Source organism: Oxalobacteraceae bacterium OTU3CAMAD1, from assembly GCA_024123915.1.
Taxonomy (GTDB): domain Bacteria; phylum Pseudomonadota; class Gammaproteobacteria; order Burkholderiales; family Burkholderiaceae_D; genus Rugamonas.
In genome coordinates, this window is sequence record CP099650.1 from 6273851 (window position 1) to 6504536 (window position 230686).

At 63.1% G+C, this 230686-nt stretch carries 183 protein-coding genes, 3 tRNA genes and 3 pseudogenes (1 of these 189 only partly in view); 73 read left to right on the plus strand and 116 right to left on the minus strand.

Features of this window, described 5'->3' with window-relative positions:
- Positions 1 to 1078 precede the first annotated feature (1078 nt).
- Together NHH88_26785 and NHH88_26790 are read right to left on the minus strand one after the other, a co-directional pair.
- Positions 1079 to 2056: pseudogene (locus NHH88_26785) on the minus strand (GDSL-type esterase/lipase family protein).
- A gap of 339 nt (positions 2057 to 2395) precedes the next feature.
- Positions 2396 to 3034, minus strand: coding sequence for a response regulator transcription factor (locus tag NHH88_26790; protein ID USX13230.1), 639 nt, complete (start codon positions 3032 to 3034; stop codon positions 2396 to 2398).
- Between the two features lie 222 nt (positions 3035 to 3256).
- Here NHH88_26790 and NHH88_26795 point away from each other — a divergent pair, with 222 nt between their 5' ends.
- A complete protein-coding gene (locus tag NHH88_26795) occupies positions 3257 to 4198 on the plus strand; it encodes an alpha/beta hydrolase (GenBank protein ID USX13231.1) in 942 nt (313 codons plus the stop codon).
- Positions 4199 to 4236: 38 nt separating this feature from the next.
- A complete protein-coding gene (locus NHH88_26800; GenBank protein USX13232.1) occupies positions 4237 to 7278 on the plus strand; it encodes a histidine kinase in 3042 nt (1013 codons plus the stop codon).
- A 51-nt stretch (positions 7279 to 7329) separates the two neighbouring features.
- On the opposite strand, the gene NHH88_26805 is transcribed toward NHH88_26800, so the two are convergent.
- The 12 genes from NHH88_26805 to NHH88_26860 form a co-directional block, all read right to left on the minus strand.
- Complete coding sequence (locus NHH88_26805; GenBank protein USX13233.1) at positions 7330 to 8976, minus strand: glycoside hydrolase family 43 protein; 1647 nt, start codon at positions 8974 to 8976, stop codon at positions 7330 to 7332.
- On the minus strand, positions 8973 to 10256 hold the full coding sequence (locus NHH88_26810; protein USX13234.1) for an MFS transporter: 1284 nt from the start codon (positions 10254 to 10256) through the stop codon (positions 8973 to 8975). The genes NHH88_26805 and NHH88_26810 overlap by 4 nt, the downstream gene beginning before the upstream one ends.
- A gap of 101 nt (positions 10257 to 10357) precedes the next feature.
- Positions 10358 to 11590 (minus strand): gallate dioxygenase, encoded by a 1233-nt coding sequence (locus NHH88_26815; protein USX13235.1) that lies wholly within the window; start codon positions 11588 to 11590, stop codon positions 10358 to 10360.
- A 37-nt stretch (positions 11591 to 11627) separates the two neighbouring features.
- Positions 11628 to 12074: a nuclear transport factor 2 family protein gene (locus tag NHH88_26820; GenBank protein ID USX13236.1), complete on the minus strand. Its 447-nt coding sequence runs from the start codon at positions 12072 to 12074 to the stop codon at positions 11628 to 11630.
- On the minus strand, positions 12071 to 12769 hold the full coding sequence (locus NHH88_26825; protein ID USX13237.1) for an alpha/beta hydrolase: 699 nt from the start codon (positions 12767 to 12769) through the stop codon (positions 12071 to 12073). The genes NHH88_26820 and NHH88_26825 overlap by 4 nt, the downstream gene beginning before the upstream one ends.
- 2 nt (positions 12770 to 12771) lie before the next feature.
- A complete protein-coding gene (gene fdhA, locus NHH88_26830; GenBank protein ID USX13238.1) occupies positions 12772 to 13968 on the minus strand; it encodes a formaldehyde dehydrogenase, glutathione-independent in 1197 nt (398 codons plus the stop codon).
- Positions 13969 to 14024: 56 nt separating this feature from the next.
- On the minus strand, positions 14025 to 14783 hold the full coding sequence (locus NHH88_26835) for an SDR family NAD(P)-dependent oxidoreductase (GenBank protein USX13239.1): 759 nt from the start codon (positions 14781 to 14783) through the stop codon (positions 14025 to 14027).
- A gap of 27 nt (positions 14784 to 14810) precedes the next feature.
- The gene (locus NHH88_26840; protein USX17445.1) at positions 14811 to 15737 is read right to left on the minus strand and encodes an amidohydrolase family protein; all 927 of its coding nucleotides are present in this window, start codon (positions 15735 to 15737) and stop codon (positions 14811 to 14813) included.
- Complete coding sequence (locus tag NHH88_26845; protein USX13240.1) at positions 15737 to 17581, minus strand: feruloyl-CoA synthase; 1845 nt, start codon at positions 17579 to 17581, stop codon at positions 15737 to 15739. Before NHH88_26845 ends, NHH88_26840 begins: the two co-directional genes overlap by 1 nt.
- Positions 17578 to 18378 (minus strand): crotonase/enoyl-CoA hydratase family protein, encoded by an 801-nt coding sequence (locus NHH88_26850; protein USX13241.1) that lies wholly within the window; start codon positions 18376 to 18378, stop codon positions 17578 to 17580. Before NHH88_26850 ends, NHH88_26845 begins: the two co-directional genes overlap by 4 nt.
- An 89-nt stretch (positions 18379 to 18467) precedes the next feature.
- Positions 18468 to 19211 carry a GntR family transcriptional regulator gene (locus tag NHH88_26855; GenBank protein USX13242.1) on the minus strand — a complete coding sequence of 248 codons (744 nt, stop codon included), beginning with the start codon at positions 19209 to 19211 and terminating at the stop codon, positions 18468 to 18470.
- Positions 19208 to 19930 carry a GntR family transcriptional regulator gene (locus tag NHH88_26860; GenBank protein USX13243.1) on the minus strand — a complete coding sequence of 241 codons (723 nt, stop codon included), beginning with the start codon at positions 19928 to 19930 and terminating at the stop codon, positions 19208 to 19210. Before NHH88_26860 ends, NHH88_26855 begins: the two co-directional genes overlap by 4 nt.
- Before the next feature lie 250 nt (positions 19931 to 20180).
- Between NHH88_26860 and NHH88_26865 the strand changes: the two are divergent.
- From NHH88_26865 to NHH88_26905, 9 genes and pseudogenes are all read left to right on the plus strand, one after another.
- Positions 20181 to 20342 (plus strand): annotated as a pseudogene (locus NHH88_26865) (LysR family transcriptional regulator).
- Positions 20343 to 20516: 174 nt separating this feature from the next.
- On the plus strand, positions 20517 to 21392 hold the full coding sequence (locus tag NHH88_26870) for a LysR family transcriptional regulator (GenBank protein USX17446.1): 876 nt from the start codon (positions 20517 to 20519) through the stop codon (positions 21390 to 21392).
- A 144-nt stretch (positions 21393 to 21536) separates the two neighbouring features.
- Positions 21537 to 23012: a benzaldehyde dehydrogenase gene (locus NHH88_26875; protein USX13244.1), complete on the plus strand. Its 1476-nt coding sequence runs from the start codon at positions 21537 to 21539 to the stop codon at positions 23010 to 23012.
- Positions 23013 to 23025: 13 nt separating this feature from the next.
- Positions 23026 to 23793, plus strand: a complete 768-nt coding sequence (locus NHH88_26880; GenBank protein USX13245.1) for a coniferyl-alcohol dehydrogenase — start codon at positions 23026 to 23028, stop codon at positions 23791 to 23793.
- Between the two features lie 51 nt (positions 23794 to 23844).
- The gene (locus NHH88_26885) at positions 23845 to 25563 is read left to right on the plus strand and encodes a DUF1302 domain-containing protein (GenBank protein ID USX13246.1); all 1719 of its coding nucleotides are present in this window, start codon (positions 23845 to 23847) and stop codon (positions 25561 to 25563) included.
- Between the two features lie 15 nt (positions 25564 to 25578).
- Complete coding sequence (locus tag NHH88_26890) at positions 25579 to 26934, plus strand: DUF1329 domain-containing protein (GenBank protein USX13247.1); 1356 nt, start codon at positions 25579 to 25581, stop codon at positions 26932 to 26934.
- Positions 26934 to 27992 (plus strand): YCF48-related protein, encoded by a 1059-nt coding sequence (locus NHH88_26895; protein ID USX13248.1) that lies wholly within the window; start codon positions 26934 to 26936, stop codon positions 27990 to 27992. The genes NHH88_26890 and NHH88_26895 overlap by 1 nt, the downstream gene beginning before the upstream one ends.
- A 4-nt stretch (positions 27993 to 27996) precedes the next feature.
- Positions 27997 to 30426, plus strand: a complete 2430-nt coding sequence (locus NHH88_26900; protein USX13249.1) for an MMPL family transporter — start codon at positions 27997 to 27999, stop codon at positions 30424 to 30426.
- 48 nt (positions 30427 to 30474) lie between these two features.
- Positions 30475 to 30621, plus strand: a complete 147-nt coding sequence (locus NHH88_26905; protein ID USX13250.1) for a hypothetical protein — start codon at positions 30475 to 30477, stop codon at positions 30619 to 30621.
- A 24-nt stretch (positions 30622 to 30645) separates the two neighbouring features.
- Here NHH88_26905 and NHH88_26910 read toward each other — a convergent pair whose 3' ends face one another.
- On the minus strand, positions 30646 to 31335 hold the full coding sequence (locus NHH88_26910; protein USX13251.1) for a hypothetical protein: 690 nt from the start codon (positions 31333 to 31335) through the stop codon (positions 30646 to 30648).
- Positions 31336 to 31440: 105 nt separating this feature from the next.
- On the opposite strand from NHH88_26910, the gene NHH88_26915 reads away from it, so the two are divergent.
- Positions 31441 to 31677, plus strand: coding sequence for a hypothetical protein (locus tag NHH88_26915; GenBank protein USX13252.1), 237 nt, complete (start codon positions 31441 to 31443; stop codon positions 31675 to 31677).
- A 329-nt stretch (positions 31678 to 32006) separates the two neighbouring features.
- On the opposite strand, the gene NHH88_26920 is transcribed toward NHH88_26915, so the two are convergent.
- Complete coding sequence (locus NHH88_26920) at positions 32007 to 32186, minus strand: DUF3606 domain-containing protein (GenBank protein ID USX13253.1); 180 nt, start codon at positions 32184 to 32186, stop codon at positions 32007 to 32009.
- A gap of 179 nt (positions 32187 to 32365) precedes the next feature.
- Here NHH88_26920 and NHH88_26925 point away from each other — a divergent pair, with 179 nt between their 5' ends.
- Entirely contained in the window at positions 32366 to 33145 is a 780-nt protein-coding gene (locus tag NHH88_26925) for an alpha/beta hydrolase (protein ID USX13254.1), read from the plus strand.
- A gap of 78 nt (positions 33146 to 33223) precedes the next feature.
- The gene (locus NHH88_26930) at positions 33224 to 33853 is read left to right on the plus strand and encodes a hypothetical protein (GenBank protein USX13255.1); all 630 of its coding nucleotides are present in this window, start codon (positions 33224 to 33226) and stop codon (positions 33851 to 33853) included.
- A gap of 361 nt (positions 33854 to 34214) precedes the next feature.
- Here the strand turns inward: NHH88_26930 and NHH88_26935 are convergent, their stop codons facing one another.
- From NHH88_26935 to NHH88_26945, 3 genes are all read right to left on the minus strand, one after another.
- Positions 34215 to 35036 (minus strand): hypothetical protein, encoded by an 822-nt coding sequence (locus NHH88_26935; GenBank protein ID USX13256.1) that lies wholly within the window; start codon positions 35034 to 35036, stop codon positions 34215 to 34217.
- Positions 35033 to 36493: an ATP-binding protein gene (locus NHH88_26940; GenBank protein ID USX13257.1), complete on the minus strand. Its 1461-nt coding sequence runs from the start codon at positions 36491 to 36493 to the stop codon at positions 35033 to 35035. The genes NHH88_26935 and NHH88_26940 overlap by 4 nt, the downstream gene beginning before the upstream one ends.
- 1399 nt (positions 36494 to 37892) lie before the next feature.
- Positions 37893 to 39389, minus strand: coding sequence for a nucleotide-binding protein (locus tag NHH88_26945; protein ID USX13258.1), 1497 nt, complete (start codon positions 39387 to 39389; stop codon positions 37893 to 37895).
- 716 nt (positions 39390 to 40105) lie between these two features.
- Between NHH88_26945 and NHH88_26950 the strand changes: the two genes are divergently transcribed.
- The 5 genes from NHH88_26950 to NHH88_26970 all read left to right on the plus strand — a co-directional run bounded on the left by NHH88_26950 (position 40106) and on the right by NHH88_26970 (position 43927).
- Complete coding sequence (locus tag NHH88_26950) at positions 40106 to 40609, plus strand: hypothetical protein (protein USX13259.1); 504 nt, start codon at positions 40106 to 40108, stop codon at positions 40607 to 40609.
- Between the two features lie 212 nt (positions 40610 to 40821).
- Positions 40822 to 41421 (plus strand): recombinase family protein, encoded by a 600-nt coding sequence (locus NHH88_26955; GenBank protein USX13260.1) that lies wholly within the window; start codon positions 40822 to 40824, stop codon positions 41419 to 41421.
- A gap of 111 nt (positions 41422 to 41532) precedes the next feature.
- Complete coding sequence (locus NHH88_26960; GenBank protein USX13261.1) at positions 41533 to 42441, plus strand: ParB N-terminal domain-containing protein; 909 nt, start codon at positions 41533 to 41535, stop codon at positions 42439 to 42441.
- A gap of 198 nt (positions 42442 to 42639) precedes the next feature.
- The gene (locus NHH88_26965) at positions 42640 to 42960 is read left to right on the plus strand and encodes a putative addiction module antidote protein (protein USX13262.1); all 321 of its coding nucleotides are present in this window, start codon (positions 42640 to 42642) and stop codon (positions 42958 to 42960) included.
- Positions 42961 to 43117: 157 nt separating this feature from the next.
- Positions 43118 to 43927 carry a TIGR02391 family protein gene (locus tag NHH88_26970; protein USX13263.1) on the plus strand — a complete coding sequence of 270 codons (810 nt, stop codon included), beginning with the start codon at positions 43118 to 43120 and terminating at the stop codon, positions 43925 to 43927.
- Positions 43928 to 44801: 874 nt separating this feature from the next.
- Here the strand turns inward: NHH88_26970 and NHH88_26975 are convergent.
- Positions 44802 to 44891: transfer RNA gene (locus NHH88_26975), tRNA-Ser, on the minus strand.
- Between the two features lie 310 nt (positions 44892 to 45201).
- On the opposite strand from NHH88_26975, the gene NHH88_26980 reads away from it, so the two are divergent.
- Positions 45202 to 47250, plus strand: coding sequence for an ATP-binding protein (locus tag NHH88_26980; protein ID USX13264.1), 2049 nt, complete (start codon positions 45202 to 45204; stop codon positions 47248 to 47250).
- Between the two features lie 45 nt (positions 47251 to 47295).
- Here NHH88_26980 and acs read toward each other — a convergent pair whose 3' ends face one another.
- Positions 47296 to 49284: an acetate--CoA ligase gene (gene acs / locus NHH88_26985; protein ID USX13265.1), complete on the minus strand. Its 1989-nt coding sequence runs from the start codon at positions 49282 to 49284 to the stop codon at positions 47296 to 47298.
- Between the two features lie 243 nt (positions 49285 to 49527).
- Here acs and NHH88_26990 point away from each other — a divergent pair, with 243 nt between their 5' ends.
- The 8 genes from NHH88_26990 (at position 49528) to NHH88_27025 (ending at position 56476) form a co-directional block, all read left to right on the plus strand.
- Positions 49528 to 50127 (plus strand): TIGR00645 family protein, encoded by a 600-nt coding sequence (locus tag NHH88_26990; protein USX13266.1) that lies wholly within the window; start codon positions 49528 to 49530, stop codon positions 50125 to 50127.
- A gap of 36 nt (positions 50128 to 50163) precedes the next feature.
- A complete protein-coding gene (locus NHH88_26995) occupies positions 50164 to 51693 on the plus strand; it encodes a fumarate hydratase (protein USX13267.1) in 1530 nt (509 codons plus the stop codon).
- Positions 51693 to 52562 carry a glutamate racemase gene (gene murI, locus NHH88_27000; GenBank protein ID USX13268.1) on the plus strand — a complete coding sequence of 290 codons (870 nt, stop codon included), beginning with the start codon at positions 51693 to 51695 and terminating at the stop codon, positions 52560 to 52562. Before NHH88_26995 ends, murI begins: the two co-directional genes overlap by 1 nt.
- A 114-nt stretch (positions 52563 to 52676) precedes the next feature.
- A tRNA-His gene (locus tag NHH88_27005) sits at positions 52677 to 52752 on the plus strand.
- A gap of 232 nt (positions 52753 to 52984) precedes the next feature.
- Positions 52985 to 54418 carry an Atrophin-1 multi-domain protein gene (locus tag NHH88_27010; protein USX13269.1) on the plus strand — a complete coding sequence of 478 codons (1434 nt, stop codon included), beginning with the start codon at positions 52985 to 52987 and terminating at the stop codon, positions 54416 to 54418.
- Positions 54419 to 54824: 406 nt separating this feature from the next.
- The gene (locus NHH88_27015; GenBank protein USX13270.1) at positions 54825 to 55289 is read left to right on the plus strand and encodes a lysozyme; all 465 of its coding nucleotides are present in this window, start codon (positions 54825 to 54827) and stop codon (positions 55287 to 55289) included.
- 33 nt (positions 55290 to 55322) lie between these two features.
- Complete coding sequence (locus tag NHH88_27020; protein USX13271.1) at positions 55323 to 55781, plus strand: hypothetical protein; 459 nt, start codon at positions 55323 to 55325, stop codon at positions 55779 to 55781.
- A 245-nt stretch (positions 55782 to 56026) separates the two neighbouring features.
- Positions 56027 to 56476: a hypothetical protein gene (locus tag NHH88_27025; GenBank protein USX13272.1), complete on the plus strand. Its 450-nt coding sequence runs from the start codon at positions 56027 to 56029 to the stop codon at positions 56474 to 56476.
- Between the two features lie 383 nt (positions 56477 to 56859).
- Here the strand turns inward: NHH88_27025 and NHH88_27030 are convergent, their stop codons facing one another.
- The 5 genes from NHH88_27030 to dusA all read right to left on the minus strand — a co-directional run bounded on the left by NHH88_27030 (position 56860) and on the right by dusA (position 61388).
- Positions 56860 to 57258 (minus strand): hypothetical protein, encoded by a 399-nt coding sequence (locus tag NHH88_27030; GenBank protein USX13273.1) that lies wholly within the window; start codon positions 57256 to 57258, stop codon positions 56860 to 56862.
- A 145-nt stretch (positions 57259 to 57403) separates the two neighbouring features.
- The gene (locus tag NHH88_27035) at positions 57404 to 57751 is read right to left on the minus strand and encodes an energy transducer TonB (protein USX13274.1); all 348 of its coding nucleotides are present in this window, start codon (positions 57749 to 57751) and stop codon (positions 57404 to 57406) included.
- A gap of 68 nt (positions 57752 to 57819) precedes the next feature.
- Entirely contained in the window at positions 57820 to 58155 is a 336-nt protein-coding gene (locus NHH88_27040; protein USX13275.1) for an energy transducer TonB, read from the minus strand.
- 93 nt (positions 58156 to 58248) lie between these two features.
- Positions 58249 to 59994 carry a methyl-accepting chemotaxis protein gene (locus NHH88_27045; protein USX13276.1) on the minus strand — a complete coding sequence of 582 codons (1746 nt, stop codon included), beginning with the start codon at positions 59992 to 59994 and terminating at the stop codon, positions 58249 to 58251.
- A gap of 359 nt (positions 59995 to 60353) precedes the next feature.
- Positions 60354 to 61388 (minus strand): tRNA dihydrouridine(20/20a) synthase DusA, encoded by a 1035-nt coding sequence (dusA, locus tag NHH88_27050; GenBank protein ID USX13277.1) that lies wholly within the window; start codon positions 61386 to 61388, stop codon positions 60354 to 60356.
- Between the two features lie 225 nt (positions 61389 to 61613).
- Here dusA and NHH88_27055 point away from each other — a divergent pair, with 225 nt between their 5' ends.
- The gene (locus tag NHH88_27055) at positions 61614 to 62372 is read left to right on the plus strand and encodes a helix-turn-helix domain-containing protein (GenBank protein USX13278.1); all 759 of its coding nucleotides are present in this window, start codon (positions 61614 to 61616) and stop codon (positions 62370 to 62372) included.
- An 18-nt stretch (positions 62373 to 62390) separates the two neighbouring features.
- Positions 62391 to 63125, plus strand: a complete 735-nt coding sequence (locus NHH88_27060) for a hypothetical protein (GenBank protein USX13279.1) — start codon at positions 62391 to 62393, stop codon at positions 63123 to 63125.
- On the opposite strand, the gene NHH88_27065 is transcribed toward NHH88_27060, so the two are convergent.
- The gene (locus NHH88_27065) at positions 63122 to 63700 is read right to left on the minus strand and encodes an XRE family transcriptional regulator (GenBank protein ID USX13280.1); all 579 of its coding nucleotides are present in this window, start codon (positions 63698 to 63700) and stop codon (positions 63122 to 63124) included. The genes NHH88_27060 and NHH88_27065 overlap by 4 nt on opposite strands.
- Positions 63701 to 63734: 34 nt before the next feature.
- On the opposite strand from NHH88_27065, the gene NHH88_27070 reads away from it, so the two are divergent.
- Positions 63735 to 64205, plus strand: a complete 471-nt coding sequence (locus NHH88_27070) for a GNAT family N-acetyltransferase (protein USX13281.1) — start codon at positions 63735 to 63737, stop codon at positions 64203 to 64205.
- A gap of 105 nt (positions 64206 to 64310) precedes the next feature.
- Here the strand turns inward: NHH88_27070 and NHH88_27075 are convergent, their stop codons facing one another.
- The 14 genes from NHH88_27075 to NHH88_27140 form a co-directional block, all read right to left on the minus strand.
- The gene (locus NHH88_27075; protein ID USX13282.1) at positions 64311 to 66551 is read right to left on the minus strand and encodes a DUF3141 domain-containing protein; all 2241 of its coding nucleotides are present in this window, start codon (positions 66549 to 66551) and stop codon (positions 64311 to 64313) included.
- Between the two features lie 209 nt (positions 66552 to 66760).
- On the minus strand, positions 66761 to 68593 hold the full coding sequence (gene typA, locus NHH88_27080) for a translational GTPase TypA (GenBank protein ID USX13283.1): 1833 nt from the start codon (positions 68591 to 68593) through the stop codon (positions 66761 to 66763).
- A gap of 242 nt (positions 68594 to 68835) precedes the next feature.
- A complete protein-coding gene (gene truB / locus NHH88_27085; protein ID USX13284.1) occupies positions 68836 to 69759 on the minus strand; it encodes a tRNA pseudouridine(55) synthase TruB in 924 nt (307 codons plus the stop codon).
- 113 nt (positions 69760 to 69872) lie between these two features.
- Positions 69873 to 70286, minus strand: coding sequence for a 30S ribosome-binding factor RbfA (gene rbfA / locus NHH88_27090; protein USX13285.1), 414 nt, complete (start codon positions 70284 to 70286; stop codon positions 69873 to 69875).
- A 97-nt stretch (positions 70287 to 70383) separates the two neighbouring features.
- The gene (gene infB / locus NHH88_27095; GenBank protein USX13286.1) at positions 70384 to 73257 is read right to left on the minus strand and encodes a translation initiation factor IF-2; all 2874 of its coding nucleotides are present in this window, start codon (positions 73255 to 73257) and stop codon (positions 70384 to 70386) included.
- Positions 73258 to 73303: 46 nt separating this feature from the next.
- The gene (gene nusA, locus NHH88_27100; protein ID USX13287.1) at positions 73304 to 74869 is read right to left on the minus strand and encodes a transcription termination factor NusA; all 1566 of its coding nucleotides are present in this window, start codon (positions 74867 to 74869) and stop codon (positions 73304 to 73306) included.
- Positions 74866 to 75354 (minus strand): ribosome maturation factor RimP, encoded by a 489-nt coding sequence (gene rimP, locus NHH88_27105; GenBank protein USX13288.1) that lies wholly within the window; start codon positions 75352 to 75354, stop codon positions 74866 to 74868. Before rimP ends, nusA begins: the two co-directional genes overlap by 4 nt.
- A gap of 317 nt (positions 75355 to 75671) precedes the next feature.
- Positions 75672 to 77984, minus strand: coding sequence for an rRNA pseudouridine synthase (locus NHH88_27110; protein USX13289.1), 2313 nt, complete (start codon positions 77982 to 77984; stop codon positions 75672 to 75674).
- Positions 77971 to 78765 carry an SMC-Scp complex subunit ScpB gene (gene scpB / locus NHH88_27115; protein ID USX13290.1) on the minus strand — a complete coding sequence of 265 codons (795 nt, stop codon included), beginning with the start codon at positions 78763 to 78765 and terminating at the stop codon, positions 77971 to 77973. Before scpB ends, NHH88_27110 begins: the two co-directional genes overlap by 14 nt.
- Positions 78766 to 79083: 318 nt before the next feature.
- Entirely contained in the window at positions 79084 to 80109 is a 1026-nt protein-coding gene (locus NHH88_27120; protein USX13291.1) for a glucokinase, read from the minus strand.
- A gap of 322 nt (positions 80110 to 80431) precedes the next feature.
- Positions 80432 to 81394: a VTT domain-containing protein gene (locus NHH88_27125; GenBank protein USX13292.1), complete on the minus strand. Its 963-nt coding sequence runs from the start codon at positions 81392 to 81394 to the stop codon at positions 80432 to 80434.
- Between the two features lie 46 nt (positions 81395 to 81440).
- Entirely contained in the window at positions 81441 to 83132 is a 1692-nt protein-coding gene (locus NHH88_27130) for an ABC transporter ATP-binding protein (protein USX17447.1), read from the minus strand.
- Positions 83132 to 84163, minus strand: coding sequence for an ABC transporter permease (locus tag NHH88_27135; protein USX13293.1), 1032 nt, complete (start codon positions 84161 to 84163; stop codon positions 83132 to 83134). The genes NHH88_27130 and NHH88_27135 overlap by 1 nt, the downstream gene beginning before the upstream one ends.
- The gene (locus NHH88_27140) at positions 84160 to 85098 is read right to left on the minus strand and encodes an ABC transporter permease (protein USX13294.1); all 939 of its coding nucleotides are present in this window, start codon (positions 85096 to 85098) and stop codon (positions 84160 to 84162) included. The genes NHH88_27135 and NHH88_27140 overlap by 4 nt, the downstream gene beginning before the upstream one ends.
- 576 nt (positions 85099 to 85674) lie before the next feature.
- On the opposite strand from NHH88_27140, the gene NHH88_27145 reads away from it, so the two are divergent.
- The 3 genes from NHH88_27145 (at position 85675) to NHH88_27155 (ending at position 94816) form a co-directional block, all read left to right on the plus strand.
- Positions 85675 to 88452 carry a TonB-dependent receptor gene (locus NHH88_27145; GenBank protein USX13295.1) on the plus strand — a complete coding sequence of 926 codons (2778 nt, stop codon included), beginning with the start codon at positions 85675 to 85677 and terminating at the stop codon, positions 88450 to 88452.
- Between the two features lie 435 nt (positions 88453 to 88887).
- The gene (locus NHH88_27150) at positions 88888 to 91560 is read left to right on the plus strand and encodes a TonB-dependent receptor (protein ID USX17448.1); all 2673 of its coding nucleotides are present in this window, start codon (positions 88888 to 88890) and stop codon (positions 91558 to 91560) included.
- Between the two features lie 415 nt (positions 91561 to 91975).
- The gene (locus NHH88_27155) at positions 91976 to 94816 is read left to right on the plus strand and encodes a TonB-dependent receptor (GenBank protein ID USX13296.1); all 2841 of its coding nucleotides are present in this window, start codon (positions 91976 to 91978) and stop codon (positions 94814 to 94816) included.
- Positions 94817 to 94995: 179 nt separating this feature from the next.
- On the opposite strand, the gene NHH88_27160 is transcribed toward NHH88_27155, so the two are convergent.
- The 5 genes from NHH88_27160 to NHH88_27180 form a co-directional block, all read right to left on the minus strand.
- Positions 94996 to 97914, minus strand: a complete 2919-nt coding sequence (locus NHH88_27160; GenBank protein ID USX13297.1) for a TonB-dependent receptor — start codon at positions 97912 to 97914, stop codon at positions 94996 to 94998.
- A 280-nt stretch (positions 97915 to 98194) separates the two neighbouring features.
- Complete coding sequence (gene aroG, locus NHH88_27165; protein ID USX13298.1) at positions 98195 to 99274, minus strand: 3-deoxy-7-phosphoheptulonate synthase AroG; 1080 nt, start codon at positions 99272 to 99274, stop codon at positions 98195 to 98197.
- A gap of 350 nt (positions 99275 to 99624) precedes the next feature.
- Positions 99625 to 101085 carry a metalloprotease TldD gene (tldD, locus tag NHH88_27170; protein ID USX13299.1) on the minus strand — a complete coding sequence of 487 codons (1461 nt, stop codon included), beginning with the start codon at positions 101083 to 101085 and terminating at the stop codon, positions 99625 to 99627.
- Positions 101086 to 101128: 43 nt separating this feature from the next.
- Entirely contained in the window at positions 101129 to 101926 is a 798-nt protein-coding gene (locus NHH88_27175) for a carbon-nitrogen hydrolase family protein (protein USX13300.1), read from the minus strand.
- Positions 101927 to 101975: 49 nt separating this feature from the next.
- The gene (locus NHH88_27180; protein ID USX13301.1) at positions 101976 to 106184 is read right to left on the minus strand and encodes a TIGR02099 family protein; all 4209 of its coding nucleotides are present in this window, start codon (positions 106182 to 106184) and stop codon (positions 101976 to 101978) included.
- 180 nt (positions 106185 to 106364) lie between these two features.
- On the opposite strand from NHH88_27180, the gene glnE reads away from it, so the two are divergent.
- The 5 genes from glnE to NHH88_27205 all read left to right on the plus strand — a co-directional run bounded on the left by glnE (position 106365) and on the right by NHH88_27205 (position 119087).
- Positions 106365 to 109151, plus strand: coding sequence for a bifunctional [glutamate--ammonia ligase]-adenylyl-L-tyrosine phosphorylase/[glutamate--ammonia-ligase] adenylyltransferase (gene glnE, locus NHH88_27185; protein ID USX13302.1), 2787 nt, complete (start codon positions 106365 to 106367; stop codon positions 109149 to 109151).
- Positions 109152 to 109256: 105 nt separating this feature from the next.
- The gene (locus tag NHH88_27190; protein ID USX13303.1) at positions 109257 to 109712 is read left to right on the plus strand and encodes a cache domain-containing protein; all 456 of its coding nucleotides are present in this window, start codon (positions 109257 to 109259) and stop codon (positions 109710 to 109712) included.
- A gap of 340 nt (positions 109713 to 110052) precedes the next feature.
- On the plus strand, positions 110053 to 112872 hold the full coding sequence (locus tag NHH88_27195) for a TonB-dependent receptor (GenBank protein ID USX17449.1): 2820 nt from the start codon (positions 110053 to 110055) through the stop codon (positions 112870 to 112872).
- Between the two features lie 206 nt (positions 112873 to 113078).
- On the plus strand, positions 113079 to 116000 hold the full coding sequence (locus NHH88_27200) for a TonB-dependent receptor (GenBank protein ID USX13304.1): 2922 nt from the start codon (positions 113079 to 113081) through the stop codon (positions 115998 to 116000).
- Positions 116001 to 116228: 228 nt separating this feature from the next.
- Positions 116229 to 119087, plus strand: coding sequence for a TonB-dependent receptor (locus NHH88_27205; GenBank protein USX13305.1), 2859 nt, complete (start codon positions 116229 to 116231; stop codon positions 119085 to 119087).
- 77 nt (positions 119088 to 119164) lie between these two features.
- On the opposite strand, the gene gap is transcribed toward NHH88_27205, so the two are convergent.
- The 3 genes from gap to NHH88_27220 form a co-directional block, all read right to left on the minus strand.
- On the minus strand, positions 119165 to 120175 hold the full coding sequence (gene gap / locus NHH88_27210) for a type I glyceraldehyde-3-phosphate dehydrogenase (GenBank protein USX13306.1): 1011 nt from the start codon (positions 120173 to 120175) through the stop codon (positions 119165 to 119167).
- Positions 120176 to 120224: 49 nt separating this feature from the next.
- Entirely contained in the window at positions 120225 to 122192 is a 1968-nt protein-coding gene (gene tkt / locus NHH88_27215; GenBank protein ID USX13307.1) for a transketolase, read from the minus strand.
- 204 nt (positions 122193 to 122396) lie between these two features.
- A complete protein-coding gene (locus NHH88_27220) occupies positions 122397 to 125426 on the minus strand; it encodes a carboxypeptidase regulatory-like domain-containing protein (protein USX13308.1) in 3030 nt (1009 codons plus the stop codon).
- Between the two features lie 549 nt (positions 125427 to 125975).
- On the opposite strand from NHH88_27220, the gene NHH88_27225 reads away from it, so the two are divergent.
- The 3 genes from NHH88_27225 to NHH88_27235 all read left to right on the plus strand — a co-directional run bounded on the left by NHH88_27225 (position 125976) and on the right by NHH88_27235 (position 128842).
- Complete coding sequence (locus NHH88_27225) at positions 125976 to 126701, plus strand: 16S rRNA (uracil(1498)-N(3))-methyltransferase (GenBank protein USX13309.1); 726 nt, start codon at positions 125976 to 125978, stop codon at positions 126699 to 126701.
- 160 nt (positions 126702 to 126861) lie between these two features.
- Positions 126862 to 127413 carry a flavodoxin family protein gene (locus tag NHH88_27230; GenBank protein USX13310.1) on the plus strand — a complete coding sequence of 184 codons (552 nt, stop codon included), beginning with the start codon at positions 126862 to 126864 and terminating at the stop codon, positions 127411 to 127413.
- A 148-nt stretch (positions 127414 to 127561) separates the two neighbouring features.
- On the plus strand, positions 127562 to 128842 hold the full coding sequence (locus NHH88_27235) for an aspartyl/asparaginyl beta-hydroxylase domain-containing protein (GenBank protein ID USX13311.1): 1281 nt from the start codon (positions 127562 to 127564) through the stop codon (positions 128840 to 128842).
- 66 nt (positions 128843 to 128908) lie between these two features.
- Here NHH88_27235 and NHH88_27240 read toward each other — a convergent pair whose 3' ends face one another.
- Positions 128909 to 131821: a TonB-dependent receptor gene (locus NHH88_27240; GenBank protein USX13312.1), complete on the minus strand. Its 2913-nt coding sequence runs from the start codon at positions 131819 to 131821 to the stop codon at positions 128909 to 128911.
- 233 nt (positions 131822 to 132054) lie between these two features.
- Positions 132055 to 132414 carry a hypothetical protein gene (locus NHH88_27245; protein ID USX13313.1) on the minus strand — a complete coding sequence of 120 codons (360 nt, stop codon included), beginning with the start codon at positions 132412 to 132414 and terminating at the stop codon, positions 132055 to 132057.
- Between the two features lie 620 nt (positions 132415 to 133034).
- Here NHH88_27245 and NHH88_27250 point away from each other — a divergent pair.
- A complete protein-coding gene (locus NHH88_27250; protein ID USX13314.1) occupies positions 133035 to 134690 on the plus strand; it encodes an NAD(P)/FAD-dependent oxidoreductase in 1656 nt (551 codons plus the stop codon).
- 76 nt (positions 134691 to 134766) lie between these two features.
- Here the strand turns inward: NHH88_27250 and NHH88_27255 are convergent, their stop codons facing one another.
- On the minus strand, positions 134767 to 136101 hold the full coding sequence (locus tag NHH88_27255) for a HAMP domain-containing histidine kinase (GenBank protein USX13315.1): 1335 nt from the start codon (positions 136099 to 136101) through the stop codon (positions 134767 to 134769).
- A 310-nt stretch (positions 136102 to 136411) separates the two neighbouring features.
- Between NHH88_27255 and NHH88_27260 the strand changes: the two genes are divergently transcribed.
- Positions 136412 to 139117, plus strand: coding sequence for a TonB-dependent receptor (locus NHH88_27260; protein ID USX13316.1), 2706 nt, complete (start codon positions 136412 to 136414; stop codon positions 139115 to 139117).
- 78 nt (positions 139118 to 139195) lie between these two features.
- On the opposite strand, the gene corA is transcribed toward NHH88_27260, so the two are convergent.
- From corA to glnA, 5 genes are all read right to left on the minus strand, one after another.
- On the minus strand, positions 139196 to 140164 hold the full coding sequence (corA, locus tag NHH88_27265) for a magnesium/cobalt transporter CorA (protein ID USX13317.1): 969 nt from the start codon (positions 140162 to 140164) through the stop codon (positions 139196 to 139198).
- Positions 140165 to 140242: 78 nt separating this feature from the next.
- On the minus strand, positions 140243 to 141769 hold the full coding sequence (ntrC, locus tag NHH88_27270) for a nitrogen regulation protein NR(I) (protein USX13318.1): 1527 nt from the start codon (positions 141767 to 141769) through the stop codon (positions 140243 to 140245).
- Between the two features lie 69 nt (positions 141770 to 141838).
- A complete protein-coding gene (gene glnL, locus NHH88_27275; protein USX13319.1) occupies positions 141839 to 142951 on the minus strand; it encodes a nitrogen regulation protein NR(II) in 1113 nt (370 codons plus the stop codon).
- Positions 142948 to 143469: a DUF4124 domain-containing protein gene (locus NHH88_27280; protein USX13320.1), complete on the minus strand. Its 522-nt coding sequence runs from the start codon at positions 143467 to 143469 to the stop codon at positions 142948 to 142950. The genes glnL and NHH88_27280 overlap by 4 nt, the downstream gene beginning before the upstream one ends.
- A gap of 131 nt (positions 143470 to 143600) precedes the next feature.
- The gene (gene glnA, locus NHH88_27285; GenBank protein ID USX13321.1) at positions 143601 to 145016 is read right to left on the minus strand and encodes a type I glutamate--ammonia ligase; all 1416 of its coding nucleotides are present in this window, start codon (positions 145014 to 145016) and stop codon (positions 143601 to 143603) included.
- A gap of 314 nt (positions 145017 to 145330) precedes the next feature.
- Between glnA and NHH88_27290 the strand changes: the two genes are divergently transcribed.
- Entirely contained in the window at positions 145331 to 145789 is a 459-nt protein-coding gene (locus tag NHH88_27290) for a rhodanese-like domain-containing protein (GenBank protein USX13322.1), read from the plus strand.
- Positions 145790 to 145876: 87 nt separating this feature from the next.
- On the opposite strand, the gene NHH88_27295 is transcribed toward NHH88_27290, so the two are convergent.
- The 7 genes from NHH88_27295 to NHH88_27325 form a co-directional block, all read right to left on the minus strand.
- A complete protein-coding gene (locus NHH88_27295; GenBank protein USX13323.1) occupies positions 145877 to 147241 on the minus strand; it encodes a TAXI family TRAP transporter solute-binding subunit in 1365 nt (454 codons plus the stop codon).
- A 271-nt stretch (positions 147242 to 147512) separates the two neighbouring features.
- On the minus strand, positions 147513 to 150638 hold the full coding sequence (locus NHH88_27300) for a transglycosylase domain-containing protein (GenBank protein ID USX17450.1): 3126 nt from the start codon (positions 150636 to 150638) through the stop codon (positions 147513 to 147515).
- A 433-nt stretch (positions 150639 to 151071) separates the two neighbouring features.
- Entirely contained in the window at positions 151072 to 151857 is a 786-nt protein-coding gene (locus NHH88_27305; GenBank protein USX13324.1) for a molybdopterin-binding protein, read from the minus strand.
- 24 nt (positions 151858 to 151881) lie between these two features.
- Positions 151882 to 152724 carry an EI24 domain-containing protein gene (locus NHH88_27310; GenBank protein USX13325.1) on the minus strand — a complete coding sequence of 281 codons (843 nt, stop codon included), beginning with the start codon at positions 152722 to 152724 and terminating at the stop codon, positions 151882 to 151884.
- Positions 152724 to 153719, minus strand: coding sequence for a sterol desaturase family protein (locus NHH88_27315; protein ID USX13326.1), 996 nt, complete (start codon positions 153717 to 153719; stop codon positions 152724 to 152726). Before NHH88_27315 ends, NHH88_27310 begins: the two co-directional genes overlap by 1 nt.
- Positions 153716 to 154519, minus strand: a complete 804-nt coding sequence (locus NHH88_27320) for a polysaccharide deacetylase family protein (GenBank protein ID USX13327.1) — start codon at positions 154517 to 154519, stop codon at positions 153716 to 153718. The genes NHH88_27315 and NHH88_27320 overlap by 4 nt, the downstream gene beginning before the upstream one ends.
- A 119-nt stretch (positions 154520 to 154638) precedes the next feature.
- On the minus strand, positions 154639 to 155607 hold the full coding sequence (locus NHH88_27325; protein USX13328.1) for a beta-propeller fold lactonase family protein: 969 nt from the start codon (positions 155605 to 155607) through the stop codon (positions 154639 to 154641).
- A 162-nt stretch (positions 155608 to 155769) separates the two neighbouring features.
- Between NHH88_27325 and NHH88_27330 the strand changes: the two genes are divergently transcribed.
- Entirely contained in the window at positions 155770 to 156126 is a 357-nt protein-coding gene (locus NHH88_27330; GenBank protein ID USX13329.1) for an FKBP-type peptidyl-prolyl cis-trans isomerase, read from the plus strand.
- Between the two features lie 99 nt (positions 156127 to 156225).
- On the opposite strand, the gene NHH88_27335 is transcribed toward NHH88_27330, so the two are convergent.
- Entirely contained in the window at positions 156226 to 156999 is a 774-nt protein-coding gene (locus NHH88_27335; GenBank protein ID USX13330.1) for a hypothetical protein, read from the minus strand.
- Positions 157000 to 157202: 203 nt separating this feature from the next.
- Here NHH88_27335 and NHH88_27340 point away from each other — a divergent pair, with 203 nt between their 5' ends.
- Together NHH88_27340 and NHH88_27345 are read left to right on the plus strand one after the other, a co-directional pair.
- Positions 157203 to 157490: an HU family DNA-binding protein gene (locus NHH88_27340; protein USX13331.1), complete on the plus strand. Its 288-nt coding sequence runs from the start codon at positions 157203 to 157205 to the stop codon at positions 157488 to 157490.
- A gap of 194 nt (positions 157491 to 157684) precedes the next feature.
- Positions 157685 to 157936 (plus strand): acyl-CoA-binding protein, encoded by a 252-nt coding sequence (locus NHH88_27345; GenBank protein ID USX13332.1) that lies wholly within the window; start codon positions 157685 to 157687, stop codon positions 157934 to 157936.
- A gap of 44 nt (positions 157937 to 157980) precedes the next feature.
- Here NHH88_27345 and NHH88_27350 read toward each other — a convergent pair whose 3' ends face one another.
- The gene (locus tag NHH88_27350; protein USX13333.1) at positions 157981 to 158262 is read right to left on the minus strand and encodes a polyhydroxyalkanoic acid system family protein; all 282 of its coding nucleotides are present in this window, start codon (positions 158260 to 158262) and stop codon (positions 157981 to 157983) included.
- 217 nt (positions 158263 to 158479) lie between these two features.
- Between NHH88_27350 and NHH88_27355 the strand changes: the two genes are divergently transcribed.
- The 6 genes from NHH88_27355 (at position 158480) to NHH88_27380 (ending at position 164230) form a co-directional block, all read left to right on the plus strand.
- Positions 158480 to 158803, plus strand: a complete 324-nt coding sequence (locus NHH88_27355; GenBank protein USX13334.1) for a ferredoxin family protein — start codon at positions 158480 to 158482, stop codon at positions 158801 to 158803.
- Positions 158804 to 158916: 113 nt separating this feature from the next.
- The gene (locus NHH88_27360; protein USX13335.1) at positions 158917 to 159981 is read left to right on the plus strand and encodes an NAD(P)/FAD-dependent oxidoreductase; all 1065 of its coding nucleotides are present in this window, start codon (positions 158917 to 158919) and stop codon (positions 159979 to 159981) included.
- Positions 159982 to 160240: 259 nt separating this feature from the next.
- Positions 160241 to 161476 carry a polyhydroxyalkanoate depolymerase gene (gene phaZ, locus NHH88_27365; GenBank protein ID USX13336.1) on the plus strand — a complete coding sequence of 412 codons (1236 nt, stop codon included), beginning with the start codon at positions 160241 to 160243 and terminating at the stop codon, positions 161474 to 161476.
- A gap of 145 nt (positions 161477 to 161621) precedes the next feature.
- Positions 161622 to 162338, plus strand: a complete 717-nt coding sequence (gene rsxB / locus NHH88_27370) for an electron transport complex subunit RsxB (GenBank protein USX13337.1) — start codon at positions 161622 to 161624, stop codon at positions 162336 to 162338.
- Positions 162335 to 162982 carry an endonuclease III gene (gene nth, locus NHH88_27375; protein ID USX13338.1) on the plus strand — a complete coding sequence of 216 codons (648 nt, stop codon included), beginning with the start codon at positions 162335 to 162337 and terminating at the stop codon, positions 162980 to 162982. The genes rsxB and nth overlap by 4 nt, the downstream gene beginning before the upstream one ends.
- A gap of 69 nt (positions 162983 to 163051) precedes the next feature.
- Positions 163052 to 164230 carry a beta-lactamase gene (locus NHH88_27380; GenBank protein ID USX13339.1) on the plus strand — a complete coding sequence of 393 codons (1179 nt, stop codon included), beginning with the start codon at positions 163052 to 163054 and terminating at the stop codon, positions 164228 to 164230.
- A 102-nt stretch (positions 164231 to 164332) separates the two neighbouring features.
- On the opposite strand, the gene proB is transcribed toward NHH88_27380, so the two are convergent.
- The 4 genes from proB to rplU form a co-directional block, all read right to left on the minus strand.
- Positions 164333 to 165451 (minus strand): glutamate 5-kinase, encoded by a 1119-nt coding sequence (gene proB / locus NHH88_27385; GenBank protein USX13340.1) that lies wholly within the window; start codon positions 165449 to 165451, stop codon positions 164333 to 164335.
- 218 nt (positions 165452 to 165669) lie between these two features.
- Positions 165670 to 166779 carry a GTPase ObgE gene (gene obgE, locus NHH88_27390; GenBank protein USX13341.1) on the minus strand — a complete coding sequence of 370 codons (1110 nt, stop codon included), beginning with the start codon at positions 166777 to 166779 and terminating at the stop codon, positions 165670 to 165672.
- Between the two features lie 112 nt (positions 166780 to 166891).
- Positions 166892 to 167173, minus strand: coding sequence for a 50S ribosomal protein L27 (rpmA, locus tag NHH88_27395; protein USX13342.1), 282 nt, complete (start codon positions 167171 to 167173; stop codon positions 166892 to 166894).
- 38 nt (positions 167174 to 167211) lie between these two features.
- The gene (rplU, locus tag NHH88_27400; protein ID USX13343.1) at positions 167212 to 167523 is read right to left on the minus strand and encodes a 50S ribosomal protein L21; all 312 of its coding nucleotides are present in this window, start codon (positions 167521 to 167523) and stop codon (positions 167212 to 167214) included.
- Positions 167524 to 167795: 272 nt separating this feature from the next.
- On the opposite strand from rplU, the gene ispB reads away from it, so the two are divergent.
- The gene (gene ispB / locus NHH88_27405) at positions 167796 to 168785 is read left to right on the plus strand and encodes an octaprenyl diphosphate synthase (protein USX17451.1); all 990 of its coding nucleotides are present in this window, start codon (positions 167796 to 167798) and stop codon (positions 168783 to 168785) included.
- 194 nt (positions 168786 to 168979) lie between these two features.
- Here ispB and arsC read toward each other — a convergent pair.
- Positions 168980 to 169324: pseudogene (gene arsC, locus NHH88_27410) on the minus strand (arsenate reductase (glutaredoxin)).
- A gap of 134 nt (positions 169325 to 169458) precedes the next feature.
- Between arsC and NHH88_27415 the strand changes: the two are divergent.
- Positions 169459 to 169932, plus strand: a complete 474-nt coding sequence (locus tag NHH88_27415) for a nuclear transport factor 2 family protein (GenBank protein ID USX13344.1) — start codon at positions 169459 to 169461, stop codon at positions 169930 to 169932.
- On the opposite strand, the gene NHH88_27420 is transcribed toward NHH88_27415, so the two are convergent.
- Positions 169910 to 172252: a TonB-dependent receptor gene (locus tag NHH88_27420; protein USX13345.1), complete on the minus strand. Its 2343-nt coding sequence runs from the start codon at positions 172250 to 172252 to the stop codon at positions 169910 to 169912. The two genes, NHH88_27415 and NHH88_27420, sit on opposite strands and share 23 nt — an antisense overlap.
- 295 nt (positions 172253 to 172547) lie before the next feature.
- Here NHH88_27420 and NHH88_27425 point away from each other — a divergent pair, with 295 nt between their 5' ends.
- The 4 genes from NHH88_27425 to NHH88_27440 all read left to right on the plus strand — a co-directional run bounded on the left by NHH88_27425 (position 172548) and on the right by NHH88_27440 (position 175742).
- Positions 172548 to 173717, plus strand: coding sequence for a benzoate/H(+) symporter BenE family transporter (locus NHH88_27425; GenBank protein ID USX17452.1), 1170 nt, complete (start codon positions 172548 to 172550; stop codon positions 173715 to 173717).
- A 21-nt stretch (positions 173718 to 173738) separates the two neighbouring features.
- Complete coding sequence (locus NHH88_27430; protein ID USX13346.1) at positions 173739 to 175094, plus strand: MFS transporter; 1356 nt, start codon at positions 173739 to 173741, stop codon at positions 175092 to 175094.
- 189 nt (positions 175095 to 175283) lie between these two features.
- A complete protein-coding gene (locus tag NHH88_27435) occupies positions 175284 to 175598 on the plus strand; it encodes a helix-turn-helix transcriptional regulator (protein USX13347.1) in 315 nt (104 codons plus the stop codon).
- A 67-nt stretch (positions 175599 to 175665) separates the two neighbouring features.
- Positions 175666 to 175742, plus strand: a tRNA-Pro gene (locus tag NHH88_27440).
- A gap of 14 nt (positions 175743 to 175756) precedes the next feature.
- On the opposite strand, the gene NHH88_27445 is transcribed toward NHH88_27440, so the two are convergent.
- The 6 genes from NHH88_27445 to NHH88_27470 all read right to left on the minus strand — a co-directional run bounded on the left by NHH88_27445 (position 175757) and on the right by NHH88_27470 (position 180280).
- Positions 175757 to 176458 carry a hypothetical protein gene (locus NHH88_27445; GenBank protein USX13348.1) on the minus strand — a complete coding sequence of 234 codons (702 nt, stop codon included), beginning with the start codon at positions 176456 to 176458 and terminating at the stop codon, positions 175757 to 175759.
- A gap of 226 nt (positions 176459 to 176684) precedes the next feature.
- Complete coding sequence (locus tag NHH88_27450; protein ID USX13349.1) at positions 176685 to 177452, minus strand: hypothetical protein; 768 nt, start codon at positions 177450 to 177452, stop codon at positions 176685 to 176687.
- Between the two features lie 62 nt (positions 177453 to 177514).
- On the minus strand, positions 177515 to 177937 hold the full coding sequence (locus NHH88_27455) for an organic hydroperoxide resistance protein (protein USX13350.1): 423 nt from the start codon (positions 177935 to 177937) through the stop codon (positions 177515 to 177517).
- A 38-nt stretch (positions 177938 to 177975) separates the two neighbouring features.
- Positions 177976 to 178995 carry an alpha/beta hydrolase gene (locus NHH88_27460; protein ID USX13351.1) on the minus strand — a complete coding sequence of 340 codons (1020 nt, stop codon included), beginning with the start codon at positions 178993 to 178995 and terminating at the stop codon, positions 177976 to 177978.
- A gap of 29 nt (positions 178996 to 179024) precedes the next feature.
- Positions 179025 to 179561, minus strand: a complete 537-nt coding sequence (locus tag NHH88_27465; protein USX13352.1) for a thioredoxin family protein — start codon at positions 179559 to 179561, stop codon at positions 179025 to 179027.
- Between the two features lie 2 nt (positions 179562 to 179563).
- Complete coding sequence (locus tag NHH88_27470) at positions 179564 to 180280, minus strand: cytochrome c biogenesis CcdA family protein (GenBank protein USX13353.1); 717 nt, start codon at positions 180278 to 180280, stop codon at positions 179564 to 179566.
- A gap of 162 nt (positions 180281 to 180442) precedes the next feature.
- On the opposite strand from NHH88_27470, the gene NHH88_27475 reads away from it, so the two are divergent.
- Together NHH88_27475 and NHH88_27480 are read left to right on the plus strand one after the other, a co-directional pair.
- Positions 180443 to 181180 carry a response regulator gene (locus NHH88_27475; GenBank protein USX13354.1) on the plus strand — a complete coding sequence of 246 codons (738 nt, stop codon included), beginning with the start codon at positions 180443 to 180445 and terminating at the stop codon, positions 181178 to 181180.
- Complete coding sequence (locus NHH88_27480) at positions 181177 to 182505, plus strand: ATP-binding protein (protein ID USX13355.1); 1329 nt, start codon at positions 181177 to 181179, stop codon at positions 182503 to 182505. Before NHH88_27475 ends, NHH88_27480 begins: the two co-directional genes overlap by 4 nt.
- 36 nt (positions 182506 to 182541) lie before the next feature.
- Here NHH88_27480 and NHH88_27485 read toward each other — a convergent pair whose 3' ends face one another.
- From NHH88_27485 to NHH88_27500, 4 genes are all read right to left on the minus strand, one after another.
- Positions 182542 to 183006: a cache domain-containing protein gene (locus NHH88_27485; GenBank protein USX13356.1), complete on the minus strand. Its 465-nt coding sequence runs from the start codon at positions 183004 to 183006 to the stop codon at positions 182542 to 182544.
- 19 nt (positions 183007 to 183025) lie between these two features.
- On the minus strand, positions 183026 to 183487 hold the full coding sequence (locus NHH88_27490) for a cache domain-containing protein (protein USX13357.1): 462 nt from the start codon (positions 183485 to 183487) through the stop codon (positions 183026 to 183028).
- A gap of 28 nt (positions 183488 to 183515) precedes the next feature.
- Positions 183516 to 184616, minus strand: a complete 1101-nt coding sequence (locus NHH88_27495) for a porin (GenBank protein USX13358.1) — start codon at positions 184614 to 184616, stop codon at positions 183516 to 183518.
- A 293-nt stretch (positions 184617 to 184909) separates the two neighbouring features.
- A complete protein-coding gene (locus NHH88_27500) occupies positions 184910 to 186076 on the minus strand; it encodes a mandelate racemase/muconate lactonizing enzyme family protein (protein ID USX13359.1) in 1167 nt (388 codons plus the stop codon).
- Positions 186077 to 186181: 105 nt separating this feature from the next.
- On the opposite strand from NHH88_27500, the gene NHH88_27505 reads away from it, so the two are divergent.
- On the plus strand, positions 186182 to 187072 hold the full coding sequence (locus NHH88_27505) for a LysR family transcriptional regulator (protein ID USX13360.1): 891 nt from the start codon (positions 186182 to 186184) through the stop codon (positions 187070 to 187072).
- A 12-nt stretch (positions 187073 to 187084) separates the two neighbouring features.
- Here NHH88_27505 and NHH88_27510 read toward each other — a convergent pair whose 3' ends face one another.
- The 14 genes from NHH88_27510 to NHH88_27575 all read right to left on the minus strand — a co-directional run bounded on the left by NHH88_27510 (position 187085) and on the right by NHH88_27575 (position 199008).
- Positions 187085 to 187549, minus strand: coding sequence for a cache domain-containing protein (locus tag NHH88_27510; GenBank protein USX13361.1), 465 nt, complete (start codon positions 187547 to 187549; stop codon positions 187085 to 187087).
- A 36-nt stretch (positions 187550 to 187585) separates the two neighbouring features.
- Positions 187586 to 188686 (minus strand): porin, encoded by a 1101-nt coding sequence (locus NHH88_27515; GenBank protein ID USX13362.1) that lies wholly within the window; start codon positions 188684 to 188686, stop codon positions 187586 to 187588.
- 90 nt (positions 188687 to 188776) lie between these two features.
- Positions 188777 to 189442, minus strand: a complete 666-nt coding sequence (gene maiA, locus NHH88_27520) for a maleylacetoacetate isomerase (GenBank protein USX13363.1) — start codon at positions 189440 to 189442, stop codon at positions 188777 to 188779.
- A complete protein-coding gene (locus tag NHH88_27525) occupies positions 189442 to 190164 on the minus strand; it encodes an ABC transporter ATP-binding protein (GenBank protein USX13364.1) in 723 nt (240 codons plus the stop codon). The genes maiA and NHH88_27525 overlap by 1 nt, the downstream gene beginning before the upstream one ends.
- Positions 190161 to 190913 carry an ABC transporter ATP-binding protein gene (locus NHH88_27530; GenBank protein USX13365.1) on the minus strand — a complete coding sequence of 251 codons (753 nt, stop codon included), beginning with the start codon at positions 190911 to 190913 and terminating at the stop codon, positions 190161 to 190163. Before NHH88_27530 ends, NHH88_27525 begins: the two co-directional genes overlap by 4 nt.
- The gene (locus NHH88_27535) at positions 190910 to 191938 is read right to left on the minus strand and encodes a branched-chain amino acid ABC transporter permease (protein USX13366.1); all 1029 of its coding nucleotides are present in this window, start codon (positions 191936 to 191938) and stop codon (positions 190910 to 190912) included. The genes NHH88_27530 and NHH88_27535 overlap by 4 nt, the downstream gene beginning before the upstream one ends.
- Positions 191938 to 192858, minus strand: a complete 921-nt coding sequence (locus tag NHH88_27540; protein ID USX13367.1) for a branched-chain amino acid ABC transporter permease — start codon at positions 192856 to 192858, stop codon at positions 191938 to 191940. The genes NHH88_27535 and NHH88_27540 overlap by 1 nt, the downstream gene beginning before the upstream one ends.
- Before the next feature lie 11 nt (positions 192859 to 192869).
- Positions 192870 to 194036: an ABC transporter substrate-binding protein gene (locus NHH88_27545; GenBank protein ID USX13368.1), complete on the minus strand. Its 1167-nt coding sequence runs from the start codon at positions 194034 to 194036 to the stop codon at positions 192870 to 192872.
- 26 nt (positions 194037 to 194062) lie between these two features.
- Positions 194063 to 194377 (minus strand): non-heme iron oxygenase ferredoxin subunit, encoded by a 315-nt coding sequence (locus NHH88_27550; GenBank protein USX13369.1) that lies wholly within the window; start codon positions 194375 to 194377, stop codon positions 194063 to 194065.
- A gap of 10 nt (positions 194378 to 194387) precedes the next feature.
- Positions 194388 to 194867, minus strand: coding sequence for an aromatic-ring-hydroxylating dioxygenase subunit beta (locus NHH88_27555; GenBank protein ID USX13370.1), 480 nt, complete (start codon positions 194865 to 194867; stop codon positions 194388 to 194390).
- Positions 194864 to 196117: an aromatic ring-hydroxylating dioxygenase subunit alpha gene (locus tag NHH88_27560; GenBank protein ID USX13371.1), complete on the minus strand. Its 1254-nt coding sequence runs from the start codon at positions 196115 to 196117 to the stop codon at positions 194864 to 194866. The genes NHH88_27555 and NHH88_27560 overlap by 4 nt, the downstream gene beginning before the upstream one ends.
- Before the next feature lie 2 nt (positions 196118 to 196119).
- Positions 196120 to 196821, minus strand: a complete 702-nt coding sequence (locus NHH88_27565; GenBank protein USX13372.1) for a fumarylacetoacetate hydrolase family protein — start codon at positions 196819 to 196821, stop codon at positions 196120 to 196122.
- 146 nt (positions 196822 to 196967) lie between these two features.
- A complete protein-coding gene (gene gtdA, locus NHH88_27570) occupies positions 196968 to 197996 on the minus strand; it encodes a gentisate 1,2-dioxygenase (GenBank protein USX13373.1) in 1029 nt (342 codons plus the stop codon).
- Positions 197997 to 198021: 25 nt separating this feature from the next.
- Positions 198022 to 199008, minus strand: coding sequence for a 2Fe-2S iron-sulfur cluster-binding protein (locus NHH88_27575; protein ID USX13374.1), 987 nt, complete (start codon positions 199006 to 199008; stop codon positions 198022 to 198024).
- Positions 199009 to 199119: 111 nt separating this feature from the next.
- On the opposite strand from NHH88_27575, the gene NHH88_27580 reads away from it, so the two are divergent.
- Positions 199120 to 200055 carry a LysR family transcriptional regulator gene (locus NHH88_27580; protein ID USX17453.1) on the plus strand — a complete coding sequence of 312 codons (936 nt, stop codon included), beginning with the start codon at positions 199120 to 199122 and terminating at the stop codon, positions 200053 to 200055.
- Here the strand turns inward: NHH88_27580 and NHH88_27585 are convergent.
- The 4 genes from NHH88_27585 to NHH88_27600 form a co-directional block, all read right to left on the minus strand.
- A complete protein-coding gene (locus tag NHH88_27585) occupies positions 200034 to 201110 on the minus strand; it encodes an alkene reductase (protein ID USX13375.1) in 1077 nt (358 codons plus the stop codon). The two genes, NHH88_27580 and NHH88_27585, sit on opposite strands and share 22 nt — an antisense overlap.
- 45 nt (positions 201111 to 201155) lie before the next feature.
- Positions 201156 to 201953: an SDR family oxidoreductase gene (locus tag NHH88_27590; GenBank protein ID USX13376.1), complete on the minus strand. Its 798-nt coding sequence runs from the start codon at positions 201951 to 201953 to the stop codon at positions 201156 to 201158.
- A gap of 111 nt (positions 201954 to 202064) precedes the next feature.
- Entirely contained in the window at positions 202065 to 203282 is a 1218-nt protein-coding gene (locus NHH88_27595; GenBank protein USX13377.1) for a CoA transferase, read from the minus strand.
- A complete protein-coding gene (locus NHH88_27600; GenBank protein ID USX13378.1) occupies positions 203282 to 204469 on the minus strand; it encodes an acyl-CoA dehydrogenase in 1188 nt (395 codons plus the stop codon). Before NHH88_27600 ends, NHH88_27595 begins: the two co-directional genes overlap by 1 nt.
- Positions 204470 to 204591: 122 nt before the next feature.
- On the opposite strand from NHH88_27600, the gene NHH88_27605 reads away from it, so the two are divergent.
- Positions 204592 to 205506: a LysR substrate-binding domain-containing protein gene (locus NHH88_27605; GenBank protein USX13379.1), complete on the plus strand. Its 915-nt coding sequence runs from the start codon at positions 204592 to 204594 to the stop codon at positions 205504 to 205506.
- Between the two features lie 97 nt (positions 205507 to 205603).
- Here the strand turns inward: NHH88_27605 and NHH88_27610 are convergent, their stop codons facing one another.
- From NHH88_27610 to NHH88_27625, 4 genes are read right to left on the minus strand one after another with little or no spacing between them, the layout of a single operon-like run.
- Entirely contained in the window at positions 205604 to 206194 is a 591-nt protein-coding gene (locus NHH88_27610) for a malonic semialdehyde reductase (GenBank protein USX13380.1), read from the minus strand.
- Position 206195: 1 nt separating this feature from the next.
- Positions 206196 to 206738 carry a cupin domain-containing protein gene (locus NHH88_27615; protein USX13381.1) on the minus strand — a complete coding sequence of 181 codons (543 nt, stop codon included), beginning with the start codon at positions 206736 to 206738 and terminating at the stop codon, positions 206196 to 206198.
- A gap of 11 nt (positions 206739 to 206749) precedes the next feature.
- Entirely contained in the window at positions 206750 to 207859 is a 1110-nt protein-coding gene (locus NHH88_27620; protein USX13382.1) for an alcohol dehydrogenase catalytic domain-containing protein, read from the minus strand.
- 52 nt (positions 207860 to 207911) lie between these two features.
- Positions 207912 to 208493, minus strand: a complete 582-nt coding sequence (locus NHH88_27625; GenBank protein USX13383.1) for an amino acid synthesis family protein — start codon at positions 208491 to 208493, stop codon at positions 207912 to 207914.
- A gap of 168 nt (positions 208494 to 208661) precedes the next feature.
- Here NHH88_27625 and NHH88_27630 point away from each other — a divergent pair, with 168 nt between their 5' ends.
- From NHH88_27630 to NHH88_27655, 6 genes are all read left to right on the plus strand, one after another.
- Positions 208662 to 209510, plus strand: a complete 849-nt coding sequence (locus NHH88_27630) for a fumarylacetoacetate hydrolase family protein (protein ID USX13384.1) — start codon at positions 208662 to 208664, stop codon at positions 209508 to 209510.
- A gap of 36 nt (positions 209511 to 209546) precedes the next feature.
- A complete protein-coding gene (locus NHH88_27635; protein USX13385.1) occupies positions 209547 to 210098 on the plus strand; it encodes a VOC family protein in 552 nt (183 codons plus the stop codon).
- Positions 210095 to 211537 carry an aldehyde dehydrogenase family protein gene (locus NHH88_27640; protein USX13386.1) on the plus strand — a complete coding sequence of 481 codons (1443 nt, stop codon included), beginning with the start codon at positions 210095 to 210097 and terminating at the stop codon, positions 211535 to 211537. Before NHH88_27635 ends, NHH88_27640 begins: the two co-directional genes overlap by 4 nt.
- A 13-nt stretch (positions 211538 to 211550) precedes the next feature.
- Positions 211551 to 213161, plus strand: a complete 1611-nt coding sequence (locus tag NHH88_27645; protein USX13387.1) for a bifunctional 3-(3-hydroxy-phenyl)propionate/3-hydroxycinnamic acid hydroxylase — start codon at positions 211551 to 211553, stop codon at positions 213159 to 213161.
- Between the two features lie 130 nt (positions 213162 to 213291).
- Positions 213292 to 213993, plus strand: a complete 702-nt coding sequence (locus tag NHH88_27650) for a GntR family transcriptional regulator (protein ID USX13388.1) — start codon at positions 213292 to 213294, stop codon at positions 213991 to 213993.
- Positions 213990 to 214361: a nuclear transport factor 2 family protein gene (locus tag NHH88_27655; GenBank protein ID USX13389.1), complete on the plus strand. Its 372-nt coding sequence runs from the start codon at positions 213990 to 213992 to the stop codon at positions 214359 to 214361. Before NHH88_27650 ends, NHH88_27655 begins: the two co-directional genes overlap by 4 nt.
- 16 nt (positions 214362 to 214377) lie before the next feature.
- Here the strand turns inward: NHH88_27655 and NHH88_27660 are convergent, their stop codons facing one another.
- On the minus strand, positions 214378 to 215220 hold the full coding sequence (locus NHH88_27660) for an SDR family NAD(P)-dependent oxidoreductase (protein USX13390.1): 843 nt from the start codon (positions 215218 to 215220) through the stop codon (positions 214378 to 214380).
- A 269-nt stretch (positions 215221 to 215489) separates the two neighbouring features.
- Here NHH88_27660 and NHH88_27665 point away from each other — a divergent pair, with 269 nt between their 5' ends.
- A complete protein-coding gene (locus NHH88_27665) occupies positions 215490 to 216578 on the plus strand; it encodes a beta family protein (GenBank protein ID USX13391.1) in 1089 nt (362 codons plus the stop codon).
- Here NHH88_27665 and NHH88_27670 read toward each other — a convergent pair.
- The 8 genes from NHH88_27670 to NHH88_27705 form a co-directional block, all read right to left on the minus strand.
- Positions 216539 to 217225, minus strand: coding sequence for a sce7726 family protein (locus NHH88_27670; GenBank protein ID USX13392.1), 687 nt, complete (start codon positions 217223 to 217225; stop codon positions 216539 to 216541). The genes NHH88_27665 and NHH88_27670 overlap by 40 nt on opposite strands.
- Before the next feature lie 123 nt (positions 217226 to 217348).
- Positions 217349 to 217813, minus strand: a complete 465-nt coding sequence (locus tag NHH88_27675; GenBank protein ID USX13393.1) for a cache domain-containing protein — start codon at positions 217811 to 217813, stop codon at positions 217349 to 217351.
- Positions 217810 to 220242 (minus strand): MMPL family transporter, encoded by a 2433-nt coding sequence (locus NHH88_27680; protein USX13394.1) that lies wholly within the window; start codon positions 220240 to 220242, stop codon positions 217810 to 217812. The genes NHH88_27675 and NHH88_27680 overlap by 4 nt, the downstream gene beginning before the upstream one ends.
- Positions 220243 to 220246: 4 nt before the next feature.
- Positions 220247 to 221323 (minus strand): YCF48-related protein, encoded by a 1077-nt coding sequence (locus NHH88_27685; GenBank protein USX13395.1) that lies wholly within the window; start codon positions 221321 to 221323, stop codon positions 220247 to 220249.
- A gap of 24 nt (positions 221324 to 221347) precedes the next feature.
- A complete protein-coding gene (locus NHH88_27690) occupies positions 221348 to 222706 on the minus strand; it encodes a DUF1329 domain-containing protein (GenBank protein ID USX13396.1) in 1359 nt (452 codons plus the stop codon).
- A gap of 17 nt (positions 222707 to 222723) precedes the next feature.
- Positions 222724 to 224418 (minus strand): DUF1302 domain-containing protein, encoded by a 1695-nt coding sequence (locus NHH88_27695; protein ID USX13397.1) that lies wholly within the window; start codon positions 224416 to 224418, stop codon positions 222724 to 222726.
- Between the two features lie 354 nt (positions 224419 to 224772).
- Entirely contained in the window at positions 224773 to 225402 is a 630-nt protein-coding gene (locus NHH88_27700; GenBank protein USX13398.1) for a peptidase M17, read from the minus strand.
- Positions 225403 to 225507: 105 nt separating this feature from the next.
- The gene (locus NHH88_27705) at positions 225508 to 226521 is read right to left on the minus strand and encodes an NAD(P)-dependent alcohol dehydrogenase (protein USX13399.1); all 1014 of its coding nucleotides are present in this window, start codon (positions 226519 to 226521) and stop codon (positions 225508 to 225510) included.
- A gap of 131 nt (positions 226522 to 226652) precedes the next feature.
- Between NHH88_27705 and NHH88_27710 the strand changes: the two genes are divergently transcribed.
- Positions 226653 to 227582, plus strand: coding sequence for a LysR family transcriptional regulator (locus NHH88_27710; protein USX13400.1), 930 nt, complete (start codon positions 226653 to 226655; stop codon positions 227580 to 227582).
- Positions 227583 to 227621: 39 nt separating this feature from the next.
- Here the strand turns inward: NHH88_27710 and NHH88_27715 are convergent, their stop codons facing one another.
- The 3 genes in view from NHH88_27715 to NHH88_27725 are tightly spaced (at most 37 nt apart) and all read right to left on the minus strand, a layout consistent with a single transcriptional unit that may run on beyond the window.
- Positions 227622 to 228362, minus strand: coding sequence for an SDR family oxidoreductase (locus tag NHH88_27715; protein ID USX13401.1), 741 nt, complete (start codon positions 228360 to 228362; stop codon positions 227622 to 227624).
- 2 nt (positions 228363 to 228364) lie between these two features.
- Positions 228365 to 229513, minus strand: a complete 1149-nt coding sequence (locus NHH88_27720; GenBank protein USX13402.1) for an alkene reductase — start codon at positions 229511 to 229513, stop codon at positions 228365 to 228367.
- 37 nt (positions 229514 to 229550) lie between these two features.
- A protein-coding gene (locus NHH88_27725; protein ID USX13403.1) for an NAD-dependent succinate-semialdehyde dehydrogenase crosses the window boundary here: on the minus strand, positions 229551 to 230686 show its 3' portion. The gene runs 322 nt beyond the window's last position; 1136 of the gene's 1458 nt are visible here — the last part of the coding sequence; its start codon lies off the right edge, out of view — the gene reads right to left on this strand; the stop codon is at positions 229551 to 229553.

A 230686-nucleotide genomic window follows, 5' to 3' on the forward strand; every position in this document is an offset into this window, starting at 1 on the left:
TCTCGAAGAACTGGTCGCGTATCGCGTTGGTGTTGTTGCGGTAGTAGCTGATGGTGGTGACCACCATGCGTTTGGGGTTGCCCGGATCGACGGTGATGCCGGCGTAGGCGCGGTTCAGCGGCGGCGAAATATCGGTCCACTTCTTGGCGGCGATATCGTACTGCCACACGCCGCCCTCCTCCAGACCCTCGCCGTGGGCGACATCGCCCCACGGACCGGCGCCCTTGGCGAACGTCACCACCAGCTTGCCGTCCGCCAGAACGGCGCGGTGCGGCATCAGCTTCGACGGCCCGCCCGCCATGGCGGTAAAGGTCTTGCCGGCGTCGTCGGACACGTACATATTGGCGCCGTCCTTGCCGAAGCGCGAAACGCCGGCGAACAGGCGCTGCGTGGCGCCATCCTTCACGCTGGACGGATCGAGGACGACCAGGCTCACGCCGTTCTTGTTGACCGGCGTGGTGGTCACGTCCAGGCCATCGAGACGTCGCCAGGTCATGCCCTCGTCCACGCTCTTGAACATGCCGTTGGCGCGTGTGCCGATGTACAGGATTTTGCCGTTGGCCGGATCGACCTGCAGTTTCTCGCCGTTGCCGCGTCCCATGCCGTTGCCATGCACCTTGAACTGATTGGTGACGTCGATCTTGGTGAAGGTTTTGCCGTAGTCGCTGGACTTCAGGATCGCGCTGGCGCCGCCGTTAAAATACTCGATACCGGTCGACATATACACCCGGCCCGGCGTGGTCGGATCGATGGCGATCGACTCCACACCCAGAATGCCGGTCTCGCGGTCGGACACCCAGTCCATCAGGGCGATCCAGCGCTTGCTCGGCGCGTCCCAGCGATAGGCGCCGCCGACGTCGGTGCGCAGGTAGATCAGGTCTTTCTCGGTCTTGCTGGTGATGATGCCGGAGACGAAACCGCTGCCGCCGATGGCCACCGGCTGCCAGGCGTAGGGGACGCCCGAACTTCCGCCAGAATTCTCACCCGCCGGCATCAGCTTTTTCAGCTCCGGCGCCAGCGCCTTGGCCCAGATCTCGTAGCCTTTTTCGTTCGGATGCAGCAGGTCCGGCATGATGTCGGTCGACAGCGTGCCGTCAGGCGCCAGGAACTGCTGATTGAGATCGGCGAAGAAGACCTTCTTGTTGTCGGCGTAGCCGGCGATGATGGCGTTGACCTTGTTGTTAATCTCGCGCAGCAGGTCGTTCGGCTTTTCACCGCGCGGGAAGATCGCCAGCAGCAGAATCTTGGTGTCCGGCAGGCGGCGCTGCAATTCCTCGATGTTGCGCTTGATGCCGGCGGCCGTGGTCTTCGGGTCCTCCTGGCGGTGGCCGGTGTTATTGGTGCCGAACATCAGCACCGCGACCTTGGGCGCGATGCCATCGACCTCGCCATGCTGCAGGCGCCACAGCACGTTCTCGGTGCGGTCGCCGCCGAAGCCCAGCGCCAGGCCGTTCATCGGCTTGTAATGGCGGGCCCAGACCGGCGCGCCCTCCTTTTCCCAGCCCTGGGTGATGGAGTCGCCGATAAAGACGATCTGGCTCTTCTTGCCCATCGCCTGGACCTCTTTCAGCTTCGCCTCGTGGCGCCCGGTCCACCAACTGATGGCCCACGATTCGTTTAGCTTATCCGGCGTGACCGACACGGTGCGGTAGTCGGGGCAGCTGGCGTTCGGCTTGCCGCTCTTGAGGATCTTGACGTTGGCGACGGCCACCTCGCCGGTGCCGGTGCCCTCCAGCGCGAACGGCCGCGCCACCTTGCTGAAATCGTCGCCCTCGCGCGCGAAGCAGCTCATCGCAAACACCAGATGGCGCCAGCCCTTGCCGGCCGCCTCGCGCCCTTGCACCACGTAGGGCACGGCGCGCTCGCAATTCTCGCCGCAGCCGACCTTGAAGTTGATGCCGCCATTGCTCAATTCCTTGACGTTGACGTCCAGCGCCAGCACGCCCTTGGCCATGTAGGGACGCAGGTCGAGCGGCTGCTTGCCGCCGTCAATGCGCAGGCTGGCGTACCAGGTATCCGTCCATTGCAGGGTCAGCGCGTCGTCCGCCTTCTTCATGCCGGACTTGCCGACGCTCACGCTGCCGTTCGGCGACTTGTTCGCCTGCGAAATGACGACTTTGGCGCCCTCCAGCGTTTTTTGCGATTCGAAATCGGCGGCGGCGGCCTGCAAGGAACCCAGCGGACGCCCGCTGTAAATGTTGAGTTCGCTGGACGGCACGGCTGCGCCTGCCTGGGCGGCGCAGGCGAGCGCGATGACGGCGAAGGCCCGCCGATGGGGGATGATCATTGAGGTGTCTCGTAGGGATAGTATTTTCGCCTATTCTGCAAGCAGCCCGGAGCTGCCGCAATTGCGAAAATCACCAAGCGGTCGAATGATATTGGCCTCGCCGCCCGCTCACACGCCCAGAATGCCCCGGTTGAGCGCGATCGTCACCGCGTGGGTGCGGTCGTTGGCCGCCAGCTTGGACAGAATGTTTTTCATGTGCGCCTTGACCGTGTCCTCCGTCACGCCCAGCAGCAGCGCCGCGCGCCGGTTCGAGTTGCCGTTCGCCACCAGGCGCAGCACTTCGACCTCGCGCCCGGTCAGGGCGTCGCCCGGATGGCGGAATACGCCGAGCTGGCGCGCCACGTCGGCCGACATCGGCCGTCCGCCTGCATGGACGTTGAGCACGCATTCGAGCAACTCGGTGCGCGCGGTGTTTTTCAACAGATACGACACCGCGCCCTGGCGCAACGCGCGCATCACCTGCGCGTCGCCGCTGTAGGTGGTCAACGCGATGATGCGCGCCGCCGGATCGGCTTGCAGGATGGCGCCGATCGCCTCGGTGCCGCTCATCACCGGCATCTGCAAATCCATCAGCACCACGTCCGGCGCGTAGCGCCCGTAGAACTCGACCGCCTGGCGGCCGTCCTCGGCCTCCGCCACCAGCGACAGGCTGCCGTGGCAGGCGATCATCGCCGCGATGCCGTCGCGCATCAGCGGATGGTCGTCGACCACCATGACCCGTACCGGCGCCTCCAGAACCTGCTCCATCGTTGCCCTCCGTCGCGCAATTGCATCCATCCCGTGCCCAAATCGTACAGGGAAAGCGGCGATCGGGCCAGTGGCGGCGCGCTACCCTTTCGGGTATAGGCCGGCGCGGTGCGCCAGCCTACGCTGTGCTGTTTCAGCGCCGTGGCGACGCATGCCACCACGGCATCCATCGCAGCCCGCCGCCGGCACCATCCGCCCGTCGGCATCCTCCAGGAGCACACCATGAAACCCGTCCCTCCCCTACACCGCACCGGTTTGCGCGGCGCCGCCGCAGCCTTGCTGGTCCTTGCCGCCCACGCGGCCCTGGCAGCCGCGCCGATCGACGCGCCGGTGCCCGGCTTCAGCGACAAGTACGCCACCGTCAACGGCGTGCGCCTGCACTACAAGATCGGCGGCCAGGGCACGCCGGTGGTGCTGCTGCACGGCTACGCGCAAACCGGTCACATGTGGGGGCCGGCGATGCGCGAGCTGGTCAAGAAGCACACGGTCATCGTGCCCGACCTGCGCGGCGCCGGCGGCTCCGAGAAGCCGGCCGGCGGCTACGACAAGAAAACCATGGCGGTCGACATCCATGAACTGGTCAAATCCGTCAGCAGCGGGCCGGCGGCGGTGGTCGGCCACGACATCGGCATGATGGTGGCCTATGGCTACGCGGCGCAATTTCCGGCCGACACCAGCCGGCTGGTCGTCATGGACGCCTTCGTGCCCGGCGTCGGCGACTGGCGCACCGCCTTCCCGGCGCAGGCGGTGTGGCATTTCCATTTCTACGGCGACACACCGCTGGCCCTCGTCAAGGGCCGCGAACGAATTTACTTTGAGCACTTCTGGAACGACTTCTCGGCCGACAAGGGCAAGTCGATCAAGGAAGCCGACCGCAAGCTGTACGCGGCCGCGTACGCGCAGCCGGACGGCATGCGCGCCGGCTTCTCCTACTTCAGCGGGTTCGAACAGGACGCCGCCGATTTCGGTCCGATGAGCCAGACCAAGCTGACCATGCCGGTGTTGGCCATCGGCGGCGAGAAGTCGGCCGGCGCCTTCGTCGGCAACCAGGCCAAACTCTATGCGACCAATGTGCAAAGCGTGATCATCAAAGGCTCCGGCCACTGGCTGATCGACGAGGCGCCGGAGCAGGTGGTGCCGGCCCTGGTGTCGTTCATCGACTAAGCGAGTCGGCGCGGCGGGTTTGTTATAGTATGGTGAAAATGGCAAAACCCTCTTCCATGGCCGCCGCGCGGATGGGCCGGTTCGCGGCCGGCGCTTTGGCCCACCTCGCGGCCGGCGCCTTGGCCCACCTCCTGGCCGGCCTGCTCGGCCTGGCCACGGCGGCGTCCGCGTCCGCCGCCGCCATCGACCTGCACCACGCCAGCTGGACCGCGCGCGACGGCGCCCCGCAAATGGTCATCACCATCGCGCAGACCGCCGACGGCTGGCTATGGCTGGGCGGCGCCACCGGCCTGTTCCGGTTCGACGGCGTGCGCTTCGAGCGTTACGTCCCACCCGGTGCGCCGCTGCCCGCCAACGGCATCAGCATCCTCAACGCCCTGCCCTCGGGCGCGCTGTGGATAGGCTACCGCTTCGGCGGCGCCAGCGTGCGCGATCAGGGCCGCCTGCGCCATTACGACGAACGCGACGGCCTGCCCGCGCACAGCGCCGTGTGGGGCCTGGAACAGGACGGCGCCGGCCGCATGTGGGCCGCCACCAGCGCCGGCATGTACCGCCTGGAGCGCGGCCGCTGGCTGGCGGCCGATCCGGCCTGGCTGCTGCCGCGCACCGGCTACAAGACCTTGATGCGCGACCGCCAGGGCATCCTCTGGGCCCAGGGCAACGAGGGGGTCTACTCGCTCGCCGCCGGCGCGACCCGCTTCGTCAAGTCGGTACCCGGCACCGGCACCGGCGTGCTGTTCGACGTCCCCGACGGCAGCATCTGGAGCTGGGACGGACTGCACAACCGCCTGAACCGCTTGACCCCGCCCCTCAACGGCGCCCGGGCGCGCCGCTGGGACGTGCACGGCGACGTCAGCAGCATGCTGTTCGACCGCGCCGGCGACCTGTGGGTGGGCCGCCAGGAGCGCCTGGAGTACCACACGGTGGGCGCGGTCGCCGCCACTGGAACGCAGCGCGGCCTGAGCGGCAGCGGCGTGGCCGCCCTGTTCGAGGACCGCGAGGGAAATATCTGGGCATCGACCTCCAACGGCATCGACCGCTTTCGCGCCAAACGCGTGGCACAGGTGCCGCTGGCGCACAACCCCGGCACCCACGCGCTGGCGGCGGACGACGACGGCGGCGCCTGGGTCGGACGCCACCATGTCGCCCGGCCCGGCGCCAACGCGCCGCCCGCCACGGCGCTCTGGCCGGCTTCGCCGCTGGCCTGGCGCAACGTCGTCACCTGCTCCTACCGCGACCCGGACGGCACCTTGTGGACCGGCGGCTACGGCGGCCTGTGGCGCAAACGCGGCGGCGACATCCGTGCGGTCGCGCTGCCGCCCGGCGTGGACGGCGTGGTGATCAACAGCATGGCGCGCGACCGCGCCGGCGGGCTGTGGGTGGCGCTGGCGCAACGCGGCCTGTACCGGCGGGCGCCCGACGGGGCCTGGGAGCGCAAGGACGGCGTGGCCGGCTTGCCCGACGAAACGCCGCGCACCATGGCGCACGACGAGGCGGCCGGCCTGTGGCTGGGCTATCCGCGCGGCCGGCTGCTGCACCTGGAGGACGGCCTGTGGCGCCGTTACGGTCCCGAGAACGGCGTCGGCGTCGGCATGGTCATGGCGCTGCATTTGCGCGGCGGGCACGTGTGGGCCGGCGGCGAGAACGGCCTGGCGCTGCGCCAGGACGACCGCTTCATCGCCGTCGGCGGCGTCGGCGGCCAGGCGTTCGAAGGCATCTCCGGCATCGTCGAACTGGACGACGGCGACCTCTGGCTCAACGCCGCCGCCGGCCTGTTCCGCGTGCCGGCGGCCGAGATCGCGCGGCTGCGCGCGACGCCGGCTTACCGCGTGCGCTACGAACGGCTCGACAGCCTCGACGGCCTTGAGGGCAGCGCTCCCGTGCTGCTGCCGACGCCGTCGCTGATCCTGGCAACCGACCGCCATTTGTGGCTGACGACCACCACCGGCGTGTTCCGGCTCGATCCGGCGCGCGGCCCGGCGCCGGGGCCGCCGCCGCCGGTGCTGATCCGCGCCATCGGCGCCACTGGCATGGCCCGGCCGGCGCTGGCGGGGATGGAACTGGCGCCCGGCACCCGCATACTGCAAGTGGAGTACACGGCGTTGGCGCTGGCCATGCCGGAGCGGGTGCGTTTCCGCTACCGGCTCGACGGCGTCGACCAGGCCTGGCAGGACGCGGGCACCCGGCGCACCGCCTACTACAGCAACGTCGGACCGGGCAGGTACCGGTTCGCGGTCATGGCCTCCGCCGCCGACGCCCAGTGGTCGGGGGAACCGGCCACGCTCGACTTCAGCATCGCGCCCACCGCGACCGAGAGCTGGTGGTTCAAGGGCCTGTGTGCGCTGGTGCTGCTGGCGGCGGCATGGATGCTTTACCGCTGGCGCACGCGCCTGCTCGCCCGCCGGCTGGCCGGACGGCTGGAGGAGCGCATCCACGAACGCGAGCGCATCGCCCGCGAGCTGCACGACACGCTGCTGCAATCGGTGCAGGGCCTGATCCTGCAAGTACACGCGGCGGCGATGCGCCTGCCGTCGCCGGAACCGGCGCGCGGACTGATCGAAAAAGCGCTGCTGCAAGCCGACGACGTGCTGCACGAGGGCCGCGAGCGGGTGCGCGACCTGCGCGGCCAGGACATCGGCGCGCAGGGGCTGGCGGAAGCGCTGATGTCGGCGGGCGAGCAACTGCGGCCGCCGGACGCCCCGCCACCGCGCCTGCTCCTGAGCGGTACGCCGCGCGCGCTGCATCCCATCGTGCACGAGGAAGTGGCGGCCATCGCCGGCGAGGCCATCGCCAACGCCTACCGCCACGCGGCCGCCGGCCGCATCGAGCTGCGGCTGCACTACGGCACGGCCGAACTACGTCTCGACATTGCCGACGACGGCGTCGGCATCGCGCCGGAGGTGCTGGCCGCCGGCGGCCGCCCGAATCACTGGGGATTTGCCGGCATGCGCGAACGGGCCGCGCGGATCGGCGCCCGGCTGGCGTTGCGCAGCCTGCCCGGTGCCGGAACCGAATGGCGGCTGATCCTGGCCGGCCGGCTCGCCTATCAAACGGTACCCCGGCGTTTCTGGTTCCAATAAAAAAACGCCAGCGTCGAAGCTGGCGTCGGTGGAGTCGTTCATTGTTGCGCGTCAAGCTTCCGGGGCTCGCTTCGGATCGATGCAATACGCCCGCTCGCGATACTCGAAATAATCGAAGTCCGCATGCAAGCCCGTGCCGGCCATATCCTGGCACGCCATGCCGACAAACGCCCCGGTGAAGTTGGGCTGACCGGGCGCGTTGGCCTCATCCGACAAAATGCTGGCGTCGAACTGCTGGGTCAGCCACTGCCAGTCACCGTCCGCGATCCGGTAGCCGAAGTACAGGCGCTCCTCGTCCACCTCCACCCGCAACCCCACGGGCCCGCCCGAAGGCAGCGCGACCGGCGCCGTGAAGGTGTCCGTCTGCACATGGTTGGGCAGGCTGCTCATCACCCGTAAATGCCTGCCGACCACCTCGTCATGCGTGATGTACAGATAGTGGAACTTGGCGCCACCGTAATAGCAGACCAGCCCCGCCTGCTGCTGGTAATGCTCCGGCTCGAAATCAACCACCGTGGAGGCGCTGTAGCAGTGGGACTGCTGGCGTCGCGCCACCAGCGCCTGGCGGAACTGGCTGCCCAGGCTCTCGCGGCCGTACAAACGCAAATGGCCGGGCCGCTCGGTCAGGCTGAACAGCTCCTCCGGCCACGGCGTGCGCAGCCACTGGAAGGCCAACGGCAATTGCGGCGCGTCGAATTCCTCACGGACCGGCTCGGCGGGCCAGGGATGCGGCGGCAAGCCCGGCGCGGCGGCCTCAAGCTGCGCCGTACCCTGTCCGTCCAAAGTGCGCAGCCAGCCGTCCGCGCCCCACACCACAGGCTGGATCGCAGTCTCGCGCCCCAGCGTGCAGGTGCCGCGATTGCGCAGCGGCCTGCCGCACAGATACACCATATAGGTCTGCCCGTCCGGCGTCTCCACCAGATCGGCGTGGCCGGCCCGCTGCAACTGGGCATCGGGCCGGTGACGAGAACTGAGGATGGTCTGATCGGGATGCAACTCATACGGCCCGTGCAGATCGCGCGCCCGAGCCATTGTCACGCCATGGCTCCAGCCGGTGCCGCCCTCGGCGGTCAGCAGGTAGTAATAGCCGTCGCGCTTGTACAAGTGCGGCGCCTCCGTCAGCCCGTGCGCCGTCCCTTTGAAGATGTTCTCGCGGCGGCCGGTCAAGCGCCCCTCCGCCACCGAATACTCCTGCGCCACGATGCCGGCGAAGCGGTTCCCGCCCGGCCGGTGGTCCCACAGCTGGTTCAGCAGATACTTGCGGCCGTCGTCGTCATGGAACAGCGACGGATCGAAACCGCTGCTGTTCAGATGCACCGGATCGGACCACGGACCGTCGATGGCCGGACTGGTGACCAGATAATTGTGGAAGTCGCGCAGCGAAGCGCTGCCCGCCGCGCCCCCGGTGGAGGTGCGGCCGTAACGCTTGACGTCGGTATAGATCAGCCAGAACAAGCCATCCGCATAGGTCAGGCAAGGCGCCCACACGCCGCAGGAATCGGGCGCGCCCAGCATATTAAGCTGGCTGGCGCGCGTCAGCGGGCGGCACAGCAAACGCCAGTTGGCCAGGTCGCGCGAATGATGGATCTGCACGCCCGGATACCATTCGAAGGTGGACGTGGCGATGTAATAATCGTCCCCCACCCGCACGATGGACGGATCGGGATTGAAGCCGGGCAAAATGGGATTCTGGATCATGCTGGTTTGATGATGAGGGGTTCTGGAATCGTCGCCGCGGGTTCACGCACCAGCGTCCACAGCAGCACAGCGGCCACCAGGTCGAGCACGGCCAAGCTGACAAAAAACGGCGTGTAGCCGACGGTGGCCATCAAGCCGCCGATCAGCAACGAGAAAATCAGCAGGCCGAGGTTGCCGAAAGTGCCGCACATGCCGGCCACGGTGGCCACCTCGTTGCGGCGGAACAGGTCGGACGACATCGTAATGACGGTGACGGACAAGGTCTGGTGCGCGAAGCCGGCCAGGCTGAGCAAGGCGATCGCGGCATAGGGACTGTCGACGTAGCCGACGAACGCCACGCCCATCATCATGCAGGCACCAAGGGTGAAGGCGCCGCGTCGCGCGTTAATCAGGCGCACGCCGCGCTTTTGCAGCGCCAGCACCACCACCGGCCCGAACATGCAGCCCAGGTCGGCGGCCAGGAACGGCAGCCAGGCGAACATCGCGATCTGCGCCAGGTCGAAGTTGCGCACCGTGGTCAGATACAGCGGCACCCAGAACGACAGCGTTCCCCAGGCTGGATCGGCCAGGAAGCGCGGCAGCGCGATGCCCCAGAAATTGCGCATCTTCAGGATGCTGACGATGGACGGGCGCTTGCCGTCGCCTTCCAGGTGCTTTTCCTGGCCGGCGGCGATGTGCTCTTTCTCGGCGACGGACAGGCGGCGATGGCGCGCCGGGGCGTCGTACAGCAGCAGCCAGGCCGCCACCCACACCAGCCCCAGCGCGCCGGTGATCACGAACGCGGACTGCCAGTTGTAATAGAGGATGGCCCATACCACCAGCGGCGGCGCGAGCATGGAGCCGAACGAGGCGCCGATATTGAAGATGCCGCCCGCCAGGCCCCGTTCCTTGGCCGGGAACCATTCGGACACGGCCTTCATGCCGGCGGGATTGGCCGAGCCCTCCGCCAGCCCCAGCAGGGCGCGCAGCGCCGCCAGGGTCTGCCAATTGGTGGCCATGCCGTGCATCATGCAGATCACCGACCAGGCGGCGGCGAACATGGCGAAGCCCCATTTGAGGCCGATCACATCGAGGATGTAGCCACACAAGGGCTGCAACATGATGGTGCCCTGGAACGCGGCCGTGATGTACGAGTATTCCTTGGTGGTTATGCCCAGCTCGGTGAGCAAGGTCGGCGCGGCCACGGCCAAGGTGCTGCGCGTCAGATAGTTGATGACCGCCCCCAGCATGATCAGACTGATCATCCACCAGCGTAATCCCTTGATCTTTCTCAAAGACATGTTTGCGCAATCATTCACCATGGAGCGGCAACATTAACACACTTTCCAGGGCAAATGATAGCGCAATCTTGGAGCCGGCCCGGTCCTCGCCCGCTACCGCCTCACGCCGAGGCGGGCACCCTCCGGGTTTGCAGGAACGCCTCCAGCGTCTCCCCGCGCATGCTGGCGTACACCTGCAAGTTCGACATCTTCTGCACCCGCGCGAACTTCTCCAGCACGAAAAAGCTCACCCCATACCGCACCAGTCCAAGCCAGTCGCGCCGCCGCACCAGCTCCCGCTCCTCCTCGCTCAATCCCGATTCGTCGAAGGCCGCTTCGAGATCGCGCGCCACCAGTTCGCGGAACAACGGCTCGCGGTGGCGCCAGAAGAAGCGGTTCAAGTCCAGCGCCTTGACGCTGTGCGCGACATCGAACGGATAGGTGCCCTCGATCTCCTCGATGCCGGCAAGCTGCTCGTTGGAGCGCTCGCGCCTGGCCGTAGTCGGCGGGCCGCCGGCCTCCTCCTGCTCGTAGATGGCCACCGCCATATTGGTGGTGGTGGCGAGGTAGTGGTTCTGGTGCACGCAGCGTATCGTGTCGGTCAGCGCGCCGCGCATGGCCAGCCACATGATGACTTCCGCGCTTTCGGCGCCGCCACGGCGCACCAGTTCCGCATGCGTCATCGCCGTCAGCGTCTCCGGCGCGTCGACGAACAGGCGCAGGAATTCCTCGTCCCATTCGGTGTCGTTAAAACCTGTGCGCTCGCCATGGATCTGGTGCGACAAGCCGCCGGTGCCCACCACCACCACCTTCAAGTCCTGCGGGAAGGACTCGACCGCGCGCCGCACCGCCTTGCCCAACTTGTAGCAGCGCAGCGCCGTCGGCAGCGGATACTGCAACACGTTGATCGCGATCGGCAGGATGGCGCCCGGCCACGCCGGCTCGTGCGGCCACATCAACCCCAGCGGCGAATTGCAGCCGTGATCGAGCGCCCGGTCCTGGAACACCGCCATGTCGAATTCCTCGTTGACGAGGCAATCGGTCACGTGCGCCGCCAGCGCGGCGTTGCCTTTGATGCCGGGCAGCGGCCGCCGGCCCGCGCCCTCGTCGGCCATGTCGAATTCCGGCGACACGCCGATCGCGAAGGTAGGATAGCAGTCGAAGAAAAAGCTGTTGGCGTGGTCGTTGTAGAAGAACAGCAGCACGTCCGGCTGGTGCTCCTCCAGCCATTTGGCCACCGGTTCGTAGCCCTCGAACAGCGGCGCCCAAGCCGGATCGTTCTGGCGTTTGCGGTCGTACGCGAGGCCGATGGTGGGCACGTGCGAAGTCCCGATGCCGCCGATAATTTTTGCCATGATGGTCCTTGTGATTGAATCTTGATTGCGCCGCGTGTCAGGCCGGCAGCCACAGCGAACCGCGCCGCGATGCGAAGCGCCAGCCGTCCGCCGTCAGCCGCAGAACGTCGACGAACACGCCCGGCACCGGCGCCCGCACGTCGGTTGGCGCACCGCCTTCCGGCGAACGTGTCCCGCTCATCATCAGGATGCGCGAGCGGCAGCGCGCCGTCGTCGCGCTATCCACCTCCACCTGCACATCGCTGGTGACATGGAAGGTCACGGTCTCCGGCGGCCGCTTGCACAGCGCGGCCAGAATGGCCTGGCGGCCCTCGATCGGCTGCTCCGGCGCCGATGGCCGGAACAACACGGCGTCCTCGGTGAACAGCGCGGCCAGTTCGTCGAAGCGGCGCTCGTCGTTCAGGTAGGCGTAACGGACGATCAAATCGGCGCAGTCGCTTTTGATCGCGGCCTCGTCGCCGCGCGGGACGGTTCTTGCGGTCATGGCAGCACCAGCCAGTCGCGCAGCGCGCCCAGCACCGCCTCCGGCTGCTCCATCATCGACATATGGCCGCAGGCGTCGATCAGCCGCAGGATGGGCGGCCGCGCCATCAGCGCAGCCATGCGCTCGTGCCGCTCGGGCGGACTCCAGCCGTCCTGCCGGCCGCACAGCACCAGCGCCGGACAGTCGACCCGCGCCAGCACGTCGGCCGCGTCGGGCCGCCTTAGCAGCGCGCGGGTCTGCGCCACGTAGATCTCGGGCGACATCCGCCCGACCATCTCCAGTATCTCAGCCACCAGCTCCGCGTCGAAGCGGTGGCGCGGCGCCAGCATCGGCAACGCCCACTCGGCGGCGATGGCGTCGATGCCCTCGGCCCAGGCCCGGTCGACCAGCACCGCGCGCCGGGCCGCTTCATCCGGCTGCGGCGCTTCGTAACCGGTGTCGAGCAGCGCCAGCCGCTCCACACGCCCGGGGGCCTGGCGATACACCTCCAGCGCCACCCTGCCGCCCATCGAATGACCGGCCAGTGCGAAGCGTTCGGGCGCATCGGCCAGCACGTGCCCGGCCATCGCCGTCAGGCTGTCCTGCCGCGTGAAGCTGACGATGCGCACGTCGAAGTCGCGCGCCAGCGCCCCGGCCTGCGCCGCCCACACCTCCTCGTCGCACAGCAAACCGCAAAGTAGATAGATCGTTTTCATCGTCAGGCGGCGATCAGTCCGTGCGGATCGAGCACGAATTTCTTCGCCACGCCGGCGTCGAATTCGTTATAGGCTTGTGGCGCATCCTCCAGCCCGATCACCTGGACGTTGACCACCTCGGCGACATTGATACGGTCCCACAGGATGGCCTGCATCAGCGCGCGGTTGTACTTCATCACCGGGGTCTGGCCGGTATGGAAGCTGTGCGACTTGGCCCAACCGAGGCCAAAGCGGATCTGCAGGCTGCCATGGCGCGAGCCGGCATCCGGCGCGCCGGGATCGTCGGTAACGTACAGGCCGGGAATGCCGATCTTGCCGGCCGCGCGCGTCACCTCCATCAACGCGTTGAGCACCGTGGCCGGCGCCTCGTGCGCGGCGCCGGCATGGCCATGCCCGCGCGCCTCGAAGCCGACGCAATCGACCGCGCTGTCGACTTCCGGCGTGCCCAAGATCGCCGCGATCTGGTCGGCCAGGCTGGCGTCCAGCGACAGGTCGACCGTCTCGAAGCCCACTGCCCTGGCATGTGCCAGGCGCGCGGGGTTGACGTCGCCGACGATGGTGACGGCCGCGCCCAGCAGCCGCGCGGAGGCCGCCGCCGCCATGCCCACCGGGCCGGCGCCGGCGATGTACACGGTGCTGCCCGGCCCCACGCCGGCGGTGACGGCGCCGTGGTAGCCGGTCGGCAGGATATCGGACAAACAAGTCAGGTCGCGGATCTTGGCCATCGCCCGGTCGCGGTCCGGGAACTTGAGCAGGTTGAAATCGGCATACGGCACCAGCACGTATTGCGCCTGGCCGCCGATCCAGTCGCCCATGTCGACATAGCCGTAGGCGCCACCGGCGCGGGCCGGATTGACGTTGAGGCAAACGCCGGTATGCTGCTCCTTGCAAGTGCGGCAACGGCCGCAGGCCACATTGAACGGCACCGACACCAGATCGCCCTTGCTCAAGGTTTCGACGTCGCGCCCCACCTCCAGCACCTCGCCGGTGATCTCATGACCGAGCACCAGGCCGACGGAAGCCGTGGTGCGGCCGCGCACCATGTGCTGGTCGGAGCCGCAGATATTGGTCGACACCACGCGCAGGATCACGCCGTGCTCGATCTTCCTGCCGCGCGGGTCCTCCATCTTCGGATAGGCGATGTCCTGCACCCGCACCTGGCCCTGCCCCATGTACACCACACCACGATTGTTTTCCATGTCTCCTCCTTGGTTGGTCAAACAGCTAGCTAAAGCACTTTGCTACGAAGCCTGCGTCAACGGGGCGCCAGCCGCACGGCACCATCGATGCGTATCACTTCCCCATTGAGGAAGCGGTTGCCGATGACATGCCCCACCAACTCGGCGAATTCCTCCGGATGCCCCAGTCGTTTGGGGTAGACCGAGCTATCGATCAGCGCCTGCATCACCTCCGGGCTGACGTTGGCCATCAGCGGCGTTTCGAAAATCCCGGGAGCCACGGTCATCGCGCGCACGCCGAACTGGGCGAACTCCCGCGCCAGTTGCAAGGTCAGCGCCACCAACGCGCCCTTGGAGGCGGCGTAGGCCGACTGCCCCACCTGCCCCTCGAATGCCGCCGCCGAGGCGGTGAACAGCAGCACCCCGCGTTCGCCATCGATCGGCGGCGCGGCGATCATGTCGGCGGCGGCCAGGCGCACCATGTTGAAGCCGCCGAACAGGTTGAGGTTGACCACCTTGACGAAATCCTCCAACGGCATCGGCCCGTCCTTGCCGACCACCCGCTTCGGTTTGCCGCCGCCGGCGCAGTTGACCAGCACCCGCGCCACGCCGTGCCGCTCGCGCGCGGCCGCAATGGCCTCGGCGGCGCTGGCCGGATGGGTGACGTCGCAATGCAGCGCGAGGCCGCCCACCAGTTTGGCCAGCGCCTCGGCGCGTTCGCGGTCGATATCCAGGATCGCCACCCTCGCGCCCTGGCGCGCCAGATGCCGCACGGTGGCCTCGCCGAGGCCCGATGCGCCACCCGTGACCAGGGCGGCCGTGTCTTGTAATTGCATGTCGTACCTTTCGGGATGGTTGGAGGATCAGCAGCAGTCGGCGCCGGCCGGCGGTTGCAGCCGCTGGTATCGGCCGTAGACCGGATGGCGGTCCAATCCCAGCAAGCGAATCGCGTTCTCCTTGAGGATCAGCGGCCTCACCTCGTCCTTGATGCCGATCTGCTCGAAATCGGACATCCAGCGCTCCGGCGTCAACGCCGGAAAATCGGACCCGAACAACATCTTTTTTTTCAGCAGGCCGTTCGCGTACTGCACCAGCAGCGGCGAGAAGTACTTCGGCGACCAGCCCGACAAGTCGATATACACCTGCGGCTTGTGGGTGGCCACCGCCAGCGCGTTCTCCTGCCACGGGAACGACGGATGCGCGATCACGATCGGCATCATCGGGAAATCGACCGCCACGTCATCTAAAAACATCGGATCGGAATACTTCAACCGCACCCCGCCGCCGCCCGCCATGCCCGCGCCCACGCCGGTCTGGCCGCTGTGGAAAATCGCCGGCAGTCCGGCCTGCGCGATGGCCTCGTACACCTCGTAGGCGGCGCGGTCATTCGGATAGAACTCCTGCGCCGACGGATGGAATTTGAAGCCGCGCACACCATAGTCCTCGATCAGGCGCCGCACCTCGCGCGCGCCCATCTTGCCGCGCAGCGGATCGACGCTGGCGAAGGGAATCAGCACGTCGGGATGCGCGGCGGCCTCCTCGGCCACCTCCTCGTTGGCGATCCGCACCTGGCCGTTGGCGCGCTCGGTGTCGACCGAGAAGATCACGGCCAGCATCTTGCGTTCGCGGTAGTACGCGGCCGTCTCGGCGATCGTCAGGCGCGTCGTCTGCTCCTTGAAGTACTTGGCCATGGCGGCGTCGAAGGCCGTGGCCACCGGGTCCGGCGCGTTGCGCGTCGAGACGGTGGCGTGGATGTGCATGTCGATGGCGACGATGTCATCGAGGTTGATCATACGGTCTCCTTGTTCTTGATAAGGGATGCGTGCAGCACGCGCGGATCGACCGGCGGCGCGTACAGCAGTTCGGCCAGATGCGCGCGCAGCTTGAGCACCGTTCGCTGATTGATCGAGCCCTTGTCGGTGCACTCGCCCAGGTCCATCGACGCCGGCTCCTCCATCTCCATCGCGTGCATGATGCGTTGCGAGCTGCCGGTGGCTTGCGCCGCCAGCTTGTCCAGCAGCGCCTGCAGCCACGCACGCCTGGCCGGCGCCGTCATGGCGGTGTAGGCGGCCGGCAGCAGGAACACCAGCATGCCCAGGGTGTCGCGGTCATGCCCGGTGATGACGGCGTCATGGATGTAGGGCGCGCCGGCGGCGATCACGCCCCCGCGCAGGCTGCCGACATTGGCCCAGGTGCCGCTAATGAGCTTGAAGTCCTCGGCGATGCGGCCGTCGAAGCGCAGCCCGCGTTCCGGCTTGGCCTCGTCGATGAAACGGGCCGCGTCGCCGCTGCAAAAATATCCCTCGTCGTCGAAGGCTTCGCGCGTGAGTTCCGGCTGGCGCCAGTAGCCCGGCGTGACGTTGGGGCCGCGGTAGCGCACTTCGAGCTTGTCGCCCACCGGCGCCAGCTTGACGGTGACACCAGGCGCGGGCAAACCGATCAACCCGGCCTTCCAGTCCGGCAGGTGGGCCGACAGCGCGAACGGCGCGGTTTCGGTCATTCCCAGGCCCATCGTCATGGCGATGCGGGCGCCGCAGGCTTCCACCGCAAGCCGGTCCACCGCCGCCTTGAGCGGCGCCGACAAGGCCGCGCCGGCCGGAAAGATCAAACTCAGACGGCTGAAAAAATGGTCGCGCAAGGCGCTGTCCTCCTGCATCGCCCGCACCAGCATCTCCAGCCCCTTGGGCACGGTGAAGTAGATGGTGGGCGCGATCTCGCGCAGGTTGCGCACCGTTTTCGCGAAGTCGTCGGGGGTCGGCTTGCCGTCGTCGAGGTACAGGGTGCCGCCGCAGAACATCACCATGCCGGAGATCAGGTTGCCGGCGGCCGTGTGATGCCAGGGCATCCAGTCCAGCAGCACCGGCGGCCGCTCGTCAAGGAAGGGGTAGCACTGCGCGTGCATTTGCTGGTTGGCGCACATCATGCCGTGGGTATTGATGACGGCCTTGGGCAGTTTGGTCGAACCGGACGTGAACAGGAACTTGACGATGGTGTCCGGCCCTATCGCCTGGTGCGCCTGCTCCACCAACGGACCGGCCACGGTGGCCAGCAGCTCGTCGAAAGCGGTGCAGGAACGGCCCGCGAAACTGCCATGGGTGAACACCAGCTCCATGGTGGGATCGACGCACGCCTCGATCGCGCGTCCGTAGCGCGCCGCGTCGGCGGCGAACACCAGTCCCGGCGTCAGCAGCGCCAATGCGTGGCGCAGGCGCTCGCCGTCCTTGGACAGCAGCGAGTAAGCGGGCGACAACGGCACGAACGGCACGCCGACGTGGGCCGCCGCCAGCGACAGCAGCGCGGATTCGATATCGTTCTCGGACAGGATCAGCAGCGGACGATCGGGGCCCAGGCCACGCTGCAACAGCGCCTGCCCGATGCGGCGCACCTTATCCAGCGCGTCGGCATAGCTCAGATGGCGCCATTCGCCATCGGCGCCGCGCTGCGCCAGATAGGACAATTGCGGACGTTCGCGCGCCCAGCGCACCAGCGGCTCGGTGTAGCGCGCGGCGGCAGGGCCGAGAGGTTCGTCCGAGCGAAGCAGCATGGCGCCGTCGGCGCGCCGCTCGACCTTGCCCGCATAGGGCCCAAGCGACAGCGCGCGAAAAGCGGGAGTGGCGGCGGCGACGGCGTTCATGCCTTGCCCTCCGGCGCGATCTTGTCCGCGCGTTTTTCCAGGAAGGCGTTGACCCGTTCCTTCGCCTCAGGCGCAGACTGGGTGATTGTCGCCATCAGCGCCTCGGTCAGCAGGCCGTGCGCCATCGGTTGCTCGGCGATCAGCGGCAAGGCGTTCAGGATGGCGAAGTTGGACAGCGGCGCGTTGCCTGCGATCTTGCCGGCCAGCTCACGGGCCTTGCGCATGCCCTCCCCGGCCGGCGTGACGTAATGCGCCAGTCCGACCGCGAAGCCCTCGGCGGCGGTCAGCACATGGCCGGTCAACATCATCTCGGTAACGCGTGAAAAGCCAATCAGCTTGGTCACCCGCACAGAACCGCCACCACCGAGGAAAATGCCGCGTTGGCCTTCCGGCAAACCGAAATAGGCGCTTTCCTCGGCCACCCGCACATGGGCCACCGACGCCAGTTCCAGGCCGCCGCCGACCACCGCCCCTTGCAGCACGCAGACCACCGGCACCCGGCCGAACTGGATCTTGCCAAAGGCCTCGTACCACATCATCGATTGCTGCATGCCCTCGGCCGGCGTGGCCTCGCTCAACGAGGCCAGGTCCAGACCCGCCGAAAAGTGCGGGCCGGCGCCGGCCAGGATCACCACCTTGACGGTGGCCGGCAAGGTCTCGACGCAGCTGCGCAACTGGGCCACCATCGCCAGGCTTAGCGCGTTGCGCTTGTGCGGGCGGTTCAGGGTGATGGTGGCGATCTCGCCTTCGATCTCGCGCTCGACCAGGCGCTCTTCATTGTGCTGCGTCGTTTCCATGCTTGTTCTCCGTGATTGTCAAAATCGTTTTTTCGATACAACTGCCTTTCATCCATTTTCAAACGCCGCTCAAATGGCGGCTAGCCCAATCACTGGCCGCAACCATCGAATCTGCTTATTGCATCCGAACCCGCATCCGCATCATCTTCCGCGCCGCGCCCGGCCAGGACCAGCCGCATATGTTCGACGGCCACATACGCGTGCTCGCGCACCAGCGCGCCCGCCCGGGCGCCCTGGCGCTGGCGCAGCACCTGATAGATCATCACGTGGTCGCGCTGCGCGCTGACCAGCAACGCCATCTGCGCCTCCCTGGCGTCCGCGCTGACGTTGATGGCCACCGCGCCGGCGGCGGCGAACGGCAAGCGGTCGTTGAAAGCCAGCGCATGTTTCAGGGAACGGTTGCCGGCAGCGTCGATCACGGTGTCGTGGAAGGTCAAATTCATGTTGGCGAAGACTTCCTCGTCGCCGGCCGTCATCGCGCTCTTGCCGGCGAGCGCGCGGCCGATTTCGATACACTCTTCGAGCCGCGCGCAAGCCTCGGGCGGCAGTCCACGCCGCGCGGCGGCTTGCGCCGCAAGGCCTTCGAGCACGCCGCGCACCTCGATCGCGTTGACCACGTCGCGGAACGAAAACTGCCTGACCTGGTAGCCGCGCGCGCCGTTCGAAACCAGCAGCCCTTCGCCCTCTAAAATCTTGATCGCGCGCCGCACCGGCGTGCGCGACGCCTGCAGCGTCTCGGCCAGCGCCACCTCCAGCACGCGCTCCCCCGGCGCCAGTCCACCACTGAGTATCAATTCGCGCAGCTGCAATACGATCCGGTCCTGCTGGCTCATGGCGCCTCCTCCGCGCCGGCGAACAGGCTCTCGCCCGCGAGGTGCAAACTGTGTTTCGCGGCCTGGGTGTGTTCGCGCATCAGCGCCTCGACCCGAGTGCCGTCGCCCTGCTCCAGCGCCTGTACGATGGCGTGGTGCTGCATGTGGGCGAAGTTGAGCACCTTGTACTGCTGCGGAAGTTCGGCATGGTCGAAGGCGAACGCGCCGGCGGCGGAAAACGGCACGCGGCGGTTGAAGGCCAGTACGTCGTTCAGTGCATCGTTGCCGCTCGCGCCGGTGATCAGATCGTGGAAGCGCCGGTTCATCTCCGAATAGCGCGCGGCGTCGCCGGCGACCAGATGGCCCTTGGCGAACAACGCGTCGCCGTTCGTCAGACAGGCGAGCAACTCTTGCCGCAGCTCGGGGCACAGGCCCCGCTCGGCCAGGGTGCGCGCGGCCAGGCCTTCGAGCGCGGCGCGCACGTCGATCGCGCCCAGCACGTCGTCGACATGGAAGGTGCTGACCACGTAGCCACGCTTACCCAGGCTGCTCAACAGGCCCTCCTGCGACAGTGCTGTAAGGGCGTAGCGCACCGGCGTGCGCGAGGTGCGCAGCGCCTCCGTCAACGCCGTCTCGGTCACGCGCTGGCCGGGGGCCAGTTCGCCGTTGAGGATCATCTCGCGCAAATCGATGACCGCCTGTTCCTGGGAGGTCGGAGGACCGCCGCTCATTTTTGTCATGCTTACTCCACGTTGACTGCTGCGGTAGGCGCGGATGCTGATGAAGCGATTATGCCCGGCTTGCCCAAGCAAATGTATACATTTTATGTGCACAGCCAATCTAATTACCTTATCGCATACGCATGTTCTCTGGCAGTTTACTGGTATCTATCACGTCGATAGTAATTTATAGCTCGACAGCGCAAGCTCCAATGTATACATTTTTAACATTGGAACCCCCACCCGACTTTTGATGAACGCGCTCCCAGCCATGTCCCAATTAGTCAGCCTGCGCCACCTGCGCGCCTTTCTCGCCGTGGCCGACATGGGCAGCGTGACCAAGGCCGCCGACGCCTTGTACCGGGCGCAATCGGCCGTCACCAGGTCCGTGCGCCAACTGGAGACGACGCTGGGCGTCGATCTGTTCGAGCGCAAGACCAGCGGCATGCTGCGCACCGCCTTCGGCAACCTGGTGCTGTTCCGCGCGCGCCGCGTCGTGAACGAATTCGAACAAGGTTGCGACGCCCTTGCGCGCGGCCGGGTGCCGATGGCGATGTTTAACGAGCGCCGCCTGCTTTGCCTGGTCCGGCTGGCCGAATCCGGCCACATGCCGACGGTAGCCAAGACGCTGGGCATCAGCCAGCCGGCCGTCAGCGGCTTCGTCAACGATCTGGAGGCGAGCCTGGGCACCAACCTGTTCGAACGCTCGTCCAAGGGCATGAAGCCCACCGAGGCCGGCGACATCCTGGTATTTCGCGTCAAGCGCGCGCTGGCCGAACTGCGCCACATCGACACCGACCTCGCCGCCCTGCGCGGCAACACCGAAGGCAAGGTGGTGATCGGCGCGCTGCCGCTGGGGCGCACCGCCATCCTGCCGCGCGCCATCAGCGACGTGCTACTGCGCCATCCGGGCCTGCGCTTCTCCACCGTCGAAGGGCCGTTCGACCAGCTCGCCGCGCAGCTGCGCGCCGGCGACATCGACTTCGTCCTCGGCGCGCTGCGGCCGGCCGACTATGCGAGCGACTTGAGCGGCGAACCCTTGCTCGACGACCGGATGTCGCTGGTGGTGCGCAGCGGCCATCCGCTCACCAAACAAACCGGGCTCGGCATGGCCGACCTGGTCTCCGCCCGCTGGGTGCTGGCCAACCAGTCCACGCCGGCGCGCGCGCTGTTCGACCTGTCCTTCCAGTCGCTGGGCCTGGCCGTGCCGCGCGCGGCCGTCGAAACCAGCGACCTGGCCATCCTGCGCGGCATGCTGATGCACAGCGACGCCGTCACCGCGATCTCTCCCCAGCAACTGAGCTACGAAATCGAGGCCGGCCTGCTGACCGTGCTTGATGTGGAAGTGCCGCACACCAGCCGCACCATCGGCATCACCCAGCGCAGCGACAGCCATGCGTCCCCGGGCGCGCTGGAGTTGATGGCCACGATCCGACGCTTCGCCGCCACCCAGGCCGGCTGCACGCAAGCACAACCCCGATAAGCAAATTCGAAGGCCTTGCAGCGGACATTGCAGAGCGCTCCCGACAGGCTTCATCGATACTAAGTTCAACAACGCCATGCCGGCAAAACATCCCTCAGAGGATGCGGCGCACTCAACACCCCGTTACAAGCCATAGGAGACCTCATGGATAGCACCGCTGCGCCCGCATTTTTGAACGACACGCTCTGGACCGGAAAAATCTTCAACGGCGACTGGATCGCGGCCGACGGCGGCACGCATCCCATCACCGAACCGGCCACCGGCCAGCAGCTCGGCATCACCGGCAAAGCCAACGCGCAGGACGTGGCGCGCGCCGCCATCGCCGCCCGCGCCGCCCAGCGCGCCTGGGCCGCCACCGACTACAAGGCCCGCGCCGCCATCTTCCGCAAGGCCGCCGCGCTGTTCGAACAACACCACGCCGAACTGGCGACCTGGATCGCGCGCGAAACCGGCGGCATCATGCCCAAGGCCGATCTGGAAGTGCGCGAAGCGATCGTCTACATGCACGAGGCGGCCGCGATGCTGACGCAGCCGACGGGCCAGTTGCTGGCCTCCCCTAACGAACAGTTGAGCATCGCCCGGCGCCTGCCGCATGGCGTGGTCGGCATCATCTCGCCGTTCAACTTCCCGCTGATCCTGTCGCTGCGCTCGGTCGCGCCGGCGCTGGCGGTCGGCAACGCCGTGCTGCACAAGCCAGACCTGCAAACGCCGGTCAGCGGCGGCGTCATCATCGCCCGCATCTTCGAGCAGGCCGGCCTGCCCCCGGGCGTGCTGCACGTGCTGCCGGGCGGCGCCGAGGCGGGCGAGGCGCTGTGCCTCGATCCGCACGTCGGCATGATCTCGTTCACCGGCTCGACGCAGGTCGGACGAAGGGTGGCCGAGCTGGCCGGCAAAACGCTCAAGAAAGTCGCGCTGGAACTGGGCGGCAAAAACTCGCTGGTCATCCTGGACGATGCCGATCCCGACGTGGCCGCCTCCAACGTCGCCTGGGGCGCCTATCTGCACCAGGGCCAGATCTGCATGGCGTCCGGCCGCATCCTGCTCCAGCGCGGCATCGCCGCCGCCGTCACCGAGCGGCTGCTGAAGAAGGCCAACCACCTGCCGGTCGGCGACCCGATGAGCGGCCAGGTCGCCCTCGGCCCGCTGATCAACGCGCGCCAGGTGCAGCGGCTGCACGGCATCGTCCAGGACTCCGTAGCGGCCGGCGCTAAACTGCTGGCCGGCGGCCAACCCGACGGCACCTTCTATCCCGCCACCGTACTGACCGACGTCAAGCCCGGCATGCGCTGCTTCCAGGAAGAACTGTTCGGCCCGGTGGCTTCGATCACCGTCTTCGACACCGACGAGGAAGCCATCGCGCTGGCCTCGCTCACCGAGGGCTGCCTGGCGCTGGGCGTGATCTCGCCATCGATCACGCGCGCGCTGCACATCGTCAACCGCGTTCCCTGCGGCCACGCCCACATCAACGACCAAACGGTGCTGGCCGAAGCGCACGTGCCGTTCGGCGGCAGCGGCACCTCCGGCAACGGCGCCCGCCACGGCGGCCCCGCCGACTGGGACGAATTCTCCCAATGGCAGTGGCTAACCATCAAAAGCGACGCACCCCGCTACCCCTTCTGAACGGCGGCCAAAAATGAACTTCACCAACAAAACCATCGCCATCACCGGCGCCTGTTCCGGCATCGGCGCCGAGGTCGCCCGTCTGGCCCGCGCTGGCGGTGCCAAGGTCATCGGCATCGACCGCAACCCACCCGGCCTGACGCTCGACCAATTCATCCAGGCCGACCTGGGCGACCCGGCATCGATCGACGCCGCCGCCGCACAACTTCCACCGACCGTCGACGCCCTCTGCAACATCGCCGGCGTCCCCGGCACCGCCAACGGCGACCTCGTCGCCCGCGTCAATTATCTCGGCCTGCGTCACCTGTCCGAAAAAGTACTCGACCGCATGCCAGCCGGCAGCGCCATCGTCAACATCGCCTCCGCCCTGGGCGCCGAATGGCAACAACGCCTGGAACTCCACCGCGAACTGGCCAACATCCAAGGCTACCAAAACGTCCAAGCCTGGCTGCGCGACCACCCAGTCCCCCAGGAAACCTGCTACCAATACTTCAAGGAAGCCCTGCTCGTCTGGACCTTCGTCCAATCGCAGCGCTGGTTCCTGGAGCGCTCGGTCCGCATGAACTGCGTTTCGCCCGGTCCTGTCTTCACGCCCATCCTCGGCGACTTCGTCACCATGCTCGGCCAGGACGTGGTGGAACGCAACGCCAACCGCATGAAGCGCCCCGCCTACACCGACGAGGTCGCCCCGGTGGTCGCCTTCCTGATGTCGGACGCCTCGCGCTGGGTCAGCGGCGTGAACATCCCTGTGGACGGAGGGCTGATGTCGACATTCATCTGAAGCACCCAAGCAAGCAATCCAACAATACCTATAAATACCCCTGGGGGAGACATGAAACCAACACAACAACCACGGCGCAAAACCGCCCGCTTGACGATGGCCCTGGCCGTGGCCGCCGCCCTGCCCTGCCAATCGGCGCTGGCCTATGAATTCGACACCGGCTCCGACATCAAGGTCAGCTGGAACAACACCATCAAGTACAGCACCGCCTACCGCCTCAAGGATGCCGACCCGGGCTTGCTGGCCGGCGGCTACACGGCCTCCGGTCCCGGCGACTTCACCGGACTGAACCTGGACGACGGCAACCAGAATTTCCGCAAGAAAGGCATCGTCTCGAACCGCGTCGACTGGCTGACCGAGCTCGACATCAGCACCCACAATATGGGCATGCGCGCCTCCGGCGCCGCTTGGTACGACACCGTCTACAACCGCCGCAACGACAACGCCTCGCCGTCGTCGAACGCGGCCGGCCTGGCCGGCGTCGCCAACAACGAATTCACCGAAGGCACGCGCAAGCTGCACGGGCGCAAAGCCGAACTGCTGGACGCCTTCGTCTACGTCAAGGGCACCGTCGGCGGCCTCTCCGGCAACCTGCGCGCCGGCCGCCACACGCTGCAGTACGGCGAGAGCCTGTTCTTCGGCGCCAACGGCATCGCCGCCGCCCAAGGGCCGGTCGACCTGGTCAAGCTGCTGTCGGTGCCCGGCGCCCAGTTCAAAGAAATCCTGCGTCCGGTCAACCAGATCTCCGGCCAGCTGCAACTGGCGCCCACCGTCTCGCTCGGCGCCTACTACCAGCTGGACTGGAAGCCGAGCATCATTCCCGGCGTGGGCAGCTACCTGAGCTCCTACGACGCGGCCGGCGCCGGCTCCACTGCCTTCCTGGTGGCCCCGGTCGGTTCGGGCGCGCCCGCCTTCATCACCCAAGCCGACATGAAAGCCAAGGATTCCGGCCAGGGCGGCGTGCAGCTGCGCATCGCGCCGGTCGGCCTGGACATCGAGTTCGGCCTGTACGCGGCGCGCTACCACGACAAGGGCGCCAATTACTACCTGGGCTTTTCGCCGGCCTTCCCGCCCGGCGCGCCGTCCACCGTGCAGGCCGTCTACGCGGAAGGCATCAAGACCTATGGCGCCAGCGCCAGCACCGTGCTGGGCGGCGTCAACGTGGCGATCGAGGGCTCGATACGGCGCAACAACCCGCTGGTCAGCGGCCCGACGCCGAATTTCCTGTCGGCGCAGGGCGTCGGCATCATCGCCAACAACACCGACAACCCGGCCTACGCGGTCGGCAACAGCGCCCACGTCAACCTGTCGGCCGTGTACGTGATGCCGACCAACAGCCTGTTCGAGGGCGGCGCGCTGCTCGGCGAGCTGGCGTGGAACCGCCGCCTCAGCGTCACCCACCAGGGCTCGCTCGACGTGAACACGACGCGCGACGCCAGCGCCATCCGCATCGCCTTCGAGCCGGCGTATTACCAGGTGCTGAGCGGACTAGACCTGACGGTGCCCATCGGCATCGGCTACAACCTCGACGGCCGCTCGTCGACCGTCTTCAACTTCAACGGCGGCGCCGAGCACGGCGGCGACTTGAGTATCGGCCTGAGCGGCAGCTACCAGCAGGACTGGAAGTTCGGCATCAGCTATGTGCGCTTCCTGGGCCGCAGCGGCACCTTCCTGACGAACAATCCCGCCGCGAACGCGCCGATGCTGAGCTATGCCCAGCCGCTCAAGGACCGCAACTACATCTCGTTCAACCTCAAACGCGCATTCTAAGATCAGGGACACATCATGAAACCACAATTGAACATGCTCGCCTGCGCGATCGCCCTCGGCCTGGTCGCCGGCCAGTCGCACGCCGCCACCGCCGAGGAAGCCGCCGCGCTGAAGACCACACTGACGCCGTTCGGCGCCGAGAAAGCCGCCAACAAGGACGGCACCATTCCCGCCTGGGAAGGCGTCTACAGCAAGGTCGCCCCCGGCTACAAACCGGGCGACGCCCGCGCCGACCCGTTCGCGTCGGAAAAACCGGTGCTCAGCATCACCGGCAAGAACGTGGACCAGTACGCCGCCAAACTGTCGGCCGGCACGATCGCCATGCTGAAGAAATATCCCACCTACCGGCTCGACGTGTTTCCGACCCACCGCACCGGCGGCGCGCCGTCCTGGGTCTATGACAACACCTTCAAGAACGCGACCAGCGCCAAGACCGTCGACGACGGCTACGGGGTCGACGGCGCCTATGGCGGCATTCCGTTTCCCATTCCAAAGACCGGCTACGAGGCGATCTGGAACCACCGCCTGGCCTGGGTCGGCGACACCGCCATCTACGCCAGCCGCACCTGGATCGTGCCGCCGGACGGCAAGCGTACCCTGGCCAACGAGGCCGAGCAGACTTTAACCCGTCCCTACTACTTCAAGGAAGGCAGCCTGGACAAGATGGACGGCATCTACCAGTACGGCCGCCTGATCACGCGCGCGCCGGCCTCCAAGGCCGGCGAAGGCATCCTCGCGCACGACGGCCTGAACGCCGCCGCCCCGCGCGCGCTGTGGCAATACCTGGTGGGCCAGCGCCGCGTGCGCCGCGCGCCGTCGGTGGCCTACGACACGCCGGACTCGGTCGCCTCCGGCATCGGCTTCGTGGACGAGGCGTTCATGCTGTTCGGGCCGATCGACCACCACCAGCTGAAGCTGATCGGCAAGAAGGAAATGTACATCCCGTACAACAACAACCGCGCGGCGTCCGCCAAGATCGCCGATCTGATGGGCCCGCAGTTCCTCAATCCCGACCTGGTGCGCTGGGAGTTGCATCGCGTGTGGGAAGTGGAGGCGACCGTCGCCCCCGGCAAGCGCCATGTGGTGAGCAAGCGCCGCTACTACCTGGACGAGGATACCTGGCAGATCATTCAGATCGACGGTTACGATGCCCAGGGCCAGATCTGGCGCAGCAATTACGCGCTGACCTTGCTGGCGCCGGACCTGCCGGCCCTGCTCGCCAACGTCATGTGGGGCGTCTATAACGTGCAGACCGGCGCCTACCTGCTCAACGCTTCCGCCAACGAAACGCCGAACCAGTACAAGGCGATCCCACGCCTGCCGCTGAGCTACTTCGGGCCGGAGGAATTGGCCAACCAGGGTGCGCGCTGATGATGACGCGGAATCATGTGCTGGCGGCGTTGCTGCTGGGTTCCCTCGCATCGTCTGCGGCCCTGTCTGCGACCACAGCCCCGGCGGTGCCGGACGCGCTGACCCAACCATCCATCATCGCCGCCAAGTCCGGCACGGCGGCCATGCTGGCGGTGACGCGCGCCGGCAAACGTCTGGTGGCGGTGGGCGAACGCGGCATCGTGCTGCTGTCCGACGACCAGGGCGGCAGCTGGCGCCAGGTCCGCACGCCGGTGCAGGTGAGCCTGACGGCCGTACAATTCACCAACGAGCGCAGCGGCTGGGCGGTGGGCCACCTGGGCGTGGTGCTGCACACGGCCGACGGTGGCCTGAGCTGGCAAAAGCAGCTGGACGGCATCCAGGCCGCCGAGCTCGCGCTGCGCGCCGCCACCACGCCGCAGGAGAAAACAGCCGCCGAGCACCTGCGCGCGGATGGTCCGGACAAACCCTTCCTGGACCTGTATTTCCAGGACGCCAGTACCGGCTACATCCTGGGCGCCTACAATCTGCTGTTCCGTACCACCGACGCCGGCAAAACCTGGACGCCATGGCAGGGCCGCGTGCCTAATCCCAAGAGCCTGCATCTGTACGGCATGCGCGCGGGCGGCGGCGCGCTCTATCTGGTCGGCGAACAGGGCAGCCTGTTCCGCTCGCTCGACGGCGGCGCCAGCTTCACGGCGCTGGCCTCGCCCTACAAGGGCAGCTACTTCGGGCTGGTGACGGCGCGTAGCGGCGAGGTCGTTGTCTTCGGCCTGCGCGGCACGGCCTATTGGTCCGGCGACCAGGGCAATAGCTGGAAACAGATCGACACCGGCTCGCAGCAAACCTTCAGCGCCGGCGTCGAGCTAGCCGACGGCACCCTGGCGGTGCTGAGCCAGGGCGGCGACGTGCTGCTCAGCGGCGACCACGGCCGAACCTTCAAACGCCAGCCCAATCCACAGCCCTCCCCGGCGGCCGCGCTGGTCCAGGCCGATGACAAGCACCTGATCGTCGCCGGCCTGCGCGGCCTCAAGCGCCAGCAGCTACTCAACACCAATTGAATTCATGAACATTGACAATGACATGCAGCAGCAGCCGGTGATCCGTGCGCTGCGCGACTTCGACAAGCGCTCGGGCAACCTGGCCGAGCGGGCGCTGTTCAACCACCGGCCGCTGATCGTGCTGCTGTGCTTGCTGATCACGGCGCTGCTGGGCTTCCAGGCGACCCGCCTGACGCTCAGCGCCAGCTTCGAAAAGATGATCCCGACCAGCCATCCCTACGTGGTCAACTATCTGGAGAACAAGAGCGATTTGAGCGGCCTGGGCAACGCGCTGCGGATCGCCGTTGCCGTGCCCCAAGGCGACATCTTCACGCCGGCCTACCTGACCACGTTGCAGAAGATGAACGACGAAATCTACCTGCTGCCCGGCGTCGACCGTCCGTACATGAAATCGCTGTGGACCGCCAATACGCGCTGGACAGCCGTCACCGAAGACGGCCTCGACGGCGGCACCGTGATCCCCGGCGACTACGACGGCTCGGCGGCCAGCATCGACGTGCTGCGCGCTAACGTCGCGCGGTCTGGCGAGATCGGCCAGATCGTCGCCGCAAACTATCAGTCGAGCGTGCTGTTCGTGCCGCTGCTCGACACCAATCCGCAGACCGGCAAGGCGCTCGACTATCACGCCTTCTCGCAACAACTGGAAACGATCCGCGCCAAGTACCAGCAGCAAGGCGTGCAAATCCACATCACCGGCTTCACCAAGATCATGGGCGACCTGATCGACGGGCTGCAACAGGTGCTGGTGTTCTTCATTGTCGCCATCGGCATCGCCACGGCCGTGCTGTACTGGTACACGCGCTGCTGGCGCAGCACCATGCTGGTGATGCTGTGCTCGCTGGTGGCGGTGCTGTGGCAGTTCGGCCTGCTGGCCACCCTGGGTTACGCGCTCGATCCGTATTCGGTGCTGGTGCCCTTTCTGGTGTTTGCCATCGGCATGAGCCACGGCGCGCAAAAGATGAACGGCATCATGCAGGATGTCGGACGCGGCACGCATAAGGTGGTGGCCGCGCGCTACACCTTCCGCCGCCTGTTCGCGGCCGGCATGGCGGCGCTGCTGTGCGACGCGGTCGGCTTCATGGTGCTGACCATGATTCCGATCAAGGTCATCCAGGACCTGGCGGTGATCGCCAGCATCGGCGTGGCCGTGCTGATCTTCACCAACTTGGTGTTGCTGCCGATTCTGCTGTCATACACCGGCGTCAGCCTCAAGGCGGCCGAGCGCAGCCTGCAGGCGGGCGCGCAGGACTCCCCGAAGCCACGGTTGTGGGTGTTTCTCGACCGCTTCACCCAGCGCCGCTGGGCCACGCTCACTTTGGTTGTCAGCGGCATCCTGGCCGTGCTCGGCTTCGCGGTCAGCCTGCAACTGCAGGTGGGCGACCTCGATCCCGGCGCGCCGGAACTGCGGGCCGATTCGCGCTACAACCGCGACAACGCCTTCATGGTCAGCAACTACGCCGCCAGCGCGGACGTGTTGGTGGTCATGATCAAAACCGGCGCCGACCAGTGCACGCAATACGACACCCTGGCCAAGGTCGACGCGTTGGCCTGGCAACTGGAACAACTGCCCGGCGTGGAGGCGACCAATTCCATGGCCCTGCTCAGCAAGCTGGCCGCGACCGGCTACAACGAAGGCAACTTCAAGTGGTACAACCTGACGCCGAACCAAAGCGCGCTCGGCGCGGTGCAAACGCGCGCGCCGCGCGAACTGTTCAACCAGAGCTGCTCGATGCTGTCGCTGTACGTGTATCTGAAGGACCACAAGGCCGCGACCTTGAGCGGCGTGGTCGGACTGGTCGAGCAATTCTCCGCGCAACAGGGCACGCCGGAGGCCAGGTTCCTGCTCGCGGCCGGCAGCGCGGGCATCGAGGCGGCAACCAACATCGTCGTCAAGAAAGCCATGCGCGAGATGCTGTTCTGGGTCTACGGCGCGGTGACCTTGCTGTGCTACGCGACTTTCCGCTCCTGGCGCGCGGTGGCGGTGGCGGTGCTGCCGCTGGTGCTGACCTCGATCCTGTGCGAGGTGCTGATGGTGTGGCTAGGCATGGGCGTGAAGGTGGCCACCCTGCCCGTCATCGCGCTGGGGGTGGGCATCGGCGTCGACTATGCGCTGTATGTGCTGAGCGTGGTGCTGGCGCGGATGCGCGGCGGCGCGAACCTGTCCGACGCCTTCCACCATGCGCTGGAGTTCACCGGCCGCGTGGTGCTGCTGACCGGGATCACCCTGGCGATCGCGGTGGCGACGTGGATCTTCTCGCCGATTAAGTTTCAGGCGGACATGGGGATACTGCTGGCGTTTATGTTCTTGTGGAATATGGTGGGAGCGTTGGTGTTGCTGCCGGCGTTGGCGCATTTCCTGTTGAAACCTACGCATCGGAGAGAAGCAGGATCTTTTAGCAATGAAACGTACGCCGCAAAAACGATGGTATCTTGATCTCACAGCACGGATGAACCGCCTTCTTCGCCGGAAAGGAATTTGACCATGAACAAGATCTCCATCTATGTCCTCGTTGCGTTGCTCGTGGCAATCATCGGCTACTTCGCCTTCGAACGTAGCAACGCGAGCAAATTAACGGGAACTCAAACGTCGCAGCATTGGGAACCCGATCACCCGATGACTGCGGGGTGACGCAGCCCCTGCAGTTCCGTCCTGTCACATCTTCAATGGCGAATCCGTAGTCGATTTGCAATTAAGGAATAGCGTGCCGCCTCCGGGAGCGGCACGCGTCTCCGCCCGCTGGCCGGCGCCGCAAACCTTGTCGAGACCCGGCGGGGTGTACGTGCGCAAAATGTCGCCGTTCGGCGCTAGCACCACGCCTTTGCCGCCTACCAAGATTCTGTTGTGGCAATCCTCATCGGTGCAATAACTGACGCATTCTGTGCAGGCCTCTCCCTCTCCCTCGCGAAAGGGGCCGCACTGATCGTACTGCGCGGGCACCACGACACGAAACTGTTCTGCCTTGAAGTAGCCGCATTTATACACTGAATGCGTATCGTCGCCGGCCACATTGATAGCAAAACGTCCGATCCCACGGTCCGCCGTTGGGTAGTCGAAATCGCCGGTGTGACGGATATTCGGTACGACCACAACGCCTCGCCGATTGACGGCAACCATCTCGCGCGGGTCTCCGATGGTGATAACGGCCATGCCGTGGCGGTTGGCGTTTATGCGTTTTAAGTACCGCGGCTTCACTTTGCGTTCGCCCCCCTTTCCTGTGAAGCATTGCGCCGACCATTCGGCGCCGGACTTCGTGGGCGGGCATGGGTTGACTGGCTTCGCCGCAAGCGCATGCGTGCTAACGGTCAGTACCGCCCATCCTGCCAACAGCGCGCTCACTTTCATTTCCGCTCCCCAGTTCAACTTCGCTTGAATCCGTTGCCGCTGCTTCGACGTATAAATTGTTTAAGCAAAAGCACATTCCGCTGGAATGCACCGGAGGGTGGCGCCATGAGAAAACTCGTTCTTGCAGTTCAATTCTGCATGTATTGGGACCCTGCCCGCACGTTCGCCGACGCGGAAAACTCGGTCTGCGCCGCGTTCCTATCCACACACTCCGAAGCCGAATTCGCTCGTTGGAATACTCTGCTCGATCCCGCATGGGCAACGTCATTCTTCCGCACCTATCGCGACGAGCCCGGTATCGATCTTTCCTGGATTGTCGAGGCGCTGTATGAGATTCGCTAACGCGGCGGTCGACAGCGCCGATAGCACTGTAGCGTAAGTCGAAAGGCGGGCGCAACTAATTGCGCAAAGGCAAAACTCCAGCCATGCTCTTGGTCTTTTTGCTTACCTGTCTGGAGTGGAGTGATTATGTAGTTTCCACATTTCTGAGTATGTGGCGATAAAAAAAGAAACGCCTCAAACCTGAGACGGATTATCTTTCGTCTTCAAAATGGCTTGAAACGCCCTCGATCAGGCGGCAGTGGAATGAAAGATGCCGACCTGTCGCCATCGGCTGGGCTAGCCTATCCGTACGCCGCCATCACTGTGTCGGACCGAGTTTGCCGAATAGGCTATCCGGCGGCCAGCTTCTCCCGGACGGCCTTGGCGCTGGGCCCAACTTCCTTGACCAGCTGCTGCAGCCGGTCCTTGGTTACACCTAGCTCATTGGTCCAGTAGGTAACTTCGTGTGCCTCGTTGACATTAATGCGGGCGCGGTCTTGCGCGCCGGCTTTGGTCAGATCATCGCTCATGACATCCTCCGTTGAATAATGGTGTGCTAAGGATTGCACGGTGACGGAATTCACACCGTTACTTGGCGCACATGAGCGAAATGCAACCAACGCCGCAAACACCACCTGATGAGCAAGAGTGGGATATTCGCTCTCCATGGAAGACTATGCTATTTCGTATTTTTTCTCCGAGAAATACGATGACGATAATCCGCTGGTTGGCTGGATGGACGCTGCTGGTTTGCAGCTTTGCGGCGCAAGCAGATGGGCAGACCTTCAAGGTGCCCACCCGCCCCGGCGTTGAAGCCAGCGTCTACTGGGAAGCGCAGGACGGCGCCAAGGCGACGGTGTTCCTGTTCACAGGCGGGAATGGCGGCTACGGCAAAGTGGTCGATGGCAAACCGACCAGCCGCAACTTCCTCGCGCGCAGCGTGGCGCTGTTCCTGGCGGACGGCTTCAACGTCGCCATCTTCGGACTGCCCAGCGATACGCCGGCGCTGGACTACAGCGACCGCGTCAACGAAAAACACCTCGCCGATGTGCGCGCCGCGCTGGAGTTCGTGCGCATCAAGAGCGCGGCGCCGATCTGGCTGGTTGGCACCAGTCGCGGCACTATCTCGGCCACCTATGTTGCCATTAGCAGTACTGGTGACACCGGTATCGCCGGCCTGGTGCTCACCTCCAGCGTGACCGCGTACAAAAAACAGGGCGCGGTGCCGTCGCAGAATCTGGCCGCGCTCAAGCTGCCCGTGCTGGTGGTGCATCACGCCAGCGACGCCTGTCCGATCTGCCAGCCTTACGACCTGGACTGGATCATGAAAGGTTTGAAAAACACGTCCGTCAAGAAATTGGTGATGGTCAACGGCGGCGTCAATCCCAGCGGCGACGTTTGCGAGGCCATGCATTACCATGGCTTCGTCGGCCAGGAAAAAGAGGTGGTGGACTTGATGGCGAACTGGATGAAAAATCCGGTGAACTGATGGGCATGGGCCTCCGCCGGAATCGCACTATCAACATGAACACGGCTGGCATAGCCAGACCACACAAAGGAGCATCAATTGAATTCGAAACCCCGCCTGGCTATCGATATGGATGAGGTCATGGCCGATACGCACTCCGCCCTCGCCGACTGGCAAGCCGAGAATCATGGATATGCTTTCACTGAGGCTCAATTACAGAGTGGGTCGCTCAGATCACTGGTGAGTCACGACCACGCGAAAGCAATGCACGTGTTCTTACATAAGGGCGAAATATTCAGAGACTTCCCCGTGATGCCGGGTGCTCAAGACGCCATCAAACGGCTCACTGAACGGTTCGACGTTTTCATCGTGACGGCCGCGATGGAGTATCCCGCGTCGTGCGCCTTCAAGTTCGCTTGGCTCGCGGAACATTTTCCGTTTATTTCTCCGCTCAATATCGTGTTCTGCGGGGACAAGAGCATTATCGCGGCAGACCTTCTTGTGGATGATACTGAGCGTCACTTAGCACGTTTTGGCGGACAGGGCGTGCTGTTTGCCGCGCCGCATAACACGTCGTCTAGTTGGCCTGTGAAGGTAAATGGGTGGGAGGAGGCTCGGATATATCTAGAGGCGTGGCAGCGGCCTTCATCGGTCACAGAGTCATCACTGAAGCTTATCTGGCAAATTGCGTTCGATGAACGGCAGCATCCGCCACAAGCTAGAAGTTAGCATTTCTCTTGGCATGTGAACCACAAACATGTGCTGAGCACTGCGGTCTGTGCCAGCCTCAAGAAGGCATCTTTCTCTCCGCTACCAAAGAAATATATAAAGGCTACCAAAGGTAGCCTTTTTTCATTTTCGAAAGGCGAATCCATCTCATAGAAAAAAACCCATACGTTAAAACCCATGCGTTGCTTGGCCTTTGCCCCCCTCGAGCTTACCTCATTCCCTCAAACTCGCACTCAGGCGCACAAGAAACGACCGCATGTATACATAATCTACGTCGTCCTCGAAAATTCGACCAGTGTACGCCTCGACAACGATTCCTCGGTTTGTACACTTATAGATCTTAGCTACAGTTTAGCGGGCCCTACACAAGCGCCCATTGTGTTGCAGCTATGGTAGGTATCACATCATGGACTCCCTTGTAAAATGCTTGCAATCGGATATCTTGTTTATTTCTCAATAATTGTGTGACGTAGCCGCGTAGAGCCGCTTCCTTTTCGACAATGGTGAGTTTTCCCTGCATACTGCGGATAAGATCATCAACCTCGTCCTTTTGCGTGCGTTTCCGCAACCGACTGGCCAAATCAAGATTTTTAAAATGATTCGCCAATACATCCGCCAACACGCCATCTTCAATCTTAGTTTTGTCAATATTGAACTTAATCAGCAACGCATTACTCTTAATAGAGACATCACACACCAAATAATCCACGCTATCAATATAGTCAAAATTAGGATGCAAGAAAGGTCTAGCACTACCGCCACCCCAAATTTGTTTCTTCCAATCTCTATTGCAAATAGTACAAATGGGCACCAAATTCCGCGAAGACATAGAGAACTCTGGAAAATTAGCACGTGGCAAATAATGATCCAGGGAATCATAGTCATTTAACGAACAATAAAGACAGACATCCTCCGCATCCGATTTTATATAAGCTTTTATTTTTTTTACCGTTGGGCCTTTTCCGTCGAATAGAGAATAATAAGCTTTGTGTACAGCAGGAGAAAAAGTCAAAGGCTTCAGCTTGGAGTTTGATAGCTCATTTGCGTAATAATCGTATGCTGCTACCACAGCTGCCTGCTGGGCAACAAGATTCCTCTTTTTTTGCCCAATAGAGGCCGCAATGACAGCTGAAAGATCATTTTTATCCTCAGTCAATCTTACTGATTTTAAACCTGTTTTCACGGCTCCCCCAATTCGGATATTACGTAACTCCGTGCCGCCGGCCCGAGCTCTTCGCCGATGTATTGTTCAATTTTTTTTAACGACCATTTTTTTTCAATTAAATTTTGCAGCAAAGTCATATAGCCAGGAACCTCCGCAGGTACACCAAAGACCGCAGAGACTATGGAGTCTAAGCTCCTACCAAAAGATCTCTCTTTCAAGGAAGAAATCTTACTTACCCCATCAATCTTGCGGATGACTCGTACGTATTTAGACGGAAATTCTTGAACAATGATTGGTGAGTGCGTCGCGACGATGGCGACCGACCTCTTATACACAAGCATTTTTTGAAGTGACTGAAGAAGGTGACCAAGCAAAGCTGGATGTAGGTGATTCTCGGGCTCATCCACAACCACCAATGAGTTGGGAACTAATTCATCAAATAAGCCTGTTAAAATAGAAAGTGTAGCTTTATGTCCCGCCCCTAATTTTCTAAAATTAGCCCGAATTAAAGCTGGGCTGGCGCTTACAATATCAATTTCAGCGTCTAGAAGAACTGGAGACATAATCTCCCTCCAACGAGACAACTGGTTTTTATTCGCAATGTTTTCAATCGCGGCTGAGAACCGCTTGCTGAGCAAAGCGGCGCTTGCAACCTTAATAGCACCATCTCCGTTTTTATCCCGCATACCAATATATTTGTATCGCAATTGGTCTTGTAAAAAAATACTACGTTCTTTTTTGGTGCCTATCTTAATATCATTTGGTAGAAAAAATCGGTCAAACATACTGTATGAAACCGCTATAACTTTATCAAATTGCTGGCGATCGGCATTTGAAAATTTCCCCACGAAGTTTTCACCTGTCAAGGTCGCAACTAGGTTCGCAAGATACTGTGACTTGCCGCATCCATTTCTTCCAATCAAAACATTGATGGCGCCATTTACGAAATTCTCTTTATCAAAGTTAAAACTACAAGTCGTGGGAATTTTGGCACCGTTGAGATTGCAACTATAATCAAATCCAATTTCTTTCGATTTGGAATTTACAGCTTTATCAAAGAACTGCAATGCTTTAATGGCACCAAGATTTCTAGCAATAGAATTTTTGAACACATTCTGAGTTTTAGCCGTATCACGCAATTCTTCGGACAATGCAACGTCACGCATTAACGTTAGTATCTGAAGTGTTTTAACCTTTCCCAACGTTGCAATTCTCTCGTAATACCTAACTGTCTGCCCGAGCGAAAAGTATGTCTCGGGCAATTCACTCATCTCTCCAGGTAGCCGTACGCGTTCGCCCTCTTTTTGCCCGATATGGCCTATCCTGATGTATCCAAGATTTAATTGATTATCTAGCCCACTCAAAAAATAGCATAAAAACAAATTTGAGATTTTCTCTTCTGGCGTATACACCCTAAGTAGCCTGATACACGGATATTGCCTCTCAATAGAACTTTTGCCGAGATATATTTTCATAAATTTTAGATAATCCTAAATATAACTTAATTTAACAAGAAAATTCTTCGAAACAATTAATTCGCGCGTTAATCACAAACTTAGTTAATACTTTCGATATTTTCTACATTCAACCTTCTTTAATAATACATTTTCTATAACGCGACGGAGTACCAAAAGCAGATTTCTAGTAATGGCAACTCGAATAGGACATATACGATGCTGACAACAAATTGAGCTTTAAGCAACAATGAAAATTCTGTCTGCCAGCCGGATCCGCTAGAAACACGGAACCAAGAGCGTCGAGGCTGTGCTCTATGAAAGCTGCAAAAGCGCGTCAAGCAAATTCCCCAACTCGGAATGCCGGCGTAGCTTACAACGGTATCAAATGGAAATTATCAATCCAAGAATACAATGCGACTAAGTGATGCCATTGCGCCGTTCTTTCACCCTCTTCGCCGTTGTCCCTGAATCAGATGAATTTCGCTCCTCTGGTGCAGGGCATGCTACCGCATCCAATCTGGAGGGAGGCAACCTAGCGTGCCTGTAGCAAGAACGAGCACATCGCAACAAAACCGGTTTGGACATCCCACGGTCCTTGTATCAAACAGTTCTGCTCTGTCCGAACTTAGCCTTTAGATCAGCATATCAGCTTGCCAGCAGGAAAGATGCGCGAATTGTCACTAAATTCCGTTAGATGTTGTTCCTTTATGCTCTGCGGTATTTCAACTGATGCGATTCTTTGCGGCTCTTGTCTTTTTATTGCGCGCCGTAGTGAGTAGGCACGATAGTTATATGGCCCGCAACTGCAGAGTAAGCCTACATCACCTCTCCAGCCCTATTCTTTACTTGGGTTGGTCGCGATTCCAAAGAATCGCAATATGCAAGAGGAGGGAAAGGAGTCTCTAGGGCACTGCAACATATAGATAAAATTCCGGACATTCATTTGCCCTGTTCTTAGCGGCATAGCCGCACCCAGTCAGGTCTGACAATCGGACAATGAGACAATGGGACAATCGAAAAAATTGAACGGGAAAATAGTACTGGTAGGAATTTTTGCGCTGCGCGCAGCGCCTGTCGGCGCGCCGCCGCTTACGCGGCGGCAGTCAGGCGATTCGGAGAGGCACGCCCGTGCACGGGCGAGGCTTTCGAACCGGCCGCCTTGGCGCCCGCGCAAGCCCCGCAGGGGGCTTGCTTCTCTCCGCCACGAAAGAAATGCAAAAAGGCCACCCGAGGGTGGCCTTTTTTACATTTCTATTCTTGGCGGAGAGAGGGAGAATCCCCTATTCGGATGCCAAGGCACGGTTTTATGCGGGTTTGAGCGGCATAGGGCAGCGCCATGTATACGCTAATGTATATATCATACCGCACGATAATTATGACACACGCCGATACGTTCCGCTAAAACCGCACTGTTGGGTCATTTGATGAAATTTTGCAACAATCCAACTGGTGGGTGCTCAGGTGGGAGGAGCATTGCCGCCGCCTCAAGTTCGCGCATCTGACGCTTTCCTTCAGTGCACTTCTTATCAAATTCTTTGCGCTCCGCATTAGCCAGTTTAATCGCATTCGCGAGACGATCGTGCCCATATTCAGAATCGGCTTCATGTTTAACAGCATGTGCTAAATACAGACAAGCTTCAGTGGGAAAACCGTTATTGATTAGAAGATTACCGATGTTTGCCCTTATCCACTGAGAGGCGTCGTCTGCCTTGGAGAGGCCCTCCGCTTTTCGATAAGCTTTCAACGCTTGATCAGGCAACTCAAGCTGAAGGCATGTGTTACCCAGATGCCCCCAAAAATCCACTCGGTCAGGTTCATCCTTGATTAAGTCAGATAGAAGGGACGCCGCGACATTATGAAGCTCCAAGTCCTGAGCGATGCGGGCATACTTGTGCCGAAGCTCCTTATCCCGAGGATTGCTAACATGGCACCGCTGAATCACCCTAAGTGCTTCATTCGGCATGTCACTTTTAACATATACCTCTGCGAGCTCAAGCGCCACCCCAGGGATATCATCCGGTTGTGCCTGTATGAGTACAGTGATGGCGCTTTGGTAATCAATTTGATCTACATAGCATCTCGCGAGCTCCCTCGCAACTGTCGTGTCCCCCATTTTTGTGACGTTTGGATTGGTTAGAAGCTTTGCCGCCTCTCCCGCATGCCCTTCGAGCCTTAACAAGAAAGCAATCAGCGTCACAACTTTGGGAGACGCAGAGTGTTGCCGAGCGAAATCGCTCAACACTGAAGTTGGTGTGGTTATTTTTTCCTTGAAGTCACAATAGATTACCCATGCTTGCGACTCTAAGGCGTCATCCCCTGACTGCGCAGCGATCGTTTGTTTGAGGGTCAAACGGGCACTCGCGTAGTTTTCCTCAAGTACATCCATTATCCACTCTCGTTCTTCAACAGCATTGGCATCTCGGCTAATACTTGCCTCTGCTGTGATTCGGCCAGGGACGATACCTAGCTCTTTCATCTGCGAGCGCATTTGGAAACATACTGGGGCAGTTGCCGCCTTCGCACTGCCGTCAGTTCGGCGCGCATCGTACCTACCGGGAGTAATTCCCAAAAGATCAGTTGGAATGTGAAGCTCCTCGTTCTCCGGCAGCAAAAAGAATACACGGTCGCGCCCTAGTTTTCCGATAAAAAGTCCAAATTCAAACAAGACGTTATCGCGCACCACATTCGTCGTTTCTTTACGTATCGTAGAGAGATCATCCGGGCGGAAGATAAAAACGGCAAAATCGTTACTCTTGAGTGCCTCCGTCAAGGATTCCATCGTAGTACGCGACAACTTAAAAACGTCTTGGTCCCATACAGTAACCTCTGCTTCATGCAAAAGGTTTTGCTGAACTGCATAGGCAACCTCTAGTCCCTCTACAGACGATCCAATAAAAACGCGCGGTTTGAGCATGTTGTTTCCCATAAGTAATGCCAGCGTTAGCTTCCCAGCCATTTCACACAAGATCAATCTTAGCAGAAATATATTTCCCGGTTGACATCAGGGCTGCGTAGCAGGTTCAAAACATTTTTCCGCAAAAATCCGAAACCATACCCCCTAACCCCGAACGCAACATATCTCCCCCCATACCCCCTCCGCGCACCTGTTAGACCATCGCCGCACTCATCACTTGGGAGTGACCTGAGTGGTCCCCTGTAGTAGGACGAGGTGGAGCCGCAGCCCCCGAGCATTCACGCTTCCATATTCGAGAATGTTCAACAATGCAATAAAGTTTATTTTACAGCAATGTTTTGCCTGTGTACTCTTGCCGCGTTAGGGAGCCAATCCGTGTTCCCCCGAGCGCCCGAGACGTAACATCAATGCTGTTCAATGCAATCAAGCGAGAGGTCTTTATCGAAGTTCTTCCTATGGCGGGGCGACGCCTCCAGTGGTATTTCTCCCGCACTGAAAACCATCTCTGGATCGGCAAGCTGCATGTCGTCTGTAACCCCGCCCGCTTGACCCTCGTACCTGCCCGAGTTGGCGGGCATCGAGGCAGCCTCCGCGAAGCTGACTGGTGAGACTTTGCCCCCCATAGGTCCCGAAAGTCGCCCCCCCACAATAGGGCGCATGGCATCAGGCCGGCCTCGACCCACACCTTTAACTAACTTTTATGCAATGAGGTCTATATGGTAGGCAACACGAAAATAACTCTTACCCCCGAGCGGATTGAAGTGGGTATCGGCAGCACGGGCGGAATTACTCGAAGGCAATATGAATTACTGGGATTACGGTACCCAATGGAGCAGGGATGGAAGCGGCGTCTGCTAGGGACGGAAATCCCACTTAAGGATTATGAACTGTATTTGGCGCTAAGAAACTCCTCAAAAGCCATGATAACCGCGAGGCAAAACGCGGCAGAGCTCTCCCCCGCACGTCAGACGCCAAGTGTTAGCGAGACGGCACTAATCCCCTCTATGGGGCGTGCAGCGGCCGAACCGAAGCTGGTCCCATGGGCGGTCCCTGTGGATACCATGAGAGAGAAGTCGATCACGATCCCGATGTCGCCGGGCATGCAGTTAAAACTGAAATGGATCGTGGAGAATGTCCCTCAGATGTCCATGCGCAAGATCGCCATAGCCGGGTTCGCTGCGGAGACCGAGCGGCTCATTGCGTTGCACTACAAGCCGTAACGAAGAGGATCCCGAGGGGCCTTCCTTTAATCTCGAGGGGGCGACATTGATCGTCGCTCCCTCACAATAGCCCCCCACACGTATTCCCCATGGCTCATCAGGGTATAGCGTAATGACCTCCTCCGAATGGGCCCTATCGGCGGCTCATCAGGGTTGACTGTGATTGAGCTAGCGACTATGATTGAGCCATTCACCTAAATGAGCTAATCCAAATGAAGACAGTTTACTATGGTCGCATCAGCACCACCGAGGGGCAGACCAGCGCCAGCCAGTACGATGACGCGAAGAAGCACGGGGTGCCGGTCAAGCATACCCACATCGACCACGGGATCAGCGGCTACCACGTAGCGCCAGCAGACCGGCCGGAGTGGAAGCGGGTCATGGACAAGCTGGCGGATGGCGGAGTGCTGTACGTGCGATGGCTGGACCGCATCAGCCGCCGTTACGATGAGCTACACCGAGTCATGCAGGAGTTGATGGCTATGGGGGTGAAGGTCGTGTGTACGCTCAACGGGATGGAGTTTGACGGGACCGCGACTGAGCCCATGATGAAGGCCACCCGTGATGCTGTGTTGGCGTTCATGGCCGCTCAGGGTGACGCCGACTACACCAACCGGAGGGAGATGCAGAAGCGCGGCATCGAAGTGGCGAAAGCCGCAGACGACGGCAGGTACAAGGGACGGACGAAGACGCTCGACCCGACTGTAGTGAAGGCGTGGAGGGCTGAACACGGCGCGACCATAGCAGCCACGGCGGATCACTTCAAGGTGTCCGTAGCGACCGTTAAACGCTACTGTGCGGTGCCTGGGTAACGAGTGTGACCGGGGTTGCCTATCAGTGTTGGTTACCCCTTCAGCACCCCTCAGCACCCCTCCAGCGGCCCCATCGGCTCATCCATTGAAGCCCCTCACTATTACCCTCAGATGAAACCAAACGAACTATTCAGCAGCGCCCTCCAGCGCATCCAAAAGGAGCAGACCAAGAAACGCAAGCCGAGGCCGGATCATGTCACATCGCTTCCACTTGAGAGCATCAAGCGGGCACCCGCCGTGTTCCAGCCGAGAAGCTTCCACGGGGGCGCAGCCGTGGATGACCAGCACGTCATCGTCCTCACCTCCGCAATCAAGCGTCAAGGGCCACTGGAACCATTGACGGTCTGGTGGAGCGGCGTGAGTTTCTACGTGATTGATGGACATCATCGCCTAGAGGCGTACAAGCGATTCCTAGACGCGTACAAGCGGCTAGAGGCCCACAAGCGCGTAGGCGAGGCGTGGGGCCTCACGGAGGGCATTCCCATAGACGAGTTCCGGGGAAGCCTTGAGGAGGCCATAGGGAGGACACTAGAGGGCAACTCGAAGGCCAAGCTCAACATGAGCCTCGGGGACAAGCTAAACGGCGCTTGGAGGCAGACGTGTATCACGGAGCTAACCAAGGCCCAGCTTGCAGCCGTGGCACAGGTGTCTGAGCGCACTATCGCGAACATGCGGAAAGTCCGGGACGAGTTAGAGAAGCCCCAACCGGGTGGTGATGATTTTGAGTCTCCCCCAAAGCTTGATCGGCAGGGGATGGCAGACCTATCGTGGAGGCAGGCGCAGATACTCGCTAAGGGCGGGAGTGGTCCCGCTCTCGACTGGGAGGCGCGTCAGGATAAGCTCGTCAAGGACTGGACAGCGCGGCTACTGAAGGAGTTCGGGAAGAAGATCACGCAGCACCCGGAGGCGTTCGTGAGGGCCCTCGTAGGGGTCAATGACGACATTCCCCGACTGCTGAGTGAGGCGGAATCGTGGGAGGGGTACGCCAAAGGGGCAGAGGTGGATGATGATTTGAGATGACCACCAGAGCGGCCCAAGCAGCGCCCCCCAGGTAATGCTGGACGGCTCAGGGAGCACCTTAGGCCACCTCACGGCAACCTGAGGCCACCAGCGGCCACTGTGCATCCCCTTGAGAGGGAATTTGCATAGCGGAGGGATGCATATGCACACCCAACCATACCGAGGAGCGCGTACGCGCCTTAAAATACGGACGAAACCATGAGTGAACTTATCGACTTAGACACGCTGCCGGACTTTGACGGGTCCCGGTACTTAACCGACGAGAAGGACATCGCAGCGTACCTTACGGGCATCCTAGAGGCGAATGACGCGGGCCTCCTAGTTGCCGCACTGGGGGACATCGCACGGGCGCGGGGGATGGCATCCATTGCAGCGGCCGCAGCGGTCACCCGCGAGGCGCTATACGAAGCGCTAGAGCAAAATGCACCGCCCTGCTCTGACACAATGAGTCGCGTATGCAAGGCATTGGGGGCCTCAATTCAAGCACATCAGCGTCCATTCGAAGCAGGCCCTCCCTGATTGTCGCCGACCCCATAGTGGCGACAACAAGCAGGCTCATGTACAGTGAGCCGTGCGATAGGCCGCTTCCGGCAAAAACGGACTGATGTGGGGTCAAAACCAGGATTTTTAGCAAGGTTCTTAGCAATTCATGTTTAATTAACCGCGACGAGGCATCATGGCTACAAGAAAATCCGCTCCACTAGTGCCCCACTCTGCAAATTTGGGTGTGATGCAAATGCATGAATTCATGCCTCGCTTAAAAAGGCGTTTAAACGAGCTAGAAAATTTCACCCCTGGGACCACTATTGATGAAGTAACTCGCTCAATTAGTGCACTGGAAAAGAAATATGACGATACTTTGGTTGAAGTTTTCGGTATTAATTCAATTGAGTATCAGCGCTATCGGAGCTATGGATTCTATAACTCCACAGAACCTCTTTCTTATAATTTTGGAGGCAGTGCCACTCCAACCTTAGAGCAGGAAGTCGCATCTTATCGAAGGGGAGTTGCAACTGCGGCCAGAAATCTTCAAACGATTATCGAATTGTTCGAAGAAAAAATATGTGACTCTGCCGGCCCTACTGCGAGTCCCATGCGAGCGCTTGAAAATTTGCACTTACACCCTCATATCGCGGATGCTAGCGTAGACCTGTTTAAAGGCGGCCACTATGCAAACGCCGTGGAAGATGCATGCAAAGTTCTCGATCTTCTTGTCAAAATGAAAAGCAAGCGAGATCTGTCGGGTACTGAATTGATGCAGATAGCGTTCAGTCCCAAAGCACCTGTTCTCAGATTCAACGAGCAGCAAAACGACAGCGAGAAAAGTGAGCAGCAAGGGATGATGTATCTCTACGCTGGTGCCATGCTTGCCTTTCGAAATCCACGTGCGCACGGCTTGCTCACCGATGATCCTGTCGAGGCCTTGGAGATTATTGGATTTGTCAACTTTCTTGCGAAATCGCTGGAAAAAACAAAACGCGCGTAGTGCAGTCCAACAAGCGCGCTAGGCCAAGGGCTGCTGGGCGTTTGCAGTCGTTGCCCCGACCAACTTGATTCACTTTAGTCACAGGGCCATCCCTGCCAACGGGGTTATCCGCCACTCTCCCCGGCCTTGGGAGGCATCCACGGCGGTTCCTGCATAGCAATACCGGGCGACAGGACCATCAAGGGGGATGTCTTTCAATGGCGACCCGGTGACCACTTCGGAGGTGCCACATCGAACCGGACGCGCTCAAGGATGGCCTGCTTTTTTTTGAGGGGCCGCTCCGCTTGATAGCCCCGGACGACCTTGCTTGTATCGACAGCATGCCCCGTAATCACCTCGATCTTTGCGATGTCGTTGTTGGACCCGTGGGTCAGCAGGGTGTGCCGGAAGGCACATCTGACGGGGCCGACCCGTAGCCGAATAATAGGGACTCGTTGAACGGACCGACCATCCCAAGGTGACGCATCTCCTCGTCGGCCTGCGCAGATGAGGCGAGCATGGCCTGCGCGACAGAACGAGCTTCGTCAGGGGTAATAGCAGTTTTGGCAGGAGCTAAAAGCCGGGGCCGATGGCTAGCGTACTCGACCTCGAGCTCTGCCTTGCGTGCGTAGATCATTCGAATGGCGAGTACCCGGTCAGTAGTCTTTAGGTTTTCCGATATGACTGCACGAGGGTAAAACTGCTGTAGCGCTTTGGGGACTCGGTATTGATACCGGATGCTTCCGGTCTTGGGGACAATCATTCCTGCGGGGTATGCCATAGTGTTCTTCATCTGGCGATTATAGCCAAATGTATAGGGTAAGGTAGTTGAACAAACCTACCCAAACCCGCATGAACAGCCAATCTCCAACGAAATCAGCGACTTACCAAATCTTGGCGGAGAGAGGGGGATTCGAACCCCCGATAGGTTTGACCCTATACACGCTTTCCAGGCGTGCGACTTCAACCGCTCATCCACCTCTCCTGCATTCCTTCCCCTCTCGGAGAAGCCGCGAATTATAGCAAACATTCCCCATACCACCAACTTTATTTCCCCTCCCACATGCAACCCACCCCGCCAATTCCTGCGCTACAATAACCCGCGTCCCCCACACAGCCGCTATGCGGCCCACTTACCCCGTGGCGGCGACCCGTTTCTCCTCAGCCTGGCCCCCAAACCGTGCCCCGGCAACAGCATCAAAGCCCCAAACAAACACACCAGCACCACAGCAACACCCAAGAACCGTCCACAAAACCAAACCGGACAACTAAAAAAGCCACACCAAAAGACCACTATGACGACTTCGCTTTCTTTCATGGACAACGGCGGCGAAATGGGCGCACGAATGCGCAGCCACGATTGGTCGACGTCATCCCTGGGCGATCCCCACACCTGGCCGCAATCGCTGCGCTCGGTCGTGTCCGCCTGCCTGAACTCGCCCATCCTCGGCGCCATCCTGTGGGGCCCCGACCTGTGCATGCTGTACAACGACGCCTACGTGCCCTCGCTGGCAGACCGCCACCCCGCCGCCCTCGGCAAACCCGTGGCCGAGGTGTGGGGCAGCGCCTGGGACCAGGTTGCCCCGCAATTTCACGACGCCATGGCGACCGGTATCGGCTTTTCAAGCACTAACGTCGAACTGATGATCATGCGTAACGGACAGATGGAACAAACCATCTGGAACTTTTCCGCCGCGCCCATCACAGGAGAAGACGGCACCATCGCCGGCTTGTTTAACCAAGGGATCGAGATCACCGAACAGGTGCGCAAGGAGAAGGCGATCCACCGCGCCCAGGAAACACTCGAACGCACCGTCGATGAAACCACCCGCGACCGCAACCGCCTGTGGGAACTGTCCGCCGATATCATGCTCCGCTGCGGTTTCGACGGCCAGATCAAGACCGTCAATCCGGCGTGGAAAGACGTGCTGGGCTGGGACGAGGTCGATCTGGTCGGCGTGAGCCTGCTGAAACTGCTCCATCCCGACGATGTCGACCGCACCATCGCGGGGGCGCAGGTCCTGGCCGACGGCGGCTACCATACCCGCTTCGATAACCGTTATCGCCACAAGGACGGCAGCTATCGCTGGATTTCGTGGTCCACCCAGCCCGACGCCGATAGTATCTATGCCGTCGGCCGCGATTTCACGTCGGAACGCGAGAGCGCCGAGGCGCTGCGCGCGGCCGAGGAGGCCCTGCGCCAGGCCCAGAAGATGGAGGCCGTGGGGCAACTTACCGGCGGCCTGGCCCATGACTTTAATAATTTGTTGGCCGGGATTACCGGTAGCCTGGAGATGCTGGAGCTGCGCGCCAGCCAGGGTCGCTTCGGCGATATCGCCCGCTATATCGATGTGGCCAGCGATGCGGCCAAGCGCGCGGCCTCGCTGACCCATCGCTTGCTGGCCTTCTCCCGCCAACAGACCCTCGATCCGAAACCGACCGACGTCAACCGCCTGGTCCTGGGCATGGAGGATTTGTTGCGACGTACCGTGGGCCCGGCCGTGGCGATCGAGGTCATCGGTGCGACCGATCTGTGGACCGCGCTGGTCGATGCGTCCCAACTGGAAAATTCGCTGCTGAACCTGTGCATCAACGCGCGCGATGCGATGCCCGCCGGCGGCCATATCCGTATCGCGACCGCCAACCAGCGCCTGAACCATAAGGCCGCCGCCGCTCAGCAAATGCCCGAGGGCGAGTATCTGTCGCTGAGCGTGACCGATTCCGGCGTCGGCATCGCGCCGGAGGTGATGAGCCGGGTGTTCGAGCCCTTCTTTACCACCAAGCAGCCCGGCGAGGGCACCGGCTTGGGCTTGTCCATGGTCTATGGCTTCGCCAAGCAGTCCGGCGGCCTGGTGCGCATCTATTCGGAGGTGGAACGCGGGACGACCGTGTGCATCTATCTGCCCCGCCATCATGGCGTGGCGGAGTCGGCGCCCGTGCCGACCTTGCCGTCGCTGCCCGTTCATCCTGCCACGCACGAGACCGTGCTGGTGGTCGACGACGAGCCGAGCGTGCGCTTGCTGATCGTCGACATCTTGCAGGATATGGGCTATGAGGTGATCGAGGCGGCCGATAGCGCCACCGGCCTGGCGCTATTGCAGTCGGACGTGCATATTGATTTGCTGATCAGCGATGTGGGCTTGCCCGGCGGGATGAACGGGCGCCAGATGGCGGAGGCCGGCCGCGTGAACCGGCCCGCCATGCGCGTGCTGTTCTTGACCGGTTATGCGCAGACGGCCGTGTTCGGCGGCGGCCAGCTCGACGAGGGCATCGAGGTGATGACCAAGCCCTTTAATATCGATGCGCTGTCCGAACGCGTGGACAGGATGCTGGCGCCACGCTAAACCGGTGGCGCGCCTGGCATTCCGGCGCGCCACCGCTTCAAGCAATCAGGAAGATTCCTTGAGCTGTTCGAGGATGGCCGGGTTTTCCAAGGTGGAGACGTCCTGCGTGATCGTCTCGCCCTTGGCCAGCACACGCAGCAGACGCCGCATGATCTTGCCCGAGCGCGTCTTCGGCAGGTTGTCGCCGAAGCGGATTTCCTTCGGCTTGGCGATCGGGCCAATCTCCTTGGCGACCCAGTTGCGCAGCTCCAGCGCCAGTTTCTTGGCTTCGTCGCCGGTCGGGCGCGCTTGCTTGAGCACGACGAAGGCGCAGATCGATTCACCCGTGGTGTCGTCCGGCTTGCCGACCACGGCCGCTTCCGCCACCAGCGGGTTGGCCACCAGCGCCGATTCGATTTCCATCGTGCCCATGCGGTGGCCCGAGACGTTCAACACGTCGTCGATGCGGCCGGTGATGGTGAAGTAGCCGGTGTCCTTGTTGCGGATGGCGCCGTCGCCGGCCAGATACATCCGGCCGCCCAGCTCTTCCGGGAAGTAGCTGGTCTTGAAGCGCTCGGGGTTGTTCCAGATGGTGCGGATCATCGACGGCCATGGACGCTTGACCACCAGGATGCCGCCCTGCCCGTTCGGGACGTCGACACCGGCTTCATCGACGATCGCGGTCATGATGCCCGGCAGCGGCAAGGTGCACGAGCCCGGCACCATCGGCGTGGCGCCCGGCAGCGGCGTGATCATGTGGCCGCCCGTTTCCGTTTGCCAGAAGGTGTCGACGATCGGGCATTTTTCGCCGCCCACTTGCGTGTAGTACCACATCCACGCTTCCGGATTGATCGGCTCGCCCACGGTGCCCAGCAGGCGCAGCGACGTGAGGTCGTAGTTTTTCGGGTGCACTTTCGGGTCGACGTCGGACGCTTTGATCAGCGAGCGGATCGCCGTCGGCGCCGTGTAGAAGATGCTGACCTTGTGCTTGGCGATGGTGTCCCAGAAGCGCCCGGCGTTCGGGAAGGTCGGAACGCCTTCGAATACCACTTGCGTGGCGCCGACCGCGGTCGGGCCGTAGGCGATGTAGCTGTGGCCGGTCACCCAGCCGATGTCGGCGGTGCACCAGTAGACGTCGCTCGGCTTGATGTCGAAGCTCCATTTCATCGTCAGCGCGGCCCACAGCAGGTAGCCGCCGCTCGAGTGCTGCACGCCCTTAGGCGTGCCGGTGGAGCCGGACGTGTAGAGGATGAACAGCGGGTGCTCGGCGTCGACCCATTCCGGCTCGCATTCGGCCGGCTGGTTGGCGACCAGTTCGTGCAGCCAGGTGTCGCGCCCTTCCTTGAAGGCGATCGTGCCGCCCGTGCGGCGGTAGACGATGACGTCCTTGATGGTGTCGCAGCCGCCCAGCGCCAGCGCTTCGTCGACGATGGCTTTCAATGGCAGGTGCTTGCCGCCGCGCAGTTGCTCGTCGGCGGTGATGACGGCCACCGCGCCGGCGTCGATGATGCGCTCCTGCAGCGATTTGGCCGAGAAGCCGCCGAACACGACCGAGTGCGTGGCGCCGATGCGGGCGCACGCTTGCATCGCGGCCACGCCTTCGACCGACATCGACATGTAAATAATGACGCGGTCGCCCTTTTTGATGCCGCGCGATTTGAGGCCGTTGGCGAATTTGCAGACTTTTTCATGCAACTCGCGGTAGCTGACGTTTGTCGACATGCCGTCGTCCGCCTCGAAGATGATGGCGGTCTTGTCGGCGTTGCCGTTCTGCAGATTGCGGTCGAGGCAGTTATACGAGACATTCAGGTGCCCATCCTCGAACCATTTGTAGAACGGGGCGTTGTCTTCGTTGAGGGTTTTGGTGAACGGCTTTTGCCAGACCAGGTGTTCTTTCGCCAGGCGCGCCCAGAAGCCTTCGTAGTCGGCCTCCGCTTCGGCGCACAGCGCGTTGTACGCTTCCATGCCGCCGACCGTGGCTTGGGCCGTGAATGCCGCCGGTGGGGTGAAGATGCGGGATTCCTGTGGGCCTTGCTGCGTGGTAGTGCTGCTCATACGTGTCTCCATTGTTGTAATGTTTTTCACCAACATAAACTTTGTCGCTTACTGAGCCCTTACAGACTGCTAGCCACCGGCGGCCGCTGTGGGGCCGATGCTGCACTGTACAATTTTACCAACATTTCTTCGGCATTAGGCTTCGGCGTTGCGCCGCAACACGGCGGTGCGGTAGCTGAGCAGCACGTGTAAAATGTCGGCAACCTTTATCTAGTCTGCCTTATTTTCAGGAGTACTGCCTTAATGACCGATCCTAAACCCAAGCTGCGCCCCCTGCCAGCGTTTATCTTCATGTCGCGCTGGCTGCAGTTGCCGCTGTATCTCGGCCTGATCCTGGCGCAGTGCGTGTACGTATTCCACTTCTGGGTCGAGCTGAAGGATCTGATCGGCGCGGCCATGGGCAACGAGGCGGCGCTGCAGCACATCTTCCAGGCCGTGGCCGTGCCCGGTGGCGGCCCGACTCCGACCAAGCTGAACGAAACCACCATCATGCTGGTCGTGCTGGGCCTGATCGATGTGGTCATGATCTCCAACCTGCTGGTGATGGTCATCATTGGCGGCTACGAGACCTTTGTCTCGCGCATGAACCTGGAGAGCCATCCCGACCAGCCCGAGTGGCTGTCGCACGTCAACGCTTCCGTGCTGAAAACCAAGCTGGCCATGGCGATCATCGGCATCTCGTCCATCCATCTGTTGAAGACCTTTATCAATGCCGGCTCCTACACGGAGAAAGTGCTGATCGCGCAAACCGTGATTCACATTGCTTTCCTGCTGTCCGCGCTAGCCATCGCCTACACCGACCGCCTGACGTCGATGACGCACCAAGATTCGAAATCCCACTAAGTCCACAAAGCACCATCCTTCCCTCGCGAGAACATCATGACCATCATAAAGCAAGAAGACCTGATCGAATCCGTTGCCGCAGCGCTCCAGTACATCAGCTACTACCATCCCGCCGACTACATCGAGCACCTGGCGCGCGCCTACGAGCACGAGCAGAGCCCGGCGGCCAAGGACGCGATCGCGCAGATCCTGACGAACTCGCGCATGTGCGCGGAAGGCAAGCGTCCGATCTGCCAGGACACCGGCATCGTCAACGTCTTCCTGAAAATCGGCATGGGCGTGCGCTTCGAGGGCTTCAGCGGCACCGTCACCGACGCCGTCAACGAAGGCGTGCGCCGCGCGTACAACTTCGACGACAACAAACTGCGCGCCTCCATCGTCGCCGACCCGCATTTCGACCGCAAGAACACCAAGGACAATACGCCAGCCGTGGTCCATATGGAACTGGTCGAAGGTAATACGGTCGACGTCAAGGTCGCGGCCAAGGGCGGCGGCTCGGAAAACAAATCCAAGATGATCATGATGAACCCGTCCGATTCGCTGATCGACTGGGTCATGAAGACCGTGCCGACCATGGGCGCCGGCTGGTGCCCGCCTGGCATGCTGGGCATCGGCATCGGCGGCACCGCCGAGAAGGCCATGCTGATGGCCAAGGAAGTGCTGATGGAAGACATCGACATGTTCGAGCTGAAACAGCGCGGCCCGCAGAACAAGCTGGAAGAACTGCGCATCGAACTGTGCGACAAGATCAATTCGCTGGGCATCGGCGCGCAGGGCCTGGGCGGCCTGACGACCGTGCTCGACGTTAAAATCATGATGCACCCGACCCACGCGGCCTCCAAGCCGGTGGCGATGATCCCGAACTGCGCGGCCACCCGCCACGGCCACTTCGTGCTGGACGGCTCTGGCCCTGCCTACATGACGCCGCCTCCGCTGTCGACCTGGCCGGACGTCTCGTGGGCGCCGGACACCGAAAAGTCCAAGCGCGTCGACCTCAACACCCTGACCAAGGAAGAAGTCGCCTCGTGGAAGCCGGGCCAGACGCTGCTGCTGAACGGCAAAATGCTGACCGGCCGCGACGCCGCGCACAAGCGCATCCAGGACATGCTGGCCAAGGGCGAAGAACTGCCGGTCGACTTCAAGAACCGCGTGATCTACTACGTCGGCCCAGTCGATCCGGTGCGTGACGAAGTCGTCGGCCCGGCCGGCCCGACCACCGCCACCCGCATGGACAAGTTCACCGACATGATGCTCGAGCAAACCGGCCTGATCGCGATGATCGGCAAGGCCGAGCGCGGCCCGGTCGCCATCGAATCGATCAAGAAGCACCAGTCGGCCTACCTGATGGCAGTCGGCGGTTCGGCCTACCTGGTCTCCAAGGCGATCAAGGGCGCCAAGGTGCTGGGCTTCGCCGACATGGGCATGGAAGCGATCTACGAGTTCGACGTGGTCGACATGCCGGTGACGGTGGCCGTCGACGCGGCCGGCACCTCGGTGCACAACACTGGCCCGGCGGAGTGGAAAGCCAAGATCGAGCAGTTGAACATCCCGGTCGTCACCGCCTGATGACCAGCGCCCGCCCCCGTTCGGCCGACGCTTTGGCCGACTCTTCGGCTCAAGCGCCCATCGGCGTTTTCGATTCCGGCGTGGGCGGGCTGTCGGTGCTGCGCCATATCCGCGCGCAGCTGCCGCACGAACACCTGATGTACTTTGCCGATTCCGGCCACGCGCCGTATGGCGACAAGACCGAACAGTTTGTCGTCGACCGCGCGCTGGCCGTGACGGCTTTCCTGCTGGCGCACGGCGCCAAGGCGCTGGTTGTGGCCTGTAACACCGCCACCGTGGCCGCCATCAAGGCGGTGCGCGCGCGTTATCCGGATTTGCCGGTGGTGGGCGTGGAACCGGGCCTCAAGCCGGCCGTCAGCGCCACACGGAACGGCAAGGTCGGCGTGCTGGCGACGGCGCGCACGCTCAAGGGTGAAAAGTTCCTGCAACTGCGCGAGCAGATTTCCGCCGCCAGCAATACCGAATTCCTGTTGCAACCGGCCGTCGGGCTGGTCGACCTGATCGAACAAGGCGACCTGGAGACGCCGGCCATAGCCGCCATGCTGGAGCACTACGTCGCCCCGCTGCTGGACCAGGGCGCCGATACCCTGGTGCTGGGCTGCACGCACTATCCGTTCATCAAGACAGGCATCGAGCGCGTGTTGCGCGATCACGCCCGCACCGATGTGACCTTGATCGACACCGGCGACGCCGTGGCGCGCCAGCTGGTGCGCCTGCTGGAGACGGCAGGCCTGCTGCGTGTGGCGCAGGGTGACAGTGCCGCCGAGCCCACCCTGCGTGGCTACACCACGGCCGACGTCAGCGCCCTGGCGCCCGCCTTCGACAAGCTGCTGGGGCTGCGTCCGCCGGTCGAGAAAGTTGATGTCTGAGCAAAACTCCATCTTTCACGGGAAACTTTGCATTTAGATTTGCAGGATTCAAATCAGGCTTGTATAATTCGGCACCTGTTCAGCGAATAGCTGGATAGTTGAAGTAAGACAGTGGTGGCTGTAGCTCAGTTGGTAGAGTCCAGGATTGTGATTCCTGTTGTCGTGGGTTCGAGCCCCATCAGCCACCCCAAAATCTTCCTTAATAATCAACCGCCTATATGGCGGTTTTTTATTGTCCAAAATAACTTCCAACCGTTTTCGCGCGTACTCGACACCGCACTGGAAACACCATATGGCAGCAAAAGCCGCCCGAGCGCATCGGCGAAAATCGGTCGTGGCTTGCATGTGATAATTGGATAGATTGTCATACTTTCAATAAGATAGACTTTGGCTCCGTCCAAATATTATCTTGAAAGCCAAAAATGAAGAAATTTCTCATGCTGACAGCGGCTGCGCTGTTCGTGTCGCAGGCATTCGCTCAGGTCACACCTCCGTTCGGCAGTTTCGAAAAGCCGTTCGCCGCTGATTCCTTGTGGAATTCGCGGCCTCTGAACCCAGTATTGGGCACATACCAAATCCCAAAGGTGCTCGACCCAATGGTTTCACAAGGCATATATTCGACCAAAGCCTTCAGGGCGACCGAGTCCGACGGCCCGATGACCATTTATCCGGTCGAAGGCCAATCCGGCATTGAAGACCCGGAGGCGAGGTTCCCGACGGCGACCGTCACGCTTCCCCGCTGGCCAGCCCTGGTCACGCCTGCAGCTTCCGGGGACGGACACGCGGACATCTTCGACGAAGTGTCGGGCAAAATTCACAGCTTTTGGCAACTCAAGTTCGTCAATGGTAAATGGACGGCGAAACAACATGCCTGGTCCTTGATGGGCGGTAAGGGATGGCCAGATCCAAGTCATAGCTATCAAGGAGCCCGTGCGGTCGGAGTGCCAAGCGTCGCAGGGGTAATCAGGCTGCATGAGTTCGATGATGGTGAAGATCATTTCAAGCACGCCTTGGCCATGTCCGTCGAGAAACAGGGTCTTTCCGGCAAGTCCGGTAACCCAACCTATATCTTCCCGGCTACCGCTGCGGATGTAGGTTCAAAGGACTCTCATATAGGGACGCCTGGCGTACCCGAGGGGGCGCTGATGATGCTCCCCCCGGATTATCAGATGCAGATCGATAACCCAAGGTTGCAGAAAGTCGTCAACACCCTCAAACTTTTCGGCGCACGGGTGGTCGATGAAAACGGCGACACGCCATTTTTCATCTATGTCGAGAACGACGTGGACCAGAATAATCCTACCTATCGCCTATCCACTGGCAACTACAGTGAGGTCATCGAAGAATTGCATCGGATTCGTGCCAAGCTCCGACAAGTCGTGGATGCATCTGACTGGATCGACGGCAACGGGCAGTCTACTGACGCCGACAAAGTTGGAAATCCGAACATCCTTTCAATGAGGGGCGATTGGACGAAAATGCCAGGCGGCAATTATGCTCCCGCTGTTCGGTACGACGCTAACTCACCAAGTATTGTTTTACCCGCCCGCTCGTTACCAACCTTTCAACAGTCCGCCACCAGCGGTGTTGCGAGTACCGGCCTCGGCGCTATAACTTGGGCTTATCCCAAGGCCGGCGAGAAATTCCTTTTCACCTCGATAGCTGAAGGAAACGCAAAGATTTCCTTCGACATGTACGTCGGCACGACGCTGAAGGCAAGTATCCCTTTCTTGACCAATGGACAAACCGGCACATTGACTTGGGAACAGGGTGCATGGATGATCATCAAAATTTGGAACCCCGCAAATCAAACGGGCAGCATCCGCGCCACAATGGTCCGGGCACTGGCGCAGTAAAGCGAAAAGCCTTCAGTTAAAGTCTCGCAAGCCCAGTCTCTGACTGGGCTTTTTCGTTCTGCATGCTCCAGCTAAAACGGGGCGCCCATCCGTCCCCTCCCCGCTCGCCGACCCCAACGCGCGGCTTAGCGATCATCCACACTTGGCCTTCCCCTAACGGTACGGCCACTCCCAATACCGACCTCTGCGTAAGTTGCACCTCCGTCTACATCAAGTCCCGAAATCGTCTTGTCGTGCAATGGAAAGATTTCTTCTTTGATCCGTACGCATGCCACGCCTCAACGCCAGCCGTGATACGACTCAAGCCTAGATGCCAGGGAGGGATGTAAATTTGATTTCCAATCCACTTGGAAAGTCTGATATGCCATCCTCCAATTCCACCGCTAAACCCAATGCGCACATGCGCATGAGTCTCGAAGCAAAAGCGAGAATGCGTTCCACTGAAAGGGCGGTCTACAAATACTACAACGACATGGGAAAGAACAAAGGCCATTGCACTTGGGGCGCTGGGATTCTCGCGCACAAGGGCGTCTGCAGCGAGGAAGAGCTCAACAGGAAAGTCAGTGCTTCCTCCGTCGAGATTGAGTTTGAACGCAGAGTATCAGAAGCTGAACGGGCTGTGCAGCGCAATGTCGTGGCAGAGCTGAACCAAGCGCAATTTGATGCCATCGTAAGCTTTACCTACAACGCCGGTATGCGTGGCGCCAGAGATACCTATGCCTACCTGAACCGTAGAGACTTCCCTGGTGCTGCTTCCAACATGTCGACAATCATAAAAGTAAAAGTCGGAAACAGGAAAGTCGTGGCTCCGGGACTAGTTAGACGTCGCATGGAAGAAAGCGAGCCGTTCCGTAGCCCTCAGACGAACTGATCAACTGCGACGAAATAAACCCAGGAGCAACATATGTCCCATCTGAACCTGAGCAATCGCCTCCGCGCCTGTTTGGCTGTACTAATCTTTACCATCTTGCCAGCACAACATCTGCAGGCCTCGGAATGGCATGAAAAATTCGTAATTGGAAGCTGGAAACTAACTGCTGTGCTCGACTCTTCCGAGATCTCAGCATTGGACGACGACGAAGCACAGCAACTAGTTGGTCACGTGCTTACGATTAGCCGGGACAAAGTTCAACTTGATGATCGAGTGTGTGCCTCCCCCGGCTTTGAAGTGACCAAGGCGGAAACTTATAAGTTGTTTCGGGAGGAAGCACACGCCAGTGCGGAAAAGCTGGGCTTGCCCAACCCGGTTACAGCCATTGAAGTTAGCTGCACAGACGTGTTCATCAAGTCCCGAAATCGCTTAGTGGTGCACTGGAAAGGCTTCTTCTTTGACGCCATCCGCATGCCCAGCAAATCCCTCTAAATCACGTAGGGCGGATTAGCGCAGCGTAATCGGCCAAGACATGCGTCGTGACAGCTCATGCAATGGCCGATTACGGCGTGCCGCCTAATCCGCCCTACGAAAAGCGTCCCAGACCTAAGAATATTTTTGCAAGCCATTGCCCGATGGCACTAGATTGACGCTACAATAAGGATGCCTTTCGGCACCAATCAGCGGCCACTTCGCTTCCCGAATTACGTCATCTAAGTCTCACCTACAGCGCAGCCATGTCTGAACCAAAATCCCTCTCAGAAGTCAGTACTTATAGCAAAGATACGCCCGTTGGCCGTCCGGACATTGACGGCCGCGCCGGCGTGTTCATTCCATCGGAGCTGTTCGACCCCGGCAGCAACGCCGCCATCCGCAGCGGTTCGGGCATCGTCGGGTTCGGCAACCCGGACGGCTCGCTGACCGTCTACTTCGAATCCAACCGCTTCGAAGACAGCAGCCTGCACAAATGGGAAAACAAGGCGCGCAAAGCCTACGACCGCATGGTCATGGGCGCACCCACCGTGTCCAAAGCCAAGATCGACGCCAAGATGCTCGATCTGGTCGGCCTGATCGACGGCATGGGCATCCACCTGAAGCAGCCGGATGGCCTGCAGCGCTGGCTCGAAACTTCCAACGCCGCCGACACCGCCCCGGCCGGCCCCGTCGTACTGTGGAAAATTAAATAAGAAGTTGGTAGAAAGATAGAGACGGCGTGTTGTCCTACACGATGTCGGACGATTTGCTGATGTTCTTAATGTAGCCTTAAGACTATTCTGGAGACATCAACAACCCTCACCTAAATCCGGGAGTCTGTCATGGCACGCTATCTCCATTTCGCATACGGCGCTTTACTGCTCAGTCTTGCATGCGCTTCGACTTATGTGTTGGTAGAGGGTAACGCACTGGGCCAGGCATCGGTCTACGTGCTGCGCTAATACCCCGATACGCCGGCGAGCACGCACGACATTAATTCCCGGACGGATGTAAAAATCCCGCCAGGCCCGATGGGGCGTGGCGGGATTTTTTGTGTCCGCAGCTAAGTGAGCGACCGGCAGTCAGCGACCGGCGATCAACGGCGATAGCCGCCACGCCCCCAGCCACCGCGTCCGCGATGCCCGCCCCAATAGCGGCCGAACGAGAAGTCCAGGCCGATGGAGACCGGTGGGTAGTAATACGATGGCGCCGGCTGGTAATACACGGGCGCCGGCGCGTAGTAGACCGGCGGCGCGACGACATAGGTGGTGGTGGTGGCGGGCTGGGCGTAAACCACGCGCGAGCTCGGCGCCGGCAGTTCCTCGGTCGTGTAGACGGTCGTCGGAGCGCTGCCCGGGGCGCGGTTCGACGGCGTCACGGACACGGTGCGCCACTGGTAGGGATCCTGTACCTGGGCGGTGGTGTAATACGGCTGCTGCACTGCGCACCCGGTCAGCGCCACCATTGCGCCGACCACGGCAAAGATAATCTTCATGGCAAATCTCCTTGTTCCAGAATCGTACTATATAAGGAAGTTTAGCGCGTCCGCAGCCAGATTACAGCTTGTTACACGTAATAATGCGGGCGAAAAAAAAGGAGCCGAATGCGGCTCCCTTTGGTATTGCCCTGCGGGACTATGCTTAGTCCAGTTTCCAGGCGTAATCAACCTTGGTCCAGGTTTCGGCCGGCGCGCCGTCCTTGGTGCCCGGCTTGAATTTGCAGGCGCTCAGCGCCTTGATGGCGGCCTTGTCCAGGTTCTTGAAGCCGCTCGTCTTGTCGAGCTTGGAGTCAGCCACCGAGCCGTCCGACTTCACCAGGAACGACATCGATACCGTGCCCTGTTCTTCATTCATCAGCGACGCTTTCGGATATTCCGCTTTGCAGTTTTTGGCATCGAAACTGGCCGGCACTTCGGCGGCGAACGCCGCTGGAACGCTCGACACGAGCACTGCTGCAACCACACTCAACCAACGCTTATTTGTAGACATCTGATTTCCCCTAGTGGATGGATTCGGCAATCGGCCATGCGCCCCGGCATGGCCACTTGAGACAGGTGTTACAGCTTCCAGCTATAGTCGACCTTGGTCCAGGTCTGTGCTACCGCGCCGTCCTTGGTGCCCGGCTTGAACTTGCAACCGCTCAGCGCTTTCAGCGCCGCTTTGTCGAGGTTCTTGAAACCGCTCGACTTTTCCAGCTTCGACTCGACGACGTTGCCGTCGGCGCCGACCAGGAACGCCATCTTGACGTCGCCCTGCTCTTCATTCATCAGCGATGCCTTCGGGTATTCGGCCTTGCAGTTCTTGGCGTCAACCGAGGCCGGCACTTCGGCGGCGATGGTGACGGCGGAAACGGCGGACAGAACGACGGCGGCGATGATCGAAAACTTGTTCATTTGTATTTCCCAACAATTATTTTTAGACACTGATTAGATAGACGCCAAGGCCCGCACACGTGTCGCAATGGGCGACAGCAGGCCGAGGCAAGCTTAGAACTCTTCCCACTCGTCGGCGGCGTTGCTGCTCGGGCCGTTGACGACTTTCTTCGGTTTGGCGATCGCTGCGGCCGGCTTGGACGGCAATTTCTTCACAGGAGCGCGGGCGGCGGTGATCGGCTTGACCACTGCCTTCGGGGCCGGCGTAAATACCGGAGCGGCAACGCGCTCCTCGCCTTCCACCAGCTTGAAGATGCTGACCACCCGGGACAACTCGGAGGCCTGGTCTTGCAAGCTTTGTGCTGCGGCGGCGGATTCTTCCACCAGCGCGGCGTTTTGCTGGGTCATGCTGTCCATCTCGATGATGGACAGGTTGACCTGTTCGATACCAGCGCTTTGTTCCTGGCTGGCGTTGGCGATCTCGCTCATGATGTCGGTGACGCGGCGCACCGAGGCGACCACTTCATCCATGGTGACACCGGCCTGGCCGACCAGCTTGGTGCCGGCGCCGACCTTCTCGACCGAGTCGTCGATCAGCATCTTGATTTCCTTGGCGGCGCCAGCGGAGCGCTGGGCCAGGTTGCGCACTTCCGACGCCACCACGGCGAAGCCGCGGCCCTGTTCGCCGGCACGGGCCGCCTCGACGGCGGCGTTCAGCGCCAGGATGTTGGTCTGGAAGGCGATACCGTCGATCACGCCGATGATGTCGACGATCTTCTTGGCCGACGCGTCGATCGAGCTCATGGTGTTGACCACTTCCGACACGACTTTGCCGCCCTTGATCGCCACGTCCGACGCCACCGACGCCAACTGGTTGGCTTCACGGGCGTTGTCGGCATTCTGTTTCACGGTAGAGGTCAGCTCTTCCATCGCCGAGGCGGTTTTTTCCAACGAGCTGGCCTGCATTTCGGTGCGGGCCGACAGGTCGATATTGCCGGCGGCGATCTCGCGCGAGGCGGTGCCGATGGTCTCGGTGCCCGAACGGACCTGGCCGACGATGTCCACCAAGCTGTTGCGCATTTCCTTCATTTCATACAGCAGGCTGCCCTTGTCGTTGCCGTTGGTGTCGATGGACACGGCCAGGTCGCCGTTGGCGATGCTGCTGGCGATCGAGGCGGTGTAGTCCGGCTCGCCGCCCAGCTGCTTGAGCAGGCCACGGGTGATCAGCAGCGCGGCGACGATCGAGATGGCGACCGCCAGCAGGCCCATGATGATCATGAAGTTGCGGCCACTGGAGAAGCCGTTGGCGGCGTCGATCTGCATCTGTGCGTTCAGTTTGTCTTCCAGCGCATCCAGTTTATCGAGCGCGGCCATCCATTTGATCTGGGCTGGACGGATTTCCTTGATCAGCACGCGGGTCGCGCCTTCGGCATTGCTTGCCAACCACAGTTCGGTCGCCTTGGCGATCGCCGGCATGGCGATGCCTTCCTGTTCCTTGATGGTGGCCAGCAGGGCTTTTTCTTCAGGGGTGGCTTCGATCGCGAACTGCGCGCTCAGCTTGTTCTGTGCTTCGGTGTACTTGCCAGCCAGTTCCTTGACGCGGTTCAACTCCGGTTCCATGTCGGCGGGGTCTGTCATCAAGGTCAGCACGCGCAGCGTTCTGATGCGGTCATTGACATTGTTACGCATGTCCAGCACCAGGCGCGAGACGACGTTGTTGACGCTGATGACGTGGTCCAGGCGCTCTTGGATCTGTGCCATGCGGAAGATGCCGACCGTGGTCACGGCAATCAGGAACAACAGTACCAGGGCAAATCCGAGGCCCAGGCGCGTTCCGACTTTCATTTTTGCTAAATTCATTTCGTCTCTTCGTAAGTGACACTGTTGATAAGAATTTGCCCTGGGACTGCCTCGTTGGTACGAGAACACTATCCGCACACTCATTGCCGTAAATCAATAAAACATGACATTAGCAAACAATGACTGCGAATGCAAAATTTAGCGCTACACAAAGCCTTGGGTGTAGTTTTTGCGCAGCAGCATGCGGTCGGATGGCGTTGGAAATATATGGTATTTGATGAATTATAGATGCAAATTTTTCCTCAAAGCAAGAAAAAAATGCCGCTACTTTACGCATCTTAAATTTCTGCGTGGAAATACCAACAGTTCCACCGCATCAAGGGCCGAATTGTCGGAAATCCGGCCCCGCCTGTAGGGATTTAAGCGGCGGTGCGCAGCCGGGCGGCCGCTTCGAGAAGGAGGTTGGCGTCGCCGGCGGCGAGCTTTTTGGAATCGGACAATACCTGGCGGAAGGCGCGCGCGCCCGGCAATCCGGTCATCAGACCCAGCATGTGGCGGGTGATGCTGTTGAGCTTGAGGCCCTTGGCGCCGTGCTGCGCCAGCTGGGCCTGGATGTAGGGAATCATCACCTCGAGAATTTGCTCGCGTGACTTGCTGGCGCTGTCGTCGCCGTAGTAACGCTGGTCGAACGTGGCCATCACAAACGGGTTGTGGTACGCCTCGCGGCCCAGCATGACGCCGTCCAGATGGCGCAGGTGCTCGTCGATCTCGGCCTCGGTTTTGATGCCGCCGTTGATGATGATTTCGAAGTCAGGAAAGTCGCGTTTGAGGCGGTAGGCGTAGTCGTATTTCAGCGGCGGCACCTCGCGGTTTTCCTTCGGCGACAGGCCCTTGAGGATGGCGTTGCGGGCGTGGACGATGAAGGTTTTGCAACCGGCGTCGGACACGGTGCCGACGAAATCGCGGACGAAGTCGTAGCTTTCGGTCTGGTCGATGCCGATCCGGTGCTTGACGGTGACGTCGATGCTGACGGCGTCGCGCATGGCCTTGACGCAATCGGCCACCAGTTGCGGCTCGGCCATCAGGCAGGCGCCGAAGGCGCCCTTCTGCACGCGCTCGGACGGGCAACCGCAGTTCAGGTTGATCTCGTCGTAGCCCCATTTTTCGCCCAGTTTGGCGCTGGTGGCCAGGTCGGCCGGATCGCTGCCGCCCAATTGCAGCGCGACTGGATGCTCTTCTTCGTTGAAGCGCAGGTGGCGCTCGACGTCGCCATAGACCAGCGCGCCGGTGGTGACCATCTCCGTGTACAGCCAGGTGTGGCGGCTGATATGGCGGTGGAACACGCGGCAGTGGCGGTCGGTCCAGTCCATCATCGGCGCGACCGACAGGCGGCGGCTCGGCTTGACGCCAGGCGCTGCGGCTGTATCGGTGGTCGGCTGGTCGATGATGGTCATGGCGGCTGCTACGGGAAACGGATGAGGGTCGTCATTATACAGCGAAACCTCCGGCGAACACCGACGCTCCCGGCGCCATCGACAGGGGCAATATGTGGCCGAATTCGCAATATTCATCGATATTCCGCTATATTCAGCTTCTTATTCATTGTGGAATCCACAAGAATACGACTCAGACGCTGCGCACCGTGCCGCGTGTCCATCACATAGGAAAAGGTCAGGTCGATGAATTTTGGCGAGAAGCTCAAACGGATCAGAACGGAAAAAAACCTCACCCAACCGCAGTTCGCCGAGGCGATCGGCATCGAACAATCGTATTTGTCCAAGCTTGAGAACGATAAATCGCAGCCCTCCGCCGACATGTTCAGCGCGATACTCAAGGCGCTGGAACTGGACGCGGCGCACTTCCTGGCCGATATCGACAAGAAGGTCTTGCAGACTTCGCTGCGCCACGTTCCCGAAGTCGGCCTTTTCTTGAACGGTGCCACCACGCGCAAAGTCCGCGACGTCAGGAAATACTGGTACGGCGCGGCCGCCGCCGGCGCCCTCGGTTTCGCCCTGATGCTGGCGGCCAACGACGGCATCTTCTTTCCCAACGATCAGTATCGCTACGTGTCCCAGGGCGTGATCCTGGACGGGGAGTCGGAGAACATCTTCGAACAGTTCGACACCATCCTGGCTTTGCAACTGGAGGCCAACACCATCGATGCCGCCGAACGCGCGCGGCGGCTGGCCGAGTTCAAAACGAATCGGGTACGGGTGTCCAACATCGAATTCTGGGGCAATCGCGGCACCGTGTTTTTCGAACCGGAGGGCAACGGCAGACGCAAGTTCGAGCAGGTCAATATCCGCCGCATGCGGTCGGAAGAAAACAAGATTTTGCAGTATCTGGGCGCCGTGCTCGCCGTTTGCGGCGGGCTGACGCTCATCGTCGGATGGCGGATGCGCAAAGCGACCGCCGGCATGGAAAAGCCGGTCAACTAACGAGAAAAGGAGCACCTTGTGTCACACATCAGAACGTTCTTTGCGGGAGCCACGACGATGGCCAGCGCCCTGGCGGCAGTATTCCTGTTGAGCGGCGCCAAGGAGCCGCCCAAACATGAGCATTTCGACGAGATCACCGTCGGCCGCATCAACATCGTCGAGCCGGACGGCACCAAGCGCATCGTGCTTTCCAACCGGGCGCAGTTCCCGGGCGATTTCATGCAGGGCAAGGAAGGCGCGCGGCCCGATCGGCGCGACTTCGCCGGCATGCTCTTCGTGAACGAGGAAGGCACCGAGAACGGCGGCCTGATACAGAAAGGCGCCATCGGACCGGACGGCAAAATCTCGTCGGGCCTGTCGCTGACCTTCGACCGTTTCCGCCAGGACCAGGCACTCCAATTGCTGAATACCGACAGTGCGACGGATCACCAGACTGCCCTGATCATCAACGACGTTCCATATTTCAAAGTGACATCGTTCGAGGACCAGCGCGGCTTCCGCGACGAGGCCGGCAAACTACCGGCCGACGAGCGGCGCGCGTACTGGCAAAAACTATCGGAGCAAGGCCGTATGGGGGCCAACCGCATATGGCTCGGCAAAACGCGCGACAAGGACTCGTCGCTGGAACTCAAGGACGCCAAGGGCCGGGTTCGCATGAAGCTGCTGGTCAGCGCCGATGGCGTGGCCGCGATTCAAATGCTCGATGAAACCGGCAAAGTACTCAAGACCATCTCCGCCGCGTCGAAAGACTAGGCCGCCGCAGTGAAGGGCAAGGTCACCAGGCCGACCAGATAGCGCGCCGGCCGGGTGCCTGGATTGGCGTAAATGATTTGCTGATCTTCGCGCATCGCCACGCAATCGCCGGCTTCCAGACGCCATTGCTGGTCGCCGCACGAGATATCCATGACGCCCTCGAGCATCCACATCTGATGGTGGATATCGGACGCCCGCGCCATGCGCTCATAGACGACGCGCTGGCCGGGCGGGAACATCACCTCGACCAGTTGCAACGGCGAACGCGCCGCCGGCGACAAGTGCCGCCGCACGTAGCCGGAGGCCGGATCGGTCCACACCTGCTGCTCGGCGGCGCGGCGCAGCGGCGATGGCGCGGACGTGCTGTCGTCGGCCTCGAACAGCGAGGCCAATGTCACGCCGAGGGCGCCGGCCAGCTTGTCGAGCACGGTGGCGGTGGCGCTGCTCTCTCCCCGCTCGATCAGGGAAATGTTGGAGCGGCTCACGCCGCTCAGTTCGGCCAGGGCCGTCAACGACAGCTGGCGCGCTTCGCGCAGAGCCAACACGCGGCCCGCAATTAGTTTGTTTATATCCATGTTATCCATTATACTGGATTTACCGTCCAACAAAATGACCGATCATCCCATGCATATTGCCTTTGAAACCCCGAACCAGCCCGAAGTCATCTCCCTGATCGCCGATCTCGATGCGTATCAACTTTCGCTGTACCCGCCGGAGCTGGTCTACGCGCTGGATTTGCCGTCGTTGATGGAGCCGCACGTGAAGTTTGCCGTGGCGCGCGAGGGCGACGCCGCCGGCAAGATCGTCGGTTGCTGCGCGATCGTGCTGTCGCCGGAATATGGTGAGATCAAGCGATTGTATGTGGACCCCGCCGTGCGCGGCAAGGGAACCGGGCGAGGCCTGCTGAGCTTGCTGGAAAAGGCCGCAGTGGAAGCCGGTTGCGCGCAGATGGTGCTGGAGACCGGGCCGTCGCAGCCGGAGGCGATGGGGCTGTACGAGCGGCACGGTTTCCGGCGCTGCGGTGCGTTCGGCGATTATCTGGACGATCCGATGAGTGTGTTCATGCGCAAAATCCTATAGCGCGCGGCGCATGCGTTCAACCCGCAATGCGGCGCACAGGGGTCGTACCCGCAGGGTACGACCCCTCTTGGCCTCTCGGGTTGCGCGTCTCAATCACTCCTCCCCTCACGCTTCCTTTTTCTTCTTGCGCACCACGGCCAACTTCGGCGCCTGCGGACCGAACATCTCCGCCACGCGCTCCAGCCGCACGGCGCCGTCGCCGACCAGGGTACCGGTCGCGCCGGCCACCTGGCGCACGATGCCCAAGGCCGCCGCGCGCGCTTCCGGCTCGTCCGGCAGCAACAGCGGCAGGTCGCGCATCGCCGCCTCCTCGTCGACCTGCAACATCAGATACTGGTCGCGCACGATGGTCTTGAACTGCGTCACGCTCAACTCCTCGTCGTCCGAGGTGCGCAAGCGCAGCTGGCGTATCGTCGCGAACGCGCGTTCGTCGGCGGCGCTCATCTCCGGACTGCGATAGATGTACAGCAAGCCGCGGATGATCGCCTCCGTCGCCCCACCCTCGGCCGTCTTGGTCGCGGCCGCCGCGCGGAACGCGTTCAGCGCCGCCTCGTGCGCCAGGTCCCGGCCGATGCGTCGCGGCGCGCCCGCCTCGGAGCGCAAGCCCACCAGCGCCTGCAACACCGGCGAGCCGTACACATTCAGGAAGAACTTCTCCGTCGCCTCGTCGCGGGCGTCCCGATAAGCATCCAGGGTGGCGACGATCTGCTTCGACATGTGCTCCTGCATCTGCAGGAAGATGTTGTCCTTGTCCACCGGGCGGCGCTGCGCCCTGACCTTCTCGGCCAACGCCGGGATGCCGTCGAGCAGCTTGTTTTTGCTGGAGAACGCCGTGTAGCGCAAGCGCAGCGGATGCGATTCGCGCAGCCGTTCGGCGCTCTCTTCCGTCACCATGCTCTTGACGATGGGGCTGACGAACTGGCGGTACAGGCCCTGGTTGATTTCCGACACCCGCGCGACGGTCGCGAAACGGCGCTCGTCCTCGGCGTCGTTGCCGCCCAGCGCGCGCAGCGCGTCCAGGCCGCGCCGTTCGAAACGCATGACGAAGTCGCCGCCCATCATGTCGCCGGCGGCGATCTCGGCTTGCAGCATCTCTTCGTCCTTGTCGAGGAACACCGCTTCGTACAGGCCCGGCGGCATGATGTCGATCATGTCCATCGCGGCCGTGAATTCCTCGTGCTCCTTGTTGGCCACCGAGGCGGAAACGAAGATGCCCAGGTGACCTATGCTCTGGTGCATCGTGTAAATGATGGTCTGGCCGCCGGCGACCAGCGCGGCGTCGTCCTCGTACAGGTCCAGCACCCAGCCCAGCGCCTGCTGCGGCGGCGTGATGTCGTCGCCCCACGAGCAAAACACCACGATCGGCGACTTGATGTTGCGCAGGTCGATGCGGTGGCCTTCGCTGTCGAGCAGCGCGGCCGCGCTCAGCTGGTTGCCGACGAACAGCGAGTCCGCGATGTATTGCATTTCACCGGCGTTGAGCAGCACAGGATTGCCCCACCAGCGCTCGAACTCCAGGAAGCGCGCCGCCTCGGTGTCGATCTTCGAATAAACGTTGTAGTTCTTGCTCCACATCGTGTTCGACGGGTTCATTTTCTCAAAATTCTCGACCAGCTGCGCGCCGTCGAAAATGCCGTTGCCGAGATCGCCCGCCAGGGTGGTCGCCCACGTGCCGCCGAGCGCGCCGCCCAGGTAGCGCATCGGGTTCTTGCCGCGCACGCCAGCCCAGTACGACAGCGGCGCCCCGGCCAGCACCAGCGGACCGACCAGGTCCGGCTGCAGCGCGGCCGTCATCATGATTTGCCAGCCGGCCTGGCAGTTGCCGATCAGCGCCGGTTTACCGTCGGCCTGCGGATGCAGTTGGGCCACATGGGCGATGAATTTCGCCTCCGCCCGGCACACGTCCTCGATGGTCTGGCCCGGCTCAGGATGGGGAAGGAAGCCGACGAAATAACAGGGATGGCCGGCCTTGAGCACGACGCCGATCTCGCTGTCCTGTTTCATGCCGGCGATGCCGGGACCGTGGCCGGCGCGCGGATCGAACACGATGAACGGGCGCTTGGTGGGATCGGGGGCGACGCCGTCCGGCGGCGCGATATAGCATAGGCCGTAGTTGACGGGACGCTCGAGATCGCGGCCGTCCATGATGACTTCGAAGGCGAAACTGAGCACGTGCGGAGCGGTCTCTTCGGTACGAAGATTGCGCTCGTCGCCGCGCTGGCGCAGCACGTCCATGAACAGCACGCTGCGCTGGCAGGCGTCGACCCAATAGTCGGTCGCCTGCTGCGCGAGGGCGAAGGGATTGGTCGGCCAACCTGACCACGGATTCAACTTTTCGTCACTCACCTTGAGACTCCTCAATACGGTTTTATGCTGCCATGCGTCAAATTACTCCTGCACTGGCAAAAAGGCAATTGAATCCGTTGCCGCGAAAAAAAACCCCGGGGCTCCGTGGAGGCCGGGGTTTTCTTGTCAAACCCGGCCACCGTCAGAGGGGTCGGACCCCAAGGGGTCCGACCCCGGTGGTACGCGGGGTGCGGGTTTAGCGCAGACGATCAGGATTCGCGCGATGCTTTTTTACGCTCGTGCTCTTTCAGGAAGCGCTTGCGCAGACGGATCGATTTCGGGGTGATCTCCACCAGTTCGTCGTCGTCGATGAATTCAACGGCGTATTCCAGCGACATCTGAACCGGCGGCACCAGGCGCACCGCTTCGTCGGTACCCGACGAACGCACGTTGGTCAGCTGCTTGCCCTTGATTGGGTTGACGACCAGATCGTTATCGCGCGAGTGGATACCGATGATCATGCCTTCGTACACCGGGTCGTTGTGGACCACGAACATACGGCCGCGATCCTGCAGTTTCCAGATCGCGTAGGCCACGGCGGCGCCGTCGTCCTGCGAAATCAGCACGCCGTTGCGACGGCCGCCCAGTTCGCCCTTGGTGTTGTCGACCGGAGCGTACGCGTCGAACACGTGGCTCATCAAGCCGGTACCACGGGTCAGGGTCATGAACTCGCCCTGGAAGCCGATCAGGCCACGCGCTGGAATACGGTATTCCAGACGCACACGGCCTTTGCCGTCCGATTCCATGTTTTGCAGGTCGCCACGACGACGGCCCAGTTCTTCCATGACGCCGCCCTGGTTGGCTTCTTCAACGTCGACCGACAGTTGCTCGAACGGCTCGTGGCGCACGCCATCGACCATTTTGAACACAACGCGTGGACGCGACACAGCCATCTCGAAACCTTCGCGACGCATGTTTTCGATCAGGATGGTCAGGTGCAGCTCGCCGCGGCCCGAAACTTCGAAGATCGTGTCGTCGTCGGTTGGTGCAACGCGCAGTGCGACGTTGGCTTTCAGTTCTTTGTCCAGACGATCGCGCAGCTGGCGCGAGGTCACGAACTTGCCTTCGCGGCCGGCCAGTGGCGAGTTGTTGACCATGAAGTTCATCGTCAGCGTAGGCTCGTCGACGGTCAGCATCGGCAGCGGGTCAGGGGTATCGACCGCGCACAGCGTCGAACCGATGCCGATTTCATCGATACCGTTGATCAGGCAGATGTCGCCGGCGACGGCTTCGTCGACCAGTACGCGCTCCAGGCCCTTGAAGTTCAGCACCTGGTTGATGCGGCCCTTGATCGGGGTGGCGCCTGGGCCATTGATGACCAGAACGTCCTGGCCGACCTTGACGGTGCCACGGTTGACGCGGCCAATGCCGATCTTGCCGACGTAGGACGAGTAGTCCAGCGACGTGATTTGCATCTGCAGCGGGCCTTCCGGATTGTCGTCGCGCACTGGAACGTGTTCCAGGATGGCGTCGAACAATGGCTTCATGTCGCCCGAGCGGACATCTTCGGTCAGGCCGGCGTAGCCGTTCAGGCCCGAAGCGTAAACGATAGGGAAGTCCAGCTGCTCATCGTTCGCGCCCAGTTTGTCGAACAGTTCGAAGGTCTGGTTGATCGCCCACTCAGGACGTGCGCCCGGACGGTCGACCTTGTTGACGACGACGATAGGCTTCAGGCCCAGCGCCAGTGCCTTGCGGGTCACGAAGCGGGTCTGTGGCATTGGGCCTTCCTGCGCATCGATCAGCAGCAGAACGGAGTCGACCATCGACAGCACACGTTCCACTTCGCCGCCGAAGTCGGCGTGGCCTGGGGTGTCGACGATGTTGATGTGGGTGCCTTCGTACTCAACCGCGCAGTTCTTCGACAGAATCGTAATGCCGCGTTCCTTTTCGAGGTCGTTCGAGTCCATGATGCGAGTATCGACCGCTTGGTTTTCACGGAAGGTGCCGGACTGGCGCAGCAGCTGATCCACGAGGGTGGTTTTGCCGTGGTCAACGTGGGCGATAATGGCGATGTTGCGAATTGCGCGTTTTGTAGTAGACATGGTCGTTATATTTGCTGAAAAACTGCGGGTGCGTACAAACTGTACGGGGGGTATTCCGGGATGTTCGTGGGCTACAACTGCTTAGCCAATTTCTGGAACCGCGTAGTATAGCATGGTGCGTTGCAACTCCTTAAAAAAATCGAGTATTTTCAAAGAGTTGCTGGTTTACGTGCTGGCGGCGCCTCTTCAACCCGCAAACCGCTGCGGCCGGGGTCGGACCCAACGGGTCCGACCCCTTCGGTTCAGGGTTGAACGAAGGCGATCAGGCGTTCCGGGGCGAGGATGCTGTATTCGCCCAGCAGGGCGGTGCCGAGCAGCTTGTCGTCGAGGTAGACGCGCACCCTGCCCTGCTCCGCCGGCACCGATATCGGCTCCTTGCCCAACGCCAGGCGCTGGCCGTTAAGGAAGCGTTTGGCGAGCTCGGCGTTCAGCTGCACGGCCGGGAAACTGGCCAGCAAGGCGTCCACCGGGGCCAGCAGACTCAACGGCTCGGCGTGCGCTGTCAGCGCTTCCAGCGTGATCATATTGTCCATCGTCAGCGGGCCCACCTGCGTGCGGCGCAGCGCGTTCAAATGCGCGCCGCAGCCGAGCGCTTCGCCGATGTCCTGGCCCAGCACGCGGATGTACGTGCCCTTGCTGCACGTGACCGACAACTTCAGGAACGGCGCTTCGTACGACACCAGCTCCAGCTTGTGGATGATGACGTTGCGCGCCTCACGCTCCAGGGTGATGCCGGCGCGCGCGTATTCGTACAGCGGCTTGCCGTCGCGCTTCAGCGCCGAATACATCGGCGGCACTTGCGCGATCGGGCCACGGAACTTGTCCAGCACCGCGTGGATCTGCTCCAACGTGACGTTGACGTCGCGCGTGTCGATGACTTCGCCCTCGGTGTCGCCGGTGTCGGTGGTCTGGCCTAGGTGCACCGTGGTCTCGTAGGTCTTGTCCGCTTCCAGCAAGTCCTGCGAAAACTTGGTCGCCTCGCCAAAGCACAGCGGCAACAGGCCGGTGGCGAACGGGTCGAGCGTGCCGGTGTGGCCGGCCTTCTTGGCGTTGAGCACGCGCTTGGCTTTGATCAGTGCATCGTTGCTCGAGAGGCCGACCGGCTTGTCGAGCAGCAGCACGCCGTCGACCAGGTCGCGGACTTTTTTAGTGTGGTGTTGTTTCATGGGACTGTGATTGAGCGGCGCCGTCAACCCGGAAGTTCGGGGTCGTACCCGACGGGTACGACCCCGGCTCGCCGCCGTGCGGGTTGAACGGTTGCCGCAGGCGACGCGTGGGATTACTCGGCGGCCTTGTCGTCCGGCTTGGCCTGGTCGTCGTCCAGCGAACGCGTGGCGTTGGCCTGGTCGATCAGCAGCGACAATTCCATGCCGCGCGAGGTCGACGTATCGTGCACGAAGTGCAGCGCCGGCAAGGTGTGGATGTGCAAACGCTTGCCCAGCTGGCCGCGCATGTAGCCGGCGGCGGCCGACAGGCCTTCGACGGTCTGCTTGACCTGCTCCGGGCTGTCCTTGAGCATCGTGAAGAAGATCTTCGCGTGCGCGTAGTCCGGCGTGACCTGCACTTCGGTGATGGTGATCATGCCGACCCGTGGGTCTTTCAACTCGTAGGCGATGATTTCGGACAGATCGCGCTGGATCTGGTCCGCGACGCGCTGACCGCGCTGCGGGATGGTTTTACTGTGTTTTGCCATGATTCGGTACTGCTTTCCATAAACGGCAAGTGGACGGGAGCTGTTGCTTCCGTCCACTCTACCTAGTACTACTGTCTATTACTACTGTCCGTAACGATTACAGCGTACGGGCGATTTCCTGAACTTCGAACACTTCCAGGGTGTCGCCAACCTGGATGTCGTTGTAGTTCTTCAGCGACAGGCCGCACTCCAGACCGGCGCGGACTTCTTTCGCGTCGTCCTTGAAGCGTTTGAGCGAGTCGATCTCGCCGGTCCACACCACGATGTTGTTGCGCAGCAGGCGTACCGAGGAAGCGCGCTTGACCACGCCATCGGTGACCAGGCAACCGGCAACCGCGCCGACTTTCGAGACCAGGATGACCTGGCGAATCTCGACCTGGCCGATAACGGTTTCGCGCTTCTCTGGCGCCAACATGCCCGACAACGCCGCTTTGATCTCGTCGATCGCATCGTAAATGATGTTGTAGTAGCGAATGTCCACGCCGTTCGACTCGGCCAGCTTGCGCGCCTGTGCATCGGCACGGGCGTTGAAGCCGATGATGACCGCTTTCGAGGCCACCGCCAGGTTGACGTCCGACTCGGTGATGCCACCGACTGCGGCGTGCACGACTTGTACGCGCACTTCCGAGGTCGACAACTTCTGCAACGAGCTGACCAGTGCTTCCTGCGAACCCTGCACGTCGGTCTTGATGATCATCGGCAGGTTTTTGACTTCGCCTTCGGCCATCTGGTCGAACATGTTTTCCAGCTTCGCGGCTTGCTGCTTGGCCAGTTTCACGTCGCGGAACTTACCTTGACGGAACAGACCGATCTCACGGGCTTTACGCTCGTCAGCCATGACCATGACTTCTTCACCGGCTTGCGGCACTTCCGTCAGACCCTGGATTTCGACCGGGATCGAAGGACCTGCTTCGTTGATCGGCTTGCCGTTCTCGTCCAGCATCGCGCGAACGCGGCCATACGAGGAGCCCGCCAGAATCACGTCGCCGCGCTTCAGGGTACCGGACTGCACCAGGATCGTCGCGACCGGGCCCTTGCCCTTGTCCAGACGGCCTTCGACCACCAGGCCACGCGCTGGCGCGTCGACCGGGGCTTTCAGTTCCAGAACCTCGGCCTGCAACAGAACCTGTTCCAGCAGCGCATCGATACCGGCGCCGGTTTTTGCCGAGACCGGCACGAATGGCGATTCGCCACCGTATTCTTCCGGCACGACTTGTTCGGCGACCAGTTCCTGCGTCACACGGTCGACGTTGCCGCCCGGTTTGTCGATCTTGTTGATCGCCACAACCAGAGGCACGCCGGCCGCTTTCGCGTGGGCGATCGCTTCCTTCGTTTGCGGCATCACGCCGTCGTCGGCCGCCACCACCAGAATCACGATGTCGGTCGCTTTCGCGCCACGGGCACGCATCGCCGTAAAGGCTTCGTGACCCGGGGTATCCAGGAAGGTGATCATGCCGCGCGGGGTGTCCACGTGGTATGCGCCGATGTGCTGGGTAATGCCGCCGGCTTCGCCCGACGCCACTTTGGCGCGGCGGATGTAATCCAGCAGCGAGGTCTTACCGTGGTCGACGTGACCCATGACGGTCACCACCGGTGCGCGCGAGACGGATTCGAAGTGAGCGTGCTCACCCTGGTCTGCCAGCAGCGCTTCCGGATCGTCCTGCTCGGCGGCGAAGGCTTTATGGCCCATCTCCTCGACCAGAATCATCGCGGTTTCCTGATCCAGCACCTGGTTGATGGTGCACATCTGGCCCAGCTTCATCAGCTGCTTGATGACCTCGGATGCCTTGACGGACATCTTGTGCGCCAGTTCGGCCACGGTGATGGTTTCAGGGACGTACACGTCCTTGATGACCGCCTCGGTTGGCGCCTGGAAGTTGGTTTCGCGGTCGTCCGAGTGCGAGCCACGACGGCCGCCACTCTTGCCACCACTACGCCAGCCGTCACGGCCGCCGGTGCCGGTGTTGCCACGGCCCTTGTTGGCGGTGTTGCCCGGCGCGCCACGTTTCTTGGCGTCGTCCGACCAGGTCGACGAGACATTGGCCGACTTGATCGACTTCTTGTCGGCGGTAACCGGCTTCTTGTCGCCCGGCTTGTCGCCAGGCTTGGCGACGGCGCCGGTCGCAGGCTTGTGCAGGGTGCCTTCGGCAACCTTGGCCTTGACTGGAACAGGTGCTGGCTCAGGGGCCTTGATGGCGCGGCGCGGCGCGTTCATCATGGCCTTGATCTGGGCGACCTCGTCCGCCACGGCCTTGCGGGCGCGGTCGGTGGCTTCGGCTTTCTCAGCGGCTTCCTTCGCGGCGGCGGCGGCCTTCTTCTTGGCCTCTTCCGCTGCGGCTTTTTTCTTCTCTTCGGCGGCGGCATCGCTGGCGCTCGGCGCAGGTGCTGCGGCGCCGGCGTTGGTCGCGGCGGCCGCTGCCTTGGCGGCGGCTTTCTTCGCCTCGGCGTCGGCTTCCTTCTTCGCTTCGGCTTCGGCGGCGGCCGTGGCTTTGGCCTGGGCTTCCTTCTCGGCGTCCAGCTTGGCCAGGCGGTCTTGCTTCTCGCGCAGCTCGGCTTCCTGGCGCGCGATCAGTTCGGCCTGTTTGCGGGCGTCTTCTTCACGGCGGGCCACCTCGGCAGCGTCCACCACCGGCGCCACAGGGGCGGGGGCGGGAGCGGCGACCGGCTCGTCGCGCTGGACGAAGGTGCGAACCTTCTTCACAGCGACCTGAATCGTGCGGGCCTTGCCATTGGCGTCGGCCTGCTTGATTTCAGTGGTTTCTTTGCGCGTCAGCGTGATCTTCTTCTTTTCGGTATCAGCCGATGCGCCGTGGGTACGACGCAAGTGATCAAGCAGCTTATCCTTATCATCTTTCGACAATGGATCTGACGTCGAACTTTTTTCGACGCCGGCAGAACGCAGCTGCGTCAGCAGCAAATCTGCAGGCATCTTCAGTTCGGTGGCAAATTGGGCTACGTTGTTACTCGCCATTCAGTCCTCTTTTCTATGTGTCGCGGAGATGATAAAGATACTCAAATTATGCCTTTGCAGATTCGGCAAGACTCCATGCCTTGGCCTGGAGGCCTTTGGCACGATCGTCGTACTTCGAGTCAACCAACTTCATCTCATCGTCGGTCACATCTTCAAATTCACTTGTAATCAGTGCGCGTGCACGGTCGGCGGACAGGGCCAGAATGGCGCCAAATTCGTCGTAGGCCAGTGCAGCAAATGCATCGACAGTCTTGATACCAGCCAGGCCCAGCTTGCCGGCGGTGATGCGGTCCATGCCTTCCAGACCGACCAGCGCCTCGTCCATGCCTTCCAGGCCTTCTTCCGAAGCGATCGCTTCGGTGACCAGGGCGTCACGGGCGCGGGTGCGCAGTTCGTTGACGGTATCTTCGTCAAACGATTCGATTTCCAGCATTTCGGAGATCGGCACGTAAGCGATTTCTTCCAGGCTGGCAAAGCCCTCTTCCACCAGGATGTCGGCGACTTCCTGGTCGACGTCCAGTTTTTCCATGAACAGTGCGCGCACCGCCGCGGTTTCCTGGGCTGCCTTGTCGGCCGATTCCTCGGCCGTCATGATATTGATCTTCCAGCCGGTCAGGTCGGAAGCCAAGCGTACGTTCTGGCCGGAACGGCCGATCGCGATCGCCAGGTTTTCCTCGTCGACAACGACGTCCATCGCGTGCTTCTCTTCATCAACCATGATCGACGACACGTTGGCCGGCGCCAGGGCGCCGATGACGAACTGCGCCGGATCTTCCGACCACAGCACGATGTCGACGCGTTCGCCGCCGAGCTCGCCGGTGACGGCCTGCACGCGCGAACCGCGCATGCCGACGCAAGTACCGATCGGGTCGATGCGCTTGTCGGCCGTGTAGACGGCGATCTTGGCGCGCACGCCGGCGTCGCGGGCGGCCGATTTAATTTCCAGCATGCCTTGTTCGATTTCCGGCACTTCCAGTTCGAACAGCTTCATGATGAAGTCCGGCGCGGTGCGCGACAGAATCACTTGCGGGCCGCGCATATTGCGGTCGATACGCAGGATGAAGGCGCGGACGCGGTCGCCGATACGCAGGTTTTCCTTCGGAATCATCTGGTCGCGTGGCAGGCGGGCTTCGATCTTGCCCGACTCGACGATCGCGTCGCCGCGTTCCATGCGCTTGATGGTGCCAGTCACGAGCGAGTCGCCGCGCTCGAGGAAGTCGACCAGGATCTGTTCGCGCTCGGCGTCGCGCACACGCTGCAGGACCACCTGTTTGGTGTCTTGCGCGAAGCGGCGGCCGAATTCGACGGACTCGATCGGTTCTTCGATGTGGTCGTCCACTTCGATGTCAGGGATTTGTTCCTTGGCTTCGAAGTGCAGGATTTCCTGGTCCGGCAGTTGCAGGCCCGCTTCATCGGGTACGACGTGCCAGCGGCGGAAGGATTCGAACTCACCCGACTCGCGGTCGATCGAAACGCGGATATCGACTTCACCTTCATAGCGTTTCTTCGTGGCTTGCGCCAACGCGAATTCCAGCGCGCCGAAAACGACATCTTTATCGACGTTTTTCTCACGCGCCAGCGCGTCTACCAATAACAAAACTTCGCGACTCATGCTTTGCGTCCCTTAAAATCCACCTGCGGCACCAAGCGTGCCTTATCCACGTCGGCGAGCGTAAACTCCAACAGCGCCGGACCATCATTGCTATCAAATTCCAACGACAAATTATCGCCTTGGGGTTCTTGCAGAACGCCCTGGAACGATTTCCGGTTGTTCGTACCCGGCATTGCGGTGCGCAGTTTGACGATTACCTCGTAACCGGCAAAACGCACGAAGTCTTCCAGCTTGCGCACCGGACGATCCAGACCCGGCGACGAGATTTCGAGGCGTTCGTAGTTGACGTTCTCGACTGTCAGCACGTGCGACAGCTGGTGGCTGACCGTGGCGCAATCTTCCACGGTGATCGGGCCTTTTTCTTCCGCGTCGGCTGCGCTGAAATCGATAAACACGCGCAAGACTCCGCGCTCGGCCCGTTCGACATCAACCAGCTCGTAGCCCAGACCCATGACGGTCTTTTCAATTAGTTCCGGCAGCTGCAAGAAATTCTCCAAATCAAGGCCTGTTTGCAATCATTCAAAAACAGGCCGTACAAAACGCTTTAACAAAAAAAAAATGGGCATCTGCCCATCTTCTTGTAATACCTAGCCAGATGAAAGGATTCCTGTGGGAGCTACCCGCGAAGAACTTTTACTAGGCTGGTTATTATAACCTTATCTGCTCTGCGCTGCAATCAGCGCATAACACAAATAAGGTCGATGGACCAGAAAACAAGCGCTTAAACCCCCAACGTAAGAGGGGTCGGACCCCAAGGGGTCCGACCCCGCAGCGTCATCGCCTTGCGGGGTATTGCTGACTATTAACCCTTGCGGCGACGCGGCATGCCGTGATCGATCGCACCGCCGCGTGGCGGCTGGTTGCGACGCGGCGCACCGGCGTTACCGAAGCCGAAAGTCGTCTGCAACGGATCGGGCTGGCGCGGACCACGGCTTGGACCTTTGGCCGACTGGCCGCCGCCCATACCGCCACCCTGGCCGCCTTGACCACCCTGCCCTTGCGGACGACCCTGACCCTGCGGCCGGCCCTGGCCACCACCGGCGCTGCGTGCCGGACCTTCGCCCAGCGGACGGCCACCGGCGTAACCGCCGATACCTTGCGGACGACCACCCGGACGGCCCGAACCTTGCGCGCCGCCTGGACGGCCCTGGCCGCCACCCTGGCCGCCTTGACCATTGCCACCCGGACGACCCGAGCCCTGCGCGCCACGGCCATTGCCAGCGCCGTTGGGACCGCCAGCGCCACCGGCGCCATTGCCCGGACGACCCTGGTTACCGAAACGCGGACCGCGCTGCTGCTTGGCGAAAGGCATCGCATTGTCGTTGCTGACATCGGCGCGGTTGAAGTTCGGCTCGTCGCCATCATCCTCGTCGTCGTCATCGTCGCGGTCGTCGAAGTCGGCGCGGCCGCGCTGCGGACGCTTTTCAGGGCCCTTGTTCTGCGCGGTCGGCTTGGCTTGCTGCGGGCCTTTGCCGCGCGGCGCGGCAGCCGCCGGCGTGTCGCTGCCTTTCTTGTCGACGCCGTAGGCGGCCAGCAGGTCGCGCACGGTGTTTTCTTCCATCTCTTCCCAACGGCCACGCTTCAAGCTGCTTGGCAGGGTCATCGCGCCGTAGCGGGTACGGATCAGGCGCGACACGGTCAGGCCGATCGCCTCGAACATGCGGCGCACTTCGCGGTTACGGCCTTCGCCGATGATCACGCGATACCACTTGTTGATGCCCTCGCCACCACCGTCGGCGATCTTGGAGAACTGCGCCAGGCCGTCTTCCAGCTCGACGCCGGCCAGCAGTTTCTGGCGCATGCCTTCTTCCAGCACGCCCAGGGTACGCACGGCGTATTCGCGGTCGATGCTGTAGCGCGGATGCATCAGGCGGTTGGCCAGGTCACCGGAAGTCGTGAACAGCAGCAAGCCTTCGGTGTTGAAGTCGAGGCGGCCGATGGCCAGCCATTTGCCGGCCTTCATCGTCGGCAGGCGGTCGAACACCGATGGACGGCCGTCCGGGTCGTCATGGCTGACGATCTCGCCGGCCGGCTTGTGGTACACCAGCACGCGCGGCGGCTTCTTGCTGACGCGGCGCTGGAGCAATTTGCCGTTGATACGCACGGCATCGGCCGGCAGGATGCGCTGGCCGATGTGGGCCGGCTCGCCGTTGACCGACACGCGGCCGGCAACGATCAGCTCTTCCATGTCGCGGCGCGAGCCGAGACCGGCTTCGGCCAGTACCTTGTGCAGTTTCGGCGCGTCGTCTTCCGACGTCAGGTCGCGGCGCACGGCTTTCGGCGCGTTGCGGCCCTTGCCGGTTTCTTCGCTGTCGAAGGCGTCGGAGGTGACGTACGAGAATGCGGCGTCGGCATCATACGCTTTGCCGGCATTGCCGAAGGCGCCATGCACGCGCTGCGGCTTCGGTCCCTTGCCGCGACCGCCCTTGCCGTTGCGTTGCTGGCCGTCAGGACGCGGACCGCGCTCGTTGCGCGGCTTGCCGTTCGGCTCTGCGCCCTCTTCTGCCGGCGCCGCTTCGCCTTCGGCCGCAACCACAGGCTCCGGACGTGGCATCGTCGCTTCGCGCAGCGCCCGTTGCTCGCGCATTTGGCGCGGACCGCGCGGGCCGCGTGGGCCACGGTCGCTGCGCTCGCGCTGCGCGGCTGGCTGGCCGTCCTGGCCTTCAGCACCCGAAGCGGCTGCAGCAGGAGCGGCTTGCGCTTCCACTGCTGGCGCGGACGATTCGGCCGAAGCCGTCACGGCGGCGACCGGCTTCTTGGCGCGTGGCACCTTGGCCGGCGCTTTGGCCGCTTCTACAACTGGCGCGGCTTGCGGCGCCGATTCAACAGCCTGGACAGCCTCGACGGCAGCCTTGGCGACCGGTTTGGCACGCGGTTTTTTCACCGGCACGGGCGCGTCGGCGGCGGCGGGAGCGGCAACGACAGGCGCGGCGGCTTCAACGGCGGCGTCAGCCTTCGGCTTGCGCTTGGCCTTGGCGGCAGGCGCGGCCTCGGCGGCGCCGGAGGTCGACGCAGCAGCATCGGCTTCGATCTGTGCTTTGGTACGGCGTTTTGGCTTGGCGACCACTTCTGCGGTGGCGTCGTTGACTGTCTCGGGGGTATTAGATTTGTTCATTATTCGTTTCTTGGTTGTGCTCAGCGTCAACCGTTAAATCTGGCGCATGGTCGTGATTGATTGCTTGCTGGCCGGCTTCCGGGCTAGTCGCGGCGTCTACTGCTTCGTCGGCCACTTGCAACTCGCTATCCGTACCATCTCGTTGTTGCGCGACGCTTTCGCTGTGCGCGGCTTTATCAAAGTTCTCTTGCAGGGCCGCCTCCAGCGCTTCCATATCCGGACCGCCGCCCTGCACATCGCTCAATTGCTGCAACGGCGGCAGCTGGGACAGCGAATTCAATCCCAAATCATCCAAAAACTGCTTGGTCGTGCCCAGCAACGCCGGGCGGCCCACGACGTCGCGGTAACCGATGGCGTCTACCCAGCCACGGTCTTCCAGCATTTTGATCGTCTGTGAATTGACGGCGACGCCGCGTATCTCTTCGATATCGCCCCGCGTGACCGGCTGCCGGTACGCGATGATCGCCAGGGTTTCCAGCGTCGCCCGCGAATATTTGGGCGGTTTTTCAGGATTCATCCGGTCCAGGTACAGCTTCATCTCGGGGCGGCTCTGGAAGCGCCAGCCGGTCGACAGGCTGACCACTTCGATGCCTTTGCCGGCCCAATCGAGCCGCAGTTCTTCCAGCAATTCCTTGATCGTATCGGAACCTACTCCGGGACCGCGCGGCCTGCCCTGGTCATCGACATCGACATACAGCTTCTTCAGACTGTGGATCGACAACGGCTCATGGGCGCATAGCAACGCGGTTTCGAGGACTCTTTTAGCCTCAGCTGTATCCATAGCAATCTTGTGGTTGCATTGTCATGCAAAGAAAGAAATCAATCACATTCAGTGAGGCACTGGCCGCATTCAAAATGCCGCCTGCCGGAGTACTCGCTGAAGCTGTTTTCCGAGCCCGGGCGATACGCGCCGGGCGGGAGAGAGAGGCATGCCGACGACGACCGAGGCCGCCGCTTTTCTACGTGAAACGCGACTGCGAAACGCGATTTTCGGGCGAAAACATGCGAGACCAATCAATGACGTTTCATCCTACAAGCCGAATTGTACCTGATAAAAGCGCAAAACGCGCATTTCGGCCACATCGAAGTGTAACTTGCCTTACGCAGCAGCAAGTCGTTCCGACAAGATTGCGGATACGCCAACAAAGGCCGGATATTCGGCGGTGATGACCCAGGTGGGCACCTGGCACAGGTATTTGTTGAAGCGGCCCTTCTGCTCGAAGCGCGCGCGGAACCCGGATTTGTCGAAACGCTCGCCCAGGCGCGGCACGATCCCGCCACCTATATAGATACCGCCCTGCGCGCCCAGGGTGATGGCGATGTTGCTGGCGATGGTGCCCAGCATGCGGCAGAAGGTCTCGATGACGTCGTCGCACAGCGGGCATTCGCCGGCCAGCGCGCGGGTGGAGATGTCGGCCGCGCTCAGCGGCTCGGCGGCGACGCCCTGCCGGTCGGCCAGCGCGCGGTAGATCAGTTCGATACCGGCGCCGGACATCAGGCGCTCGGCGGATACGTGTTCGAATTCTTTCCAGGCGAATTGCAGGATCGCCACTTCTTTGGCGTTGACCGGCGAGAAGCTGACGTGGCCGCCTTCGCTCAGCAGCGCGGTCCAGCCGTCCTTGCCCGGGATCAGGCCCGAGACGCCCAGGCCGGTGCCGGCGCCGATCAGGCCCAGCGGGGTTCCCGGTACGGCCACGCCGCCGCCGACCTGGTGCTTTTGCGTCGCCGACAGTTGCGGCAGCGAACTGGCCAGCGCGGTGAAATCGTTGACGACCACCAGAATGTCGAAGTTCACTTCGCGGCGCAACGCCTCGATCGAGAACTGCCAGTGGTGGTTGGTCATGCGCACCATGTCGCTGGTCACCGGATTGGCGATGGCGATGGCGCCATTGCGGATACCGGTGACGCCCTTGCCGGCCACGGCTGGCGAACCCAGGTAAGCGACCAGCGCGTCGGCGATGGTTGGGTAGGCCGCGCAAGGCAGCACTTCGATCGCCTCAATCTTGCCCGGGGCGGTCTCCAGCGCAAAGCGCGCATTGGTGCCGCCGATATCCGCTAGCAGACGCGGGCCGCCGATGTAGTCGGTGGTCGGGGAGGATGGCGATTGAAGGGACTGGGCTGTCATGGTCGATTGAAAATAGTTGAGGCCTAAGCTTAAGGTATTTTCACTATTCCAGGCAAGCGGAGTTTGTAGTTTTAGTACAGATAAGTATCGTTTGCCACAGGAAATTACTTTTCGGAATTTATTTTGAGTAGTATGACTACCCGGCGCGTTGCGCCGTCGGCGTGGCGTTGTCGGCGGCTCATGGCGGATTACGCTACGCTAATCCGCCCTACGTAGAACACGTGTGCCCACAGTTAGGTGGACACCGAGACACCACGGAAACACGTAGGGCGGATTAGGCGGCACGCCGTAATCGGCCACGCTCCGCCGATACATTATCCGGCTACGCCGCCGGCGCCGTATCGATGGTCTCGTTGGCCGCCGGCTGCCGCGTCCCGAACCGCGCGTTCCACGCATCGAGGCCGCCATGCAACGGCCGCGCCAGCGTGAACCCGTGCGCCTTCAACTCCTTGGCCACCTGCGCCGCCGTCACATCATTGGGGCAACTGCAATACACAACAATATGCCGCCGCTTGTCCAGCGCGATGATCTCCGTGCTCGGCTCCCCACCCTTGAACAACAAAGCCCCCGGAATCGCCGGCTCCAGCATCTGCGCCGTCACGCTGCGCGCATCGACCAGCACCGGCTCATGACCCTCTTCCATTAACTGCTTGAAGTCGTCCACCGTCACCCGGTCGATCTGCACCGACTGACGGAAACGCTTGCGCTCCACATACTTATACGCGACAAACAGCGCCAGCAGCGCCACCAACACCATCAGCGCCGTCGAGCCCAGATCGCTCAAGGTGGTCAACACCGAATCGATGCTGGAATGGAAGAACGCGCCGATCGCGATGCCGGTGCCGCTCCACAGCGCCCCGCCCAGCACGCTATAGCCGAGAAAAACCTGATAGCGCGTCCCCATGGCCCCGGCCAGCGGCGACGCAATGGTGTTAAAACCGGGAATGAATTTGGCCACGATCAGCATCTTCGGCCCCCACTTGGTAAAGCTGTCCTCGGTCTGGCTGACGCAATAATCGGGGGAGAGCGAAATCCTGCACAGCAGCTTGAGGATGCGCTTGCCATAGAAGCGCCCCATGCGGAACCAGAAACCGTCGCTGATCAAACAGGCGCAGATGGCCGCCGCCAACACGGCAGGCCAGCTGAAGTCGCCATCGATGGACAAGGCGCCAGCGACGATCAGGATCGGATAAGCAGGAATCGGCATGCCGATCTGCTCGATCAGCACGATCGCAAACACGATCAGTACGCCATATTCTTGCAGTAGTTGGATTAAATTCGGCATCCGCATATCTTAACTTAAAAATCGCTTAACCGTCCCTGGCCTTTGCTCACGCGCGCCCCGCGATGGACGCCAGCAGAGTACGTGTGTAGGGGTGCTTGGGATCGCGATACAGCTCGTCGGAACCGGCCATCTCCACCACCGTACCCCGCCGCATCACCATCACCTGGTCGGCGATATATTTCACCACCGACAGGTCATGCGAGATAAAGATGTACGACAGCCCGAACTCGTCTTGCAGGTCCTGCAACAGGTTGAGCACCTGGGCCTGCACCGACACATCCAGCGCGGACACCGACTCGTCGCACACCAGGATCTCCGGCTTCATCGTCAGGCAGCGCGCGATGGCGATCCGTTGCCGCTGGCCGCCGGAAAACTCGTGCGGATAGCGCTGGAACGCGGACGCCGGCAAGCCGACCTTCTTCAGCAACGCATAGGCGGCGGCGGTCCGCTCGCGGTCGTCGGCGCCGATGCGGTGGATGCGCATCGGCTCCAGCAATATCTGGCCGACGGTAAAGCGCGGGTTCAGCGACGCGTACGGATTCTGGAAAATGATCTGGATGCGCCGCTTGTAGCCCTGAAACTCGCGGGCCGTCATGGATAGCAAGTCGCGCCCCTCGAACATGGCGCTGCCGCCGGTCGCATGGTGCAGCCGCAACAAGGTCAGGCCGACCGTCGTCTTGCCGGAACCGGATTCCCCCACCACGCCCAGGGTCCTGCCGCGCGCCAGCGTGAACGACACATTGTCGACCGCCTTGAACTCGCGCTTGCCGAACCAGCCCTCGCGCAGATAAAAGCTCTTGCTCAGGTTGTTCACCACCAGCACCGGCTGGTCGTCCGGCCGATAGCCGCGTTCGCGCTCCCCCGCATCTTCAACGCGCTGGGGTTCCCCCGCCTCCTTCATATAGTCGGCGATGACGGGCAAGCGCCACGGCCGCTCGTCCAGCCTCGGGCGGCAATGCAGCAGCGCCTTCGTGTAGGCGTCGACCGGCTCGACCAGCACCTGCCGCGCCGGACCGGCCTCGCGCACCTCGCCATGGCGCATCACGACCACCTGGTCGGCGATCTCCGCCACCAGCGCCAGGTCGTGCGTGATCAGCAATACCGCCATCGCGCGGCGCTTTTGCAAGCTGGCGATCAAGTCCATGATCTGTTTCTGGATCGTCACGTCGAGCGCCGTGGTGGGCTCGTCGGCGATCAGCAGCTTCGGTTCGCAGGCGATCGCCATGGCGATCATCACGCGCTGTTGCTGGCCGCCGGACAGCTGGCTGGGATAGGCGTCGATTTTCACCGCCGGATCGGGTATGCCCACCTCGTCGAGCAGCTCCAGCGTGCGGCGGCGCGCCTGCGCCCGGCCCATGCCCAGATGCAGGCGCAGCACCTCGCCGATCTGCGCCCCCACGGTGAACACCGGATTGAGCGACGACATCGGTTCCTGGAAGATCATGGCGATCTCCTTGCCGCACAGCGCGCGCCGCTGCGCCGCCGGCAGCGACAGCAACTCGCGGCCGTCGAAACGGATGCTACTCGACGGCCCGATGACAGTGGTGTCCGGGGCCAGCAGTCCCATGACCGCCAGCGAGCTGACCGACTTGCCGCTGCCCGACTCGCCCACCAGCGCCACCGTGCCGTTGCGCGGCACGGTGAACGACACGCCCTTGACGGCGTCGACGACCGTGTTGCGATCGACCCGGAAGCCGATCCGCAACGCGCGCACATCGAGAAGGATATCGTCGGCCATCATTTCACCTTCGGATCGAGGGCGTCGCGCAGCGCGTCGGTCAGCAGCGAGAACGCCGTCACCAGCAAGGCCATGGCGATGGCGGCGGCCGTCAGCTGCCACCAGCGTCCGAGGATCAGTTCATTTTGCGCCTCGTTCAGCATGCTGCCCCAGGACACCACGCCGACCGGCACGCCGAAGCCCAGGAAGCTCAGAATGACTTCGGCCTTGATAAAGCCGACCACCAGGATCGACAACTGCACCAGCGCCACATGGCTGACATTGGGGAAGATATGCGAGAACATCTTGCGCCAGTGCGAGGCGCCGATGGCGTCGGCGGCCAGCACATATTCGCGCCCCTTGTGCTTGATGTACTCGGCGCGGATCAGCCGGTACGGACCGGTCCAGCCGGTCAGGCCGAGGATCAGCACGATGGTCGCCACGCCGCGCTGCTGCAGCACGGCGGCCACCGCCAGGATCATCAGCACCGACGGGATGGCCGTGAAGATGCTGTAGAACCAGTTGAAGACGTCGTCCACCACGCCGCCCCAGTAGCCCGACAGCGCGCCGAACAAGGTGCCGATGCCGACCGCCAGCGCGGCCGCCGCCAGGCCGACCACGATCGACGTCTCGCCGCCCTTGATGGTTTTCTTGATGATGTCGTGCCCCCATTTGTCGCCGCCGAAAGGCAAGGTGGCGCGGCGCGCCTGCTCCGGCGCGGTATCGGCGCGCGCCGCCAGCTGCGCCTTCAGCGCGCGGATGTCGTCGGCCAGCGGATCGAAGGGATTGTCCGGCAACGCGGCCCGCTCCGCCGGGGCGGGCGCGGCGGCCAGGCCGGCAACCTTGGCGCCGACAAAACCCGGCGGGGCGTAATTGACGCCGACCTCGTCCTCCCAGTCGGCGGCAATCAGCCCGCCGGCCGACAGCGCCAGCATCAGCAGGAACGCCGCCACCACCGCCAGCGACAGCATCGCCACGCGGTCCGCGCGCAGCCGCCGCCACGCCAACATCCACAGTCCGGCCGGCGGTCCCGCCAAGGTCGCGCCCGTCATGCGAGCTTCACCCGGGGATCGAGCGCCTGGTACATCAGATCCGTCAGCAGGTTGAACACCATGGTCGCCACCGCCACGTAGATCGTGATGGCCTTAATGACCGGAAAATCGCTGCGCTCGACCGCCAGGATCACCTCGCGGCCGATGCCGGGGATGCCGAAGAAACGCTCCAGCAGGAAAGCGCCGATCAGCAACGCCGGCAGGCTGGCCATCACATGCGTGACGATGGGAATGGCGGCGTTGCGCAGCACGTGCACCCACATCACGCGCCGCTCGCCCAGCCCCTTGGCGCGCGCCGTGCGCACATAATCCTGGCCCACTTCGTCGAGCACGAAACTGCGGTACAGCCGCAACGTCGGCGCGATCGACACCGCCAGTCCAATCAGGATCGGCAACGCCGCGTAGCGCAGCAGGTTCTCGCGCAAGCCCTGCCCCCAGCCCTGCACCGGGAACAGCCCGAGCTTGTACGCCAGGCCGTACTGCAGCGCGATGATGTACACCAGGATGCTGACCGACATGCCGACGGTGCAGGCGATCATCAGCGCGCGATCGGTCGACGAGCCGCGCACGAAGGCGACCGCCAGCGCCAGCGCGACGCCGATCAGCGTTTCCAGCAAGGTCAGGGGAATGAGCACCGTCAGCGACGGCCCCAGCCGCGTGGCGATGATGTGCGACACCGGCTCGCCGGTCGCCCAGCTCAGGCCGAAATCGAAGGTGACGATCTGCCGGATGAAAATCCACAGTTGCATCGGGTAGGACTGGTCGACGCCGAGCTGGTGGCGGATGTTGGCGATGGCCTCGGCGTTGGCCATCTTGCCGGCCAATAGATAGGCCGGATCGCCGCCGACCCAGTTAAACAGGACAAACACCAGCAACACCACGCCCAGCATCGTCGGCAGCATCTGCCATACGCGGCGCACCACAAAAGCCCCCATCCCGCGCCTCTCCCTATGCCGAGCTTACGCAATCGAATTTTCCACCCGGGCAGTTATACCCGATCCGGCAGCCGCTGACTACGCCGGGCGGCGCCGGTAAGTATCGGTGGCCGCCGCAACTGTCGGCCGACCGAATTATAAGCAGCCTCATCCGAACAAACATTCAATTGGAAATCGGCATTCTGTCGTCTAAAAGTAACACATGACAGGTTTGTTACAGTTTAATTTCCGGCAAAAACCATCCTTTCCGGAATTTTATTAACGTTTCCGTCGTTAGCTAAAAACCAAATACTTAACGTGGGTTAGTCGAACTTAGCTGCGAATTGGCGCATTTTCGGTACCGACTATCACTTTGGCGGCGACCCGGCGCGGGACCGGGGAGGCCCGGCGCAACAATTTTGATGCTAATGGGCCACGTTGACACCCCGGCAAGCCCGATGCTCTTATAACTAACAGAGGAAAGAAAATTTCTCGCACGAGAGCACCGCCATGTCGCGATCTGCCGCATGGCCGACGGCTTATTTCACGGTAGTCCCAGTTCAGTTGGAGAGTGTCAGCATGATGATGGAAACAGTATTGTCCCGTTCAGTACGCCTTATTTTCTCGGGTGGTATCGCCGCCGCCGGCCTGATGTCCGCGCCGGCCATGGCGCAAACGACCGACGCGCCGATCCAGCGCGTTGAGATCACCGGTTCGAGCATCAAGCGCGCGACCGCCGAAACGGCGTCGCCGGTCCAGGTGATCACCAGCGAGGACCTGCTGAAATCGGGCAAGGGTACCGTGTCCGAATACCTGCAAACGCTGACCGCCGACGGCGCCGGCTCCCTGCCGACCGGTTTCGGCAACGGCTTCGCGGCCGGCTCGACGGCGATCTCGCTGCGCGGCCTGGGCGCCACCTCGACCCTGGTGCTGCTCAACGGCCGCCGCATGGCGCCGTTCGCGCGCGCCGACGACGGCCAGAAAAGCTTCACCGACCTGTCGACCATTCCGATGCAGATCGTCGAACGCATCGAGATCCTCAAGGACGGCGCCTCGTCGACCTACGGCGCCGACGCCATCGCCGGCGTGGTCAACATCATCCTGCGCAAGGACGTCGAAGGCCTGACGATCAAGGGCGACACCGGCTGGTCGCGCTACGACGACGGCAAACAGAACAAGGCCTCGCTGACCTACGGCAAGGGCAACCTCGACAGCGACAAGTACAACTTCGTCTTCAACGCCGAGTACTTCCAGTCCGACAACATCAAAAACAGCGACCGCAAGGACCGCGCCCACATCGGCAAGTCTGACCTGCGTCCATACGGCTACGCGGTCGACACGCAGTTCGCCGGCGGCTACATCTCCGGCAACAACGCCGCCAGCGCCAGCCCGGCCGGCTCGATCCGCAACCCGGCCAACAACAACTACGTTTCGCTGCCGGGCTGCTCGACCCTGTCGGCCACCAAGGACCAGACCGGTGCGGGCGGCGGTTGCCTGTGGCACCACGACCAGTTCCGCGACATGCAGCCGCAGATCGAATCGACCAACCTGTACGCCCGCGGCACCTGGCAGATCAACGACGACACCCAGGCCTACGCCGAAGCCGGCTACTCCAAGCGCGCGACGTCGTTCATGATGCCGCCGTCGTCGGTCACGCCGACCCCGGCCTTCCCGCCGAACAGCACCAACCCGCAGGGCTTCGTCAACTACGGCAGCATCGCCCTGCTGGGCGCGACCCACCCGCAAAACCCGTACGGCGTGGCCACCCGCCTGCGCTACTCGGCGTTCGACGTCGGCCCAAGCACCCGCCACGCCGACAACGAATTCACCCGCGCCGTCATCGGCGTCAAGGGCTCGGCCATGGGCTGGGACTACGACACCGGCTACACCCATTCCGAGTCCACGCTGGACCTGGAATACACCAACATGCTCAACATGACGGTGCTGCGCGCGGCGCTGGGCAACCCCGCCTCGCAGTACTTCCCGTACTACATCGGCGACCAGGCCTCCCGCAACCCGGCCTCGCTGTACGCGGCGCTGCGCGTGAACGCCACGTCGAAGTCGACCACCAAGCTCGACATCGTCGACTTCAAGGCCTCGCGTGAACTGTTCGACCTGCCAGGCGGCAAGCTGGGCCTGGCCGTCGGCGGCGAATACCGCAAGGAGCAGTTGTCGAACCCGTCGCTGTCGGGCTCGGAAAACGGCACCATCAACGCCAGCTACGTGGCCGCCTTCGGCGACACCAAGGTCAAGGCGGTCTACGCCGAGATCCTGGCGCCGGTGATCAAGACGGTCGAGCTGTCGGCCGCCATGCGTTACGACAAATACGACAACTTCAGCTCGTCGACGCCGAAGGCCGGCATCAAGTGGACCCCGGTCAAGAGCTTCGCGCTGCGCGGCACCTACACCGAGGGCTTCCGCGCACCGGGCGCGGCCGAAGGCAACGCCACCTCGCAATCGACCGGCTCGGCGCCGGTGCGCGATCCGGTCCGCTGCCCGGGCGGCGTGCCTGCCGCCGGCGGCGCCACCTCGGCCGACTGCGCCCTGACCGTGGCCGCCGTCAAGGTCGGCGATCCGAACCTCAAGCCGGAAGAGTCCAAAGGCAAGACCCTGGGTCTGGTCTGGGATCCGCTGGACGGCACCAGCCTGTCGCTCGACGGCTGGACCATCAAGCGCACCAACGAGATCAACTCGCTGCCATACGACCAGGCCGCCGCGCTGCCAACGGCCGTACGTAACGACAACAACCTGGTCGTCGGCGGCGTGGCCCAGCCAGGCACCGGCACCCTGGTGCTGACCCAGGCGCCGTACCGCAACTCGAGCTACACCAAGGTCAGCGGTGTGGACTTCGACATCAAGCAGCGCCTGCGCTTGGGCGCCTACGGCCGCGCGGTCGTCGGCCTGACCTGGACCCACGTCGCCTCGTGGCTGCGGGCCGAGTCGGCAACCAAAACGTACCAGTACGCCGGCACGCACGGCAACTGCGACACGTCGAACTGCGCCGGCACCCCGAAGAACAAGGTCAGCCTGATGGCTTCGTGGGACTTGGGCAACCTGAACGTGACTGGCAACGTCAACTACCGCGACAAGATGCGTAACACGGCCGACGCCGCGTCGCTGTGCGCCAACACCTTCGTCGGCGGCGCCAACGCGCCGAACGCCAAGTGCGAGATCGCCTCGTTCACCACCCTGGACCTGTCGACCCGCTACGCGGTCAACAAGCAGCTGACCCTGTTCGCGTCGATGAACAACGTGCTCGACAAGGTCGCGCCGCTGGATCCACAGACCTACGGCGGCATGAGCTACAACCCGATGGATGCTTCCGGCGCCATCGGCCGCTACATGAAGGTCGGCGCCAGCTACAAGTTCTTCTGATCGCCTGACGGCGGTGTGAAGCGACCCTGAAGGGCGGCGCCAAGGCGCCGCCCTTTTTTTGTGGCAGAAATGTAACGTTGTAACTGTACCTAAACCTTTGCCGATCGCTGACGGTGGCGCACCACTGTGTGGCACCACGACCACGCCGCACCAAGATATTCGGTCATCTTATGCCGATCCGCCAATGTTTCGCAGCGCCGGATTGGCATTAGCACCAAATTAGAGCGTTTTTTAGCGCTTTAATGGCGCAATGTTGCTTGCACGAAATCGCGCCTTTTACCTCTTTTTACAAAACTTTGTACGTTGACAGCGACTCTCTGTGAATGATCTGATGGCGGATGCGAAAAACGTTACGTTTTTCTCACTGGCATGCGCCTTTAAAAAAGCGACCACGCGGTGGTCATCGACATAAAAAATTGGGAGAACAACAGAATGATGGTTGAAACAACATTGGCACGCTCCGTACGCCTGGTCTGCGCCGGCGGCCTGCTGGGCCTGGGACTGATCGCGCCGGTCGGTCACGCGCTGGCGCAAACCGCCGACCAGCCGATGCAGCGCGTCGAAGTGACGGGCTCGTCGATCAAACGCCTGGTGTCGGAGACGGCCAACCCGCTGTCCGTGTTCAAGGCCGACGACTTCGTCAAGCAAGGCTTGACCACGGCCCAGGAAGTGCTGGACCGCATCCCGTCGAACAGCTCGAGCTTCGGCGCCGGCAACGTCGTCGGCGGCAACAGCAGCGGCCTGCCGACCGGCGGCGCGGCCAGCGCCGACTTGCGCGGCCTGGGCGGCGACAAAACGCTGGTGCTGCTCAACGGCCGCCGCATCGCCAACCATCCGTATGACGGCGCCAGCGTCGACCTCAACATCATTCCGGTCTCCGCCCTCGAGCGCGTCGAAGTGCTGCGCGACGGCGCCTCGGCCATCTACGGCACCGACGCCATCGGCGGCGTGATCAACTTCATCACCAAACGCTCGGTCAACGCCACCACCATCACCGCCGAGGCCGTGCTGCCGCGCGCCCCCGGCGCCGACGAGAAGCGCGTCAACATCTCCAGCGGCTTCGGCGACCTGGAAAAAGACGGCTACAACGTCTTCGGCGTGTTCGACCACCACAGCATCGACATCCTGACCTCGCAGCAGCGCGACTTCTCCAAGACCGGCATCATTCCCGAGCGCGGCCTGAACCTGACCTCCGGCACCACCTTCCCGGGCAACTATTTCGATCCGGGTTCCAGCGTGACCGGCAACCCCGGCTTCGCCACCGGCTGCGACGCGCCGTTCTCGGTGCCGCGCGCCAGCAACGGCACCTGCCGCCAGGATTACACGCGCCAGATCGACAACCTGCCCAAGCAGAAACAAACCGCCTTCTTCGGCAAGGCCAGCTTCAAGCTCAACAACGACCACCTGGCCTCGATCGAGTACCTGCATTCGGAAAACGACGTCGTCTCGCACACGGCGCCGCCGCCGCAGACCGGCCTGCTGCTGCCGACCACCAGCAAATACTACCCGGGCAACTCGGGCGGCGTGCCGGCCATGCCTGGCCTGTCCGGCCAGCCGCTGTCGGTCAACTGGCGTCCGACCGAAGCCGGTCCGCGTGAAATCAATTCCAAGGGCGCGGCCGACCGCCTGGTGTTCTCGGTCGAAGGCCTGCTGGCCGGCTGGGACTACAAAACCGGCTTCAACCTGTCGGAAAGCCGTTCGGCCGAATACTTCACCGGCGGCTATGTGCGCGACGAAAGCTTCGCCGCCGGCGTCGCCAACGGCATCCTCAATCCGTTCGGCAAGCAGGACGCCACCGGCAAGGCCTACCTCGACAGCACCGCGCTGCGCGGCCAGGTCCAGAAGGGCAAGACCCGCAACACCGGCATCGACGCCAAGGCCAGCCGCGAGCTGATGGACCTGCCGGGCGGTAAGCTGGCGGTGGCCATCGGCGGCGAACTGCGCCGCGAAGAGGCCGACTTTACCGTCAACCGCGACATCGCCGGCCAGGCGACCAGCTCGGGCCTGTCCGGTTCGCAGTCGACTTCCGGCGCGCGCACCATCAAGGCCGTGTTCGGCGAAGTCAACCTGCCGCTGATCCAGGACCTGGAAGTGCAGCTGGCCGCCCGTTTCGACGATTACAGCGACGTCGGCAACACCACCAACCCGAAACTGGGCGTGCGCTACCAGCCGACCAAGCAAATCGTGCTGCGCGGCTCGGCCTCGACCGGCTTCCGCGCCCCGACCCTGTTCGAGAAAAACGCGCCGCAGTCGAAGAACGACACCAACAACTCGTACAACGACCCGATCCTGTGCCCGGGCGGCGTGCTGGCGAACAACCCGATCGCCAACCCGCTGCGCGACTGCGACCTGCAACAGTTCAAACTGCAGGGCGGCAACCAGAACCTGAGCCCGGAAAAATCGAAGACCTTCGCCTTCGGCGTCGTGATCGAGCCGATCCCGCAAGCGACCTTGTCGGTCGACTACTGGAACATCAAGCTCAAGGACAAGATCAACGCGCTGCCGGAAGAAGCCATCTACGGCGACTACGCCAAGTACCAGGACCGCTTCCTGCGCAATCCGGACGGCTCGCCGTTCGCCATCCTGGACTTGAAGGAAAACCTGGGCAAGGTCAACACCGATGGCCTCGACGTCAGCCTGACGATGCGTTCGGGTGCCACCGCGTTCGGCAACTTCACGTTGACGGTCGACGGCACCTACGTCCACAAGTATGAGTACCAGGACGAACGCGGCGGTCCTTACACCCAGAACGTCGGCCGCTACGCCGCCAACAATCCGGTGTTCCGCTGGAAGCACAACGCCGCGCTGAACTGGCGTCAGGGCGTGTGGGCCGCGACCTTGGCCCAATCGTTCAAGTCCGGCTACACCGACCAGAACCTGGACATCGACGACGAGTTCCTCAACAAGGTGCCGTCGTACAGCCTGTGGAACCTGTCGGGCACCTACACCGGCTTCAAGGGCGTGAGCCTGACGGCCGGCATCAAGAACCTGCTGGACAAGGACCCGCCGTTCTCGAACCAGGGCACGTTGTTCCAGAAGGGCTACGATCCGCGCTACACCGACGCGGTCGGTCGTGCGATCTACCTGCGCGGCAGCTACACCTTCTAAGTCGTTCCAGGCGGTTGTAACGCCTGTACAACCCGGACCCGCCGCCAGGCGCGTCCGGGTTTTTCACGTCCGGGCGACGTCGTTGGGGGCGCTGTTGTGGAAATCCCACGCCGACAGTCGATATTGATCCAGTTTCATCGTGATTAATTCCGCACAAACATTGCACCACCGGCAAACGCACGCGCCGCAGAATCACTTCCGTTTTGATAGCGGCGCCGGGTTTCAATGCGCACTTCCCCGCCCCTCACCGAATTAGAGCGTTTCCGGGCGCGAATTCGGCGCGCGCCCGGGCCGCGCGGGCATGCGCAGCTCTGGCTAGCACGCGACGGCTGACGGATTGACAGTGATTCGGGCCAAATGATTTGATGAGTCAAGAGACCCGCCCGTGTGTCTCGTTCAAATCGGGAGTTAAACAATGATGGTTGAAACAGTATTGTCACGATCGGTACGGTTGATCTGCGCCGGCGGCCTGGCCTTCGGCATGCACGCGGCCGTGGCGCAAACCGGGGACGCGGCTATCCAGCGCGTGGAGATCACCGGCTCGAGCATCAAGCGCATCACCGCCGAGGGCGCGCTGCCGGTGCAGACGCTGTCGAAGGCGCAGATCGAACAGAGCGGCGCGGCCAGCGTGGCCGACCTGATCGCCACCTTGCCGTCGATGCAGGGCTTCACCACCTCGTCGATGTCGGTCAACGGCGGCGGCGGCGGCCTGCAATCGGCATCGATCCACTCGATCGGCGAAGGCTACACCTTGGTGCTGCTCAACGGGCGCCGCCTGGCGCCGGCCACCTCCGGCTCCACCGTCAACCTGGCCAGCATCCCGCTGGCGGCGGTCGAGCGCGTCGAGATCCTGACCGACGGCGCCAACACGCTGTACGGCTCGGACGCGATCGCCGGCGTGGTCAACTTCATCCTCAAGAAAAACCAGACCGACGCCATCATCGAGGGCTCGTACAGCCAGCCGCGCAGCCGCGGCGGGCGCACCCAGACCGCGTCGATCTCCAAGGGCTGGGGCGACATCGAGAAGGACGGCTTCAACGTGCTGGTGTCGGCCTCGCACGACGAAACCAAGGCCTCGTGGGCGCGCGACCGCGACTTTTCCAAGAGCGGCGTGATCCCGTTCTCCGCGAACGGCAAGAACTACAGCCTCTACCAGCTGAGCTCGAACTCGATGCCCGGCACCGCCACCGTCCAGTACACCAACCCGGACCAGTCGGCGGGCAGCGTCCTCTTTAGTCCCAACCTGCTGGCCACCGGCGCCTGCAACGGCAGCAACCTGTTCCGCATCAGCCCGACCCGCTGCCAGTTCGACTACGCCGCCACCGTGCAAAACACCCCGGCCATCAAGCGCGACAGCGTGTTCGCCTCGCTCAATTACAAGATCAACGACAGCGCCAACTTCTTTGCCGAAGCGCTCGGTTCGTCGTTCACCAACACCGCCCAGTACGCGCCGCCGGCCCAGCCGCTGGGCGTGCCGCTCGACAGCGCGCTGTACGCCCGCTCGATCGCGCCGTACCTGGCGCGGGTCGGCGTGCCGGCCGGCGCCACCGTCGACAGCGCGACGATGAGCCTGCGCCTGGTCGACGCCGGCGGCCGCGCCGACAACTACAAAACCGTCGCCAAGCACCTGGCCTTCGGCGTCGATGGCACCGTCAAGGGCTTCGACTACCGCGCCGCGTTCACGCACTCGGAAAACAAGCAGACCGACACCGCCGCCGGCGGCTACATGAGCCTGAACGCCTTCGACGCCCTGGTCACGTCCGGCCAGTTCGATCCGTTCGCGCCGCCGGGCACCTCGCAGGGCGTGCTGGCGCCGGCCGTGCTGGGCATCCTGTTCAACGAGACCAAGTCGACGCTCGACCAGATCCAGGCCAGCGCGACGACCGAAGTGTTCAAGATGCCGGCCGGCCCGGCCCAGCTGGCCGTTGGCGCCGACTTCACCCGCCAGAAATATTCGGAGGCGCCGAGCCCGTACAACCAGGGCCCGAACAAGCAGCAGCCGGACTTCGACGACGCCGTCGTCGGCGGCACCTCCGGCGCGCTGCCGATCGATGCCAGCCGCAAGAACTGGGGCGCCTACGGCGAGTTGCTGCTGCCGGTGCTCAAAAACATGGACCTGACCGCGTCGACCCGCTATGACGATTTCGGCGCCGTCACCAACGACAAGAACTTCGACACCGACGGCAACCTGCTCGGTTCGGGCAAACAGGGCAAGACCGCCAGCAAGGCCACCTACAAGCTGGCGCTGCGCTGGAATCCGGTCGAGATGCTGCTGGTGCGCGCCTCGTACGGCACCGGCTTCAAGGCCCCGGTGCTGACCGACATCGTCAAGCCGCTGGTCAACGGCGGCTCGTCGCAGTTCCATAACTGCCCGATCACCTCGCCGACCGATCCGCGCTTCCGCCTGTGCCACGGCCCGGCCGAATACGCGCTGCTCACCGGCGGCAACGCCGCCACCGGCGAAGGCGCGCTGCTGCCGGAGGAATCGAAGCAGGCCACCCTGGGCTTCCGCCTCGAGCCGATCCCCAGCCTGTCGCTCGGCTTCGACTTCTGGGACGTCAAGCTGACCAACCAGATCGCCACCTTGTCGGAAAACCTGGTGTTCGAGAATCCGACGGTGTACGACAGCCTGCTGCGCAGCTACTTCGACCCGATCCAGAAGCAGGACGTGCTGGTGGCGGCGCTCACGCCGTTCAACCTGTCGACCGCGCACTACCAGGGCATCGACTGGGACCACACCTACCGCACCGGCACCGCGCTGGGCAAGGTGGCGCTGCAATGGACCGGCACCTTCATGACCAAGGCCGAGCAGGACAATCCCGGCACCGGCCTGGAGAAGAACATCGGCCGCTTCAACTCGTACGCCGACGTCACCTTCCGCGTGATCTCGAAGCTGACCGCGTCGCTGCGCACCAATATGTTCATGCATTCGCTGACGGCCAACTACCATTCGGGCTACACCGACCAGGAGTACAACGAGGACAACTCGGTGGTGCGTGAAATCCTGGCCGACGGCTCGCTGGGCGGATACGTGCCGCTGACGCGTCGCGTCAGTTCGTACACCACGTTCGACTGGCAGACCAAGGCGCAGCTGAGCAAGCAGTTCTCGCTGACGGCCGGCATCAAGAACCTGGCCGACATCGACCCGCCGTTCAGCATGCGCAACGCCGGCGGCGGCAACCAGTCGGGCTACGACGGCCGCTACACCGACCCGCTGGGCCGCACGTTCTACCTGACGGGCAATTACAAGTTCTGACGGTGATGATGAAAGGGCTCCTCGGAGCCCTTTTTTGCGTCGCGGGCGAAGCGTGGCCGATTACGGCGTGCCGCCTAATCCGCCCTACGTCTCTCCGTGGACCATTTACGCCTGCGTCACGAGGAGGCACGTAGGGCGGATTAGCGGAGCGTAATCCGCCACGCTCCGCCAACACCGCATCAGAACCGGTAATTACCGGTGATGTAGAACGACCGCCCGCGCGGATCGCTGTAGCGCGCGTCATACCCGAGCTGGTTGCCGCCCCCGGCGTTCTGCAACGTTAACGGCGGATCGCGGTCGAACAGATTCCTGATCCCGGCCGTCAGCGTAAACGCGCCAAAATCATACTTGCCCTGCCAGTCGAACGTGGTGTACGACGCCGTGCGCAAGCCCTCGAACGCCACCGACTCGCCGATGCCGCCATCCGGCGCCACGGCGAAGATCGCCGTGTCGATCGGATACGGCTGGTCGTGGTAGTCCGAGCGGTAATGCGCCGTCAGGGTGTTGGTCAGCTTGCCCGTGACCAGACTCAGGTTCAAATGGCTCTGCAAGCGGAACACCACCGCGTTGTCCGGCCCGAAGCGGCCCAGGTCCGACTGCACCTCGCCTCCCGCCGTGGTGGTGTAGTTCTGCTTGAGCATATAGGTGCCGGTCCAGCCCGCCCGCAAATCGCCGATGCGCGAGCGCAGCCGGTAGGTGAAGTCCCAGTCGATGCCCCGGTAGTTGGCCACGCCGCCGTTGATCGGCGCCAGGATGTAACCGATGGTGGTGTAGCCGGCCGGGTCCGGATACGGATTGACGAACAGCCGCTGGTACGCCTGCGGATTGGCGAAACCCACCTGCTCCGGCACGCCCGCCGACAACACCTGGTTGCGGATCTGTACGTTCCACAAATCCATCCCCAGCGACAGGCCGGCCAGCGGCTCGACCCGGCCGCCGACGGTCCATTGCTTCGACTTCTCCGGCTGCAATCCCTCGGCGCCGCTGGCGCCGTTCGGGCCGGTCAGCAAATCGTATTGCGCCGAGCCCACCTGGCAACCGCGCGAACCTGGGAACGGACACGAATAGCTGCCGGCCGTGCTGCCGAAGAAGGTCGGCGAGCCGGCGATATCGTTGATGTTGGGCGCCTTGAAGCCGGTGCCGTAGGAGGCGCGCAGCAGCACCGTGTCGACCGGCGTCCAGCGCGCGCTGACCTTGTAGGTGGCCTTGCTGAAGTCGTTGCCGACATCGCCGCCGGGCAGGCGCTGGCGCAGCCCGCTGGCGTCGGCCAGCCGCTCGAAGATGTAGCCGCTGTGGGTCTTGTCGTAGCTGTCGTAGCGCGCGGCCACGGTCGCCTCCAGGGTCTTGGTGGCCGGCAGCAGCATCTCGGTGAACACGCCCCAGTTGTCGCGTTTGGCGTCGAACGGCACCTGGCCGTAGTTGCCGCCGACCGGATAGTTGGCCGACGCCGGCTGCGTCGAATACCCCGAGCCGGACAGGATGGTCGGATGGTAATCGGTCTGGTAGCGCGTCTTCGAAAAGTCGCCGCCCAGCGAGACGATGGCCATGCCGCCCGGCAGGCTGAACATGTCGTGCTGGGCCGCGCCGTGCAGGGTGTCGAGCTTGGAGTCGGTCTTGGAGAACACGGTGCCGTTGACCAGCGCGCCGCGCAGCTGTTCGGCGCCGATGCCGGTCACCGGATCGTAGGCGCCGGAGGCGACCAGCGCGGACAGCTTGTCGTAGTCGGAGTAGCCGCCGGCGGCCACATCCTTGAGCTTGGTCTTCGACAGGATCAGGCTGGCGTTCCAGGTCCAGCCGAAGTGGTTGCCGTCGATGCCGGCGGCGAAATGGCGGGCGTCGGTCTGGTACTTGTCGGCGCGCCCGCCGATCAGCACCGAGCGGTAGCCCAGGGTCGCCTCGCCGCTGGGGTTTTCCAGGTTGTTGGCGTCCAGGTAGGGTTGCACATAGCGGGCATACAACTGCGGGAAGCGGTCGGTGGTGTTGACGCCCATCGGCTGCGCCGACGGCGCGAATTGGGCGATCATCGCATAGCTCGACAGCACCAGCTCGCCCCACACCGAGGTCGTGTCGTTGAGCTTCAAGGTGCCTTTGAGCAGGCCGCTGTCGCGGTGCGAGCCGGGAATGTTCTCCACCGTCGCGCCGTAATTGAAGCGGCATTGCGTGCCCTGCGGCCCGGCCAGCGCGCTGCCGCAATTGCCGTTGGCGGCCAGGTAGGGGTTGATCGCCACGCCGCTGGTCTCGACCGTGTCGGCCGAGCCGCGCGGGCGCACGTTGAAGGTGATGTTGGCCGGCTCGGTGTTGCCGGTGCGCTGGTCGAAGTAATACTGGCGTCCGCCGCTGCCGAAGCGGAAGAAGGCGCCGCGCGCCGAAAAGTCGCGTTGCAGCGCCGTCAGCCGTTCCTGCTCCTCGTGGCTGTACGAGGCCAGGATATTCCAGCGGTCCTTCTCCAGGTCGCCCCAGCCCTTGGTAATGCCGGCGCTCGACCACGAGCCGCCGGACTTTTTCGGCTGGCCGTAGGTGGCGGTGATCTCGCCTTTGGTCAGGTCTTTTTTCAGGATGAAGTTGACCACGCCGGCGATGGCGTCCGAGCCGTACAGCGCCGAGGCGCCGTCGGCCAGGATCTCGACGCGCTCGACCGCCTCGAGCGGAATGCTCTCGATGTTGACCGCGTAGCCGCCGCCCTGGCTCGAACCGAGCGCGCTCGGCGCCATGCGCTGGCCGTCCAGCAGCACCAAGGTGTACTTCGACGGCAGCGAGTGCAGCGCGGCGGTGGTGACGCCGGCGCCGCCGCCATTGACCGAGCTCGACGACGGCACGAAGCCCTGCATCGACGGCTGCATCTGGATCAGTTCGGTTGCGGAAGTCGCGCCGCTTTGCCTGATGTCGGCCGCGCTCAACACCTGCACCGGCAACGAACCCTCCCGGGCGATGCGCTTGATCGACGAGCCGGTGATCTCCACGCGCGGCATGATGGGGTTGCCGGTCGCCGCCTCCTGCGCGAGGACTGCGGCCGGCAGGGCCAGCAGGCCGAGCGCGCAATACGCGCCCCCTGTAAACATCAAGCGCAACGAACGGCATAACACTGTTTCCTGCATCATGACCAACCTCCGCAATAGTTTTGGAAAACACCGGTCCAACGCCCGCCGCCGGGGTGGCAACGGGTCGCGTTCTTTGCTGGTGTTTAGTGATTGAGCTTAGGAAGGTGTCCATCGACACCTGGCGTGGTTGATATAAAAACATGCCATGGAATTAAGTGTCAATCGATCTTGAGCTCGATTCGGGGTTCTTACAACAGCGCGGGGAACGCAACGCAAAAACAAACGGCCCCATATGGCGACTGGGGCCGTTTGTGTTTCCTAGGTGTAGCGTTCTACGATTTTACTTCGAGGCGGCTTCCGCTGCCTGCGTGGCAAGACGGCGCTGGCGCACGGCGGCGGCCAGGCCCTGCAGCACCTGCACGCTGCTGTCCCAATCGATGCAGCCGTCGGTCACCGACTGGCCGTAGGTCAATTCCTTGCCGGGCACCAGATCCTGGCGGCCCGCAACGAGGTGCGACTCGACCATCACGCCGACGATGCGGCTGTCGCCGCCGGCGACCTGTTGCGCGATGTCGGCGCACACCGGCACCTGGTTCTCCGGCTTCTTGGAGCTGTTGGCGTGCGAGGCGTCGATCATCAGGCGCGCGGCCAGGCCTTGCGCGGCGATCGCCTTGCAGGCTTCCTCCACGCTCGCGGCGTCGTAGTTAGGCGCCTTGCCGCCGCGCAGGATGATGTGGCAATCCTCGTTGCCGGCGGTCGAGACGATGGCCGAGTGGCCGCCCTTGGTGACCGACAGGAAATGGTGCGGCTGCGAGGCCGCCTTGATCGCCTCGACGGCGATTTTGACGTTGCCGTCGGTGCCGTTCTTGAAGCCGACCGGACAGGACAGGCCGGACGCCAGCTCGCGGTGCACCTGCGACTCGGTGGTGCGGGCGCCGATCGCGCCCCAGCTGATCAGGTCGGCGATGTATTGCGGGCTGATCACGTCGAGGTATTCGGTGCCGGCCGGCAGGCCCAGCTCGTTGATGTCGCGCAGCAGTTCGCGCGCCATGCGCAGGCCGTCGTTGATGCGGAAGCTGCTGTCCATGTACGGGTCGTTGATCATGCCCTTCCAGCCGACGGTGGTGCGCGGCTTCTCGAAGTACACGCGCATGACGATTTCCAGGTCGCCGGCCAGTTCGCGGCGCAGGTGGATCAGGCGGTTGGCGTATTCCATGGCCGCCTTCGGATCGTGGATCGAGCACGGGCCGATGACCACCATCAGGCGGTCGTCCTGGCCGTGCAGGATGCGGTGCAGCGCGATGCGGGCGTTGGCGGCGGTGTGCTCGGCCGCCTCGCTGCAGGCGAATTCGCGGATCAGGTGGGACGGTGGAACCAATTCCTTCATCTCGCGGATGCGCAGATCGTCGGTACGGGGCATGCTGTTCTCCAAGTATTCAAAAATGTCGGGGTAAAAAAAAACCGCCTCATCAGGCGGTTTTTTCAGGATTTGCGGGAACTCGTTTTTACTTCTACGTGCACCGGCCGCTACTCCACCGCCTTGGGGTTGGAATCGCTAAAGTAAAAGTAGCCGGTAAAGAAGAAGTGGGTCATGAACGTGTTCGACAGGTATTGGGTAAATATCGTGGAATGACTATAACGCCAACGCCCAAGGCTTGGCAAGCTATTTCTTGACTAGCTTCAATGGTTACCCGCCGCCAACCCGAACCCCGGATGCCGGGGTCGGACCCGCAGGGTCCGACCCCATGTGGCCGCCGTGCGGGTTTGGGGTTACGCCGTGCCGCCCACCGTCACGCCATCGATGCGCAAGGTCGGCTGGCCCACGCCGACCGGCACGCTCTGGCCTTCCTTGCCGCACACGCCCACACCCGGGTCCAGGCGCATGTCGTTGCCGATCATCGAGACCCGGTTCAACACTTCCGGGCCGTTGCCGATCAGCGTCGCGCCCTTGACCGGATAGGTGATCTTGCCGTTCTCCACCATATAGGCCTCGCTGGCCGAAAACACGAACTTGCCGTTGGTGATGTCGACCTGGCCGCCGCCGAAATTGACCGCGTACAAACCGTTCTTGACCGACGCCAGGATTTCCCCGGGGTCCTTGTCGCCGCCCAGCATGTAGGTGTTGGTCATGCGCGGCATCGGCAGGTGCGCGAACGATTCGCGCCGCGCGTTGCCCGTCACCGGCATCTTCATCAGGCGCGCGTTCATCGTGTCCTGGATGTAGCCTTTCAGGATGCCGTCCTCGATCAGGGTCGTGCACTGCGTCGGATTGCCTTCGTCGTCGATGTTCAGCGAACCGCGGCGATCGGCCAGGGTGCCGTCATCGACCACCGTCACGCCCTTGGCGGCGACGCGCTCGCCGATGCGGCCGGAGAACGTCGACGAACCCTTGCGGTTGAAGTCGCCCTCGAGGCCGTGGCCGATCGCCTCGTGCAGCAGGATGCCGGGCCAGCCCGGTCCCAGCACGACCGTCATCGGGCCGGCCGGCGCCGGACGCGCGTCCAGGTTGACGACCGCCGACTTGACCGCCTCGGTGGCGTAGAAGTCCAGCAAGGTATCGCTGAAGTAACCGTAATCGTAGCGGCCGCCGCCACCGGACGAACCCATCTCGCGCCGGCCGTTCTGCTCGACGATGACCGTCAGCGACACCCGCACCAGCGGACGGATGTCGGCCGCCAGCACGCCGTCGCTGCGGACCACCAGCACCACGTCGTATTCGCCGGCCAGGCCCGCCATGACCTGCACCACGCGCGGATCTTTCGCGCGCGCCATCTTCTCGATGCGCTCGAGCAGCTTGACCTTGGCCGTCGCGTCCAGCGAAGCGAGCGGATCGTTCGGCATGTACAGCGAGCGGCCGCCGGTCGGCGTCATCGCGCCGGCCACCTTGATCTTGCCGGCGCCGGCACGGGCGATGGTGCGGGTCGCGGTGGCCGCGTCCATCAGCGCCGCTTCGGAAATTTCGTCGGAGTAGGCGAAGGCGGTCTTGTCGCCGGAAATGGCGCGCACGCCGACGCCCTGGTCGATCGAGAAGCTGCCGGTCTTGACGATGCCCTCTTCCAGGCTCCAGCCTTCGTTTTTGGTGAACTGGAAATACAGGTCGGCGTAGTCGACCTTGTGCGTGAACATCGCGCCCAGCGTCTTGAGCAGCTTGGCCTCGTCCAGCCCGAACGGCGTCAGCAGGATGTCGCGGGCGACGGCCAGGGTGGACAGGTTGGGTTCAAAAGGCTTCATGATGATGCTCCGGTTCGAAATTATTGCGCAATTGTATGGGGGATCACATCGTGCGGTGCTTGAGCGCCGGCAGGCTCTGGCGCACACCTTCGATGAACAGCGGATCGATCTCGCCCTTGACCACGCCCTCGCCCTCGGCCAGCACGTCCTTGACCGCGCCCCACGGGTCGATCAGCATGCTGTGGCCCCAGGTGCGGCGCCCGTTCGGATGCGTACCGCCCTGCGCCGCCGCCAGCACGTAGCACTGGTTTTCGATGGCGCGCGCGCGCAGCAGGATTTCCCAGTGGGCCTGGCCGGTGGTGTAGGTGAACGCGGCCGGCACGACGATCAGCGACACCGGTCCCATCGCGCGGTACAGCTCGGGGAAGCGCAGGTCGTAGCAGACCGACATGCCGATCTTGCCGAACGGCGCCTCGACCACGCCGACGTTCTTGCCCGGCACGATGGTTTTCGATTCGTTGTACGACTCCGTACCCTTGGTGAAGCCAAACAGGTGGATCTTGTCGTAGCGGCCGACGTGCTCGCCCTGGGCGTTGTAGACCAGGGTGGTGTTGACGACTTTTTCCGGATCGTCTGACGCCAGCGGCAAGGTGCCGCCGATCAGCCAGATCTCCAGCTCGCGCGCCAGCGACGACATGAAGTCCTGGATCGGCCCCTGCCCCAGCGGCTCGGCCACGGCCACCTTGTCGCTGTCGCTCAAGCCCATGATGGCCCAGTACTCGGGCAGCAGCACCAGCGAGGCGCCGCCGTCGGCGGCCTGCGTCACCAGCCGGCGCGCGGTGGCGATGTTCTCCGTCACGGACGGCGAGGAAATCATTTGTACTGCGGCGACTTTAGTCATGGCGGTTCCAATCGTGGCTGAAGCGTAAAGTGATCGCTGGTTGTGCAAATTATTGCGCGCCCTTGGCGGCCTGCGGCGGATCCGCCCTGGCCCCGTCGAGCTTGGTGACCACCGGCGCCTTCCACGGCCCGGTGACCTGCATATGATAGGTCAGCGCCCGCATCACCGGTGCGCTGAGGAAAAGCTGGGCCAGGAAGCTGCCGAGGCCGATGACCGGGTTGACGGCCAGCGCGTAGACCAGCGGCGCCGTGCCCAGGTTGACCTCGGGAATGACGACCACGTGCAGGTTGGCGGTCTCGTTGGCGATGTCGGCGGTGCCGTCCATCAACACCGTGGCGGCCACGCCGTGCATTTTCAAGTTGTCGGTCTTGGCGATGCCTTGATGGATGCTGGCATTGGCGGTGATGCCGTCGAACGCCAGGCCCTCGGAGAAGACGTCGTGGAAATCGAGTTTGAGCAGGCGCGGCAAGGCTTGCAGGCTCAGCACTCCCAGCAGCTTGGCGGCGCCCGGGTCCTGCTTGAGGAACTGGCCTTTTTCGACGTTCATCGTTATCTGGCCTTCCAGGCTCGGCAGGTCCAGCGAATATGGCAGGCCCTTCCAGGCGATGTCGCCGCTGAGCGAGCCCTTGCCGTTCCTGAGTGTGCCGACGAAGCCGAAGCGGTCCAGCAACTTGCCGGCGTCGGCGATGTCCAGCTTGAAGTTGAGGCTGGTGTTGTGCGCGCCTTCGCGCGTGACCCATTTGCCGGTGCCGGTCAGCTCGCCGTCGGCGTTGGTCAGCGACAGCTTGTTGATGCGCCATTCGCGCGCCTTCTCGCTCGGCAGTTGCGCGTTGCTGGCCTGTAGCTCCAGCTGCCCCAGCGGTTTGTTGAACAGTTCGAGGCGCTCGACCACCACATCGAGCGCGGGGATGGACGCGGCCGCGCTCTTGCCGTCCGACAGCAGGTCCTGCACCTCCTTCGACGCCGACGCCGGGATCACCAGCGACGACAGGCGCGCCGTCACCTTGCCCAGGCCATGGCCGGTGGACGGTTCGCTCCAGGTCAGGTAGCCGTTGGCCTGCGTGGAATCGATGCTGGCCTGCCACACCGTCTTCTGGCGGCTGACGCCGACGACGACGTTCTCCAGCTTGCGGTCGCCGATGACGAGTTCGATGCTGCGGGCGGCGATGGTGTCCGGCACCACGTATTGGGCGAAGTCGGTGGCGTCGGCCGGGGCGGCGGCGTCCGCTGTCGCCGGCTCGTTCTTGCCGGCCACGCTGCTGCCGAAGTCCAGCCACGAATCGACGTTCAGCGCCGGCAGGCTGATGTTGACCGCCAGGCCGCTGTCGGGTTCCGGCGCCGGCGTGTTGATGCCGATGCCGCCGCGCACCAGCTTCCATGGCGACTTGACGATTTTCTGGCGCTGGTAGCGCGCCGCGATGCTGGTGCCCAGCGCGATGCGGATCTCGTCGTGCAGCGAATTATTGGCGTCCGGCGTCAACCCGCTGGTCAGCAGAAAGCGCAGCGGCATCGCGTCCGGCGCCGCCTTGTTGACCGGGGCCGGCAAGTCCAGGCCCAGCCCGGCCAGGTTGGAATCGACCGCCACCGTCAGCTGGTGGTCGCGCACCGTCACCGTGCCGTTGTAGCGCGTGGCGCCGGAGAAATGGCTGCCGAGGCGCTGCATCACCGGCATCGTATAAGTCTTGCGGAAACCGTCGGCCGTCAGCATGCCGCCCAGCTTGATGACGATGGCGTTGTCGCGCTGGGTGCCGCCGGTGATGGCGATCGGCCCGTCGAGGAAGATGCCCGACAGCTGGTTCAGGTTCACGCCGTGCTCGTTGAATTCGATCTTGCCCTGCGCCGCCTGCACCGGCGGCAAATCGTTCATCAGGGTGATGTCGTTGTTATTGAGCTGCAAGGCGCCCTGCACCTTGGCGTCGATCATGTGCGACAGCGGCAATTGCAGCTTGAGCGCCAGGGTGGCGTTGCCGCTGGCCTGGGTGTCCTCGGTGAAGTGCGAGATCCAATTCAATACCGGGCTGTTGGCGACATATTTGAGGAATTCCTGCATCGGCGCGGCGGCGTTGCCGTCGATCTCCAGCATCGAATCGTGGATCGTCAAGTCCGGGATCACGGCCTTGACCTTGGTCAGCGCGGCGCCGCCGGTGCTGGCCGTGTCGCCATGGATTTCCATGCGGGCACGGTCGAACACGAAGCTGCCCTTGATGTGCTCGGCCTGCGGCCACAACGGCAGCGGCTTGCCGTCCTTGCCCAGCACCTTGCCGTCATGCAGGTAGTGATTCGGCGAATAATTCAGCTTGCCCTCGGTCAGCTTGCCGGCGACGCGGAACTCGCCGCGCGCCGCGTGCTCCCCATGGAAGGGGAAATGCGCCAGGTCGCCGCGCAGGCGCACGCTGACGTCGCTGGCGACGCCGCCTTCCAGCGCGCCGGTCAACCAGGCGCGCAGGTCGTGCGGCGTCTGCATCGGCAGGAAACGGTCGATGCGGTTGAGCTCGAAGTTGTCCAGGGTACCGGTCAGGTCGGCCTTGCCCATGCCCTTGCCGGCCAGCGGCATCGTGTGCGTGCCGCGCAAGGTGCCGCTCAGCCCCTGCTGCAGAAAGGCCATCTCGTCGATCTGCAACAGCAATTGGTTGTCCGGTTCGAACGACCAGCGCGCCTTCAGGTTCAGGCGGTCGAACGGCATGGCCGCGTCGCTGAACTGGTCCGGCATCTGCAATACCAAATTCTGCGAATCCAGGCTGAAGCGCCCCCCCTTGTCGGTGGCGTCGATCGATCCCGTCAGGTTGTCGAAACCGGGAACGCCGGGCACGGCGGCGGTGGCCGGCGTCCTGCCCGTCTTCGGCTGCGCCGGACGCGGCGGCTGCGGCTGCAGTCCCACGCCCACCAGGTCGCCCTTGACCCGGTACGACTGCACTGCCGGGAAGGCGCCGGTCCATTCGGCCGAGAAATTGCGCAGCAGGCCGCGCGGGGCGGCGTCGGCCAGCAGCTTGCGCCGGCCGGCCGTCAGCGGCAGGCGCTCGGCCAGGCCGGCCACCGTGCGCAAGTCCAGCTGCGGCGCCCGCAGCTGGAATTTCTGCGGCCTGGAGGCGGTGGCCGCGACGAAGGTTTCCGACAACGAGGTCGGCGCCATCACCAGGCCGTCGCTGGTGGTCAGGGTCAGATTGGTCAGCGCGATGCTGTGGCCGCGCTCGCCGAACTTTTGCCCGGCCGCGCCCTTGGCCACCGGGGACGCCAACGGCGGACTGTCTTCGCGGGCGGCGATGCGGCCGGTCAGTTCGCGCAGGTCCAGCTGCGGCAAATCCTTGCCCAGCACCGCCGAGACATCGCGCAGGCCGACATCGGCGGTCACGGCCGTCAAGCGCGACTGGTCGAACCCGAGCCAGGTGCGCAGCGAGCCGCCGCCGCTGTTCAGCACGAACGGGAAATCGATCCAGGCTTTCCAGGCGGCGACGTCGGTGTCGCGGATGTCGGCGTACAGCTCACCCTTCCACATCGACACATTGGACACGCGGCTGGCGAAGGCGGGATGGGTGAAGTCGGCGCGCACGTCGAGCGGCGCGGCCAGCGCCGCCGGCGGCGTGGCCTTGAGCGCGAGCTGGTGGCGCAGCCACTTGTTGCGCAGCACCAAGGTGACGCCTTCCAGCGCCAGCGGTGGCGCCGCCCGCTGCTTGTCGGTCCAGCGCACGCGGCCGTCGCGAATGACGATCTCGCGCTGCGACAGCAGCCAGTCGGCGGCCTTGCCGTCGCTCGGTTTATTGGGGTCGAGATACATGCCCGCCGCGTACAGGCGGCCGTCGGCTTCGCGCCGCAGGTCGAGGTCGGGACGGGTCAGCACCAGCGATTCGAAACGGGGACCGCCCGCCAGCACGCTCCACCACGACAACGTGGCCGACACGCCGGGCAGCGCCAGCGCCTGCCGGCCCTGGCTGTCGTGCAGCACCACATCACCCAGGTACAGGCTGGGGCGCAAGCCGTTCCAGGAAGCGTAAATGCGGGAAATGGTGACCTGGTTGCCGGCGGCGCGGCTGGCGGCGCGCTCGATATCGCCCTTGTAGTGGTCGATATTCGGCAGCACGGCGTAGCGCAGCACCAGGAACAGGATGGTGAAGGCGAAATACAGCAGCAACAGAAGCTTGACCGAGAACCCCAGCACATGGTGGGTGGCCACATTGCAGAAGCGGTAGGCCGCACGAAGCCGATGCCAGCGGGCGGCCAACGGCCCCTCGTCTGTCACGCTCTCCTCTTCTTGTTTTTGCATCAATAAGCTAATAAATCAGGCCATGCGTCAAATAAAATCGCTACACTCGGTTTTTTCAAGCTTCCCAGCCTGCGCATTCTACCGCATCGCACCGCTAACACAGCGCCTGTTAGCCCTTGTTGCGCCGGTTTTACGTGTCCGGCGGAGGCCAACTTATTCGCATCGGGACAATAGCCGCCAATGAACGCAACCGCCGTTACCTCCACAGTCACCCAGCTTGTCACCCCGTCGGCCTCGCGCTTCTATCAACGCTGGCTGGCCGCCGCGCCCGACCGCGCCGCCAAAGCCGATGAAATCACCCAGGTTTCGCTGGCCCAGATCGACCTTGAGGACTATCTGGGCAGGGAAGCGGGCGCCGTGCCGGCGGGCGCCCCGCCCCTCCCGCTGCAGCGCGCCATGCGCCGGTTGCGCAATCTGCTGGTGTGCGGGCTGATCCGCCGCGACCTGGAGGGCCGGGCCAATCTGGCCGAGGTGGTGGAAACCATGACGCGCTTCGCCGATTTCGCCATCCAGCAGCATCTGCGCGAACTGACCGTCGAGATGACGGCCGCCCACGGCACCCCGACCGGGCGCGAATCGGGCCAGCCGCAGGAGCTGATCGTGCTGGCGATGGGCAAACAGGGCGGCCGCGAGCTCAACGTCTCGTCCGACATCGACCTGATCTTCGTCTATCCGGAGGATGGCGACACGGTGGTCGTTGCGCCGGGCCAGCGCAGCCTGTCCAACCACGAATATTTCATCCGCCTGGGCAAGAAGCTAATCGCGGCCATCGCGGAGATCACGGAAGATGGCTACACGTTCCGCGTCGATATGGCATTACGGCCGAACGGGGGCTCCGGTCCGCTGGCCGCCAGCTTCAACATGGTGGAGCAATATCTGATCGTCCAGGGCCGCGAATGGGAGCGTTACGCCTGGGTCAAGGCGCGCGCCGTCACCGGCCACCCGGACGAAATCGCCGCGCTCGACGCCATCGTGCGGCCGTTCGTGTTCCGCCGCTACCTGGACTTCGGCGTCATCGACGCCATCCGCAATATGCACGCGCAAATCCGGGCCGAGGTGAACCGCCAGGAGCGGCTGCACCCGGACCGCAGCAACAACGTCAAGCTGGGCCGGGGCGGCATCCGCGAAATCGAGTTCCTGGCGCAAGTGTTCCAGCTGATACGGGGCGGGCGCGACGCCGCGCTGCGCGACCGCTCGACCCGCACCACCTTGCGCATCATCGCCGAGAAAGGTTTGTTAAGCCACGCCATCGTCTACCAACTACTGGCTTCGTACACCTTCCTGCGCAATCTGGAACACCGCCTGCAATATCTGGACGACGCCCAGACCCATACCCTGCCGGCCAACGAGGCCGACCAACTGGTGGTGGCGCAGATGATGGGCCTGCCCGACGCGGCCACCCTGCTGGCCCAGCTGGAAGCCCACCGCCAGTTCGTCGCCGGGCAGTTCGACGAAATGTTCTCCGACAAGACCAGCGGCAGCGACAACGACATCAATCCACAATCGAGCAACGAATGCGCCGATCCCGACAACCGCGACGCCATGATCGCGCGCTTCGCCGAACTCGGTTTCGACGCCCCCGAGGTAGCGACCAAGCGCCTGATCGCCACCTGGCAGGCGCCGCGCCTGCAATCTTTGCCGGAAGCGAGCCGCAACCGGCTGCTGGCCCTGGTCAACGCGGCGCTGCCCTTGATTATCCAGTGTTCGGCCGAGTCGAGCGGCGGCAACCAGCTGGCCACCCTGGGACGGCTGCTCGACTTCCTGGAGGCGGTGGCGCGCCGCTCGGCCTATTTGTCGCTGCTGACCGAGTATCCGCACACGCTGGCGCGGGTGATCCGCATGGTCCACGCCAGCGGCTGGGCCGCGCAATTCCTCAGCCTGCACCCCATCCTGCTCGACGAACTACTGGACGACCGCGTGCGCAACGCCGTGTTCGACCCGGTCAGCCTGGCCCAGGATCTGGAACTGCAGCTGGCCGCCGCCCCCGGCGACACCGAGCGCCAGATGGATATCCTGAGGGAAATCCACCACGCCCAGCTGTTCCACCTGCTGGCGCAGGACCTGGCCGGCGACCTGACGGTGGAAAAGCTGGCCGACCATCTGTCGGCGCTGGCCGACAAGATCGTCGAGGCCGCCATCAAGGCGATCTGGCAGACCATCGCCACCCGCCACCGCGAAGTGCCGCGGTTCGCCGTCATCGCCTATGGCAAGCTGGGCGGCAAGGAACTGGGCTACGTCTCCGACCTGGACGTGATCTTCCTGTACGACGACACGGACCAGGACGCCCCGGCCCAGTACGCCAAGCTGGCGCAGCGCTTTATTACCTGGATGACATCGCAAACCCCGGCTGGCACCTTGTTCGACATCGACACGGCGCTGCGCCCGGACGGCGCCAGCGGCATGATGGTGTCGAGCGTGGCCTCGTTCGAGAAGTACCAGAACGGCGCCGCCTGGGTATGGGAGCACCAGGCGCTGACGCGCGCGCGCTTCTGCGCCGGCGACGCCGCCATCGGCGAACGCTTCGAGCGGATCCGCGAGGCGGTGCTGCGCAAGGAACGTCCGGCCGACGGCCCGCTGAAGCGCGAAGTGGTGGCCATGCGCAAACGGATGGTGGACGCCAAGCCGAACCACAGCCAGCTGTTCGACCTGAAACAGGACCCTGGCGGCATGATCGACATCGAATTCATCGTCCAGTACCTGGTGCTGCAACACGCCTCAACCTATCCCGAACTGACGATCAATATCGGCAACATCACCTTGCTGAAGATGTTCGGCGAGCTCGGCTTGATCCCCGCCGACCTGGCCGCCAAGGTCGGCGACGCCTACCGGCAGTTACGCAAGCTGCAGCACCAGCTGCGTCTGCAGGGCCAGGATCTGGCCCGGGTCGACCCGGCATCGATGGCCGCCCACGTTCCGCACGTGTTAGCCCTATGGCACCTGATCTTTGGAGAAAACGTTGCCGAGTAACAACGGGGCGCTGGATTAAGTGAAGTACTATGTACAGTCAGAATAATGAGAGCGCAACCTCGAACCCGCGCCACGCTGCTGTCTCACTTAACCTGGAGAATTGACATGAAAACATTATTGGGCGCGGTGGCATTCAGCCTGGTGGCGATGTCCACCACCGCTATTGCCGCCGACAAAGGAAGCAAGGAAGAAGCCGTCGCCATGGTCAAACGGGCGGTCGCGTTGATTAAATCGGACGGCAAGGAAAAAGCCTTTGCCGCCATTTCCGATCCGGCCAACGCCAATTTCCATGACCGCGATTTATATGTCTACGTTTATGATTTAAATGGCGTCGCTTTAGCCCACGGCAATAATCCCAAGATGGTCGGCAAACCTTTAATCGGCCTCAAGGATAATGAGGGCAAACCGATGATCAAGGAAATGGTGGACCTGGCCAAAACCAAGGGCAGCGGCTGGGTCGATTTCAAATGGCCCAATCCCGTGACCAAGGCGGTTGAATCCAAGTCCGGTTATGTGGAAAAGGTCGATGATATGTTTGTTGGCTCCGGTATTTATAAGTAAGCCACAGAAATAACCACGGGCAGGCCCGCCCCGATTGGCCACCGCCGGGATGCGTCCCGGCTTTTTTTCGTCCGTTTTTTGTTCGAAAGCGCATTCCCGCCGCAAATCATGCTTGAAATTGGCATGTAAAAGCCAAAAACGAGCTTGCGCAGGGGGGGAACTCTTCGCCCGCCTCTTCTGTCTATTTAATGGAGACATCCCCTTAGACATTCCATTAATAATCAAAAGGAGTCGGATAATGACAAGAGAAAGATTGCTCGCCCGTTCGGTCCGCATGATCTGCGCCAGCGGTTTGCTGTTCGCCGCTACCATCGCCGATGCTCAGGAATCTGCTGAACCGATGCAGAAAGTGCTGATTACCGGCTCCCGTATCGCCTCGCCCGCCGCTGAATCGCCGTCGCCATTGCAAATATTAAGCTCGGCCGATATCGCGGCCTCCGGCGCCACCAATCTTCAGGAATTACTTCAAAAAAACCCGACCATGGGTACGCCCTCCGTCAGCAGAACCAATTCCAATTTCCTGACATCGAGCGCTGGTGTCACTACGATTAATTTGCGGAATCTCGGCGATTCACGAACATTGGTATTGGTTAATGGACGCCGGTTTGTTTCCGGCGTTCCCGGCGATAGCGCTGTCGACCTCAACACTATTCCAACGGACTTTATCGAGCGGGTCGAGTTATTAACGGGAGGCGCGTCCGCCACCTACGGGTCCGATGCCGTGGCCGGGGTGGTAAATATTATCTTGAAGAAAAATTTCAACGGCGTGCTGCTCGACTCGCTAGTGGGCCAGAGCGAGGAAGGCGACGACTACAGAAAGAAACTGGGATTGACTTTCGGTATCACCAGCGCCGATGGCGCGAGCAACCTGATGGGCCATTTCGGCTACTCCAAACAGGGCGAGGTCTTCTCGCGCGACCGCGAGCGCTCGGCCGTCGATCAGTTCTCGTCGATCGCCCAGGGGCGTCCCGATCTGGCGTTCGTGGCGCGCCGGCCGAACTTTTCCGGCTACGCGCCGCAAGGCCGTTTCTTCGGCGACACCGAGGATTTTACCTATGACGCAAATAACAATATTATTCCCTGGAACCAGAACGGCGCCCCCGGCACCGGTGTCGGCGCCACCGGTTACAACCGTTCCGAATACCGCCTGATTGCCGTGCCGATCGAGCGCTACCTGTTCGCCACCAACGGCAATTGGGCCTTCAATCCCGACCACAGCGCGTTTTTCGAGGGCACCTACGCCTCGACCAGCGTCAACAGCAACATCGAACCGTTCGCGCTGGGATCGGACAATGTCTATAAACCCGGCGGCCAGGTCCCTGCCGCCTCGCTGATCAACGGCGCGCTGGTCCGCAATCCCTTGGTGCCGCGGTATTTGTACGACCGCATCAGCGACACCGACGGCGACGGCGTGCCCGACTACTTCTTCACCCGCCGCTTGTCGGAATTCGGCCCGCGCCAGTCCGACGTCGAGCGCGACACCTTCCGCCTGTCCACCGGACTCAAGGGGACCGTGCGCGACTGGAATTACGAGGCTTATCTAACCTACGGCAAGACCAAGGAAGCGCAAAGCTCCACCGGACAGGTCAACGTCATGAACCTGCGCAACGCGCTCGAGGCGATTCCCGACGTCGACGGCACGCCCGTCTGCCGCGACGTCAACGCCCGCCAGGAGGGTTGCGTGCCGATCAACCTGTTCGGCTACAACAGCATCACCCCGGACGCGCTTCGCTATGTGACCGCGCCGGGCTCGCTGCTGACGACGATCACGCAGCGGCTGGTCGGCGCTTCGGCCACCGGCGAGGTGCCGGGCCTGCCCGCCGGCCGCATCGGCATCGCCGCCGGCTTCGAATGGCGTTCGGAGGAATCGAGCGCCATTCCCGATCCGCTGACCCAGTCCGGCCTCAACGCCGGCAACGCCACGCCGCCCACTTTCGGCCAGTTCACCGTGCGCGAGGTGTTTGTCGAAACCCGCGTGCCCTTGCTCAAGGAACGCCCCTGGGTGCGCCAGCTGAGCGCGCTGGCGACCTTCCGCCACGGCGACTATTCGACCGTCGGCGCCACCAATAGCTGGAACGCCGGCCTCGAATGGACGGTGACGCCCGACATCAAGATCAGGGCCACGCGCGCGCAATCGACCCGGGCGCCCAACATCAACGAGCTGTACCAGGCGCCCAGCCAGGACTTCCCCACCGGATTGGTCGATCCGTGCCAGGGCGTGTCCGCCAGCGACGCCAGCCCGCTGGCCGTCAATTGCCGCAACGCGCCCGGAGTTGCCGCCAACATAGCGGCAAATGGCGGCATCTTCACGTTAAACCAGGCCGACCAGCAGGGTATCAGCGGCTACAACCGGGGCAATCCCAACCTGGACGCCGAAACCGGCCGTTCGACCACGGTCGGCCTGGTGGTCACGCCGCGCTCGATCCCACTGCTCAGCCGGGCGGTGTTCACGCTGGATTACTTCAAGATCGACATCGCCGACGCCATCGTCTTCACCAACCGCCAGTACGCGCTGGACCAGTGCTACAACCAGAACAACCCGGACTTCTGCTCCTTCATCACGCGCCGCCCCGCCGCCGTGGGCAACCTCAGCGCCGGTTCGATCCGCTACAGCGACATCGCCGCCACCAATAGCGGCGGCTTCGGCACCGAGGGCATCGACCTGACCGCATCGTGGGCCGGCCGGGTCGGGCCGGGCAACTTGAGCGCGCGCCTGGCCCACACCTGGCTGCGCAAATTGTGGCAACAGGCGACGCCGGACGCCGACAAAAACCACGAGGTGGCCGAGGTCACGGCCGACAATGTCAACGCCCCGCGCAACCGCGCCACCCTGAACCTGGCCTACAAATGGGGACCGTACGGCGCCAGCTGGACCACCACCCACACCGGACCGGTGTCGCTGGACGACCAGTTCCTCAAAAGCCTGAGCATCGCCCCGGGCACGGTGGGCGTCGGCTCGCGCACCTATAACGATGTCCAGTTCACCTATGACGTGCGCAAGTCGGTGCAGCTCTATTTGGGCATCGACAACCTGTTCAACGCCAACCCGCCGCCCATCATCAGCGGCCTGCCCGGCAACCAGACCGGCACCGAAACCGATGCCTCGACCTACGACGCCATCGGCCGCCGTTTCTATGTGGGATTGCGCGTGTCGCTGTAAAGATGTTTGCCAAAGTCAACCGTCATGCGCGGTTTGTGGCCGCACCACAACGGTGCGGCGTCACTATCATAATGATATTGTTGGTTTTTTGATTCTATTGTCTGTTTGTGTTTACAGCGACAACAACGACTGAGTACAGTGGCTGGTCGAAAAAATATTGTTTCGACAATTGGCATAGACCATACAAAATACTCAGGGAGTTGCAAATGATGAAAGAGACAACACTATCCCGTTCGGTGCGCATGATCTGCGTCACCGGTCTGGCGTTAGGCATGCAAGCCGCCCATGCACAAGAAGCCGCATCGGAGCCGATCCAGAAAGTGCAAATCACCGGTTCGCGCATCTCGTCGCCGAACGCCGATTCGCCGTCCCCGTTGCAGATTCTCAGCTCGGCCGACATCGCCGCCTCCGGCGCCGTCAACCTGCAGGAATTACTGCAAAAGAACCCGACCATGGGTACGCCTTCGCTGAGCCGTACCAACTCCAACTTCCTGACCTCGGGCGGCGGCGTCTCCACCGTCAACCTGCGCAATCTGGGCGATGACCGCACCCTGGTGCTGGTCAACGGGCGCCGTTTCGTCTCCGGCGTGCCCGGCGAGACCGCGGTCGACCTGAACACCATCCCGACCGACTTCATCGAGCGCGTCGAGCTACTCACCGGCGGCGCGTCGGCGACCTACGGTTCGGACGCGGTGGCCGGCGTGGTCAACATCATCCTGAAGAAAAACTTCGAGGGTTTGCTGATCGACGCCCAGACCGGTGAAAGCCGCGAAGGCGACGACAGCAAGCGCAAACTGTCGCTGACCTTCGGCACCACCAGCGCCGACGGCGCCAGCAACCTGATGGGCCACTTCGGCTACTCGAAGCAAGGCGCCGTGTACTCGCGCAACCGCGCCGCCTCGGCCATCGACCAGACCTCGTCGATCTCCAAGGGCCGTGGCGACCTGGCGTTCGTGCCAAGGAAACCGAACTTCTCCGGCTACGCGCCGCAGGGCCACTTCTACGGCGACGAAGAAGACTTCACCTACGACGCCAACGGCAACGTGATCCCGTGGAGCACCAACGGCGTCAACGGCGTCGGCGCCACCGGCTACAACCGCTCGGCGCTGCGCGCCATCGCCGTGCCGACCGAGCGCTACTTGTTCGCGCTGAACGGCACCCGCGCCCTGAGCGAAAACCACAGCGCCTTCTTCGAAGGCACCTACGCGGCAACCAAGGTATCGACCAATATCGAGTCCTTCCCGCTGGGCTCGGACGACGTCTACAAATCCAACGGCCAGGCGCCGGCCGGCGCGATGGTCAATGGCGTGCTGGTGAAAAATCCGCTGGTGCCGCAGTACTTGTACGACCGCATCAGCGACACCGACGGCGACGGCATCCCCGACTACTTCTTCACGCGCCGCCTGTCCGAATTCGGCCCGCGCCAGTCGAGCGTCGACCGCGACACCTTCCGCCTCGCGACCGGTGTCAAGGGCGCGATCAAAGAATGGAACTACGAAACCTACGTCAGCTACGGCAAGACCAAGGAATCGCAAAACTCGGCCGGCCAGGTCAACGTCCCGAACCTGCGCAACGCGCTGCAGGCCATTCCCGGCGCCAACGGCGGCGCGCCGGTGTGCGCCGACGCCAACGCGGTGGCCGAAGGCTGCGTGCCGATCAACATTTTCGGCTTCAATACGATCTCGCCGGCGGCGCTGAAGTACGTCACCGCGCCAGGCTCGCTGCAAACGGCGGTCACGCAGAAACTGGCGGGCGGCACGATCAGCGGCGATTTGTTCCAACTGCCGGCCGGTAAGATCGGCTTCGCGGCCGGCTTCGAATGGCGCAGCGAAGAGTCGAGCTCGGTGCCCGATCCGCTGACGCAGACCGGCCAGAACGCCGGCAACGCGATTCCGCCAACCTTCGGCAAGTACAATGTGCGCGAAGCGTTCGCCGAAACGCGCATTCCAGTGCTCAAGGACGTGCCGTTCGCCAAGGAACTGAGCCTGCTGGCCACGTTCCGCCATGGCGACTACTCGACCGTCGGCAGCACCAACAGCTGGAACGCCGGCGCCGAATGGGCCGTCACCTCCGACCTGAAACTGCGCGGCACCCGCGCCCTGTCGACCCGCGCGCCCAACATCAACGAGCTGTACCAGGCGCCGTCGCAAGACTTCCCGAGCGGACTGGTCGATCCCTGCACGGGCGTGATGGCGGGCCAAACCTCGGCGCTGGCGATCAACTGCCTGGCGGCGCCGGGTGTGGCCGCCAATATCGCGGCCAACGGCGGCGTCTTCACGCTGACCCAGGCCGACGAGCAAGGCATCAGCGGCTACAACAGCGGCAATCCCAACCTGAAGGCGGAAAAAGGCCGTTCGAGCACCATCGGCCTGGTCTTCACGCCGCGCTCGATCCCGGTGCTGAGCAAGTTCACGTTCACCGCCGACTACTTCAAGATCAAGATCGCCGACGCCATCGTGGCGACCGAACGTCAGTACGCGCTGTCCCAGTGCTATAACCAGGGCAACCCAGCGTTCTGCAAATTCATCACGCGCCGTCCGGCACGTGTGGGCAACCTCAGCGCCGGCTCGATCGACCTGAGCGACACCGCCGTCACCAACAGCGGCGGCCTGGGCACCGAGGGCGTCGACATGACGGTCTCCTGGGCGGACAAGGTCGGTCCGGGCCGTCTGAGCACGCAACTGTCGTACACCCGCCTGCGCGAACTGTGGAACAAGGCCACGCCGGATGCGGACCGCAACGACGACGTCGGCGAGGTCACGTCGACCCAGATCAACGCGCCGCGCAACAAGGCCGTGTTCAACGCAGCCTACAAGTGGGGCAATCTGGGCGCGACCTGGACGGCGACCTACAACGGCCCGGTGGCGCTGGACGACCAGTTCCTCAAGAGCCTGGAAATCGCCCCGGGTTCGGTGGGCGTCGGTTCGCGCACCTACAACGACTTCCAGTTCACCTATGACCTGAAAAAGTCGATCCAGCTGTACCTGGGCATCAACAACGCCTTCGACGCCAAGGCGCCGCCAATCATCAGCGGCCTGCCGGGCAGCACCACCGGCACCGAGACCGACGCTTCGACCTACGATCCGATCGGCCGCCGTTACTACCTGGGCCTGCGCGTGACGTTGTAACCGCCGTCACAGTCATTCAGACCCAGCCTTCCCGGTTCGCGCCGGGAAGGCTTTTTTACGTCCATACCCCTCCGAACATTACGCATCGGTAAGGAAGAAAGTGTTGTATTTTAGTTCAGCACTGAAAATTTTGGGAATTCCGACAACTATACTAAATGAGCCGAAGGGACGCCTTCGGCAGCGAAAATACGGCAATCAAGCCGAACAGTATAATTCTCGGGAGTTTGAATGGCAAAAATAGCATTGAAAGCGGGTGTCGTCGCGGTTGCGCTGACACTGGCCTCTTCCAACGTCGTACTGGCCCAGGATGGTGACGCGAAGTCCCTGGAAAAAGTCATCATCACCGGTTCCAACCTGAAACGCATCGATACCGAAACCTCGACCCCGGTGCAGATCATGCGCCGCGAGGAAATCGCCCGCCTCGGCGTGAACTCGGTCAAGGAGGCGCTTGAAACGCTGACCGCCTCGAACGGCGCGCTGTCGGACATCGGCGGCTCCAATTCCTTCGCCGGCGGCGCCTCGGCCGTCTCGCTGCGCAACCTGGGCAAGCAGTCCACCCTGGTGCTGCTGAACTCGCGCCGCGTCGCCCCGTACGCGCTGGCCGACTACAACGAAGTGTTCACCAACCTCGATTCGCTGCCGCTGGACGCCATCGAGCGCATCGAAGTGCTGCGCAACGGCGGCTCGTCGATCTACGGCTCCGACGCCGTCGCCGGCGTCATCAACATCATCACCCGCTCCGACTTCCAGGGCGTGCAGGCGCGCGCCAGCTACGACCAGTCGCTCAAGAACCAGCAGTTCAACACCAAGACCGCCAGCCTCACCGCCGGCTTCGGCGATTACAACAAGGACAAGTTCAATGTGCTGGCCAACATCGAGGTGTTCAAGCGCGGCGAGGTGATCTGGCGCGATGTGGTCGACGACATCAATCCGGCCTACGGCGACAAATTCTCGGCAGTCGCGCCGAATAGCGGCCTGATGTTCGGCAACCGCGGCGCGCCGTCGACCTTCTCCTACCCGGGCAACCTGATCGGCCAGGGCGCCGTGCCCGGTTGCGCCACCGTCAACAGCGCCGGCCTGTGCGTGTACGACCGCTTCGGCCGCTTCGAGGCGGTGCCGAAGTCGGACCGCGTCAACGGCCTGCTGTCGGGCAAACTGAACCTGGGCGGCGGCACCGAAGCCTTCGCCGAGGCGCTGTACTCGCACACCAAGACCCGCTACACCAACGCCTTCGGCACCTACGGTTCGACCACCGCCAACGCCATCTGGGGCGATCCGGCCACCGGCAACGGCAGGAGCTTCATCTATCAGTACCTGCCCGCGACCCATCCGCTCAACACCACCGGCGAGGACGTGGAGTTCCGCTACCGCTGGGCCGACGCGCCCGCCTATCGCGAGACCGACAGCGACCAGTACCGCGTGCTGGGCGGCCTGAAGGGCACGTGGAACAGCTACGACTGGGAAACGGCGGCCGGCGTCATGGGCAGCAAGACCAAGGACCGCACCTACGGCTCGCTCAGCGACAGCGGCTTCAAGCAGGAAGTGGGCGACTACAACAACTTCGATCCGGACACCGGCAGCGTGCTCGATCCGAATTTCTTCAACCACGGCTACAAGATCGGCCAGGTCAACACGCCGGCGGTGCTCAACACCATGTTCCCGGCCCAGGGCTACGACGGCAAGATCACCCAATACTTCGCCGACGCCAAGATCAGCGGCGAGGTCGGCAAGATCGGCGAGCGCGCCATCGGCATGGCCGCCGGCGTCGAAGTGCGGCGCGAGAGCTTCAAGATCTCCCCCACCGCCAACCTGCTGGCAGGCGACATCGTCGGCTACGGCGTGGCCACCGCCGACGCCTCGCGCACCACCGAGGCGGCGTTCACCGAGATCAACCTGCCGGTGACGTCGACCATCGACATCACCGGCGCGGCACGGGTCGACAAATTCCCCGGCTTCAAGGCGCACGCCTCGCCCAAGCTGGCGGCGACGTGGAAGGCCACGCCGACCCTGATGTTGCGCGGCACGGCCGAATCGGGCTTCCGCGCGCCCAACCTGACCGAAAGCGCGCAATCGAGCAAGTTCGCCTTCAGTCCCAGCCTAGCGGATCCCAAGCGCTGCGGCAAGGCCCAGGCGCTCGGCGGCGACCTGCGCAACCAGTCGGCCGCGCTGCCGGCCAGCGATCCGAACAAGGCGCTGCTGCTGGCCCGCGCCGACACCGTCGAAGGCAACGAGTGCGCGGCTGGCGTGCCCAGCATCGTGCGCAACAACCCGAACCTGAAACCGGAAACGACCCACATGGGCACGGTCGGCTTCGTGCTCGAACCGTTCAACGGCACCAACCTTTCGCTGGACTACTGGAAGATCGAGCGCAAGGACGAGATCGGCAACAAGAGCACCGACGAGCTGCTGGCGTCGGAAGCCGACCAGCCCGCCGGCGTGGTCAACCGCGAGCCGCTGTCGGCCGACAAGACCTTCACCGCCGCCGAGCAAGCCCAATACGGCGTGACCGCCGGCCGCCTGGTCTCGACCACGGGGTCGTTCCTGAACGTCGCCCGCACCAAGACCAGCGGTGTCGACCTGTCGGCCAACACCCGTTTCAACACCGGCATCGGCCGCCTCGACCTGGCCGCCAACGCGACCTACCTGCTGGACCTGAAGTATTTCAGCTCGGCGCTGAACAACTACGGCGACAACCTGGCGGGCCGCTATGGCTACTCGAAAACCTCGGCCAACTTCAACGCCGCGTTGAAGACCGGCGACTTCAGCAACAGTCTGCGCCTGGTCTACCAGAGCAAGACCGCGCTCAACGACGACTACTTCGACGAGACCTACACGCTGGCCGGCTGCGCCGCGCGCAAATGGAGCGCCGACGAGTGCCAGATCAAGGCCTACAAACGCCTCGACTGGAACCTCAGCTACACCGGCGTCAGGAACCTGACGGTGTCGCTGTTCGTGCGCAACCTCACCAACAACCGCCCGCCGATCGATTTGCGTTCGTTTAACGCGGCCGGTGGCGTGATCCCGCAGGACAACCAGGACGTCAGCCGCCGCTCGGTGCGCCTGACGGCGGAGTACAAGTTCTACTGATGCACTAACCGCCGCCACAAAACAAAAGCCCTCCCGGCGCGCGCCGGGAGGGCTTTTTCATGACTGGCCGAGACCGATTACTTCGCGGTCATCAGCGCCACGGTGGTGTCGAGCATGCGGTTCGAGAAGCCCCACTCGTTGTCGTACCACGACGATACCTTCACCAGGCGCCCCGACACTTTGGTCAGGGTCGAGTCGAAGTTCGACGACGCCGGGTTGTGGTTGAAGTCGATCGAGACCAGCGGTTCGGTCTGATAGGTCAGCACTTCCTTGAGGGCGCCTTCGGAGGCGGCCTTCATCAGCGCGTTGACTTCTTCGACGGTCGTGTCGCGCTTGGCGATGAACGACAGGTCGACCAGCGAAACGTTGATGGTCGGCACGCGGATCGCGAAGCCGTCCAGCTTGCCGTTCAGCTCAGGCAGCACCAGGCCGACCGCGGCGGCGGCGCCGGTCTTGGTCGGGATCATGCTCATCGTGGCCGAACGGGCGCGGCGCAGGTCTTCGTGCATCACGTCCGACAGCACCTGGTCGTTGGTGTAGGCGTGGACGGTGGTCATCAGGCCGGTTTCCAGGCCGATGGCGTCGTTGAGCGGCTTGACCAGCGGGGCCAGGCAGTTGGTGGTGCACGAAGCGTTCGAGATGACGGTGTCGGTCGACTTCAGCACGTTCTGGTTGACGCCGTACACGATGGTGGCGTCGACGTCCTTGCCGCCCGGTGCCGAGATGATGACTTTCTTGGCGCCGCCCTTCAAGTGAGCCGAAGCCTTTTCTTTGGTGGTGAAGAAGCCGGTGCACTCGAGCACCACGTCCACGCCCAGGTCGCCCCATGGGATTTCAGCCGGATTGCGCTGCGCGAACACGCGGATCACGTCGCCGTTGACGATCATGTTGTCGCCGTCGACTTCCACCGTGCCAGGGAACTTGCCGTGGGCGGTGTCGTAGCGGGTCAGGTGGGCGTTCGACTTGGCGTCGCCCAGGTCGTTGATCGCCACGATCTGGATGTCTTGCTTCTTGCCACCTTCGTAGAAAGCGCGCAATACATTGCGGCCGATACGGCCGTAGCCGTTGATTGCAACTTTGATCGTCATACTCTGCTCCTGATTAAAAAAATAAGGTAGTCCGGTCTGCAATTATAGATTATGCAATGACCAGTTTGACTTTCGCCACGACGTTTTCCACCGTGAAGCCGAAATGCTTGAACAGCACGCCGGCCGGGGCCGACTCGCCGAAGGTGTCGATGCCGACCACTGCGCCTTCCAGGCCGACATATTTGTACCAGAAATCGGTCACGCCGGCTTCGATCGCCACACGCGGTATGCCTTTGGTCAACACGGCCGCTTTATAGGCGGCGTCCTGGCGGTCGAACACGTCGGTCGACGGCATCGACACCACGCGCGCGACGATGCCCTCGGCCTTGAGCGCGGAGGCGGCGGCCACGGCCAGCTCGACTTCCGAACCGGTGGCGATCAGGGTCACTTTGGCGTCGGCCGCTTCGCTCAGCACGTAGCCGCCACGGGCGACGTCGGCGATCTGCTCGGCGGTGCGCTCCTGGTACGGCAGGTTCTGGCGCGAGAAGATCAGGGTCGACGGACCGTTCTTGCGCTTGACCGCCTCGCCCCACGCCACCGCCGATTCGACGGTGTCGCACGGACGCCAGTTGTCCAGGTTCGGGATCAGGCGCATCGACGAGATGTGCTCGACCGACTGGTGGGTCGGGCCGTCTTCGCCCAGGCCGATCGAATCGTGAGTGAACACGAAGATCGAACGCAGCTTCATCAGCGCGGCCATGCGCAGCGCGTTGCGGCTGTAGTCGGAGAACGTCAGGAAGGTCGCGCCGAACGGGATGAAACCGCCGTGCAGGGTGATGCCGTTCATGATCGCGCTCATGCCGAATTCGCGCACGCCGTAGTTGACGTGGTTGCCCGGCTTGCCCGAACGGACGGCGATCGATTCCTTCCAGTTGGTCAGGTTCGAGCTGGTCAGGTCGGCCGAGCCGCCCAGGAATTCCGGCAGCACCGGCGCCAGCGCCTGGATGGCGTTCTGGCTGGCCTTGCGGGTGGCGATGTTTTCCTTCTTTTCCACGCACGAGGCGATGGCGGCGGCCAGCGCGCCGTCGAAGGCGGCCGGCAGTTCGCCGTTCATGCGGCGGGTCAGTTCGGCCGCTTCGGCCGGGAACTGGGCGGTGTATTCGGCGAACTTCGCGTTCCATTCGGACTCGACCTTGGCGCCGGCCGCTTTCGCGTCCCACGCCGTGTACAGCTCGGCCGGGATCTCGAACGGCACCGACGTCCAGACCAGGTGTTCGCGCACGGCGGCGATTTCCTTGTCGCCCAGCGCGGCGCCGTGGACCTTGTCGCCGCCCTGCAGGTTCGGCGAACCCTTGCCGATGATGGTCTTGCAGCAGATCAGGGTCGGCTTGTCCGAGCTCTTGGCGGCGGCGATCGCGGCCGACACGGCGCCCACGTCATGGCCGTCGACGGCGCGGATGACGTTCCAGCCGTAGGCTTCGAAGCGGCCCGGGGTATCGTCGGTGAACCAGCCTTCGACCTTGCCGTCGATGGAGATGCCGTTGTCGTCGTACAGCGCGATCAGCTTGTTCAGGCCCAGGGTGCCGGCCAGCGCGCACACCTCGTGGGAGATGCCTTCCATCAGGCAGCCGTCGCCGACGAAGGCGTAGGTGTAATGGTCGACGACATCCAGGCCCGGCTTGTTGAATTCGCTGGCCAGCAGGTATTCGGACAGCGCCATGCCGACCGCGTTGGCCAGTCCCTGGCCCAGCGGGCCGGTGGTCGTTTCCACACCAGGCGTGACGTCCACTTCCGGGTGGCCCGGGGTTTTCGAATGCATCTGGCGGAACGACTTGATGTCGTCCATCGTGACCGCATAGCCGGAGAGGTGCAGCAGCGCGTAGTGCAGCATCGAGCCGTGGCCGTTCGACAACAGGAAGCGGTCGCGGTTCGCCCATTTCGGGTTGGCCGGGTTGTGGCTGTAATGGCCACTCCACAGCGCAACGGCGATCTCGGCCATGCCCATCGGCATGCCTGGGTGGCCGGAATTGGCCTTCTGGACGGCGTCCATTGCCAGCGCGCGGATCGCGTTAGCCATTTGGGTGTGCGGGAGCGTAGTGTTCATGGTGTAAGTAAGTGCGGGAGGTTTGGAATCCTGGAGCTGCCAACTGCCGTGCTGCTGAACGCAGTATTCTACCAGAGCCCACCCCTGCGGCCTAAAATTGGCGGATTTGCAACGCCCAAAACGACAAATGCCGCCCGGTCGAAACCGGACGGCATTATTAAACACACAAGCAGACGTTTAGAACTTGTAGCTGTACTCGGCGGTCAGCTTGACCGAGCGCGGCGCGGTGTAGCTGATCACGTTGCCGTACAGGGCGTTCTGGCCCAGGCCGGTGTTGTACGACTCGGTCTGGTTCTGGGCGGCGCGGCGGTCGAACACGTTGAAGACGTCGGCCCGCAGGACCAATCCCTTCAGGAACGTCGGCGTGTAGGCCACGTTCAGGTCCAGGCGCGCGTCCCACGGCATGCGGCCGCGGCTGCCGCGCGGCGCCGCCTGGTTGTTACAGAAGAAGAACTCCGAACCGTAACCGGTGGCGTCGTTGCCGGCGTCATAGTAGGACTGCGGCAAATTGCCGATGCAGTTCTTCGGACGGCCGGACGCCACCAGCAGGTTGCCGCCGACCATGAACTGGTCGGTGAACTGATAGAAGCCGTAGGCCTTGATCTGGTGCTTGCGGTCGTTCGGCAGCAGGCCGTCCGAGTTCAGGGTCAGTTCCGGATAATCGAACACCGCCGTGGTCGACACGTCGGCCTGGCCCGAATCGGAACGGGTCTGGCCTTCGGTGTTGCCGCTGTTGCGCGACAAGGTGTAGTTGATCTTGCCGTACCAGCCGTTGCGCAGCGGATGCTCGGCGAACAGGTCCAGCGCCACGTAGCTGCGCTTGACCTCCGGATAGCCCAGCTCGGCCGCCGTCAGGTGCACCGGCGTCAGCTTGGAACCGTCGCCGGCGTAATCGACCAGGAAGTCGTTGTCCTTGCCCGGGTTGAACAGCGCACAGTTGAACACGAAGTTGTTCTCGATGCCGTTGTCGGCCGCGTACTTGTCGAACGGGCGCTGGTCGCAGAAGTCGTCGATGGTCGATTTCAGCTTGCGGTAGGTGACCTTGGCGCCGAAGTTCAGGCTGGGCGAATAGGCGCGCTCGAAGCCAAGGATCAGTTCGTCCTGGTACAGCGAGTCCATGTTCTGGGCGGCGACGCCGCGCGGATCCTTCGACTGGCCAAACTCGTTGTTGGCCGAGTACAGCGCGCCCAGCGGCCGCAGGCCGGTCGGCGCGCCGGTGGCCGGGTCGATGCCGGAATAGGTGAAATATTCGGACGTGTTGAGCGAGGCGCCCGCCGCGCGCACGGCGACGTTGGTCGGCATTTGCAGATGGTAGCGGCCGGCGTTGGCGAACACCTTGAGCGACGAATCGCCGAACGCGTCCCAGGTGGCGCCGAAGCGTGGCGCCAGCTGGTGGCGCATCGACACGTAAGGCTGGCCGTCGCCGTTGTAGTTGGTGAACTGCTCGTTGCGCAGCCCGGCCTTGATGATGAGCTTGGACGTCGCTTGCCAGGTGTCCTCGATGTATTGCGCGTCCTGGTCGACCGATGGCGTCGACACGCCCGACGACAACACGCGGCTGACATAGTAGCCCTGGCTGCCGAAGCCGCCGTTGGTGGACGGCGCCGGGATGGCCGAGTTGATCGGCGAGTTCGGATTGGTGGCGAAGCCATACACCCAGGTGCCGCCGCCGGCGCGGCTGTTGCCGGCCTTCGAGCTGATCTTGTTCTGGTCGGCGCCGACGCGGATGGTGTGGTCACCCACCTTGTACTGCAGGTTCAGGTTCATCACCTTTTGCTCGTCGAACGCGCCGGGAGCCAGGATGTTGCCGGTGGTCGTCTGCGGACTGTTGTAGCTGAAGCCGGGGATGCGCGCGATGGCCGGCGCCGTCACCTGGAACAGGGTCGGGTTGTAACCGACAGGGTCGTACACGTGCTCGGTCAGGCTCTTGCCGACCATGGCCGTCAGGGTCACGTCGTCGGACAGGTTGCCGGTGTAGTTGAGGATCTTGATCTCGGCGCCGACCTTGGCGGCCACCGGCGTCGGGCCGTAGCTTTCATAGTGCGCGCCGCCGGTCTGGTCGGGGCCGTGCGTCTGGTTGGCGTAGTCGAAACGGTAGTACTTGCGGTCCGACTTCGGATCGTCGTTGATGTAGGTGCCTTCCAGGCGGTGGTTGTCGTTGATGTTCCAGTCGATCTTGACCAGGCCACGGTTGATGGTGTCGCGGCGCTCTTCCCAGCCGGTGTTCAGGGCCGTGCTGTCGGCATTGGCGCGGGTATTGTCGATGTCGGTCTTGGTGCGCTCGATATTGGCGTACAAGAACAAGGTGTCCTTGATGATCGGGCCGCTGACGTACACGTTGGCGATGGTGCTGTCGCGGGTGTTGTCCTGGTTGTAGCGGTACAGCTTGCCATCGGTCGGCAAACCGTTGTTGCCGTAATAGATGCTCTTCTCGGTCGAGCGCAGCGAGTTCGGCTCGATGCTGACGCTGCCGCCCGCTTCCCAGGTGTTGGTGCCGCTCTTGGTCGAGATGTTGACGACGCCGCCGGTCGAGCGCCCGAATTCGGCGCCGAAGCCGCCGGTGAGGATTTGCGCGCCGCCGATGGCGCCGAACGGCAGTTCGGAGGTGCCGACCTGGAACAGCACGTTGGTGACCGGGAAGCCGTTGATATAGAAGGCGTTTTCCGACGCCGCCGAACCGCCGAAGCTCGGCGCGTTGCCGTCGCCGTAGCGCGAGTCGCCGCGCGTGGTGTTGGGCGCCAGCTGGATGATCGACGCCACCGACGGCGTGATCGGCAGCTTGGCCAGCTCGCTGGCGGTAAACGATACGCCGCTGTTGGTGTTGGAAATGTCGATGCGGCTGCGGCGGCCCGTCACCTGCACCGCCTGCACGGCGCCGGTGAAGGAAGCGTTGACGCCCTGGCCGATTTGCACCTCGACTTCATTGCTGCCGACCACGTTACCGTCGCGCACCAGCTGGACCGTGTAGCGGCCCACCGGCAGCGCCGTGACCTGGTAGCGGCCGCCCGCCTCCGGCAACGCCGTCCGCTTCAAGCCGGTTTGCTTGTTCTCGACCACGATCGAGGCGCCCGACGGCGATTCGACCTGGCCGAAGATGTTACCCGAGGCGTTCGACTGCGCCATCACCGGCTGCACCACTGCGGCGGTCAAGGCCGCCGTGCCGAAGGCAATCGACAGCGCATTCACTAAGACTGTTTTCCTGAACATGTATTTTCCCGATTAAGAAGATTTGCCTTGTGGGCACCATTGCCCGTTGTCTCTCTGATGGAGATCTGTTTACCAATAATCACAGTTCGTGATATTTCACGGCCTGTGGAACCGATAAAACCATGGGCAGAATTGCACTGTCAATGAACATACTTTCATAATGCAATAAAACAACGGGATGGCTAAAAAACAGGCAAAGCCGACAAAATTGTATACAGTATCCAATAATATTGCTTTACGATGGAGACACATATTCCCCCTGCAATAAGCGTTGGTTACATTTTTTATGCAGTTTAAATAGGTAATATCGATATAGAATTTTCTCATTTAGATTCTTACCGAACTTTACTCACACGCCGAAAACGTCGATCACGGCGACTTCCCATCTTGGTGCGGATTTCGATCGCGAATCTAAGCCGTGCACAACTATCGCGCCGACCCGCACCACAATCGCGCCGATTTTGTAACTTCCGGTCATAACCACAAGTAAGTCACCAGGACGCTTGTCCAGCGATTAAAATTGTCGATCACTACCGACCGGACTTTTGCATGCCCCGCTTTCACATTTCCCAGCCGCTGGCCGTCGGCCAGCTTGTCGCCCTGCCCGACACCGTGGCCCATCACATCCAGGTGCTGCGGCTGGCCCAGGGCGAGCTGATCACGCTGTTCAACGGCGAAGGGGGCGAGTACAGTGCGACCCTGACCCAGATCGAGCGCCGCAGCGCCACCGTCGAGATCAAGGCCCACCATGCGCGCGACGTCGAACTGCCGTTCGCCATCACGCTGGCGCAGGCGCTGCCGGAGGGGACCAAGATGGACTGGATCATCGAAAAGGCCATCGAGCTGGGTGTGTCGGGCTTCCAGCCGCTGGCGGCGCAGCGCTGCGTGGTGCGGCTGTCGGCCGAGCGCGCGGAGAAAAAGATGGGGCACTGGCGCGGCATCATCGAATCGGCGTCCGAGCAGAGCGGCCGCAACCGCCTGGCCCAGCTGGCGCCGCTACAGGACTACAAGCAATGGATCACCCAGCAGGACATGCACCGCCGCATCATCCTGACGCCGCGCGCGCAGCAGTCGCTGCCGGACTGGGCGCGCCACCAGGGACCGCAGGCGGTCACCCTGGTGATCGGCCCCGAGGGCGGCCTGAGCGAGCAGGAGGAGGAGATGGCGCTGCGCCACGGCGCGCTGCCGCTGGCGATGGGCCCGCGCATCCTGCGCACCGAGACGGCGGCGCTGGCGGCCGTCGGCGCGCTGAGCGCGATCTGGGGCGGGATGTAGTTGCACCCCGCAAACACGTAGGGCGGATTAGCGCGCAGCGCGTAATCCGCCAAGCGCCGCCGGCAGCGCGCACCCTCCCCCTACCTTCGGGTTAGTATTGTCGAACCGCCATCCGTGCTCTACTCTATAGATTCCACACACTTTCTATTAAAGAGGCCACATGAGCAAAATCGTCATCGTCTATCACTCCGGTTATGGACATACCAAACGTGTCGCCGAGTACGTCAGTGAGGGAGCCGGTGGTGAATTGCTGGCCATCGACGCCGAGGGCAACCTGCCCGACGGCGCCTGGGAGACACTGGCCGCGGCCGACGCCATCATCTTCGGCACGCCGACCTATATGGGCGGCCCGAGCTGGCAGTTCAAGAAATTCGCCGACGCCAGCTCCAAGGTCTGGTTCGGCAGCGGCTGGAAAGACAAGGTCTTCGGCGGCTTCACCAACAGCGCCAGCTTTAGCGGCGACAAGCAAAACACCCTGGTCTATCTGAACACGCTGGCCTCGCAGCACGGCGGCATCTGGGTCAGCCTGGGCATGCTGCCATCGAACACCAAGGCGGCACAGCGCACCGACTTGAACAACATCGGCGGCTCGGTCGGCGCCATGGCGCAGTCGCCGTCGGACGCCGGTGTCGATGAAATCCCGCAAGGCGACCTCGACACCGCCAAGGCCTACGGCGCGCGCGTCGCCGCCATCGCCGCGCGCCTGAAGTAAGCCGCACAGTCACTCGATCAACCCGCATGCGCCGCCAGGCGATGCGGGTTTTTTTGCGGATTTTTTTATCATCGCCGCCGCCGCCGACGGGCTATAATTTTCCGGCTGGCATCCGCCAGCGTCCACCGCCCAAAGAAAAGACACGCCCATGGCCGAACCCGAAATCGCGATCCTGGAGGCCGCCGCCATCCAGGCCACCAAAGCCGGCAAGGAAGAGGACGCGGCCCGCTTGTGGGCGCGCCTGCTGGAGCTGGCGCCGGCCCATCCGCTGGCCTTGTCGTCGCTGGGCAAGCGCGCCTTCCGCTACGGCGACCACGCGACCGCGCGCCTCGCCTTCGAGCGGCTGGTGCGCGCCGACCAGGACGATCCGCAAAGCTGGATCAACCTGGCGCTGGCCTGCCAGGCGCAAAAGGACGAAGCGGCCGAGGAAACCGCGATCCACAACGCGCTGGTGGCCGATCCGTCGAACATGGTGGCGCTGATCCTGCGCGCCAACCTGCTCGAGCGCCAGGGCGACACCCACAAGTCGGCCTCGGTGTACGGCGCGGTGGCGCAGGTGGCGCCGCCGCTGGCGCAGCTCGAACCGGGCATGCGCACCGCCGTCGAGCACGCCCTCCAGTATGTCGACACCTACCAGGCCGGCTTCGGCCGCTTCCTCGACAACTTCCTCGACCAGCAATATCGGCAACACGCCGGCGAGGACCTGCGCCGCTTCCGCGAGTCGATCGACATCATGGTCGGTCGCAAGCGCCGCTACGATTCGCAGTCGATGACGTACCACTACCCCGGCCTGCTGCCGCAACCGTTCCTGCCGCGCGGCGACTTCCCGTGGCTCGACGCGATCGAGGCCGGCACCGACGCCATCCGCGAAGAATTCCTGCAAGTGCTGGGGGCCGAGCAAGACTTCGTGCCCTACCTGACATACCCGGACGACGTGCCGCACCAGCAGTTCGCCGAGCTGAACAACTCGCCGCGCTGGAGCGCCTACCACCTGCTGCGCGACGGCGCGCCGGTGGCCGGCAACATGGAAAAGTGTCCGCGCACGATGGCGCTGCTGGGCGGGGCGCCGCAGCCGGACCAGCCGGGCCGCACGCCGACCGCCATGTTCTCGCTGCTCAAGCCGAAAACGCGCATTCCGGCCCACGTCGGCGTCAGCAACGCGCGCCTGGTGACGCATTTGCCGCTGATCGTGCCGCCCGGCTGCGGCTTCCGCGTGGCCAACGAGACGCGCCAGTGGGTGCCGGGCCGGGCCTGGGTGTTCGACGACACCATCGAGCACGAGGCGTGGAACGACAGCGACCAGTTGCGCGTGGTGCTGATCTTCGACATCTGGCATCCGCACCTGTCGGCGGCCGAGCGCGAGCTGATCACCGCGCTGGCACGCGGCATCGCCGACTTCCGCCAACAGCAAGGCGGCTTCGACCTCTGACCGGGCCGGGACGAAAAAAAAAAGGGCGGACCCGAGGGTCCGCCCTTTTTGCTTACATGGCGCCGATTAGAAGCGGGCGGTCATGTTCAGGAAGATCTTGCGGCCCAGGGCGTCGTACATCGATGGGAACGTATTACCGTTACCCACGCCGGTGCCGGCCAGCGAGGTCAGCGGAGGATCCTTGTCGAACAGGTTGTTGATGCCCGCGCTCAGCGTGATCTTCTTGGTCAGCGCGTAGGTGCCTGCCAGGTCGATGTAGCTGCGCGCGCCCAGTTCGGCTTCCACAGGACGTGCGACGCCGCTCAGCAGTGGGTTGTCGCTGGTGGTTTCCAGATCGACAGCCTTGAAGTAGCGCCAGGTCACGGCCAGGTCGGTCGACCATGGGGTGTTCCAGTTCAGACGCAGCTTGTGACGCCATTTCGGACGTGCCTGGCCGCACTTGCCGGCGCCGTTGTACAGGCCGGCGCAATCGAAGGAACCGTCGCCCGGCAGCTCTTCGATCTCGAAGTTCTTCAGGTAGGTGCCGTTCATGACCAGGCCCATGCGGCCATAAGCGCCGACCTTCTGGTCGTAGCTGAAGCCCAGATCCAGGCCACGGGTGTGCAGGCTACCGATGTTGGTGTTGGTGCCAACGATCGATGCCTCAGGCAGCAGCCACAGGGTGCCCAGACGGTCGCGGGTGATCTGCGAGCAGTAGGTCGGATTGCCGGAGTCCAGGCACTTTTCCAGCGTCGTCGATGGGCTGACGTTGCTGATGGTGTCGTTGACCTTGATGTCGAAGTAGTCCACGGTCACGGTCAGGTTGCGCAACGGGGCGATGACCAGGCCGACGGTGTTCGACTTCGAGGTTTCTGGACGCAGCGCAGGGTTGCCGCCCGCCAGGTAGTTGTACTGGCCGGCAGGGCTGTCCTGGATGTTGCCGTACTGGGCTGCGGTGACGCCGGTGCGGGCGCACTGCGCCAGCGTGGCGCTCGGCGTCGCGCCGGCGCATGGATCGGCGTCGTTGTCGTACAGGTTGTTACCCGCAGGCGAGAACAGCTCGATGATGTTCGGCGCGCGCACGGCCTTTTGATGCGAGGCGCGTACCGAGATCATGTCCGTCGGCTGCCACAACAGGCCCAGGCCGTAGGTGTTGGCGGTCACGCCGGTGTCGATGTCGGTGTGGCGGAACGACAGGTTGGTCTCGAGCTTCTTGGCGAACGCGCGGTCTTCCAGCAGCGGCAGGCGCACCTCGCCGAAGATGTCTTTGACGACGTAGCGGCCGCGCACCGGCGACACCGGACCACCGGCGCCGTCGAGGTCGAAGTTCTGCGACGGACCGTCCGGGTTCAGCTGGATTTCCTCGACACGGCGCTCGATGCCGAACGATACGCCGATGCCGTTTTGCGACGTCGGCACGCGCAGGCCGTATTCGCCCAGGTCGGCGCCGATGGTGCCGCTCTGGATCTGCTGCTTGGTGTAGCCGAACTGCTGGCCAGGAATCTGGATGTAAGCGAGCATCTCGGGCGTGACGCCGCCGACGGTCCACGGGTTGTACGGTACGCAACCTGGATCGGTGCCGGCCACGGTGGCCGCGCAGGTGGCCACGCCACCGACGTTGCGCACGTCAAGCGCCTTGGCGCCGCGTTCTTTCGAGAAGTAGTTGTCCGAGCTGCCGGCGAAACGCACTTTCGACGTCTGCGCGTACACATCGTAGGCCCATTTGCCGATTTCGCCCTTGGCGCCGAACAGCATGCGGTACGAAGTGTTGGTGAACAGGGCATTGCGGCCGCCGCCTTCGACGTTGCGGCGCTGGATCACGACGTCGGTCTCGTCGCCGGGCGCGAACAGGCTCATGGCGTTGCGCATGGCCGGGGTCAGGAACGGATTATCGTAGCGGACGTTGTAGACGTTGCCGAACAGGCCGCCAGGGGCGATCTGCGCGTCGCTCTTGTCGTCGTGGAAGGCGAAGTTGCTGTAGACGCGCAGCTTGTCGGTCACGTCGTAGCGTGCCGAGGCGGCAACGCCATAGCGTTCGTCGGGACGCTGCAGGTGGTTGATCGGACCGAAGTTGTAGGCGTCCAGCGCGGTGTTGTACGGGCGCGGATCGCCCGACGCGGTGGTGGTGTAGACGGTGCCGGTCTTGGTGTTGGTGAAGCGGCCGGTGGCGTTGGTGCTGGAGCCGCCGCAGGAGAAACCGGCGGCCGACGAGGCCAGCGAGCAGGAGGTGAAGTCGCGCTCGGACTGCAGCAGCGCGTCGTCCTTTTTGTAGCTGAAGAACAGGGTGGCGTTACCCTTGCCGTCGGCGAAGTTACCACCGATCAGCAACGAGGCGTCCTTGGAACGGCCGTCGAAGCTCTTGTTGCCCGGTACGGCGAACTGGCTCGGGTTGGTCGCGGCACGGCCGGCGACGATGTCGGCCACGCCGCGCGGGTTGTTTTGCTGGTGGTTGTAGCCACTGCCGTTCAACTCGACCTGCACGCCTTCGAAGTTGTCTATCATGATGAAGTTGACCACACCGGCCACGGCGTCCGCGCCGTAGACGGCGCCGGCGCCGCCGGTCATCACTTCGACGCGCTTGATCAGCGCGGTCGGAATTTGATTCAAGTCGGCAGCCGAGGTGCCAGGCGAGCCGGCAGGCATGCGGCGGCCGTCGACCAGCACCAGCGTGCGGTTGTCGCCCAGGCCGCGCAAGTTGACGGTGGCGGTACCGGTAGCGCCGTTGACGACGTTACCCGATTGCGAGGCGAACACTTGCGGCAGGTTGTTGAGCAGGCTTTCGACGTTGCGCACACCGTCGAGCTTGATGTCCTTCGCGCCCAGCACGACCATCGGGCTGACGCCGTCGGTGTTCAGGGTCGGGATGCGCGAACCGGTCACTTCGACCTTTTGCATTGCTTCGGACGGCGCGTCCTGCGCCGTGGCGGCGTGCATACCCAGCGCGAGACCGCTGACAAACATCACGCGGATCGAGCGAGACAGTACTGTTTCCTTGATCATTATATTGAATTCCCTTGGTGTGTTTATTAGACGTTTCACTGCATCTTTTGAACGACGAGTAAAACGACCCTTTTCTTTTATAAGCTCATTGAGAGTCTGGATAAAACCACTCAATTGCTGCCCTGCTCTTTCAAAACCTTTTCACTGCCGGTGGCGAAGTCCGGGAATGGATCATGGGCGAAATAATCCAGAACTTTGCCGCCATTCATAAAAACATAGCACCTCGACCATTGTCAATAAACCCGAGGGCTGGTCCGGGCGGCGGCGGGGGCGTCGATTTCGCGCGCACCAGTTTGGGGCGTCGGTTTGAACGGCTCGGTGATGCGCGGAATCGATGACGATTTGATATTTTTTTTGCTTGTCTCGTCTTGACAACAAGATGCACCGGAATCGGGAGAAATATTTTCAATTAGACATTTTTCGTTTACTGTTTGGCAATGATATACGCGCGAAAAAACAACAAAAAGACAACATGGCGATGCTTTCTGCTCGGAAGTAACGTTGCTTGGGGGATTTGCATCAAAAGTCTCCGTCGTCAAGAACGAACCGCAGGAAATCAACGTCCGCCGCTTCATCGGCAAAACAAAGAACATCGAAAACCGCGCATCGCAGACGCGGTGAAAGCGGGATTTTTCTACCGGCCCGCACGCCGCGTTAGGCGAACTAGAGCTTGTACCGTATAAAACGCGGGCGCTACCCAATCTGGTGCAAGTCGTCTTTTAACAACAAACACATCAGTTGCCGGCGCACAAACCATTTCTTAAATGCAATATATTGCATTCCGCAAAGAGCTGCGGCGCCGCCGGCAGGTCTCGATCTTTCTTGCGCAGGCAGTCAAAACCCCTATTGGCGCCCGTTGGAAGATTAATAGCCATCGAATAAAGCCGCCGAAGAAACAGGTCGAAATATAATCATGCTGGGAATAAGCCGAGATTATCCCGAGCGCTTTTAAATCAATTGCGAATTAATCCGGGCGGACGCCGCGCGGCGCGGCAACTTGCCGTACCGGCGCCGACGGCTGAATTTAATACTCTACAAACGCCATCGCGGCATTTTATATTTCTCACAACGGCGATAGACCGCATTTCAAAAGGCGGCCCCGTCGGGACAGCTGCGTTCGGGCGGCAATATTGGTAAAATACGGCCTTTCACGGACCGGCCCATCCGGTCCGACGGCCATGGCGCCTAGACAGCGCCCTCTCAGGAATCCATCATGCTGCGTTTAAATGAAGTCAAGCTCCCGTTGAACCATACCGGGGACGAACTGCCGGCCGCCATCCTGGCGCGCCTCGACATCCCCGCCGCCGACCTGCTCGGCTTCACCGTGTTCAAACGCAGCTACGACGCGCGCAAGAAAACCGCGATCGTGCTCATCTACTCGCTCGACGTCGACGTCCGCGACGAGGCCGCGCTGCTCAAGCGCCTCAAGCACGACGCCCACCTGATGCCGTCGCCGGACACCTCATATAAGTACGTCGCCGCCGGCGAGCAGTTGGCCGGCCACGACCGGAACCCGCGCCCGGTGGTCATCGGCACCGGGCCGTGCGGCCTGTTCGCCGCGCTGATCCTGGCGCAAATGGGCTTGCGGCCCATCATCCTCGAACGCGGCAAGCAGGTGCGCGAGCGCACCGTCGACACCTTCGGCTTCTGGCGCAAGCGCGAACTGAACCCCGAGTCCAACGTGCAGTTCGGCGAAGGCGGCGCCGGCACCTTCTCGGACGGCAAACTCTACAGCCAGATCAAGGACCCGAAGCACTATGGCCGTAAGGTGCTCACGGAGTTCGTCAAGGCCGGCGCGCCCGAGGAGATCATCTACGTCAGCAAGCCCCACATCGGCACCTTCCGCCTGGTCAAGATGGTCGAGCAGATGCGCGCCAACATCGAGGCCATGGGCGGCGAATACCGCTTCGGCAACAAGGTGGTCGACATCGAGATCGAACAAGGCGCGGATGGCGGCCAGGTGCGCGGCCTGACCCTCGAGAGCGGCGAGAAGATCGTCACCAACCACGTGGTGCTGGCGATCGGCCACAGCGCGCGCGACACCTTCGAGATGCTGTACCAGCGCGGCGTCTACATCGAGGCCAAACCGTTCTCGATCGGCTTCCGCGTCGAGCACCCGCAATCGCTGATCGACACCTGCCGCTTCGGCCCCAACGCCGGCCACCCGATCCTGGGCGCGGCCGATTACAAGCTGGTGCACCACGCCTCCAACGGCCGCGCCGTCTACAGCTTCTGCATGTGCCCGGGCGGCACCGTGGTGGCGGCCGCGTCCGAACCGGGACGCGTGGTCACCAACGGCATGAGCCAGTATTCGCGCAACGAGCGCAACGCCAACAGCGCCATCGTGGTGAGCATCTCGCCGGAGGTCGACTATCCGGGCCATCCGCTGGCCGGCATCGAATTCCAGCGCCGGCTGGAGGAAAAGGCGTTTGAATTGGGCGGCGGCACCTACAACGCCCCGGGCCAGCTGATGGGCGATTTCGTCGCCGGCCGCGCCTCGACCGAGTTCGGCGCGGTGGTGCCGTCGTACAAGCCCGGCGTGCACCTGACCGACCTGGCGCAAATCCTGCCGGAGTTCGCCGTGACGGCGCTGCGCGAAGCCTTCCCGGCGTTCGACAAGCAGGTGCGCGGCTACTTCAAGCACGACGCCGTGCTGACCGGGCTGGAGACGCGCACCTCGTCGCCGATCCGCATCAAGCGCCGCGACGACACCTTGCAAAGCCTGAACACGCGCGGCCTGTTCCCGGCCGGCGAAGGCGCCGGTTATGCCGGCGGCATCCTGTCGGCCGGCGTCGACGGCATCAAGGTGGCCGAGGCGGTGGCCTTGTCGATGGCCGCCGACAACGCGGGCAAACCCGGTTCGCTGTAACGGCGCGCGAGCGGCAACGAGATAGGGTCGTACCCCAAGGGGTACGACCCTGGTTGGGGTGCGGGTTAACAACCGTTCACTCCCCGACCGGCAGGCGGATGGTGATGCGGCAGCCCGGCGTGCCGGGCGACACCGCCACCTGCCCGCCCATCTGGTGCACGATGGTGTAGACGATGTGCATGCCCAGGCCCGATCCGCCCTGCCCGCGCTTGGTGGTAAAGAACGGCTCGAACAAGCGCTCGCGCACTTCGGCCGTCAGGCCGACGCCGTCGTCGGCGAACTCCAGCAGCAGCCAGCGCGCGCCATCCTGCAGTTCGCCGCGCCCGCTCAGCACGATCTTGCCGGGGCCGCCGTTCGGATAGCCGTGCTTGGCCGCGTTCATCAGCAGGTTCGACAGCACCTGCGACCAGCGCCCGGCGTCCAGCCGCACCCGCAGGTCGGCGGCGATCTCGACGCCGACCTGGATGCCGACCTTGCGCAACTCCGGTCCGTGCGCCGACACCACGCTGAGCGCGTGGTCGCGCAAGCCCATCTCGACCACATGGGTGCTGCCCTGGTCGACCGCCAACTGCTTGAAGTTGCCGATCAAATCGGCGGCGCGCGCCAGGTTGCGCTCGACCAGCAGGGCCGCCTCGCGCAGCCGCTGGGCCGTGGCCACCAGTTCAGAACGGCTGACGCGCTCGCCGCTGACGCATTTGACCAGCTCCTCGGCGTAGGAGCTCAGGCTCGACGACGCCGTCACCGCCACGCCGATCGGCGTGTTGACCTCGTGCGCCACGCCGGCCACCAGCGCGCCCAGCGCCGCCATCTTCTCTTGCTCGACCAGGATGGCCTGCGCCGCCAGCAAGGCCTCGCTGCGCTGTTGCACCGTCTGCTCGAGCGTGCGCTCGCGTTCCTGGTGCTGCAATTCGGCCGCGCAGCGGGTGGCGAAGATCGACAGCAGCGACAGCGCCAACAGGCGCTTGTCCTCGGAAATGGGACGGGTGTCGATGGCCGACAGGATGCCCAGGGTGTTGCCCTCGGTGTCGATCATCGGGATGCCGATATAGCTCTCGGCCTGCATCTCGACCAGCAGGGTGTCCCTGGGGTAGCCGGCCTGGATGCCGCACGCGTGAAAACAAATGCTCTGGTCGGTCACGTCCTGGCAGGGCGTGTGGCGCAGGCTGTATTCCATGGCGGGCAGGTAGTCGCCGCCGCCCCACAGCGCCAGCGTGCGGATGCCTTCGTGGTCGTCGGCCATGCGGATCAGGCGGCCGGCGATGACGTAGCGCACGTCGAGCGCCAGCGCCAGCTCGCGCACCATCAGGCGCAGAAACTCGTCGCCGCGCGCGCGCGAGGTCGACGCCGTGATGGCGCGCAATGTGGCCTCGGCCAGCGCCCCGGGCAACTCCTCACGCGGTTCATCCGTCATCGCATCCCCCAAGTGGACAGGCTATTGATTGTACCGCCATTCACACGCATGAAAACGGGTGAAGCTTTTAACGAGCTCTAGCACAAAATTGCCATTACTTTTCAAAAACTTTGTATTTTTGTGTAAAAAACGTGCTTTTTCATGCAAAAACCGTAGGAAGTGTTGTTTATGTCAAACTTGTTACAGAGAGACAATTGACCCTGCGCCCTTCGGGTGGTCTGATGGCAACCCTGAATAATTTACCCATGGATTATTCAGCCCGGGTCGTTTAATGATAAAGAAGCAATAAGATCTCTTAGGAGTTGAAGCAATGATGATGGAAACCGTTATTTCGCGTTCGCTGCGGCTGATGTTCGCCGGCGGCGCCGCGTTCGTGCTGGCACAACCGGCAATCGCTCAACAAGCAGCAGACGCGCCCATCCAGCGTGTGGAAATTACCGGTTCGGCTATCAAGCGTATCGACGCTGAGACCGCCGTACCCGTGACCGTCGTGAAGATGGCCGACCTGAAAAAAGAAGGTATCACCACCGTCGAACAGGTGCTGGCCAATCTGAGCGTCTCGCAGTCGAGCACCGGCACCAGCCAGGTCGTCGGCTCCGGCACCGGCGGCGCTTCGTTCGCCGACCTGCGCGGCATCGGCGCCAACAAGACCCTGATCCTTCTGAACGGCCGCCGCCTGGCGAACAACGCCTTCGACAGCTCGGCGCCCGACCTGAACATGATCCCATTCGCCGCGCTCGAGCGCGTCGAAGTGCTGCGCGACGGCGCCTCGTCGCTGTACGGCTCCGACGCGGTCGGCGGCGTGATCAACTTCATCACCAAAAAAGACTGGCAAGGCGGCACCGTCACCGTCGGCGCGGACAGCCCGCGCAAGGACGGCGGCACCAGCCGCAACGCCAACATCGGCTACGGCTTCGGCGACCTCGAGCAAGACCGCTTCAACATCTTCGCGATGGTCGACCACCAGGGCCAGAACCCTATCCTCGGCACCCAGCGCGACTACAACCGCCGCTACGCCGGCGGCCTGTCGGCATCGACCAGCCCGGCCAACTACTACCAGGCCGATGCCAGCGGCAACCCGGCCGGCCCGGGCTGCACCAGCGCCCCGAACCTGGTACCAGGCAGCAACGGCGCCTGCCAGATGACCACCTCGTCCTTCGTCAACTACATTCCGAAGAGCGAGCGCACCACGGGCCTGCTGCGCGGCACCTTCAAGCTGACCGACAACCATGAACTGGGCGTGGAGTACCTGACCACCCAGAGCAAGGTGCAGAGCGCGATCGCTCCGGTCCCATACGGCGGCCTGTACATCAACCGCAACCGCCCGGACGGCACCCCGAACCCTTACTACCCGGGCAACGGCACCGTTCCTAACAGCATTCCGCTGGACCCGAACTTCATGGACACGGGCGGCTCGATCACCGACGGCGTACAGCCGGGCTTCGTGCACGCGCGCTGGCGCGACCTGCCGAACGGCTCGCGCGCCGACGAGAACATCAACCGCCAGGAACGCCTGGTGGTGAACCTCAAAGGCGTCGTCGCCGGTTGGGACTACGAGACCGCGCTGTCGTACAACAAGAACAAGGTCAAGCAAAACCTGTACGGCTATAGCGATGGCGGCATCATCTCGCGCGGCGTACTCGACGGCGTGATCAACGTCTTCGGCGACCAGAGCGCGGCCGGCACGGCACTGCTGAACAGCGCAGCGCTGAGCGGCAACATCATGAACGCGCAGGGCATCAGCAAGGGCGCGGATATCAAGCTGAGCCGCGAAGTCGGCGACTGGCTCAACACCGGCCACCAGGCTGGCCTGGCCGTTGGCGCCCAGTACGAACACCAGCAATTCCGTAGCGCGGCCAACACCGAGTTCGCGGAAAAAGTGATCGCCTCGACCGGTATCGATCCGCTGACCCTGAACGAAGGCAAGCGCAGCGTATCGGCCTTCTACTCCGAGCTGAACGTGCCGGTGCTGAAGAACCTGGACCTGACCGCCGCCTTCCGTTACGACAAATACAGCGACTTCGGCCACACCACCAATCCGAAGTTCTCGTTCGTCTACCGTCCTGTGACCTCGCTGCTGATGCGCGGTTCGTACTCCAAGGGCTTCCGCGCGCCGTCGCTGTATGAGATCAACGCAGCGAACTCGTACACCAACGCCGCCAACACCATGGACGATCCGATCAACTGCCCGGGCGGCAATCCGATTCCTGGCAAGTCGGCAGCGGCCAACTGCGGCCAGCAGTTCCAGGTGCTCAACGGTGGTAACCAGAACCTGAACCCTGAGCGTTCGAAAACGGGCACCGTCGGTCTGGTGTGGGAACCGGTCAACAACGTGACCCTGTCGGCCGACTACTGGTCGATCCGCCTGACCCAGCAAATCGGCAACCTGCAGGACAACGACGTGCTGAGCGATCCGGTCACCTTCGCGCCGTACTACAAGCGCAATCCGGCCGGCGACCTGGCGGTCGATGGTTCGCAGTGCCCTAACCCGATCACCTGCGGCTACCTGGACCTGCGCACGCAGAACCTGGGCGACATGAACACCAATGGTGTCGACTTCGCTGCAGCCTACAAGCTGCGCACCACCAACTACGGCCTGTTCAACTTCTCGTACAACGGCACCTGGGTGCACAAGTACGAGTACCAGAACTTCGTCGGCGACACGATGCGCAACCGACTGGGCGAATTCTCGGGTGACAGCGTGGTCTTCCGCTGGCAGAACAGCGCCAACGTGAACTGGAGCTCGGGCAAGTTCGGCGCCGGTTTGACGGCGCACTACAAGTCGGGCTATATCGACCAGGATCCTGAGAACCACGTTTCGTCGTACACCACGTTCGACGGTTACGGTTCGTGGGAAGCGATCAAGGGCCTGACCCTGACCGCCGGCGTGCGCAACCTGTTCGACCGCGAGCCGCCACTGTCGTACCAGACCACCGCCTTCCAGGCTGGTTACGATCCACGCTACACGGATCCAACGGGCCGCACCGTGTACGTGCGCGCCACCTACAACTTCTAATCTGAAGTCGTAACAAAAAAACCACCCTGCGGCGCATGCGCCACAGGGTGGTTTTTTTTCGTCCCGCCGCCGTGGGCGCTACAGCCAGCCGGAGCGCTTGAAGCGCCGATACAGCCCCAGGCACACCAGTACCATGATCGACAGCGCCATCGGATAGCCGTACTTCCACTCCAGCTCGGGCATGTACTTGAAATTCATGCCCCACAGGCCAGCGAACGCGGTGACGATGGCGAAGATCGCCGCCCACGCCGCCAGCCGCTTGTTCACTTCGCTCTCCTCGATCGCCGTCATCGACAGGTTGACCTGGATCGCGGTGCCGATGGTGTCGCGGATGGACTCGAGCGAGGCGGTGATACGGTGCAAGTGGTCATGCACGTCGCGGAAGTATTCCTGGGTGTCCATGCACATCGACGGCACCCGGCCGCCGTGCAGCCGCCCGACCGCCTCCATCAGCGGCGCGACCACGTGGCGCACCGTGGTGACCTTGCTTTTGAGCTCGTACAGACGCTCGATGTTGTCGCGCTGCTTGCCCTGGCTGAAGATCAGCTCCTCGATTTTTTCCAGCTCCGTCTCCAGCATGTCGAGCACCGGGAAGTAGCGGTCGACCACCGCGTCCATCAGCGCGTACAGCACGAACGCAGGCCCCAGGCGCAGCATGTGCGGCTCCTTCTCGGCGCGCGCGCGCACGCCCAGGAAGCCCTGCTGGCTCTCGGCGTCGCGCGAGGACAAGATATAGTTCTGGCCGACGAACATGTCGACCTCGCCGACGGCCACGTCGCCGTCGCGGCACTCGATGGTCTTGACCACCACGAACAGCGAATCGCCGTATTCCTCGATCTTCGGTCGCTGGTGGCCGCGACTGGCGTCCTCGACGGCCAGCTCGTGCAGGCCGAACTCGTGCTGCATCGTCTTGAGCTCGTCCGGTTCGGCGTCGCGCAGGGCGACCCAGACGAACGTCTCCGGCCGCTCCATGTAATCGCTGATTTCCTCGACCGGGATGTCGTCCAGCTTCTGGCCGTCCTGATAGGCCACACAATTAATCAACATACAGTTTCCATAAAAAAAAGCCCTTGGCTTCGTCAGCCAAGAGCTTACCTTAAAGTACAAATATCCACCCCGACGTTGTTAATCGTCCTTGGCGCCGTCGATGCCGAGTTCGGCGATCTTGCGCGTGATGGTGTTGCGGCCGATCCCGAGCCTGACGGCGGCGTCGTTCTTGCGGCCGTGCGTGTGCTTCAGGGCGGTGCGGATCAGCGCCGACTCGAATTGCCGCCCCAATACCGCCATCACTTCCTGCTGTCCGCCGCTGAGCATGGAGGCGGCTTGCACTTCCAGCAGGCCGAGCCAGGCGTCCGGCGAGCCGGACAACCCATTGGCGCCGCCGGCGTCCACCGTCGCCACCGGCACCACCGTGCCGTGGTGCTGGATCGCGCTGTAGCTTTCCGACGACGCGGCCAGGCCCACGCCGGTGCTCAAGGCGGCGCCACCACCGCCGGCCTGCTCCTGCGTCAGCTCCAGCGGCAGGTCCTTGACTTCGACCGTCTGCCCCGGCGCCATCACCGTGATCCAGTTGCACAGGTTTTCCAGCTGGCGCACGTTGCCCGGCAGATCCAGGCTGCTGAGGAACTGCACCGTGGCGTCGCTCATCCGCTTGGCCTCCACGCCGAGCTGTTTGGCGCTTTGCACCAAGAAGTGGCGCACCAAAATAGGGATATCCTCGCGCCGCTCCCTCAAACTGGGCAAACGCAGGCGGATCACGTTGAGGCGGTGATACAAATCCTCGCGGAACAATCCTTCCCGCACCCGCTGCTCCAGATTTTGGTGCGTCGCGGTGATCACGCGCACATTGGCCTTGAGCGGCTGATGCCCGCCGACCCGGTAGAAGTGGCCGTCAGACAGCACCCGCAGCAGCCGCGTTTGCAGGTCGAACGGCATGTCGCCGATCTCGTCGAGGAACAGGGTGCCGTTTTCGGCCTGCTCGAAACGGCCGCGCCGCGTCGTTTGCGCGCCGGTGAAGGCGCCGCGCTCGTGGCCGAACAGTTCGGACTCAAGCAAATCCTTGGGGATCGCCGCCGTGTTGAGCGCGATGAACGGCTGCTGCGCGCGCGGGCTGTGCTTGTGCAGCGCGCGCGCCACCAGCTCCTTGCCCGAGCCCGATTCGCCGGTGATCAACACCGTTACGTTCGATTGCGACAGGCGGCCGATGGCGCGGAACACTTCCTGCATCGCCGGCGCCTGGCCGAGGATTTCCGGCGTCTCCGACGGTCCCGATTCGACGCTGGTCTCGCGCAGGCTCTCGTCGAGCGCGCGGCGGATCAGTTCGACGGCCTTGTCGATGTCGAACGGCTTGGCCAGGTATTCGAAGGCGCCGCCCTGGAACGCGGCGACGGCCGAGTCCAGGTCCGAGAAGGCGGTGATGATGATGACCGGCAGCCCCGGGAAGCGCGACTTGACCAGTTGCAGCAGGTCGAGGCCGGAGTCGCCCGGCATGCGGATGTCGGACACCAGCACCTGCGGCGTCTCGAACTCCAGCGCGGCGATGGCGTCGCGCGCGTTGGCAAAACTCTTGGTGGCCAGGTTTTCCCGCGCCAGCGCTTTTTCCAGTACCCAGCGGATCGATTCGTCGTCGTCTACTATCCAGATTGGCTTCATGTGTTTGTGTTATCCCGCAATATGGATCGTCAATCAAGGGACTCGGCACCCGCACCTGCTTGCCTCGGCTTATGGCAACGGCAGCAGGATACGGAAATCCGTATATCCAGGCCGGCTCTCGCACTCGATCACGCCCATGTGCTGCTGCACAAAAGTCTGCGCCAAGGTCAACCCGAGGCCGCTGCCGCCTTCCCTGCCCGACACCAGCGGGTAGAAAATACGGTCGCGGATCTGGGGTGCGATGCCCGGTCCATTGTCAATGATATGCAAGTCTAATGCCAGCCCGTAGCGGACCTTGGCCAGGGTCATCTGACGCGCCACGCGGGTCTTCAAAATGATCTGCGCGTCGCCCGCTTCGATTTGTGCAGCGAGCGCTTGCGCGGCATTGTGGGCGATGTTGAGCACCGTCTGGATCAGTTGCTCCTTGTCGCCCCGGAACTCGGGGATGGAGGCGTCGTAGTCGCGCAAAATCGTCAGGCCGGACGGGAATTCGGCCAGCATCAGGCTGCGCACGCGCTCCAGCACTTCGTGGATGTTGACGTCGCCGACGATGTGCGGCCGGCGGTGTGGCGCCAGCAGGCGGTCGACCAGGGTTTGCAGGCGGTCGGCCTCCTTGATGATGACCTGCGTGTATTCGCGCAGCTGCACCGCGTGCAGCGCCGGCAGTTCCATCTCCAGCAGTTGCGCGGCGCCACGGATGCCGCCCAGCGGGTTCTTGATCTCGTGCGCCAGGTTGCGGATCAGCTCCTTGTTGACCTGGCTCTGGTCGAGGATGCGCTCCTCGCGGTCGAGCTTGAGGTGCTGCAGGTGCTCGCGCAGTTCGATCAGGATATGGTCGGCCGGGTCGTCGAGCGCCGAGACGATGCTGTGCACGTGCAGCGGATCGCGCCCGGCCCGCTCCAGGGTCAAGTCCTGGCGCAGGTCGGAGAACTTGTGCTCGCGCGCCTGGGCGCAGATGTGATCGAGCTCCTCGGGGTTGAGGAACTGCGACGTCAGCTTCTGGCGCGACAGCGCCTTCAGGGAACTTTCCAGCAGGTTCTCGGCGGCCGCGTTGGCGTAGGCGATGTGGCCCTCGCCGTCGAGCATCACCACGGCCGAGGCCAGCAGTTCGAGGCCGGCCAGCGCCGGTGGACGGTTCATGGCGGCCACGGCGCGGGCGGCGATATTACTAACAAGGCTCATCGGATATTCGCGATCTCACGTTTCAAGGCTTCGACATTCTTTTCCGAGCGGCTGATGCTGTCGCGCATGGCGGCCACCCGTTCCTGGTATTTCGCGTAGTTGCGTTCGTCGCCGCGCCGTTCCGGCTCGCCGCCGTTGAACTCCTTGCGCAACTCCGTCAGCTTCTGTGTTTCGTTTTTCAACTCGTCTTCCAGTATCGCGCGGCGGTCGGCGTCGCGCGCGCGCTGCTCGGCGCTGTCGACACGGGGAAAATCGCCCGGCGCGGCGGCCGGCGCAGCAGGTGTCGATCCGGCCGCGCGTGCCGGCGCGGCCTGCCGCCTGGCCGGCGCCGGGATCGCCAGGCCCGGCAAGTCCATCGCCTTGCAATAGTTACCGCGATAAACGTCGGTGTATTCGGTGCTGCCGTTGGGTGGCGTGCATTTGTAGATCACGCCCTGCGCCCGCGCCGCGCCGCAGGCCACCAGCGCCAGCGTAAACACCGCGCCAACATTGGCGTAACCGCATCTTTTGAAACTCATTGTCATTCGTAATCCTGGGGTGGAACGCTCCATCCTGAATATACAACATCCAAACAAAAACGCGGGGAAAGCCATGGCTCCCCCCGCGTTTTTTGCTTCACTACAAGCATCGGCAAGCCGATGCGTTGCAATTACAGCGAGTAGTACATGTCGAACTCGGCTGGGTGGGTCGTCATGCGCATGCGCTGGACGTCCTGCATTTTCAGTTCGATGTAAGCGTCGATCATCGAATCGCTGAACACGCCGCCACGGGTCAGGAACTCGCGGTCTTTGTTCAGGTTGTCCAGCGCTTCTTCCAGCGACGAGCACACGGTCGGGATCAGTGCGTCCTCTTCCGGCGGCAGGTGGTACAGATCTTTCGATGCCGCTTCGCCCGGATGGATCTTGTTGGCGATACCGTCCAGACCGGCCATCAGCAGCGCGGCGAAGCACAGGTACACGTTTGCCAGTGGATCCGGGAAACGGGTTTCGATACGGCGGCCTTTTGGATTGGCCACGTGTGGAATACGGATCGAAGCGGAGCGGTTACGGGCCGAGTAGGCCAGTTTGACCGGCGCTTCGAAGCCTGGAACCAGACGCTTGTACGAGTTGGTGCCCGGATTGGTGATCGCGTTCAGCGCCTTGGCGTGCTTGATGATGCCGCCGATGTAGTACAGCGCGGTTTCCGACAGGCCGGCATAGCCGTCGCCGGCGAACAGGTTGACGCCGTCTTTCCAGATCGACTGGTGCACGTGCATGCCCGAACCGTTGTCGCCAACGATAGGTTTCGGCATGAAGGTGGCGGTTTTGCCGTAGCTGTGGGCGACGTTCCAGACCACGTACTTCAGGTTCTGGGTCCAGTCGGCGCGCTCGACCAGGGTCGAGAACTTGGTGCCGATTTCGTTCTGGCCGGCGCCGGCCACTTCGTGGTGGTGCACTTCGACCGGGATGCCCAGCGATTCGAGGATCAGGCACATTTCCGAACGCATGTCCTGGAAGCTGTCGACCGGTGGGACCGGGAAGTAGCCGCCCTTGACGGTAGGACGATGGCCGCTGTTGCCGCCTTCGATTTCCTTGTCGGTGGTCCACGATGCTTCGTCGGAGTCGATCTTGACGAAGCAGCCCGACATGTCGATCTTCCAGCGCACGCTGTCGAAGATGAAGAATTCTGGTTCTGGACCGAAGTAGGCGGTGTCGCCCATGCCCGACGATTTCAGGTAGGCTTCAGCGCGCTTGGCGATCGAGCGCGGGTCGCGGTCGTAGCCCTTGCCGTCCGACGGTTCGATAACGTCGCACTGCATGAACAGCGTGGTCTCTTCCATGAACGGATCGATGTTCGCGGTGTTTGGATCTGGCAGCAGAATCATGTCCGATGCTTCAATGCCCTTCCAGCCGGCGATCGAGGAACCGTCGAATGCGTGACCCGATTCGAACTTGTCCATGTCGAAGTGCGACACGGGCACGGTGACGTGCTGTTCTTTACCACGGGTATCGGCGAAACGGAAATCAACGAATTTGACTTCGTTTTCCTGGACCATTTTCAAGACTTCTGCGGCTGTCATTGCCATGCGTATCTCCTAAAGGAATGTGTATAACTGGTGCGCTCTCTATAAGCAGTATCTATGCCAGCCTGAAACTCATAACGATATGTTCATAGCGTCTTGGAACTCGCCGACAAAAGAGACTAAAACGGGGCGGAGCACCAAAACACCACTATTTACACCGGATCAATGCAGCACCAACTTGGTGCAAAATTACCAAACCGCACCATCTTCGTGCAATTTTCGTTTTTTGCTGAAAATTGCACGCCTTTGGTGCGCCATTGTCTCCGACGTGCACAGGACGCCTATAATAAACTTAATCTTATTTGGAGGGACATCCCATGAGCAAAATAGACGAGATCTTGGCCGTGGCCCGTGGGCGCAGCAAGGACTGGCCGTATGCCGGCGCGGTCACGCCGCAAGAGGCCTATGAGCTGATCGGCGCCGACAACGCCGTCAAGATCGTGGATGTGCGCACCAATGCCGAGCGCGACTGGGTCGGCCGGGTGGCCATTCCGGAAGCCCAACATGGTGCGGTACAGTGGAGTATTTATCCGGGCGGCATCGCTAATCATGAATTCATCGAGCAATTGAACTCGGTGGCGCGCAAGGATCAGGTGTTGTTGTTCCTGTGCCGCTCGGGCGTGCGCTCGCGTGGTGCGGCCAAGCTGGCCACCGAGCACGGCTACCAGCACTGCTACGACATCCTGGAAGGCTTCGAGGGCGACAAGGACGAGCACAGCCACCGCAAGAATATCGGCGGCTGGTGCAAGGCCGGCCTGCCGTGGACCGGCGCCTAATGTGAGCCCGCGACGCATTTCGAACCGCCGGCGTCATGGATTTTGGGGTCGTACCCCGTTGGGTACGACCCCGCCGTGGCTTAGGGTTTAAACGGGCACCGCCAGCGTCGCCGCCGGCGCGCCCTCTCCCATCAAAAACTGTATCCGCTTGCGCACGAACTGGATGTGGCTGCGCAAGCCATACAAGCCATCGGCGAACGACAGCGGAATCGAGATCTGGTTGACCAGCTCCTCGATCTCGTCGAGCCGCTTCAGTTGCGCCTCGTACACCTGCATCCGCGTCGCCTCCGGCGCGCTCTCGACCTGCTGCTCCACCGTGCGCAACTGCCCGTACCAGCGGTAGACGCGCGAACGGATGCGCCACACGTACAGCGGCGGAATAATCCGCGACAACGGAATAATCAAGGCGCTCAGCGCCAGCACCACCACCCACATGCGGTCGAAGAAGTTGGCCAGCCAGAACGTCATGTACCGCTGCAGCAGCGGCGGGCCGTTCTTGTAGTATTTCGCCGCCTCTGCGTCGACCGGAATCTCGGTGTACTTGGCCGACGGGAATTGCCCCTGCTGCTGGAACCAGCCCGCGCCGTTGTGGATGCCGCTGGCCGCCTGCACGAACAAATCGACCAGCGCCGGATGCAGGTCGTCGCGCGCCACAAGGGTGGCAGTCGGCGCGATAAGGTTGTAATTCTCCTTGGGAATATCGCGGCCCAGGTCGACGATACCCTGCGGCAGCACCACATGCGTGAGGAACGGCAGCTTGCGCGCATAGGCCTCGGCCTGGCTGAAGTTGAACAGCTTGATGCCCGGCGTTTGCAGCAGCATCTGGATCAGCGGCGCTTCGGGCGCCGAGGTGAACACCAGGCCGTCGATGCGGCCTTCCAGCAATTCCACCGTGGCGGGCGTGTTGGCCAGCGAGAAGCGTTCGACGTCCTCCTTCTCCAGGCCGTTGAGCGACAGCACCTGGCGGAACAGGCGGGGCGCGCCGGCGCCTTTGGGGCCGAAGTTGATTTTCTTGCCTTTTAACTGGCTGAGCTGGGTGATCGGCGGCTGGCCCTTGGTCACGCGCAGGAACAGCCACAGCGGCTCGACGAACAGGCTGCCCAGCGACGACAGGCCTTCGCGCTCGGCCACCTCCTCGTTGGTGGAGCCGCTTTGGACGAAGGCGATGTCGACTTCGCCGGCGCGCAGGCGGCGCAGGTTTTCGCCGGAGCCGGCCGAGGGGACCAGGGTGACTTTGACGCCGTGCTTGGCGAGGGCTGCGGCGTATTTTTTACCGAATTCCTCGTAGGCGCTGTTTTCCTGGCCGGTGGCCAGGCGCACAGTGCGCGGCGGGGCGGGATCGACCAGCCAGTAGGCCAGCAGGCAGACGCCGACGATCAGCGCGATGGTCGGAGCCGAGGCGACAAACAAGTCCCGCACCGAGAATTGCGTGAACTTGAGGATTTTGGACATGTGGTGGCGCATTGGTTTCATGGGCTGATACCATGCCAACAAATGAGCAATTATGCAAGGGGAATACAGGAACGGGCTGGTCCGGGCGGTGGCGTTGGATACGGCGCGGGCGGCGCGTGGCGGATTACGCTGCGCTAATCCGCCCTACGTGGATCTGTGGTGCCTTTCGTGCCCCGGGCCGGCGCCGCGCGCAATCGCCGACCGGCCATTGGCCGATGATTTGGCGCGTAAACACGTAGGGCGGATTAGCGTAGCGTAATCCGCCACTCGTCTAGCCGCCGCAGGCGCGCAGCGGAGCGGCCGTCGCGGCGTTTGCCGGCACGCCACCGGTTTTCACCACCACCGGCGGCGGCACCGCGCCCGGCGCAACCACCGGGTTCGGCTCGATCAAAGGCATCAAGCTCGGCGCCAGCACCACCAGCAACTGCACCGGCAACGCGCTGGTGAAATCGTAATTCTTCGATTCCGGCCCGTGCACATACGCGGTCATGCTGCCGAAGAAGCGCTCGCCGATATTGAACACGAACGTCGCCGACCGGTTCACATAACGCGATTCGATCAGCCGCCCGCCGCCGCCATACACATCGAAGCGCTGGTCGCCGGTACCGGTCTTGCCGCCCACATGCAGCACCGTGCCGTCCGACTGCACGAACGCCATGCGCGCCCGCTTGGCCGTACCGTCCGACACCACGCCACGGATCGCGTCGGCGACCACGCGCGCCACTTCCGGCGACAGCACTTGCTCGTTGGTGGTCGGCTTGGCCTTGCTCACCACCGTCTCGTACGGCGTGCCCTTGGCGAAGTGCAGCGACGAAATCCGCTGGCTGCTCTTGCGCACGCCGCCGTTGACGATAATCCCCATCATCTCCGCCAACGCCGCCGGACGGTCGGCCGATGCGCCCAGCGTCGTCGCATACGACGGCACCAGCGATTCGAACGGATAGCCCATCTTCTTCCACTGCTTGTGGATCTCCATGAAGCCTTCGACCTCGATCAGGCCGGCGATGCGGCGGTCCTGCGCGTGCTTGCGGTGCGTCTTGAACAGCCACGAATACACTTCCTGGCGCTCTTTCTCGCTGGCCGCCGTCATCTGCGACAGGGTCGCCTTCGGATGCAGACGCATGTACGCGGCCATCCACAGCTCCAGCGGATGGATGCTGGCCAGGTAGCCGCGGTCCGGCAGCGACCACTTGTCGATCGCGTACTGGTCGTACAGCTTCTCGACGCGCTCGTCCGACACCTCGTTCTGCGACGGCAGGTACTCGTGCAGGAAGTCGCCGAACTGCTTGACGCTGGCAGTCGGATACACGGTGCGATGGATTACCGCCAGCCGCGTCGGCGTGCTGCGGATGTTGGCCAGCAGGATCTTGTCCAGGTCGGCCGCCGGCTTGCCCTTGTACTTGGCGTAGAAGCGGTTCAGGAACTCCTTGCCTTCCTTGTCGGCGAAGCGCGCCAGGTAGACGGCGCGGCGCGGATCGTCGGCGTCGGCCAGCAGCGAGGCCGACGAGCCCGGCGTCTGGAACATGTAGAACTTGGCGACGTCGCGCATCAGGCGCACGAACACCAGGTTGGTCGAGCGGCGCAGCGCCTCGGTCACGGTGAAGATCTTGCCGTTGTCTTCCTTGGAGAAGTTGCCGAAGTAATGCAGGCCGCCGCCGGTGAAGAAGCCCTCGCCCGGATTGCCAGAGTATTTGCGCTCCATGGCCGCGTTGAGCATCGGCGTGATTTCGCGCTCGGCGCTGCCGACCGGATGCGCCGTCAGGTACTCGATCGCCCAGCGCGACAGCTTGTCCTGCGGATCGACCGGGATCATGCTCAGCGTTTCGGCGTTCATGCCCTTGTACTTCTTGTTGAGCTGGTCGACGATGTCCAGGTAGGTCACCAGGGTGCGCAGCTTGGCCGTCGAACCCAGGTCGAGCTTGGCGCCCTCGTTGATGTCGAGCGGCTGGTCGTAGTTGTCCGTCTGCAGGCGCAGCAGGTTGTTGTCCACGCCCTTTTCCAGCAATGTGAAGCTGTACACCACGTTGGCCGGATCGCCATTGCCCAGCATACCCTTGCCGGTCAGGCCGGCGGCGGCGGCGCGCTCGGGGTCGCGCAGGTCGCGCAACACCTGCGTCACGGCCATCTGCGCCTGCGCGTCGAGCGTGCTGACCACGTTCAGGTCCAGACGGTCGAGGTTGTACATGCGGTTGTCGCCCAGCAGGTTGGCCAGGTGGTTGCGGATCGCGTTCGAGGCCTTGCGCGTGACGAAGGTCATCTCCGGCGCCGCCTGCAGGCCGTTGCCCTTGGCCGGATGCAGCGGCTGCTTGAGCGCGACGTCGCGCATCGCCGCCGTGATGATGCCTTCCTGCGCCAGCACGCGCAGATGGCTGTCGGCCAGCACTTCGAGGTCGTCGGCGCCGTCGCCCAGATAGTGGCTCGGACGGCGCTGCGCGATCATCAGGCTGAGCGCTTCCTTGTAGATCAGCGCGGTCTCCGGATCGGGATTGTCGAGATTGCCACTAAGCCGGCGGTTGACGTCGGCGAATTCGCGGCCGTACCAGACCCACATGCCGTCGCCAATGCCGTTGACCTCGCCATAACCGGGCTTGGCCGACAACGGCACCGTGTTCAGGTAATCGATGACGATGCGGCGCCGTGCCTTGGTCGTGTCCGGCCCGTCCTGGTAGGAGCGCAGGCTGGCCGAGACCATCTGCTGCAACTTGTCCTTCATCGAGCCGGTGCGGCCCTCCGGCGAGTGGCGGTATTTCTCGATCTGCGTGGCCAGGGTGCTGCCGCCGGCCGCGCGATGGCCGCCGGCCACGGCGTTGACGCTTTTCTCGATCACGGCCTTGCCCAGGCGGTCCCATTCGACGGCCGGATTGCGTTTCGGGTACTTATTGTCGAGCAGCTCGCGGTTCTCGATGTACAGCAGGCTGTAGATCAGCGCCATCGGCGCCTGCTCGAACTTGTTGTAGATGCGTTCCGGATAGCTGGCGGCGAACAGCTCCTGCGCGCGGCAGTCGTAGATCGTCAGGCCGGTCTTGGTCTTCTCGTGATAGGTGGCGAAGATGCCCATGTCGGCCAGTTCCGCCATCTTCGGCGAAATGCGGGCCTGCGCGCTGACCTGGTAGTCGCGCGTGCGCAGCTTGGCCAGGTAGTCCGGCAGGCTGGCGTAGCCGAGCCGCTCGTCGTACGGGCTGTCGTGGGGGAAGCGGATCGAATTGCTCGGCCCCGGCTGCACCTTGTACGTCATCTTGTTGGCCAGGTCCGTGAAGATGCGCGCCTGCATGGTCGATGTGCGGCTCTCGTGCACGCCCCACCACACGGCGAACGAGGCGCCCACCAGCAGCACCACGATCAGGGCGTTGCGCGAACGCTTGCTCTTGGTCGGCTCGCCAGGCGGCGGCGCGTCCATCTGCGCTTGCGCCAAGTGCGCCTCGCTTTCTTCGGGGTTAAGGGGCGGCACGACATGAAGATGCCGGGTGCGACGATAGCCTAGTGCTGCTGCGCCCGCGCGCAACTTGCGCACTGCTTTGACTAGGGGCCGGCGGAAACGACGATTGCTTAACATATGATTCAAACCGGTCAGCTGTTTCAGTAAAACCTACTAGCCACCATTGCACCACATCGGCGTGGTGGCAACCGGTGATGACGCACAATAATTTGCAACCGTAGTTTATTTTTCGCAAAAAAACAACGACGTTCTCCCCTATGGAGGAACGCCGTGAATGCATGTGACCGCCAAGTGACAAGCCCGTGACAGCGGGGCACCGTCGGGCCGCCGCCGAGGCCGATGTCGAAGCGCTATCGAGCGATAGCGGCGCGACATCAACCGATACCGGCGCGCACTAAATGTTGTTGAACTCCACGTTGAGCTTCTTGAGTTCCGCGCACATGTGCTCGAACGCGGTGAGCGTCTGGGCCGGCTCGCCTTTGACGCCGAGCTCGATGTGGCGGCGGGTATTGGCGTCGCCCACGCTCGGCAGGCTGAACACCTTCACCCTCGGATAGCGCGACTCGATCTCCACCATCAGCGGCGTCAGCGCCGACTCGGCCGTCTCGTACACCAGCACCGACTGCTCCAGGTGCGGTTCGCGGTTGAACAGGTCGGCGTAGTGGTGGTCGAGCACCCACTCGATCATCGGCCAGGCCATCACCGGGAAGCCCGGCACGAAGTAATGCTTGTGCAGCGCGAAGCCGGCGATGTTGTTGTACGGGTTGGGGATCAAGGCCGCGCCCTGCGCGAACTCGGCCATCTTGAGGCGGTGCAGGTTCTCGGCCGAGTTCAGGTCGACCTCGTGGCCGGCCTCCTGCCCCATCTGCACGATGCGCTGCTGGATGTTGATCTTGCCCTGTTCGTGCAGCACCAGCGGCAGGCCCAGCGCGTCGGCGGCGGCCAAGCGGGTGTGGTCGTCCGGCGTGGCGCCGATGCCGCCGCAGCAGAACACGATGTCGTCGCTGGCGAAGGTGCGCTTGAGCGTGGCCGTGATGCGGGCCGGATCGTCGGCCAGGATTTCCGCCCACGCCAGCTGCAGGCCGCGCGCGGCCAGCATTTGCACCACTTTCGGGAAATGCTGGTCGACGCGCCTGCCGGACAGGATTTCGTCGCCGATGATGATGAGTCCGATCGCCATATTAGTTCCGCTTTCTTAACTATCTCAAAAATCCGCCGCCGGCGGCACGTCCTTCACGGCCTCGGCGGCGCGCATGCGCGCCAGCGCTTCGAGGCAATAATAGGCGAACCACAACGCGGTGAAGATAAACACCAGCACATACAGCCAGATCGACGCGGCTGCCAGGAAGGGGAAGAATACCACCGCCATCACGCCGCCCAGCCAGATCGCCCCCGGCAGCGCCCCGGCCACGCCGGAAACGACGCCGATGGCGATCAGCGGCCAACGGTGCTCGGCCAGCAGCTGGCGGCGCTCGTCGGCGCTGGCGTAGTCGGCCAGCACGTCATAGACCATCATGCGGCTGGTCAGCCAGCCCCACAACAGCGCCTGCACGAACACGGCCAGCGGCGGGAACACGTACAGCGGCAACGTCAGTATCCACAAGCCGATGAAAGCCCCCATGCCGCCCAGCGCCACGCCGACGCTGCCGATCAGGCTGCCGCCGTTGCGCTGCTCCAGCTGCGGATAGTTGCGGGCGCCGATGTGGCGCAGGATCACCGGCATGGCGATGACGCCGATGAAGATCAGCGCCGTCAGTATCATCAGCGGCAGCAACAGCAGCATCGCTATCAACGGCACAACGACTGTTTTCAAAGCACCAAGGCCGAACGAGCTCAGGAAGCTACCGCTGTAGCTGAACACAACATATTGCGAGAACGTCGCGTGGACGAAGTCGATCAGCGGTTGCAAGCCCACATACAGCAGCACCGCCCACACGCCGACCGCCAGCAGGAAAGGCGCCAGGCTCATCAACAGCAGCTTGCCGTGCCACTGCGAGGCGAAGGCGCGGCCCCAGGCGCGCACCACTGCGGAGAATCCGCCGGCCATCAGACGGTATCCTTGCGCGCGTATTCGACCATGCGCTTGAGCGCCAGCCAGTGCTGCGAGAAGAAGCCACGTCCGTATTCGCGGCCAGGCTTGACGGCGCCGCCCGCTTCGGTCTGCGGCAACTGGTCGCGGATGCCGGTGGCGACGAACTGCGGCGTGAAATTAGCGGTGCGGAAGATGATGTCCCAGATCGGCAGCAGCACGGCGAAATTGCAGCCGCCCAGGGTGCCCTGGCCGTTGGACTCGTGGCCGACACCGATCGCGTGGTGCATGCGGTGGTAGCGCGGCGACACCAGCAGCCACTCGCCGACCTTGCCGAAATGGATGCGCACGTTGGCGTGCTGCAGGCTTTGCAGGATGCGCGACACCGACACCAGCATCACGTACTGCGACGGCTCGACGCCGATCCCCAGCGCCAGCACACCCATATAGACGTCGCGCATCATGTCGTCGAGCATGTGGTTGCGGTTGTCGCTCCACAGGTTCATGTTCTGCTGGCTGTGATGCAGGCCGTGCAGCGCCCACCACCAGTTGAAGTGGTGCGAGGCGCGGTGGTACCAATAGTCGAAGAAATCGAGCACGACGAAGTAGACCAGGAAGGCGCCCAGCGGGCTGATGCCGGGCACCAGCGACTCCAGGTTGAACGGTTGGAAGCTCTCGAAGCGCAGCATGGCAGCCACGCTGTCGAGCAGCGGATCGAGCGTGAAAAAGATCAACACCGGGAACAGGCCGATCCGATGCAGCACCGTATAGATGAAATCGTTCCAGCGCGCGCGCGGATCGTTGAACTTGTGGACCGGGATCATCGCCTCGAGCGGGCGCAGCACCAGGAACAGCAAGGTCAGCTCCAGCACGCCGATCAGGAGCCACTCGGTGCCCTCGAAGGCTTCCTCGACGAATTCGCCGAAACCGAGCTGGAACACCAGCGGCTGGATCACCGTCTCGAACAACCAGCCCTGTGCCAGGCCCAGCCAGTCAGAAAAGTGTTGAATCATGGATGTTTGGAATGCTGTTTAAAAGTGGTCACGTAATCGGGATGCTCGCGCAAGGTGGCGAAGCAAAAGCCTTTTTGTTCCAGGCCAGTGATCAAAGGCTCCAGGTTGGCTGGCGCCCAAGGGTCCTTGCGCGACCAGATGCCCATGTGCGCGACAAAAATATCGCCGTCGCGCAACTCCCTCAGCGACTTTTGCAACAATACCGCATTCGGGTACGCCGTGCTCGACAGCTCATCGCCGGAGAAGCCGGCCGGCGCCCAGCCGACATGCGCGTAGCCGCAAGCCTTGGCCGCCGCCAGGGTGCCGGGCGAGGTGCGCCCGGCCGGCGCGCGCCAGATCGGATCGAGGTGCTTGCCGGTCAGCTCGACGAAGCGCTGGTCGACCCGCTTGATTTCCTCGCAATATTGAGCCGGCGTCAGCGTGCGGATCTTGCCGGCGGACGCGCCGAAGCCGGGCTTGACCCGGAAGCTGGCGCCGCCATCCTTGACCAGCACATCGTGATCGAAAGTGTGCGAGCCGATCGCATGGCCCTCGGCCACGCGCGCCTTCCAGTAAGAGGACCACGACGGATCGAGCGAATAATCGCCGCGCACGGTTTTCTCGTTGGCGAGGAAGAAGGTGGCCTTGATGTTGTGGCGCTTGAGCGTATCGGCGATCAGTTCGGCCTGCGACTGGCTGCCGGTATCGAAGGTCAGGTAGATGGTGCCCTTGCAAGCCGCCGGCGCCGCCGCCAAAGCCGGCGCCGCCACGCAAGCCGCCAGCACCAACAACGCCCCCCATCCCGGGGTCAGGTCCGACATTCGGACACGAGCTGAACTACACCCGGGGGTCAGGTCCGACATTCGGACACGGGCTGAACTACGCGCTGGTTGTGTTCGTGTCCGAATGTCGGACCTGACCCTCGGGGTGGAGGGGTTCATTAGCGCTGGGCGGAGTTGTTGAAGAACACGCCGTGCGGCGAGCGTCCCACCGGTATCGTCTTGACCAGCTTGCGCGTGGTCAGGTCGATCACCGCCACCTTTTTAATCCAGCGCAAGGTGACCCACATGGTCTTGCCATCGGCCGTCACTTCCATGCAGTCGGGGCCGCCCGGCACGTTGATCATGCCGACGTTTTCCAGTGTTTTCTGATCAATGATGTTGATCGAATTGGAAACACGGTTCGACACATAGGTGTAGCGCCCGTCGCCGGCCGAACGGAAGTTGTGCGCGCCCTGCCCGGTCTTGATGCGCTTGACGGTTTTCTGCGCCTTCCAGTCGATCACCTCGACGTAGTCGCTGCCCATGATGCCCACCAGCAGATACTTGTCGTCCGGCGTCATCGCGATACCGGCCGGCAGCTTACCGACCGGCAGCGTCCATTTGACGGTCTGCGTGACGAGGTCGATGGCGCTGACCTGGTCGCTGCCCTGCTGCGTGATGAAGACCATGTTGCTGGCGGCGTTGAAGGCCATGTGGCTCGGCAGCTTGGGCAGCGGAATCCGCTTGGTCAAGGTCATGTTGGTGCCGTCGTAACGGTACAGGTCGACGCGGTCGAGCCGCAACGAGGCCGACACGAACCACTTCTGGTCCGGCGAAAAACCGATCTGGTAAGGGTCGAGGATGTCCTTGACGGTGCGCTGGATCTGGCCGCTCTTCGGATCGAGGAAAATCAATTCGTTGCCGACCGAGCTGGCGACGATCAGCGACTTGTTGTCCGGCGTCGCCATCAGGTGGTGCGGCTCCTTGCCGACCGGGAAGGTGGACAAGTCCTTGAAGGTCGCCTGGTCCAGCAACTGCACGGTAGCATCACGCGAGTTGAGCACAACGACAACATTGGCCTGCGCGCTGCCGATGGCAATCGCGGCGCAAACACAGGAGAAAACCAGACGGCGGACACTGCGGAGCATGAAGAAATCGCTTAGAAGGACTAAACGTTTATTTTACGTGCAAACTGAGCCGTCACAAGGTAAAAGCGGACAATTATTCCTATCCGTAATGAAGCGCGGCGGCTTAACCACAGCGCCTGCTACAATTGCCGGCTGTGTTCAACGAATCTAGAAGGAATAACCATGACCACCATCACCACTGAATCGGGCCTGCAGTACATCGAACAAACCGTTGGCGAAGGCGATGAAGCCAAAGCCGGCCAGAACGTCACCGTCCACTACACCGGCTGGCTGCGCAACGACGACGGCACCAAGGGTCCGAAATTCGACTCGAGCAAAGACCGCAACGATCCATTTGAATTCGCGCTGGGCGCCGGCATGGTCATCCGCGGTTGGGATGAAGGCGTGCAAGGCATGAAGGTCGGCGGCGCGCGCCAGTTGATCATTCCAGCGGAACTGGGCTACGGCTCGCGCGGCGCCGGCGGCGTGATTCCGCCAAACGCGACCCTGATTTTCGACGTCGAACTGCTGGGCGTTTAAGGTTCGCCAAACCCGCAGCCCCATGCGGGGTCGTACCCCCTGCGGGGTACGACCCCTAAGCGGTAACGCATGCTTATCGCTAAAGGCTGTCGGGTTTGATCAGCGCTGCCAATTGCGCCGCAGGGCCTCGAGCTCTGCGCGCGTATCGAGCATGCCGCCGACGATGCGCTGGTCGATCGCCTCCAGCACCGCCGCCGGCATCTCCGTCCCCGCCATCCGGTACGCGGTCATTTGCGCCGACGGCCGAACGTTCTGCACCATCACCGGTATCCGCCATTCCGCGCTGGCGCGGCAGGCCACCCCCACCAGATCCTGGCTCAGTCCCACCACCGTGAAGGTGCGGCAATAGCCGCCCTCGTTCGACAGAAAACTCAGCCCGACCCGCACGTCGCCCTCGGACGGCGCGGCACCGCCCATCTGCTGGCTTAACACCGTATCGAGCCGGCCCTGCGCCACCAGCATGCCGTTGCGGCTGATGACCGTGGTCGGCGCCTTGGCCGGATCGGCCAGGAAGGCCGGCTGCCAGTACGCCAGGCCGAACTTGCCGAGCGCCAGCCCCACCACCAGCACCGCGCCCAGCGCGCTCCACTCGCGCCAGCCCAGATGCCGCCTGACCGCCTTGCGCGCGGCCTGCTGCGTGGCGACGCGCTGCGCCCGCACCGCCGCCAGTTGCACCACCTTGGCCTGCTGCGAACGCATCGTCGCGCTCGACGGCGACAGTTCGGCGAACACGCCGTCGCGCGCGGCGCGCAAACGGGCCACGCGGCGGGCGATGCTGCTGTCGCGCCGCATGGCGTCCTCGACGGCGTGACGGGTCGCGTCGTCCAGTTCGCCGACCGTGTACGCTATCAGTGTCTCGTCCGAAAAGCTCATGTTCACGTCCTTAGTCGCTCCATCATAAACCTTTTTTTCACCGGATGCGGATCTGTCAGGATCGCGTAAGCCCTTTAAATACAAGGGTTTTATTGCGCCGCAGCGTCGCACGGCAACTACTGTAAGGCCTACTTCGTACAGAAACCATTACATTTGACAATATTTATGCTAATCTGCGCGCTCTAATAACCAAGGAGGTAGTAATGAAAAAAGGCGAATTGATTGCAGAATTTGCGAAACGCACGGAGATGTCTGCTGCTGCCGCCAACGGTGCGGTGAACACTCTGATCGCGATCGTGACTGAGCGTCTGAAAAAAGGCGACACGGTTGGCATCACCGGCTTCGGCACCTTCTCCGTCGCCAAACGCGCCGCACGCAAAGGCCGCAACCCTGCAACCGGCGAAGCGATCAAGATCGCCGCGTCGAAGACCCCGAAATTCTCGGCTGGCGCAACCCTGAAGTCGGCCGTCAACCCGACCAAGAAGAAGTAATTCTTGCGCTAAGCAGGCTGTGTTCGTGCCCGCGAGGGCACCGGAAACGGCGGCTCATGGCCAGGTCCCCGACCTGCCATGGCCGCCGTTCTGTTTTGGGAGGCGTTTTTTTTGAGGAAGCCCTCTAGCGGCTTTCGGCGCCGCCGAGGTTATGATGGCGCGTACCCACCAGCCACCATACCAAGGAGATGTAAATGAGCTTACAAGAGCAATTCGAACAAGCCCAGGCGGACTCGAAAAACCTGCCGGAACGTCCCGACAACATGACCCTGCTGAAAATCTACGCGCTGTTCAAGCAGGCATCGACGGGCGACGCCACCGGCGAGCGTCCGGGTTTCACCGACATGGTCGGCCGCGCCAAGTTCGACGCCTGGGACGCCCTCAAAGGCACCAGCGCCGACGAGGCCAAGCAGCAGTACATCGACCTGATCGAAGACTTGAAATAAAGTTTGCCTGATCAAAAAAAGCCCCTGACGGGGCTTTTTTGCGTTCAAACGGGCGCGAACACCTTGCGCATCTTGTCGGCCACCTTGCCCTCGATCTGCGACGAGAACGCGCTGAACAGGAAGCCGAGGGCGATCTGCAAGCGCGCCTGGGTCGGCTCCAGGGTCAGGCTGCCGTCGACGCCGCTGCGCTCGAAGCGCAGCACATCGCCGTCCCAGCGGCATTCCAGCTCGAATTGTTCGGCCAACTTGTCGGCCACCTGTTGCGCCGCCGCCCGGGCCTGCTCCGGCGCAAGGTTGTGTTCCTGAACGATGTTAATGTCCGCCATGCGGCTTCCTCAATAAATCCACAAAGCCGACATGATGCCAGTTGGCCCGGCGTCACGCTAGTCCACAACGGCGCCTACGCATTTGCTTATATGTATTGTATATAAGCGCAATTTGTGAGAAATAGCGAATTACCTTAAAATACAGTGCTTTGCTGAGGTTAGCCGGGCCATCCCACCGCCGCCGACGCCGCTGCACACCAACATTGATAGGACTGTTATGACCCACGTTGTCACCGAATCTTGCATCAGCTGCCGTTATACGGACTGCGTCGATGTTTGCCCGGTAGATTGTTTCCGCCAAGGCCCGAACTTCCTCGCCATCGATCCGGACGAGTGCATCGACTGCGCCGTGTGCGTGGCCGAATGCCCGGTCAACGCCATTTTCGCCGAGGAAGACATCCCAAGCGACCAGCAGCAGTTCATCAAGATTAACGTCGATCTCGCGCGCCACTGGCCTTCGATCACCAAGACCATCGCGCCGCTGCCGGAAGCCGACGAGTTCAAGGACGTCAAAGAAAAACTGCACCTGCTGGTACGCTAAGACGAGTTTGTCTGGCCGGGCAGCACCGGGCAGCGTCATCCGCGGGCGCCAAAGTCGAGCGCCGCACAGCCTTGTGTTCGCCCAACCACCATTGAAATCACAGGAATATACGAATGAATAGCACTGTCACCCCTCCAGGCGTCATCGAAGCCGATGCCGTCATCATTGGCGCCGGCCCGGTCGGCCTGTTCCAGGTCTTCGAACTGGGCCTGCTGGAAATCAAAGCCCACGTGATCGATTCGCTGGGCGCGGTGGGCGGACAGTGCGTGGAACTGTATCCGGACAAGCCGATCTACGACATCCCGGCCGTGCCCTCGTGCACCGGCCAGGAACTGACCGACAACCTGCTCAAGCAGATCGAGCCGTTCGAGCCGACCTTCCACCTAGGCCAGGAAGTGACCAAGGTCGAGCGTCGCGACGACGGCCGTTTCGACGTTGAAACCAGCGCCGGCACCCGCTTCACCACCAAGACCATCTTCATCGCCGCCGGCGTCGGCTCGTTCCAGGCGCGCACCCTGAAGGTCGACGGCATCGAAGTGTTCGAAGGCTCCCAGCTGCACTACAAGGTCAAGGACCCGGCCATTTTCGAAGGCAAGAACATCGTCATCTGCGGCGGCGGCGACTCCGCGCTGGACTGGGCGCTGAACTTCGTCGGCAAGGCCGAATCGGTCGTTTTGCTGCATCGCCGCGAAGACTTCCGCGCCGCGCCGGCGTCGGTCGCCAAGATGAAAGCCTTGTGCGACGACTACGAGATGCAGCTCATCATTGGCCAGGCCACCGGTTTCGAGGCCAAAGACGACAAATTGAGCGAGCTCAAAGTCACCGGCGCCGACGGCGTGACCCGCCGCGTGCCGCTCGATATGCTGCTGGTGTTCTTCGGCCTGTCGCCGAAACTGGGCCCGATCGCCGAATGGGGCCTGGACATCGAGCGCCGCCAGCTGAAGGTGCAAAACACCGAGAAGTTCGAGACCAACGTTCCGGGCATCTTCGCCGTCGGCGACATCAACACCTATCCTGGCAAGAAAAAGCTGATTTTGTCGGGCTTCCACGAGGCCGCGCTGGCCGCGTTCGGCGCCGCGCCGTACATCTTCCCGGACAAAAAGATCCACATGCAGTACACCACGACGTCGCCGAAACTGCACAAAGTGCTGGGCGTGGAGACGCCCGTCTTCGATTAACGTCGCCCAAACGCCGGTTCCGCGCCACGGAAACAACGGCAAGGTGGTGCGTAGGGTAGTGTCCTACACAAAAGCAGCGGAAACGCTGCTTTTTTTATGGGTTCAGCGGTACTATTATCGAACCAAGGGCATATCGCGCACTATCACTGCGCTTTCCCCTGGGTATTTAGAAATGCTTAGCGCCACGAACAAATACTCTATAATTGGCTTATGATGAGATGTATTGGTGCACCGCACCATGCTTTGACCGGGAAGACCTATGCTCTACCAACTGCACGAAATGCAACGCACGCTCCTTTCGCCCCTGATGCAATGGGCGGACGCGACCGCTAAAATACTGACCAATCCGGTCTCGCCGCTGGCGCACACGCCGTTTTCGCAACGGATCGCCGCCGGGTATGAGCTGATGTACAGGCTCGGCAAGGACTACGAAAAGCCGGCGTTCGAGATCGACTCGACCGTCATCAATGGCGAAACGATCGGCATCATCGAACAGGTTGTTGTCAATAAAGCCTTCTGCCGCCTGATCCGTTTCAAGAAAGACCTGGACGACAAGGCCACCAAGGCGCTGAACCAGCCGACCGTGCTGCTGGTGGCGCCACTGTCGGGCCACCACTCCACCCTGCTGCGCGACACCGTGCGCGGGCTGCTGGTCGACCACGACGTCTACATCACCGACTGGACCGACGCCCGCATGGTGCCGGTGTCGGAGGGTGCCTTCCATCTGGACGACTACATCTACTATGTGCAGGACTTCATCCGCCTGCTGGGCCCGGACCTGCATGTGATCTCCGTGTGCCAGCCGACGGTGCCGGTGCTGGCGGCCATCGCGCTGATGGCCACCGACAAGGACCCGAAGCTGCCGAAAACGATGACGATGATGGGCGGCCCGATCGACCCGCGCCGCTCGCCGACGGCGGTCAACAACCTCGCCACCGAAAAGAAGTTTTCGTGGTTCGAGAACACCGTCATCTACTCGGTGCCGCCGAATTATCCCGGCTTCGGCCGCAAGGTCTACCCGGGCTTCCTGCAGCACGCCGGCTTCATCGCCATGAATCCGGGCCGCCACGCGCAGAGCCACCGCGAGTTCTACAGCCATCTGGTTGAAGGCGACGACGAACCGGCGGAAAGCCACCGCAAGTTCTACGACGAGTACAACGCCGTCCTGGACATGCCCGCCGAATACTATCTGGACACGATCAAGACGGTGTTCCAGGACTTCGCGCTGCCGATGGGCACGTGGAAGGTCGGCGGCAAGCTGGTGCGTCCACAGGACATCACCACGGTCGCGCTGTTTACCGTCGAGGGCGAGCTGGACGACATCTCCGGCGCCGGCCAGACGCAAGCGGCGCACGACCTGTGCACCGGCATCCCGGCCGAGATGCAGCAGGACTACGTCGCCCCGGGCGCCGGCCACTACGGCATCTTCTCCGGCCGCCGCTGGCGCGAAATGGTCTGCCCGAAGATCACCGAGTTCATCAAAAAACACGGTTAAGCGAGCAAGCCCCGACAAGATCCCTGCCAAGCGCAGGGATTTTTTTTTGCCGAGACAGCGCCGGCGATAAGGTTTTTCGGCTTGCCCGACGCAGATATCGGATAATGGCGCTTTAGCTTTATCGCTTTCCCGCGCCATCACCGCCGTGCCCACCAACAAAACACTCGCCGATCGCATCGAAGACGCTCTGCCGCAGACGCAATGCACCAAATGCGGCTATGACGGCTGCCGTCCATACGCCGAGGCGATCGCTGCCGGCGCGGCCGACATCAACCAATGCCCGCCCGGCGGCGCCGAGGGCATCGTGCGGCTGTCGGCCGTCACCGGCCGCAAGGTCATCCCGCTCAATCCCGTCAACGGCGTTGAGCGCCCGCGCGCGCTCGCCTATATCGACGAAGCGCTGTGCATCGGCTGCACCTTGTGCATCCAGGCCTGTCCGGTGGACGCCATCGTCGGCGCGGCAAAGCTGATGCACACGGTCGTGCCGGACCTGTGCACCGGCTGCGACTTGTGCGTCCATCCCTGCCCGGTCGACTGCATCGTCATGTATCCGGTCACCGAGACCACCGGCTGGGCCGCGTGGAGCCAGGCCGACGCCGACGCCGCGCGCGAGCGGCACGACTTCCGCACGCTGCGCCTCAAACGCGAGAAGGACGAGAACGACGCCCGCCTCGCCGCCAAGGCCAGCGCCAAGATGGCGGCGGTCGAAGCGCTCGACCCGGCCACCGACGCCGACGCCGCCGAGAAGGAACGCAAGCGCGCCATCATCGCCGCCGCGATGGAACGCGCGCGCTTGAAAAAGGAGGAAGCCGCGCGAGCGGCCGCCGACGCCACGCCAGTAGATGGAAACCCGCCTGAATGAATCCAGCCAAACGCCAAGAAATGTTCGAGCGCTTCCGCGCCGCCAATCCCAGTCCCAAAACCGAACTCGAATACACAACGCCGTTTGAATTGCTGATCGCCGTGCTGTTGTCGGCGCAGTCCACCGACGTCGGCGTCAACAAGGCCACGCGCAAGCTGTACCCGGTCGCGAACACGCCGGCGAAAATTCTGGAATTGGGCGAGGAGGAACTGAAGTCCTATATTCAGACCATCGGGCTGTACAAGACCAAGGCCAAGAACGTCATCGCCACCTGCAAAATCCTGCTGGAGCAGCACGCTGGTGAAGTGCCCAATGACCGCGAATCGCTGGAGGCCTTGCCGGGCGTAGGCCGCAAGACCGCCAACGTGGTGATGAACACCGCGTTCGGCGAGCTGACGATGGCGGTGGACACGCATATCTTCCGCGTCTCCAACCGTACCGGCCTGGCGCCGGGCAAGAACGTCGACATCGTCGAGCAGAAGCTGCTGCGGTTCGTGCCGAAGGAGTTTTTGCAGGACGCGCACCACTGGCTGATCCTGCACGGGCGCTACACCTGCAAAGCGCGCAAACCCGAATGCTGGAACTGCATCCAGCAAGACCTGTGCGACTACCGCCAGAAGACGCCGATGCCGGACGGGCTGTAACGACGGACTTGACTCCTTTGCGACATAGGTCGCACAATGGCGTCATCTGTCGCTATTCAAGGAATTCCCGTGCCCACTCAGTCCAAACGCGTCGCCACATTTGTCGCGGCCGCGCTGTACGCCTGCCTCCCCGTACCGACCCACGCCGCCGCTGACACAGCCAGGCTGCGCGCCGTCGTCGATCAGGCGATCCGTCCCGTCGTCGCCGAATACGATCTGCCCGGCGTCGCGGTCGCCGTCACCATCGACGGCCAAGCCAGCTTCTTCAACTACGGCCTGGCATCGCGCGAGCAGCACGCGCCGGTCACCGAAAACACCTTATTCGAGCTGGGCTCGATCAGCAAGACCTTCGCCGCCACGTTGGCGTCGTACGCCGTCGCGACCGGCAAGCTGTCGCTGGACGATCATCCCGGCCAATACATACACGAGCTGAAAGGCAGCGCCATTGACAAAGCCAGCGTGCTCCATCTCGGCACCTACACGGCCGGCGGCCTGCCGCTGCAGTTCCCCGACGACGTGCCGGACGACGGCATGCTCGCCTATTTCAAGCAATGGAAAGCCGACGCGGCGCCGGGCACGCAGCGGCGCTATTCCAATCCGAGCCTCGGGCTGTTCGCGCACGTTGCCGCGCTATCGATGGAAACCGGTTACGCCGAAGCGATGGAAGGCCGCATCCTGCCGGGCCTGGGCTTAAAGCACACCTACGTGCGCGTGCCGGCCGGCGCGATGGGCGATTACGCCTCGGGCTATAACCAGGCAAACAAACCAGGCCGTATGAGCCCTGGCCCGCTCGCCGCGGAGACCTACGGCATACGCTCCTCGGCCGCCGACATGATCCGCTATCTGCAGTTGAACATCGATCCGAGCGGGCTGAAGACGCCGCTGCGGCGCGCCGTCGAGGGCACGCATGTCGGCTACTTCAAGATCGATGGCATGGTGCAGGGCCTGGGATGGGAACAGTATCCCTACCCGGTATCGCTGAAGGACCTGCAAGCGGGGAATTCGCAAACCATGATTTGGGAGGCGAATCCGGCGCGGGCGCTGGTGACGCCGCAAACGCCGGCGCCGACGCCGGCCACGCTGTTCAACAAGACCGGCTCGACGTCAAACTTCGGCGCGTACACGGCCTTCGTACCGGCGAAGAAGATCGGCATCGTCATCCTCGCCAACAAAAATTATCCGATCCCGGCGCGCGTCAAGGCGGCGCACGAGATCCTGGAACAGCTGGCGGCGCGACTGGGGAATTAAACCGCGCTCCATACTGGCGATGCGTGGGCCGCCGACGGCGCATGGATGGCGGATTAGGCGACGCCGTAATCCGCCACGATCCGCCAACAGCGCGAAACGTCGTCAGACCAGCACCAGATTATCCCGGTGCACCAGCTCGCGGCCTTCGACGAAGCCCAGAATCGATTCGATCTCGCTCGACGGCTTGCGCATGATGCGCCGCGTCTCCGCGCTGGTGTAATTCGACAGCCCGCGCGCCACCGGCAAACCGCTCTCGTTCACGCAAGTGATCACCGCGCCGCGCCCGAATTCCCCCTTCACTTCCACCACGCCGATCGGCAGCAGCGACTTGCCCTCGCCGGTCAGCTTCTGCACCGCGCCAGCGTCGAGCACCACCTGCCCCGCCGTGTGCAAATGGTCGGCCATCCACTGCTTGCGCGCCGTCAGATGCCCGGTCTGCGCCGCCAGCTCGGTGCCGATCGACTCGCCACCGGCCAGGCGCTCCAGCACATTATCTTCACGCCCATAAGCGATCACCGTATGCGCGCCCGACTTGGCGGCCCGCTTGGCGGCCAGGATCTTGGTCAGCATGCCGCCGCGTCCCAGACTGCTGCCGGCGCCACCGGCCATCGCCTCCAGCGCCAGATCGCCCGCGCGGCCTTGCTGGATCAGCACCGCCGCCGGGTCCTTGCGCGGATCTGCGCTGTACAACCCCTTCTGGTCGGTCAGGATGATCAGCGCGTCGGCCTCGATCAGGTTCGCCACCAGCGCGCCCAAGGTATCGTTGTCGCCGAATTTGATTTCGTCGGTGACGACGGTGTCGTTCTCGTTGATGATCGGGACCACGCCCAGGCGCAGCAAGGTGGTCAAGGTCGAACGGGCGTTGAGATAACGTTCGCGGTCGGCCAGGTCGGCGTGCGTGAGCAGCACCTGCGCGGTGCGCAGTTCGTGCGCGCGGAAGCTGGTCTCGTAGATCTGCGCGAGCCCCATCTGTCCGACGGCGGCGCAGGCCTGCAGTTCGTGGATATCGGTGGGGCGCTGTTCGAAGCCCAAACGCAGCATGCCTTCGGCGATGGCGCCGGAGCTGACCAGCACCACCTGCTTGCCCATGGCGCGCAGGGCGGCGATTTGCGCGGCCCAGCGCGCGATGGCGGCGTGATCGAGGCCGCGGCCGTCGTTGGTGACTAAAGACGATCCTACCTTGATGATGATGCGCGTAGCTTTTTGTATGACGGAATTCATGGGTGCGACAGTCTCTTAACAGTCTTGTTACATGCGGGACGCGAGTCCGGATCCCCGGCGCGAGCCAGGACCTACATTGCTGTGTGCTGTGAAGTGCCGGGTGGATGACCCGTTCTTGCCGAAGCAGACGCCCGTCCCGGGATGCGGGACGGCGCTGTTGTGGAAAGCATAACCAGCGAATAGCTGATTATGCCGGTGATGCGGATTTTTATCGAGGATTAGTCGAGGATTTTGAAACGGGGATCGTCCGGATCGATCGAGGAAATGCCGCGCGCTTCCTCCGTCATCTGCGTTTCTTCCGAACGTTGTTCGGAATGGCGCTTCTCTTCGAGGTGCATCTGGATCGCGTTGACCAGTTCCTGGGTGCCGTCGTGGCTCAGCGCGGAGATCTCGAACACGGGACCCTTCCAGCCGAACTTCTTGACGAAATCCTTGACGGTTTTCTTGCGGTCCTCTTCCGGCACCATATCGAGCTTGTTCAGCACCAGCCAGCGCGGCTTGTCGACCAGCGACTCGTCGTACTTTTTCAGTTCGTTGACCAGCGCCTTGGCTTCCTTGACCGGATCGACGTTGGTCTCGAACGGCGCCAGGTCGACGATGTGCAGCAGCAGGCCGGTACGCTGCAGGTGGCGCAGGAACTGGTGACCGAGGCCGGCGCCCTCGGAAGCGCCTTCGATCAAGCCGGGAATGTCGGCGATCACAAAGCTCTTCTCGTGCGAGACGCGCACCACGCCCAGGTTCGGGTGCAGGGTGGTGAACGGGTAGTCGGCAATCTTCGGACGCGCGTTCGACACGGCCGAAATAAAGGTCGACTTGCCGGCGTTCGGCATGCCCAGCAGGCCGACGTCGGCCAGCACCTTCAGTTCCAGGCGGATTTCGCGGCGTTCGCCTTCCTTGCCCTCGGTCTTTTGACGCGGTGCGCGGTTGGTCGAGGTCTTGAAGTGGATGTTGCCCCAGCCGCCCTCGCCGCCCTTGGCCAGCAGTTCCATCTGGCCGTGTTCGGTCAGATCGGCCAGGATTTCGCCGGAGGCGTCGTCGATGATCAGGGTGCCGACCGGCATGCGCAGGTGGATGTCGTCCGCGCCCTTGCCGTAGCAATCGGCGCCACGGCCGGCTTCGCCGTCTTTGCCGCGGTGCATCTTGGAGAAGCGGAAATCGACCAAGGTGTTGATGTTACGGTCCGCTACGGCCCAGATCGAGCCACCCTTGCCGCCGTCGCCGCCGTCAGGGCCGCCGAACGGGCGGAATTTTTCACGGCAAAACGAGGCACAACCATTGCCGCCGTCACCACCGATCACTTCAATTTTTGCTTCGTCGATAAACTTCATGATGTACCGCCATAAAACTAAAAAGGCTCTACCGTGGGCAGAGCCTTTCGATTGAAGGCTTGCGCCTTACAAAGGGGACAGCCGGGCGCGGGCGCCTGGCCGTGAGCGTGATTTACGCTGGTACTGCAGCTGCTGGAGCGTTTGGTACGACGGTCACGAATTGCTTCGAACCTTCGCCCTTGACTACGAACTTGACCTTGCCGTCCACCAGAGCGAACAGGGTGTGGTCTTTGCCCATGCCAACACCTTCACCAGCGCGCACCGGGGTGCCGCGTTGACGAATGATGATGCCGCCAGCATTGATCGATTGACCGCCGTAGACTTTTACGCCCAGACGCTTTGACTCTGAGTCACGACCATTTCGCGTTGTGCCGCCGCCTTTTTTGTGTGCCATTTAAGACTCCTTGGATACTAATTCTCGGGCAAACGGAATTAACCGTTGATCGATACGATTTGGATTTCGGTGTAATTTTGGCGATGGCCTTGATGCTTCTGGTAGTGCTTACGACGACGCATCTTGAAAATCTTCACTTTATCGTGACGACCGTGTGCCACAACAGTAACCAGTACCTTTGCACCCTCAACCAGGGGAGCACCAAACTTGATGCTTTCGCCTTCGCCAACGGCGAGGACCTGATCGATGGTGAGTTCGGAACCAATGTCTGCCGGTATCTGTTCTACTTTAAGTTTTTCGCCAGCGACAACTTTGTATTGTTTGCCACCGGTTTTTATGACCGCGTACATGATTTGAAACCTCATCAAATGTTAAGAAAATTCCCTCCGTCGCCAGCGGAACCGCATGCATGGTAATCGGGGAACCGCTGATTATACATGGGATGCCAATTCGCGTCAAAAACTATTCACAAATGGCCGATGGCGTGGTATGTCGACAAGCTTGCATGTTGATGGGTGTTATCTGATTAACAAACGAGTTGCCACAAACAAGGGGCGGCCCCCCTGTGGGCGAGGGCATGTCGTATAATCTCGGCACCAATAGTCCACTGCACAGGTTCGTCTTGTCTGCCGCCACCCACACCGCAACACAAAACAATATCGCCCACTCGATCGCCGCCGACATGGACGCGGTCAACTCGGTGATCCGCCGCAAGCTGCATTCCGAGGTCAGCCTCGTCAATCAGATCGCTGAATACATCATCAGCGCCGGCGGCAAGCGCATCCGCCCGGTCCTGGTACTGCTGGTGGCGAACGCCTATTCCTATAAAGGCACCGGGCACCACGAGCTGGCGGCGGTGGTCGAATTCATCCACACCGCCACCCTGCTGCACGACGACGTCGTCGACGAATCGTCGCTGCGCCGCGGCCGCGCCACCGCCAACGCGCTGTTCGGCAACGCCGCCTCGGTGCTGGTGGGCGACTTCCTGTACTCGCGCTCGTTCCAGATGATGGTCGGCCTGAACAACATGCGCGTCATGCAGATCCTGTCGGACGCCACCAACGTCATCGCCGAGGGCGAGGTGTTGCAGTTGCTTAACATGCACGACCCGGACGTCAGCCAGGAGCGTTATTTGCAGGTGATCCGCTCCAAGACGGCCAAGCTGTTCGAAGCGGCCGCCGAGCTGGGCGCCCTGATCGCCGGTGCCAACGACGCGCAGATCGCCGCCGCCGGCGAATACGGCCGCTCGCTGGGCACGGCCTTCCAGCTGATCGACGACGTGCTCGACTATGCCGGCGACGCCAGCGAGATCGGCAAGAACGTCGGCGACGACCTGCGCGAAGGCAAGCCTACCCTGCCGCTGATCTACCTGATGGAAAACGGCACGCCGGAGCAGCGCGAGCTGGTGCGCACCTGCATCGAGCAGGGCGACGAGCAGCACTTCGACACCATCCTGGCCGCCATCACCAGCAGCGGCGCGCTCGACTACACGCGCCAGCAAGCCGAAACGGCCGCCCAGCGCGCCGCCGAAGCGATCGCCGACCTGCCGGACAGCGTGTACAAGGAATCGCTGCTGCAGCTGGCCGATTTCTCGGTCAACCGCACGCATTAATACCCCGTCGGCGACGCTGGATGGGCCGCTGGCGGCGCTTGGCGGATTACGGCGTTCCGCCTAATCCGCCCTACGTATCTCCGTGGCGGGACACCTGACAACGATTGCGGATGAACCTCGGAGTCACGTAGGGCGGATTAGCGCAGCGTAATCCGCCATGCGCCGCCGATAACGCCATCCAAGACCGCATATCAGAGCAGCTCCCGAACCAACTCCGACGGCCGGCACAAACGCACGCCCTTCTCCGTCACCACAAACGGCCGATTGATCAGAATCGGATGCGCGATCATCGCGTCGAGCAGCGCATCGTCGGACAACGACGCATCCGCCAACCCCAACTCCCCATACAAATCACCCTTGTCGCGCATCGCCTGACGCGCGGTCAGGCCGGCCTTGGCGATCATCGCCTTCAACGCCGCGCGCGACGGCGGGTTCTTAACGTAGTCGACAATCTCCGGCTCGATGCCGGCGGCGCGTATCGCCTCCAGCGTTTTGCGCGATGTCCCGCAAGCGGTGTTGTGATAAATCGTGACGGTCATATGCTGCCCTTGAGCGTGAATTCAAAGGCAGCATTATCGCCTAAACGTCGCCGGCGCGACCGACGGACATCCCGGTTGCCTGGACCTGCGTTTTATGTTTTCATCCTCGTGCCACCCACCACACGAGGTCACCCATGAAAAGCTCTTTCATATTTCTGCTGTTCGCGGTATCGCCACTGCTGGCACAGGCTGCGGACGCCACCGATAACCAGTTGATCGAACGCGCGGTGCGCGACTATATCGAGTCGCAACACAACCCCGATCCGTCACGCATGGAGCGCGCCCTCGATCCCAAACTCGCCAAGCGCACGTATTGGAAGGCGGCCGACGGTTCTGAATTCGTCATGAACACCGACTTCGACACGATGGTCAAGGTGGCCAGGACCTACAACAAGGACGGCACGAACTTCCCGCCACAGCCACGGGTCGACATCAAGATCCTCGATGTCGACCAGCGCGTGGCAACCGTCAAGCTCACCGCCGATGAGTGGATCGACTATATGCACCTGTATAAGAACCAGCGCAGCGAGTGGAAAATCGTGAACGTGCTTTGGCAGTACCACGACACAGCACGCCAAACCTCGATTAAAACTTCGCCGCCAAACTGACACCGATCGCGCGCGGCATCAGACGATAGCCCTGCACGATCGAGGCCACCTGCGGATGCTGGATCACCTTGTCGTTGTCGAACGCGTTCTTGACGAACACGCTGACGTTGTAACGGTCGAAGCCCATGCCGGCGCTGAAGTCGGCCGTGTGATACGCCGGGCGCTCATAGTCGGTCAGCTCCGGATTGAGCGAACCCTTGCTCGATCCGACCCACTGCACGCCGCCCATGACGAAGGCGCTGCGCTCGCCCAGCGCGAAGTTGTAGCGCGCATTGACCGCCGCGTTATATTTCGGCACGCCCTGGATCTGCGCGCCAGCCACCGCGCCGACCACGCCGTTCTGTATGCCCTGGTCGTTCGACAGCTCCGCCTTCACATAGCCACCCGAGGCGCTCAAGGTCAGCCCGGCGATCGGCTTGGCCTTGATGTCGAATTCGAAGCCCTTGCTGGTGGCGTCGCCGGCGTTGGCGTTATACGTGTACGCGCACGTCGGCAGATAAACGCCCTGCTGGATGTTCTTCCACTTGATGTAGAAGACGTCGGCGTTGATCGTCAAGCGGTTGTTGAGGAAGCGCGACTTGCTGCCCACCTCGTAGTTCCACAGGCTGTCCGACGCGTAGTTCGGCGGTCCCTCGGTCAGGCCGTTCAACTCCAGGTCCGGGCCGCAGGTGGTCGGCGGCACGAAGATGTTCGAGCCACCCAGGCGGAAGCCCTTCGACACGCTGGTGTACAGCGTATGGCGCGGATCGACTTCCCACGTCAACGCATACTTCGGCGTGAACGCGGTCGACTTCAGACTGGCGCCGCTGTTGTTGCCCGCGCCGGCCAGGTAGTTGCCGTTGCGCTGTTCCAGATTCGAGCTGGCGCGCAGGTAGCGTGCCCCCACCGTGGCATGCACCGTCGGCGTGAAGTAGTAATTAACCTCTCCGAATATCGACGACTGCTTCTCCTTGTAGTGGAAAGCGCCGGCGAACGAGTTATCGTTCGGGAAGGAGCCCGGGCGCACGTCTGGCAGCAGCTCCGGATCGTAGATGTCGAAGCCGAACTGCTTAAACGTGTCGGTCACGCCGAAGATCGGATCGTTCTCGGTGATATTGGTGTGCTGGCGCGAGAAGTACGTTCCCGCCAGCCAGGTCCACGGCGACACCGTCGCATCGTACGGGCGCGAAGCGAGACGGAACTCCTGCGACACCTGCCGCACCTGGTTGTTCAGATACACGGCCGACGGCAGCGCCGCGATGGCGTCGATCAGCTCCGGCGGCGCCTTGCCGCCATCCTCGGTCGAAGTCAGGAAGGTCGACAGCGAATAGCTGTTGTAGGCCGAGCCGTTCTGCGTGCGGTCGAACTTGCGCGAGAAGTAGCTGGTGGCAGACGTCAGATCGACCGCGCCCAGATCCCAGTTGACGGTCACGCTGGGCGTGAACAGCTTGTCGATGGAAGGTTCGCGCACCTGCTTCTGCGCCTGATAGTTCGGCAGCTCGATGTTGAAGGCGGAGATGTCCTTCGCATCCAGGCGCTGATAGTAGATCGACGGCGTGATCGTCAACGCACGCGTCGGCTTCCACTTCAACGCCATGCGCAGTTCCTGGTCGCTGTACTTGTTGATGTCCTTGGCGAGCACCGCGCCGTCGCCATCCACCTGATTGATATAACCGCCCGTGTGCTGCGCCTGCACGCCGATGCGCAGCGCCAGTTCGTCGGCGATCAGCGGGATGTTACCGACCACGTTGGCCGAGTAGCTTGGGCTGCCGTTCTTGGTGTGCGAATACTCGGTGTAGGTGCTGAACTCGCGCTCCTTCAGATCCGGCTCGTTCGGCACGAACTTGATGGTGCCGCCCATCGAGCTGGCGCCGTACAAGGTCACTTGCGGGCCGCGCAGCACCTCCACCCGGTCGATATCGAAGAACCTTGGTTCGACGTTACCCATCGTGTAAACGTTGCCGACGGTGACAGGGGTATCGCCCAGATAGACCCCGACCGTCGCCGCGCCGGCCGTGGAGCTGATGCCGCGAATCTCGATGTTGGACGTGCCCGGGCCGGCGCCGCCATTGCCGCTGGCGGCGGTGAAGGAGATGTTGGGCACCACGCGCGTCAGGTCGGTGATGTCGCGGATGTGCTCTTCCTGCAGCTGCTTGCCGGTGACGGCAGAAATACTCATCGCCACCTTGGCCGGATCTTCCTTGCGTTTTTGCGCGGTGACGGTGACCACCTCGATTTCGTCGGACTGCTTGACCGGCGCCTGCTGCGCGCCCACCGGACCGGCCAGCGCGGCCAAAGCGGCGGCAATGGAACTGCACATTATTTTTTGAGTGATCTTCATGCCTGCGCTTCTCCAGTCAGTAGGGGCCTGCCCCAGAATGATGCATTTTTATATATTAACCATCTTGTAATTTTTAACAAGCAAGAAACCTGCCAAAATCATCAACGTTGGAATCCAGCCACAAGTTGGAACGCGGCGAGGCAAGCAGAGGCAAGGCGGTCATTCATCAATGGAATACCTTTGAGGTATCGGGCGGATACTCAATCGGTGTTGGACGACAAAGGGGATGCTGTTTAATCTGAAGTCACTCAGCAATGGCAAGGTGATAACAGTGAGCAATATCCGAGGCACGCAAATGACGGTGGGACCGCGCGACTGGTCGGCATCGACCGTCGCCGCCGGGTTTCTCGCGGTGCTGGTCTCCTACGCCGGGCCGCTGGCGATCTTCTACCAGGCCGGGCAGGCGGCAAATCTGAGCAACGACATGTTCGCGTCCTGGGTATGGGCAATCTCGATCGGCGCCGCCGTCTCCGGCATCTACCTCAGCTGGAGCTTGAAGATCCCGGTCATCACCGCCTGGTCCGCGCCCGGCACGGCGCTGCTGATCACCCTGTTCCCCGACCTGTCGATCCACGAGGCGATCGGCGCCTACATCACAGCCGCCGTTATCCTGCTGGCGATCGGCCTGTCCGGCCAGGTCGACCGGGTGATGGCGGCCATCCCAAAAGGCATCGCCAGCGGCATGATGGCCGGCATCCTGCTGCCCTTCGGCCTGAACGCCTTCAAGGCCATCGGCTCGCTGCCGGTACTCAGCTGCGGCATGATCGCCGCCTATCTGCTCGTCAAACGCTTCGCGCCGCGCTACGCCATCGTACTGCTGCTCGCCGCCGGCGCCGTGATGGCGTGGCTGGGCGGGCAGACCGATTTCTCCGGCGTGCGCCTGCAACTGGTCACGCCACAATTCATCGCGCCGGAATGGTCGTGGGCCAGCACCTTCAGTCTCGCGCTGCCACTGGTGCTGACCACCCTGACCGGCCAATACCTGCCAGGCATGGCGCTGCTGCGCTCCTCGGGTTACGACAATAAAGTCCGCCCCATCATGACCACCAACAGTGTCGCCTCGCTGGCGGTGGCCTGCTTCGGCGGCATCACCATCGCCATCGCCGCCATCACCGCCGCCATGTGCACGGGGCGCGACGCGCACGAAGATCCATCGAAACGCTACATCGCCGGCATCTCCAACGGCGTGTTCTATCTGATCGCGGGCCTGTTCGGCGGCTCCATCGTCATGCTGTTCGCCGCGCTGCCGAAGGAACTGGTGGCAGTGCTGGCCGGTCTGGCGCTGCTCGGCGCGATCACCAACAACCTTGGCGGCATCATGGCGGCGGACGATCACCGCGAAGCCGCCATCATCACTTTCCTTGCAACCGCTTCCGGCATGACCTTCCTGGGCCTCGGCTCGGCATTCTGGGGAATCATGATCGGCATGCTCGCTCATGCCGTCCTTCACACCACAAAAAAATAAACCAAGAAAGAGACATCCATCATGCGACACATCGACGTCCATAAACTAGCCGACGACGCCACCTTCAACCGCTTCCACCGCAGCGTGTTGTTCTGGTGCGCGCTGATCATCATCTGCGACGGCTACGACCTCGCGGTGGCCGGCATCGCCCTGCCCTCGATCATGAAGGGCATGGGCGTGACCGCGCAAAACGCCGGCTTCATGGTCAGCTCCGCGCTGTTCGGCATGATGTTCGGCGCGATCTTCCTCGGCACCATCGCCGACAAGATCGGCCGCCGCAAGGCCATCGCCATCTGCATCGCCCTGTTCAGCGTCTTCACGGCGGCGGCGGGATTGACCAGCGACCCCTATACATTCAGTGCGATGCGCTTCCTCGCCGGCCTTGGCATAGGCGGCGTGATGCCCAACGTGGTGGCGCAAATGACCGAATACTCGCCCAAGAAAATCCGCGCGACGATGGTCACGCTGATGTTCAGCGGCTACGCGGTGGGCGGCATGCTCGCCGCGCTGCTGGGCAAAGGCATGCTGGAGAGCTACGGCTGGCAATCGGTGTTCCTCGCCGCCGGCCTGCCGGTGCTGCTGATTCCGTTCATGATGAAAAGCCTGCCCGAATCAATGCCCTTCCTGATCCGCGAACAGCGCCTCGACGAACTGAAGGCCATCGTCACGCGCATGTCGCCGGGCTACCGCGCCGACGCCGGCGACCGTTTCGCCCTGCCCGTCAAGGATCAAGCCGGCGGTGCGCCGATCGGCAAGCTGTTTCAGGAAGGACGCGGCTTCAGCACGGTGATGTTCTGGGTGGCTTTCTTCATGTGCCTGTTCATGGTGTACGCGCTCAGCTCGTGGCTGACCAAGCTGATGGCCGGCGCCGGCTACAGCCTCGGCTCGGCGTTGACGTTCGTGCTGGTGCTGAACTTCGGCGCGGTGATCGGCGCGGTCGGCGGCGGCTGGCTTGCGGACCGCTTCCACATCAAATATGTGCTGATCGGGATGTACGCGCTGGCGGCGGTGTCGATCACCCTGCTCGGCTACAAGGTGCCGACCGAGGTGCTGTTCGTGCTGGTGGGCCTGGCCGGCGCCTCGACCATCGGCACGCAGATCGTCACCTACGCCTACGCGGGCCAGTTCTACCCGATGGCGATCCGCTCGACCGGCATCGGCTGGGCGTCGGGCGTGGGCCGCAGCGGCGCCATCCTCGCGCCGATCGCGATCGGCACCCTGGTCGGCATGGCGCTGCCGCTGGAGCAGAACTTCATGGCCATCGCGATACCGGCGGTGATCGCGGTGGTGGCGGTGTCGTTGATCAGCCATGGCCGCTCGGCGTCGGCGGCGCAGGTGGCCACCGGCAGCGCCGCACCGGTCGCGGCGGGTAGTTGACGGCCTTCGTTCAAGCGCCCTAAGCTCCGGCCAAGGGCGCGCGTGCCGTGCAACGGATAATACAGACCCAGCGGCACCACGACAATCAGTGCAGCATGCAACGCACACTCCTCCGAAATCGGTCATTTCCGCTTCGACGGTTTACGCTTAAGCGTAATATTCTACGTATCTTTTATACGAGAGCATAAAATGACCGTCTTCGAGCAACTACAGCGACGACGCGGCCACTTGGCAAAAACCCTACAGCACCTCGCCAAGTTGACGGCCATGAGCGTACCTCAAGTCAGCAATGTACTCAGCGGCAAGGTAGATTCCAGACTTAGCACCTGCGAAGCGCTGGCCGACGCCATGGATGCCAGCCTGGTTCTAATTCCCAAGCATCTGTTGCCGGAGGTTGCACGTCTCCTGTCCGGCAAAACCATCGGGCCAGATGATGTCCCATCGACAGTTAATCGACTACTGGCAGAGGCTTATCCGGCTCAAAAGAAATCATCAAATCGATAGAGCTGTGACGCGCGGGTAACACGCGGTTGAAGGCGGTTTGAAAATCTGCTGTAATACCACCATGAGTCGGGGTGTGGCTCAGCCCGGTAGAGCGCTGCGTTCGGGACGCAGAGGCCGGAGGTTCGAATCCTCTCACCCCGACCAGCATTTACAGACGCCTATACCCGGGTTGTCAGATGTAGTTTGAGCACCTCGATCTGATAGATGTAATGCCGTAAGCGGTAATTCGACGCCACCGCGCCGGCGACTAATCCGATAATAAAGGCGACCACCGTCCATATAATCAGTTGAGCGAAGTAATCCCAACTACCTACCGCCTCCAGCTTGAAAGAGACGATCGCCGGCACTTCTTTGTACAATAGCCAGGCTCCACCAAAGATCGCAAGCAATGCTATTTTGTCCGGCCCGCCGATGAACAGCTTGATACGCTCGTGCACGCGAGATGTCTTGAGTTCAAGGAATTCCAGTGCCCGCATCAGGTCGTGTTTGTCCAAACTGTCCAGCGTCGCGGCTTGCGACAGATCCCAGTCCACCTCCTGTAAAAAATCGCGGGACTGGTTTCTCATGATGTCGACTATGGAAGCACCCATTTCGACACAAATTGACACCATCGACAGCAGCCCCAAAAGACTCGCGGTAACCGCGAATGTGAGGGGGACGTCAATGGCAATGGGGGGAAGAGTGACGACAAAGATATGGAAAGCCGCGAACAAGAGCGTCAATGCCATAAATACGATAGAAATTAGTTGGCAATACACTGTAACCCGGTGGGCCTTTAGCTCAAGCCCCGCACGCCGTGAAGGACGCCGCCGCTGTAATTTATGAAGAACTTCGAAGGTGGTGGTTAGAGAAGGTGACATAAAGTAATCGATGAGTTTGAGGAGGACTAATTATGCGAAGGTCGAAGATTGAAGCCTTGCGCTGGATCAATACCCCTACACCGGTCGTGTTGTCATCGACCAACACGCGTGCGGCAGGACCACCGGCGGATGCGCGCCGCACCGCCTGTTCTGCTGTCGAATCGCCCGGTGGCGCCGGGATCGTCCCTACGCCTGCGCATTCGTCCACCGCGCGCGTCATGCGTTCTCAAGAAACCGGACTGAACTTGCCATCAAACATTTTTAATGCGGGCTTGGCGCCATCCTCCCAACTGTAGCAAGGGATACCCCAGCGCGCCGACAAAGCCGACAAGCAAGCGAAAGCCTCCTTGCTGCTTTCATCCGAATAGATTCGATTCAGGCATGGCGGCCCGTTGCCCCAAGGTAGCTCACCTACGCAGTCGCTCAGTTTGCAGATTGCAATCTCATATTCGATACCTTGCTCCCAATTTCTGTAAAAGCATAATAGGGCCAGTTCGTCAAAAGCAAGACGCTCCCTGACGTCGAGTTTGCGTTTTTGTTCGTAGGTTTTGCGCGAGTACCAATGGCGATCGGTGAAGTCGAGCCATTGGGTCTGTTCGTAAAAGTTTGATCGCTTGAAATATGCCTTCCACAGGACATACAGCACCGGGCCGGCGACGCCACCCAGCCCCACTGCCAAGGCGGTGCCAGGGTCAACACGAAACTTGTCCAGCAGGAGAAGCCCCACGAGCCCTGCGGGAATCGCCGACACCCAGGCAAAGAAAATCGCATCCGCTTTGGCAAAGCTGATCTTTACAGCGCGGGTGAACTCGGAAAAAGATACGAGCAACCGGTCAGGCAAGTGCGCACTTCCTTCGAGCACGCCAGGATACAACATGCTCACATTCCGGCGCTGGCGTGCCCGCACGTGGCCTAGCGTGATATCGCTGAGCGAACCATCTGGATTCACTTCGGGCAGTTCGAGTGGGAACCCGTAAGTATCGGAATCTTTCACACAGACCTGTCGAGATGGAGGAAATGAGCAAGTCTAGCACTTCATGCCATCTACCCCGCCGCCTAAACAGTCAGATCGAACGCGACCTCGATATTGCCGCGCGTCGCCTTTGAGTACGGGCAAGTCTGATGCGCCGCCTCGATCACGGCCTGCGCGACCGCACGTTCGACGCCGGGCATATTGATGCTCAACCGTGCCCGCAAAAAGTAGCCGCCTTCCCCATGGCACAAGTCGATTTCGGTATCGATCGACAATTCAGGCGGCAACAACACCTTCAACTTGCCGGCCGCCAGCCCCATCGCGCCGATGAAGCAAGCCGACCAGCCCGCCGCCAGCAATTGCTCCGGATTGGTGCCCGTCCCGGCCGAGCCTGGCGAAGACAGTTTGATGTCCAGGCGTCCATCCGTACTGCGGGCCGCGCCGTCGCGGCCGCCGGAGGTGGTGTGGGTGCTGCCGGTGTACAGCGTTTTTTCAGTGTGGTTCATGATCGTTTCCTAGGTATGTGAATAAATGTGTGTGCGGCTCAGTTCAACTTCGCCACATCGAGAATGGCCCGGGCGAAGGCCTGTGGCGCTTCCTGCGGCAGGTTGTGGCCGATGCCGCCGGTCAGCAACCTGTGTTCATACTTGCCCTTGAATTTCTTCGCGTAGTTCTTTGGATCGGGATGCGGTGCGCCGTTGGCGTCGCCTTCCATCGTGATGGTCGGCACGCCGATGTCGGGGAAGCGCGCCAGTTGCCGCTCCAGATCGTCATAGCGCGCTTCGCTTGGCGCCAGGCCCAGTCGCCAGCGGTAGTTGCCGATCGAGATGGCGACGTGATCCGGATTGTCGAGCGACGCGGCCGAGCGGGCAAACGTCGTATCGTCGAACTTCCATTGCGGCGAGGCCAGCTCCCAGATCAGGCGCGCGAACGCATGGGTGTTGGCGCGGTAGCCCAGCTCGCCTCGTTCGGTGGCGAAGTAATACTGGTACCACCATTGCAGCTCGGCCTTGGGCGACAGCGGCGCGCGGTTCGCTTCCTGGCTGCCGATCAGATACCCGCTGACCGACACCAGCGCGATGAAGCGTTGCGGCCACAACCCCGCCAGGGTGCCGGCGATCCTGGCGCCCCAGTCGAAACCGGCGACGATGGCCTGGTCGATCTTCAGCGCGTCCATGAAGGCGACGGCATCGGCGGTGAAGGTCGCCTGCTGGCCGTTGCGCGGCGTATGCGGCGACAAAAACCGCGTGCTGCCATAGCCGCGCAAGTGAGGAATGATTACGCGGTATCCCGCCGCGACCAGGATCGGCGCCACGTCGACGAAGGCATGGATGTCGTAGGGCCAACCGTGCAACAGCAGTATCGGCATGCCGTCCGACGGCCCCATGTCGACGTATCCGACGTCGAGCAGGCCGGCGTCGATCTGCCGGATCGCGGGGAAGGCGTGCGCCGGCGACAGCGGGGCGGCAAAGGCCCCGCCCGCATAACCGATCTGGCTCGCGGCCAGTCCCAGCGCGGCCGTATTCAAAAAGCCACGGCGTTTCATGTTGGTGAGTTCAGTCATGATGCTTCCTTTCGATGTATGAATACGAATTACTTGGACGCGACCGCCGGCTCGGCCAGCAAGGTGCGGATCTTTGCCTCGGTCGCCGCGTACGCGCCTTCGCCGAAGTGCTGGTAGACCACCTTCCCCTGCTTGTCGATCAAGTACACGGCGGGCCAATACTGGTTGTTGTAGGCGCTCCAGGTGGCGTACTTGTTGTCCTGCGCGACCGGATACGTGATGCCGAAGCGCTTGATCGCGGTCTTCACGTTGTCGGTCGAGCGCTCGAACGGATACTCCGGGGTGTGCACGCCCACCACCACCAGGCCCTGGTCTTTATATTTCTCGTGCCAGCTCTTCACATAGGGCAGCGTGCGAATGCAGTTGATGCAGGTGTAGGTCCAGAAATCGACCAGCACCACCTTGCCGCGCAACTGGCCCATGGTCAGCTGCCCGCTATTGAGCCATTGCTGGATGCCGGTGAATTCAGGCGCCATCGTGGGCGTCGGCGCCGCTGTTGCTGCCGCAGCGAGGGTGGCGGTCGATAAGACGATAGCGGCCAGCGTGTTGTTGAAGACGGATTTCATGTTCAATATCCTTTCAAGGTGGGGAAAAAGTCGGCAAGGGCCGCGTAAATCACAACGTCGTACTGGAAGTAGATGGCGAAGCCGGTCAGCAGGATCAGCACACCGAATACCTGGATCAGGCGATGGGAATGGCGCGCCAACACCCGAACCCGCGTCGCCATGAACTGGCCGCCGTAGGCGATCACCAGCATCGGTATGCCGGCGCCGAGGGCGTACATCACCAGCAGCGTGGCCGACCAGCCGATGTCCTGCGCCTTGGCGACCAGCACCAGGATCGACGCCAGCACCGGACCGGCGCACGGCGTCCACACGGCGCCGAGGGACATGCCGAGCACGAAGCCGCCGGCGTTGCCGCTGCTGCCGTCCGCCGACGGGCCGGCGCGGTGCAGGAAACCGCCCATGCGGGCCATCAGCCATTCGTAGGGCTGGCGCCACAGCATCAGCAAGCCGGTCAGCATCAGCATGGCGATGCCGGCCAGGCGCAGCGTCTCGTGGGCGACGACGACGTGTTGCGACGCGCTGGCCAGCAACATGCCCAGCGCGGCGAAGGTCAGCACGAAGCCGGCCACGATGAACAGCGGGCGGCTGCGGTTTGTGTGCTGGTTCGTACCCTGCAACGTGCTGCCCAATACGATCGGAAGGATAGGCAGCACGCAGGGGGAGGCGATGGTCAGCACGCCGGCGAGCGTCGCCAGCGGCAGTTCGATAAGGTTGTTCATGGCTTGTCCTCCTGTTTTGGAAGACTCCATTTAATCGGTGCGGTGTGTATCGGCTGTGTCCAAAACCCCGGCTTTTGCAATGTTGTGTGTACAGGGTCGATCCGGATACACTGGGATACAAAGCGGGCGATGACGCCCTCTTTCACAGGTTAAGATGCGTCCATGGAAAATACAGACCACATCCTCATCGTCGACGACGACCGCGAAATCCGCGAGCTACTGGCCGCTTATCTGGAAAAGAACGGCATGCGCGCCACCGTGGCGGCGAACGGCCGCCAGATGCGCGCGCTGCTGGAACAACAGAACTTCGATCTGCTGGTGCTGGACCTGATGCTGCCCGGCGAGGACGGCCTGACCTTGTGCCGCGAACTGCGCGCCAGCAAATGGCGCGCCCTGCCGGTGCTGATGCTGACCGCGCGCGGCGAGGAGACCGACCGCATCGTCGGTCTGGAAATGGGCGCCGACGATTACCTGACCAAGCCTTTCGCGGTGCGCGAACTGTTCGCCCGCATCCGCTCCGTGCTGCGCCGCGCGCGCATGCTGCCCCCGAATATGCAGGTCGACGAGCCGGGACAGTTCATCACCTTCGGCGACTGGAAGCTGGACACCGTCGGCCGCCACCTGCTGGACCGCGCTGGCACGGTGGTCTCGCTGAGCGGCGCCGAATACCGGTTGCTGCGCGTGTTCCTCGACCATCCGCGCCGGGTGCTGACGCGCGACCAGCTGCTCAACCTCACGCAAGGGCGCGACGCCGACAGCTTCGACCGCTCGATCGACCTGCTGGTGAGCCGCCTGCGCCAGCGCCTGCTGGATGACGCGCGCGAACCGCGCTACATCAAAACCCTGCGCAGCGAAGGTTATGTGTTCTCTTCCGAGGTCGATCTCGGAGGCGTGGCATGACCCGGCTGCACTGGCCACGCACGCTGTTCACGCGTCTGACGCTGATCCTGTTCATCGGACTGGCGGCGGCCCACGCGATGTCGTACTGGCTGATCGTCAGCGAGCGGCGCGAAGCGACCACCGGTTTGATGCTCGGCTATCTGGAGCAGGACGTCGCCAGCTCGGTGGCGTTGCTGGACCGTCTGCCCGCCAGCGAACGCGCCGAATGGTTGCCACGACTGGAACGCCGCAGCTATCGATTTTCGCTGGGACCGGGGGACACCGGCCACGCGCCCGACAGCGATCTGTCGAAGCGGGCCGCCGAATCGTTCGTCAAGTCCATCGGCAAACAGTACCCGGTCACCGCCAGCGCGGTGCCGGGCCACCCCAACCGCGTCCAGGCGCGCGTCACGCTCAGCGACGGCGTCACACTGGTCATCGACATGCGCCCTACCGGCCTGCCGATTCCGGCATGGCTGCCGGCGGTGCTGCTGTTGCAGCTCGCGTTACTGGCGGTGGTCACGTGGTACGGCGTGCGGCTGGCTACCCGCCCGCTGGCGCAACTGGCCGACGCCGCCGACCGGCTCGGACCGGACCTGGCCTCCGACCCCGTTCCCGAAAGCGGCCCGCTGGAGGTGGCACGGGCCGCGCGCGCCTTCAACGCCATGCGACAACGAATCGCCGCCCACCTGGGCGAGCGCACGCAAATCCTGGCGGCGATTTCCCATGATTTGCAGACGCCGATCACGCGCATGCGCATGCGCGCCGACATGATGGACGACGACATCCAGCGCGAAAAAATGAACCGCGATCTGATCGAGATGGAAATGCTGGTGCGCGACGGCGTGGCCTATGCGCGCACCTTGCACGGCACGTCCGAGGAGGCGTGCCGCGTTGATCTGGATTCGCTGCTAGGGAGCCTGGTAGGGGATTATCTGGATAGCGGGCAGTCGATCAAGCTGGATGGCCAAGCCGGGGCGCCCGTGGGCACGCGCCCGCACGCGCTGCGCCGGGTGCTGGGAAATCTGATCGACAACGCCATCAAGTATGCCGGCTCGGCGGAGCTGCACGTCGGCGCTGCCGCTGGCCGGGTGACCATCCGAGTGCGGGACCACGGACCGGGGATTCCCGATTCGGAGCTGGACAACGTGATGCAACCGTTCTATCGCCTCGAAGCCTCGCGCAACCGCGACACCGGCGGCACCGGACTGGGGTTGGCGATCGCGGCGCAACTGGCGCAGGCCATCGATGCCACGCTCAGCCTGCGAAACCATCCCGACGGCGGGCTGGAAGCCAGCCTGACCTTGCCGGACGGGGAACGCAATGCTGTCATCGGCCACGCGTGAGCCGGCGGCGCAGGCACGGCCGATGACGCTTACGCCCTACTTTCCGTACACCCCGCTCAGGACGATATAGTCACCCACGCGTTCCAGAAACACCGAGCGGGGCTCCATCTTTTGGCTCACCGGATTGTTCCAGTGGAAGTCGACCCAGCCACTGCCCTTGGTCTTGGCCACTTCGACCTGCTCGCGCACGAAAGCCTTGCCATGCATGTCCTTGATGTCCATCAGGGATTTTCCGATGAGTTTGGGGTTGGTGCCATGGGCCAGCACGGTGCCGTTCATATCCAGCACCACAATGTAAAGCTCGCGGTCGACGAACTTTCCCTGTGGTGCGTTGAAATCGGCGAAGGCTTTATCCTTGCCATTCTGGCGCAAGTAATCGATCGCCTTCTTGACCATGGCGACGGCTTCGTCCTTGCTTGCCCGTGGTTCGGCCGCCGGAGCGCCGAACGACATGGCCAGGGCCAGGAACGCGAAGACAAGTTTAAGTATGTGTGCACGCATGATAAATATCCCCTAGCTATTATTTTTTGTAGATGCCGCAGCCCACGACGATGTCGCCGACCTTCTCCACATACAGCGACTTCTGTTCGATCTCCTTGCTCACCGGGTTGGGCCACTTGAAGTCGACCCATCCGCTACCCTTGGATTGGCTGAACGCCAGATACTCTTTCACAAAGTACTTGCCCTCGGAATCCCTCAGTTCCATCAGGTTTTTTCCGATCAGCTTGGCATTCGCTCCATGTGCCAGCATCTTGCCCGTGAAGTCCATCGCCACGATATACAGATCGCGGTCCTTGAAGCCTGCGTTGGGATCATTGAACGCGGCGAAAGCCTTTTCCTGGCCGTTGGCCTTGATAAAGGCAGCTGCCTTTTTCACTTGGGCCACCGCCTCGTCGGCGCTTCCCCTGTCGCTGGCCAGGGCCGGATCGAGCAGGGCGAAAAAGGAAATAAAGACGAACAACAGTTTACGTAGGAGCTTCATAAATATCCTTTCGAGGCTGTGCCTGCTATCAGAACGTGTGACGAACGCCGGCCGACACACCGGACTGGCTCAGCCCTGGCCCTACTGTGCCGCCGGCATCGAGCGAGATCGCGGCCAGGCCGGAGTTCTTCATGCGGCCCAACGAGCTGTAGACCGCCGTGCGCTTGGACAGGAAGTACGTCAGCCGCACCGCCGTCAAGGTGGAGTCGTTGTCGCTGTTCTTGATGTCGTGGCGCGCGACTTGCGCGTCCAAGGTGAGCATCGGCATCAGCGGATAGCTGGCGCCCAGGTAGTACAAATTCGATTCCAGATCGTTGACGGGGGCGGCTGCATCCTTCTTGCGCGCCATGACGCCGGTTCCGATACGGAGCTCGCCCGCCATCGCATACGCGTTCAACGTGGTGCGGCGGTCGCTGCTGTCGCTGGTGGTCAGTCCCGCCGCCGCGCCGGTGTTGCCGTACATAATGTCGTAGCTCGCGGTGACGCCCAGGCGCTTGTTGTCATAGCCCAGCAAGCCGGTCACCTGGCGGCAGGCCTTCGAATTGCCGGCCACCTCGCCGGCACAAGCGGTAGCGGCCGGGCCGCCTGCGGCGGACGCGTCGCGCCCGAAGCTGTAGGTGGCGCCCACCGTGAAATCGGAGAAGGTGCCGAGATAGCCGATCGCATTGTCGCTGCGCGCATTCGGGATGTACCCATCGATGCTGGACATGCTGAACAGGTTTGGACCCATCACGTCCGACTTGAGCGACGACAGGAACGTCATGTTGATCTGCCGGCCCAAGGTCAACGTGCCGAACGCGCCTTTCAGGCCGACGGACGCCTGGCGGCCGAACAGCCGGTTCCCCTGCCCCATCGTCCCGGTGTCGACATTGATGCCGCTCTCCAGCGTGAACACGGCCTGCAGGCCGCTGCCGAGGTCCTCGACGCCACGGAAGCCGATGCGCGACGGCAGGCTGCCCGTCAGGCCGGGCACCTTGACGACCGAGTTGCCGGCCGCGTTGGCGTTGGTGGTGTAGACCACGCCGCTGTCGAGAAGGCCGTATATCGTCACGCTGCTTTGCGCCATGGCGCCGTGGGTGGCGAGGCTGCCGAGGCAGGCGATGGCGCAGGCGTATGCTGTCTTCTTCATCAGGTGGTCTCCATGCTTTGGGTGGGGCGACGGGCTAACTTGTTCTTATTTGCTCCCACTTATTCTCTGCCAATTTTTCACTGGCTTGCCATTTATCAACCAATTGATTGCCGAACGGACACTCTTCCTACTCATATTTACCACTTGCGCGCTATTAACTCGCTGTCCATGCGCCGCTCAAACATCATCGGGGTCAGGTCCGACATTCGGACACGAGCTCTTGCGTAAACTGATACTAGGGATGGGATCGTGTCCGAATGTCGGACCTGACCCCGGGGGTTTGGCAGCGGAGCTTAATCGGCCAGCTTGACCATCTCGCGGTACAGGTCGGCCTTGCCTTCGAAGCCGATGCCCGGCAGTTCCGGCAGCATGATGTGGCCGTTCTCGACCTTCACGCCGTCAGGGAAGCCGCCGTACGGCTGGAACAGATCGGGGTAGGATTCATTGCCGCCCAAACCCAGGCCGGCGGCGATGTTCAGCGACATCTGGTGGCCGCCGTGCGGGATGCAGCGCTTGGCCGACCAGCCGTGCTCGCGCAGCATGTCGAGCGTGCGCAGGTATTCGACCAGGCCGTAACTGAGCGCGCAGTCGAACTGCAGCCAGTCGCGGTCGGCGCGCATGCCGCCGTAGCGGATCAGGTTGCGCGCGTCTTGCATCGAGAACAGGTCTTCGCCCGTCGCCATTGGATTCTTGTAGTAGTTGCGCAAGGTCGCCTGCAGTTCGAAATCCAGCGGGTCGCCCGGCTCCTCGTACCAGAACAGGTCGTACTGCGACAGCGCCTTGGCGTACTGGATCGCGGTGTCCAGGTCGAAGCGGCCGTTGGCGTCGACCGCCAGTTTCTGGCCGTCCTGCAGCACGCTTAGCACCGAGTCGATGCGGCGCAGATCCTCGTCCAGCGAAGCGCCGCCGATCTTCTTCTTGACCACGGTGTAGCCACGGTCGATGTAGCTGCGCATCTCGTCCTTGAGCTTGTTGTGGTCCTGGCCCGGGTAGTAGTAGCCGCCGGCGGCGTAGACGAAGATGTTGCGGTCGGCCTTGCCGTCGCCATAGCGGTCGGCCAGCAGCTGGAACAGCGGCTTGCCTTCGATCTTGGCGACCGCGTCCCACACCGCCATGTCGATGGTGCCGATCGCCACCGAGCGTTCGCCGTGCCCGCCCGGCTTTTCGTTGGTGAACATGCAGTTCCAGATCTTGTGCGGGTCCAGATTGTTGCCGCTGTCGTCGACCAGGCTTTGCGGATCGGCCTCGAGGATGCGCGGGATGAAGCGCTCGCGCATCAGCTTGCCTTGGCCGTAGCGGCCGTTCGAGTTGAAGCCGTAGCCGATCACCGGCTTGCCGTCGCGGATGACGTCGGTCACCACCGCCACCAGGCTCAAGGTCATCTTGCTGAAGTCGATGTAGGCATTGCGGATCGGGGAGCTGATCGGGACGGTTTTTTCGCGGATTTCAACAATTTTCATGGTAGGTCTCCTGGGTGTGGGGCGCTGTGCTCAGCCAATGACCAAAGCTTACTCTTGAATTTAACTGCTAAAATTCACTTAAATTGAAACCTTTATTCACTTTAAATGAAAATTGAAACCGCACCCGACCTGGCGTTTTTCGTACTGCTGGCGAAATTGGGCAGCATGTCGGGCACCGCCCGCGAGCTGGGCGTCACGCCGCCGGCCATCACCAAGCGTTTGAGCCTGATGGAGCAAAAGCTCGGCGTGCGGCTGGTCAACCGCACCACGCGGCGCATCAGCCTGACCCAGGAGGGGGAGACGTACCTGGCGCAGTCGACGCAGATCCTGCACCAGATACGCGAGATGGAGGAATCGATTTCCAGCGGCCGCGCCGCGCCCAAGGGACTGCTGCGCGTGAACGCCACGCCCGGATTCGGCCGCACACGGATCGCGCCGATTGTCTCGCGCTTCGCGCACGCGTATCCAGAGGTGGAGGTTGAACTGCACCTAACCGACCGCCCTATCAGCCTGGTGGAGGAAGCCTACGATCTGGCGATCCGCTTCGGCGAACTGCCGGATACGCGCCTCACCGCGCGCAAGCTGATGCCGAATAAGCGGTTTTTGTGCGCGTCGCCGGCGTATCTGAAAAAAGCCGGCGAGCCGCAAACGCCGGCCGAGCTTCACCGGCACCGCTGCATCCTGCACCGTCAGAACGACGACGTGTACGGCACCTGGCGGCTACAGAAAGGAAAATCGGTGGAGCTGGTGAAGGTGCGCGGCGCCGTATCGAGCAACGACGGCGACATCGTGATGAACTGGGCGCTGGACGGTCACGGCATCGTCCAGCGCTCGGAGTGGGATGTGGCGAAGTACCTGGAGAGCGGCCGCCTGAAGGAAATCATGAAGGACTACAGGCTGCCGGACGCGGACCTTTATCTGTACTACCTTAGCCGCAGCAATCTGCCGGCCAAGGTCCGCGCCTTTATCGATTTTCTCGCCGAGGAATTCCGCTGAAGTTTGCGTGCCCTACTTTCCGTACACGCCGCTCAGGACAAAGTAGTCGCCCGTGCGCTCGAGATACGTCGAGCGGGGCTCCATCTTCTGACTGACCGGATTCACCCACTCGAAATCGACCCAGCCGCTGCCCTTGGTCTTGGCCACCTCCACCTGCTCGCGCACAAACGCCTTGCCATGTACGTCCTTGATCTCGAGCAGCGACTTGCCGATCAATTTAGGATTGGCGCCATGGGCCAGCATCACGCCATTCATATCCAGCACCGCGATATACAACTCACGGTCGACGAACTGCCCCTTAGGCTTGCTGAATTCAGCGAAAGCCTTCTCCTTGCCATTCTGTTTGATGAAGTCGACCGCCTTCCTCACGAAGGCCACCGCTTCATCCTTGCTGGCCCGTGGATCGGCCGCCTGGACGCCGAACGACATGGCGATGGCGGCGAACGCGAAAACGATTTTGAGCAGGTAGGCACGCATGATAAATATCCTCTTGAATGGGAAAGAACGCAACGATCAGAAAGTGTGGCGCAAGCCGGCCGACAAGCCGGATTGGCTCAAGCCCTGGCCCACCGTGCCGCCGGCATCGAGCGAGATCGCGGCCAGGCCGGAGTTCTTCATACGTCCGAGCGAGCTGTAAACCGCCGTGCGCTTGGACAGGAAGTACGTCAAGCGCACCGCCGTCAACGTGGAATCGTTGGCGCTGTTCTTGACGTCGTGGCGGGCCACCTGCGCGTCCAGCGTGAGCATCGGCATCAGCGGATAGCTGGCGCCCAGGTAGTACAAATTCGATTCCAGATCGTTGACGGGGGTGGCCGCATCCTTTTTGCGCGCCATGACGCCGGTGCCGATACGGAGCTCCCCCGCCATCGCATATGCGTTCAACGTGGTGCGGCGGTCGCTGCTCTCGCTGGTGGTCAGCCCCCCCGCCGCGCCGGCGTTGCCGTACATGATGTCGTAGGTGGCGGTGACGCCCAGGCGCTTGTTGTCATAGCCCAGCAAGGCTGTCACCTGGCGGCACGCCTTGGAATTGCCGGCCACCTCCCCGCCGCAACCGGTGGCTGGCGGCCCGCCCGCCGACGAAGCGTCGCGCCCGAAGCTGTAGGTGGCGCCCACCGTGAAATCGGAGAAATTGCCAAGGTAGCCGATCGCGTTGTCGCTGCGCGCGTTCGGGATGTACGAATCGATGCTGGACATGCTGAACAGGTTAGGGCCCATCACGTCCGACTTGAGCGACGCCAGGAAGGACATGTTGATCTGCCGGCCCAGCGTCACGGTGCCGTAGGCGCCCTTCAGGCCGACCGACGCCTGCCGGCCGAACAGCCGGTTCCCCTGCCCCATCGTCCCTGTGTCGACATTGACGCCGCTCTCCAGCGTGAACACAGCCTGCAGGCCGCCGCCCAGATCCTCGACGCCCCGGAAGCCGATGCGCGACGGCAGGCTGCCCGTCAAACCGGGCACCTTGACGACCGAGTCGCCGGCCGCGTTGGCGTTGGTGGTGTACACCACGCCGCTGTCGAGAAGGCCGTATATCGTCACACTGCTTTGCGCCATGGCGCCGTGGGCTGCAAGGCTGCCAAGGCAGGCGATGGCGCAGGCGTATGCTGTCTTCTTCATTACTAGTTCTCCGTTATAGTTTTAGTTGTTGCTACGGGTGCTATGGGTGCTACGGGTACTTCTGCTGCTTCGCTACTCCTTGGGTACTACTTACTCGCTGTCCGGCTGCCGCCCGGGGTGCGCCAGCTCGAACGCGGGCAATTCCAGACAGGCCGCCTCGATGGCCAGCAAGGTGGGGAAAGGCGTCATGTCCATGCCAAAGCGGCGCGCCGCGAACAGCTGCGGAACCAGGCAGCAATCGGCCATCGTCGGCGAATCGCCGACGCAGTAGCGGCCCCGCTGCGCATCGCGCGCCAGTTCCGCCTCCAGCGCCGTCAGGCCGATGCCGTGCCAGTGACTGATCCACGCATTCTTCGCGCCTTCATCAAGGCCCATAGGACCGGTCAGATACTTCAGCACGCGCAAGTTGTTCAACGGGTGGATATCGCACGCCATGGCCAGCGACAGCTGGCGCACCCGCGCACGCCCCTGCGCGGTCGCCGGCATCAGCGGCGTGGCGGGATGGGCCTCGTCCAGATACTCGATGATGGCCAGCGACTGGCTGACATCGAATTCGCCGTCGCTCAGCACCGGCACCAGTTGCTGCGGATTGCGTCCGCTGAAAGCCGGCTTGAACTGTTCGCCGCCGTCACGGTTCAGGTGCACCGAGACATAATCGAACGGCAGGCCCTTCAAGCCCAGCGCGATGCGCACGCGATAAGCCGACGAACTGCGGAAATAGTTATGCAGCAGAAGCTGCGGACTGGATGCATCCATCATGAGACTCCCATATATTGCTGAACGATGGCGGGGTCGGCGCGCAGCGCGTCCGAGCTTCCCTGCCAGACCACTTTGCCTTTTTCCAGCACGAAGTGCCGGTCGGCGAACTTGAGCAAGGCGCCCACGTTCTTGTCGATGACGATTTGCGACAGCCCCTCCGCCTTCAACGCCGCCAGCGCGGCCCAGATCTCGGCGCGGATGATGGGCGCCAGGCCTTCCGTGGCCTCGTCCAGCACCAGCAGCAGCGGATTGGTCATCAGCGCGCGGCCGATCGCCAGCATCTGCTGCTCGCCGCCGGACAGCTGCCAGCCATGGTTGCCGCGTCGCTCCTTCAGGCGCGGGAAGAAGCGGTAGACGCGATCCAGCGTCCAGGGCTGCAACTGCGGCTGCCGGTGGCGAGGCGCGCGCGCCGTCGCCACCAGGTTCTCCTCCACCGACAGATTGGGGAACACCTGCCGCCCTTCCGGCACCAGTCCCAATCCAAGCCGCGCGATGTGGTGCGAGGCCATGCCGGCCAGCGGCCGTCCGTCGAATGCGATGGCGCCGGATTTCGGCTGCAACATCCCGAACAGGCACTTGATGGTGGTGGATCGTCCCATGCCGTTACGTCCCAGCAGGGTCACCACCTCGCCGGCGCGCACGTCGAAACTGACGCCGAACAGCGCCTGCGCGTGGCCGTACGAGGCGTGCACGTCGCGTACCTCCAATAATGTCGTCATGCCACACCCTCCTCTTCGCCCAGGTAGACGGCGCGTACCTCGGGATGGTTGCGTATCTCGTCCGGGGTGCCGCAGAACAGCACCTTGCCGTACACCAGAACGGTGATGCGATCGGCGAGCGCGAACACCGCGTCCATGTCATGCTCAATCAACAGGATGGAGTAACGCCCCTTGAGCCCCGCCAGCATGGACACCACGGCGGCCGACTCCTGCACGCTCATGCCGGCCATCGGTTCATCCAGCAGCAGGAACTTGGGCCGGGCGGCCAGCGCCATGGCCAGCTCCAGCTGGCGGCGTTCGCCGTAGCCCAGGTCCGCCGCCGGCACGCCGGCGCGCGCGGACAGGCCGCAGTCGCGCAGCGCCTCGTCGGCCGCGTCCACCTGCGCGCCGCGCGACATCATCGGCTGCCAGAAGCGCCAACCATGTTCGCGCGCGCCGATGGCCGCCAGCACGGCGTTCTCGCGCACCGTGAAGTCCTCGAAGATGGACGTGATCTGGTAGGAGCGCAGCAGCCCGCGCCGCGCCCGCGCGTGGATCGGCAGGCCGGTGACGTCCTCGCCGTCGTACCAGACCTTGCCCTCGTTGGAGGCCAGTTCGCCGGACAGCTGGTTGATCAGCGTGGTCTTGCCGGCGCCATTGGGGCCGATGATCGCGTGCAGTTCGCCGGGACGGATATCGATCGACACCGAATCGGTGACGAGGATGCCGCCGTAACGCTTGACCAGCGCTTCGGTTCTCAGGATGCTCATGCGTGTTCTCCCAGGACGTGGTTGGCCGGTGCGGCGGGTGCCGCGGGCGCGGTTGCGGGCACCGGCTGCGGCCTGCGCCCGCCCAGTTTTTCGAGCAGGCCGGCCAGGCCGGCCGTGCGCAGCATCGCCACCATGAAAATCGCCAGGCCGAAGATCGCCGGCCAGTACTCGGTGACCATCTTCAGCAGCTCCTCGGCGCCCAGGAAGGCGACGGCGCCCAGCAAGGGACCGAACACCGTGCCCAAGCCACCCAGCACGATCATGACGATCAAGTCGCCGGAGATGATCCAGCTCAGCGTGGCGGGCGAGGCGAATGCCGTCAGGTTAGCCAGCAGCATCCCGGCGATGCCGCACAAAACGGCCGACATCACGTACGCCACCAACTGATAGCGCCTGGCCTGGAAACCGACCGCGTTGACGCGGCGCGGATTCTGGCGCGCCCCGCGCAGCACCATGCCGAACGGCGAAACGCGCAAGCGCGCGGTCCACCACAGCACCAGGCAAAGCAGCACGAACGCCACGCCGTAGACGACCAGCGGCTGGCCCAGGTCTTGGCCGAAGAAGCGGCTGGTGGCGGTGATCGGCGTGCCGTCGTCGCCGCCGTAGTGTTTCAGGCTGACGAACACGAAGTAGCCCATTTGCGCGAACGCCAGCGTGATCATGATGAAGCCGATGCCGGTGGTGCGCAGGCTGATGGCGCCGGTGAACAGCCCTACCAGGCCGCACGACGCGATGCACACGGCCAGATGCACCCAGCCACTGTCGATGCCATGGTACGCCGGGATCGCGACGCTATAGGCGCCCATGCCCAGGAACAGCGCATGGCCCAAACTCACCAGGCCACCGAAGCCCAGCGCCACATTGAGCGCGCTGGCGGCGATCGCATAGATGATGATGCGGGCAAAGAACGCCACGTAGAACGGCTGGTCGGCCAATCCGGCCGCCAGCGGCACAAGCGCCAGCAGGAGGAGCAGCAACAGCGGCACCAGCGTGGCCGGCTTGCGCAGGATGTCGAAGAATGTCATCACGTCCTCCCGGCGGGAAACAGGCCTTGCGGGCGTAGCGCCAGCACCAGCGCCATGAGCAGATACACCAGCATCGACGCCAGCGCCGGTCCGGCGGCGTTGGCGGTGTCGCGGCTGGCCAGTTCACGCAGCAGCGTTGGCAGGAAGGCGCGGCCCAGCGTGTCGGCGATGCCGACGATGAGCGCCGCGTAGAAGGCGCCGCTGACCGAGCCGATGCCGCCGATGACGATCACCACCAGCGCGGTGATCAGCACCGGCTCGCCCATGCCGGTCTGGATCGAGTTGATCGGACCGGCCATCACGCCGGCCAGTCCCGCCAGCGCGGCGCCCAGCGAGAACAGCACCGCGTTGAGCAGCTTGATGTCCACGCCCAGCGCCGACACCATCGCCGGATTGACGGCGCCCGCGCGTATCAGCATTCCCAGGCGCGTCTTGTGCATCAGCAGATGCGCGCCGACAGCCACCGCCAGGCCGACCACGATGATGGCGAAGCGGTAGCTCGGATAGGTGATGCCGAGCAGGTCGACCGTGCTTTCCAGGAAAGCGGGCAGCGGCAGGAAGTACGGCTGCGGACCCCAGATAATGCGCGTGATCTCGTTAAAGAACAGCACCAGGCCGAAGGTCGCCAGCACATGGTCGAGGTGATCGCGCCCGTACAGCCGCGAGATCGCCACCCGTTCCAGCGCGAAGCCGAGCACCACGCAGCCGGCGACGGCGGCCAACACCGCCAGTCCGAAGGAGCCGGTGTGCTGGTAGGCCGTAGCGGCGAAGTAGGCGCCCAGCATGTACAGCGAGCCATGCGCCAGGTTGACGAAGCTCATGATGCCGAACACCAGCGTCAGCCCGGCCGCCAGCAGGAACAGCAGCACGCCGAACTGCAGACCGTTGAGCAGTTGTGTGAGCAGGAGGTTAAGGGTCATACCGCTTTACCTCAGCGCAGCGCGCACTTGGACTGGTAGCTGTCGACGTGCGCCGTCAGCGGCGTGCCGAGCACCTTCACCGTCGGCACGCCGCCGACATTCGCCACCTGGAAGGCGTAGTAGTTCTGCACCGGCATATTATTTTTGTTGAACTGGAAGGGACCGCGCACCGACTTGAACTCCGAACCGGCGGCCTTCACGGCGGCTGCCAGTGCGCGCTTGTCGCCCGCCTGCGCGCCCGCCTTGCGCAGCGCCACGTCGAGCAGGCGCCCGGCGTCGTATGCGGCAGCGGCGTACGCGCTCGGCACGCGCTTGTACTTTGCGTTGAAGGCCGAAACGAAGGCGCGGTTCTCCGGCGTGTCCAGCGCGGCGTCCCACATCGCGCCGAAGGTGGTGCCGACGGCGGCGCCCTGCAGCGCCGGCATGGTGGTGCCGTCGACCGTAAAGACCGAGAAGTTGGGCAGCTTGGCCAGCATGCCGGCCTGGCTCAGTTGACGGATGTAGTTGACGCCCATGCCGCCGGGGTAGAAGGCGAACACCGCGTCCGGCTTGGCCGACTGCAGCTGCGCGATCTCCGCCGAATAGTCGGACTGGCCGACCTGGGTGTAGACCTCGTCGATCACCTCGCCCTTGAAGTAGCGCTTGAAGCCCTGCAGCATGTCCTTGCCGGCCTGGTAGTTCGGCGCCATCAGGTAGACGCGTTTATAGCCCTTCTCCTGCATGAATTTACCCATGCTTTCGGCCGCGCCGTCGTTCTGCCAGGCCACGGCGAACACGTTGGCCGCGCACAGCGCGCCGGCCACCGGCGACGGCCCGGCGTTGGTGGAGATGGCGACGGTGCCGGAATCGACGATCACCTTGTGGCTGGCCATCATCACGTTGGAGAAGCCCAGGCCGACGATGGCGTGCACCCGTTCCTTGTCGATGAATTTGCGGGCGATCTGGTTGCCCACTTCCGGCTTGAGCTGATCGTCCTCCTTCAGCACCGTCACGACCTGCCCACCGAGCTTGCCGCCGCCCTGCTCCACCGCCAGCATGAAGCCGTCGTACTGGTCCTGCCCCACCACGGCCACCGGACCGGAAAGGGGCGCCGAGAAACCGATCTTGATCTGTGCCTGGACCGGGATTTGTGCCGCCAGCAGCAATGCGCATCCGGCGATGATGGTTTTTTTGTTCATCTTGTCTCCTTGTTATAGTTGTTGGATCAGCCCAGGTCCACGTAGACCCGACCGTTTTCTATCTTAACGGGATAAGTGCGCACCGCCTCGGTCGCGGGCTCGCAGGTGGCGTGGCCGTTGCGGATATCGAACTTCCCCTGGTGTAGCGGGCATTCGATCTCGTGCCCGTCCAGGAAGCCGTCGCACAGGCGCGCATTACCGTGGGTGCACAGGCTGGCGGTGGCGAACACCTCGCCGGCCACCCCATACAGCGCCAGCTCCACGCCGCCCGCCGCCACCGACGTCACATCGTCGTCCGGTACGTCGGCTTCGGCGGCCGCGTCGATCCAGTTGTTTGCCATGGGTGTCTCCTCAGATTGGATAGATCAGCGAATTGGCGATCATCTCGGTGTCGTAAATGCAGTGGCGCTGCTCGAAGCGCAGCCCCTCGGGGGTGACGCGGATGCGGTCCAGATAACGTCCCACGTTGAACACCGAGCTTTCCTGCGACAGCTTGGTGCGGAACACGGCGTAATTCGCCTGGGCCACGATCACGCCATCGGCCACGCTTTCCACCAGCGGCGCTCCGGTCACGTGGCGCTGGTAATAGGGATCATGGAACAAGGTCTCCTTGATGCCATAGGCGCGGTCGCGCAGCATGCCCTTGCTGAGCAGCGCCAGCGTGGACAGCGGAAAGCCGCGTTCATGATTTTCGCGCGGCTGGATGCGGTAGTCGCAAACCTCCACGAACAGGTCTATCCATTTATCCCAGTCGGCGCTGTCCACCGCCGCCGCGTACTCCGCGTACAAGCGATTGAGGGCGAGCCAGGTATCGAAGTCCAGTGCGTTCATACGTCCATCACCTTTCTCCAGTACTCGTACATGCCGCGTATCAGCGTCTCGGTCACCATGTGGTCGGTGTTCTCGGCGCCATAGCCGCCCAGTTCCGCGACGGTGCGGTGGTAGGGTTTTTGCTCGAAGCCGTTCTGCGACAGTTCGATCACCTCGCCGTCGTCGGCCGACACGAAACCGGCGGGGCCGAACAGGTTGGCCTGGATCAGGCGCCGCTTGGTCATCTCCGGCGTGTCGTCCTCGAAGCCGAAGTGGGTCCAGACGAAATCGAAGGAACCCTTGCCGTTCGGCTGGATGTGGCGGGTGGACACGCTGTTGACCTGCTGCTGGAAGATCACGCTCGGGAACACCGTCATCATCACGGCGGTCGGGCCCTTCCACCACTCCTCCGGCACGATGTCGAGCAGGCGCTTGTCGTTGATCTCCATGCCGGCCTTGAAGCTGGTCACGCCGGCCGTCACCTCGCTGCTGGCGGCCTGCTGGCCACGGGTCGAGATCATGGCCGCGTGGCGGTGGTGCGCGTCCATCTTCAGCTCGGACTTGTTATCGGCGCGCCACAGGCCATACGTGACGAACCACGTATGCAGCAGGCCGGGATGGTACGGGTCCTTGATATTTTCCTGCATCAGCTTCCAGTTGCCGGGAATGCGCTGGCGGTTGTAGCCCAGGATGGTCAGCTTGCGGCCGTTGAACAGGCGGTCGAAGTAGCGACACATGTCGGGGCCGAGGAAGTCCTCCAGCGACTCCACGTCATGGTCGAACGACGCGAACACCACGCCGCCGCGCACCGCGACCTTAAGCTTGTTCAGGCCATGGTCGGCGGTGTCGAATTCCTTCGGCATGCCGCCATTGACCTTGCCGTCCTGTTTTACGCCGCGCCGGAAAGGGACGCCTTGCAGGTCGCCCTTCAGCGTGTAGCTCCACTGGTGGTAAGGGCAGACGAATTCCTTCTTGTTGCCGTGACGCTCGCGGCAGAACTGCATGCCACGGTGCGCGCAGACGTTTTCCACCACGTTGATGCTGCCGTCGGCGGCGCGCGTGAGGATCACCGAGCGCTCGCCGATGACGGAACGTTTGTAGTCGCCGGGATTCGGAATCTCCGCCTCCAGGCCGACATAGCACCAGTGCCCTTGATAGAACATGCGTTCCAGCTCGCGCTTGTAGAGCGACTCGTCGGTGTAGGCCCAGAACGGGATGCGGCTCGATCCCGGCTGGTCCCATATGGGTTTGATTGGAAACACGGCGGCCATGGTTACGCTCCCCGGACCCGTACGGTGATCGGCGACAGCCCGGCCACTTCGCCGACCATCACGTCGCCGGCCACCACGGCGTTCACGCCTTCCGGGGTGCCGGTCATGATCACGTCGCCCGGCTCCAGCGCCTCGTATTCGGACAGGTAGGCGATCGATTCGGCCACCGACCAGATCAACTTGGAGATGTCGGAATCCTGGCGCGGCGCGCCGTTGACGCTGACGGCGATGCGGCCTTCGGACAGGTGGCCGACGTCGGCCACGGTGGAGATCGGCCCGATCGGCGCGGACTTGGCGAAGGATTTGCCGAACTCCCATGGACGACCCTTGTCGCGGGCTTCGAGCTGGATGTCGCGGCGGGTCATGTCCAGGCCGACGGCGTAGCCGAAGACGTGTTCCAGCGCCCGGGAGACCGGGATGTCGGCGCCGCCCTTGCCGATGACGGCCACCAGTTCGATCTCGTGGTGGAAGTTGGCGGTTTTGGGTGGGTATGGGATGGTGGTTTCGCCGACGCCCGCTTGCACGGTGGCGTTGGCCGGCTTCATGAAGAAGAACGGCTTTTCGCGGTCCGGGTCGCGGCCCATTTCACGCGCGTGGGCGGCGTAGTTGCGCCCGACGCAGAAGATGCGGTTGACGGGGAAGCGTTCGTCGCTGCCGGCGATGGCGAGGCTGTGGACGGGGGCGGGATCGACTGCGTATTTCATGGTGGTCTCCAAAATATTGTGATGGACGATATGTAGCCGGATTGATCACGTAGGGCGGATTAGGCGGAACGCCGTAATCGGCCATCGATGAGCCGATGGCAACGCATGCATGGCCGATTACGCTGCGCTAATCCGCCCTACGTAATTCAGATTTTTTCTTCGCGCCATAGGCCAAGCACCTGTTGCATCGGGCGGTCGGAGAAGCTGAACAAAATGGTGTCGTCGCCCGCGCACAGGCGCAGCGTTTGCCACGACGGCACGACGAAGACATCGTTGAGCGCGAAGTCGAAACGCACGCCGCCGATGTCGGCGCTGCCGGCGCCTTCCAGGCACACGTAGATGGTGCTGTCGGTGCTTCGATATGGCAGCGTCTCGAAGCCGGCCGGCAGCCGCTGCGCGAAGGCGCCGATGGTCGGCATCGGCGAGGCGCCGGTGGCCGGATTCACGTAACGCAGCTTGTGGCCGAAATGCGCGTCGATGACGCCGCGCGATATGCCCAGCAAGGACTCGCGCGTCTTGGCGAACGGGTAGACGAACACCTTGGTCGGCTGCGCCGCCGTCTGCGCGAAATCGACCGGCAGCATGTTGTTGCCGTAGCGGGCCAGCGCGTCGCCCTCCGGCCGCGTGGCCTCCTGCGTGGCCTGCGCGCCATGCTCGGCGAAGCCGGCGTCGAAGAAGCGCACTGTCGGAATATCCAGGCCGTCGAGCCACACCACCGGCTGGTCGCCCAGGTTGCCGTGGTCGTGCCAGGTCCACGAAGGCGTGATGATGAAGTCTCCGCGCCGCATCGTGGTGCGCTCGCCGTCGACCGCCGTGTAGGCGCCCTCGCCGTCGAGCACCAGCCGCAGCGCCGACTGCGCGTGGCGGTGCGCCGGCGCCACCTCGCCCGGCATGATCAACTGCAGGCCGGCGTACAGCGACTGCGTGATCGACGAGTTGCCGCGCAGCGCCGGGTTTTCCATGATCAGCACACGGCGCTCGGCCTCGGCGGCGGTGATCAGGCGGCCCGCCTCCATGACGTGTTCGCGCACGTCGGCGTAGCGCCACAGCGCCGCCTGCAGCGGGCTGGCCGGCTGCTTGGGCACCAGCGCGCCGAGCACTTCCCACAATGGCGTCATGTGATGCTGGTCGATGCGCCGGTAGAATTCCTGCCGCTCGCCGTTGTCCTTGTTCATATGGGGTCTCCTCAGTTGGTTATTTTTAGATCGCGCTTGCGTAGAAGGCGTCGGCATACACATGCTCGGGCGGCACGCCGCGCCGCTTGACCAGCATGGCGGCCGCCTCCACCATCGGCGGCGCCCCGCACAGGTAGGCGCGCCAGCCGGCCAGGCTTGACCAGTCGGCACTGACGGCGGCGGTGACCACGCCGGCGCGCCGGCGCGGATCGTCGTTGCCGGTGCTGACCACCACGTGCAGGTGCAGATTGGCGTGGCGCTCGCACAGCTGCTCCAGCCACGACAGGCCATAGATGTCCTGCGGCGTGCGTACGCCGAAATACAGGTGGATGGGTTGGTCCATGCCGTCCGCCAGCGCGGCGCGCACGATCGACAGCACGGGCGCGAGGCCGGTGCCGCCGGCCACGCACAGCATCGGCCCCTGGTGCTTGCGGCGCAGGTAGGCGGTGCCCATCGGACCGCTCACGCGCACCGCGTCGCCCACGGCGAGCACGCGGTCGATATGGCCGGTGACACGGCCGTCCGGCACCAGCCGCACATGGAATTCCAGCTCATCGTCGCCGGGGACGTTGGCCATCGAATAGGGGCGCACCAGTTCCGGTCCGAATTGGAGGGTGGCGTATTGGCCGGGAGAGAAGTCCAGCGGCTTGGCGGGCTTGAGGCGCAGGCGGCGGATATCGTGCGTCATCGGCTCGATCGCCAGCACGGTGGCCTTGATGATGCGCGCCGGGTGGACCACCACCTCGTCCGGCTCGGGCACTTCGACCACGCAGTTGCCGGTCACGCTGGTCATGCAGGCCAGCACGTAGCCCTCGTCATTGGGGGCGGTGATCTTCGCTTCGCGGCCCATCTCGTGCACGTCGCCTTGCAGCACCTTGCAGCGGCAGGTGCCGCAGCGGCCGGCGGTGCAGCTATAGGAGATGGGAACCTGGTGCTCGCGCAGCGCGGTCAGCAAATTGGCGCCGGCCTCCACCTGCAGGATGCGTCCCAACGGTTGCACGACTAATTCCATGACTGCTGCCCCATCTGTCGAATTGATGGGCAAAGTATAGAAACGCGAGTAATATAAATATATAGAATTCCGCGAATGCAACACATCACTCACAGCAATACTACTCACGCCATGGAACTGAAAGACATCGACCTCAACCTGCTGCTCGTGTTCAACCAGCTACTCGCCGGCCGGCGCGTCTCGAAGGTGGCGGAGATATTGGGCATGACGCAGCCCGGCGTCAGCAACGCGCTCAAGCGCATGCGCGTGCTGCTGGGGGATGAACTGTTCGTCCGCACGGCGCGCGGCATGGAGCCGACGCCCTACGCGCTACGGCTGGCCGAGCCGATCGGCTACGCCTTATCGACTATCCACGACACGCTCAACGAGGTGGCGCATTTCGATCCGGCGACGAGCACCCGCAAATTCACGCTGGGGATGACGGACATCGGCGAGGTGTACTTCCTGCCCAAGCTGATGAAGGTATTGCGCCGGCACGCGCCCGGCATCACCGTCAGCACGGTGCGCAACACGGCGGTCAATCTGCAGGACGAACTGGAGGCCGGCCACGTGGACCTGGCCATCGGCCTGCTGCCGCAGCTGAAGACCGGCTACTTCCAGCGCCGCCTGTTCCGGCAGCGCTATGTGTGCATGTTCCGCAAAGGGCATCCGCTCGACAAGGCGTCGATGACGGTCGACGAATTCAGGGACGCCGACCACGTGACGGTGGTATCGAGTGGCACCGGCCACGCCATCGCGGACATCGCCATCGAGCGGCAGGGCATCAAGCGCAATATCGGCCTGACGGTGCCCCACTTCGTCGCGGTGGGGCACATCCTGTCGAACAGCACGATGATCGCCACCGTGCCGGAGCGCTATGCGATGGCCTGCGTGGAGCCGTTCGGGCTGCGCTACATCCCCCATCCGCTGGAGCTACCGGAGATTAACATCAACGTCTTCTGGCACGCGAAGTTCAACAAGGACCCGGTCAGCCAATGGCTGCGCAGCCTGATCTTCGATCACTTCGCGGATGGGCGGGCCGATCTTCAGTCCGACGCCGCCGGATAATCCGTGTAGCCTTTCGCGCCGGGCGTGTAGAACGTGGCCGGATCGGGGGCGCTCAAGGGTTTATCGGCGCGCATGCGCTCGACCAGGTCGGGATTGGCGATGAACGGACGGCCGAACGCGATCAGGTCCGCCAGACCGTTGGCGAGCGCCTGCTGCGCGCCGGCCCTGTCGAAGCCACCGGCCAGGATGAACGGCCCCTTGAACGCGGCGCGCAGAGCGGCCTTGAGCGCGGCCGGCACCGGTGGCGTGCCCATTGCGGAATGATCCAGCACGTGCGCGTACATCAGGCCCAGGTCCGACAGCTCCTTCACCAGCGCCAGGTACTGCTCGTCGACACCGTCGAACGCGCCGGCGGCGTTGACCACGCCATGCGGCGACAGGCGGATGCCCACGCGTTCGGCGCCGATCTCCCTGGCGGCGGCGCGCGCCACCTCCAGCACGAAACGGTTGCGTCCCTCGGCGGAGGCGCCGTAGCCGTCGGTGCGCTGGTTGATATGCGCGTTCAGGAACTGCTCGAGCAGGTAGCCGTTGGCCGCGTGCAGTTCGACGCCGTCGAAGCCGGCCTCGATGGCCAAGCGGGCGGCGCTCGCGTATTCGGCGACGGTGGAGGCAATGTCCGCCTCCGTCATTGCGCGCGGCGGCGTGTGCGGCACATCGCCCTTGTCGTCGACGCGCATCACGCCGGGGCACAGTTCGGGCGACGGTCCCATGACCACGGCGCCGGGCGGCAGGTTGTCCTGATGGGTCACGCGGCCGGTGTGCATCAACTGCACGACGATCTTGCCGCCCTTGGCGTGGACGGCGTCTGTGACCAGGCGCCAGCCGGCGACGTGGCCGGCGTTGAACAGGCCCGGAATGCGCGGGTAACCCAGACCGTTCGGCGATGGCGAAGTGCCTTCGGTGACGATCAAGCCGGCGCCGGCGCGTTGCGCGTAGTAGGTCGCCATCAAGGTGTTCGGCGTGTTGTTGTCGACCGCGCGGCTGCGGGTCAAGGGCGACATGACGACGCGGTTGGCGACATCGACTGCACGCAGCGGGAATTTTTCAAATAACATGTTCGGATATCCTGTGATTGATGAACGAGGGAACGGATAGGCGGTTCAACGCTTTTGCAGATGCGGTGCGACCTTGCCGGTTTGCGCGGCGGTGAACAGCGCGACGCGGGCGGCCTCGTAGCGTTGGAACAAGGCCGTGTCGGCGACCGACGGCAGGGTCACGCCCTCGCCCAGATCGAGCCCCACCAGCGCCGCGTCCACCATGTTCTCCGCCGTCATGACGGTCTCCGGCGCCAGCGCGGCCAGCGGCACGCCGGACGGGTCCCACAAGTCGGTGGCGGTGGCCGCCGGCAGCACCGCCTGGACCTTCACGCGGGTGCCTTCCAGCTCCTGCTCCAGGCCGCGCGTGAACGCGACGACGAAAGCCTTGGTGCCGCTGTAGACGGAACTGATAGGCAGCGTATGCAGCCCCAGTACCGACGCGATGTTGATGATCGTGCCCTCGTTGCGCTGCTTGAAGCCTGGCAGCGCGGCGCGCGTCAGCTTGGTCAGCGCGAGGATATTGAGCGCCAGCTGCGACGACAGATCCTGCCTGCTGCTGTCGGCCACCGGCGCAAGGCGCGCGAGGCCGGCGTTATTGACCAGTACCGCGACCGCCGGATTGGTCGACAGCAGCGTGGCGACGCTCTCCTGCCCCGCTTCGGTGGCCAGGTCGGCGACCAGCGGTTCGACGTTGACGCCATGCGCGGCCGCGAGACTGGCCGCCAGCGATTGCAGACGGTCCGCGCGGCGGGCCACCAGCACCAGGTCGTAGCCACGTTGGGCCAGGCGGTCGGCGTACACGGCGCCGATACCCGACGACGCACCGGTGACAACAGCGATTTTGCGAGCATTGGTAGACATGATTTTTCCTCTATTTCATATGATGATCATCATATTTTTGGTTAAAAAAACCGCCGGGTCGATTTACCCGGAGGCTTTGCTTTGCATGACGATCATCATATACTGTTTTTTTCAAGCCTGCACGCGGCCCTCGTTCAACCATTCGTCGAGCACTTCGGAGGTGTGCTCGCCCAAGGCGGGCGGCGCGCGCCGGTAGCTCACCGGCGACGCCGACATGCGGATTGGATTGGCCACCAGCGGTACCGTACCGGCCAGCGGGTGCGGCATCTCGATGCGCAGCCCACGCGCGCGCACCTGCGGGTCGTCGAACACCTTGTCCAGCGTGTTGATCGGACCGCACGGCACGCCAGCCGCCTCCATAGCCGCGATCCAGTCGGCCGTGTCACGGCCCGTGGTTACGCCGCGTATCAGGCGGATCAAGGTCTCGCGGTGCAGCACCCGCTGCGGATTGGTGGCGAAGCGTTCATCGCCCGCCCACTCGGAATGGCCGGCGGCGGCACAGAACCTGGCGAACTGGCCATCGTTGCCGACCGCGATGATCATATAACCGTCGGCCGTCGGAAAGTCCTGGTACGGCACGATGTTCGGGTGGGCGTTGCCCATGCGGCGCGGCGCAACGCCGCCCACCAGATAGTTGGAGGCCTGGTTGGCCAGACAAGCCACCTGCACGTCGAGCAGCGCCAAGTCGATGTGCTGCCCCTCGCCGCTGCGCTCGCGGTGCGCCAGGGCGGCCAACACCGCCACCGACGCGTAGAGGCCTGTCATGACGTCGGTCACCGCCACGCCCACCTTCTGCGGTCCGCCGCCCTCGTCGCCATCGGTGCGGCCGGTTACACTCATCAAGCCGCCCATGCCCTGTATCAGGAAGTCGTAGCCTGCCCGCGCCGCATAGGGGCCGGTCTGGCCGAAACCGGTGATGGAGCAGTAGATCAGGCGTGGATTGAGTGCCTTCAGGCTGGCGTAATCGAGGCCGTACTGCGCCAGGCCGCCGACCTTGAAATTCTCCAGCAGGATATCGGCCTTGGCGGCCAGGCGACGCACCAGCGCCTGCCCCTCCGCAGTGCCGATATCGATCGCCACCGAGCGCTTGTTGCGGTTGGCGCTAAGGTAATAGGCCGATTCGGAAGTGGCCTCGCCGTCGACGTCGGCCAGCCACGGCGGGCCCCAGGCGCGCGTGTCGTCGCCGCTGCCGGGGCGTTCGACCTTGACCACGTCGGCGCCCAGATCGGCCATCAACTGGCCTGCCCAAGGTCCGGCCAGTACCCGCGACAGATCCAGCACGCGCACGCCCGCCAGCGCGCCGGCCGGAAGAAGCTGGGCGGCCGGCATCAGAACGCCGCGATGCCGGTGATGGCGCGGCCGAGGATCAGCGCATGCACATCGTGGGTGCCCTCGTAGGTGTTGACCACCTCCAGGTTGACCAGATGGCGCGCGACGCCGAATTCGTCGCTGATGCCGTTCCCACCCAACATGTCGCGCGCCATGCGGGCGATGTCGAGCGCCTTGCCGCAGGAATTGCGCTTCATGATGGAGGTGATTTCCACTGCCGCCGTACCCTCGTCCTTCATGCGGCCCAGGCGCAGGCAGCCCTGCAGGCCCAGGGTGATCTCGGTCTGCATGTCGGCCAGCTTCTTCTGGATCAGCTGATTGGCCGCCAGCGGTTTGCCGAACTGTTTGCGGTCCAATACATACTGGCGCGCGCGGTGCCAGCAATCCTCGGCCGCGCCCAGCGCGCCCCAGGCGATGCCGTAGCGCGCGCTGTTCAGGCACGTGAACGGACCTTTCAGGCCGCGCACATCGGGGAAGGCGTTTTCCTCCGGGCAGAACACCTCGTCCATCACGATCTCGCCGGTGATCGAGGCGCGCAGGCCCACTTTGCCGTGGATCGCCGGCGCGGTCAGGCCGTGCCAGCCCTTTTCCAAGACGAAGCCGCGTATCTGCTTTTGGTCGTCCTTGGCCCAGACGACGAAGACGTCGGCCACCGGCGAATTGGTGATCCACATCTTGGCGCCGCTCAGCACATAACCGCCGTCCACCTTGCGCGCGCGACTCAACATCGAACCGGGATCGGAGCCGTGATTCGGTTCGGTCAGGCCGAAGCAACCGATCCACTCGCCGCTGGCCAGCTTGGGCAGGTACTTCCGACGCGTGGCCTCGTTGCCGAATTCATAGATCGGCACCATCACCAGCGACGACTGCACGCTCATCATCGAGCGATAGCCGGAATCGACGCGCTCCACTTCGCGCGCCACCAGGCCGTAGCACACGGAACTGAGGCCGCTTCCGCCATACTGTTCCGGAATCGTGATGCCGAGCAGTCCCAGCTCGCCCATCTCGCGGAAAATCGCCAGGTCGGTGTGCTCGTTGCGGAAGGCCTCCAGCACGCGCGGTTCCAGGCGCTCCTGGCAATAGGCGCGGGCCGACTCGCGCACCATGCGCTCCTCCTCGGTCAACTGCTGATCCAGCAGCAGCGGATCATCCCATTGGAAAGCGGCTTTTTTATGCGGTTGGCTCATTCCGAACTCACTCTGTGATTGAAGATGTGCCTAATGTACAATCGCCACAAGCCACCGACAAACGATAAGTTCGCACTGATCTGTGCGTAAAACGCACTTGTTAAACATTTCGAGAGTACGCCATGCGCAGAAAAATTCCTTCCACCGCCGCGCTGTCGGCGTTCGAATCGGCGGCGCGCCACCAGAGTTTCACCAAGGCCGCCGACGAACTGGCGCTGACGCAAAGCGCGGTGTGCCGGCAGATCGCGGCGCTGGAGGAGTTTTTGGGCGTCAAGCTGTTCCGCCGCAGCCGTCGCGGCGTTCTGTTGACGGACGCCGGCGCCACCTACAGCCGCCAGGTGACGGCGCGGCTGGACGAGGTGGAACGCGATACGCTCGATCTGATGGCCAAGGGCGGCCAGGGAGGCGTGCTGGAACTGGGCGTGGTGCCGACGTTCGCGATCAAGTGGCTGATGCCGCGCCTGGCGCTGTTCGCGCAGGCGCATCCGGATATCGCGGTCAACCTGTCGGCGCGCACGCGGCCCTTCTTGTTCGACGAGACGCAGTTCGACGCCGCGATCCATGCGGGGACGGCGGTCTGGCCGGGGACCGAGGGCGTGTTTCTGATGCGGGAGAATCTGGTGGCGGTATGCAGGCCGGAGCTGATCGCGCCGCGCGCGACGATCGCCGCGTCGGGATGGCAGCGCCTGACGTTGCTGCAGCAAAGCACGCGGCCTTATGGCTGGCGCGATTGGTTCGCGTCGCGCGGGATGCAGGTAGAGGGCGATATGGCGGGGCCGCGTTACGAGTTATATTCGATGGCGGCCGAAGCGGCGTTGCAGGGCATGGGGGTGGCGCTGATACCGCGCCTGCTGGTGGAGGATGAATTACGGCGCGGCGCGTTGATCCAGGTCGCGAAACACGAATACCTGAGCGACCGGAACTACTACTTGATTTATCCCGAGCACAACGCCGACCATGCGGCGCTGGGCGTGTTCCGCGCGTGGCTGGAGGAGCAGGCCCGCGAGTACCGCGAGCCCTTGGGATTGGGGTTGTGATCGTTGTAAAAAAAGGCGTCGTTGGCGGATCATGGCGGATTACGGCGTTCCGCCTAATCCGCCATCTACGAGCCGCCGTCGAGATACGAATGGCCGCTTACAACAGCGCGCAAACCTGTTCGAAACTCAAACGCGGATGGCGCGGGAACAGTCCCGCCGGATCGCCATACCCCAACCCGCAAAGGAAATTGACCTTCAATGTGCCTCCATCGAAGAACTCGAGGTTCACGGCGTCCTGATTAAACCCCGACATCGGCCCGCAATCCAATCCAAGCATACGCGCCGCCACCATCAGATACGCCCCCTGCAAGGTCCCGTTACGGAAAGCCGTCGTTTCGCGCAGCGCCGCGTCGCGCTCGAACATCGCCCCCGCCTCCGGCCGGTGCGGGAACAGCTCCGGCAGCCGCGTTTGAAACGCCGTGTCGTAGGCGATCACCGCCACCACCGGGGCACCAACCACCTTGTCGACATTGGCCGGCGCCAGCGCCGGCACCAGCCGCTGTTTGGCCTCCGCCGTCCGCAGGAACAGCACCCGCATCGGCGAACAGTTCATGCTGGTCGGGCCCCACCGCATTAGCCCATACAACTCGCGCAGCAGATCGTCCTCCACCTCGCGCGCCAGCCAGCGATTCTGGCTGCGCGCTTCCCGGAACACGAGATCCCGTGCGATGTCATCGGCGACCGCCATCTCAAGCCACCATCCGGCTGGCGCCAGTCATCATGAAGGCCACCCGCACCACCTGCTCGCTGCGGTTACGCCACGCGTGGCGCGTGCCATTCTGCACCACCACGTCGCCGGCCCTCACCAGCTTGACCGCGCCATCGTGCAGCTCGAGCCAGATCTCGCCACTGAGCACGATCGCGTAATCGACGGTGTCTGTCGTGTGCATCCCCGGCGACGACGGCTCAAAGGTCTCCATCAAGCCGGGCAAGGCCGACAGCAGTTCGGCGAAACCCGCCGCCGGATCGGCCGCGCCGGCCATCACCGCATCCGGTGGAAAGTCGACCAGCAGCAGGCTGTTGCCACCGTGCGGAGGAATCAGCGAGCCGCGCGCGGTGGTGGGATCGGCGCCGTCGTGCGGCACCATCGGTGGCGCCTGCGCGCTCCACACCTGCGCCGCCGCGTGTCCCGGAAAATGCGCGAAGCTTTGCGCGCGGGGCGCGTCGCCGTCCGAGACGAACACCGATTTACCCTGGGCGTCGTGGCCCGTCACTATGCGTCTGATCTTCATGGCGGAGCCTCTCAAGGACGAATGACGAAGTTACTGAAGCCGCCGTTGCGGTTCTCGATGCCGCCGATCGCCTCGTTGACCTGATCGAGCGGATAGACATGATGCTGGAAGATCGACATGTCGACCTTTCCCGCCTCGACCAGATCGGCCATCTCCTGCCCCTGCTTGGTGGTAAACCACGCGGAGCCGATCACGCTGATGTCGTTGTCCATGATGTAGTGCAGGTTGATCGGCACATCGCCGGCCACTGCGCCGATGTTGACCAGCTTGCCGCCACGGCGCAACGTCGCCAGGGCGTCCAGCAGCGTCTCGTGCGGAGCGCCCGGTCCCAGCGCGTCGATCGCCACGTCCACACCCTCGCCGTGCGTCACATCGTCGGCCCAGGCGCGCAGACCGCCGTCGTCGAGCGAATGGACCGAGATCAGATCCGGCGCCAGCGCCTTGACGCGTTCGAGCAGCTCGCGATTGCGCCCGGTGCCGAGGATGCGCCGCGCGCCCAGCGCCAGCGCGAACAGCGCGCCGCCGATCCCGAGCGTGCCGCTGATGCCGTTGATCAGCACCGTCGATCCGGGGCCGACACCGGCGGTGCGCAGCGCGCGGTAGGCCGTACCCAGATAACCCAGGCGCGCGGCCTGCTCGAAGCTCATCGCGTCCGGCAGTCGCACCAGGCTATGCTGCGGCGCGTTCATCACCTCGCACAGGCCGCCGAGCGGATACTGGTCGAAGATGGCCTGCGACTTGTTCGAGAAACCGAAGTAACCGTTGAAGGTGTAGTGGGCGCAGGCGGTGGTATCGCCGGCGCGGCACTGGCGGCAGGCGCCGCAGAAGCGCGCCGGATTCACGTACACCCGATCGCCCGGCTTGAAGCCGATCACCTGGTCGCCCACCGCCTCGATCACGCCAGCCGGGTCGAGCCCGAACACCGCCGGCAGCTTGGGCAGTGGCAGGTGCGGGAACCAGTTGCCCCAGTTGCTGAGCACATTGCCAAGGTTGGGCACAATGCCGCACGCCTTGACGTTCACCAGCACGTCGGTCGCGCGCAGCGCCGGCACTGGAATTTGTTCGATCACCATCGGTTGGCCGACTTCGTGCATCCGTGCGGCGCGCATCATTTTAGTCATTACCGTCTCCTGATTTATTGTTTTGGTTTGATGTGGATTATGACGCAAGCGCTCAGCGCAAGCCGTCGTTGCCTACGACGTCTTCCGCCGCCAGCCCGCCCAGGCGCGCGTGGATGCGTCCACCGGTGGCCATGGCCAGCCCGAACACGATCTCATCGCGCTTGGGGCCATCCCACAAGGTCATCTCGGCCGAGCCGAAATGGCTGCGCACATACGCCGCGTGGATGTGCCCGAGCGGGATGATCAGGCGGTCGCCGACGTTACCGATGCTTTTGGCCGCCGGCACGATGGCCTTCGGCTGCCCCAGCGCCTCGCGCATCGCCCAGCCGCCGGCCTCGTGCCAGACGGCGCCTTGTTCCAGCTCGCCGTCCGAACCGACCAGCGCGCCCTTGCCGTAGGCCTGCACCACGTCTGGGCCGCCCAGCGCCGCGATCATGCGCGCCGACAGGTCCGCGCCCAGTCCGCGCAACTCCTGCATGAACGGCAGCAGGTTGTGCTGATAGCGGCCGGCGTAGGGATTCTTCACCACCGCCATCGCCACGGCGATGCGCAGCGGCGTCGCCAGCCTGTCGCCACCCTCATGCCAGCACTCCTCGACCTCCAACTTGTACTTCCGAATATTCACGAGCGACATCCTGCATCTCCAGTTGATCAACGTCCGAAACGGTCCGGCGCGGCGCCGGGCCCATGCAATAAATTATACACAGCCGATCTTTTTGTGCAAACTAAATATTTTTATGCACAAAATTTAAAATTGATCCTATAATTGTTTCACACCCCCACACCAACACGAGGAGACTCCATGAAATTGATTTCGTACCGCCGCGCCTCACGCGCCCACTTCGGCATCGTCACCGACGGCGGCGTGGTCGAGCTGACCGACAAGGTCGCCGGCGCACCCGACCTCGCCACCCTGCTGGCCGATCCGCATTTGCTGGCGCAGGCGCGCCAGCTCGCCGCCGGCAAGGCCGACTACCCGTTCGACAGCGTGGCCCTGGAGCCGGTCATCCCCAAGCCGGGCAAGGTGGTCTGCGTCGGCATCAACTATGTCGAGCACGCCCACGAGGCCGGCCGCAAGATCGGCCAGTATCCGGTGATCTTCCAGCGTTACAGCGAGACCCTGATCGCGCACGGCTCGCCGCTGCTGCGGCCCAAGGCGTCGACGCAGTTCGACTTCGAGGCCGAGCTGGCGATCGTCATCGGTAAGGGCGGCGCCCACATCGACCCGGCCAACGCCATGGAACACGTGGCCGGCTACACCTGCTTCAACGACGCCAGCGTGCGCGATTGGCAGTTCCACACCCACCAATACGGCATGGGCAAGAACTTCGCCGGCACCGGCGCGCTGGGCCCGTGGCTGGTCACCAGCGACGACATCGCCGACTACCGCGAGCTGACGGTCACCGGACGCCTCAACGGCGAGCAGCTGCAATCGGGCAAGCTGTCCGAACTGGCCTTCGACATCCCGGCGCTGATCGCCTACATCTCCCAGGCGCTGCCGTGGAACCCGGGCGACATCCTGGCCACCGGCACCCCGAGCGGCATCGGCTTCAAACGCACCCCGCCGATTTTCCTGGAGGCCGGCGGCGTCTTCGAAGTCACCATCGCCGGCATCGGCACCCTGTCCAACCCGGTCGTCGACGAAGCCTGATACGCTAGCCGCACAAGACCTATAAAGGAGATACGCATGTCCAAGCTGCCCCGCATCCAGTTCACCCACACCGGCTTCCACTGCGCCGACCTCGACAACATGGTCGCGTTCTACACCAGCAAGCTCGGTTTCATCGTCAGCGACCGGGGCGTGGCCTCAACCGGCCACCGGCTGTTCTTCATGACGCAGGACCCGGAAATCCACCACCAGCTGGTGATGTTCGACGGCAAACCGACCGGCCTGGAGTTCAATCCGATCAACCAGCTGTCGCTGCTGCTCGACTCGATCGACGACCTGTGCCTGTACTACCGCCAGTTGCAGGAGTTCGGCATCGGACCGATCGACCAGGTCGACCACGGCAACGCCTGGTCGCTGTACTTCAAGGACCCCGAGGGCAATCCGATCGAGATGTATGTCGACAGCCCGTTCTACACCGCGCAGCCGTGCCGCGAGCCGCTCGACCTGACGCAGACGCCGGCGCAAATTCTCGAACAGACCGAGGCCATGTGCCGCCGCCGTCCCGGCTTCCTGACGCGTGAGGAGTGGATCGCCCAGACGCGCGAGAAGATCCGCCTGCAGCGCGTATGAGACGCAACCACGGCAACTACATCGACGGCACCTGGATCGACGGCGCCGCCATGCGCGATAACCGCAATCCGTCCGACCTGTCCGACAGCGTCGGGTTGTACGCGCAAGCCGATGCCGCGCAGGCGGCGCACGCAGTGGCCGCAGCGGCGGCTGCCCAAGTCAGCTGGGCACACGGCGGCATCCAGGCCCGCGCCGATGCGCTCGACTTCATCGGCACCGAGCTGCTGGCGCGGCGCCAGGAACTGGGCGCCCTGCTGGCGCGCGAGGAAGGCAAGACGCTGCCGGAGGCGGTGGCCGAAGTCGGACGCGCCGGCCAGATCTTCAAGTTCTTCGGCGGCGAGGCGCTGCGCCTGCGCGGCGACCGCCTGGCCTCCGTGCGGCCCGGCGTCGACATCGAAGTCACGCGCGAGCCGGTCGGCGTGGTCGGCATCATCACGCCGTGGAACTTCCCGATCGCCATCCCGGCGTGGAAGATCGCGCCCGCCCTCGCCCACGGCAACAGCGTGGTGTTCAAGCCGGCCGACCTGGTACCCGGAAGCGCCTGGGCGCTGGCCGAGATCATCAGCCGCGCGGGACTGCCGCCGGGCATCTTCAATCTGGTGATGGGACGCGGCGCCGTGGTCGGCCAGACCATCATCGACTCGCCTGCGGTGCGCGCGATCAGCTTCACCGGCTCGGTCGCCACCGGCCACGCGCTGCTGCAGGCGACGGCCCGGCGCCAGGCCAAGGTGCAACTGGAAATGGGCGGCAAGAATCCGCTGGTGATCCTCAACGACGCCAACCTCGACACTGCCGTCGACTGCGCCGTGCAAGGCGCCTACTACTCGACCGGCCAGCGCTGCACCGCCTCGTCGCGCTTCATCGTCGAAAAAGACATCTACCCGGAGTTCGTGCGCAGGACGACGGAAGCGCTGAAGGCGCTGCGGATCGGCCACGCGCTGCGCGCCGAGACGCAAATCGGCCCGGTGGCCGACGCCGGCCAACTGGCGCAAAACCTCGATTACGTGGCCATCGGCCGCGCCGAGGGCGCGCGCCTGGCCTGCGGCGGCGAGCCGCTGCAACGCGACACGGACGGCCACTTCATGAGCCCCGCGCTGTTCGTCGACGCCACGCCGGACATGCGCATCGCGCAGGAAGAGATCTTCGGCCCGGTCGCCTGCGCGATCCCGGCCGACAATTACGAACACGCGCTGGAGATCGCCAACGGCACACCGTTCGGACTCTCGGCGGGCATCTGCACCGGCTCGCTCAAGCACGCGACCCATTTCAAGCGGCATATGCAAAGCGGCATGGTGATGGTTAACGTGCCCACCGCCGGCGTCGACTACCACGTGCCGTTCGGCGGCGCCAAGGGTTCGAGCCACGGCGCGCGCGAACAAGGCGGCTACGCGGCCGAGTTCTTCACCAGCGTCAAGACCGCCTATACCAGCACACAATAACAAGGAGACAGCAATGGATTTCGATGTACTGATCGTCGGCCTGGGACCGGTCGGCGCGGTGGCCGCCAGCCTGGCAGGCAAATGGGGCCTGAGCGCGCTGGCCGTCGACAAGGCCGAGGCGGTGTACGACAAGCCGCGCGCCTTCGGCCTGGACCACGAAGTGATGCGCACCTTCGACAACATCGGCATCGCCCAGGCGATCGCCGGCAACGTCATGCCCTACCGCACCTCCGAATACCAGGCCAAGGGCGGGCGTGTGCTCAAACGCATCGCCCCGGCCAGCGCGCCCTACCCGCTGGGCTGGGCGCCAAACTATGTATTCTCGCAGCCGGCCATCGAAGGCGCGCTGCGCGCCAACCTAGCCACGATGAGCGGCGTGCAAACGGAGTTGGGCACGGAGGTGCTGTCGGTCACGCAGGACGGCGACACCTGCCGCGCGCTGCTGCGCGACCGCGATGGGCGCGAGCGCCACGTCAGCGCGCGCTACGTGCTTGCCTGCGATGGCGGCACCAGCCCGCTGCGTGTGCAGCGCGGCATGTCGATGGAAGACCTGCAATTCGACGAGCCCTGGCTGGTGGTCGATGTCATGGTCACGCCGGAGGTGGCCGAGCGCCTGCCTGCGACCAACATCCAGTTCTGCGAGACCGATCGGCCGTGCACCTATATCATCGGCCCGGGCCTGCACCGGCGCTGGGAATTCATGATCAACGACGACGAGACGCCGGCCGGCGTGCAGCAACCGGAGGCGATCGCCGCGCTGCTGGCGCGCTGGATGGCGCCGGGCGAGTACGACCTGTGGCGCGCCTCGGCCTACCGCTTCCACGCGCTGATCCTGAAGACCTGGCGCGACCAAAACCTGTTCTTCCTCGGCGACGCCGCCCACATGACGCCGCCGTTCATGGCGCAGGGCATGTGCCAGGGCATCCGCGACGCCGCCAACCTGATATGGAAACTGGCGCTGGTGCGGCGTGGCGCGGCAGCCCCGACGCTGCTCGACACTTATCAGGCCGAACGCGTGCCGCACGTACGCCAGACCACGCTCGTCACGCGCGAACTGGGCCGCGTCATCTGCGAGCGCGACCCGGCCAAGGCCGCCGAGCGCGACACCCGCATGCTGGCGGAGATGGCCGCGCAGCAGGCGCCGACGGTGCGGCAGTCGCTGATTCCGGGGCTGTCGGCCGGCCTGCTGGCGCCGGCGCGCGACGAGCATCCGGACAGCGCGCGCGGCCACCTGTTCCCGCAGCCGGAGGTGGAAAACTCGACCGGCCGCCAAGGCTTGCTCGACGAGTTCACCGGCAACACCTTCCGCCTGGTCGCCGCGCCCGGCGCCAGCGTGCTGCCGCTGCGCGAGGAGATCCGCAGCTGGGACAGCCTGGAGGCGCTGCCGCTGTCGGTGGTCGCGCTGACCGACGACGCGGATGGCAAGCCGCAAGCCTGGCACGCCTACCGCGAGCGCCACGGCCTGCTGGCCGGATGGCTGCGCGGGCATGGCTGCCAGTACGTGCTGGTGCGGCCCGACCACTACGTCTACGGCGGCGCCGCCAACTTGGCGCAAGCGCTGGAGCTGCTGGCCGAGCTGCGGCTGACGCTCAACGGCGTGCGCAGCGAAGCGCCGGTGTTTTAAGCGGGCAGACAAGACGCGCCGGCGCCATCCGATGGCCCGGCGCGGCCGCACGATTGCCCGATTTGGTTAATAGTTTGCATTATCCGCGTTTTATGCATAAAATGTGATTTATATAACCGGACTGAAAGCTATGGACACCACTCCCATCGAACTGTCGCCAGGCACCTCCCTGATCGACGTCGCGCTGCAGAAGATGAAGCACGCCATCGTCTGCTGCGAGCTGCCGCCCGGCTTCAAGCTCAAGGTCGACGCCCTCTCCAAGCAGTATGGCATCAGCAGCTCGCCGATCCGCGAGGCGCTGAACCGCCTGGCGCAGGAAGGTGTGGTCACCGCCAGCGACAACAAGGGCTTCCGCGTCGCGCCGATCACGGTCGAAGATTTTCGCGAGATCACACGCGTGCGCGTGCTGCTCGAATGCGAGGCGCTGTCGGACGCGATGAAGTACGGCGACGACGCCTGGGAAGGCGATGTGCTGGCCGCCTTCCACCGCCTGAGCGTGACCGAGAAGCGCATGGGCCAGGGCCCGGTGGCGTTGAACGACGACTGGGCCGAACGCCACAAGCACTACCACTTCACCTTGTTTTCGGCGTGTCCGTCGACGCTGCTGCTGTCGATGGTCGACTCGCTGTTCGACCGCGCCGAGCGCTATCGGCGCTTCTCCGCGATGCACCGCCAGACCGAGCGCCACAAGAGCAACGAGCACCAGATGCTGATGGAAGCGGTGCTCGCGCGCGACCACGACAAGGCGGTCGGCATGCTGCGCCGGCACATCGAGCACACGCAAGATACGGTCACCGAAGCAATCCTGCGCCAGCAAGCGACCTTGCAGTGACCCCAAACATACCCGCGCTGGAAGCCAGGCGGTGCGCCGCACTGCTCTCGGCCGACATCGCCGACTTGACCCGGCTGTTCGCCGACGACATGGTGTGGATACACGGCTCCGGCAAGTCGGACGGCAAGGCCGGCATGCTCGACGCCATAGCCTCGGGCAAAACCCGATACCTGGACATCGAAAACTCGCGGCAGAACATCCGGTTCTTCGGCCAGACGGCCATCATCGACGGTCTGGTCGACATGCGCTTGAACCTGGCCGGAGAAGTCAAACAGATCCATAGCCGGTTCACCATCTGCTGGGCCGGGACCGGCGAAGACTGGCAGATCGTCCACTGGCAATCGACGCCGGTGCGCCAGCCGGCCTAGGCGCGGCTTACAAGCCTTACTTTGAAGTAGTGGAAGGCGCGCCATGCGCCTGCGCCGAGACATCGGCCCACTTTTCCCATGTAGCCAGGCGTTCAGCATATGTCTGGCGCGCGATGTGCAGATTCGTCGCGCCGAGGAAGATGCGCAGTGGCGGCGCGTCGGCGTCGACAACTTTCAACACTGCCTGCGCGGTCGCTTGCGGGTCGCCGAACGACTCGGGCGTGAAGTGCGCCATGACCTGCTGACGAACCGCCTCGTAGGCGTCGATCGGCTGCGAGAAACGCATCGAAGAGGCGTCGCTGAAGTCGGTCAAGTACGGCCCCGGTTCGATCAGCGTGACTTTGACGCCCATCGCCGCAACCTCCTGGGCCACGCTGTCCATCAAGCCTTCAAGCGCCCATTTGGAGGCGTTGTACAGCCCGAGGTTGGGCATGCCGACAATCCCCAGCAGGCTGGATACCGATAAGATATGACCGCTTTTCTGCGCGCGCATGACCGGCAGTACGGCCTGCGTCACCCAAAGCGCGCCGAAGACATTGGTGTCGAACTGGGCGCGCGCATCCGCCTCGCTGAGCTCCTCGACCATACCCGCCACACCAAAGCCGGCATTGTTGACGACAACGTCGATGCGCCCGAAGTGCGCCTTCGCCTCGGCGACGGCGGCCAACGCGGCCTCGCGGTCGTTGACGTCAAGGCGCAGCGGAAGCACAGCCGCTCCGTGGGCCTCGGCCAACGGCGCCAGCGCCTCGATGTTGCGTGCCGTGGCGACGACCTTGTCGCCGCGTTTCAGGGCAGCTTCCGCCCAGAGACGGCCGAAGCCGCGCGACGCGCCGGTGATGAACCAGATTTTTTCAGACATGATGTTTCCCTTTTTGACGGAAGGAATGAAGAGGCTTCCATCTTAGGGCGGCCATCACGACGGGCGGTAGCTCGATCCTGTCCAGCTGTTGCCCGATCCTGTCGGACCAAGTGGTAGCTCGCGGTCACACGCAGCGCTCCCCATGCCTTACTCAAATCGAACTGGAGACTGCGAGCGTAATCTCGACCGCATCAATGAACAATGAAGTATTATTGAATAATAGTAAACATTATATAACTAGCAAACATATAGCTCCTGTCGGAGGAAAAATGATTAACATGTCGTTTGACGACTACGTCTACTTCCCAGCATTGCGAACGCGCCAAGCAGAGTTAAAGGGCTTGGAGCACCTGTCGACAGATCAGAAGCGGCAAATCCTGCCCATGTTGACACTGGGCCGATGGCCTAAAGCTACCGAGTTCAAGAAGTCGGCGGAAAAAGCCGCCGAGGCGATGGAGAACCTCCCTCATGTTCTGGACCTGACCAACGATGCGTCACATCTGGGGGAAGAGCAAAGCAAGCTCCGAGACTCCACCGATAGTTTTGCTGCATGGCGGGACTTCGCGCTTCAATACCGCAGTGCGATCCCCGTGGTACAACTGGTGCCCGGTTCAAAAGCAAGGGATCAAGTCCGGCAGGCGACGCTGCTGGAACAGTCCGTAGGTAAAATCGCGTTTCGAATCCGGGACTTTGCGATCGATACGCCGCTGATCATTAACGCGATAAGCGCGATGGATGATCCCGGCAATGCACTTGTGTACATCGATTGCCAATACATAAGAAGCGCCTTGGCCGCCTACGTCACCGCGACTGTTGCGACCATCAATCAGTTACGTGCGGAGTTTCCCGAGCTTTTTATCGTCGTTTTGTCGACGAGCTTTCCGCCTTCCGTAATACCGTTCGCGGATACGTCCCAACAACGCGGAGTGATCGATATTCAGGAGCGAGATTTGCATTCGCGTATAGGCGGCAGCGCGGTCGCGGCATATGGTGATCATGGCTCGGTACATTCGGTAGTCTACGACGACACGAAAATCATGCGCTGGTCGGCAAGGATAGACTATCCCAGGGAACTCAGTTGGCAATTTGAGAGGCGACCAAGAGATCAAGCAGAAGCCGGATATATTTCAGCAGCGGCCGCAATTTCCGCTACCGATCCCGACATCGGAAAGCGTGACATTTGGGGCGAGGAGATGATCGTAAAAGCAGCGCAAGGTCAACCTCACGCCAGGGCACCAGCGCCATGGATCGCAGTACGGGTGAACATTCATCTCGCGCGCCAGCTTGCGTTTTCTCAGAGACTAGACGCAGATGGGAATCAAGCTGGCGATGACGATGCCGAAGATTTTGACGGCTGAGGACGCACTCTGGGGGTGGCCGTCAGAGGCTGCTGAGGCAAGGTCGTCAAATAGGTCTCGACGGATAAAGGAATCAATGGCTGGTCCCTCCCTTTTTTGCGAACGCGTTCCTGTATGCGTAACTCACGTCTTCGAAGGTAGTCCAGCACATACTTACGTATCGCCTTTAGCGAAATATCGACAGCTGCGGCTAAGAGGTCATGGCGATGGCGACCAAGCTTGATGCCGTGCGCCTTCAGGATCTTGCGAAGTTCGTCGACAGGTAGAAACGAAAGCCAACTTTCCAGTGAGTTTTGTTCCAGGTTCTTTGCTTTGCGTACCTTGCGAATTGAACCGTCGTTACCGACAGTCCAAATGCCCACCTCGCTAAACGAGTTCGCCGCGACCCCTTCCAAGTGACGCTCCGCGCAAACAACCGTCACCTGCTCAAAGAACCGCGTGTAGGACTTCAATTGGCCATCCAGGCGATTCAGCTTGTCCCGCTCGCTTTTAATCTCAAACGCGACAAGCTTGTTGCCGGCGACGACCAGGTCTGCTCGTCGCGTGAACTCGTCAACAAACATCTCCGGAATAAAGGTCGAGTTCGCCCAGGTCGCGGTACCCGACATCGACGTGATTATGGCGTTCCTGATTTCTAACTCTGTCATTGGCAGTACATTAATAGTTTGGCTGTTACCGGGAGCGCGCGAAATTCTACACCTTTGAACTCCATTGTGACATTTATATGGACCTGCCGGGACATCAAAAACGAATGCTGCGAAGAAGCGTGATTAGTTATACACACCCGTCAGCACAATCAACTCCCCCACCTTCTCGAAATACGACGAGCGCGGCGCCATCGCCTTGGTCGTGGGATTGAACCAGACAAAATCGACCCATCCCGCGCCCTTGCTCTTTGCGATATCCAGCTCCTCGCGCACAAAGGCCTTGCCGTTGACGTCCTTGACATCGATCAACGCCTTGCCCACCAGCTTGGGCTTGTTCCCGTCGGCCAGCAGCACGCCGTTCATGTCCAGCACCACCACATACAGCTCGCCGCTGACGAACTGCCCCTCGGTCTTGTTGAACTCCGCCAGCGACTTCTCCGGGCCGTTCTGCTTCAGATAGGCGACGGCCTTCTTCACCATGTCCACCGCCTCGTCCTTGCTGGCCGCGAAAGCGGCCACCGGCGCCTGGCACACCAGCGCCAGCAACACCGGCGCGAGCCATCGCTTCATACTGATGCTCATATTCATACAGTCTCCTTCAAAGCGTGATTGTGAACGGCCGGCGCAATGTCCACGGACGCCTTCCGATTGGGGTTCAACAGGAAGTGCGCCAGCGCCGGCAGCAGGATCAGCGCGCCCAGCATATTCCAGATGAACATGAAGCCCAGCAGGATGCCCATATCGGCCTGGAATTTGATCGGCGAGAAAGCCCATGTCGCCACGGCGATGCCCAAGGTCACGCCGGTCAGCACGACCACTTTGCCGGTGAATAGAAGCGCCTTGTAGTAGGCCGCCGACAGGCTCGCGCCACGACGCAGCTCCACCATCATCACCGAAACCACATACAGCGCATAATCGACGCCGATGCCGACACCGAGCGCGATCACCGGCAACGTCGCGACCTTGACGCCGATACCCAGTCCCACCATCAGCGCCTCGCACAGCACGGACGTCAGCATCAGCGGCAGCACCGCGCACACCACCGCGCGCCACGAGCGGAACGTCACGAACGCCAGCACGATGACGGCCGCATACACCCACAACAGCATCTGCGTATTGGCCTTCTTGACGACGATGTTGGTGGCCGCCTCGATGCCGGCGTTGCCGGCGGCCGACAGGAACTGTATATCCTTGCTGTTGTTGGCGGCGGCGAAGGCCTCGACCTCGCGCACCACCGCATCGAGCGTGTCAGCCTTGTGATCCTTCAGATAGACGTACACCGTCAGCAGGTCGCAATTCTGGTTGAGCAGCTCGCGCGGCGCGCGCGTGGTGATCGCGTTGAGCATGTCCTGGGAGCGTGGCAGGTCGAACCATTTCAGGCTGCCCTCGTTCATGCCCGCCGACGCACGCTTGCTCAAGGTCGCATACGAATTGGTCGACTCGACGCCGGCCAGCTGCTGCAATTTCCACTCCAGCGCCTCGACCTGCACCAGCGTCGCATACGTGGCGCACTGGTACTGAGGCGTGCGCACCATGACCACGTAGTTGTCGCTGCTGGCGGCGTAGTTGGCGGCCATGAAGGCGCTGTCGCGGTTGTAGCGCGAATCGGCGCGCAGCTCGGGGGCGCCGGGATCGAGGTCGCCGATCTTCAGATGCGTGCTGACGACGCCACCGGCCACCGCCAGCACCACGCCGACACCGATGGCGATACCGGCCCAGCGGCGGCCGGTGAAGCGGTCGAGGAAGGCCCACAAGCGGTGCTTGCGCGGCGCGCCGGTGGCATCCGTGCCCTCCTCGTCGCGCAGGCTGCGCTGCGCGGCGGCGGCGCTGACGCCGGTGTACGACAGCAGCACCGGCAGCAGAATCAGATTGGTGAAGATCAGCATCGCAACGCCGACGCTGGCGGCGATCGCCAGGTCGTGGATCACCGGGATGTCGATCACCATCAGCACGGCGAAGCCAACGGCATCGGCCAGCAGCGCCGTCAGCCCGGCCAGGAACAGCCGGCGGAACGTGTAGCGCGCCGCCACCAGCCGGTGGGCGCCGCGGCCGATGTCCTGCATGATGCCGTTCATTTTCTGCGCGCCGTGGCTCATGCCGATGGCGAACACCAGGAACGGCAGCAGCACCGAATACGGATCGAGATCGAAGCCAAGCAGCGGCAAGGCGCCCAGCAGCCACAAAGACGCCACCAGCGAACACGCCACCACCAGCAAGGTGCTGCGCACGCAGCGGGTGTACCACAGCAGCACGCCGGCGCAGATGGCCAGCGCGACGGCGAAGAACAGCAGCACCTGGCGCATGCCGTCGATCAAATCACCGACCACCTTGGCGAAGCCCGTGATGTGGATGCGCACGCCCTGCGCCTCGTACTTGGCGCGCAGCTGTTCGAGCCGGTCCGACAGCGCCGCGTAGTCGATGCGCTGGGCGCCGCTGGTGTCGAGCAGCGGCACGACGATCACGCTGGATTTGAAGTCCGGCGCCACCAGCGCGCCGATCTCGCCGGAGCGCTCGATGTTGGCGCGCAGCTCGGCGAGCCGTGCGGGCGAGCCGTCGAAACCGTCCGGTATCACCGGCCCGCCGTCAAGACCCTCTTCCGTCACGCCGATCCAGCGCACCGACGGCATCCAGATCGATTTCATGAACGAGCGGTCGACGCCGGGCACCAGGAACAGCTCGTCGCTGAGCTGGCGCAAGGTCTCCATGTAGCGCGCGCTGTAGATGGTGCCGTCGGGGCTGGCGACGGCCACGCGCAGGGTGTTGCCCAGTCCCGCCAGGTCAGCCTTGTGCGCCTGGTAGTTCTGCACGAACGGATGGCGCGCGGGGATCATGCGCTCGAAGCTGGGGTTGAGGCGCACGCCGAGCGCCTGCCAGCCCAGCAAGGCCGTCAGCAGCACGAACAAGATCAGCACGCCGACGCGGTGATTGAACAGCAGCCGCTCGACTGCCGAGCCGGAGCGCGGGTCGAACTGGTCCAGTTGGGCGATCACCGGGTGATCGGGGGTCGGGGTATGCATGGGATTACGGTCCTTCGAGAGGGTTCAGGGCGATGCGGGTGACGCCGCGCACGCCGGAGACGATGACATTGCCGTCGCCGGCCTGCGCCACACCGGTCAGCGGCGTGGCCGGTCCGCCGCGCATCGGCGCGAAGCGCTTGCCGCCGTCGCCGCTGCGGAACAGGTGGCCCGTTTCATCGGTCAGCAGCAGGCTGCCGTCCTTGAGTCGGGTGCCGGCCGTGAGCGAGTGTTCGGTGCCGATCCCGCTTTTCTGCCAGGCGCCGCCGTCGGACCAGTAGACGTTGCCGCGCATGCCGAACAACACCGCGTGCGCACCGGCGGCCAGCGCGCCGAAATAAGTGCCGGCGTAAGGCGTGGCGGAGGTGGCAAACGTACGCCCGCCGTCTGTTGACAGGAACACCGCGCCCTGCTCGCCGGCGATGACGCAGCGCGCGCCGTCGATGGCGACCGCATACAGATGCTTGCCCTGCGGGTTGTCGAGGCGATCGAGCGCGGCCTGCCAGGTGGCGCCGCCGTCATCGGTGGCGAACAACAGGCCGAACGCGCCCACCAGCAGTCCGTGGCGCTGGTCGAAGAAGTTGATGTCCAGGAAGGGCTTGCTCGGACCTTCGGCATGCAGCCGTTCGGCGTCGGCCAGCAGACGGGCCGCATCGGCGCCCGGCGCCACGCGACCCGCCTTGACGGCAGCCAGCACCAGCGCGGCGGCGGCCTTGCCATCGAGCTGCTTGCGCCAGGTCTGTCCGCCGTCGCTGGTGCGCAGCAACACGCCGCTGTGCCCCACCGCCCAGCCGTCGCGCGGCGTGGTGAAGCGCGCGCCGACCAAGGACACACTCACCGGCACCTCCGACTGGCGCCAGCTGACACCGGCATCATCCGAGTACACGACGATACCGCGCTCGCCCAGGGCAATCAGGCGCGGCCCGGCCTGGGCGATGCCCAACATGACCGACGTGGCGGCCTTGGCGGTGCGCGTGGCGGGCCGCTCCAGCACGTCCGGCTCGGCGCGCGCCGGCGCCGCCATCAAGGTGGCGGCCGCGCCGAGGACGGCCAGCGCGGCTTGCCCTTTAAGAATGTTCTTCATGCGTGCTCCCCTGATCGCGGCCGCTTAGCGGCTGCCCTTGGCGGCCAGGTTCTCCGGCGTGAAGTAACTGTCGTTCCAGCGCGGCACCTGCTTGTACTGGTAGGCCTTCTCGCCGGGGAAATTGGCGAACACGTAGGTGTTGGCTAGCAGGTTGTACAGCCCGAAGCTCTGCGACACGGAGCCCGGCACATCCGGCATGGCCATCGGCAGGGTGTAGCCGACGCGCCAGATCTGGCCCTGGCCATCCCACATGTCCGACAGCACCATGTTGTAGGTGTCCTCGTCAAGGTAGAAGCGGCGTTTGGGCACGGCGTGGCGCTTGCCCGGCGCAACGGTCGCTTCCACTTCCCACACGCGGTGCAGCTCCCAGCGCACATGGTCCGGATTCACGTGCTGTGGCCCCAGCAGGTCGGCCGGCTTGGCCAGCCAGGTACGGTTGCTGTTGTACGGCACATACAATTCCTTCTTGCCGATGATTTTGTAGTCGTAGCGATCGAGGCTGCCGGAAAAGCCGAACGCCTCGTCGAAGTAGAACGCGCCCGAGGCGACGCTGTCGGGCGTGTCGTAGCCGAGGGTCGGCGCCTTGCGGGTGCGGCGCTGGCCGACCAGGTACTGCCAGGCCTGGCGGCCTTTGCCGGAGTCGACCGAGTCGCGCAGCAGGATCGATTCGCCGGCCTTGAACGGTGGCCCGTAGGTGACCAGCATCAGGTTGTTGTAGTCGCCTTTGAAGCTCTCCAGCGAACCATCCTTGAACCAGTACGGCGACTGCACTTCGCTCAGGCCGTCCGAGGCCATCGTCAGCTTGCCATCCGACGTGGTGACGAACAGGCGGAACAGCATCGAGCTGGCCTGGCCGCGCCACGCCAGCAACTGGTTCCACATCATCTCGTGGCCGGTCTTGGCGATCGGGAACGGTACGCCGCCGTAGCAGCCTTCGAGCGAATTGCCGCCATCGGCGGTCTTGCAGCGCGTGGCGTTCTTCATCGTGTTGTCGTAGGCCCATTGCGGCAGCGCGGCGGTGCGGTGGCTCGGGTAGACGTCGATGCGGTAGGTCGGGTACTTCTTCATCAGCGCCTTGACGCCCTCGGTCAGCTTGTCGGCGTGCTGGTCCATGTTCTTGGCGCTGATCGACAGCAGCGGCTTTTCGCCGGCGAACGGGTCCGGACGCGGGTCGCCGTCCTTGTAGCCTGCCGGCACCTTGGTGGCGCCGCCGTCCCATGCCGGAATGGTCCCGGCCTTGTTGCCGGCCTTTTCGGCGCCCATCGGCGTCAATTCGCCCTTGAGTTTGGCGGCCTCGTCGGCTGTCACCGCTGCTGGCGCCGTCTGGGCCAGGCCGAGCATCAGGGAAGCGAGCGCGGCCCGCTGGAAGGTAGTGGTGGTCATGTGTGTCCCCTGCGAAATTAGAATGTGCTCTGCAGCGAGAACGCGATGAAGCTGCGGTCCTTGCTGGTCTGCTGGTACTGCAAAATGGTCAGCTGCGGCGGCACGTTCGGCTTGATGAAGGTGCCCTGGGCGCCGAAGAAGTGCACCAGGTTCAGGCCGAACTTGAATTGCTTGCGGTAGTCGAAGGTGGCGCCGACGCTGACGTCGCCGCCGTGCTCGGCGCCGCCGGCAAAGCGCAGGCCGGTCGACGAGCGTCCGCTGAGCGCGTAGCCGACGCCGACCGGCACGCTTAAGTCGATGCCAGGCAAGACCTGGTAGTACTCGGGCGTGAACAGCAGGCGCAGGCCGCTGGCGTCGCGCGTGCTGTTCGGATCGAGCGCGCCCGGATTGGCAGTCACACTCAGGCGGCGGTTCCAGGCCAGCTCGCCGAGCACGGAGCCGCCGTCCCACAGGCCGCTGCCGTTGAGCACATAGATCGCCGACAGGTTGGCGTGCGCCGTGTTGCCGACCGCGTAGGCGGCCGAGTCGCGGTTGTTACCAGCGCCGAAGGCCACCACCGGATCGCTGACCAATGGCGCGTCGCGCCGCGTCGACAGCTCCAGCGCGACGTTGGCGCCGGCGATGGTGGTGCTGACGCTGGCGCCGAAGGCCTTGATGTCCTCGCCGTAGACCTGGCGGTAGGTGCCCACCGACGGCAGCGCGGGCACGGCGGCCGGCGTCAGGTACAGATTGAAATCCTTGTCGTGATAGCGGATCAGGTACAGGCCGAACTCGGCGATCTCGCTCTCCGGACGGAAGCGCAATTGCAAGCCTCCCTGCCCGCTGTTCTTAGGCTTGATGTCCTCGATACGGTTGAAATAGACATGCGCGTCCGAGCCCGGCGCGTAGAAGCGCTCCGCGCCCGTGCCGACGTAATCGGCGAACGAGAAATAGCTGCCCGAGGCGGGAATGCGGTTGCCGCGCCACTCGAACTGGTAGTAGCCGCCCAAGGTGACATTGGGCATGAGCTGTAGCTGTCCCGACACCTGCGTGACCGGCATCAGCAATTCCTTGAACTGGGTGCCGGGCACGGATACCAGCTTGATCACGTCCACCGGTGCCTGGCCGGCGGAGATGCCGTTGTCGCCGAAGAACAGCGTCTCGCCGTACAGCACGGTGTGGCGACCCAGGCGCACGCTGGCGGGCATGTCGCCGATCGGGAAGCGGCTGTAAACGAAGGCGTCGAGCAGCTCAGCCTTCTCGCCGTGCAGTTTTTTCGTGGCCGACGTGAACTGGTCGCTGGCGACGCTGAGCTGGCTGGCCGTGCCCGGGGAACCATGGTCGTTGGCGCGGTTGTAGACGCTGTCGTACCAGGCGGCGCCGGAAATGCGCAGGCCCGATTCCTTGTAGCTGAGGTCGAGTTCGGACAGGAGGTCGACGCGATTGTTGATCATGCCGCGCGAGAAGTTGCGGTCGCCGTCGTCGGTGTTGGCGTCAACCACCAGACCGGGCGACATTTTTTTCAGACGGAAGGCGTTGCTGTACTTGACGGTGTTGTCCCAGCGGCCCTTGACGTCGGGGTTGCCGGTGTCGAGTTCGATGGCGCCGGCGGCGGGCATCGCACCCAGTTGCACGAAGATGGCTACTGCGGTGGCGGTGGCGACGTTCAGGCGCCGCCGCCCGGCAGGTGCGTGAGCCGGCCGGCCCCGCCCCTGGGTTCCCTTGGTTGTCATGCTGGTCTCCTTGAAGCGGCTGTGCGCCGCGTATCTCGTTATTTTTTAGCCGGTCAGCAAGCGCCGCCTGCGAATTCATTATGCATCAAATATTTTTTTATGCATAGTTTATTATTTTATGCATTTATAGAGGATTGGGCGCGACGCGACAATGCCCAAGACGCAGGGAAGGGGTAAACGTAGGGAGGCGATGCGAGGAACAGCTTGGACAGATCGGCGGTAGATCCCGCCGATCCGTCAACTACTTAATTCTGGTGGACTATGGGCGATGCTTTGCCCCCCGCTGCTTTTCACCCAGGCTGTCAGCGTGTAGGTCCCGTTCGGCAGCCCAGTCAAATCCTGATAGCGGTCAGTTTAATACCGTGCGAACGCGGCGGAGAACGCCTGCGCGGCGCCGGCCACGCGCACCGCGCCCACGTCGAAGGTGCAATGGCGCAGCGCGGGAGGCGGCGCCAGCTCCGCCGTGGCCAGCGCCAGTTCGGCCCGCAACGCGCTCAGCATGCCGTCCAACATCACCGCAGGCATGTCGAGCGCGGCGTTGTCGGTGTGGCCGGCGTCGAGCACGCTGGGCGCGAAGGCCATCGAGCGTGCGCCATGGCGGATCGCTTCGCGCATGGCGACGCGGGTGGCCTGGCGCAGCCGTTCCGCATCGAGCGTGGCCGGATCGCCCAGCCCGATCACCAGCACGGCGCGCGGGATCATGGCGGGCGGGGGCGACGAGATCAACATGGTTTCCATCGGCTGCGCGCGGAAGGCGCCGGCCGCGCGCATGCGGGTCAAATGGCCGCCCAGCGCCTCGTCCAATCCCAGCAACCCGCCGGCGATGGGCGCGTCGCCAACTTCGTGCTCGAACATGCAAGCGACGCTAAAGTCGACGTCGGCATAGGCCGGGCCCCAGGCGACCACGTCGAAGACGACACCGTCGGCGGTGCCGATCGGCATGCGTACGGGAGTGGAAGCTGCGGCGTGGTCGGTGGCGGTCATGACTGGGTCCTCGATATCGGCGAAAGGCCGATCTTACCGCCGCGAGGCGCGCACCGACCCCGCCAAAAGGCAGGGAGAAGGAAAAAGCTTACGGGCGCCGACGACTCAGTCCCCGACCTTGATGACGATCTTGCCGAACGGGCCGCGCGCCAGGTGCTCGAAGGCCTGCACCGCATCTTCAAACGCATACACCTTGTCGATGACGGGCTTGATGCCGTGCTGCTCCAGGAAGGGATTCATGCGGTCGAACGACGTGCGGGGCGCTACCGCGATGCCACGGATCGTCGTCTGACGGAAAATCACCGGCATCAGCTGGAGTTGCGTGGTCTGGCCGGTCAGGAATCCGACCTGCGCGATCACACCGGCGGCCTTGGTCGCCTGCACCGACTGGTTCAGTCCTTCGCCGCCGGCGACGTCGATCGTGATGTCGACGCCTTTGCCGCCGGTCAGCGCCAGCACCTGCTTTTCCCAGTCCGGATGGGTGCGGTAGTTGACCCCGTCGCTGACGCCCAGCGCCTTGACCTTGTCGAGATTGGCGTCGCTGCTGGAGGTGGCGATCACCCGGGCGCCGTGGGCGGCAGCGATCTGCGCGGCGAAGATCGACACGCCGCCGGTGCCCTGCACCAGCACGGTCTGGCCTGGCTGCAAGCGACCGACATCCATCAGCGCATACCACGCGGTCAGCGCGGCGATCGGCAGCGTCGATGCCTCCTCGTCGCTCATGCCGGCCGGCGGGCGCACTGCGCTATCCTCGTGGATGATCATGAATTCGGCCAGGCCGCCCGGCAGCGGCATGCCGAAGCAGTATGCCGGCTCGTCCGGGCCGGGCTCGCCGTCGATCCAGCGCGAATACAGATGCGAATTGACGCGATCGCCGACCTTGAAGCGGGTAACGCCCTCGCCCACCGCGACCACGACGCCGGCGGCGTCCGAGACCGGTATCAGCGGCTTGGGCACCAGGTGCGGTTCATAGATGCCATCGACGATGGCCTTGTCGCGGAAGTTCAGCGACACCGCGCCGACCTTGACGAGCAATTCGCCGGGCAGCGGCACCGGGGTCGGTACCTCGCCCAGTTCCAGATTGTTCAAACCGAAATCTTTCAGCAGCCATGCTTTCATGTTTTTCTCCAGGTAGTCGCGAGTACCGAAGCGGTGCTCAACATGGAGAAAGTCTAATTACTTCCCTGATCTTCAGTAAGTAGCTACTATTCCTTACTTTCCATCCCCCCATTCCACAATCAAGGTCCATCATGGAAGATCGTTTTGCCGGCATACGCGAATTTGTCCTCGCCATCGACAAGGGGAGTCTGACGGCGGCGGCGGCCCAACTGGGCTTAACCGGCTCGGCCGTGGGCAAGAGCATTTCCCGGCTGGAGGCCAGGCTCGGCGTGCAACTGCTGCACCGCACCACCCGCAGAATCGATCTCACCAACGAAGGCGAGGCGTATCTGCTGAGTTGCCGGCGCATCATGGAGGAGTTGGACCAGACCGAGTCGTTTCTCGCCACCGGACACCGCGAGCCGATCGGACGGCTGCGGATCGATCTGCCGACCACCTTCGGCCGCCGCCACATCGTCCCGCCCCTGCTGGCGCTCGCGGCCCGTTACGACCGGCTCGACCTGTGCTTCACCTTGCGCGACCGGGCGGTCGACATAGTCGGCGAAGGCGTCGATCTGGCGGTCCGCATCGGCACGCTGGGAGACTATCCCGATCTGATCGCCCGCCGGCTGGGGGATCAGCACATGGTGCTCTGCGCGTCGCCCGACTACCTCGCGCGCAAGGGGACGCCGGCGCATCATGCCGACTTGTTCCAGCACGATTGCCTGGCTGGATGGCGACCGACCACCAAGGCGATGTGGTTGCTAAAAGATGGCAGCGGCGCGATCACGCCACATGAAGTTCCGGTGCGCCATGAGCTGCCCGATGGCGACGCGCTGCTGCAGGCGTGTCTGGCCGGCTGCGGGCTGGCACAGTTCCCCGCCTGGCTGGCGGGCGACGCCTTGCGCAGCGGCGCGCTGGTACAAGTGCTGGCGAACATCACCGGCGGCTCGATGCCGATCCATGCGATCTGGCAGAAAACCTGGCACCTGCAGCCGAAGGTCCGGGTCGCCGTCGACGCCCTGATCAGCCTTGCCGAAAGCAGCCCGGACGTCTTTGATGCCCAATCACCGGTCGCTTGATTGCGAGGCACCAGAATAAGGCATCGATTTACCCTAACGTCAAAACACCTGACGCGTCGGCCGCAGGACGATCTCGTTGATGTCGACGTCGGCCGGCTGCTCGATGGCGTAGGCGACCGCGCGCGCCACCGAGGCGGCGGGAATGGCCTGCCTGTAAAAGTCCATCACCGTTTCCGCCGCCGTGCCCGAGGTGCTGTGTTTCAGATCGCTGTCGACGGCGCCGGGCGCGATCGACGTCACGCGGATCTGGTCGCCCACTTCCTGGCGCAGTCCTTCGGTGATCGCCGAGACAGCGAACTTGGTGCCGGAATAAACAGTGCCGCCCGGCGCGAAGACCTTGATGCCCGCCACCGAGCTGAGGTTGATGATGTGGCCGCTCTGCTGCGCGAGGAAGCGCGGCAGCACGGCGGCGATGCCGTAAAGCGTGCCCTTCAGGTTGACGTCGATCATTGCGTCCCACTCGTCGGTGTTCACCTCCGACATTGGCCGGATCGGCATCAGCCCGGCGTTGTTGATCAACACATCGAGCTTGCCGAAATCGGCGACGGCGGCGGCTACCACGGCCTCAACCTGCTTCTTGTCGGTGACGTCGAGGCTGTAGGCTTTGGCGGTGCCGCCGGCAGCTTCGATCTCTGCTACGACCTGGTCGAGCTTGTCCTTGCGGCGCGCGGCGATCGCCACTCTGGCGCCACGGCTCGCCAACAGGCGCGCCACCTCGGCGCCGATGCCGGTGCTGCCGCCGGTGATCAGTACCACTTTGTTTTCGATGTTTTCGTTCATGATTATTCCTTGTTGGTTGTGATGGAAGTTGCTCCGGCAAACGCCGGGTAGTCTGTATAGCCCCGCTCCGCGCCGCCGTACATCGTCGCCGGATCGACCGCGTTCAGCGGCCAGTTGTTCGCAATGCGAGCGGGAAGATCAGGATTGGCGATGAACGGCCGGCCGAAGGCGATCAAATCGGCCAGTCCGGTTTCCAGCAAGCGCTCGCCGCGCTCGGCCGTATAGCGGCCGGCGTAGACGATGCGGCCGCTGAAGGCCTGCCGCACGTCACGCCGGAATTCCTCCGGCAGGTCGGGTGCGAGGTCCCAGTCCGCCTCGGCGATCGAAAGGTAGCCAACGCCGGCCTGCTCCAGCACCTTGATGGCCTCGATGTAGGTGGCGTGCGGATCGTCTTCGACGAAACCAATGTAGACGCGGTCCTCGTCGGTGCTGGTGAACAGCGGTGTGAAGCGCACGCCCATGCGTTCCGGTCCCACCACGGCGGCGACAGCCTCGACCACTTCGCGCAGGAAGCGCAGGCGCTTCTCCAGCGAACCGCCGTATTCATCGGCGCGCGTGTTGGCGTGGCCGGAGATGAACTGGTTGACCAGGTAGCCGTTGGCGGCGTGGATCTCGACACCATCGAAGCCTGCTTCGAGCGCGTTGCGCGCGGCCTGTGCATACAACCCGACCAGCTCCGCGATCTCGGCCACCGTCAGTTCGCGCGGCATCGAAGGCGCCACCAATGTGCCGGCGCCGGGACCGGTTTCGATAAAGGCTTTGGCATTCAACGCCGGCAAGGCCGATGGTGCGACTGGCGCGGCGCCACCGGGTTGCAGCGCCGTGTGCGAAACACGGCCGACGTGCCACAGCTGCGCGAAGATCACGCCGCCTTCGGCATGGACCGCCCGGGTCACCTTGTCCCAGCCAGCGATTTGCGCCTGGCTGTAGATGCCTGGCGTCCAGGCGTAGCCCTGGCCGCGCGGCTCGATCTGCGTGCCTTCGGTGACCATGAAACCGGCGCCTGCGCGCTGGCTGTAGTACTGGGCCATCAGGTCGGTCGGCACGTCACCTTGCGCGGCGCGCTGGCGCGTCAGCGGCGGCAGGACGATGCGGTTGGCCAGCTGGTGGCGTCCCAATGTGACGGGTTCGAGGAGTTTTTTATTGTTCATTGTGTGCCTTGGTTGTGTGTTGTTTCCGCGCTCGCCGTTACAGGCCGCCGAGACTGACATATTTGAGGTGCAGGTATTCGTCGATGCCCTGGGTCGCGCCTTCGCGCCCGATGCCGCTGTCCTTGACGCCGCCGAACGGCGCGACCTCGGTCGTCACCAGCCCTTCGTTGACGCCGACCATGCCACTCTCCAGCGCCCGCGACAGGCGGAACACGCGCGACAGATTCTGGCTGTAGAAATACGCGGCCAGGCCGAACGGGGCGGCGTTGGCCGCGTCGACCGCTTCCTGCTCGTGCCCGAAGCGGAACAAGGCGGCCACCGGGCCGAACGTCTCCTCGCGCGCGATCAGCATGTCGGCGGTGGCGTCGGCGATGACGGTCGGCTCGAAGAAGGTGCCGCCGAGCGCATGGCGCCGGCCGCCGGACAAAATCCGGCCGCCCTTGGCCTTGGCGTCGGCGATATGTGCCTCGACCTTTTCGACCGCCGCCGCATTGATCAGCGGTCCCTGCTGGACGTCTGAACTGAAACCGTTGCCCACCTTGAGTGCGGCGACACGTTCGGTCAGGCGGCGCGCGAACTCGTCGTAGACGCCGTCCTGCACATAGAAGCGGTTGACGCAGATGCAGGTTTGCCCGCTGTTGCGGAACTTGGCGGCGACGGCGCCGTCCACCGCGCGGTCGATGTCGGCGTCGTCGAAGACGATGAAGGGCGCGTTGCCGCCCAACTCCAGCGACAGCTTTTTCATCGTCGCGGCCGATTGCTGATACAGCAGCTTGCCGATCCTGGTCGAACCGGTGAAGGTGAGCTTGCGCACCCGCGCATCGGCCACCAGTTCGCCGCCGATGGCCGCCGCGTCGCCGGTGACGACATTGACCACGCCGGCCGGCACACCCGCCGCCTCGGCCAGCACGCCCCACAGCAGGCCGCAATACGGCGTCAGCTCCGACGGCTTGACGACGACCGTGCAACCAGCCGCGAGTGCCGGAGCGACTTTGCGCGCCAGCATGGAGAAGGGGAAATTCCAGGGCGAGATCGCGCCCACCACGCCGACCGGTTCGCGCGTCACCAGAATTTGCCGGCCCTGCCACGGCGACGGGATGATCTCGCCGTTGATGCGGCGCGCCTGTTCGGCGAACCACTGGATGTAGTCGGCGCCAAGCTTGATTTCAGCGC

Excerpts from the sequence above, each read along its gene's own strand:
- NHH88_27155 (USX13296.1), top strand. The coding sequence starts at position 91,976 with ATGATGGTTGAAACAGTATTGTCACGATCGGTACGGTTGATCTGCGCC.
- NHH88_26965 (USX13262.1), top strand. The coding sequence starts at position 42,640 with ATGAGTGAACTTATCGACTTAGACACGCTGCCGGACTTTGACGGGTCC.
- NHH88_27425 (USX17452.1), top strand. The coding sequence starts at position 172,548 with ATGACGGTGGGACCGCGCGACTGGTCGGCATCGACCGTCGCCGCCGGG.
- NHH88_27515 (USX13362.1), bottom strand. The coding sequence starts at position 188,686 with ATGAAGAAGACAGCATACGCCTGCGCCATCGCCTGCCTTGGCAGCCTT.
- obgE (USX13341.1), bottom strand. The coding sequence starts at position 166,779 with ATGAAGTTTATCGACGAAGCAAAAATTGAAGTGATCGGTGGTGACGGC.
- truB (USX13284.1), bottom strand. The coding sequence starts at position 69,759 with ATGAAACAACACCACACTAAAAAAGTCCGCGACCTGGTCGACGGCGTG.
- NHH88_27475 (USX13354.1), top strand. The coding sequence starts at position 180,443 with ATGGAAAATACAGACCACATCCTCATCGTCGACGACGACCGCGAAATC.
- NHH88_27140 (USX13294.1), bottom strand. The coding sequence starts at position 85,098 with ATGGGGGCTTTTGTGGTGCGCCGCGTATGGCAGATGCTGCCGACGATG.
- NHH88_27560 (USX13371.1), bottom strand. The coding sequence starts at position 196,117 with ATGGCCGCCGTGTTTCCAATCAAACCCATATGGGACCAGCCGGGATCG.
- NHH88_27650 (USX13388.1), top strand. The coding sequence starts at position 213,292 with ATGGACACCACTCCCATCGAACTGTCGCCAGGCACCTCCCTGATCGAC.
- NHH88_26950 (USX13259.1), top strand. The coding sequence starts at position 40,106 with ATGGTAGGCAACACGAAAATAACTCTTACCCCCGAGCGGATTGAAGTG.
- NHH88_27455 (USX13350.1), bottom strand. The coding sequence starts at position 177,937 with ATGAACCACACTGAAAAAACGCTGTACACCGGCAGCACCCACACCACC.
- NHH88_27205 (USX13305.1), top strand. The coding sequence starts at position 116,229 with ATGGCAAAAATAGCATTGAAAGCGGGTGTCGTCGCGGTTGCGCTGACA.
- NHH88_26920 (USX13253.1), bottom strand. The coding sequence starts at position 32,186 with ATGAGCGATGATCTGACCAAAGCCGGCGCGCAAGACCGCGCCCGCATT.
- NHH88_27305 (USX13324.1), bottom strand. The coding sequence starts at position 151,857 with ATGGCGATCGGACTCATCATCATCGGCGACGAAATCCTGTCCGGCAGG.
- NHH88_26815 (USX13235.1), bottom strand. The coding sequence starts at position 11,590 with ATGGCAAAAATTATCGGCGGCATCGGGACTTCGCACGTGCCCACCATC.
- ntrC (USX13318.1), bottom strand. The coding sequence starts at position 141,769 with ATGAAGCCAATCTGGATAGTAGACGACGACGAATCGATCCGCTGGGTA.
- NHH88_26995 (USX13267.1), top strand. The coding sequence starts at position 50,164 with ATGACCATCATAAAGCAAGAAGACCTGATCGAATCCGTTGCCGCAGCG.
- NHH88_26805 (USX13233.1), bottom strand. The coding sequence starts at position 8,976 with ATGATCCAGAATCCCATTTTGCCCGGCTTCAATCCCGATCCGTCCATC.
- NHH88_27665 (USX13391.1), top strand. The coding sequence starts at position 215,490 with ATGATTAACATGTCGTTTGACGACTACGTCTACTTCCCAGCATTGCGA.
- NHH88_27420 (USX13345.1), bottom strand. The coding sequence starts at position 172,252 with ATGAAGATCACTCAAAAAATAATGTGCAGTTCCATTGCCGCCGCTTTG.
- NHH88_27445 (USX13348.1), bottom strand. The coding sequence starts at position 176,458 with ATGTCACCTTCTCTAACCACCACCTTCGAAGTTCTTCATAAATTACAG.
- NHH88_26980 (USX13264.1), top strand. The coding sequence starts at position 45,202 with ATGACGACTTCGCTTTCTTTCATGGACAACGGCGGCGAAATGGGCGCA.
- NHH88_27645 (USX13387.1), top strand. The coding sequence starts at position 211,551 with ATGGATTTCGATGTACTGATCGTCGGCCTGGGACCGGTCGGCGCGGTG.
- NHH88_27590 (USX13376.1), bottom strand. The coding sequence starts at position 201,953 with ATGTCTACCAATGCTCGCAAAATCGCTGTTGTCACCGGTGCGTCGTCG.
- NHH88_27620 (USX13382.1), bottom strand. The coding sequence starts at position 207,859 with ATGACTAAAATGATGCGCGCCGCACGGATGCACGAAGTCGGCCAACCG.
- NHH88_26910 (USX13251.1), bottom strand. The coding sequence starts at position 31,335 with ATGAAAGTGAGCGCGCTGTTGGCAGGATGGGCGGTACTGACCGTTAGC.
- NHH88_27610 (USX13380.1), bottom strand. The coding sequence starts at position 206,194 with ATGGCGGTCGCCGATGACATCGCACGGGATCTCGTGTTCCGGGAAGCG.
- aroG (USX13298.1), bottom strand. The coding sequence starts at position 99,274 with ATGCCCCGTACCGACGATCTGCGCATCCGCGAGATGAAGGAATTGGTT.
- dusA (USX13277.1), bottom strand. The coding sequence starts at position 61,388 with ATGACCATCATCGACCAGCCGACCACCGATACAGCCGCAGCGCCTGGC.
- NHH88_27530 (USX13365.1), bottom strand. The coding sequence starts at position 190,913 with ATGAGCATCCTGAGAACCGAAGCGCTGGTCAAGCGTTACGGCGGCATC.
- NHH88_27070 (USX13281.1), top strand. The coding sequence starts at position 63,735 with ATGACCGATCATCCCATGCATATTGCCTTTGAAACCCCGAACCAGCCC.
- NHH88_27540 (USX13367.1), bottom strand. The coding sequence starts at position 192,858 with ATGACCCTTAACCTCCTGCTCACACAACTGCTCAACGGTCTGCAGTTC.
- NHH88_27675 (USX13393.1), bottom strand. The coding sequence starts at position 217,813 with ATGAATATGAGCATCAGTATGAAGCGATGGCTCGCGCCGGTGTTGCTG.
- rplU (USX13343.1), bottom strand. The coding sequence starts at position 167,523 with ATGTACGCGGTCATAAAAACCGGTGGCAAACAATACAAAGTTGTCGCT.
- NHH88_27230 (USX13310.1), top strand. The coding sequence starts at position 126,862 with ATGAGCAAAATCGTCATCGTCTATCACTCCGGTTATGGACATACCAAA.
- tkt (USX13307.1), bottom strand. The coding sequence starts at position 122,192 with ATGGCTAACGCGATCCGCGCGCTGGCAATGGACGCCGTCCAGAAGGCC.
- NHH88_27030 (USX13273.1), bottom strand. The coding sequence starts at position 57,258 with ATGAAGATTATCTTTGCCGTGGTCGGCGCAATGGTGGCGCTGACCGGG.
- NHH88_26795 (USX13231.1), top strand. The coding sequence starts at position 3,257 with ATGAAACCCGTCCCTCCCCTACACCGCACCGGTTTGCGCGGCGCCGCC.
- NHH88_27355 (USX13334.1), top strand. The coding sequence starts at position 158,480 with ATGACCCACGTTGTCACCGAATCTTGCATCAGCTGCCGTTATACGGAC.
- NHH88_27340 (USX13331.1), top strand. The coding sequence starts at position 157,203 with ATGAAAAAAGGCGAATTGATTGCAGAATTTGCGAAACGCACGGAGATG.
- NHH88_27025 (USX13272.1), top strand. The coding sequence starts at position 56,027 with ATGTCTGAACCAAAATCCCTCTCAGAAGTCAGTACTTATAGCAAAGAT.
- NHH88_26945 (USX13258.1), bottom strand. The coding sequence starts at position 39,389 with ATGCTCAAACCGCGCGTTTTTATTGGATCGTCTGTAGAGGGACTAGAG.
- NHH88_27660 (USX13390.1), bottom strand. The coding sequence starts at position 215,220 with ATGTCTGAAAAAATCTGGTTCATCACCGGCGCGTCGCGCGGCTTCGGC.
- NHH88_27545 (USX13368.1), bottom strand. The coding sequence starts at position 194,036 with ATGAACAAAAAAACCATCATCGCCGGATGCGCATTGCTGCTGGCGGCA.
- NHH88_27705 (USX13399.1), bottom strand. The coding sequence starts at position 226,521 with ATGAAAGCATGGCTGCTGAAAGATTTCGGTTTGAACAATCTGGAACTG.
- NHH88_27720 (USX13402.1), bottom strand. The coding sequence starts at position 229,513 with ATGAACAATAAAAAACTCCTCGAACCCGTCACATTGGGACGCCACCAG.
- glnE (USX13302.1), top strand. The coding sequence starts at position 106,365 with ATGAACGCAACCGCCGTTACCTCCACAGTCACCCAGCTTGTCACCCCG.
- NHH88_27690 (USX13396.1), bottom strand. The coding sequence starts at position 222,706 with ATGACCACCACTACCTTCCAGCGGGCCGCGCTCGCTTCCCTGATGCTC.
- NHH88_26850 (USX13241.1), bottom strand. The coding sequence starts at position 18,378 with ATGGAAACGACGCAGCACAATGAAGAGCGCCTGGTCGAGCGCGAGATC.
- murI (USX13268.1), top strand. The coding sequence starts at position 51,693 with ATGACCAGCGCCCGCCCCCGTTCGGCCGACGCTTTGGCCGACTCTTCG.
- NHH88_27035 (USX13274.1), bottom strand. The coding sequence starts at position 57,751 with ATGTCTACAAATAAGCGTTGGTTGAGTGTGGTTGCAGCAGTGCTCGTG.
- NHH88_27245 (USX13313.1), bottom strand. The coding sequence starts at position 132,414 with ATGTTCTTTGTTTTGCCGATGAAGCGGCGGACGTTGATTTCCTGCGGT.
- NHH88_26890 (USX13247.1), top strand. The coding sequence starts at position 25,579 with ATGAAACCACAATTGAACATGCTCGCCTGCGCGATCGCCCTCGGCCTG.
- NHH88_27295 (USX13323.1), bottom strand. The coding sequence starts at position 147,241 with ATGTCCAAAATCCTCAAGTTCACGCAATTCTCGGTGCGGGACTTGTTT.
- NHH88_27635 (USX13385.1), top strand. The coding sequence starts at position 209,547 with ATGTCCAAGCTGCCCCGCATCCAGTTCACCCACACCGGCTTCCACTGC.
- NHH88_27495 (USX13358.1), bottom strand. The coding sequence starts at position 184,616 with ATGAAGAAGACAGCATACGCCTGCGCCATCGCCTGCCTCGGCAGCCTC.
- NHH88_26915 (USX13252.1), top strand. The coding sequence starts at position 31,441 with ATGAGAAAACTCGTTCTTGCAGTTCAATTCTGCATGTATTGGGACCCT.
- NHH88_27535 (USX13366.1), bottom strand. The coding sequence starts at position 191,938 with ATGACATTCTTCGACATCCTGCGCAAGCCGGCCACGCTGGTGCCGCTG.
- NHH88_27360 (USX13335.1), top strand. The coding sequence starts at position 158,917 with ATGAATAGCACTGTCACCCCTCCAGGCGTCATCGAAGCCGATGCCGTC.
- NHH88_27510 (USX13361.1), bottom strand. The coding sequence starts at position 187,549 with ATGCGTGCCTACCTGCTCAAAATCGTTTTCGCGTTCGCCGCCATCGCC.
- NHH88_26895 (USX13248.1), top strand. The coding sequence starts at position 26,934 with ATGATGACGCGGAATCATGTGCTGGCGGCGTTGCTGCTGGGTTCCCTC.
- NHH88_27680 (USX13394.1), bottom strand. The coding sequence starts at position 220,242 with ATGCATACCCCGACCCCCGATCACCCGGTGATCGCCCAACTGGACCAG.
- NHH88_27700 (USX13398.1), bottom strand. The coding sequence starts at position 225,402 with ATGACCGCCACCGACCACGCCGCAGCTTCCACTCCCGTACGCATGCCG.
- NHH88_27415 (USX13344.1), top strand. The coding sequence starts at position 169,459 with ATGAAAAGCTCTTTCATATTTCTGCTGTTCGCGGTATCGCCACTGCTG.
- NHH88_27280 (USX13320.1), bottom strand. The coding sequence starts at position 143,469 with ATGAGTTTCAAAAGATGCGGTTACGCCAATGTTGGCGCGGTGTTTACG.
- NHH88_26970 (USX13263.1), top strand. The coding sequence starts at position 43,118 with ATGGCTACAAGAAAATCCGCTCCACTAGTGCCCCACTCTGCAAATTTG.
- NHH88_27320 (USX13327.1), bottom strand. The coding sequence starts at position 154,519 with ATGTCGGACCTGACCCCGGGATGGGGGGCGTTGTTGGTGCTGGCGGCT.
- NHH88_27065 (USX13280.1), bottom strand. The coding sequence starts at position 63,700 with ATGGATATAAACAAACTAATTGCGGGCCGCGTGTTGGCTCTGCGCGAA.
- NHH88_27575 (USX13374.1), bottom strand. The coding sequence starts at position 199,008 with ATGGAATTAGTCGTGCAACCGTTGGGACGCATCCTGCAGGTGGAGGCC.
- NHH88_27550 (USX13369.1), bottom strand. The coding sequence starts at position 194,377 with ATGGCAAACAACTGGATCGACGCGGCCGCCGAAGCCGACGTACCGGAC.
- NHH88_27200 (USX13304.1), top strand. The coding sequence starts at position 113,079 with ATGATGAAAGAGACAACACTATCCCGTTCGGTGCGCATGATCTGCGTC.
- NHH88_26820 (USX13236.1), bottom strand. The coding sequence starts at position 12,074 with ATGACCGCAAGAACCGTCCCGCGCGGCGACGAGGCCGCGATCAAAAGC.
- NHH88_26870 (USX17446.1), top strand. The coding sequence starts at position 20,517 with ATGCCGACGGTAGCCAAGACGCTGGGCATCAGCCAGCCGGCCGTCAGC.
- NHH88_27595 (USX13377.1), bottom strand. The coding sequence starts at position 203,282 with ATGCCGGCCGCCCAGCTTCTTCCGGCCGGCGCGCTGGCGGGCGTGCGC.
- NHH88_27045 (USX13276.1), bottom strand. The coding sequence starts at position 59,994 with ATGAATTTAGCAAAAATGAAAGTCGGAACGCGCCTGGGCCTCGGATTT.
- proB (USX13340.1), bottom strand. The coding sequence starts at position 165,451 with ATGAATTCCGTCATACAAAAAGCTACGCGCATCATCATCAAGGTAGGA.
- NHH88_26855 (USX13242.1), bottom strand. The coding sequence starts at position 19,211 with ATGAGCCAGCAGGACCGGATCGTATTGCAGCTGCGCGAATTGATACTC.
- NHH88_26885 (USX13246.1), top strand. The coding sequence starts at position 23,845 with ATGAAACCAACACAACAACCACGGCGCAAAACCGCCCGCTTGACGATG.
- rbfA (USX13285.1), bottom strand. The coding sequence starts at position 70,286 with ATGGCAAAACACAGTAAAACCATCCCGCAGCGCGGTCAGCGCGTCGCG.
- tldD (USX13299.1), bottom strand. The coding sequence starts at position 101,085 with ATGAAGCCTTTTGAACCCAACCTGTCCACCCTGGCCGTCGCCCGCGAC.
- typA (USX13283.1), bottom strand. The coding sequence starts at position 68,593 with ATGTCTACTACAAAACGCGCAATTCGCAACATCGCCATTATCGCCCAC.
- NHH88_27055 (USX13278.1), top strand. The coding sequence starts at position 61,614 with ATGAATTTTGGCGAGAAGCTCAAACGGATCAGAACGGAAAAAAACCTC.
- NHH88_26835 (USX13239.1), bottom strand. The coding sequence starts at position 14,783 with ATGCAATTACAAGACACGGCCGCCCTGGTCACGGGTGGCGCATCGGGC.
- NHH88_27020 (USX13271.1), top strand. The coding sequence starts at position 55,323 with ATGTCCCATCTGAACCTGAGCAATCGCCTCCGCGCCTGTTTGGCTGTA.
- NHH88_27505 (USX13360.1), top strand. The coding sequence starts at position 186,182 with ATGAAAATTGAAACCGCACCCGACCTGGCGTTTTTCGTACTGCTGGCG.
- NHH88_27130 (USX17447.1), bottom strand. The coding sequence starts at position 83,132 with ATGGCCGACGATATCCTTCTCGATGTGCGCGCGTTGCGGATCGGCTTC.
- NHH88_27605 (USX13379.1), top strand. The coding sequence starts at position 204,592 with ATGCGCAGAAAAATTCCTTCCACCGCCGCGCTGTCGGCGTTCGAATCG.
- NHH88_27135 (USX13293.1), bottom strand. The coding sequence starts at position 84,163 with ATGACGGGCGCGACCTTGGCGGGACCGCCGGCCGGACTGTGGATGTTG.
- glnL (USX13319.1), bottom strand. The coding sequence starts at position 142,951 with ATGAGCCTTGTTAGTAATATCGCCGCCCGCGCCGTGGCCGCCATGAAC.
- NHH88_27710 (USX13400.1), top strand. The coding sequence starts at position 226,653 with ATGGAAGATCGTTTTGCCGGCATACGCGAATTTGTCCTCGCCATCGAC.
- NHH88_27565 (USX13372.1), bottom strand. The coding sequence starts at position 196,821 with ATGAAATACGCAGTCGATCCCGCCCCCGTCCACAGCCTCGCCATCGCC.
- corA (USX13317.1), bottom strand. The coding sequence starts at position 140,164 with ATGTTGATTAATTGTGTGGCCTATCAGGACGGCCAGAAGCTGGACGAC.
- NHH88_27125 (USX13292.1), bottom strand. The coding sequence starts at position 81,394 with ATGCCGAATTTAATCCAACTACTGCAAGAATATGGCGTACTGATCGTG.
- NHH88_27640 (USX13386.1), top strand. The coding sequence starts at position 210,095 with ATGAGACGCAACCACGGCAACTACATCGACGGCACCTGGATCGACGGC.
- NHH88_27260 (USX13316.1), top strand. The coding sequence starts at position 136,412 with ATGATGATGGAAACCGTTATTTCGCGTTCGCTGCGGCTGATGTTCGCC.
- NHH88_27225 (USX13309.1), top strand. The coding sequence starts at position 125,976 with ATGCCCCGCTTTCACATTTCCCAGCCGCTGGCCGTCGGCCAGCTTGTC.
- NHH88_27435 (USX13347.1), top strand. The coding sequence starts at position 175,284 with ATGACCGTCTTCGAGCAACTACAGCGACGACGCGGCCACTTGGCAAAA.
- NHH88_27315 (USX13326.1), bottom strand. The coding sequence starts at position 153,719 with ATGATTCAACACTTTTCTGACTGGCTGGGCCTGGCACAGGGCTGGTTG.
- NHH88_27290 (USX13322.1), top strand. The coding sequence starts at position 145,331 with ATGAGCAAAATAGACGAGATCTTGGCCGTGGCCCGTGGGCGCAGCAAG.
- NHH88_27255 (USX13315.1), bottom strand. The coding sequence starts at position 136,101 with ATGACGGATGAACCGCGTGAGGAGTTGCCCGGGGCGCTGGCCGAGGCC.
- nusA (USX13287.1), bottom strand. The coding sequence starts at position 74,869 with ATGAGTCGCGAAGTTTTGTTATTGGTAGACGCGCTGGCGCGTGAGAAA.
- NHH88_27015 (USX13270.1), top strand. The coding sequence starts at position 54,825 with ATGAGTCTCGAAGCAAAAGCGAGAATGCGTTCCACTGAAAGGGCGGTC.
- NHH88_26810 (USX13234.1), bottom strand. The coding sequence starts at position 10,256 with ATGTCTTTGAGAAAGATCAAGGGATTACGCTGGTGGATGATCAGTCTG.
- nth (USX13338.1), top strand. The coding sequence starts at position 162,335 with ATGAATCCAGCCAAACGCCAAGAAATGTTCGAGCGCTTCCGCGCCGCC.
- NHH88_27175 (USX13300.1), bottom strand. The coding sequence starts at position 101,926 with ATGACTAAAGTCGCCGCAGTACAAATGATTTCCTCGCCGTCCGTGACG.
- NHH88_27715 (USX13401.1), bottom strand. The coding sequence starts at position 228,362 with ATGAACGAAAACATCGAAAACAAAGTGGTACTGATCACCGGCGGCAGC.
- NHH88_27350 (USX13333.1), bottom strand. The coding sequence starts at position 158,262 with ATGGCGGACATTAACATCGTTCAGGAACACAACCTTGCGCCGGAGCAG.
- NHH88_27480 (USX13355.1), top strand. The coding sequence starts at position 181,177 with ATGACCCGGCTGCACTGGCCACGCACGCTGTTCACGCGTCTGACGCTG.
- NHH88_27600 (USX13378.1), bottom strand. The coding sequence starts at position 204,469 with ATGAGCCAACCGCATAAAAAAGCCGCTTTCCAATGGGATGATCCGCTG.
- NHH88_27525 (USX13364.1), bottom strand. The coding sequence starts at position 190,164 with ATGACGACATTATTGGAGGTACGCGACGTGCACGCCTCGTACGGCCAC.
- NHH88_27580 (USX17453.1), top strand. The coding sequence starts at position 199,120 with ATGGAACTGAAAGACATCGACCTCAACCTGCTGCTCGTGTTCAACCAG.
- NHH88_26960 (USX13261.1), top strand. The coding sequence starts at position 41,533 with ATGAAACCAAACGAACTATTCAGCAGCGCCCTCCAGCGCATCCAAAAG.
- rpmA (USX13342.1), bottom strand. The coding sequence starts at position 167,173 with ATGGCACACAAAAAAGGCGGCGGCACAACGCGAAATGGTCGTGACTCA.
- NHH88_27180 (USX13301.1), bottom strand. The coding sequence starts at position 106,184 with ATGCAAAAACAAGAAGAGGAGAGCGTGACAGACGAGGGGCCGTTGGCC.
- NHH88_27555 (USX13370.1), bottom strand. The coding sequence starts at position 194,867 with ATGAACGCACTGGACTTCGATACCTGGCTCGCCCTCAATCGCTTGTAC.
- NHH88_27460 (USX13351.1), bottom strand. The coding sequence starts at position 178,995 with ATGACTGAACTCACCAACATGAAACGCCGTGGCTTTTTGAATACGGCC.
- NHH88_27335 (USX13330.1), bottom strand. The coding sequence starts at position 156,999 with ATGAGCTTTTCGGACGAGACACTGATAGCGTACACGGTCGGCGAACTG.
- NHH88_27585 (USX13375.1), bottom strand. The coding sequence starts at position 201,110 with ATGTTATTTGAAAAATTCCCGCTGCGTGCAGTCGATGTCGCCAACCGC.
- NHH88_27625 (USX13383.1), bottom strand. The coding sequence starts at position 208,493 with ATGTCGCTCGTGAATATTCGGAAGTACAAGTTGGAGGTCGAGGAGTGC.
- NHH88_27695 (USX13397.1), bottom strand. The coding sequence starts at position 224,418 with ATGACAACCAAGGGAACCCAGGGGCGGGGCCGGCCGGCTCACGCACCT.
- NHH88_27345 (USX13332.1), top strand. The coding sequence starts at position 157,685 with ATGAGCTTACAAGAGCAATTCGAACAAGCCCAGGCGGACTCGAAAAAC.
- NHH88_26990 (USX13266.1), top strand. The coding sequence starts at position 49,528 with ATGACCGATCCTAAACCCAAGCTGCGCCCCCTGCCAGCGTTTATCTTC.
- NHH88_26925 (USX13254.1), top strand. The coding sequence starts at position 32,366 with ATGACGATAATCCGCTGGTTGGCTGGATGGACGCTGCTGGTTTGCAGC.
- NHH88_27490 (USX13357.1), bottom strand. The coding sequence starts at position 183,487 with ATGAAGCTCCTACGTAAACTGTTGTTCGTCTTTATTTCCTTTTTCGCC.
- NHH88_26880 (USX13245.1), top strand. The coding sequence starts at position 23,026 with ATGAACTTCACCAACAAAACCATCGCCATCACCGGCGCCTGTTCCGGC.
- gap (USX13306.1), bottom strand. The coding sequence starts at position 120,175 with ATGACGATCAAAGTTGCAATCAACGGCTACGGCCGTATCGGCCGCAAT.
- NHH88_26790 (USX13230.1), bottom strand. The coding sequence starts at position 3,034 with ATGGAGCAGGTTCTGGAGGCGCCGGTACGGGTCATGGTGGTCGACGAC.
- phaZ (USX13336.1), top strand. The coding sequence starts at position 160,241 with ATGCTCTACCAACTGCACGAAATGCAACGCACGCTCCTTTCGCCCCTG.
- acs (USX13265.1), bottom strand. The coding sequence starts at position 49,284 with ATGAGCAGCACTACCACGCAGCAAGGCCCACAGGAATCCCGCATCTTC.
- NHH88_27010 (USX13269.1), top strand. The coding sequence starts at position 52,985 with ATGAAGAAATTTCTCATGCTGACAGCGGCTGCGCTGTTCGTGTCGCAG.
- NHH88_26905 (USX13250.1), top strand. The coding sequence starts at position 30,475 with ATGAACAAGATCTCCATCTATGTCCTCGTTGCGTTGCTCGTGGCAATC.
- NHH88_27615 (USX13381.1), bottom strand. The coding sequence starts at position 206,738 with ATGAAGATCAGACGCATAGTGACGGGCCACGACGCCCAGGGTAAATCG.
- NHH88_27465 (USX13352.1), bottom strand. The coding sequence starts at position 179,561 with ATGAAATCCGTCTTCAACAACACGCTGGCCGCTATCGTCTTATCGACC.
- NHH88_26940 (USX13257.1), bottom strand. The coding sequence starts at position 36,493 with ATGAAAATATATCTCGGCAAAAGTTCTATTGAGAGGCAATATCCGTGT.
- NHH88_27485 (USX13356.1), bottom strand. The coding sequence starts at position 183,006 with ATGCGTGCACACATACTTAAACTTGTCTTCGCGTTCCTGGCCCTGGCC.
- NHH88_27430 (USX13346.1), top strand. The coding sequence starts at position 173,739 with ATGCGACACATCGACGTCCATAAACTAGCCGACGACGCCACCTTCAAC.
- NHH88_27310 (USX13325.1), bottom strand. The coding sequence starts at position 152,724 with ATGGCCGGCGGATTCTCCGCAGTGGTGCGCGCCTGGGGCCGCGCCTTC.
- NHH88_27630 (USX13384.1), top strand. The coding sequence starts at position 208,662 with ATGAAATTGATTTCGTACCGCCGCGCCTCACGCGCCCACTTCGGCATC.
- infB (USX13286.1), bottom strand. The coding sequence starts at position 73,257 with ATGGCGAGTAACAACGTAGCCCAATTTGCCACCGAACTGAAGATGCCT.
- gtdA (USX13373.1), bottom strand. The coding sequence starts at position 197,996 with ATGAACAAGGACAACGGCGAGCGGCAGGAATTCTACCGGCGCATCGAC.
- NHH88_27670 (USX13392.1), bottom strand. The coding sequence starts at position 217,225 with ATGACAGAGTTAGAAATCAGGAACGCCATAATCACGTCGATGTCGGGT.
- NHH88_27470 (USX13353.1), bottom strand. The coding sequence starts at position 180,280 with ATGAACAACCTTATCGAACTGCCGCTGGCGACGCTCGCCGGCGTGCTG.
- NHH88_27330 (USX13329.1), top strand. The coding sequence starts at position 155,770 with ATGACCACCATCACCACTGAATCGGGCCTGCAGTACATCGAACAAACC.
- NHH88_26800 (USX13232.1), top strand. The coding sequence starts at position 4,237 with ATGGCAAAACCCTCTTCCATGGCCGCCGCGCGGATGGGCCGGTTCGCG.
- NHH88_27160 (USX13297.1), bottom strand. The coding sequence starts at position 97,914 with ATGATGCAGGAAACAGTGTTATGCCGTTCGTTGCGCTTGATGTTTACA.
- NHH88_27120 (USX13291.1), bottom strand. The coding sequence starts at position 80,109 with ATGACAGCCCAGTCCCTTCAATCGCCATCCTCCCCGACCACCGACTAC.
- NHH88_26900 (USX13249.1), top strand. The coding sequence starts at position 27,997 with ATGAACATTGACAATGACATGCAGCAGCAGCCGGTGATCCGTGCGCTG.
- NHH88_27250 (USX13314.1), top strand. The coding sequence starts at position 133,035 with ATGCTGCGTTTAAATGAAGTCAAGCTCCCGTTGAACCATACCGGGGAC.
- NHH88_27220 (USX13308.1), bottom strand. The coding sequence starts at position 125,426 with ATGTTCAGGAAAACAGTCTTAGTGAATGCGCTGTCGATTGCCTTCGGC.
- NHH88_26825 (USX13237.1), bottom strand. The coding sequence starts at position 12,769 with ATGAAAACGATCTATCTACTTTGCGGTTTGCTGTGCGACGAGGAGGTG.
- NHH88_26845 (USX13240.1), bottom strand. The coding sequence starts at position 17,581 with ATGAACGCCGTCGCCGCCGCCACTCCCGCTTTTCGCGCGCTGTCGCTT.
- NHH88_27110 (USX13289.1), bottom strand. The coding sequence starts at position 77,984 with ATGAACAAATCTAATACCCCCGAGACAGTCAACGACGCCACCGCAGAA.
- NHH88_27500 (USX13359.1), bottom strand. The coding sequence starts at position 186,076 with ATGAAAATTGTTGAAATCCGCGAAAAAACCGTCCCGATCAGCTCCCCG.
- NHH88_27235 (USX13311.1), top strand. The coding sequence starts at position 127,562 with ATGGCCGAACCCGAAATCGCGATCCTGGAGGCCGCCGCCATCCAGGCC.
- fdhA (USX13238.1), bottom strand. The coding sequence starts at position 13,968 with ATGGAAAACAATCGTGGTGTGGTGTACATGGGGCAGGGCCAGGTGCGG.
- NHH88_27040 (USX13275.1), bottom strand. The coding sequence starts at position 58,155 with ATGAACAAGTTTTCGATCATCGCCGCCGTCGTTCTGTCCGCCGTTTCC.
- NHH88_26875 (USX13244.1), top strand. The coding sequence starts at position 21,537 with ATGGATAGCACCGCTGCGCCCGCATTTTTGAACGACACGCTCTGGACC.
- NHH88_26860 (USX13243.1), bottom strand. The coding sequence starts at position 19,930 with ATGACAAAAATGAGCGGCGGTCCTCCGACCTCCCAGGAACAGGCGGTC.
- NHH88_27190 (USX13303.1), top strand. The coding sequence starts at position 109,257 with ATGAAAACATTATTGGGCGCGGTGGCATTCAGCCTGGTGGCGATGTCC.
- maiA (USX13363.1), bottom strand. The coding sequence starts at position 189,442 with ATGGATGCATCCAGTCCGCAGCTTCTGCTGCATAACTATTTCCGCAGT.
- glnA (USX13321.1), bottom strand. The coding sequence starts at position 145,016 with ATGGCAATGACAGCCGCAGAAGTCTTGAAAATGGTCCAGGAAAACGAA.
- NHH88_27300 (USX17450.1), bottom strand. The coding sequence starts at position 150,638 with ATGGACGCGCCGCCGCCTGGCGAGCCGACCAAGAGCAAGCGTTCGCGC.
- NHH88_27240 (USX13312.1), bottom strand. The coding sequence starts at position 131,821 with ATGATCAAGGAAACAGTACTGTCTCGCTCGATCCGCGTGATGTTTGTC.
- NHH88_27195 (USX17449.1), top strand. The coding sequence starts at position 110,053 with ATGCAGAAAGTGCTGATTACCGGCTCCCGTATCGCCTCGCCCGCCGCT.
- NHH88_27150 (USX17448.1), top strand. The coding sequence starts at position 88,888 with ATGGTTGAAACAACATTGGCACGCTCCGTACGCCTGGTCTGCGCCGGC.
- NHH88_27685 (USX13395.1), bottom strand. The coding sequence starts at position 221,323 with ATGAAGAACATTCTTAAAGGGCAAGCCGCGCTGGCCGTCCTCGGCGCG.
- NHH88_27325 (USX13328.1), bottom strand. The coding sequence starts at position 155,607 with ATGCTCCGCAGTGTCCGCCGTCTGGTTTTCTCCTGTGTTTGCGCCGCG.
- NHH88_26955 (USX13260.1), top strand. The coding sequence starts at position 40,822 with ATGAAGACAGTTTACTATGGTCGCATCAGCACCACCGAGGGGCAGACC.
- scpB (USX13290.1), bottom strand. The coding sequence starts at position 78,765 with ATGGATACAGCTGAGGCTAAAAGAGTCCTCGAAACCGCGTTGCTATGC.